198 protein-coding genes and 4 pseudogenes (1 of these 202 only partly in view) are annotated in these 228,312 nt (G+C 63.4%); 130 read left to right on the top strand and 72 right to left on the bottom strand.

The features are described from left to right. Together dnaN and dnaA are read right to left on the bottom strand one after the other, a co-directional pair. Positions 1-856, bottom strand: the 5' portion of a protein-coding gene (gene dnaN / locus CAG31_RS07050) for a DNA polymerase III subunit beta (protein WP_085579280.1). 248 nt of this gene lie to the left of the window's left edge; 856 of the gene's 1,104 nt are visible here — the first part of the coding sequence; it begins with the start codon at positions 854-856; its stop codon lies off the left edge, out of view. 39 nt (positions 857-895) lie between these two features. Further along, a complete protein-coding gene (gene dnaA, locus CAG31_RS07045; RefSeq protein WP_085579278.1) occupies positions 896-2,419 on the bottom strand; it encodes a chromosomal replication initiator protein DnaA in 1,524 nt (507 codons plus the stop codon). 565 nt (positions 2,420-2,984) lie between these two features. On the opposite strand from dnaA, the gene rpmH reads away from it, so the two are divergent. The 22 genes and pseudogenes from rpmH to CAG31_RS06930 all read left to right on the top strand — a co-directional run. Continuing rightward, positions 2,985-3,119, top strand: a complete 135-nt coding sequence (gene rpmH / locus CAG31_RS07040) for a 50S ribosomal protein L34 (RefSeq protein ID WP_013793569.1) — start codon at positions 2,985-2,987, stop codon at positions 3,117-3,119. 16 nt (positions 3,120-3,135) lie between these two features. Beyond that, the gene (rnpA, locus tag CAG31_RS07035) at positions 3,136-3,537 is read left to right on the top strand and encodes a ribonuclease P protein component (RefSeq protein WP_170929990.1); all 402 of its coding nucleotides are present in this window, start codon (positions 3,136-3,138) and stop codon (positions 3,535-3,537) included. Further along, complete coding sequence (gene yidD, locus CAG31_RS07030) at positions 3,530-3,775, top strand: membrane protein insertion efficiency factor YidD (protein ID WP_085579274.1); 246 nt, start codon at positions 3,530-3,532, stop codon at positions 3,773-3,775. Before rnpA ends, yidD begins: the two co-directional genes overlap by 8 nt. Positions 3,776-3,777: 2 nt before the next feature. Next, a complete protein-coding gene (gene yidC / locus CAG31_RS07025) occupies positions 3,778-5,460 on the top strand; it encodes a membrane protein insertase YidC (RefSeq protein ID WP_085579272.1) in 1,683 nt (560 codons plus the stop codon). 79 nt (positions 5,461-5,539) lie between these two features. Then, positions 5,540-6,910: a tRNA uridine-5-carboxymethylaminomethyl(34) synthesis GTPase MnmE gene (gene mnmE / locus CAG31_RS07020; protein ID WP_085579270.1), complete on the top strand. Its 1,371-nt coding sequence runs from the start codon at positions 5,540-5,542 to the stop codon at positions 6,908-6,910. Between the two features lie 552 nt (positions 6,911-7,462). Then, positions 7,463-9,361 carry a tRNA uridine-5-carboxymethylaminomethyl(34) synthesis enzyme MnmG gene (gene mnmG / locus CAG31_RS07010; RefSeq protein WP_085579267.1) on the top strand — a complete coding sequence of 633 codons (1,899 nt, stop codon included), beginning with the start codon at positions 7,463-7,465 and terminating at the stop codon, positions 9,359-9,361. Continuing rightward, the gene (gene rsmG, locus CAG31_RS07005; protein ID WP_085579265.1) at positions 9,358-10,002 is read left to right on the top strand and encodes a 16S rRNA (guanine(527)-N(7))-methyltransferase RsmG; all 645 of its coding nucleotides are present in this window, start codon (positions 9,358-9,360) and stop codon (positions 10,000-10,002) included. Before mnmG ends, rsmG begins: the two co-directional genes overlap by 4 nt. An 18-nt stretch (positions 10,003-10,020) precedes the next feature. Beyond that, positions 10,021-10,818 carry a ParA family protein gene (locus CAG31_RS07000; protein ID WP_085579263.1) on the top strand — a complete coding sequence of 266 codons (798 nt, stop codon included), beginning with the start codon at positions 10,021-10,023 and terminating at the stop codon, positions 10,816-10,818. Positions 10,819-10,827: 9 nt separating this feature from the next. Continuing rightward, positions 10,828-11,700, top strand: coding sequence for a ParB/RepB/Spo0J family partition protein (locus tag CAG31_RS06995; protein WP_085579261.1), 873 nt, complete (start codon positions 10,828-10,830; stop codon positions 11,698-11,700). Positions 11,701-11,848: 148 nt separating this feature from the next. Then, positions 11,849-12,256 (top strand): F0F1 ATP synthase subunit I, encoded by a 408-nt coding sequence (locus CAG31_RS06990; RefSeq protein WP_085579259.1) that lies wholly within the window; start codon positions 11,849-11,851, stop codon positions 12,254-12,256. Positions 12,257-12,272: 16 nt separating this feature from the next. Further along, positions 12,273-13,142 carry a F0F1 ATP synthase subunit A gene (atpB, locus tag CAG31_RS06985; RefSeq protein WP_085579257.1) on the top strand — a complete coding sequence of 290 codons (870 nt, stop codon included), beginning with the start codon at positions 12,273-12,275 and terminating at the stop codon, positions 13,140-13,142. Positions 13,143-13,275: 133 nt separating this feature from the next. Then, positions 13,276-13,533, top strand: coding sequence for a F0F1 ATP synthase subunit C (gene atpE / locus CAG31_RS06980; protein ID WP_003097235.1), 258 nt, complete (start codon positions 13,276-13,278; stop codon positions 13,531-13,533). A 58-nt stretch (positions 13,534-13,591) separates the two neighbouring features. Beyond that, the gene (locus CAG31_RS06975) at positions 13,592-14,062 is read left to right on the top strand and encodes a F0F1 ATP synthase subunit B (protein ID WP_085579255.1); all 471 of its coding nucleotides are present in this window, start codon (positions 13,592-13,594) and stop codon (positions 14,060-14,062) included. Between the two features lie 12 nt (positions 14,063-14,074). Then, positions 14,075-14,611 carry a F0F1 ATP synthase subunit delta gene (locus CAG31_RS06970; RefSeq protein ID WP_085579253.1) on the top strand — a complete coding sequence of 179 codons (537 nt, stop codon included), beginning with the start codon at positions 14,075-14,077 and terminating at the stop codon, positions 14,609-14,611. Between the two features lie 21 nt (positions 14,612-14,632). Next, positions 14,633-16,177, top strand: coding sequence for a F0F1 ATP synthase subunit alpha (gene atpA, locus CAG31_RS06965; protein WP_085579251.1), 1,545 nt, complete (start codon positions 14,633-14,635; stop codon positions 16,175-16,177). Positions 16,178-16,227: 50 nt separating this feature from the next. Further along, entirely contained in the window at positions 16,228-17,088 is an 861-nt protein-coding gene (gene atpG / locus CAG31_RS06960) for a F0F1 ATP synthase subunit gamma (RefSeq protein WP_085579249.1), read from the top strand. Positions 17,089-17,115: 27 nt separating this feature from the next. Further along, entirely contained in the window at positions 17,116-18,492 is a 1,377-nt protein-coding gene (gene atpD / locus CAG31_RS06955; RefSeq protein ID WP_065260117.1) for a F0F1 ATP synthase subunit beta, read from the top strand. A gap of 45 nt (positions 18,493-18,537) precedes the next feature. Next, positions 18,538-18,963, top strand: a complete 426-nt coding sequence (locus CAG31_RS06950; RefSeq protein WP_085579247.1) for a F0F1 ATP synthase subunit epsilon — start codon at positions 18,538-18,540, stop codon at positions 18,961-18,963. A 116-nt stretch (positions 18,964-19,079) separates the two neighbouring features. Further along, positions 19,080-20,447, top strand: coding sequence for a bifunctional UDP-N-acetylglucosamine diphosphorylase/glucosamine-1-phosphate N-acetyltransferase GlmU (glmU, locus tag CAG31_RS06945; RefSeq protein WP_085579245.1), 1,368 nt, complete (start codon positions 19,080-19,082; stop codon positions 20,445-20,447). Between the two features lie 215 nt (positions 20,448-20,662). Further along, positions 20,663-21,439: a DeoR/GlpR family DNA-binding transcription regulator gene (locus tag CAG31_RS06940; RefSeq protein WP_085579242.1), complete on the top strand. Its 777-nt coding sequence runs from the start codon at positions 20,663-20,665 to the stop codon at positions 21,437-21,439. Between the two features lie 2 nt (positions 21,440-21,441). After that, a complete protein-coding gene (glmS, locus tag CAG31_RS06935) occupies positions 21,442-23,274 on the top strand; it encodes a glutamine--fructose-6-phosphate transaminase (isomerizing) (protein ID WP_085579240.1) in 1,833 nt (610 codons plus the stop codon). Between the two features lie 176 nt (positions 23,275-23,450). Next, positions 23,451-23,873: pseudogene (locus CAG31_RS06930) on the top strand (carbonic anhydrase); the annotation flags it as partial. A gap of 97 nt (positions 23,874-23,970) precedes the next feature. Here the strand turns inward: CAG31_RS06930 and CAG31_RS06925 are convergent. Then, positions 23,971-24,951 (bottom strand): toll/interleukin-1 receptor domain-containing protein, encoded by a 981-nt coding sequence (locus CAG31_RS06925; protein ID WP_176243859.1) that lies wholly within the window; start codon positions 24,949-24,951, stop codon positions 23,971-23,973. A gap of 690 nt (positions 24,952-25,641) precedes the next feature. Between CAG31_RS06925 and CAG31_RS06920 the strand changes: the two genes are divergently transcribed. From CAG31_RS06920 to CAG31_RS06895, 6 genes are all read left to right on the top strand, one after another. After that, a complete protein-coding gene (locus CAG31_RS06920; protein ID WP_085579236.1) occupies positions 25,642-26,625 on the top strand; it encodes an AAA family ATPase in 984 nt (327 codons plus the stop codon). Positions 26,626-26,646: 21 nt separating this feature from the next. Further along, positions 26,647-29,061, top strand: a complete 2,415-nt coding sequence (locus CAG31_RS06915; RefSeq protein WP_085579233.1) for a S8 family peptidase — start codon at positions 26,647-26,649, stop codon at positions 29,059-29,061. 734 nt (positions 29,062-29,795) lie between these two features. Beyond that, positions 29,796-30,995, top strand: coding sequence for a Fic family protein (locus CAG31_RS06910; RefSeq protein ID WP_256575514.1), 1,200 nt, complete (start codon positions 29,796-29,798; stop codon positions 30,993-30,995). 10 nt (positions 30,996-31,005) lie between these two features. Further along, positions 31,006-31,932, top strand: a complete 927-nt coding sequence (locus CAG31_RS06905) for a LysR family transcriptional regulator (RefSeq protein WP_085579231.1) — start codon at positions 31,006-31,008, stop codon at positions 31,930-31,932. Positions 31,933-32,036: 104 nt separating this feature from the next. Then, positions 32,037-32,663: a glutathione S-transferase family protein gene (locus CAG31_RS06900; RefSeq protein ID WP_085579229.1), complete on the top strand. Its 627-nt coding sequence runs from the start codon at positions 32,037-32,039 to the stop codon at positions 32,661-32,663. A 63-nt stretch (positions 32,664-32,726) separates the two neighbouring features. Then, a complete protein-coding gene (locus CAG31_RS06895) occupies positions 32,727-34,757 on the top strand; it encodes a pyridoxamine 5'-phosphate oxidase family protein (RefSeq protein WP_085579227.1) in 2,031 nt (676 codons plus the stop codon). A 47-nt stretch (positions 34,758-34,804) separates the two neighbouring features. Here the strand turns inward: CAG31_RS06895 and CAG31_RS06890 are convergent, their stop codons facing one another. Beyond that, positions 34,805-36,172, bottom strand: coding sequence for a glycosyltransferase family 1 protein (locus CAG31_RS06890; RefSeq protein ID WP_085579225.1), 1,368 nt, complete (start codon positions 36,170-36,172; stop codon positions 34,805-34,807). A 524-nt stretch (positions 36,173-36,696) separates the two neighbouring features. Between CAG31_RS06890 and CAG31_RS06885 the strand changes: the two genes are divergently transcribed. The 6 genes from CAG31_RS06885 to CAG31_RS06860 all read left to right on the top strand — a co-directional run bounded on the left by CAG31_RS06885 (position 36,697) and on the right by CAG31_RS06860 (position 45,041). Beyond that, positions 36,697-38,256 (top strand): glycosyltransferase, encoded by a 1,560-nt coding sequence (locus tag CAG31_RS06885; RefSeq protein WP_085579223.1) that lies wholly within the window; start codon positions 36,697-36,699, stop codon positions 38,254-38,256. Continuing rightward, entirely contained in the window at positions 38,250-39,554 is a 1,305-nt protein-coding gene (locus CAG31_RS06880) for a glycosyltransferase (protein ID WP_085579221.1), read from the top strand. Before CAG31_RS06885 ends, CAG31_RS06880 begins: the two co-directional genes overlap by 7 nt. 4 nt (positions 39,555-39,558) lie before the next feature. Beyond that, on the top strand, positions 39,559-40,713 hold the full coding sequence (locus tag CAG31_RS06875) for an acyltransferase (protein WP_085579519.1): 1,155 nt from the start codon (positions 39,559-39,561) through the stop codon (positions 40,711-40,713). Then, positions 40,707-41,522 (top strand): class I SAM-dependent methyltransferase, encoded by an 816-nt coding sequence (locus CAG31_RS06870; RefSeq protein ID WP_085579219.1) that lies wholly within the window; start codon positions 40,707-40,709, stop codon positions 41,520-41,522. The genes CAG31_RS06875 and CAG31_RS06870 overlap by 7 nt, the downstream gene beginning before the upstream one ends. 203 nt (positions 41,523-41,725) lie before the next feature. Further along, positions 41,726-42,922 carry a DUF3142 domain-containing protein gene (locus tag CAG31_RS06865; RefSeq protein WP_085579217.1) on the top strand — a complete coding sequence of 399 codons (1,197 nt, stop codon included), beginning with the start codon at positions 41,726-41,728 and terminating at the stop codon, positions 42,920-42,922. Further along, the gene (locus CAG31_RS06860; protein WP_085579215.1) at positions 42,909-45,041 is read left to right on the top strand and encodes a hypothetical protein; all 2,133 of its coding nucleotides are present in this window, start codon (positions 42,909-42,911) and stop codon (positions 45,039-45,041) included. The genes CAG31_RS06865 and CAG31_RS06860 overlap by 14 nt, the downstream gene beginning before the upstream one ends. On the opposite strand, the gene CAG31_RS06855 is transcribed toward CAG31_RS06860, so the two are convergent. Beyond that, a complete protein-coding gene (locus tag CAG31_RS06855) occupies positions 45,038-45,667 on the bottom strand; it encodes a LysE family translocator (RefSeq protein WP_085579213.1) in 630 nt (209 codons plus the stop codon). The genes CAG31_RS06860 and CAG31_RS06855 overlap by 4 nt on opposite strands. Positions 45,668-45,811: 144 nt before the next feature. Between CAG31_RS06855 and CAG31_RS06850 the strand changes: the two genes are divergently transcribed. After that, positions 45,812-46,285: an Lrp/AsnC family transcriptional regulator gene (locus CAG31_RS06850; RefSeq protein ID WP_085579211.1), complete on the top strand. Its 474-nt coding sequence runs from the start codon at positions 45,812-45,814 to the stop codon at positions 46,283-46,285. Positions 46,286-46,386: 101 nt separating this feature from the next. Here the strand turns inward: CAG31_RS06850 and lpdA are convergent, their stop codons facing one another. After that, a complete protein-coding gene (lpdA, locus tag CAG31_RS06845) occupies positions 46,387-47,787 on the bottom strand; it encodes a dihydrolipoyl dehydrogenase (RefSeq protein WP_085579209.1) in 1,401 nt (466 codons plus the stop codon). Between the two features lie 210 nt (positions 47,788-47,997). Between lpdA and CAG31_RS06840 the strand changes: the two genes are divergently transcribed. The 5 genes from CAG31_RS06840 (at position 47,998) to cfaB (ending at position 55,322) form a co-directional block, all read left to right on the top strand. Beyond that, positions 47,998-49,956, top strand: a complete 1,959-nt coding sequence (locus CAG31_RS06840) for a protease modulator HflK (RefSeq protein ID WP_085579207.1) — start codon at positions 47,998-48,000, stop codon at positions 49,954-49,956. After that, on the top strand, positions 49,953-50,999 hold the full coding sequence (hflC, locus tag CAG31_RS06835) for a protease modulator HflC (RefSeq protein ID WP_085579205.1): 1,047 nt from the start codon (positions 49,953-49,955) through the stop codon (positions 50,997-50,999). The genes CAG31_RS06840 and hflC overlap by 4 nt, the downstream gene beginning before the upstream one ends. Further along, positions 50,996-52,054: a protease modulator HflK gene (hflK, locus tag CAG31_RS06830; RefSeq protein WP_085579203.1), complete on the top strand. Its 1,059-nt coding sequence runs from the start codon at positions 50,996-50,998 to the stop codon at positions 52,052-52,054. Before hflC ends, hflK begins: the two co-directional genes overlap by 4 nt. Beyond that, positions 52,051-53,958, top strand: a complete 1,908-nt coding sequence (locus CAG31_RS06825; RefSeq protein ID WP_085579201.1) for a heavy metal translocating P-type ATPase — start codon at positions 52,051-52,053, stop codon at positions 53,956-53,958. Before hflK ends, CAG31_RS06825 begins: the two co-directional genes overlap by 4 nt. 176 nt (positions 53,959-54,134) lie before the next feature. Further along, positions 54,135-55,322 carry a C17 cyclopropane fatty acid synthase CfaB gene (gene cfaB, locus CAG31_RS06820; protein ID WP_085579199.1) on the top strand — a complete coding sequence of 396 codons (1,188 nt, stop codon included), beginning with the start codon at positions 54,135-54,137 and terminating at the stop codon, positions 55,320-55,322. Between the two features lie 3 nt (positions 55,323-55,325). Here the strand turns inward: cfaB and cls are convergent, their stop codons facing one another. Next, positions 55,326-56,765, bottom strand: a complete 1,440-nt coding sequence (gene cls, locus CAG31_RS06815; RefSeq protein WP_085579197.1) for a cardiolipin synthase — start codon at positions 56,763-56,765, stop codon at positions 55,326-55,328. 131 nt (positions 56,766-56,896) lie between these two features. Here cls and CAG31_RS06810 point away from each other — a divergent pair, with 131 nt between their 5' ends. Further along, positions 56,897-57,415, top strand: coding sequence for a DUF3617 domain-containing protein (locus CAG31_RS06810; RefSeq protein WP_085579193.1), 519 nt, complete (start codon positions 56,897-56,899; stop codon positions 57,413-57,415). Positions 57,416-57,465: 50 nt separating this feature from the next. On the opposite strand, the gene CAG31_RS06805 is transcribed toward CAG31_RS06810, so the two are convergent. Genes CAG31_RS06805 through folE2 form a run of 6 tightly spaced genes read right to left on the bottom strand, consistent with a single transcriptional unit; the run spans position 57,466 to position 62,678 of the window. Continuing rightward, positions 57,466-58,803 (bottom strand): dihydroorotase, encoded by a 1,338-nt coding sequence (locus CAG31_RS06805; protein ID WP_085579191.1) that lies wholly within the window; start codon positions 58,801-58,803, stop codon positions 57,466-57,468. 3 nt (positions 58,804-58,806) lie between these two features. Then, positions 58,807-59,367, bottom strand: a complete 561-nt coding sequence (locus tag CAG31_RS06800) for a DapH/DapD/GlmU-related protein (protein ID WP_085579189.1) — start codon at positions 59,365-59,367, stop codon at positions 58,807-58,809. Then, positions 59,364-60,239 (bottom strand): metal ABC transporter substrate-binding protein, encoded by an 876-nt coding sequence (locus CAG31_RS06795; protein WP_085579187.1) that lies wholly within the window; start codon positions 60,237-60,239, stop codon positions 59,364-59,366. The genes CAG31_RS06800 and CAG31_RS06795 overlap by 4 nt, the downstream gene beginning before the upstream one ends. An 11-nt stretch (positions 60,240-60,250) precedes the next feature. Further along, on the bottom strand, positions 60,251-61,117 hold the full coding sequence (locus CAG31_RS06790; protein ID WP_085579185.1) for a metal ABC transporter permease: 867 nt from the start codon (positions 61,115-61,117) through the stop codon (positions 60,251-60,253). Next, the gene (locus CAG31_RS06785; RefSeq protein WP_085579183.1) at positions 61,117-61,785 is read right to left on the bottom strand and encodes a metal ABC transporter ATP-binding protein; all 669 of its coding nucleotides are present in this window, start codon (positions 61,783-61,785) and stop codon (positions 61,117-61,119) included. The genes CAG31_RS06790 and CAG31_RS06785 overlap by 1 nt, the downstream gene beginning before the upstream one ends. Next, on the bottom strand, positions 61,782-62,678 hold the full coding sequence (gene folE2 / locus CAG31_RS06780; protein WP_085579181.1) for a GTP cyclohydrolase FolE2: 897 nt from the start codon (positions 62,676-62,678) through the stop codon (positions 61,782-61,784). The genes CAG31_RS06785 and folE2 overlap by 4 nt, the downstream gene beginning before the upstream one ends. Before the next feature lie 83 nt (positions 62,679-62,761). Here folE2 and CAG31_RS06775 point away from each other — a divergent pair, with 83 nt between their 5' ends. Further along, positions 62,762-63,964, top strand: coding sequence for an N-acetylmuramoyl-L-alanine amidase (locus CAG31_RS06775; RefSeq protein ID WP_085579179.1), 1,203 nt, complete (start codon positions 62,762-62,764; stop codon positions 63,962-63,964). Here the strand turns inward: CAG31_RS06775 and CAG31_RS06770 are convergent. Next, positions 63,961-64,338 carry a glutamine synthetase gene (locus CAG31_RS06770; protein WP_085579177.1) on the bottom strand — a complete coding sequence of 126 codons (378 nt, stop codon included), beginning with the start codon at positions 64,336-64,338 and terminating at the stop codon, positions 63,961-63,963. The two genes, CAG31_RS06775 and CAG31_RS06770, sit on opposite strands and share 4 nt — an antisense overlap. Positions 64,339-64,548: 210 nt before the next feature. On the opposite strand from CAG31_RS06770, the gene zigA reads away from it, so the two are divergent. Beyond that, positions 64,549-65,754, top strand: a complete 1,206-nt coding sequence (zigA, locus tag CAG31_RS06765) for a zinc metallochaperone GTPase ZigA (RefSeq protein WP_085579175.1) — start codon at positions 64,549-64,551, stop codon at positions 65,752-65,754. Then, positions 65,754-66,404: a DUF1826 domain-containing protein gene (locus CAG31_RS06760; RefSeq protein WP_085579172.1), complete on the top strand. Its 651-nt coding sequence runs from the start codon at positions 65,754-65,756 to the stop codon at positions 66,402-66,404. The genes zigA and CAG31_RS06760 overlap by 1 nt, the downstream gene beginning before the upstream one ends. 4 nt (positions 66,405-66,408) lie before the next feature. Here CAG31_RS06760 and CAG31_RS06755 read toward each other — a convergent pair whose 3' ends face one another. After that, positions 66,409-66,765: an NADH:ubiquinone oxidoreductase gene (locus CAG31_RS06755; RefSeq protein ID WP_085579170.1), complete on the bottom strand. Its 357-nt coding sequence runs from the start codon at positions 66,763-66,765 to the stop codon at positions 66,409-66,411. Positions 66,766-66,790: 25 nt separating this feature from the next. On the opposite strand from CAG31_RS06755, the gene CAG31_RS06750 reads away from it, so the two are divergent. Next, entirely contained in the window at positions 66,791-67,762 is a 972-nt protein-coding gene (locus tag CAG31_RS06750) for a GTP-binding protein (RefSeq protein ID WP_085579168.1), read from the top strand. A 1-nt stretch (position 67,763) separates the two neighbouring features. Here CAG31_RS06750 and CAG31_RS06745 read toward each other — a convergent pair whose 3' ends face one another. Next, positions 67,764-68,177, bottom strand: a complete 414-nt coding sequence (locus CAG31_RS06745; RefSeq protein ID WP_085579517.1) for a DUF3301 domain-containing protein — start codon at positions 68,175-68,177, stop codon at positions 67,764-67,766. A gap of 117 nt (positions 68,178-68,294) precedes the next feature. On the opposite strand from CAG31_RS06745, the gene pdxY reads away from it, so the two are divergent. Further along, positions 68,295-69,167 carry a pyridoxal kinase PdxY gene (gene pdxY / locus CAG31_RS06740; protein WP_085579166.1) on the top strand — a complete coding sequence of 291 codons (873 nt, stop codon included), beginning with the start codon at positions 68,295-68,297 and terminating at the stop codon, positions 69,165-69,167. A gap of 118 nt (positions 69,168-69,285) precedes the next feature. Here pdxY and CAG31_RS06735 read toward each other — a convergent pair whose 3' ends face one another. Next, positions 69,286-69,768, bottom strand: a complete 483-nt coding sequence (locus CAG31_RS06735) for an acyl-CoA thioesterase (RefSeq protein WP_085579164.1) — start codon at positions 69,766-69,768, stop codon at positions 69,286-69,288. Positions 69,769-70,050: 282 nt separating this feature from the next. On the opposite strand from CAG31_RS06735, the gene CAG31_RS06730 reads away from it, so the two are divergent. Next, positions 70,051-71,814 (top strand): cation:proton antiporter, encoded by a 1,764-nt coding sequence (locus CAG31_RS06730; protein ID WP_085579162.1) that lies wholly within the window; start codon positions 70,051-70,053, stop codon positions 71,812-71,814. A gap of 25 nt (positions 71,815-71,839) precedes the next feature. Here CAG31_RS06730 and CAG31_RS06725 read toward each other — a convergent pair whose 3' ends face one another. From CAG31_RS06725 to uvrD, 4 genes are all read right to left on the bottom strand, one after another. Beyond that, positions 71,840-72,247 carry an SMI1/KNR4 family protein gene (locus CAG31_RS06725; protein ID WP_085579160.1) on the bottom strand — a complete coding sequence of 136 codons (408 nt, stop codon included), beginning with the start codon at positions 72,245-72,247 and terminating at the stop codon, positions 71,840-71,842. Between the two features lie 137 nt (positions 72,248-72,384). Next, positions 72,385-73,263 carry a Tim44 domain-containing protein gene (locus CAG31_RS06720; protein WP_085579158.1) on the bottom strand — a complete coding sequence of 293 codons (879 nt, stop codon included), beginning with the start codon at positions 73,261-73,263 and terminating at the stop codon, positions 72,385-72,387. Positions 73,264-73,439: 176 nt separating this feature from the next. Further along, the gene (locus tag CAG31_RS06715; protein ID WP_085579156.1) at positions 73,440-73,880 is read right to left on the bottom strand and encodes an EamA family transporter; all 441 of its coding nucleotides are present in this window, start codon (positions 73,878-73,880) and stop codon (positions 73,440-73,442) included. A gap of 143 nt (positions 73,881-74,023) precedes the next feature. Further along, positions 74,024-76,207 carry a DNA helicase II gene (uvrD, locus tag CAG31_RS06710; protein WP_085579154.1) on the bottom strand — a complete coding sequence of 728 codons (2,184 nt, stop codon included), beginning with the start codon at positions 76,205-76,207 and terminating at the stop codon, positions 74,024-74,026. A gap of 257 nt (positions 76,208-76,464) precedes the next feature. On the opposite strand from uvrD, the gene CAG31_RS06705 reads away from it, so the two are divergent. The 3 genes from CAG31_RS06705 (at position 76,465) to CAG31_RS06695 (ending at position 80,698) form a co-directional block, all read left to right on the top strand. Beyond that, on the top strand, positions 76,465-79,338 hold the full coding sequence (locus CAG31_RS06705) for a GGDEF domain-containing phosphodiesterase (protein ID WP_085579151.1): 2,874 nt from the start codon (positions 76,465-76,467) through the stop codon (positions 79,336-79,338). A gap of 151 nt (positions 79,339-79,489) precedes the next feature. Further along, positions 79,490-80,356: a transcriptional regulator HexR gene (hexR, locus tag CAG31_RS06700; RefSeq protein WP_085579149.1), complete on the top strand. Its 867-nt coding sequence runs from the start codon at positions 79,490-79,492 to the stop codon at positions 80,354-80,356. Positions 80,357-80,485: 129 nt separating this feature from the next. Further along, on the top strand, positions 80,486-80,698 hold the full coding sequence (locus CAG31_RS06695; protein ID WP_085579147.1) for a PA3496 family putative envelope integrity protein: 213 nt from the start codon (positions 80,486-80,488) through the stop codon (positions 80,696-80,698). Here the strand turns inward: CAG31_RS06695 and CAG31_RS06690 are convergent. Continuing rightward, a complete protein-coding gene (locus CAG31_RS06690) occupies positions 80,640-81,602 on the bottom strand; it encodes a LysR family transcriptional regulator (protein WP_085579145.1) in 963 nt (320 codons plus the stop codon). The genes CAG31_RS06695 and CAG31_RS06690 overlap by 59 nt on opposite strands. Before the next feature lie 191 nt (positions 81,603-81,793). Here CAG31_RS06690 and CAG31_RS06685 point away from each other — a divergent pair, with 191 nt between their 5' ends. Both CAG31_RS06685 and oadA read left to right on the top strand, forming a co-directional pair. Beyond that, complete coding sequence (locus CAG31_RS06685; RefSeq protein WP_085579143.1) at positions 81,794-83,209, top strand: acetyl-CoA carboxylase biotin carboxylase subunit; 1,416 nt, start codon at positions 81,794-81,796, stop codon at positions 83,207-83,209. A gap of 11 nt (positions 83,210-83,220) precedes the next feature. Next, positions 83,221-85,029 carry a sodium-extruding oxaloacetate decarboxylase subunit alpha gene (gene oadA / locus CAG31_RS06680; RefSeq protein ID WP_085579141.1) on the top strand — a complete coding sequence of 603 codons (1,809 nt, stop codon included), beginning with the start codon at positions 83,221-83,223 and terminating at the stop codon, positions 85,027-85,029. Between the two features lie 121 nt (positions 85,030-85,150). Here the strand turns inward: oadA and CAG31_RS06675 are convergent, their stop codons facing one another. Next, positions 85,151-87,262, bottom strand: coding sequence for an autotransporter domain-containing protein (locus CAG31_RS06675; protein WP_085579139.1), 2,112 nt, complete (start codon positions 87,260-87,262; stop codon positions 85,151-85,153). Between the two features lie 385 nt (positions 87,263-87,647). Between CAG31_RS06675 and CAG31_RS06670 the strand changes: the two are divergent. Beyond that, positions 87,648-87,952, top strand: a pseudogene (locus CAG31_RS06670) (helix-turn-helix domain-containing protein). A gap of 3 nt (positions 87,953-87,955) precedes the next feature. On the opposite strand, the gene CAG31_RS06665 reads toward CAG31_RS06670, so the two are convergent. Genes CAG31_RS06665 through CAG31_RS06655 form a run of 3 tightly spaced genes read right to left on the bottom strand, consistent with a single transcriptional unit; the run spans position 87,956 to position 89,721 of the window. Continuing rightward, the gene (locus CAG31_RS06665) at positions 87,956-88,627 is read right to left on the bottom strand and encodes a GNAT family N-acetyltransferase (protein WP_085579137.1); all 672 of its coding nucleotides are present in this window, start codon (positions 88,625-88,627) and stop codon (positions 87,956-87,958) included. Positions 88,628-88,639: 12 nt separating this feature from the next. Then, entirely contained in the window at positions 88,640-89,086 is a 447-nt protein-coding gene (locus tag CAG31_RS06660; RefSeq protein ID WP_085579135.1) for a GNAT family N-acetyltransferase, read from the bottom strand. Positions 89,087-89,097: 11 nt separating this feature from the next. Continuing rightward, a complete protein-coding gene (locus CAG31_RS06655) occupies positions 89,098-89,721 on the bottom strand; it encodes an FMN-binding negative transcriptional regulator (protein WP_085579515.1) in 624 nt (207 codons plus the stop codon). A gap of 92 nt (positions 89,722-89,813) precedes the next feature. Here CAG31_RS06655 and CAG31_RS06650 point away from each other — a divergent pair, with 92 nt between their 5' ends. Next, positions 89,814-91,364: a PLP-dependent aminotransferase family protein gene (locus CAG31_RS06650; protein WP_085579133.1), complete on the top strand. Its 1,551-nt coding sequence runs from the start codon at positions 89,814-89,816 to the stop codon at positions 91,362-91,364. An 18-nt stretch (positions 91,365-91,382) separates the two neighbouring features. Here the strand turns inward: CAG31_RS06650 and CAG31_RS06645 are convergent, their stop codons facing one another. The 7 genes from CAG31_RS06645 to aspA form a co-directional block, all read right to left on the bottom strand. Next, on the bottom strand, positions 91,383-95,990 hold the full coding sequence (locus tag CAG31_RS06645; RefSeq protein WP_085579131.1) for a DUF6543 domain-containing protein: 4,608 nt from the start codon (positions 95,988-95,990) through the stop codon (positions 91,383-91,385). A 139-nt stretch (positions 95,991-96,129) separates the two neighbouring features. Beyond that, the gene (locus CAG31_RS06640) at positions 96,130-97,230 is read right to left on the bottom strand and encodes a polyamine ABC transporter substrate-binding protein (RefSeq protein ID WP_085579129.1); all 1,101 of its coding nucleotides are present in this window, start codon (positions 97,228-97,230) and stop codon (positions 96,130-96,132) included. Further along, positions 97,227-98,252 carry a histone deacetylase family protein gene (locus tag CAG31_RS06635; RefSeq protein WP_085579127.1) on the bottom strand — a complete coding sequence of 342 codons (1,026 nt, stop codon included), beginning with the start codon at positions 98,250-98,252 and terminating at the stop codon, positions 97,227-97,229. The genes CAG31_RS06640 and CAG31_RS06635 overlap by 4 nt, the downstream gene beginning before the upstream one ends. A 144-nt stretch (positions 98,253-98,396) precedes the next feature. Beyond that, on the bottom strand, positions 98,397-99,395 hold the full coding sequence (locus CAG31_RS06630) for an AraC family transcriptional regulator (RefSeq protein ID WP_085579125.1): 999 nt from the start codon (positions 99,393-99,395) through the stop codon (positions 98,397-98,399). A gap of 117 nt (positions 99,396-99,512) precedes the next feature. After that, entirely contained in the window at positions 99,513-100,517 is a 1,005-nt protein-coding gene (locus CAG31_RS06625; RefSeq protein WP_085579123.1) for an asparaginase, read from the bottom strand. Positions 100,518-100,621: 104 nt separating this feature from the next. Then, positions 100,622-102,061 carry a sodium:alanine symporter family protein gene (locus tag CAG31_RS06620; RefSeq protein ID WP_085579121.1) on the bottom strand — a complete coding sequence of 480 codons (1,440 nt, stop codon included), beginning with the start codon at positions 102,059-102,061 and terminating at the stop codon, positions 100,622-100,624. A 451-nt stretch (positions 102,062-102,512) separates the two neighbouring features. Beyond that, positions 102,513-103,937: an aspartate ammonia-lyase gene (gene aspA, locus CAG31_RS06615; protein ID WP_085579118.1), complete on the bottom strand. Its 1,425-nt coding sequence runs from the start codon at positions 103,935-103,937 to the stop codon at positions 102,513-102,515. A gap of 178 nt (positions 103,938-104,115) precedes the next feature. Between aspA and CAG31_RS06610 the strand changes: the two genes are divergently transcribed. The 5 genes from CAG31_RS06610 (at position 104,116) to CAG31_RS06590 (ending at position 107,966) form a co-directional block, all read left to right on the top strand. Next, entirely contained in the window at positions 104,116-105,024 is a 909-nt protein-coding gene (locus CAG31_RS06610) for a LysR substrate-binding domain-containing protein (protein ID WP_085579116.1), read from the top strand. Between the two features lie 369 nt (positions 105,025-105,393). Next, positions 105,394-105,885 (top strand): 5-(carboxyamino)imidazole ribonucleotide mutase, encoded by a 492-nt coding sequence (gene purE / locus CAG31_RS06605; RefSeq protein ID WP_085579114.1) that lies wholly within the window; start codon positions 105,394-105,396, stop codon positions 105,883-105,885. Between the two features lie 10 nt (positions 105,886-105,895). Beyond that, positions 105,896-106,978 (top strand): 5-(carboxyamino)imidazole ribonucleotide synthase, encoded by a 1,083-nt coding sequence (locus tag CAG31_RS06600; RefSeq protein ID WP_085579111.1) that lies wholly within the window; start codon positions 105,896-105,898, stop codon positions 106,976-106,978. A 106-nt stretch (positions 106,979-107,084) separates the two neighbouring features. Next, positions 107,085-107,330, top strand: a complete 246-nt coding sequence (locus tag CAG31_RS06595) for a GlsB/YeaQ/YmgE family stress response membrane protein (protein WP_085579109.1) — start codon at positions 107,085-107,087, stop codon at positions 107,328-107,330. Between the two features lie 99 nt (positions 107,331-107,429). Beyond that, positions 107,430-107,966: a DUF3299 domain-containing protein gene (locus CAG31_RS06590; protein WP_085579107.1), complete on the top strand. Its 537-nt coding sequence runs from the start codon at positions 107,430-107,432 to the stop codon at positions 107,964-107,966. A 118-nt stretch (positions 107,967-108,084) separates the two neighbouring features. Here CAG31_RS06590 and CAG31_RS06585 read toward each other — a convergent pair whose 3' ends face one another. Beyond that, positions 108,085-108,984: a D-hexose-6-phosphate mutarotase gene (locus tag CAG31_RS06585; protein ID WP_085579105.1), complete on the bottom strand. Its 900-nt coding sequence runs from the start codon at positions 108,982-108,984 to the stop codon at positions 108,085-108,087. 58 nt (positions 108,985-109,042) lie between these two features. Continuing rightward, a complete protein-coding gene (locus CAG31_RS06580; protein WP_003229628.1) occupies positions 109,043-109,447 on the bottom strand; it encodes an acyl-CoA thioesterase in 405 nt (134 codons plus the stop codon). 375 nt (positions 109,448-109,822) lie between these two features. Here CAG31_RS06580 and CAG31_RS06575 point away from each other — a divergent pair, with 375 nt between their 5' ends. From CAG31_RS06575 to CAG31_RS06540, 8 genes are all read left to right on the top strand, one after another. Continuing rightward, entirely contained in the window at positions 109,823-111,121 is a 1,299-nt protein-coding gene (locus CAG31_RS06575) for an MFS transporter (protein ID WP_085579103.1), read from the top strand. Positions 111,122-111,295: 174 nt separating this feature from the next. After that, positions 111,296-112,297 carry a phosphate ABC transporter substrate-binding protein PstS gene (locus CAG31_RS06570; RefSeq protein ID WP_085579101.1) on the top strand — a complete coding sequence of 334 codons (1,002 nt, stop codon included), beginning with the start codon at positions 111,296-111,298 and terminating at the stop codon, positions 112,295-112,297. Between the two features lie 423 nt (positions 112,298-112,720). Beyond that, a complete protein-coding gene (locus CAG31_RS06565) occupies positions 112,721-114,754 on the top strand; it encodes an ABC transporter permease subunit (RefSeq protein ID WP_170929993.1) in 2,034 nt (677 codons plus the stop codon). A gap of 15 nt (positions 114,755-114,769) precedes the next feature. After that, the gene (gene pstA, locus CAG31_RS06560) at positions 114,770-116,440 is read left to right on the top strand and encodes a phosphate ABC transporter permease PstA (RefSeq protein WP_085579097.1); all 1,671 of its coding nucleotides are present in this window, start codon (positions 114,770-114,772) and stop codon (positions 116,438-116,440) included. A gap of 190 nt (positions 116,441-116,630) precedes the next feature. Next, positions 116,631-117,464, top strand: a complete 834-nt coding sequence (gene pstB / locus CAG31_RS06555) for a phosphate ABC transporter ATP-binding protein PstB (RefSeq protein ID WP_085579095.1) — start codon at positions 116,631-116,633, stop codon at positions 117,462-117,464. Positions 117,465-117,575: 111 nt separating this feature from the next. Then, a complete protein-coding gene (gene phoU / locus CAG31_RS06550) occupies positions 117,576-118,337 on the top strand; it encodes a phosphate signaling complex protein PhoU (RefSeq protein WP_085579093.1) in 762 nt (253 codons plus the stop codon). Between the two features lie 166 nt (positions 118,338-118,503). After that, positions 118,504-119,466, top strand: coding sequence for a response regulator (locus CAG31_RS06545; protein ID WP_085579091.1), 963 nt, complete (start codon positions 118,504-118,506; stop codon positions 119,464-119,466). A 214-nt stretch (positions 119,467-119,680) separates the two neighbouring features. Beyond that, positions 119,681-120,577, top strand: coding sequence for a M23 family metallopeptidase (locus CAG31_RS06540; RefSeq protein WP_085579089.1), 897 nt, complete (start codon positions 119,681-119,683; stop codon positions 120,575-120,577). 60 nt (positions 120,578-120,637) lie between these two features. Here CAG31_RS06540 and CAG31_RS06535 read toward each other — a convergent pair whose 3' ends face one another. From CAG31_RS06535 to phoB, 3 genes are all read right to left on the bottom strand, one after another. Then, positions 120,638-121,978, bottom strand: coding sequence for a hemolysin family protein (locus tag CAG31_RS06535; RefSeq protein WP_085579087.1), 1,341 nt, complete (start codon positions 121,976-121,978; stop codon positions 120,638-120,640). A 112-nt stretch (positions 121,979-122,090) separates the two neighbouring features. Further along, the gene (gene phoR / locus CAG31_RS06530; protein ID WP_256575516.1) at positions 122,091-123,377 is read right to left on the bottom strand and encodes a phosphate regulon sensor histidine kinase PhoR; all 1,287 of its coding nucleotides are present in this window, start codon (positions 123,375-123,377) and stop codon (positions 122,091-122,093) included. A 74-nt stretch (positions 123,378-123,451) separates the two neighbouring features. Further along, complete coding sequence (phoB, locus tag CAG31_RS06525) at positions 123,452-124,141, bottom strand: phosphate regulon transcriptional regulator PhoB (RefSeq protein WP_085579082.1); 690 nt, start codon at positions 124,139-124,141, stop codon at positions 123,452-123,454. 149 nt (positions 124,142-124,290) lie between these two features. Between phoB and CAG31_RS06520 the strand changes: the two genes are divergently transcribed. Continuing rightward, the gene (locus CAG31_RS06520; RefSeq protein ID WP_085579080.1) at positions 124,291-124,674 is read left to right on the top strand and encodes a hypothetical protein; all 384 of its coding nucleotides are present in this window, start codon (positions 124,291-124,293) and stop codon (positions 124,672-124,674) included. 139 nt (positions 124,675-124,813) lie between these two features. On the opposite strand, the gene ubiA is transcribed toward CAG31_RS06520, so the two are convergent. Beyond that, positions 124,814-125,704 carry a 4-hydroxybenzoate octaprenyltransferase gene (ubiA, locus tag CAG31_RS06515; protein ID WP_085579078.1) on the bottom strand — a complete coding sequence of 297 codons (891 nt, stop codon included), beginning with the start codon at positions 125,702-125,704 and terminating at the stop codon, positions 124,814-124,816. Continuing rightward, positions 125,704-126,264, bottom strand: coding sequence for a chorismate lyase (locus tag CAG31_RS06510; RefSeq protein WP_085579076.1), 561 nt, complete (start codon positions 126,262-126,264; stop codon positions 125,704-125,706). Before CAG31_RS06510 ends, ubiA begins: the two co-directional genes overlap by 1 nt. A 200-nt stretch (positions 126,265-126,464) precedes the next feature. Here CAG31_RS06510 and CAG31_RS06505 point away from each other — a divergent pair, with 200 nt between their 5' ends. From CAG31_RS06505 to CAG31_RS06495, 3 genes are all read left to right on the top strand, one after another. Continuing rightward, on the top strand, positions 126,465-126,632 hold the full coding sequence (locus CAG31_RS06505) for a rubredoxin (protein ID WP_085579074.1): 168 nt from the start codon (positions 126,465-126,467) through the stop codon (positions 126,630-126,632). 20 nt (positions 126,633-126,652) lie between these two features. Beyond that, positions 126,653-127,801 (top strand): NAD(P)/FAD-dependent oxidoreductase, encoded by a 1,149-nt coding sequence (locus CAG31_RS06500; RefSeq protein WP_085579072.1) that lies wholly within the window; start codon positions 126,653-126,655, stop codon positions 127,799-127,801. A 190-nt stretch (positions 127,802-127,991) separates the two neighbouring features. Beyond that, complete coding sequence (locus tag CAG31_RS06495; RefSeq protein WP_003213368.1) at positions 127,992-128,267, top strand: HU family DNA-binding protein; 276 nt, start codon at positions 127,992-127,994, stop codon at positions 128,265-128,267. 103 nt (positions 128,268-128,370) lie between these two features. Here the strand turns inward: CAG31_RS06495 and CAG31_RS06490 are convergent, their stop codons facing one another. The 5 genes from CAG31_RS06490 to tssI (CAG31_RS06470) all read right to left on the bottom strand — a co-directional run bounded on the left by CAG31_RS06490 (position 128,371) and on the right by tssI (CAG31_RS06470) (position 134,619). Next, on the bottom strand, positions 128,371-129,315 hold the full coding sequence (locus CAG31_RS06490; RefSeq protein ID WP_085579070.1) for a phosphatidate cytidylyltransferase: 945 nt from the start codon (positions 129,313-129,315) through the stop codon (positions 128,371-128,373). After that, the gene (locus CAG31_RS06485; RefSeq protein WP_085579068.1) at positions 129,312-129,911 is read right to left on the bottom strand and encodes a 1-acyl-sn-glycerol-3-phosphate acyltransferase; all 600 of its coding nucleotides are present in this window, start codon (positions 129,909-129,911) and stop codon (positions 129,312-129,314) included. Before CAG31_RS06485 ends, CAG31_RS06490 begins: the two co-directional genes overlap by 4 nt. Beyond that, positions 129,898-130,530, bottom strand: a complete 633-nt coding sequence (locus tag CAG31_RS06480; protein ID WP_085579066.1) for a CDP-alcohol phosphatidyltransferase family protein — start codon at positions 130,528-130,530, stop codon at positions 129,898-129,900. The genes CAG31_RS06485 and CAG31_RS06480 overlap by 14 nt, the downstream gene beginning before the upstream one ends. A gap of 74 nt (positions 130,531-130,604) precedes the next feature. Then, positions 130,605-131,294, bottom strand: coding sequence for a DUF2931 family protein (locus CAG31_RS06475; protein WP_085579064.1), 690 nt, complete (start codon positions 131,292-131,294; stop codon positions 130,605-130,607). Then, positions 131,287-134,619 (bottom strand): type VI secretion system tip protein TssI/VgrG, encoded by a 3,333-nt coding sequence (tssI, locus tag CAG31_RS06470; protein ID WP_085579062.1) that lies wholly within the window; start codon positions 134,617-134,619, stop codon positions 131,287-131,289. The genes CAG31_RS06475 and tssI (CAG31_RS06470) overlap by 8 nt, the downstream gene beginning before the upstream one ends. A gap of 718 nt (positions 134,620-135,337) precedes the next feature. Between tssI (CAG31_RS06470) and tssA the strand changes: the two genes are divergently transcribed. The 37 genes from tssA (at position 135,338) to CAG31_RS06290 (ending at position 176,773) form a co-directional block, all read left to right on the top strand. Then, on the top strand, positions 135,338-136,897 hold the full coding sequence (tssA, locus tag CAG31_RS06465) for a type VI secretion system protein TssA (RefSeq protein WP_085579060.1): 1,560 nt from the start codon (positions 135,338-135,340) through the stop codon (positions 136,895-136,897). 32 nt (positions 136,898-136,929) lie between these two features. Next, positions 136,930-137,433 carry a type VI secretion system contractile sheath small subunit gene (gene tssB, locus CAG31_RS06460; protein WP_008007671.1) on the top strand — a complete coding sequence of 168 codons (504 nt, stop codon included), beginning with the start codon at positions 136,930-136,932 and terminating at the stop codon, positions 137,431-137,433. Positions 137,434-137,461: 28 nt separating this feature from the next. Next, on the top strand, positions 137,462-138,937 hold the full coding sequence (gene tssC, locus CAG31_RS06455; RefSeq protein ID WP_085579058.1) for a type VI secretion system contractile sheath large subunit: 1,476 nt from the start codon (positions 137,462-137,464) through the stop codon (positions 138,935-138,937). 9 nt (positions 138,938-138,946) lie between these two features. Further along, positions 138,947-139,354 carry a type VI secretion system baseplate subunit TssE gene (gene tssE, locus CAG31_RS06450; RefSeq protein WP_085579056.1) on the top strand — a complete coding sequence of 136 codons (408 nt, stop codon included), beginning with the start codon at positions 138,947-138,949 and terminating at the stop codon, positions 139,352-139,354. Positions 139,355-139,365: 11 nt separating this feature from the next. Beyond that, positions 139,366-139,872: a PAAR domain-containing protein gene (locus tag CAG31_RS06445; protein ID WP_085579054.1), complete on the top strand. Its 507-nt coding sequence runs from the start codon at positions 139,366-139,368 to the stop codon at positions 139,870-139,872. A gap of 3 nt (positions 139,873-139,875) precedes the next feature. After that, positions 139,876-140,781, top strand: a complete 906-nt coding sequence (locus CAG31_RS06440; protein ID WP_085579052.1) for a hypothetical protein — start codon at positions 139,876-139,878, stop codon at positions 140,779-140,781. Then, on the top strand, positions 140,782-141,075 hold the full coding sequence (locus CAG31_RS06435; RefSeq protein ID WP_085579050.1) for a hypothetical protein: 294 nt from the start codon (positions 140,782-140,784) through the stop codon (positions 141,073-141,075). Then, positions 141,062-141,520, top strand: coding sequence for a hypothetical protein (locus CAG31_RS06430; protein ID WP_139832656.1), 459 nt, complete (start codon positions 141,062-141,064; stop codon positions 141,518-141,520). The genes CAG31_RS06435 and CAG31_RS06430 overlap by 14 nt, the downstream gene beginning before the upstream one ends. A gap of 5 nt (positions 141,521-141,525) precedes the next feature. Next, positions 141,526-141,744, top strand: coding sequence for a hypothetical protein (locus CAG31_RS06425; protein ID WP_085579045.1), 219 nt, complete (start codon positions 141,526-141,528; stop codon positions 141,742-141,744). Beyond that, the gene (locus CAG31_RS06420; protein ID WP_085579042.1) at positions 141,741-142,160 is read left to right on the top strand and encodes a hypothetical protein; all 420 of its coding nucleotides are present in this window, start codon (positions 141,741-141,743) and stop codon (positions 142,158-142,160) included. The genes CAG31_RS06425 and CAG31_RS06420 overlap by 4 nt, the downstream gene beginning before the upstream one ends. Before the next feature lie 72 nt (positions 142,161-142,232). Further along, positions 142,233-144,020: a type VI secretion system baseplate subunit TssF gene (gene tssF / locus CAG31_RS06415; protein ID WP_085579040.1), complete on the top strand. Its 1,788-nt coding sequence runs from the start codon at positions 142,233-142,235 to the stop codon at positions 144,018-144,020. After that, on the top strand, positions 143,984-144,991 hold the full coding sequence (gene tssG, locus CAG31_RS06410; RefSeq protein WP_085579038.1) for a type VI secretion system baseplate subunit TssG: 1,008 nt from the start codon (positions 143,984-143,986) through the stop codon (positions 144,989-144,991). The genes tssF and tssG overlap by 37 nt, the downstream gene beginning before the upstream one ends. An 11-nt stretch (positions 144,992-145,002) precedes the next feature. Next, entirely contained in the window at positions 145,003-147,660 is a 2,658-nt protein-coding gene (gene tssH / locus CAG31_RS06405) for a type VI secretion system ATPase TssH (protein WP_085579036.1), read from the top strand. A 10-nt stretch (positions 147,661-147,670) separates the two neighbouring features. Further along, positions 147,671-149,191 (top strand): sigma-54-dependent Fis family transcriptional regulator, encoded by a 1,521-nt coding sequence (locus CAG31_RS06400; protein WP_085579034.1) that lies wholly within the window; start codon positions 147,671-147,673, stop codon positions 149,189-149,191. Between the two features lie 138 nt (positions 149,192-149,329). Beyond that, a complete protein-coding gene (locus CAG31_RS06395; RefSeq protein ID WP_085579031.1) occupies positions 149,330-149,470 on the top strand; it encodes a type VI secretion protein in 141 nt (46 codons plus the stop codon). A gap of 18 nt (positions 149,471-149,488) precedes the next feature. Further along, entirely contained in the window at positions 149,489-150,685 is a 1,197-nt protein-coding gene (gene tagH / locus CAG31_RS06390; RefSeq protein WP_085579029.1) for a type VI secretion system-associated FHA domain protein TagH, read from the top strand. Positions 150,686-150,690: 5 nt separating this feature from the next. Further along, positions 150,691-151,191, top strand: coding sequence for a type VI secretion system lipoprotein TssJ (tssJ, locus tag CAG31_RS06385; RefSeq protein ID WP_085579027.1), 501 nt, complete (start codon positions 150,691-150,693; stop codon positions 151,189-151,191). 2 nt (positions 151,192-151,193) lie between these two features. Further along, positions 151,194-152,525: a type VI secretion system baseplate subunit TssK gene (tssK, locus tag CAG31_RS06380; protein WP_085579025.1), complete on the top strand. Its 1,332-nt coding sequence runs from the start codon at positions 151,194-151,196 to the stop codon at positions 152,523-152,525. 5 nt (positions 152,526-152,530) lie between these two features. After that, positions 152,531-153,406 (top strand): type IVB secretion system protein IcmH/DotU, encoded by an 876-nt coding sequence (gene icmH / locus CAG31_RS06375; protein WP_085579022.1) that lies wholly within the window; start codon positions 152,531-152,533, stop codon positions 153,404-153,406. Between the two features lie 13 nt (positions 153,407-153,419). Then, positions 153,420-156,959 carry a type VI secretion system membrane subunit TssM gene (tssM, locus tag CAG31_RS06370; RefSeq protein WP_085579020.1) on the top strand — a complete coding sequence of 1,180 codons (3,540 nt, stop codon included), beginning with the start codon at positions 153,420-153,422 and terminating at the stop codon, positions 156,957-156,959. Next, positions 156,959-157,687: a PP2C family serine/threonine-protein phosphatase gene (locus CAG31_RS06365; protein WP_085579018.1), complete on the top strand. Its 729-nt coding sequence runs from the start codon at positions 156,959-156,961 to the stop codon at positions 157,685-157,687. Before tssM ends, CAG31_RS06365 begins: the two co-directional genes overlap by 1 nt. After that, on the top strand, positions 157,684-158,691 hold the full coding sequence (locus CAG31_RS06360; protein ID WP_085579016.1) for a serine/threonine-protein kinase: 1,008 nt from the start codon (positions 157,684-157,686) through the stop codon (positions 158,689-158,691). The genes CAG31_RS06365 and CAG31_RS06360 overlap by 4 nt, the downstream gene beginning before the upstream one ends. Positions 158,692-158,712: 21 nt before the next feature. Next, positions 158,713-160,755, top strand: coding sequence for a type VI secretion system tip protein VgrG (tssI, locus tag CAG31_RS06355; RefSeq protein ID WP_085579014.1), 2,043 nt, complete (start codon positions 158,713-158,715; stop codon positions 160,753-160,755). A gap of 48 nt (positions 160,756-160,803) precedes the next feature. Next, positions 160,804-163,662, top strand: coding sequence for an SH3 domain-containing protein (locus tag CAG31_RS28660; protein WP_256578071.1), 2,859 nt, complete (start codon positions 160,804-160,806; stop codon positions 163,660-163,662). Then, complete coding sequence (locus CAG31_RS06345) at positions 163,655-164,512, top strand: hypothetical protein (RefSeq protein ID WP_085579011.1); 858 nt, start codon at positions 163,655-163,657, stop codon at positions 164,510-164,512. The genes CAG31_RS28660 and CAG31_RS06345 overlap by 8 nt, the downstream gene beginning before the upstream one ends. 176 nt (positions 164,513-164,688) lie before the next feature. Beyond that, positions 164,689-165,435: a lysozyme inhibitor LprI family protein gene (locus CAG31_RS06340; protein ID WP_085579009.1), complete on the top strand. Its 747-nt coding sequence runs from the start codon at positions 164,689-164,691 to the stop codon at positions 165,433-165,435. Positions 165,436-165,520: 85 nt separating this feature from the next. Beyond that, positions 165,521-165,946 carry a hypothetical protein gene (locus CAG31_RS06335; RefSeq protein ID WP_085579007.1) on the top strand — a complete coding sequence of 142 codons (426 nt, stop codon included), beginning with the start codon at positions 165,521-165,523 and terminating at the stop codon, positions 165,944-165,946. 44 nt (positions 165,947-165,990) lie between these two features. Further along, complete coding sequence (locus CAG31_RS28075; RefSeq protein ID WP_139831335.1) at positions 165,991-166,305, top strand: hypothetical protein; 315 nt, start codon at positions 165,991-165,993, stop codon at positions 166,303-166,305. Positions 166,306-166,646: 341 nt separating this feature from the next. Continuing rightward, positions 166,647-167,420 (top strand): hypothetical protein, encoded by a 774-nt coding sequence (locus tag CAG31_RS06330; RefSeq protein ID WP_085579005.1) that lies wholly within the window; start codon positions 166,647-166,649, stop codon positions 167,418-167,420. 29 nt (positions 167,421-167,449) lie between these two features. Beyond that, positions 167,450-167,911, top strand: coding sequence for a hypothetical protein (locus CAG31_RS06325; RefSeq protein ID WP_085579003.1), 462 nt, complete (start codon positions 167,450-167,452; stop codon positions 167,909-167,911). Between the two features lie 20 nt (positions 167,912-167,931). Further along, positions 167,932-169,281 carry a lysozyme inhibitor LprI family protein gene (locus tag CAG31_RS06320; RefSeq protein WP_085579001.1) on the top strand — a complete coding sequence of 450 codons (1,350 nt, stop codon included), beginning with the start codon at positions 167,932-167,934 and terminating at the stop codon, positions 169,279-169,281. Between the two features lie 67 nt (positions 169,282-169,348). After that, positions 169,349-169,837 carry a cell division protein gene (locus CAG31_RS06315; RefSeq protein ID WP_085578999.1) on the top strand — a complete coding sequence of 163 codons (489 nt, stop codon included), beginning with the start codon at positions 169,349-169,351 and terminating at the stop codon, positions 169,835-169,837. Next, positions 169,830-171,272 (top strand): TIGR01777 family oxidoreductase, encoded by a 1,443-nt coding sequence (locus CAG31_RS06310; RefSeq protein WP_085578997.1) that lies wholly within the window; start codon positions 169,830-169,832, stop codon positions 171,270-171,272. The genes CAG31_RS06315 and CAG31_RS06310 overlap by 8 nt, the downstream gene beginning before the upstream one ends. A gap of 9 nt (positions 171,273-171,281) precedes the next feature. Beyond that, a complete protein-coding gene (locus CAG31_RS06305) occupies positions 171,282-173,732 on the top strand; it encodes an alpha/beta hydrolase (RefSeq protein WP_085578995.1) in 2,451 nt (816 codons plus the stop codon). An 85-nt stretch (positions 173,733-173,817) separates the two neighbouring features. Further along, a complete protein-coding gene (locus CAG31_RS06300) occupies positions 173,818-174,666 on the top strand; it encodes a type IV pilus biogenesis/stability protein PilW (RefSeq protein ID WP_085578993.1) in 849 nt (282 codons plus the stop codon). After that, positions 174,663-175,742 carry a M48 family metallopeptidase gene (locus tag CAG31_RS06295; protein ID WP_085578991.1) on the top strand — a complete coding sequence of 360 codons (1,080 nt, stop codon included), beginning with the start codon at positions 174,663-174,665 and terminating at the stop codon, positions 175,740-175,742. Before CAG31_RS06300 ends, CAG31_RS06295 begins: the two co-directional genes overlap by 4 nt. A 77-nt stretch (positions 175,743-175,819) precedes the next feature. Next, complete coding sequence (locus tag CAG31_RS06290) at positions 175,820-176,773, top strand: hypothetical protein (protein ID WP_085579511.1); 954 nt, start codon at positions 175,820-175,822, stop codon at positions 176,771-176,773. A gap of 557 nt (positions 176,774-177,330) precedes the next feature. Here the strand turns inward: CAG31_RS06290 and CAG31_RS06280 are convergent. Then, a complete protein-coding gene (locus CAG31_RS06280; RefSeq protein WP_085578987.1) occupies positions 177,331-177,699 on the bottom strand; it encodes a DUF6124 family protein in 369 nt (122 codons plus the stop codon). A gap of 519 nt (positions 177,700-178,218) precedes the next feature. Between CAG31_RS06280 and CAG31_RS06275 the strand changes: the two genes are divergently transcribed. Then, positions 178,219-178,602, top strand: a complete 384-nt coding sequence (locus CAG31_RS06275; RefSeq protein ID WP_085578985.1) for a helicase — start codon at positions 178,219-178,221, stop codon at positions 178,600-178,602. Between the two features lie 90 nt (positions 178,603-178,692). On the opposite strand, the gene CAG31_RS06270 is transcribed toward CAG31_RS06275, so the two are convergent. The 6 genes from CAG31_RS06270 to exbB all read right to left on the bottom strand — a co-directional run bounded on the left by CAG31_RS06270 (position 178,693) and on the right by exbB (position 185,504). After that, positions 178,693-180,093: an aminoacyl-tRNA deacylase and HDOD domain-containing protein gene (locus CAG31_RS06270; RefSeq protein WP_085578983.1), complete on the bottom strand. Its 1,401-nt coding sequence runs from the start codon at positions 180,091-180,093 to the stop codon at positions 178,693-178,695. A 79-nt stretch (positions 180,094-180,172) separates the two neighbouring features. Beyond that, entirely contained in the window at positions 180,173-182,248 is a 2,076-nt protein-coding gene (recG, locus tag CAG31_RS06265; RefSeq protein ID WP_085578981.1) for an ATP-dependent DNA helicase RecG, read from the bottom strand. Positions 182,249-182,257: 9 nt separating this feature from the next. Then, a complete protein-coding gene (locus CAG31_RS06260; protein WP_085578979.1) occupies positions 182,258-183,187 on the bottom strand; it encodes a hydrogen peroxide-inducible genes activator in 930 nt (309 codons plus the stop codon). 185 nt (positions 183,188-183,372) lie between these two features. Continuing rightward, complete coding sequence (locus CAG31_RS06255; protein ID WP_085578977.1) at positions 183,373-184,119, bottom strand: energy transducer TonB; 747 nt, start codon at positions 184,117-184,119, stop codon at positions 183,373-183,375. After that, positions 184,116-184,544: a TonB system transport protein ExbD gene (gene exbD, locus CAG31_RS06250; protein WP_085578975.1), complete on the bottom strand. Its 429-nt coding sequence runs from the start codon at positions 184,542-184,544 to the stop codon at positions 184,116-184,118. The genes CAG31_RS06255 and exbD overlap by 4 nt, the downstream gene beginning before the upstream one ends. Positions 184,545-184,550: 6 nt before the next feature. Next, positions 184,551-185,504: a tonB-system energizer ExbB gene (exbB, locus tag CAG31_RS06245; RefSeq protein ID WP_085578973.1), complete on the bottom strand. Its 954-nt coding sequence runs from the start codon at positions 185,502-185,504 to the stop codon at positions 184,551-184,553. A 187-nt stretch (positions 185,505-185,691) separates the two neighbouring features. Here exbB and CAG31_RS06240 point away from each other — a divergent pair, with 187 nt between their 5' ends. Further along, positions 185,692-186,549, top strand: coding sequence for an NAD-dependent epimerase/dehydratase family protein (locus CAG31_RS06240; RefSeq protein WP_085578971.1), 858 nt, complete (start codon positions 185,692-185,694; stop codon positions 186,547-186,549). Between the two features lie 132 nt (positions 186,550-186,681). On the opposite strand, the gene CAG31_RS06235 is transcribed toward CAG31_RS06240, so the two are convergent. The 6 genes from CAG31_RS06235 to CAG31_RS06210 all read right to left on the bottom strand — a co-directional run bounded on the left by CAG31_RS06235 (position 186,682) and on the right by CAG31_RS06210 (position 191,992). Next, positions 186,682-187,422: a hypothetical protein gene (locus CAG31_RS06235; RefSeq protein ID WP_085578969.1), complete on the bottom strand. Its 741-nt coding sequence runs from the start codon at positions 187,420-187,422 to the stop codon at positions 186,682-186,684. Positions 187,423-187,495: 73 nt separating this feature from the next. Next, positions 187,496-187,876, bottom strand: coding sequence for a RidA family protein (locus CAG31_RS06230; RefSeq protein ID WP_065258184.1), 381 nt, complete (start codon positions 187,874-187,876; stop codon positions 187,496-187,498). 24 nt (positions 187,877-187,900) lie between these two features. After that, positions 187,901-190,006 carry a bifunctional GTP diphosphokinase/guanosine-3',5'-bis pyrophosphate 3'-pyrophosphohydrolase gene (spoT, locus tag CAG31_RS06225; RefSeq protein WP_085578967.1) on the bottom strand — a complete coding sequence of 702 codons (2,106 nt, stop codon included), beginning with the start codon at positions 190,004-190,006 and terminating at the stop codon, positions 187,901-187,903. A gap of 57 nt (positions 190,007-190,063) precedes the next feature. Beyond that, on the bottom strand, positions 190,064-190,330 hold the full coding sequence (gene rpoZ, locus CAG31_RS06220; RefSeq protein WP_085578965.1) for a DNA-directed RNA polymerase subunit omega: 267 nt from the start codon (positions 190,328-190,330) through the stop codon (positions 190,064-190,066). A gap of 167 nt (positions 190,331-190,497) precedes the next feature. After that, positions 190,498-191,118, bottom strand: coding sequence for a guanylate kinase (gene gmk / locus CAG31_RS06215; RefSeq protein ID WP_085578963.1), 621 nt, complete (start codon positions 191,116-191,118; stop codon positions 190,498-190,500). Between the two features lie 10 nt (positions 191,119-191,128). Next, a complete protein-coding gene (locus tag CAG31_RS06210; RefSeq protein ID WP_085578961.1) occupies positions 191,129-191,992 on the bottom strand; it encodes a YicC/YloC family endoribonuclease in 864 nt (287 codons plus the stop codon). Between the two features lie 269 nt (positions 191,993-192,261). On the opposite strand from CAG31_RS06210, the gene rph reads away from it, so the two are divergent. Continuing rightward, positions 192,262-192,984, top strand: a complete 723-nt coding sequence (rph, locus tag CAG31_RS06205; protein WP_085578959.1) for a ribonuclease PH — start codon at positions 192,262-192,264, stop codon at positions 192,982-192,984. 28 nt (positions 192,985-193,012) lie between these two features. After that, positions 193,013-193,381 (top strand): DUF4870 domain-containing protein, encoded by a 369-nt coding sequence (locus CAG31_RS06200; RefSeq protein ID WP_085578957.1) that lies wholly within the window; start codon positions 193,013-193,015, stop codon positions 193,379-193,381. Positions 193,382-193,466: 85 nt separating this feature from the next. On the opposite strand, the gene CAG31_RS06195 is transcribed toward CAG31_RS06200, so the two are convergent. Beyond that, positions 193,467-194,246, bottom strand: coding sequence for an exodeoxyribonuclease III (locus CAG31_RS06195; RefSeq protein ID WP_007920349.1), 780 nt, complete (start codon positions 194,244-194,246; stop codon positions 193,467-193,469). Between the two features lie 82 nt (positions 194,247-194,328). Here CAG31_RS06195 and pyrE point away from each other — a divergent pair, with 82 nt between their 5' ends. Further along, positions 194,329-194,973, top strand: coding sequence for an orotate phosphoribosyltransferase (pyrE, locus tag CAG31_RS06190; protein ID WP_085578955.1), 645 nt, complete (start codon positions 194,329-194,331; stop codon positions 194,971-194,973). 105 nt (positions 194,974-195,078) lie between these two features. Here the strand turns inward: pyrE and argB are convergent, their stop codons facing one another. From argB to coaBC, 4 genes and pseudogenes are all read right to left on the bottom strand, one after another. After that, on the bottom strand, positions 195,079-195,984 hold the full coding sequence (gene argB / locus CAG31_RS06185; protein ID WP_085578953.1) for an acetylglutamate kinase: 906 nt from the start codon (positions 195,982-195,984) through the stop codon (positions 195,079-195,081). Between the two features lie 17 nt (positions 195,985-196,001). Beyond that, positions 196,002-197,405, bottom strand: a pseudogene (locus CAG31_RS06180) (phosphomannomutase/phosphoglucomutase); the annotation flags it as partial. 175 nt (positions 197,406-197,580) lie between these two features. After that, the gene (dut, locus tag CAG31_RS06175; protein WP_085578949.1) at positions 197,581-198,036 is read right to left on the bottom strand and encodes a dUTP diphosphatase; all 456 of its coding nucleotides are present in this window, start codon (positions 198,034-198,036) and stop codon (positions 197,581-197,583) included. Positions 198,037-198,041: 5 nt separating this feature from the next. Then, positions 198,042-199,250 (bottom strand): bifunctional phosphopantothenoylcysteine decarboxylase/phosphopantothenate--cysteine ligase CoaBC, encoded by a 1,209-nt coding sequence (gene coaBC, locus CAG31_RS06170; RefSeq protein WP_085578947.1) that lies wholly within the window; start codon positions 199,248-199,250, stop codon positions 198,042-198,044. Positions 199,251-199,386: 136 nt separating this feature from the next. Here coaBC and radC point away from each other — a divergent pair, with 136 nt between their 5' ends. Further along, on the top strand, positions 199,387-200,061 hold the full coding sequence (radC, locus tag CAG31_RS06165; protein WP_085578945.1) for a DNA repair protein RadC: 675 nt from the start codon (positions 199,387-199,389) through the stop codon (positions 200,059-200,061). 131 nt (positions 200,062-200,192) lie between these two features. Here the strand turns inward: radC and CAG31_RS06160 are convergent, their stop codons facing one another. Next, on the bottom strand, positions 200,193-201,779 hold the full coding sequence (locus CAG31_RS06160; RefSeq protein WP_085578943.1) for an ABC transporter substrate-binding protein: 1,587 nt from the start codon (positions 201,777-201,779) through the stop codon (positions 200,193-200,195). Positions 201,780-202,225: 446 nt separating this feature from the next. Here CAG31_RS06160 and rpmB point away from each other — a divergent pair, with 446 nt between their 5' ends. Together rpmB and rpmG are read left to right on the top strand one after the other, a co-directional pair. Next, complete coding sequence (gene rpmB / locus CAG31_RS06155) at positions 202,226-202,459, top strand: 50S ribosomal protein L28 (RefSeq protein WP_085578941.1); 234 nt, start codon at positions 202,226-202,228, stop codon at positions 202,457-202,459. 11 nt (positions 202,460-202,470) lie between these two features. Further along, positions 202,471-202,626: a 50S ribosomal protein L33 gene (gene rpmG / locus CAG31_RS06150; RefSeq protein WP_003177274.1), complete on the top strand. Its 156-nt coding sequence runs from the start codon at positions 202,471-202,473 to the stop codon at positions 202,624-202,626. A 173-nt stretch (positions 202,627-202,799) separates the two neighbouring features. On the opposite strand, the gene CAG31_RS06145 is transcribed toward rpmG, so the two are convergent. Further along, complete coding sequence (locus CAG31_RS06145) at positions 202,800-203,162, bottom strand: cupin domain-containing protein (protein WP_085578939.1); 363 nt, start codon at positions 203,160-203,162, stop codon at positions 202,800-202,802. A 236-nt stretch (positions 203,163-203,398) separates the two neighbouring features. Between CAG31_RS06145 and CAG31_RS06140 the strand changes: the two genes are divergently transcribed. Together CAG31_RS06140 and CAG31_RS06135 are read left to right on the top strand one after the other, a co-directional pair. Next, positions 203,399-204,892, top strand: coding sequence for an aldehyde dehydrogenase (locus CAG31_RS06140; RefSeq protein ID WP_085578937.1), 1,494 nt, complete (start codon positions 203,399-203,401; stop codon positions 204,890-204,892). Positions 204,893-205,074: 182 nt separating this feature from the next. Beyond that, the gene (locus CAG31_RS06135) at positions 205,075-206,220 is read left to right on the top strand and encodes an MFS transporter (RefSeq protein ID WP_085578935.1); all 1,146 of its coding nucleotides are present in this window, start codon (positions 205,075-205,077) and stop codon (positions 206,218-206,220) included. A 39-nt stretch (positions 206,221-206,259) separates the two neighbouring features. Here CAG31_RS06135 and CAG31_RS06130 read toward each other — a convergent pair whose 3' ends face one another. Then, complete coding sequence (locus tag CAG31_RS06130) at positions 206,260-207,828, bottom strand: phospholipase D family protein (protein WP_085578933.1); 1,569 nt, start codon at positions 207,826-207,828, stop codon at positions 206,260-206,262. Between the two features lie 60 nt (positions 207,829-207,888). Then, positions 207,889-209,310, bottom strand: coding sequence for a PLP-dependent aminotransferase family protein (locus tag CAG31_RS06125; RefSeq protein ID WP_085578931.1), 1,422 nt, complete (start codon positions 209,308-209,310; stop codon positions 207,889-207,891). Between the two features lie 178 nt (positions 209,311-209,488). Here CAG31_RS06125 and CAG31_RS06120 point away from each other — a divergent pair, with 178 nt between their 5' ends. Then, positions 209,489-209,734 (top strand): DUF1127 domain-containing protein, encoded by a 246-nt coding sequence (locus CAG31_RS06120; RefSeq protein ID WP_085578929.1) that lies wholly within the window; start codon positions 209,489-209,491, stop codon positions 209,732-209,734. 82 nt (positions 209,735-209,816) lie between these two features. Here the strand turns inward: CAG31_RS06120 and CAG31_RS06115 are convergent, their stop codons facing one another. Continuing rightward, entirely contained in the window at positions 209,817-211,127 is a 1,311-nt protein-coding gene (locus CAG31_RS06115; RefSeq protein ID WP_085578927.1) for an FAD-binding oxidoreductase, read from the bottom strand. A gap of 145 nt (positions 211,128-211,272) precedes the next feature. Here CAG31_RS06115 and CAG31_RS06110 point away from each other — a divergent pair, with 145 nt between their 5' ends. Next, positions 211,273-211,626: a YkgJ family cysteine cluster protein gene (locus CAG31_RS06110; RefSeq protein ID WP_085578925.1), complete on the top strand. Its 354-nt coding sequence runs from the start codon at positions 211,273-211,275 to the stop codon at positions 211,624-211,626. Between the two features lie 240 nt (positions 211,627-211,866). Here the strand turns inward: CAG31_RS06110 and CAG31_RS06105 are convergent, their stop codons facing one another. Continuing rightward, on the bottom strand, positions 211,867-212,355 hold the full coding sequence (locus CAG31_RS06105; protein ID WP_003177284.1) for an Lrp/AsnC ligand binding domain-containing protein: 489 nt from the start codon (positions 212,353-212,355) through the stop codon (positions 211,867-211,869). Between the two features lie 155 nt (positions 212,356-212,510). Between CAG31_RS06105 and dadA the strand changes: the two genes are divergently transcribed. From dadA to CAG31_RS06075, 6 genes are all read left to right on the top strand, one after another. Further along, on the top strand, positions 212,511-213,815 hold the full coding sequence (dadA, locus tag CAG31_RS06100) for a D-amino acid dehydrogenase (protein ID WP_085578923.1): 1,305 nt from the start codon (positions 212,511-212,513) through the stop codon (positions 213,813-213,815). After that, the gene (locus CAG31_RS06095) at positions 213,787-214,140 is read left to right on the top strand and encodes a RidA family protein (RefSeq protein WP_085578920.1); all 354 of its coding nucleotides are present in this window, start codon (positions 213,787-213,789) and stop codon (positions 214,138-214,140) included. The genes dadA and CAG31_RS06095 overlap by 29 nt, the downstream gene beginning before the upstream one ends. 94 nt (positions 214,141-214,234) lie before the next feature. Further along, positions 214,235-215,308: an alanine racemase gene (gene alr / locus CAG31_RS06090; RefSeq protein ID WP_085579509.1), complete on the top strand. Its 1,074-nt coding sequence runs from the start codon at positions 214,235-214,237 to the stop codon at positions 215,306-215,308. 122 nt (positions 215,309-215,430) lie between these two features. Then, on the top strand, positions 215,431-215,979 hold the full coding sequence (locus CAG31_RS06085) for a cupin domain-containing protein (RefSeq protein ID WP_007920393.1): 549 nt from the start codon (positions 215,431-215,433) through the stop codon (positions 215,977-215,979). Between the two features lie 182 nt (positions 215,980-216,161). Next, positions 216,162-216,578 carry a cytochrome c5 family protein gene (locus CAG31_RS06080; RefSeq protein WP_085578918.1) on the top strand — a complete coding sequence of 139 codons (417 nt, stop codon included), beginning with the start codon at positions 216,162-216,164 and terminating at the stop codon, positions 216,576-216,578. A gap of 135 nt (positions 216,579-216,713) precedes the next feature. Beyond that, the gene (locus CAG31_RS06075; protein ID WP_085578916.1) at positions 216,714-218,636 is read left to right on the top strand and encodes an acetyl-CoA hydrolase/transferase C-terminal domain-containing protein; all 1,923 of its coding nucleotides are present in this window, start codon (positions 216,714-216,716) and stop codon (positions 218,634-218,636) included. A 65-nt stretch (positions 218,637-218,701) separates the two neighbouring features. Here the strand turns inward: CAG31_RS06075 and CAG31_RS06070 are convergent, their stop codons facing one another. Continuing rightward, the gene (locus CAG31_RS06070) at positions 218,702-219,274 is read right to left on the bottom strand and encodes a xanthine phosphoribosyltransferase (protein ID WP_085578914.1); all 573 of its coding nucleotides are present in this window, start codon (positions 219,272-219,274) and stop codon (positions 218,702-218,704) included. A gap of 58 nt (positions 219,275-219,332) precedes the next feature. Continuing rightward, positions 219,333-221,342 (bottom strand): DNA helicase Rep, encoded by a 2,010-nt coding sequence (gene rep, locus CAG31_RS06065; RefSeq protein ID WP_085578912.1) that lies wholly within the window; start codon positions 221,340-221,342, stop codon positions 219,333-219,335. Between the two features lie 265 nt (positions 221,343-221,607). Between rep and CAG31_RS06060 the strand changes: the two genes are divergently transcribed. Beyond that, entirely contained in the window at positions 221,608-223,281 is a 1,674-nt protein-coding gene (locus tag CAG31_RS06060; RefSeq protein ID WP_085578910.1) for a bifunctional diguanylate cyclase/phosphodiesterase, read from the top strand. A 142-nt stretch (positions 223,282-223,423) separates the two neighbouring features. On the opposite strand, the gene CAG31_RS06055 is transcribed toward CAG31_RS06060, so the two are convergent. After that, on the bottom strand, positions 223,424-224,815 hold the full coding sequence (locus CAG31_RS06055) for a NorM family multidrug efflux MATE transporter (RefSeq protein WP_085578907.1): 1,392 nt from the start codon (positions 224,813-224,815) through the stop codon (positions 223,424-223,426). Between the two features lie 158 nt (positions 224,816-224,973). Between CAG31_RS06055 and CAG31_RS06050 the strand changes: the two genes are divergently transcribed. From CAG31_RS06050 to CAG31_RS28925, 3 genes and pseudogenes are all read left to right on the top strand, one after another. Beyond that, positions 224,974-225,894 (top strand): LysR substrate-binding domain-containing protein, encoded by a 921-nt coding sequence (locus tag CAG31_RS06050; protein WP_085578905.1) that lies wholly within the window; start codon positions 224,974-224,976, stop codon positions 225,892-225,894. 182 nt (positions 225,895-226,076) lie between these two features. Then, positions 226,077-227,198, top strand: a pseudogene (locus CAG31_RS28930) (Cache 3/Cache 2 fusion domain-containing protein); the annotation flags it as partial. Then, positions 227,193-228,053 (top strand): methyl-accepting chemotaxis protein, encoded by an 861-nt coding sequence (locus CAG31_RS28925; RefSeq protein ID WP_371856094.1) that lies wholly within the window; start codon positions 227,193-227,195, stop codon positions 228,051-228,053. The pseudogene CAG31_RS28930 and the gene CAG31_RS28925, both read left to right, overlap by 6 nt. Positions 228,054-228,312 lie beyond the last annotated feature (259 nt).

Here is a 228,312-nt window from a genome sequence, read left to right as displayed (position 1 = left end):
GTTGCAGACGGATACCGCGGTACTTCTCGTTGGACAGGATCGCGGTACGGCTGAACGCCTCACGCAGGGCCTGGCGGTCGCCCAGCACCAGCTTGTCGCCACCCTTGGGCAGGACGCGCTCGTAGTCCGGGAACTTGCCGTCCACCAGTTTCGAGGTGAAGGTGAATTCGCCGGTGGTCGCGCGGATGTGGTGCTGGCCCAGCACGATGCTGACGTTGCCGTCCGGCTCGGTGAGCAGGCGCGCCAGTTCCAGGATGCCTTTGCGCGGCACGATCACCTGGTGGCGGTCCTGCTGGCCGATGTCGGCCTGCATCGAGCACATCGCCAGGCGGTGACCGTCGGTGGCCACGGCGCGGATCACGCCGGTGGACACTTCCAGCAGCATGCCGTTGAGGTAGTAGCGCACGTCCTGCTGGGCCATGGCGAAGCTGGTGCGCTCGATCAGGCGACGCAGCTTGCTTTGCTCAAGGCTGGTGGTCAGCGAGCCCGGGCCTTCTTCCACGGTCGGGAAATCGTTGGCCGGCAGGGTCGACAGGGTGAAGCGGCTGCGGCCGGCCTTCACCACCAGTTTCTGCTCGTCGACCTTGATGTCGATCAGCGCGTCGTTCGGCAGGCTCTTGCAGATGTCCATCAGCTTGCGCGCAGGCACGGTGATGGAGCCGGTTTCCGCAGGCTCTTCGAGCTGCACGCGGCCGACCAGCTCGACTTCAAGGTCCGTGCCGGTCAGCGACAGCTGCTGGCCGTCGACGACCAGCAGCACGTTGGACAGCACCGGCAAGGTCTGTCGGCGTTCGACGACACCTGCGACCAGTTGCAGGGGTTTCAACAGGGCTTCGCGTTGAATGGTGAAATGCATGGTCTAGTCCCTTGCCTCAATAAGCTGCGCTGGCGTTCATCAAGTGGTCAGTGTACGCAGCAGGTTCTTGTAGTCCTCGCGGATGTCCGCGTCGGATTCCTTAAGTTCGTTGATCTTGCGGCAGGCGTGCAGAACGGTGGTGTGGTCGCGGCCGCCGAACACATCGCCGATTTCCGGCAGGCTGTGGTTGGTCAGTTCCTTGGACAACGCCATGGCGACCTGACGCGGGCGCGCCACCGAGCGCGAACGGCGCTTGGACAGCAGATCGGAGATCTTGATCTTGTAGTACTCGGCGACGGTGCGCTGAATGTTATCCACAGAGACCAGCTTGTCCTGCAGCGCCAACAGATCCTTGAGGGATTCGCGGATCAGCTCGATGGTGATCTCGCGGCCCATGAAGTGCGAGTGGGCGATCACGCGCTTGAGCGCGCCTTCGAGCTCACGGACGTTGGAACGGATGCGCTGGGCGATGAAGAACGCCGCATCGTGGGGCAGCTCGACCTTGGCCTGGTCGGCCTTCTTCATCAGGATCGCGACGCGGGTCTCCAGTTCCGGAGGCTCGACCGCCACGGTCAGGCCCCAGCCGAAACGGGACTTCAGGCGCTCTTCGAGGCCTTCGATCTCCTTCGGATAGCGGTCGCTGGTGAGGATCACCTGCTGGCCACCTTCAAGCAAGGCGTTGAAGGTGTGGAAAAATTCCTCCTGGGAGCGTTCCTTGCGGGCGAAGAACTGGATGTCGTCGATGAGCAGGGCGTCCACCGAGCGGTAGAACCGCTTGAACTCGTTGATCGCGTTCAGTTGCAGCGCCTTGACCATGTCGGCCACGAAACGCTCGGAATGCAGGTACACGACCTTGGCGTTCGGGTTCTTCTTCAACAGGTGGTTGCCCACCGCGTGCATCAAGTGGGTCTTACCCAGGCCGACGCCGCCGTACAGGAACAGCGGGTTGTAACCGTGCTTGGGGTTGTCCGCCACCTGCCAGGCCGCCGCACGGGCGAGCTGGTTGGACTTGCCTTCGACGAAGTTCTCGAAGGTGAAGGTGCGGTTCAGGTAGCTGGTGTGCTTGAGGGCGCCCTCGACCTGCACGGTGCGCTGTTCGGTGCGCACCGGGGCCTGCTGGGAAGCGGCGCCGGCCATCGGATCGAAACTGTCGCGCGACGGCTCCTCGATGACTTCTTCGGCTTCGGCCTTCTGCGCAGCACGCTTGGCCGGCGCTGCCACCGGGGCCGGTGCGGGCGCGGCAGGCGCCGCATTCACCTGGGCCTGTGCCGCTGCGGCCGCCAACGGGGCGTTCGGCGCGGCGCGGGGGGCCGAGCTGCGTTTGCTGCCTATTAATAAGGAAAGCGCCGGCGCCATGCCGTTGCCGTGCTCATCCAGCAGCTCGAGGACGCGTCCCAGGTACTTTTCGTTGACCCAGTCCAGAACAAAACGGTTGGGCGCATAGACGCGCAACTCGTCGCCTTCGGCTTCGACCTGCAGTGGACGGATCCAAGTGTTGAATTGCTGGGCAGGCAGCTCTTCGCGCAAAAGCTCCACGCACTGCTGCCAAAGTTCCACTGACACGGAGATCCCCTAAGTTGAAAGCCGGTAAGGCAAAAACAAGCGGCCATTGTAGCGGCCAGCCGTCCACTTATCCACACGCAGGTGACCCGATGGAGGCGAATTATCAATGCGTTAACCGGGAAAAAGGCGACCGACGGTGCTCCAGGGAGCTCTGTGGATAACCGCCGATGAGGGCACTGGACAACTGGGGGCAAAAGCGCGTGGATAACCGGCCTGTGGATAACCATCCATTGCACACACAGGTTTTCCGGCCTCGCGGCACAGGCTGACCACGGTTTTCCAGCCTAGTTGTCATTCTCTGTACATCAGATGGAATAAGGCCTCAGAGTAGTTATCCACAAAGGAAGGCCACACTAGCTTTAACAAGCTTTACAGAAAAGCTTTAAATTCTTCGCTTCTTTATTTTTATGTTTGCCAGCGGGTTCTCAAGCCAGAAGGCCGAGGACGATCTGTCCATAAGGAAACGTTGGTTGGAAATTGACCTGAGGACTTGCTTTCTCTAGAATCCCCGGTCTCTTAAAACAGGGGCCATTCCGGCCGTTGTGGACGAACCAGGTAACACGACATGAAACGTACTTTCCAACCAAGCACTATCAAACGCGCTCGTACCCACGGTTTCCGTGCTCGCATGGCCACCAAGAACGGTCGTGCCGTCCTGTCGCGTCGCCGCGCCAAAGGCCGTGCGCGTCTGACCGTTTGATATCCCGGTACTGGAGGTGAGTCAGGACTTCAGTCGGGAAAAGCGTCTGCTTACACCCCGGCACTTCAAGGCAGTCTTTGACTCCCCTACCGGCAAGGTTCCGGGGAAAAATCTCCTGCTCCTTGCGCGCAACAACGATCTCGATCACCCCCGCCTCGGGCTGGTCATCGGGAAAAAGAGCGTAAAGCTCTCCGTCGAGCGCAATCGCCTCAAACGCCTGATGCGCGAGTCGTTCCGTCTGAACCAGGATTCACTGGTCGGCTGGGACATCGTCATCGTCGCGCGCAAAGGTTTGGGCGATGTTGAAAACCCCGAATTGATCCAACATTTCGGCAAGCTCTGGAAACGCCTGGCGCGCAACAAGCCGGCATCTCCAGCCAAAACCGAAACTGTGGGGGCTGACAGTCCAGATGCGTAAACTGGCGCTCGTTCCGATCCGGTTCTATCGCTATGCCATTAGTCCGCTGATGGCCAGTCACTGTCGTTTTTACCCCAGCTGTTCTTGCTACGCGTACGAAGCCATCGAAAATCATGGCCTTCTGCGCGGTGGCTGGCTGACCTTTCGTCGTTTAGGTCGCTGTCATCCGTGGAATCCCGGTGGTTATGACCCGGTTCCACCTGTCCCTACCTCCCGTTCTTCTTCGATGGCCGAGTAATCATGGATATCAAACGCACGGTCCTGATCGTCGCCCTGGCAATCGTGTCCTACGTCATGGTCCTTAAATGGAACCAGGACTACGGTCAAACTGCCCTGCCGACTCAGAATGTTGCCTCGAGCACGACCACATCTGGCTTGCCGGACACCGCAACCGGCAATAACGCCTCCGCCAACGACGACATTCCGCACGCCGCGAGCGACAGCAACGCGCCCGCCGAAGCGCCGGTCGCCGTCAGCAAGGACCTGATCCAGATCAAGACCGACGTGCTCGATCTGGCGATCGATCCACAGGGCGGTGACGTCGCTCAACTGACCCTGCCACTGTATCCGCGTCGCCAGGACCGTCCGGACGTGCCGTTCCAGCTGTTCGACAACGGCGGCGAGCGCATCTACCTGGCGCAAAGCGGCCTGATCGGCACCAACGGCCCGGACGCGAACCCGGCCGGCCGTCCGCTGTACGCGTCGGAGAAGAAGACTTATCAACTGGCCGACGGCCAGGACCAACTGGTCGTCGACCTGAAGTTCAGCAAGGACGGCGTCAACTACATCAAGCGTTTCACCCTGAAGCGCGGCCTGTACGACGTGACCGTTTCCTACCTGATCGACAACCAGAGCGCACAACCCTGGACTGGCGCGATGTTCGCCCAGCTCAAGCGTGACGCCAGCGCCGATCCGTCGTCCACAACCGCCACCGGCACCGCGACCTACCTGGGCGCCGCCCTGTGGACAAGTTCCGAGCCGTACAAGAAAGTGTCCATGAAGGACATGGACAAAGGTCAGCTCAAGGAAACCGTCAACGGTGGTTGGGTCGCCTGGCTGCAGCACTACTTCGTGACCGCGTGGGTGGCTCCGAAGGGCGAAAGCAACATCGTCCAGACCCGCAAGGACAGCAAAGGCAACTACATCATCGGCTACACCGGCTCCACATTGACCGCTGCGCCAGGCGCCAAGGTCGAAACCAGCGCCGTGCTGTACGCAGGTCCAAAGAGCCAGGCGGTCCTGAAAGAGTTGTCCCCAGGCCTGGAACTGACCGTCGACTACGGCATCCTGTGGTTCATCGCCCAGCCGATCTTCTGGCTGCTGCAACATATCCACAGCATCGTCGGCAACTGGGGCTGGTCGATCATCTTCCTGACCATGCTGATCAAGGGTCTGTTCTTCCCGCTGTCGGCCGCCAGCTACAAGTCCATGGCCCGCATGCGCGCCGTGGCGCCGAAACTGGCTGCACTGAAGGAACAGCATGGCGACGACCGGCAGAAAATGTCGCAAGCCATGATGGAGCTGTACAAGAAAGAGAAGATCAACCCGCTGGGCGGCTGCCTGCCGATCCTGGTGCAGATGCCGGTCTTCCTCTCGCTGTACTGGGTACTGCTCGAAAGCGTGGAAATGCGCCAGGCGCCGTTCATGCTGTGGATCACCGACCTGTCGATCAAGGATCCGTTCTTCATCCTGCCGATCATCATGGGCGCCACCATGTTCATCCAGCAGAAGCTGAACCCGACGCCGCCGGATCCGATGCAGGCCAAGGTGATGAAAATGATGCCGATCATCTTCACCTTCTTCTTCCTGTGGTTCCCGGCCGGTCTGGTGCTGTACTGGGTTGTGAACAACTGCCTGTCGATTGCCCAACAGTGGTACATCACGCGTAAGATCGAATCGGCGACGAAAAAAGCCGAGGCGTAACTTACTCTGTGGATAACCACTCAAAACGCCCCCTAGTGGGGCGTTTTGCTATCTGCCACTTTTGTCTGGATACCGGTTTATGAGCGCACCTCGTGAAACCATCGCCGCCGTCGCCACTGCCCAGGGGCGCGGCGGTGTGGGCATCGTCCGCATTTCCGGCCCGCTGGCCGGTGCCGCGGCGAAAGCCATCAGCGGCCGCGAACTGAAACCCCGGTTCGCCCACTACGGCCCGTTCTTCAGCGCCGACCGAGAGGTGCTGGACGAAGGACTGGCGCTGTATTTCCCGGGCCCCAATTCCTTCACCGGCGAGGACGTGCTGGAACTGCAGGGCCATGGCGGCCCGATCGTGCTGGACATGCTGCTCAAGCGCTGCCTGGAACTGGGCTGCCGACTGGCGCGCCCCGGCGAATTCAGCGAACGCGCGTTCCTCAACGACAAGCTCGACCTGGCTCAGGCAGAAGCCATCGCCGACCTGATCGAAGCCAGTTCCGCACAAGCCGCACGCAACGCGTTGCGCTCCCTGCAGGGTGCGTTCTCCCAGCGTGTGCATGAACTCACCGAGCAACTGATCGGCCTGCGCATCTATGTGGAGGCCGCCATCGACTTCCCCGAGGAAGAGATCGACTTTCTCGCCGATGGCCATGTGCTGAGCATGCTCGACAAGGTGCGTGACGACTTGTCCACCGTGCTCCGTGAAGCCGGGCAGGGCGCATTGTTGCGCGACGGCATGACCGTCGTGATCGCCGGTCGGCCGAATGCCGGCAAATCCAGCCTGCTCAATGCGCTGGCCGGCCGGGAAGCGGCGATCGTGACCGAGATCGCCGGCACGACCCGGGACATTCTGCGCGAACATATCCACATCGACGGCATGCCGTTGCATGTCGTGGACACCGCCGGCCTGCGCGACACCGACGACCATGTGGAAAAGATCGGCGTCGAACGCGCCCTCAAAGCCATCAATGAAGCGGACCGGGTGCTGCTGGTGGTCGACGCCACCGCGCCGGAGGCCGCCGATCCGTTCGCTCTGTGGCCGGAATTCCTGGAAACGAAGCCGGATCCGGCCCGCGTGACCCTGATCCGCAACAAGGCTGACCTGACCGGGGAGGCGATCGCCCTGGAGGTCAGCGACGATGGCCATGTCACGATCAGCCTCAGTGCGAAGTCGGCGGGCGAGGGGCTTGAGTTGCTGCGCGAACACCTCAAGGCCTGCATGGGCTACGAACAGACGGCGGAAAGCAGCTTCAGCGCCCGACGCCGGCACCTCGAAGCCCTGCGTCACGCGAGTGCGGCGCTGGAGCACGGCCGCGCGCAACTGACCCTCGCCGGCGCCGGTGAACTGCTGGCCGAAGACTTGCGCCAGGCCCAGCAATCCCTGGGGGAAATCACCGGCGCGTTCAGTTCGGACGACCTGCTGGGACGAATCTTCTCCAGCTTCTGCATCGGCAAGTAATCCAGCCGTCTCCCATAGACAGGCCCAATCGCGGCCTGTCTGCCCTTCCTTCCCATCATTCCTCTCTCAAACGTCGACCAGACACGTTCTGCCCGGTCGGATTTTCCATGCCCGGAGCCTTCTCGTTCGTCTGATTTCTGTGGATTAAGCCCTGTGAATAACTGCCGATGAGGTCAGTTGATAACAGGGCCTGAAAACTGGATATAACCGCATCTGTGGATAACGACCCCTTTCATCCACAGGCTTAAGGCGGTTATCCCAATGGCTCCGTGGCACATGGACACAGACTTATGAATCTCTGTACAGATTGAAAACAAAGGCGTTCAGCCTGTTATCCACAGATAGGGGCGGGCCTAAGAATAAACATAAAAACAAGGTTTTATACATTTCTTTCCTTTTTAATTTTTTTGTCCGCGATTTTTCCACAGCTGGTTAAATTTTGTGCAAAGGGTTCTTTAGGAAAGGCGAAGTCCCTATACTTGCCGACCAGGTCCAGAAACCTGAGATCGAATTTTTCCTTAAATACCTACTTAAGCAGGCACGAGGTGCGTGGTGGATTTCCCTTCCCGTTTTGAAGTGATCGTCATCGGCGGCGGTCATGCCGGTACCGAGGCAGCACTGGCGTCAGCGCGCATGGGGGCAAAGACCCTGTTGCTGACGCACAACGTGGAAACCCTCGGCGCCATGAGCTGCAACCCGGCCATCGGCGGCATCGGCAAGAGCCATCTGGTCAAGGAAATCGACGCCCTCGGCGGCGCGATGGCCATGGCCACCGATCTGGGCGGCATTCAGTTCCGCGTATTGAACAGCCGCAAAGGCCCGGCGGTGCGGGCGACCCGCGCACAAGCCGACCGGATCCTGTACAAGGCCGCTGTCCGCGAGATCCTGGAAAACCAGCCCAACCTGTGGATATTCCAACAGGCCGCCGACGACCTGATCGTCGAGCAGGAACAAGTGCGCGGTGTCGTCACCCAAATGGGTCTGCGTTTCTTCGCCGATTCCGTGGTGCTGACCACCGGCACGTTCCTCGGCGGACTTATCCACATCGGCCTGCAGAATTATTCCGGCGGCCGCGCCGGCGATCCGCCCTCGATCGCCCTGGCCCGTCGCCTGCGTGAGCTGCCGCTGCGCGTCGGCCGCCTGAAGACCGGTACGCCGCCGCGCATCGACGGCCGGTCTGTGGATTTCTCGGTGATGACCGAGCAGCCGGGCGACACGCCGATCCCGGTCATGTCGTTCCTGGGCAACAAGGAACAGCATCCGCGGCAGGTCAGCTGCTGGATCACCCACACCAACGCGCGCACCCACGAGATCATCGCGGCGAACCTCGACCGTTCGCCGATGTACTCCGACGCCGGCGAGATCGAGGGCATCGGCCCGCGCTACTGCCCGTCGATCGAAGACAAGATCCACCGTTTCGCCGACAAGGAAAGCCATCAGGTGTTCATCGAACCTGAAGGCCTGACCACCCATGAGCTGTACCCGAACGGGATATCCACAAGCCTGCCGTTCGACGTGCAGCTGCAGATCGTGCAATCGATCCGCGGCATGGAGAACGCGCACATCGTGCGGCCGGGCTATGCGATCGAGTACGACTACTTCGACCCCCGCGACCTGAAGTACAGCCTGGAGACCAAAGTCATCGGCGGCCTGTTCTTCGCCGGCCAGATCAACGGCACCACCGGCTACGAAGAGGCCGGCGCCCAAGGTCTGCTGGCCGGCGCCAACGCCGCGCTGCGGGCCAAGGGCAAAGAAGCCTGGTGCCCGCGCCGCGACGAGGCGTACATCGGCGTGCTGGTCGACGACCTGATCACCCTCGGCACCCAAGAGCCGTACCGCATGTTCACTTCCCGTGCCGAGTACCGCCTGATCCTTCGCGAGGACAACGCCGACCTGCGCCTGACCGAAAAAGGCCGCGAACTCGGCCTGGTCGACGACGCGCGTTGGGCGGCGTTCTGCAAGAAGCGCGAAGGCATCGAGCTGGAAGAGCAGCGGCTGAAAAGCACCTGGGTTCGCCCGGGCACACCCCAGGGCGATGCGATCGCCGAAAAGTTCGGCACGCCGCTGACCCACGAATACAACTTGCTCAACCTCTTGAGCCGTCCGGAAATCGACTACGCTGGTCTGGTCGAAGTGACCGGGCAGGGCGCCGAAGATCCACAGGTCGCCGAACAGGTCGAGATCAAGACCAAGTACGCCGGTTACATCGACCGGCAGCAGGACGAGATCGCCCGCCTGCGCGCCAGCGAAGACACGAAACTGCCTGTGGATATCGATTACGCGAGCATTTCCGGTCTCTCCAAGGAGATCCAGGGCAAGCTCGGCGCGACCCGCCCTGAGACCCTGGGCCAGGCGTCGCGGATTCCGGGCGTCACCCCGGCGGCGATTTCCCTGTTGATGATTCATTTGAAAAAACGCGGCGCGGGCCGTCAGTTGGAGCAAAGCGCTTGAGTTCTAAGGTCACTTCGCAACACGCCGAAGAGTTATCCACAGGAGCCCGTGCGCTCGGTGTCAACCTCAGCGAAACCCAGCACGAGAAACTGCTGGGTTACCTGGCCCTGTTGATCAAATGGAACCAGGCCTACAACCTGACCGCCGTGCGCGATCCGGACGAGATGGTTTCCCGTCACCTGCTCGACAGCCTGAGCGTGATGCCGTTCATCGAAAACGGCCGTTGGCTGGATGTGGGCAGCGGCGGCGGCATGCCGGGCATCCCGTTGTCGATCCTGTATCCGGACGCACAAGTGACGTGCCTGGACGCCAACGGCAAGAAGACCCGCTTCCTGACCCAGGTCAAACTCGAGCTCAAACTGGATAACCTGCAAGTTGTCCACAGCCGGGTCGAGGCCTTCCAGCCTGCGCAGCCGTTCAACGGGATCATTTCCCGGGCGTTCAGCAGCATGGAGAACTTCACCGGCTGGACCCGCCACCTCGGCGACGCCGACACCCGCTGGTTGGCAATGAAGGGCGTCCATCCGGCCGATGAGCTGGTAGCATTGCCGGCAGACTTCAAACTCGATAGCGAACACGCCCTGGCCGTACCCGGTTGCCAAGGCCAACGCCATCTGCTGATACTGCGCCGCACGGCATGATTGGGAACACAAGCAAGAATGGCTAAGGTATTCGCGATAGCGAACCAGAAGGGTGGTGTGGGCAAGACCACCACCTGCATCAACCTCGCAGCATCCCTGGTCGCGACCAAGCGCCGGGTGCTGCTGATCGATCTCGATCCACAGGGCAACGCCACCATGGGTAGCGGTGTGGATAAACATGGCCTGGAAAACTCGGTCTACGACTTGCTGATCGGCGAATGCGACCTGGCCCAGGCCATGCACTTTTCCGAGCACGGCGGTTATCAGCTGCTGCCGGCCAACCGCGACCTGACCGCGGCGGAAGTCGTCCTCCTGGAAATGCAGATGAAGGAAAGCCGTCTGCGCAGCGCCCTGGCGCCGATCCGCGAGAACTACGACTACATCCTGATCGACTGCCCGCCGTCGCTGTCGATGCTGACGCTCAACGCGCTGGTGGCCGCCGATGGCGTGATCATCCCCATGCAGTGCGAGTACTACGCGCTCGAAGGCTTGAGCGACCTTGTGGATAACATCAAGCGCATCGCTGAACTGCTGAACCCCAACCTCAAGATCGAGGGGCTGCTGCGCACCATGTTCGACCCGCGCCTGAGCCTGATGAACGACGTCTCCGCGCAGCTCAAGGAGCACTTCGGCGATCAGCTGTACGACACGGTGATCCCGCGCAACGTGCGCCTGGCCGAAGCGCCGAGCTACGGCATGCCGGCCCTGGCCTACGACAAGCAATCGCGCGGTGCGCTGGCCTACCTGGCCCTGGCCGGCGAGATGGTTCGCCGTCAGCGCAAGAATTCACGCATCGCCGCCGCCCAGCCAACTTAAGGAATCCCCATGGCCGTCAAGAAACGAGGTCTCGGACGTGGACTGGATGCACTGCTGAGCGGTCCGAGCGTCAGCGCACTGGAAGAGCAGGCGGCGCAGGCCGATCTGCGCGAACTGCAGCACCTGCCGCTGGACCTGCTCCAGCGCGGCAAGTACCAACCGCGCCGGGACATGGATCCGCAAGCGCTCGAAGAGCTGGCGCAATCGATCAAGGCCCAGGGCGTGATGCAGCCGATCGTGGTGCGCCCCATCGGCAGCGGCCGCTTCGAAATCATCGCCGGCGAGCGCCGCTGGCGCGCCAGCCAGCAGGCCGGGCAGGAAACCATCCCGGCGATGGTGCGCGACGTGCCGGACGAAACGGCCATCGCCATCGCGCTGATCGAGAACATCCAGCGCGAAGACCTGAACCCGATCGAAGAAGCGATCGCCCTGCAGCGCCTGCAGCAGGAATTCCAGCTGACCCAGCAACAGGTCGCCGAGGCGGTGGGCAAGTCCCGCGTCACGGTGGCCAACCTGCTGCGGCTGATCGCCTTGCCTGAAGTGATCAAGACCATGCTGTCCCATGGTGACCTGGAAATGGGGCACGCCCGTGCCTTGCTCGGTTTGCCGGACAATCAGCAGGTCGAAGGGGCGCGACATGTTGTCGCACGCAGCCTCACCGTGCGCCAAACCGAGGCACTGGTTCGGCAATGGCTCAGCGGCAAACCGCAGCCTGCGGAGCCGGCCAAACCGGACCCGGACATCGCCCGCCTCGAACAGCGTCTGGCCGAGCGCCTAGGCTCTGCGGTGCAGATCCGCCACGGCAAGAAGGGCAAGGGTCAGCTGGTGATCGGCTACAACTCCCTCGACGAGCTTCAGGGCGTGCTTGCACACATCCGCTGAAACAATTCCTCTTGTAGCGCGCAGTCGGAAATCACTACCTGACAGTTGAATAGGGGCAGAACCGCCCCTATACTCTGCGCGCATTTTGTCGGCACAAATTATGCCAAGTTATTGAATTTCGGCAGCCGACCATTGGAGAGCAACAGTGATGGAAACCCGCACGCCAAACCGCTTGCCTTTCCATCGCCTGGCGGTTTTTCCGGTGTTGATGGCTCAGTTGGTCATTCTGCTGATCGCCGCTTTGGCGCTTTGGCAATGGCGCGGAGTCGTTGCCGGATACTCGGGTCTTTGCGGAGGCCTGATAGCCTTGCTGCCCAATGTTTATTTCGCTCACAAGGCATTTCGGTTTTCCGGCGCCCGAGCAGCCCAGTCCATCGTCCGGTCCTTTTACGCCGGCGAGGCAGGCAAACTGATTTTGACGGCAGTGCTGTTTGCACTGGTGTTTGCAGGTGTGAAGCCATTGGCGCCGATCGCTGTGTTCGGCGCGTTCGTGCTGACCCAGTCGGTCAGCTGGTTCGCTCCCCTGCTGATGAGAACAAGACTTTCGAGACCTTAGGGCGTTTGAGGCAACCATGGCAGAAACAACGGCTTCGGGCTATATCCAGCACCACTTGCAGAACCTGACCTTCGGTCAGCTACCCAACGGCGGCTGGGGCTTTGCCCACACCGCGGCAGAAGCCAAGGAAATGGGTTTCTGGGCTTTCCACGTCGATACCCTCGGCTGGTCGGTTGCCCTGGGCCTGATCTTCGTATTCCTGTTCCGCATGGCGGCCAAGAAGGCGACCTCCGGTCAGCCGGGCGCGCTGCAGAACTTCGTTGAAGTCCTGGTCGAGTTCGTCGACGGCAGCGTGAAGGACAGCTTCCACGGCCGCAGCCCGGTGATCGCACCGCTGGCGCTGACCATCTTCGTCTGGGTGTTCCTGATGAACGCCGTCGACCTGGTGCCGGTGGACTGGATCCCTCAACTGGCCATCCTGATCTCCGGTGACCACCACATCCCGTTCCGCGCCGTGTCGACCACCGACCCGAACGCGACCCTGGGCATGGCGTTCTCGGTTTTCGCACTGATCATCTTCTACAGCATCAAGGTCAAGGGCATCGGCGGCTTCATCGGCGAGCTGACCCTGCACCCGTTCGGCAGCAAGAACATCCTGGTTCAGGCGCTCCTGATCCCGGTGAACTTCCTGCTGGAGTTCGTGACCCTGATCGCCAAACCGATCTCTCTGGCACTGCGTCTGTTCGGCAACATGTATGCCGGCGAGCTGGTGTTCATCCTGATCGCCGTGATGTTCGGCTCCGGCCTGCTGTGGCTGAGCGGCCTGGGCGTTGCGCTGCAGTGGGCGTGGGCTGTGTTCCACATCCTGATCATCACCCTGCAGGCGTTCATCTTCATGATGCTGACCATCGTCTACCTGTCGATGGCGCACGAAGAAAACCATTAAGGGCAGCTTCGGCTGGTCTGATGTCCCTCCCGGTCAAACGGGAGGGGGCTCCTGACGGGGCCTCTGAAACGATTTGTTTTACCGCTTTAATCTAAAAAACCTAAACCATACGACGTAAAAGTCGGGAGGAAAGATGGAAACTGTAGTTGGTCTAACCGCTATCGCTGTTGCACTGTTGATCGGCCTGGGCGCACTGGGTACCGCAATTGGTTTCGGCCTGCTGGGCGGCAAGTTCCTGGAAGGCGCTGCGCGTCAGCCGGAAATGGTTCCAATGCTGCAAGTCAAAATGTTCATCGTTGCCGGTCTGCTCGACGCCGTAACCATGATCGGTGTTGGTATCGCTCTGTTCTTCACCTTTGCGAACCCGTTCGTTGGTCAGATCGCTGGCTGATTACTCGGATCTTCCGGGTAATTTGGTGTGATGGACAACGTAACTGCGAGGTGTTGGCGTGAACATTAATGCGACCCTGATTGGCCAGTCCGTTGCGTTCCTGATTTTTGTACTGTTCTGCATGAAGTTCGTATGGCCTCCGGTCATCGCGGCTCTGCACGAACGTCAAAAGAAGATCGCTGATGGTCTGGACGCTGCCAGCCGTGCAGCTCGCGACCTGGAGTTGGCCCAAGAGAAAGCGGGTCAGCAACTGCGCGAAGCGAAAGCCCAGGCAGCTGAAATCATCGAGCAAGCCAAGAAGCGCGGTAACCAGATCGTTGACGAAGCCCGTGAACAGGCTCGCGTCGAAGCTGACCGTGTGAAGGCTCAGGCTCAGGCCGAGATCGAACAGGAACTGAACAGTGTCAAAGACGCGCTGCGTGCCCAAGTGGGCAGCCTGGCCGTTGGCGGCGCTTCGAAGATCCTGGGCAAGTCAATCGATCAAAACGCGCACGCAGAGCTGGTTAACCAACTGGCTGCTGAAATCTAAGCGAGGGCGATCATGGCAGAACTGACCACGTTGGCCCGACCTTACGCTAAGGCGGCCTTCGAGCACGCTCAGGCCCACCAGCAACTGGCCAATTGGTCAGCCATGCTCGGCCTGGCAGCAGCGGTGTCGCAAGACGGCACCATGCAGCGCGTGCTCAAGGCCCCGCGACTGACGAGCGCAGAAAAGGCCGCCACGTTCATTGACGTGTGCGGCGACAAGTTTGATGACAAGGCACAGAACTTCATCCACGTCGTTGCCGAAAACGACCGTCTCCCGCTGTTGCCGGAGATCGCCGCCCTGTTCGACCTGTACAAGGCCGAGCAGGAGAAGTCGGTAGATGTGGAAGTCACCAGTGCATTCGCATTGAACCAAGAACAGCAAGACAAACTCGCCAAGGTTCTCAGTGCACGACTCAACCGGGAAGTGCGCCTGCAGGTCGAGGAAGACAGCTCCCTTATCGGGGGCGTTGTCATCCGCGCCGGCGACCTGGTTATCGATGGCTCAGTTAGCGGCAAACTCGCGAAACTGGCCGAAGCATTGAAATCTTGAGTTTGAAGGGGCAGCAGAGCAATGCAGCAACTCAATCCTTCCGAAATTAGTGAAATTATCAAGGGCCGCATCGAAAAGCTCGATGTGACCTCTCAAGCCCGTAACGAAGGCACTGTCGTCAGCGTATCTGACGGCATCGTGCGGATTCACGGTCTGGCCGACGTCATGTACGGCGAGATGATCGAGTTTCCGGGCGGCGTCTACGGTATGGCCCTCAACCTGGAGCAAGACTCCGTAGGTGCCGTTGTACTGGGCGCGTACACCAGTCTGGCTGAAGGTATGAGCGCCAAGTGCACCGGCCGCATCCTGGAAGTTCCTGTCGGTAAGGAACTGCTGGGTCGCGTCGTCGACGCACTGGGCAACCCTGTCGACGGCAAGGGTCCGCTGAACAACACCGAGACCGACGCGGTCGAGAAAGTTGCTCCGGGCGTGATCTGGCGTAAGTCGGTAGACCAGCCTGTACAGACTGGCTACAAGGCCGTCGATGCCATGATCCCTGTCGGCCGTGGCCAGCGTGAGCTGATCATCGGCGACCGTCAGATCGGCAAGACCGCTCTGGCGATCGACGCGATCATCAACCAGAAAGACAGCGGCATTTTCTGCGTCTACGTAGCCGTTGGTCAGAAGCAATCGACCATCGCCAACGTGGTTCGCAAGCTGGAAGAGAACGGTGCACTGGCCAACACCATCATCGTTGCCGCCAGCGCCTCGGAATCCGCCGCACTGCAATTCCTGGCTCCTTACGCCGGTTGCACCATGGGCGAATTCTTCCGTGACCGCGGTGAAGACGCACTGATCGTCTACGATGACCTGTCCAAGCAGGCCGTTGCCTACCGTCAGATCTCCCTGCTGCTGCGCCGTCCGCCAGGACGCGAAGCGTACCCAGGCGACGTGTTCTATCTCCACTCCCGTCTGCTGGAGCGCGCATCCCGCGTTTCGGAAGAGTACGTCGAGAAGTTCACCAACGGCGCAGTGACCGGCAAAACCGGTTCCCTGACCGCTCTGCCGATCATCGAAACCCAGGCTGGCGACGTTTCCGCGTTCGTTCCGACCAACGTGATCTCCATCACCGACGGTCAGATCTTCCTGGAATCGGCCATGTTCAACTCGGGCATCCGCCCTGCAGTGAACGCCGGTGTTTCGGTATCCCGTGTGGGTGGTGCCGCTCAGACCAAGATCATCAAGAAGCTGTCGGGCGGTATCCGTACCGCGCTGGCCCAGTACCGTGAACTGGCGGCATTCGCCCAGTTCGCATCGGACCTGGACGAAGCGACCCGCAAGCAACTCGAGCATGGTCAGCGCGTTACCGAGCTGATGAAGCAGAAGCAATACGCGCCGATGTCGATCGCCGACATGTCGCTGTCGCTGTATGCCGCTGAGCGTGGGTTCCTGACCGACATCGAAATCGCCAAAGTCGGCAGCTTCGAGCAAGCGCTGATTGCTTACTTCAACCGCGATCACGCCGATTTGATGGCCAAGATCAACGTGAAGGGTGACTTCAATGACGAAATCGACGCTGGCCTCAAAGCCGGTATCGAGAAGTTCAAGGCCACCCAAACCTGGTAAGCCGCAGCGGGAGCCGCAAGGCTCCCGCTTGCTAACCTGATAGGTGTTACATGGCAGGCGCAAAAGAGATTCGCAGTAAGATTGCGAGCATCAAAAGCACGCAAAAAATTACCAGCGCCATGGAAAAAGTGGCGGTCAGCAAAATGCGCAAGGCACAACTGCGCATGGCTGCTAGCCGTCCTTATGCGGAGCGTATCCGCCAGGTAATTGGGCATCTGGCCAACGCCAACCCGGAATACCGCCATCCGTTCATGATCGACCGCGAAGTGAAGCGTGTCGGCTATGTCGTGGTGAGCAGTGACCGTGGTCTGTGCGGCGGCTTGAACACCAACCTGTTCAAGGCCCTGGTCAAGGACATGACGGTAAACCGCGAAAACGGCGTCGAGATTGATCTGTGCGTTGTAGGCAGCAAGGGTGCGGCGTTTTTCCGCAACTTCGGCGGTAACGTCGTCGCAGCCATCAGCCACTTGGGTGAAGAGCCGTCGATCAATGACCTGATCGGCAGCGTCAAGGTAATGCTGGATGCCTACCTGGAAGGCCGTATCGACCGCCTGTCCGTGGTGTCCAACAAGTTCGTCAACACCATGACGCAGACGCCGACCGTGGAGCAGTTGATTCCACTGGTGGCGACCCCGGATCAAGAACTCAAGCACCACTGGGACTATCTCTACGAACCGGACGCCAAAGAGCTGCTTGACGGCCTGATGGTGCGTTACGTGGAGTCGCAGGTGTACCAGGCGGTGGTCGAGAACAACGCGGCTGAACAAGCTGCGCGGATGATCGCGATGAAGAACGCCACCGACAACGCCGGTGATTTGATCAGCGATTTGCAGCTGATCTACAACAAGGCGCGTCAGGCTGCGATCACCCAAGAGATCTCGGAAATCGTCGGCGGCGCTGCCGCGGTTTAACGGTTCAAATATTCAGAGGATCCAGCTATGAGTAGCGGACGTATCGTTCAAATCATCGGCGCCGTCATCGACGTGGAATTCCCACGCGACAGCGTACCGAGCATCTACGACGCCTTGAAGGTTCAAGGCGCCGAAACCACCCTGGAAGTTCAGCAGCAGCTGGGCGACGGCGTGGTTCGTACCATTGCGATGGGCTCGACCGAAGGCCTGAAGCGTGGTCTGGACGTCAACAACACTGGCGCAGCCATCTCCGTACCGGTCGGTAAAGCGACCCTGGGCCGGATCATGGACGTGCTGGGCAACCCGATCGACGAAGCCGGCCCGATCGGCGAAGAAGAGCGCTGGGGCATCCACCGCGCCGCTCCTTCCTTCGCGGAACAAGCCGGCGGCAACGACCTGCTCGAAACCGGCATCAAGGTTATCGACCTGGTCTGCCCGTTCGCCAAGGGCGGTAAAGTCGGTCTGTTCGGTGGTGCCGGTGTAGGCAAGACCGTAAACATGATGGAACTGATCCGTAACATCGCCATCGAGCACAGCGGTTACTCCGTGTTCGCCGGTGTGGGCGAGCGTACCCGTGAGGGTAACGACTTCTACCACGAGATGAAGGACTCCAACGTTCTGGACAAAGTGGCACTGGTCTACGGCCAGATGAACGAGCCGCCGGGAAACCGTCTGCGCGTAGCCCTGACCGGCCTGACCATGGCCGAGAAGTTCCGTGACGAAGGTAACGACGTTCTGCTGTTCGTCGACAACATCTACCGTTACACCCTGGCCGGTACCGAAGTGTCCGCACTGCTGGGCCGTATGCCATCGGCGGTAGGTTACCAGCCGACCCTGGCTGAAGAGATGGGTGTGCTGCAAGAGCGCATCACTTCGACCAAGCAAGGTTCGATCACCTCGATCCAGGCCGTATACGTACCTGCGGACGACCTGACCGACCCGTCGCCGGCGACCACCTTCGCCCACTTGGACGCCACCGTCGTTCTGTCCCGTGACATCGCTTCCCTGGGTATCTACCCAGCGGTAGACCCACTGGACTCGACTTCGCGTCAGCTGGACCCGAACGTGATCGGCAACGAGCACTACGAAACCGCTCGCGGCGTTCAGTACGTGCTGCAGCGCTACAAAGAGCTGAAGGACATCATTGCGATCCTGGGCATGGACGAGCTGTCGGAAACCGACAAGCAGTTGGTGGCCCGCGCCCGTAAGATCCAGCGCTTCTTGTCGCAGCCGTTCTTCGTGGCTGAAGTCTTCACCGGTGCTTCGGGTAAATACGTTTCCCTGAAGGACACCATTGCTGGCTTCAAAGGCATCCTCAACGGTGACTACGACCACCTGCCGGAACAAGCGTTCTACATGGTTGGCGGCATCGAAGAAGCGATCGAGAAAGCCAAGAAACTGTAATCCCGGCGCCCGGCAACGGGCGCTAATTTAGGTTGAGGCAATCAGATGGCTATGACAGTCCATTGCGACATCGTCAGTGCGGAAGGGGAAATCTTTTCCGGCCTGGTCGAGATGGTGATTGCGCACGGTGCACTGGGTGATCTGGGTATCGCCCTGGGTCACGCGCCGCTGATCACCAATCTCAAGCCGGGTCCGATCCGCCTGATCAAGCAAGGCGGGGATGCCGAGGTGTTCTACATCTCCGGCGGTTTCCTCGAGGTTCAGCCGAACATGGTCAAGGTTCTCGCCGACACCGTGCAACGTGCTGCCGACCTGGATGAAGCCTCTGCTCAGGAAGCCGTCAAGGCCGCCGAGCGGGCTCTGCACGACAAAGGCGCTGATTTCGATTACGGCGCTGCGTCCGCACGTCTGGCCGAGGCCGCAGCTCAGCTGCGTACCGTCCAGCAGATCCGCAAGAAGTTCGGTGGTTAATCCACCGGTCGCTTGTTGTGCGATTGTTAAAAAAGGGTAGCCTCGGCTACCCTTTTTTATTTCCGATTTTCACAACCCGGTCGCAATCGCTGACCACCCAGGATTGGTAGCCAGTCATGTCTCTTGAAATCGTTATCCTCGCGGCCGGCCAAGGCACCCGCATGCGTTCGGCGCTGCCGAAGGTGCTGCACCCGATCGCCGGCAACTCCATGCTCGGCCATGTTATCCACAGCGCCCGCCAGCTGGAGCCGCAGCGCATCCATGTGGTGATCGGGCACGGGGCCGATGCGGTGCGCGAACGCCTGGCGGCCGATGACCTGAATTTCGTGCTGCAGGACAAGCAACTGGGCACCGGCCACGCCGTCGCCCAAGCCGTGCCGTTCATCCAGGCCGATACCGTGCTGATCCTCTACGGCGATGTGCCGTTGATCGAGGTCGACACCCTGCGCCGCCTGCTGAAGCAGGCAGGCCCTGAACAGCTCGGGCTGCTGACCGTCGAGCTCGACGACCCGACCGGCTACGGCCGCATCGTGCGCGACGCCGACGGCAAGGTCACGGCCATCGTCGAGCAGAAGGACGCCAACGAGGCCCAGCGGGCCATCACCGAAGGCAACACCGGCATTCTGGCCCTGCCGTTCCGGCGCATGGGCGACTGGATGGGCCGGCTCTCCAACAACAACGCCCAGGGCGAGTATTACCTGACCGATGTGATCGCCATGGCGGTCAGCGACGGCCTGGTGGTGGCCACCGAGCAGCCAGACGACGCGATGGAAGTGCAGGGCGCCAACGACCGCAAGCAGCTGTCCGAACTGGAGCGCCACTATCAGTTGCGCGCCGGCCGCCGGCTGATGGCCCAGGGCGTGACGCTGCGTGACCCGGCCCGTTTCGATGTGCGCGGGGAAGTGACCGTCGGTCGGGACGTGCTGATCGACATCAACGTCATTCTCGAAGGCAAGGTGGTCATCGAGGACGACGTGGTCATCGGCCCGAACTGCGTGATCAAGGACAGCACCCTGCGCAAGGGCGCGGTGGTCAAGGCCAACAGCCACCTCGAAGGGGCGGTGCTGGGCGAAGGCAGCGATGCCGGACCGTTCGCCCGCCTGCGCCCGGGCACCGTGCTGGAAGCCCGGGCCCATGTGGGTAACTTCGTCGAACTGAAGAACGCCCACATGGGCGAGGGCGCCAAGGCCGGGCACCTGACGTACTTGGGCGATGCGCAGATCGGCGCCCGCACCAACATCGGCGCCGGCACCATCACCTGCAACTACGATGGCGCCAACAAGTGGAAGACCGTGCTGGGCGAGGACGTGTTCATCGGCTCCAACAACTCGTTGGTGGCGCCTGTGGATATCTCTGCCGGTGCGACCACCGCGGCCGGATCGACCATCACCCAGAATGTGGATAAGGCCCAATTGGCGGTCGGCCGTGCGAAACAGCGCAACATCGACGGCTGGAAACGACCGGAGAAGATCAAGAAGGGCTGAGTTATCCACATCAGCAGGCGGGCCGACAGTTATGCACAGCTCGGCTCCTCCCTTTCGCGGGCAAGCCGCTCCAACAGGTTCCTTGAGAATCATGGTGGGAGCGGGCTTGCCCGCGAAGCTTTTCCACAGAATAAATTCCAGCGGCAGGCTTGACCATTTTCCCCTGATAGGTTTTGATTGCGCCCATTATCTTTCGAATCGAAACTTAATCGGCCATGTCGAAACGCAACACGCCCCAACGGCGCCATAACATCCTGGCCTTGCTCAACGAGCAGGGCGAAGTGAGCGTGGATGAACTGGCGAAACGCTTCGAAACCTCCGAAGTTACGATTCGCAAGGATCTGGCCGCACTGGAAAGCCATGGCCTGCTGCTGCGCCGTTACGGCGGCGCCATCACCATGCCGCAGGAACTGGTGGCGGACACCAGCCAGAACGTCTCGAAATACAAGCAGGCCATCGCCCGCGCGGCGGTCACGCGCATCCGCGAGCACGCCCGCATCATCATCGACAGCGGCAGCACCACCGCCGCCATGATCCCGGAACTCGGCCATCAGCCGGGCCTGGTGGTCATGACCAACTCCCTTCACGTCGCCAATGCCTTGAGCGAGCTCGAGCACGAACCCGTGCTGCTGATGACCGGCGGCACCTGGGATCCGCATTCGGAGTCCTTTCAGGGCCAGGTCGCCGAGCAGGTACTACGCTCATACGACTTCGACCAGTTGTTCATCGGCGCCGACGGCATTGACCTGGTGCGCGGCACCACGACGTTCAACGAGCTGCTCGGCCTGAGCCGGGTGATGGCCGAAGTGGCGCGGGAGGTGATCGTGATGGTCGAGGCCGACAAGATCGGCCGCAAGATTCCCAACCTGGAGCTGCCCTGGAGCAGCGTCCATACCCTCATCACCGATGATCGCCTGCCTCAGGAGGCACGGGATCAGATACAGGCCCGCGGCATCAATTTGATTTGCGCGACTGTCAGTCAGGAGAAATAAGCATGTGTGGAATTGTCGGCGCCGTCGCTGAACGCAGCATCACCGCCATCCTGCTCGAAGGCCTCAAGCGCCTCGAATACCGGGGCTATGACAGCGCCGGCGTGGCGGTGTACACCAACGCCAACACCCTTGAGCGCACCCGCCGCGTGGGCAAGGTCAGCGAGCTGGATGCGGCCCTGGCCGAGCATCCGCTGGTCGGCCGCCTCGGCATTGCCCACACCCGCTGGGCGACCCACGGCGCGCCGAGCGAACGTAACGCCCACCCGCATTTCTCCGGCGACATCGCCGTGGTGCACAACGGCATCATCGAGAACCACGAAGCCTTGCGCGAACAACTGAAGGCGCTCGGGTATGTCTTTTCCTCGGACACCGACACCGAAGTCATCGCCCACCTGCTCAACCACAAGCTCAAGGAGCTGAAGGACCTGACCGTCGCCCTCAAGGCCACCGTCAAGGAACTGCACGGCGCCTACGGCCTGGCGGTGATCAGCGCGCAGCAGCCCGATCGCGTGGTCGCCGCCCGCAGCGGCAGCCCGCTGGTGATCGGCCTGGGCCTGGGCGAGAACTTCCTCGCCTCCGACCAATTGGCCCTGCGTCAGGTCACCGACCGCTTCATGTACCTGGAAGAGGGCGACATCGCCGACATCCGCCGCGACAGCGTGCAGATCTGGGACGTCAACGGCCAGGCCGTCGAGCGCCAGACCGTGCAGTACAGCGACGGCGCAGAAGCCGCCGACAAGGGCGAGTTCCGCCACTACATGCTCAAGGAAATCCATGAGCAGCCAACGGTGGTGCAACGCACCCTGGAAGGTCGCCTGAGCCAGGACCAGGTTCTCGTTCAAGCCTTCGGCCCGCAGGCCGCCGAACTGTTCGCCAAGGTGCGCAACGTGCAGATCGTCGCGTGCGGCACCAGCTACCACGCCGGCATGGTCGCCCGTTACTGGCTCGAAGAGCTGGCCGGCATTCCGTGCCAGGTCGAAGTCGCCAGCGAGTTCCGCTACCGCAAGGTGGTGGTGCAGCCGGACACCCTGTTCGTCACCATTTCCCAGTCCGGCGAAACCGCCGACACCCTGGCCGCGCTGCGCAACGCCAAGGAACTGGGCTTCCTCGCCAGTCTGGCGATCTGCAACGTCGGCATCAGCTCGCTGGTGCGCGAGTCCGACCTGACCCTGCTGACCCAGGCCGGCCGCGAAATCGGCGTGGCCTCGACCAAGGCCTTCACCACCCAACTGGTGGGCCTGCTGCTGCTCACCCTGTCCCTGGGTCAGGTGCGCGGCACCCTGGGCGCCGGCGTCGAATCCACCCTGGTGGAAGAACTGCGCCGCCTGCCGACCCGCCTCGGCGAGGCCCTGGCCATGGACAGCACCGTGGAGAAGATCTCCGAGCTGTTCGCCGAGAAGAACCACACCCTGTTCCTGGGCCGTGGCGCGCAATTCCCGGTGGCTATGGAAGGGGCCCTGAAACTCAAGGAGATCTCCTACATCCACGCCGAGGCCTACCCGGCCGGCGAGCTGAAGCACGGCCCGCTGGCGCTGGTGGACAACGACATGCCGGTGGTCACCGTCGCGCCGAACAACGAACTGCTGGAGAAGCTCAAGTCCAACCTGCAGGAAGTCCGCGCCCGCGGCGGCGAACTCATTGTGTTCGCCGACGAAAAGGCCGGGATGTCCAACGGCGAAGGCACCCACGTGGTGCAGATGCCGCACATCAACGACATCCTGTCGCCGATTCTCTACACCATCCCGCTGCAACTGCTGTCGTACTACGTCGCCGTGCTCAAGGGCACCGACGTGGATCAGCCGCGCAACTTGGCGAAGTCGGTGACGGTGGAGTGATTTGGGTGCGTGGGATGCGGATGGTGGAAATTATGGCCCAAGGCGACTGATCTCTGTACGAAACATACAGGCGTGTCTACAGATTCACTGCGGCGATGTCATGGCTAGTTGAGCATTAGCCGCAGTGACGGGACTAGCTAGCGTTAGGCTATCGGCAGCGGCGCCGGTGTTGGTGCGAATATGCGGTCGCAGTGCTCGGTGTACAGGACAATGTGATTAGCGGTCATTCGGACCGCGGAGCAATGGGGGCGATTTCACGCTGTACCTGTCTCGATCATCTTCCGGCTGTCGCGAATTGGCTGCGTCATTCGGAGGCCGCAAAAGCGATCAATGCCGCACATGACTACGACACACCTCGCGCGAAACTTGATGGTCTCGTGTGCGAAAATACTATCGCGCAACTGACAAACTTGCGTACGCATCCATCCGTGACCCTCGCGCTGGAGCAAGGGCGTCTATATCTGCATGTATGGGTCTACGACATTGAAGCTGGTTGCATCGATGCGCTGGATGGAGTAACACGGCGCTTCGTTCCCCTCGCCGATTCGCCAACCACGGTTGCGATTGCCGGGCGTAATGGAAGGCAGCTATTGCGGTAATCAGTAGGTGAGTGGGGTACCTGCCAATCCCGACGAGGAATTTGGCTCTGCGGCGGGTTTCCACTGCACGCGACCTACCTGTTGTGTTGCAACAACGCTAGGCAGTTTCAATAGTCTGGTCTGCCGCATCTAGCAGCTTTTCCAGTGCTTCGTAGCCTTCATCGTGTTGCATCAGACAGCCAATGATGTCCGTCGCATCGCATGTGAACGGTTCGGAGTACTTGATCATCCTGAAAAAGGTGTGAGCGAGCACAATGCCACCTTGGTTTAGCCAGGGCTCTGCATCCTCACCATCCAACGGATCAAAATACGTCGATAGTACTGCCGTCGCTAGCGGGCGCATTTCGATAGACGATGAACAATACGCCCAATACCAACGGCCTTTGGTCGGACAGAAGGTTGGGCTGTCATCGTTTAGCATGTAGTTCCAGTTCTTGCTTTGCCACATCCAGGGTGCAGGCTGGAGCAGGTGTGGAGGCATTCCTTCTCTATACACCGTCACGTCATGCTTAATCCCATCCCCCCAAATCGTGACTGGACGCTTCATCAGGTATTTACGTGCGCGCTCGCGTAGATTGAAGTCAGCCAGACGAGCGCTGATGCCATGTTGTAGCTGCGCTGCTGTTCGGCCGTAGGCCATTTCCCTTAGGGTCGTTCCGATATCGAGGCCTCGCTGATGCAGAGGCTGTAAATTAAGGTAGAGACGTCCTTTTAACGGTGCCGGCAACTCGTCGACACAGCCGGTTTCCAAGATGATCGGCACGATACGTACGTCCGGCTCATCCGCTATCTCTGTCAACATTTTCAGCTCGCGGTCAAGTCCCCTGCCATCTTGTTTGGCTGCATTCACGTAAGCATTGTCACATAAGCAGAGGATCAAAATTGGCCGCTTGGACAGAGCCTTGGCAATGATCCCATCAATCGATTCTCCTAAAGCAATGCTATCCCGATCCCAAAACACGTCATGGTCCCAACTGAGTGGGGTGAGGACGTGTTTGCGTACCCATTCCTTGCTCTCAAACCCGTCGCCCCAAGCGTACGAGATGAAGATAAAGCCATGTGGGTTCACTTCAGTCACTGTTCCATCCTTTGTTTTCAGCGTGATCGGCTATCCAGGGCACGTACCTGGATTCTCGTTTTGCTATGCGCGCGCCAGTATTACGACATTATGTATGTCCAAGGAAGGCTAACGACCATCGTTTTGAGAAAAATACGGAGGAGATCAGAGTAGCGATAACGTGAGTGGTGCACTCATGTGCAACTGTCAGGCCAACAATTTAATTTAATAATTATTATTTCTGGCGTCGTGAAAGTAATCTTTATTTGAAGTGAGCTGAGCGCGAAATAGCCTAGCAAAACTGCTGCTTTACATATCAGAGTAATCGATTAACATGGATGGCGGTAGTGCTCTATTGGTACGGTCAATATTTACGATTTTCGTTATTAATGACAGCAATGCTTTATCACATTCCAATTTTCACTGGCATTGAGGAGCCAGATCTCACGATTGGATGTCGATTGCCGCTCGTCGAATGATGCAGTAAAAGCTAGGGATGGGGATAGAAATACTGGACAAAAACCCACCGTAAGCGATACTCTAACGCATGTCTTAGTGTAAAAGTTTTTGAAAATATTGACGTGTGAAAATGGAATGGAGTCCTCATATGTTAGCTCGCATTGATTCAGCCGATTAATTGTACTGCTTAGGGCAAGAATTGGTTTCATGAGTTGACGGCTCTGAGAAACAACCTGATAGCAGGATATGTATATGGCGAATGGAAAGGTACTTCGGCAACTCTTAAAAGCTGGTGCAATTGGTGATCAGGCGGCTTTCCGTCGGGCCTCGGAAGCTATTATTGAAGAAGAACGCCAAAAGCAGCACCACTTATTGGCAAATGATTTAGAGCAGATCCTCTATGGTGGGGATATGCATATTCAGTCTGCCCGCAAACCACAATTTACTGCGGACATTCCTGTCGATAAAGAACGCGGACTTCCTCTACTCGACATTCGTCCGCCCAAGCGATCACTGGAGGAAATCATTCTTCCCGAGAGCAGCGCGTCGATGATTGACGAAATGCTTGAGGAACATCGGCGTGCGGAAGTGCTTCGAAGCTATGGTATGAAGCCGTCTGGCAAGGTGATTTTCTTCGGCCCGCCGGGATGCGGTAAGACGCTGGCCGCTGAAGTCATTGCTTTCGAGTTGGATCGTCCACTTGCCATTGTCCGTCTCGATGCCTTGGTCTCCTCGTTCTTGGGTGAAACAGCGGCCAATTTGCGCAAGGTTTTCGAGTTCATTGCCAAACATCAGCTGGTCGTTCTTTTTGATGAGTTTGATGCAATCGGGAAAGAACGTGGTGATAGCGGTGAGCACGGCGAGCTTCGGCGTGTCGTCAATGCCGTCCTCCAAATGATGGACGCCTACGACGGTCAAAGTCTCATTCTGGCAGCGACTAACCACGAGAATATTCTCGATTCAGCAATTTGGCGCCGGTTTGATGACGCTATCGAATTTCCGCTGCCTGATCACAAGCAACTAACAGCTTTGTTGCAGCTTAAGTTGCGCGGTATTCGTCGTCAGTTTGAGTTGGACGACGCTGAGTTGCTGAAAGAATTTGATGGCAAAAGCGGAGCTGACGTAGAACGAGTTGTTCGGCGCGCCGTTAAGCGTATGATATTGCGCAATCAGGAGTTCCTCACGGTCAAAGAACTGCGAAACGCTTTGGTGCGTGAGGGACTTCGCAAGCACTAACCTGTTATCAAGGATGATGAATTGGCAACTTATAAGCACCTGAGCTTTGAGCGCGAAAACCTGGACAATCGTCGTCGCACGAAGAACCCACCAAGGTTCACTAAACGTGATGATTTACGTGGGCATGGCCAGAAGCTTAATGGCTACTTCGCGACGGCAGCCGGTATCGCCGCCAGGCAGTACAAGTCTGCAGAAAACTCTCCGTTTGTATTCAAACTGCAATACGACGGTGCAATGACGTTTGAAAATCTTCAAAAGCACGGCTTGGAGTTCATCAGTCAGGAAGGCAAACAGGTGTGCGTGGTCTTCGCGACCGAAGCCGGCTTGGCCATCTTTCAAGACCACCTGAGAAAGCTGGGTGTGATTGGGCAAAACGTCAGCTACAAACAGATCTTGGAGGCGATCGAGGGTATCGACGCCTGGTCTGAGGACGATCGTAAAAGCTGGGCCTTGCGGCACATTGGCCTTCCAGACACCGAAACATTCAAACTGGACGTTGAGCTCTGGCCGCATCAGGTGGCCAATCATCCCGCACGCATTCGCCTGTGTACCGCCTTTGAGAAATGGCTGGTTGAAAGTGATATCAAGACCATCCATAAGCTCAACTTCGACAGTCTGGTGATGTATCGCGTCGAGGTGAATAATGATCAGGCGCAAGGGCTGCTCAACCATAGCGACGTGCGTCTGGTCGATTTAATTCCTCAAACTGGCATTTCCTATCCGCAGCTGAACCGCGACATTGCGCAAATTCCAGCGAATCTCCCACGCCCCGCTGACGATGCCGCCCGTGTATGCATTCTGGACAGCGGCATCAACACCAACCACCCATTGCTCCGATCCGCCATTGCGGAAAGTGAGTCGTTCGTCGCTGATCAGGATGCCTTCGATGAGGCAGGGCATGGGACCGCTGTGGCCGGTATTGCGCTGTATGGCGATGTGGAAGCCTGTGATCAAAGTAACTACTGGCATCCGCAGTTCTGGCTCTACAACGGCAAGGTCATGCGCAAATGTCCCGATACCCAAAATGCCGTTTATGACGAGCACACGGTCGAAGCGACACTGACTGAGGCAGTGGAGCACTTTGTTAGACTGGGCTGTCGGATCTTCAATTTGTCTCTGGGCAACACCAACGCTCCTTACGACGGTACCCACATTCGCGGATTGGCTTACATCCTCGATGTGCTTGCACGCAAACATAACGTGCTATTCGTCGTTTCCACCGGCAATTTCATGGGCTCTGAGGAGCCGCCCGTGCCCTTGAACAGTTGGCGGGAAGAGTATCCCGAATATCTCCTGCATGAATGCAGTGTCATCATTGACCCTGCGCCTGCTTTGAATGTGCTCACAGTGGGTAGCATTTCCCGGCATGACGCCACTTTTGATAGTCAGCGTCATCCCGAAATCCACCAGCTGTCTCCCGCATCGGAAAACCAGCCCTCGCCCTTTACTAGGCATGGTCCTTCCGTCAAGGGAGCTCTGAAGCCCGAATTGGTCGCCCATGGTGGGAATCTGGCGTGCCCAGTGCATTACAACAATCAGCAGTGGAAGACCGACATGCGCGGGCTGGGCGTGCTGACCCTGAATCATCAGTTCCAAGGCAATACGTTGTTTAAAGAGCTTAGCGGTACCAGTTTTTCCGCCCCTTACATTACTCACCTGGCAGGCCGCCTGCTGAACGAATACCCCGAAGCGTCAGCCAATCTTTTGCGTGCAATGCTGGTGAACCATGCTTCGCTCTCGAATGAGGTGGAAAGCACTTTCTCTGATGAGATGCGCAAGGGCTACAAGGCCAATAAAGCCACCTACAACCGGGAGATTTCCCGTGACGTAGGCGGATACGGCCAGGTGAATGAGAGTGACTTGTTCCGATCTTCAGATCAGTGCGTCGTCCTCATGTGCGAAGAGAGCATTGAGAAAGATGCTTGCCAGTTTTATGAGCTTCCTCTTCCTTCAACCTATCTGCGAAAGACCAGAGGACTCAGGGAGTTATGCGTCACTCTGGCCTATTCTCCGGCGGTACGAACTACCCGACTGGACTACCTTGCAACGCAGATCAGTTTCCGTTTGGTCAAAGGGGCGTCACTTGACGAAGTGCAGGCCTACTTCAACAAGGACAAGCAGGACGAAAATGAGACTCGAAGGGATGACGCCGAGCCAAACCGAGACATCTCTGCTCAATTGCGTGGTCGCGGCACTGTGCAATCGTCAAAGTGGACTTTCAAGCAGCGTAATCCTGCCGAGAAATGGTTTGTCGTTGTGATCCGACAGGATCGAGAGTGGAACCATCCGGACGTTCTGGACAAAGAACCCTATTCGTTGGTGGTGACGGTAGCCGATCGTGATAACGAGCAGGCTCAGCTGTACACCGAGATTCAAGCCCAGCTTCAGTTGCAGCTTCAGACACGAGAAGAGGCCCGCCAAAGAGCGGCTTTGTAGTCGTTCCAGGATGCGTGAGCCTAAGGCTGAAACTGATCTGGCATTGAGGGAGCATGATTAGGTAGGCTTGATCCCACCCTTTAGCTGCATCCAGTCGCTTTAGTTTCCGCTCTTTCGCATTTATTTCCACTACCTACACCTTTCATGAACAGTTTGAAATGTGTGGCAGGACAATACGCTGAGCATGTCGGTATAAAGTGGCTTCGGCCACTTTCTCGTTTGCGAGATGGCTTCTGGCCTTTAGCGTCGTCCCCCCTCCACACTTGGTTCATGGCGCACCATGTGGATCGATGAGCTTGTCAGCAGATAGGTTTGGCCGCACTGGTGTTTCAGATTTCTGCGCAATGTCAGCTCCTTGCTCGCTTGATGAGATATGACTGAGTTTGCCCCTCGTTGTATCAAACTCTATTTCGGAGCGCGGAGGACCTTTTCGCTAACGCGTTAGGCTATGTCAGACTATGTTTTGGTTCTAGTGGCAGGCGTTAGCTCTAAAGCCCCCCGGATTTTGCGACGCTCTGTGTCAATCTTTAATTCAAGCAGCCAAATGGTTGCACTCCCACGCGGGAAGCTTCCCAAGCTGGGCCCGCAGCCTTCAAAAGCACCAGAAAATACCCGCAAAAATATCCGCAAACTACCTAGAAAAGAGACACTTCCTACATGACTCTCAGCTAGGTAAATATGGGCTTTGAGCGTAATCTGAAATCCGCAAAAATATCCGCGATTTTGGAGGTCTGATGGACGCTCGACCCCTCTCTGGAAACCATTGGCTCGAACCGCTTCTGCCGGTGTTTCCGAGCGAAATCCTGCAATTGGCTGAGCAAGTGCCCTTTCAGGCGGGGAAGCTCAGCGCGATGGTCGCCCCGCAGATGATCCGGCGTGTGGGGGCCTTGCTGCGGGTGACCAGCAGTTTCTACAGCAACCTCATCGAAGGCCAGTTCACTGAGCCGGTGACGCTGGCAGCCACGGCCCCCAAGCGTCATCGCAAGGAGCTGGCAGAGCTTGCGACGACGCATATCGACACGCAGCAGGCGTTCGAGCGGGCGTTGACGCTTCACAAGGATCTTCCTTGGGAGGCCTTGTTCAGTCCGGGATTCGTGGGGCGTATCCACCAGCGGCTCTTTCAGGGCGTCAACGATGATCAGTTGAGATTGAGTGACGGCAGTCTGTTGGTGCCCGGCGAGTTGCGCGACGTGGCGGGGCGTGAAGTATCGGTGGGCAACCACGCGGCGCCGCATAGCCAATCCGTGACGCCGATGCTCGCCCGGATGCAGCAGGTCTATGGCCGCTTGCCCGATGCCCGCAGCCGGCTGTTGGCCGTCATGGCCTATCACCACCGATTGGCGTGGGTGCATCCGTTTGTCGATGGAAACGGCCGTACCGTCAGACTGGTGACCCATTTGCAGCTGCACAAGCTGGGGCTGGTTTCGCCGCTGTGGTCGTTGTCCCGGGGACTCGCCCGGCAGCAGGAAACCTACTACGCAAGGCTGGCCAATGCCGACCAGCCCCGACGGGGCGACTTGGACGGTCGAGGACAGCTGACGCAGGCGGGACTGTTCGAGTTTGTCGGCTTCATGCTCGAAACCTGCCTGGATCAGATGCGCTACACCGAACAGGCGCTGGGCGTGTCGAACATGCGCGAAAGGCTGCATACGGTCTTTGCCTGGGATGAGCAGATCAAAAGGGCCGGCATCAAGCTGGAGTCCGCACGTGCGATGCATGTCCTGCTGACTCAGGGCGTCTTGAGCCGGGCGGATTTCAAGATATTCACAGGCCTGTCCGACCGGGCGGCGACGGATCAGTTGAAAGGCCTGGTGCAGCTTGGCCTGGTGGAAAGCGCGACGCCCAAGGCCCGTGATGTGTACCCGGGCTTGCCGGTCTGGTTTGCGCAGTTGCTGTTCCCGAATCTGCATCAACGGATGGTTTCCGCCAGCTAGGAGTCGAAGGATGGACCGCTTCCAGGAAATGCAGGTCTTCACCGCCGTCGCCCAGGAGCAAGGCTTCTCGGCGGCGGCGCGGCGGTTGGGGTTGTCGGCGGCCAGTGTCACCCGGGCGGTGGCGGCGCTGGAGCAGCGGATCGGCACGCAGTTGCTGGTGCGCACCACCCGCAGCGTGCATGTCAGCGAGGCGGGGCAGCGGTATCTGGAGGACTGCCGGCGGATCCTGGCCGAGGTGCAGGAGGCCGAGGATTCCGCCGCCGGCAGCCATGCCCGGCCCCGTGGGCAGTTGACGGTGACCGCGCCGGTGCTGTTCGGCGAGCTGTTCGTCACGCCGGTGATGGCCGGTTACCTGGCGCAGTATCCCGAGGTGTCGATCAATGCCTTGCTGGTGGACCGTGTGGTGAGCATGGTCGAGGAGGGCGTCGACGTGGCGGTGCGCATCGGGGAGTTGCCGGACAGCAACCAGCACGCGATCCGGGTCGGCGAGGTGCGGCGGGTGATCTGCGGTTCGCCGTCGTACTTTGCCGCGCACGGGCGGCCGGAGAGCCCGCAGGATCTGGCCGGGGCGCCGGTGGTGGCGACCTCTTCCATCGGTCAGGTGCGCAACTGGCCGTTCATCGAGCACGGCGAACCGGTCAGCGTGCGCCCGGAGCCTCGACTGGTGGTGACCGCCAACCAGGCCGCCATCGCCGCCGCGTGCCTGGGGCTTGGGCTGACGCGGGTGCTGTCTTATCAGGTGGCCGGCAAGATCGCGTCCGGCGAACTGGAGATCGTCCTCGCCGAGTTCGAGCTGCCGCCGCTGCCGATCCACGTGGTGTATCAGGGTGGGCGCAAGGCGCCGGCGCGGGTGCGCAGTTTTGTCGACTACGCCGTGAAGGCGCTGCGCGAGCATCCGGGGTTGAAAAATGCGGCGTTATTTCGCCCAGTGAAATAATCGATTGCGTTTGCTGGTAATTCTATAGGTCTGGTGAAAGGCGGAAGATGGCCGCCACGGTTGTCGCCCATTCCGGGCGGCGCTTTCCTCCTGCGGAGTCGACCATGCAAGCGATCAAACTGTACAACTTCCCGCGTTCCGGCCACGCACACCGCGTGGAGTTGATGCTCTCGCTGCTGCAACTGCCCGTCGAACTGATCCTGGTCGACCTGGCCAAGGGCGAGCACAAGCAAGCGCCGTTTCTCGCCCTCAACAGCTTTGGCCAAGTGCCGGTGATCGACGACGGCGGCGTGGTGCTGGCCGACTCCAACGCGATCCTGGTGTACCTGGCGCAGAAGTACGGCAACGGCCGCTGGCTGCCGGCCGACCCGGTGGGCGCGGCACGGGTGCAGCGCTGGCTGTCGGTGGCGGCCGGCCCCATCGCCTTCGGTCCGGCGGCGGCGCGGCTGGTCACGGTGTTCGGCGCGCAACTGAATGCCGAGGAACTCATCACCCGCGCCCACAACCTGCTCAAGGTCATGGACCTGGAGCTGGGCAAGACCCCGTACCTGGCCGGTGCGGAGCCGACCATCGCCGATGTGTCCGCCTACAGCTACATCGCCCACGCGCCGGAAGGCAACGTGTCGCTGGACGACTACGCCAATGTCCGCGCTTGGCTGCAGCGTGTCGAAGCCTTGCCCGGTTTCGTCGGCATGCCGCGCACGGTGGCCGGCCTGCAGAAAACCGCCTGATGTCCACGGCCCGGCCGAGCCGGGCCATCCACACTGCGCCGGCGGCGTAGGGGAGGCTCTGTGATGGAACGTTCACCCTGGCACGCCGGCGAACGGCAACTGCAAAACCATGTCGGCGTCGCCGAGCGGATGGAGGCGTTCGGGCGCAAGGTGATCCGCACCTGGATGCCGGACCAGCACCGCGAGTTCTACCGGCAACTGCCGTTCATGCTGTACGGCGCGGTGGATGGCGAAGGCCGGCCCTGGGCCAGCGTGCTGGAAGGCGAGCCAGGGTTCGCCCGCTCGCCGGATCCGGAGCATCTGCACTTCCTGGGCCTGCCCGCCGCCGATGACCCGGCGGCGTTGCAGGACGGCGCCGCCATCGGCCTGCTCGGCATCGAATTGCACACCCGCCGCCGCAACCGGCTCAACGGGCGCATCGGCGCCCTTGGGGCCGACGGTTTCGAGGTGACGGTTGAGCAGTCCTTCGGCAACTGTCCGCAGTACATTCAGTTGCGTCAGTTTCAGCGCGTGCCGCTGACGGATCCGGCGACGCGGCCGGCCACGCACCTGGACGCCCTCGACGATGACGCCCGCGCCCTGATCGAAGGGGCCGACACCTTCTTTGTCGCCAGTTACGTCGAGGTCGACGGCCAGCGTTCGGTGGACGTCTCGCACCGTGGCGGCCAGGCCGGTTTCGTCCGGGTGCAGGGCAATCGCCTGACCATTCCGGACTTCGCCGGCAACCTGCATTTCAACACCCTCGGCAACCTATTGCTCAACCCCCGGGCGGGGCTGCTGTTCATCGACTTTTCCACAGGCGACCTGCTGCAGCTCAGCGGGCGCACCGAAGTGATCCTCGATGATCCGCAGATCGCCGCGTTCCAAGGGGCCGAGCGGCTGTGGACGTTCGAGGTAGAAAAACTGGTGCGGCGGCCGGCGGCGTTGGCCTTGCGCTGGCGCTTCGAGGGCATGTCGCCCACCAGCCTGCTGACCGGCAACTGGCCCCAGGCCGAGGCGCGCCTGCAGGCCCAGGCGCTGGGCGACCGCTGGCGGCCGTTGCGGGTGGCGCGGATCGAGACGCAGAGCCGCAACATCCGCTCGTTCTATCTGGAGCCGGTGGACGGCGCCGGGCTGCCGGTGTTTCAGGCCGGCCAGCATTTGCCGCTGCGCTTCACCCTCGACGGTGAGACGCACATCCGCACCTACAGCCTGTCCGGGGCGCCGTCGGACGATTTCTTCCGGATCAGCGTGAAGCGTGAAGGTCGCATCTCCACCTATCTGCATGAACAGGTGCGTGTCGGCGATGTGCTGGAGGCGCGTGCGCCCCAAGGGCATTTCACCGTGGCGGCGCTGGAGCGGCGGCCTCTGGTGCTGCTGGCCGCCGGGGTCGGGGTCACGCCGCTGCTGTCGATGCTGCGTGAGGTCGTGTATCAGGGCCTGCGCACGCGGCGGATCCGGCCGACCTGGTTCATCCAGAGTTCCCGCAGCCTGGCCGACCAGCCGTTCCGCGCCGAGCTGGACCGGCTGCTGGAGGACACCGGGGACGCGGTGCGGGTGCTGCGCCTGCTCAGTCAACCCGAGGACGGCCTGCGCGAAGGCGAGGACTTCGACCTGCGCGGACGGATCGACGGCGACCTGCTGCGCAATCTGTTGACGGTCGATGACTTCGATCAGGTGGACTTCGTTCTGTGCGGCCCCGGCGCCTTTACCCAAGGCGTGTACGACAGCCTGCTGGCGCTGGATGTGCGGGATGCGCAGATCCATGCCGAAACCTTCGGTCCGTCGACGTTGCGCCGCCGGGCGGATCCGGACGCGGTGGTGATCGATCAGCCGCCGGCGGCCACTGCCCCGGTGCCGGTGGTGTTCGAGCGGTCGGCCAAGGAAGCCCGTTGGCATCCGGAAGGCGGCAGCCTGCTGGAACTGGCGGAAAGCCGCGGCCTGCGTCCGGAGTTCAGTTGCCGGGGCGGTTCGTGCGGCACGTGCCGGACACGGCTGGTCAGCGGCGCGGTGCATTATCCACAGCCCCCGGCCGAAAGCCCGGAGGACGGGCATGTGCTGATCTGCTGCGCGGTGCCGGCCGCCGGAACCCAGGCCCTGGTGCTGGACCTGTGACCGGACGGGCCTGTGGATAACCGGTTCGCCGGGGGCCGGCGACCGGTTCAGGTGTATTGAAGGGAATGCACGTGTTGCGGGACAGGGCCGGACGGCAGGTTGCGCAAGGTGTGTGCCGCCATTTGCGCACTGGCCTCGCGCCAGGTGAGCCATTTCCAGTCGGCGACGTCACGGGCTGCCGGGAAGCGGCCGCTGCGTTCGAAGTCGCCGATCAGGTCGGCCAGCGTCTGCGGGTCGTTCAAGTCGAAATAGGCCATGAACTCGCGGCCGATCTCGCGGAACACCGGAATGTCGCTGCCCATCGCGGGCAAGCCGCGCTGCATCGCTTCCACCAGCGGCAGGCCGAAGCCTTCGACGTAGGAAGGAAAGACCAGCGAGCTGGCGCGGGAGTAGGCGTATTCCAGGCTGGTGTCGTTCAGGTCGTTGAACATGAACAGCCGTTGGTTGAACTCGCGGTGGTTGCGGATCCGCGCAAGCAACGTTTCGCACTTCCAGCCGATGTGCCCGGCGATGCACAGGCGCGCCTTGGAGCCGGCGGCCCAGGCGCGTTCGAAGGCGTCGAGCAGGTAACTGTGATTCTTGCGTGGCTCGATGGTGCTGACCATCAGGTACACCGGCTCGGGGGTGGAGAACAGGCGTTCCAGGCCTGGCTCGACGGCCGCGTCGGCGGCGCTCAGGTCCAGCTCGCAGCCCAGGTGAAAATAGTCGAACCAGGTTTTGCGCGCCGCCGCGTGGCCGAGGCGCCGCTCCAGTTCGCTGCGCATCTGGTCGCGCACGGTCGCCGAAATGGCGACGTAACCGTCGGCGATGCGGGTGATCCAGTCGAACCAGGTGTTGAAGACCTGCACCAGGCGCGCGTCGTAGAAATGCGGGTGGGTCAGCGGAATGAGGTCGTAGATCACGGCCGTGATGCCGACGCCTTCACGCTTGAGCTGTTCGGCGTGGGGAAAGAAGTCCGGGTTCCACGAGGAGTCGAGCAGCACCAGTTGATCCCCCGGCCGATGCTGCAGCGGTTCGCAGCGGCTGGGCAGTTGATGGCGGTTGATCCGTTCGACAAGGCGCAGCGGCACGCTGAAGGCGGCCATGGCGCTGAGCCGGTAGGCTGCGTAAAACGCCCGGCGGGCGATCCGGCTGGTGAGGCGGCGGTCACGGGCCTGATACCACTGCAGGAAATGATGGGCCAGACGCTCCAGGCGTCCGCCGAACTCTACGATGCGGTTGGACAGGGGCGTGTCCAAGGGGGCCAGGCGCAGCACGCGGTACAGCTTGCCGTTGAGGAACACCACCGGCACGCACTCGACGCCGTCCACGCTGGGCGGCAATTGGTTGATGACGTTGCGCACCACCCGCTGGATGCCGGAGTTGATCTGCGGATGCTGGAAAACGTGGGTGCATTCCACCAGCAGGCGCGTCATGACATGCCCCCCGGCAGACGCCCGCCGGCCGTGTCCGGATGCAGCTTGGCAGGTGGCTCACCGGAGCCTTTGGTCACCGGAACGAACGGACAGTTTTTCAAACCGCGATCCCTTGGTCTTGAACTCTCACCGTTTTCCCACAGGCTTGGGGGGAATGTCTGTCAGACCGGAGCTAGAGCCCCTGTAAGAGGACAGGCGAGGTTGTTGTAGTTGTTTGGTTGCCAATCTGTGCCAATTAATCAGCAATTTCAACAAGTCTTACCGTGACCGGTCAGTTCTGCTTTGCGCTGCCCCATTTATTCGCGCCGGATGGTTCACGAAGTCGCGGCGGATGTGTTTAGAATGCCCCTCGTCACGATTGGCCGAGGTTCGGCAGGGCGACGCGAGAACCCTGTGAAGCTGACCACTAAAACAAGAACGTAGACGGATCGAACACCAGGGCCTGCGCCATCCGCGACTTGCCCGGTTGCAGTTCTCCGTCATGAAATGAAATGGCCGGGACGGCTGTTTCATCGTGGGATGCCATGAATTTCATTCTCTACTCCGACGTCAACGACCACTCCATCAGCCAGAGCCTGGGACGTCCCGAATACAGCTACTACTTTGTGCTCAAGGCCTACCGGCCGGTGCTCGAAAGCCTCGGGCAAGTGCATGTGGTGTCTTCCCCGGCCGAAGTCGATCCCCTTTACCGGCAGTTGCTCGCCCGTGGCGAAGACTGTCTGTTCCTGTCGTTCGCACCGCCCCAGAAAACCCCGACCGAGCTGGCCTGCCCGATGGTCTGCGTGGTCGCCTGGGAGTTCGATTCGATCCCCGACGAGCAGTGGGACGACGATCCGCGCCACGACTGGACGCGCATGCTGGCGCGCCATGGCCGGGTGATCACGCTGTCGAGCCACACCGCCCGGGCGATCCGCCGGGCCATGGGCGACGACTTTCCCGTGCTGGTCCTGCCCACCCCGCTGTGGGAGAACTTTGCCGCCATCCGCGAGCGGCAGGCCGATGCGCCGGTGAACCCGGGCATGACGCTGTCGATCAAGGGCTGCATTTTCGACACCCGCACCCTGGCCCTGTCGGCCGACGACCTGGTGCCCAAGCCGCTGACGCCGGAAGAGGAAGCGGCGCTCGAGGCGCTGCGTCCGCCGCCCTTGACCCTCAAGCGCCGTTTCGTCATCGCCCGGCACTTCCTGCGCCAGTGGGCGCTGGACCTCGGCCGCGAGCAAGGCGTGCCGCGGGTCAAGTTCCTGCACCACTGGTATTGGGAAGGGATCCGCGACCTGCTGTCGGACAAGGCCCACGGGTGGCTGGCCCGGCAACTGCCGGCGATCGCCGGCCCGCAGGCGGTGGCTGAGCCTGCGCCTGCGCCGCTGAACCTGCCGGACACCTCGCAGGTGGTCGAGACCCGGGTCGACGGGGTGGTGTACGTCACCGTGTTCAACCCCAAGGACGGCCGCAAGAACTGGCACCAGATGATCACCGCGTTCTGCTGGGCGTTTCGCGAAACGCCTGACGCGACGCTGGTGCTGAAGATCACCCAGAACGATCTGGCGTCCTATCACGGCGAGTTGATGACCCTGCTGGCGCAGCTGTCGCCTTTCGCGTGCCGCGTCGTGGTGATGCACGGCTACCTGGACGATGCCCAATATGCCCGGCTGTACGAGGCCGCCAGTTTCTACGTCAACGCGTCGCGCTGCGAAGGCCTGTGCCTGCCGCTGATGGAGTTCATGGCCAGCGGCAAGCCGGCCATCGCTCCGGACCATACGGCCATGGAGGACTACATCGACGACAGCGTGGCGTTCGTGGTCAAGTCCAGCGAAGAGCTGACCATCTGGCCCCAGGACTCGCGGATCATCTACCGCACGCTGCGCCACCGGCCCGACTGGGGATCGCTCAAGGACGCCTACGAAAACAGCTACCGGCTCGCCAAGAGCCAGCCGCAGGCTTACCGGCACTTGTCCGTCGCTGCGCTCGAACGCATGCGCGCCTACTGTGCGTTCGCGCCGGTGCAAAAAAGGCTGGCGGACTTCCTTGGGCTGGTGCCGTCGAGCGCCGTTGCCGCACCCGTTACGGAAGACGCCTCATGCTGATCATCATTCATTCCGAAACCAACCAGCACACCATCGAGCGCAACCTCGGCCGCTCCGAGTACAGCTATTACTTCGTGCTCAAGGAGTATCGGCCCGTGCTCGAGCGCCTGGGGCGGGTGGTCGAAGTCCGCGATCCGCAGCGCGAGGTCGATGCGCTGTACCTTGAGTGCGTCGCCCGCGGCGAGCCTTGCGTATTCCTGTCCTTTTCGCCGCCGCACCGCACGCCGGTGCACCTGGCCTGCCCGACCTTGCCGGTGTTCGCCTGGGAGTTCAGCACCATCCCCAACGAGCCGTTCGCCGGCGAGCCGCGCAACGACTGGCGCACCGTGCTGCAGGCCTGCGCCGCGGCCATCACGCATTCCGGTTACACGGTCGATGCCGTGCACCAGGCGATGGGAACCGATTACCCGATCATCTCCGTGCCGGCGCCGGTATGGGACCGCTTCAGCGCCCGTGGCACGTCGGCTCAGGCTCGGCCGCAGACGGGGCCGGTGCGTTTGACGATCAAAGGGCTGGTGGTCGACAGCCGTCAGCTCGACCTGGAGGCGTTCGGCCCGGTGCATCTTCGCCGCGGCAAGGCCATCGACTTCAAGGCGCCGGTCCAGGAGCAGGAACTGGTGCTCGACGGCGTGGTGTACACCTCGGTGTTCAACCCCGGCGACGGCCGCAAGAACTGGGAGGACATGCTCAGCGCCTTCTGCGTCGCCTTCCGCGACACCGAGGATGCGACGCTGGTGCTCAAGCTCACGCATCACGACGCCGAAGAGGCGCTCGGCGACATCCTCCATCACCTCTACAAGAACCAGTCCTATCGCTGCCGCATCGTGCTGATCCACGGCTACCTGGCGGATGCGGACTACGAACGGCTGGTGCAGGCGACCCGCTATGTGGTGAACACCTCCTACGGCGAAGGGCAATGCCTGCCGCTGATGGAGTTCATGTCCTGCGGCAAGCCGGCCGTGGCCCCGCGCACCACGGCGATGATCGATTACCTGGACGAGGACAACGCGTTCCTGGTGCGCACCACCGACGAACTCACCGCGTGGCCCCACGACCCGCGCAAGGCCTACCGGACCTTGCGCTACATCACCGACTGGGCGTCGGTGCGCGACGCCTACCGGGCCAGCTACGAGGTGGCCAAGCACGATCCGCAACGCTACGCGCAGATGTCGGCGCACGCGGTGCGCAGCCTTCAGGCCTTTTGCAGCCAGGCCGTGGCGGAGCAGCGCTTGCGCGATTTCCTGGGGCGGGCGCAGGAGTTGTGCGCGACGGTCCCTGCGCAAACCTGCGGTGCCTGAGCCGATGAGCGAACGGCGGATCCTGGACATCGAAGTGCTGCGGGCCATTGCGGTGCTGGGGGTGCTGTTCCATCACCTGCAAGGCAGCCTGTTCACCGATCCGGTGCCGTTGCTGGAGACGATCCATGCCTGGGCGCAGCCGTGGTGGGGCGTCGACCTGTTTTTCGCGATCTCCGGGTTCGTCATCGCCCGCAGCCTGATTCCGGTGCTGCGCGGTTGCGAAGGCCGCCAGGCGCAGTGGCTGCAGGTGCGCGACTTCTGGTTGCGCCGGGCGTTCCGGCTGCTGCCGTCGGCCTGGCTGTGGCTGGCGCTGATGCTGCTGGCCTGCGTGTTCCTCAACCGTTCGGGGGCCTTCGGCACCTGGCAGGCCAACGTGCAGGCCACCTTCGCCGGGGTGTTTCAATACGCCAACTTCCGCTTCGCCGACAGTTTTTTCCATTACGAGTACGGCAGCAGTTTCGTCTACTGGAGCCTGTCGCTGGAGGAACAGTTCTACCTGCTGTTTCCGCTGTTGATCCTGGTGTGCCGCAAGCGACTGGTCTGGGCCTTGCTCGCCTTGGTCGCGGTGCAGCTCTTCACCGTGCGCACGCCGCTGCTGATGGTGATCCGCACCGATGCGCTGGCGTTGGGCGTGCTGCTGGCGATGTGGAGCGCGCAAGCGTCGTGGCGGCGCTTCGAACCGAGGTTCCTGAGCCGGCCCTGGCTCGGCCTCCCGACGTTGATCGCGGTCGCGGCGTTGCTGAGCTTCATGGCCACCGACCGTTTCACCTTCGCCCCTTACCGCATCGGCTCGATCGCCGTGCTCGGCGCGGCGCTGGTGTGGATCGCATCGTACAACGGCAACTACCTGCTGCCGGCGGGTCGGACGCAACGGCTGATGGCGTGGATCGGCAGCCGCTCCTACGGCATTTACCTGATCCACATTCCGGCCTATCAACTGGTGCGCGAACTGAGTTGGCGCCTGCAGGCCGCCGGCCTTCCCGACTTCGGCGGCCACCCGGTCGCCACGCTCCTGGCCGCCGCCGGCCTGATCGCGCTGCTGAGCGAACTGAACTACCGCCTGATCGAAATGCCCATGCGCAACCGCGGCGCCGCCCTGGTGCGGCGCCTGCGCACATCTCCCACCGCCGTCCCATCCCCTGGAGCCACCTCATGCTGAGCCTTTTGAAGAAACTCACGGCGGCGCCGTCCGCCGAGCCTGTCGCCCCGGTCGCCGACAAGGTCGATCCGTACATGCTCGGGCTGCGCGACGCCATGCTCAGCGGCTGGTTCAACCAGGAGACCGGCGAGCTGTTCACAGGCTTTCCGGTGACGGCCGACGACACCCTGCTGGATGTAGGCTGCGGCGACGGCGGCAACGTGCATTTCTGCGGGATGCGCGGGGCGAAGATCATCATCGCCGACATCGACGGCGCCAAGGTCGAGGCCACTCGCCAGCGTCTGGGCGACACGCCGGCGCGCGACGTCGAGTGCCATGTCACCGACTGCAACCCGCTGCCGATCGCCGACGCCACCGCTACCCGCGTGGTGTCCACCGAAGTCATCGAGCACGTCGACGACCCGGCGCAGTTCCTCGCCGAACTGGTGCGGGTCGGCCGGCCGGGGGCGCTGTACCTGCTGAGCGTGCCGCACCCAAGCTCCGAAGACCTGCAGAAGGACATCGCCGCGCCGGAGTATTTCCAGAAGCCGAACCACATCCGGATCATCGGCGAGGAGCAGTTCAAGGGAATGGTCAGCGACGCGGGCCTGGAGATCATCAGCCACAGTTCGTACGGCTTCTACTGGTCGATGTGGATGCTGCTGTTCTGGGAGGCGAAGGTGGACTTCAGCAACGCCGACCATCCGCTGCTCAACCACTGGGCCGACACCTGGAAAACCGTGCTCGACTCGCCGCGTGGCGCGCAGATCAAGCAGGCGCTGGATGCGGTCGTGGCGAAAAGTCAGGTGATCATCGCCCGCAAGCCGTAGTGCCGGAGCGGGATAGTGCGGTGCGGTGACTGACGCCATCGCAGGCTGGCCCCACCGTGTGTGGGCCGCGCCGGCCACTGTGAGAGCGGGCTTGCCCCGGGCGGCGATCCGCCGATGGCGTCAGTTCAGTCAACCAAGATGTCGGTCGCTTGCAAAGGTTTTGTGTACCCTTGGCGCTTTGCGTGGTCAGGGAGTCGCAAGCAATGCGGTTTTTCATCGGGCTGTCGGCGGTGCTGGCCATCGCCACTTGGCTCACGGCCTGTGAGCGGACGTCGGCGCCGCCCCTCGACCAGCAGCTCTACATCTGGCAGCGCCAATGGACGCCCGCCCACGGGGCTGCGCTGCGTGACAGCCGCGCTGACTTTTCCACGGTGCGGGTGCTGGCGTTGCAGGCGTTTCCACAGGCGGGATGGAGCCGGGCGCGGATCGATCCGGCGTTGCTCCGCCAGGACGGTCGGCCGCTGATTGCGGTGGTTCGACTCGACGGCCAGCTCAAGTCCCTGGACCTTGCGCACGCCACGGCGCAGATCCTTCAGGTGCTCGACGACTGGCGCGGACAGGGGCTGACGTTGGCCGGCGTTGAGATCGACCACGATGCCGGCAGCGCACGGCTGCCGGCCTATGCCGAATTCCTCGCCCATCTGCGCCCGGCGCTGCCGCCCTCGTTGCCGCTGAGCATCACCGCGTTGCCGGCGTGGCTGGACAGCCCGCAATTGCCGGCGTTGCTGGCGACGGTCGACAGCAGTGTGCTGCAGGTGCATGCGGTGAGCGATCCGCGTCGGGGCCTGTTCGATGCGGATCAGGCGCGGCGCTGGGCGGACGCCTGGGGACGGGTCAGCGACAAGCCGTTCTACCTGGCGCTGCCGGCCTACGGTGTGGCGCTGTTGCCGGACAGCGGCGGGGCGCCGGAAGTGGAGAGCGAGGTCGCGATCCCGCGGCGCGGCGAACGCCGCGAACTGCTCGCCGATCCACAGGCCTTGAGCCGGCTGGCCAGCGGACTGCGGGATAACCCCCCGGCGCATCTGGCCGGCCTGATCTGGTTCCGCCTGCCGCTGGCCAACGACCGCCGGGCCTGGAGCCTGACCACGTTGCGTGCCGTCGCCCGCGGCGAACCCCTGTCGAGCAGCCTCGGCGTGAGCTTCACGGTGCAGGACGGACTCTACGACATCGGCCTCGCCAACCGGGGCAATCTCGACAGCGCTTGGCCCGCGCGCCTGACGGTCAAGGCCCGGGACTGCGTCGGCGCCGACGCCCTGGCCGGTTACTCGTTGCAACAAACGCCGGATCTGCTTACCTTCACCCGCCTGCGCGACGGCCGGTTGCCGGCGGGCGGTCAGCGCGCTGTCGGTTGGGCGCGTTGCGCACACATTGATCAAGGAGGTTCGCATGTTGACCCGTAACTGGCCCCGCCACCTGCTCTGCCTGAGCCTCAGCCTGCCGCTGGGCACGGCGCTGGCCTGCGGCCCGGACTTCCCGATGCGCCTGCTCGACAACCGCGGGCAATCGCTGGCGGAGCTGCCGGAGGGCAACTTCAACTTCGAGATCAGCCGCTTGGGCAAAGCCATCGACGGGCTCAAGCTCACGACGGTGGCCACCCACAACCCGGACGCCTACGGCGAGCCCGGCGAATACGTCGACGAGCGCGAGCAGGCCGAGCAGGCGGACCTGAGCGAAGCTGCGCAGGCGCAGGTCAAGCGCTTGCGCAGCCTCGGCGATGCCCGTCAGGCCTATGAGCAGGGAACCGGCCTTCCCGCCGAAGTTCGCCTGTACGTGGCCGGCGCCGTGGCGTTCGCCGCCGCCGATTACCCGCTGGCCGCCGACTACTTCAGACAGGTGCTGGCGCTGCCGGCGGATCAGCGTCCGTTGCGCAGCACGTGGGCGGCGTACTCCCTGGGCCGTTCCCTGTACGCCATGAGCGGGCAGGCGGACGACGCCCTCGACCCGCTGGAGCAGGCGCTCGCCGCGTTCCGCCAGACCCGCCAGCTGAACATCGACGGTTTCAGCGACCCGCTGGAACTGGGCGTGGCCAGCCTCGGCGAAGAGGCCCGGGTGCTGCGCACCACCGGCGACTGGAACGGCGCCATCGAACTGTACGCGGCGCAGAACCAGCATGGCTCTATGGTAGGGGCGTCTTCGCTGAAACTGCTGGTGAACGACCTGGTGGCGCTGCCCGAGGATCAACTGGCCAAGCTGCTGCGGGGCAAAGCGGTGCAGCAACTGGTCACGGCCTCGCTGATCAGCCGGATCGGCTGGTCGTTCGGCGAACAGCCGGAGCGCGAGAAAGCACTGATCAAACTGCTGCAAGACAGCACCCGCGGCAGCCTGGACAACGCCGACCGCCTGGCGGCGATGAACTATCAGCAGGGCGACTACGCCACCGCCAAGGCGCTTCTCGAACACGCCGGGGACGGCGGGCTGGCCTGGTGGCTGCGGGCGAAACTGGCGGTGCGCGACGGCGATTCCAACGCCGCCGCAGCGGCGTACGCCAAAGCCGCCCAGGCCTTCCCGAAGGACGAATCGTGGGGCGAGCGGCGCACGCCGGACTGGGCCTTCGAAACCCTGCGGCCCAAGTGCCGGGTGGACGGCGAAAGCGCGATCCTCGACCTGCAGCGCGGCGATTACCTGCAAGCCTTCGACCGGCTGTACCAGAGCCAGGACATTTACTGGTTCGACGCCGCGACCGTGGCCGAGCGGGTGCTGACCCTCGATGAGCTCAAGCGCTACGTCGATGAGAAAGTGCCGGCGCCGCCGGTGCTGAGCCAGCAGGATCGCGACAACTACGTGCCGCTGTCGGTGGCGGCGAACCTGCGCAACCTGTTGGGCCGGCGCTTGCTGCGCGAAGGTCGCTACGAAGAGGCGGTCGGCTACTTCGACAATCCCGACCTGCAGAACAAGGCCCGGCTGTACGGTCAGCAGCGCCTGAACGCCGACTCGGCCTGGTGGCCGACCAAACGCGCCGCCGCGCTGTTCAACGCGGCCTGGACGGCCCGGGAATGGGGCATGGACATCCTCGGCTACGAGATGGCGCCGGATTACGCGACGTTCGGCGGCAACTACAGCCTGGAGACTGCTGAACTGAAAGTCGGCCCGTTGGTGGCCGACGCCGAAGTGCAGCGCCAGAAGGCCAGCGAGGCGCAGCCCGACGTGCGTTACCACTACCGGTTCGTCGCCACCGCATTGGCCAACCGCGCGGCCGACAACCTGCCGCACACCAGCCAGGCGTTCGCCGCCGTGCTGTGTACGGCGGCCGGCTGGAACAGCAGCGAGGAGGATCAGCGCGGGCTGTACCAGCGCTATGTGAAGGAAGGCCCGTACGTGCCGTGGGCGGTGGACTTCGGCCACCAGTGCCCGTATCCGGACTTCGAGAATGCCGACAAGCGTTACGTGACCCAGGTCACCGACGCCGTGCGCTCGACGCTGCGCCCTTACAAGTGGCCGGTGCAGATCGGCGCGGCCGTGGTGCTGGCGGGCGCTGCGCTGTGGCTGTTCGGCCGCCGACGCAAGGCCCGCAAAGCCTAGGCCTGCTGGACGAACGTCAGGCGCACGGCGAAACCGATCAACAGGCTGCCGAACAGCCACTGTTGCAGGCGCTGAGCCGAAGGGCTGTTGTGCAGCCAGCGGCCCAGGGCGGCGCCGGCCAGGGCGTAGGCGCTGTCGAACAGCAGCCCTGCGCCCACCAGCAAGGCACCGAGCACGGCGAACTGGGTGAGCACCGGCGCACCGTCGGCGACGATGAACTGCGGCAGCAGCACCGAGCAGAACAGCAACGCCTTGGGGTTGAGCAGATTGGTCAGCAGGCCGCGGCGCACCGCTTCGCGCCACTGCGCCTTCGCGTCCGGCACTTGCGCCGCGCTCAGGTCCGGCAGCAACGTGCTGCGCAGGCACTGGACGCCGAGCCACAGCAGGTAGGCCGCCCCGGCCAGGCGCACCACGTCGAACGTCCACGGCGCGGCCTTGAACAGCGCCGCCAGCCCCAGCCCCGCCAGCGCCACATGGCAGCCCCGGGCCACCGCCAGCCCGACGGCAGTGGCCAGCGCCGCACCGCGGCCCTGACGGGCGCCGGTCTGCAACAGCAGGATCATGTCCGGGCCCGGAAGCAGGTAGACCACCGCCAATGCCAGGAAAAACAGCCAGAGACTCGCCATGCCGCACCCCTTTCGTTGTCGATTCGGTCGGCTCAGTCTAGGGCCGAAGGGCAGGGCAGGTGGTTGCGTAGTTCGCTTCAAATGCGCTTGGGATTGGCATAACCTGCTTTCTTTTTGCGCATAGACCATCAGGATCTGCCAACCATGAAACTGGACGCCTTCGACCGCAAGATTCTCGCCGCGCTGCAACGGGACGGACGCCTGAGCAACGTGCAGCTGGCCGACGAGATCGGCCTGTCGGCGTCGCCGTGCCTGCGGCGGGTGCGGATGCTGGAGGAGGCGGGGGTGATCCGCGGCTACCAGGCCAACCTCGACCGCGATGAAGTGGGCCTGGGGCTGACGGTGTTCGTCGGGGTCAAGGTGGAGCGGCACAACGATGAGCGGGCCGAAGCGTTCCGGGCGGCGGTGACGGCGCTGCCGGAGGTGATTTCGGCGTTTCTGGTGTCCGGCGAGTCGGACTTCCTGTTGCAGGTGGTGGTGCCTGACCTGCGGGCCTATGACCGCTTTCTCACCGGTTGCCTGCTGAAGTTGCCGGGGGTGAGTGACATCCGCAGCAACTTTGCGATCAACACGGTGAAAACGCCGGGGGCGTTGCCGTTGGGGCATCTTCCGGCTTGAGGCCGAGTTGAGCCCATCGCGAGCAGGCTCGCTCCTACAGGGACTGCATCAATCTCTGTGGGAGCGAGCCTGCTCGCGATAGCGGTCTGTCTGCAGGCGGCCTACATCTGCGTCGCCATCCCCTCCACATCCATCGCGGCCTGGCGCAGCGCCTCCGAGCGGGTCGGGTGCGGGTGGCAGGTCAGGGCGATGTCCTCGGCCGAGGCGCTGAACTCCATGGCCACGCAGTACTCGCCGATCATCTCGCTGACGCTCGGGCCGACCAGGTGCACGCCCAGCACTTCGTCCGTGCGCTCGTCGGCGATGACCTTGGCGAAACCTTCGGTCTCGTGGTTGATCTTGGCCCGGCTGTTGGCGGTGAACGGGAACTTGCCGACCTTGTAGGCCCGGCCTTCGGCCTTGAGCTGCTCTTCGGTCTTGCCGACGCTGGCCAGTTCCGGCCGGGTGTAGATCACGTTGGGGATCAGGTCGTAGTTGACCTCGGCCGCCTTGCCGGCGATCCGCTCGATGCAGGCCATGGCTTCGTCTTCGGCCTTGTGCGCGAGCATCGGCCCGGACGTGACGTCGCCGATCACCCACACCCCGGCGGCCTCGGTGCGGTGGCGGTCGTTGGCGAGCATGCCGCGCTTGTCGGTGCCCAGGCCGACGTTCTCCAGGCCCAGCCCGCGGGTGTACGGCCGGCGGCCGATGGCGACCAGCACATAATCGGCTTCCAGCAATTCGGCGTCGCCGCCGGCGGCGGGTTCGACGCTCAGTTGCACGCCGTTGGCCGTGGTCGTGGCGCTGGTGACTTTCGAGCTCAGCCTGAACGCGATCCCTTGCTTGCCCAGTGAGCGCTGCAAGGCTTTGCCGGCCTCGCCGTCGACGCCGGGACAGATGCGGTCCAGGTATTCGACCACCGTCACTTGCGCCCCGAGCCGGCGCCAGACCGAGCCCAGCTCCAGGCCGATCACCCCGGCGCCGATCACCACCAGGTGTCTGGGCACTTCGCCCAGCGACAGCGCGCCGGTGGAGTCGAGGATGCGCTTGTTGTCGATCTCCACGCCGGGCAGGGGCGTGGGCTCGGAGCCGGTGGCGATGACGATGTCCTTGGCGGTCAGCTCGATGCGGCTGCCCTGATCGCCGGTCACGCTGACCTTGCCGGGGCCGTCGATATGGCCCCAGCCCTTGATCCAGTCGACCTTGTTCTTGCGGAACAGGAACTCGATGCCTTTGGTCAGGCCGGCGACGCTTTCGTCCTTCTGCTTCATCATCTGCGCGAGGTTGAGCGAGGGTTTGACCTCGATGCCGAGGTTGGCGAATTCCGGCCCCAAGGCCGCTTCGTACAGTTCGGAGGCATGCAGCAACGCCTTGGAGGGCATGCAGCCGACATTCAGGCAGGTGCCGCCGAGGGTGGCGCGGCCCTCCACGCAGGCGGCCTTGAGGCCAAGCTGGCCGGCGCGGATCGCCGCGTTGTAGCCGCCGGGGCCGCCGCCCAGAATCACCACGTCATAGTTGCTCATGCGCTTGCTCCCGGTTGATGGATGCGGATCGGTAACGGTAGTCCGCACTAAAAATTACGAACGTAATATGTGCGTTTCCAGACATTTCGGTCAAGGCTTCAGGCAAGCGACAGGTGGGTCGTCTTTAGATAGTGGATTTGTGTACGAATATTTCACGGCATTTGTTATATCGTAACGATATGTGCCGTTAGCCAAGGGTTTTGGGGGGATATGCAAGTCGATCTGGAGGGGGATGGCACCCACGTGACCGGACTGCCGCGCTTTCAGCAGGCCGCGGCCCAGGGGCGCCGCTTGCGCCGGTTGGCCGTCGGGCTGGGCTCGCTGGCCGGGGCAGGGTGGGTGCTGGCGTTCTTTGTCGGGCTGTTTGCCCCGCAATCGTTGTGGCCGGCGCTGCTGGTCAACCTCAGCGCTGCGTTGCTGGTATTGGTGGCCGGGCTGCAATCGGCGTGGTGGGTGAGCCGCTGGCGGGCACGGATGATCGATCCGCCCGCATCGGTCGTCCCCGAAGATGATTCGCCTGCGCCGGACGGTTGGTACGAGCGGTTGCTCGACCGGTTGAGTCGTCGCGGCCTGCATCTGCTCGGGCAGGTCGGCGCGCCCACGTTATGGCTGGGCGGCTGGGCCTTGGCGGCCGCGTTGAGCGTCGATCAGACGTGGAACCTGGCGTTGCCGTCCGCCGCTGTGGGCATGTCGGCGACGGTCGGCGCCGCGCTGGCGTTGGTGCTGGCGTTCGGGTTGCTGGTGCTGGAACGGCAATGGGCCCAGGAGCCTCCAGCGCAATGGCCTGAAGCGGGTTCGCTGGCGCAATTGGCGCGCGTGGCGATCATCTGTCTGGTATTGGCGGCGTTGTGCCTGTTGTTCGCCAGCGAAAGCGCCGTGTGGCCGGTGCGCGTCGCGGTGCTGATTGGCCTCCTGCCGGGCGTGGTGGCGGTGGAGTTGCTGCTGCGTGCGGTGTTGTCGCTGTTCAGCCCGCGCCGGGAGACGCTCGAGCCGACCCTGCTGGCGCGCAGCGTTGTGGCGGATCTGCTGCGCTGGCCGCCGCAGCCGCTGCTGGCCTTGCAGCATGAACTGCACAACCGTTTCGGCATCGATCTGCGCCAGATCTGGGCCTTCAGCTACATGCGCCGGGCCCTGCTGCCGGTGCTGGCGCTGGTCGCAGCGGTGGGGTGGCTGCTGACCGGGCTTCATGAAATCCCGATGCAAGGCCGCGGCATCTACGAGCGTTTCGGCAAACCGGTGCAGGTGTTCGGCCCCGGCCTGCACGCCGGTCTGCCCTGGCCGTTGGGGCGGGTGCTGAGCGTCGAGAACGGCGTGGTGCATGAGCTGGCCACCAGCGTCGGCGAAAACCCGGCGCCCGTTCAGGCGGAGCCTGCCGAAGGACCACCGCCGCTGACGGCCAACCGCTTGTGGGACGCCAGCCACGTCAACGACAAGTCCCAGGTGATCGCCGACAGCCGGGGCGGGCAGCAGAGCTTCCAGATCGTCAACATGGACGTGCGCTTCGTCTACCGCATCGGTTTGAGCGATCAGGCTGCCTTGGCCGCCACCTACAACAGCGCCGATGTGCCGACGCTGATCCGCAGCACGGCCAGCCGGATTCTGGTGCACGATTTCGCCTCACGAACCCTCGACGGTTTGCTGGGGCAAGACAGGACAGGGCTCGCCGAGGAGATCGGCCGGGCGGTGCAGCACGACCTGAAGAAACTCGACAGCGGCGTGGAAATCCTCGCCACGGTGGTCGAGGCCATTCATCCGCCAGCCGGTGCGGCCAATGCCTATCACGGCGTGCAGGCCGCACAGATCGGCGCGCAGGCGTTGATCGCCCGCGAGCGCGGCGCAGCAGCCGAGGCCAGCAACCAAGCGCAACTGCAGGCCAGCCTTGCCGGGGATCAAGCCACCGCCAATGCCCGTGAAACGGAAGCGGCGGCACGGGCGGCGGACCTGAAGTTTTCGGCCGAACAAAAGGCCTACGCCAGCGCCGGTCAAGCGTTCGTGCTGGAGCAGTACCTCGGTCAGCTCAGCCAAGGGCTGAGCAAAGCCCGGCTGCTGGTGCTCGACCATCGCCTGGGCGGCAGCGGCAATGCGCCGACCATTGACCTGCGCACCTTCACACTGCCGGCCGATCCCGCGCCCGCACGCAATGTTGCTCAACCAGGAGTCACCCATTGAGCCAGTCGCACACTCACGATCATTCCGATCACAGCGGCCACGGTCATGCTCATGGCGGGCATCACCATCCCCACGGTCATCATCACCATCACCACGGCGAGCCGGAAGAAGCGGGGCCGTTCCCGTGGCGGCGCATGGGCTGGGCGGCGTTGCTGGTGGCCTTTGCCGTCGCGGCGGCGAGCCTGGTGCAGGTGCGCTCCGGGGAGGCGACGGTGATCACCCGCTTCGGCAACCCGACCCGGGTGCTGCTGGATCCCGGGCTGGGCTGGCGCTGGCCGGCGCCGTTCGAGGCGGCGATCCCGGTGGACTTGCGTCTGCGCACCACGTCCAGCGGCCTGCAGGATGTCGGCACCCGCGACGGCCTGCGCATCATCGTCCAGGCGTATGTGGCGTGGCAGGTGCAGGGTGATCCGGACAACGTGCAGCGTTTCATGCGCGCCGTACAGAACCAGCCGGACGAAGCCGCGCGGCAGATCCGCACGTTTGTCGGTTCGGCGCTGGAGACCACCGCCAGCCGTTTCGACCTGGCGAATCTGGTGAACACCGATGCCGCTCAGGTGCGCATCGGTGACTTCGAGGCGCAGTTGCGCCAACAGATCGACCAGCAATTGCTGGCGACCTACGGGGTGCGGGTGGTGCAGGTCGGCATTGAGCGGCTGACCTTGCCGTCGGTGACGCTCACGGCCACCGTCGATCGGATGCGCGCCGAGCGTGAAACCATCGCCACCGAACGCACGGCGGTCGGCAAGCGCGAAGCGGCGCAGATCCGCTCCGCGGCCGAACGAGATGCGCGCATGGTGCAGGCCGACGCCACAGTGAAGGCGGCAGAAATCGAGGCGCAATCCCGGGTCGAGGCGGCGCAGATCTACGGGCGCGCCTATGCCGGGTCGCCGCAGCTGTACAACCTGCTGCGTTCGCTGGACACCCTCGGCACCATCGTCACGCCTGACACCAAGCTGATTCTGCGCACCGACGCCGCGCCGTTCCGCGCCTTGGTGGACGGTCCGCCGACGCTCGACAGCAAAAGCGGATCGCAGCCATGAGTGAAGTTCCACGTGGAACACAGTCGCTGAACAGCCCGTGGATCCAGGCCGGACGCCTAGCGTTCTTTGCGCTGTACGCCGTGACCGTGCTGGCGGCGCTGGCCTGGGCATTCTCCAATGTGCGGCAGATCGATCCGCAAAACCGCGCGGTGGTTTTGCATTTCGGTGCCTTGGATCGGATACAGAATGCCGGTTTGCTGTTGGCCTGGCCCGAACCCTTCGAGCAAGTGGTGCTGCTGCCGGCGGCGGATCGGGTGATCGAGCGTCGGGTCGACAATCTGCTGCGTAGCGACGCGGCCTTGCAGGCGGATCGCGTGGCGACATTCGCCACACCGTTGAGCGACGCGCTGGCCGGTTCCGGCTATTTGCTCACCGGGGATGCTGGCGTCGTGCAACTGGATGTTCGGGTGTTCTACAAAGTGACCGACCCTTATGCGTATGTGCTTCAAGGTGACCATGTGCTGCCCGCGCTGGATCGCCTGGTGACCCGCAGTGCGGTGGCCCTGACGGCCGCCCGGGACCTGGACACGATTCTGGTGGCCCGACCTGAACTGATCGGCGCCGATAACCAGGCCGCCGAGCGTCGTGAACGGTTGCGCGGCGATCTGGTGCAAGGCATCAACCGACGCCTGGCCGAGCTGAAGGCAGACGGGCAGGGCATCGGCATCGAAGCGGTGCGGGTCGACGTGCAGTCGAGTCTGCCGGCGCCAGCGGTGAGTGCGTTCAATGCCGTCTTGACCGCCAGTCAACAGGCCGACAAAGCCGTGGCCAACGCCCGCACCGAAGCGGAGAAGCTCACCCAGACCGCCAACGAACAAGCCGACCGCACACTGCAGGTCGCCCATGCGCAGGCCGGTGAGCGGCTCGCCAAAGCCACCGCCGACACGGCGACGGTCCTGAGCCTGGCCAAGGCCCGGCAGCAAGGCAGCGACCCGCAGATGTTGCTGCGTCTGTACCGCGAGCGCATTCCGAAGATCCTCGGCCAGGCCGGTTCAGTCACCACGGTGGATCCGAAGGACGATGCCCGGCTGATCATTCAGGGAGCCAGTAAATGACCACGAACACCCTTCCTGCGCCGAGCCTGTTGTCCTCGGCGGAACAGCGCCGCGCCGCACGCCAGTTGACCCTGGCGATGCTCGCCCTGGGCCTGCTCGGGCTGGGGCTGATCTGGCGCTGGCTGATGCCGGAGCAGACCGGCGTCAGCCAGTTGCTACTGGGCGTCGCGTCGGTTCTGGTCGCGGTGCCGGTCATGCGTTCGGCCTGGTTCAGCCTGCGCTATCCGAGCCTGCACGGCATCACCGATCAGTTGATCGCGCTGGCCCTGCTCGGCGCCTGGGCCACCGGTGACCTGCTCACGGCGGCGTTGCTGCCGATCATCATGATCTTCGGCCACGTGCTGGAAGAACGCAGCGTGATCGGCTCCCAGGAGGCGATCCATGCGCTGGGCCAGTTGACCCGCAGCCATGCACGCAAGCTTCAGGCCGACGGCTCGGTCATCGAAGTCGACAACAGCACGCTCAAGGCCGGCGACACGGTTGAGGTCCGGGCGGGGGACCGGGTGCCGGCGGACGGGCGGGTGCTGTCCGGCCAGGCCAGCCTCGACACGGCGTCGATCACCGGCGAGTCGGTGCCGGTGGAGGCGGGCGTCGGCATGGAGGTGTTCGGCGGGGCGATCAACCGCGACGGCCTGCTGCGCATCGAGGTGACTCGCACCGGCGATGAATCGACCCTCGGCAAGGTCATCGGCCTGATGCAGAACGCCGAACGCTCCAAGCCACCGATCACTCGCCTGCTGGAGCGTTACGCCGGCAGCTACATGGTGCTGGTGTTGCTGCTGGCGGCGGTGACCTGGTTCATCACCCACGATGCGCAAGCGATGCTTGCGGTGCTGGTGGCGGCTTGCCCGTGCGCGTTGGTGCTGTCGGCGCCGGCCACCGCGATTGCCGGTGTGGCGGTGGCGGCGCGGCACGGGATCCTGATCCGCAGTTCGGCGTTCCTTGAGGAGCTGGCCGATCTCACCTCGTTGGTGGTGGACAAGACCGGCACCCTGACGTTCGGCACCTTGCGCTTGCAGTCGGTCGACAGCCCCCGCGTCGAGCACGGCACGGTGATTGCGCTGGCGGCGGCGCTCGGTGCAGCCAGCAGCCATCCGGTCAGCCGTGCGCTGGCCGGTCTGGCCGAGCCGGACAGTGACCTGGCGCTGACCGACATCCACGAGCGGCAAGGCTTGGGCGTGGTCGCGATGACGACCCGGGGCGAAGCGGCGCTGGGTCGCCCGGAGCTGTTCACGCAGTTGGGCATCGTCACCACCGCCGTACCGGAGCACGACGGCCCGATCGCCGGGCTGGCGCTGAACGGCGAATTCCTCGCCTGGCTGCTGCTCGCCGACAGCGTCAAGCCGGAAGCGCGGCTGGCGCTGGGTGAGTTGCGCGACCTGGGCCTGGGACGGCAATTGCTGCTGACCGGCGATCGCCACAGTGTGGCGAACGCGCTGGCCCGGGATGTCGGCCTGCACGAAGTCGAGGCCCAAGCGTTGCCGGAGGACAAGCTCAACCGAGTGCTGAAGGAGATCGACAGCGGCTTCCGGCCGATGGTGGTCGGCGACGGCATCAACGACTCATTGGCGCTCAAGGCCGGGGTGGTCGGTGTGGCGATGGGGGCGGGAGGCGCCGACATCGCGCTGGCCTCGGCCGACATCGTGCTGATCGGCAGCGACCTGCGACGCCTGGGCACCTGCGTGCGGCTGAGCCGCCACTGCCGGCGCACGTTGCAGGTGAACGTGATCATCGGCCTGGGCTGGACGCTGGCCATCGTCGTGTTCGCCGCATTCGGTTGGCTCGGTGCAGCCGGGGCCATGATCGCTGCGCTGCTGCACAACCTCAGCACCTTGCTGGTGCTGGGCAATGCCGGGCGCCTGCTGCGGTTTCAGGAACCGTTGCTGAAACTGAAGGAAGATTGATCATTTTTTGAACGGTGCGCCGGCCCCGAAGTCTTCCGAACAGGCGCACCGTACAAGGATGACCGTGCAGGCGCAGGCGTTCCGGTTCATAGCGGACGGCTATTAAATCGATAGCCTGCTATTTTTCAAGGATGGTCTACCCTCAGATCAGACGTCTGAAACCAGGGGGATATTCCATGCTCGCGCAACTTCCACCGGCCTTACAGAAACTGCAGCTACCGCTTCGCCTGCGGCTCTGGGACGGCCATGAGTTCAATCTCGGGCCGACGCCCAGCGTCACCATCGTGGTCAAGGACCCGCAGATGGTCACCCAGTTCACCCATCCAAGCCTGGACGCGCTGGGGGCGGCGTTCGTCGAGGGCAAGCTTGAACTGGAAGGTTCGATCAGCGAAGTCATCCGAGTCTGCGACGAGCTGAGCAATGCGCTGCTCGACGAAGACGAAGGCAGCCAACCGGTGCGCTCGCTCCACGACAAGGAAACCGACGCCAAGGCCATTTCCTATCACTACGACCTGTCCAACGCGTTCTACCAGCTGTGGCTGGACAGCGACATGGCGTATTCCTGCGCCTACTTCGAAACCGGCAGCGAAACCCTGGAACAGGCCCAGCAGGCCAAGTTCCGCCATCTGTGCCGCAAGCTGCGCCTGCAGCCCGGCGACTACCTGCTGGATGTCGGCTGCGGCTGGGGCGGGCTGGCGCGGTACGCCGCCCGTGAGTTCGGCGCGAAGGTGTTCGGCATCACGTTGAGCAAGGAACAACTGGCGCTGGCCCGCGAGCGGGTCAAGGCCGAAGGGCTGGAAGACCAGGTCGAGCTGCAGTTGCTCGACTACCGCGACCTGCCCCAGGACGGCCGTTTCGACAAAGTGGTCAGTGTCGGCATGTTCGAGCATGTGGGCCACGCCAACCTCGCCGAATACTGCAAGACCCTGTTCGGTGCGGTGAAGGAGGGCGGCCTGGTGATGAACCACGGCATCACCGCCAAGCACACCGACGGTCGTCCGGTGGGACGCGGCGCCGGGGATTTCATCGAGAAGTACGTGTTCCCCAACGGCGAGCTGCCGCACCTGGCGATGATCTCTGCCGAGATCAGCGAGGCGGGCCTGGAGATCGTCGACGTCGAAAGCCTGCGCCTGCATTACGCGCGCACCCTGGACCACTGGAGCGAGCGCCTGGAGGACAACCTGGAGACCGCCGCCAAACTGGTGCCGGAGCAAGCGCTGCGCATCTGGCGCCTGTATCTGGCCGGATGCGCCTACGCCTTCGCCCACGGCTGGATCAACCTGCACCAGATCCTCGCCGTGAAGGCCCACCCCGACGGCAGCCATGAACTGCCGTGGACCCGGGACGACATCTACAACCCGTAGGCCTCAGAGAATCGGCGAAATGAGCCGGGCGACCCGCATGCCGACCTGTTGCAGGTGGTGGATCTCCCGGCTTTCGTCTTTGGCGATCTCGTTGGCCTGGGCGAAGTCATCGTTGAGCATCTGCTCCACGCAGGTGGCGAATTCGCTGTCCACGGTCAGCAGCATCACTTCGAAATTGAGGCGGAAGGAGCGGTTGTCCAGGTTGGCGCTGCCGATGGCGCTGATTTCGCTGTCGATCAGCACCACCTTCTGGTGCAGGAACCCGGGCTTGTAGCGGAACACCCGCACCCCGGCGCGCACGGCTTCGAACGCATAGAGGCTGGAGGCGGCGTAGACGATGCGGTGGTCGGGGCGCGACGGCAGCAGCAGCCGCACATCGACGCCGCGCAGCACCGCCAGGCGCAATGCCGCGAACACCGCTTCGTCCGGAATGAAATAGGGGCTGGTGATCCACACCCGCTCGGTGGCGGCGTGGATCGCTTCGACGAAGAACAGCGAGCAGGTCTCGTAGGGGTCGGCCGGGCCGCTGGCGAGCAATTGGCAGAGCACGCCGTCCTCCGGATAGGCCTCCGGCAGGATCATCGGCGGCAGGGCGCGCGCGGCCCAGAACCAGTCCTCGGCGAACGATTCCTGCATGCAGGCCACCACCGGGCCGCGCACTTGAATGTGGGTATCGCGCCACGGTGCCAGCGGCGGTTTCTCGCCCATGTACTCGTCACCGACGTTGTGGCCGCCGACGAAACCGGTCATGCCGTCCACCACGACGATCTTGCGGTGGTTGCGAAAATTCACCTGAAAGCGGTTGAGCCAGCCGCTGCGGGTGGCGAACGCCCGCACCTCGACGCCGCCGTCGCGCAGGGCCTGCACGTAGCTGTGGGGCAGGGCATGGCTGCCGATGCGGTCGTAGAGCAGATGCACCGCCACGCCTTCGGCGGCCTTCTTCAGCAAAAGGTCGCGCAGGCGCTGGCCGAGCTGATCGTCGTGGATGATGAAGAACTGGATCAGCACCGCCTCCCTGGCCTGGCCGATGGCGTTGAACAAGGCCTTGAACGTGGCCGGGCCGTTCACCAGCAGTTGCACGTCGTTGTTGGCCAGGCACGGCATCCGTCCCAGCCGGGGCATCGCGCGCAACGAGGCGTAGGCATTCGAGGCGCGGGCGGTCAGGGCCTCTTCCACCCACGGCCTCCAGTTGAGTTCGGAGATCGCCTGACGCATCTGTTCGTTGGCCTGGCGTCGCGCCTTGATGTAGCCGTCGAAGGTGCTGCGGCCGAAGACCAGGTACGGGATGAGCGTCAGGTAGGGAATGAAGATCAGCGACAGCGCCCAGGCGATCGAGCCTTGCGCTGTGCGCACGGTCAGCACCGCGTGAAGGGCGGCGATCGAGCCCAGGGTGTGGATCAGGGCGATCAGGTAACCGAAGAGGTGCGGTCCGAAGTAATCCATGGGGCAGCCGTGCTCCTGAAGTTTCAATGCCTAACAGACCATGTTCCGTTGCGGTTGTCGCCATTTAATTGGAGCATGAACCGAAGCGACCGGCCGACGTCTAACGGCCACTACTGATCAGGAGTCTCGCAATGAACGTTCGTCTGCTGGGTTTGGCGCTGGGCCTGGGTTTGGCTTTGCCGGTGGTTGCTCAAGCGCAAATGCTGCAGCCGGGTTTGTGGGAAATGACGTCGAGCAACGTCAAGGTCGATGACCAGGCCATGGACGTGCAATCGATCCTCGGCCAGATTCAAGGGCAAATCACGCCGCAGCAACGGGCGGCGCTGGAGAAGCAAGGCATCAACATCGGCGGCAAGGGCATCCGCGCCTGCCTGACGCCGCAGCAAGTGGCGACCAACGACATTCCTCTGGCGGATCCGCAGTCGGGATGCAAGCAGCAGATCACCGAGCGCAACGGCAACCAGTGGAAATTCCGCTTCAGTTGCCCGCGGGCCCAAGGCACCGGCGTGGCGACGTTCCTCAGCGACCGGGAGTTCACCACGGTCGCCAACGGCACCTTCAATGCCATCGGCATCAACCAGAAGGGCAGCCTGGAAACCCGCGCGGTGTGGTTGGGGCAGGACTGCGGCACCGTCAAGCCAAGAGCCTGAAAGGCTTCGCGGGCAAGCCGGGAAGGCTTGCCCGCGAACGCGTCACCGATTCAACGCATGAACCTCAGGGGCAACCCCCGACACCCTTCGTTCACCCGCTGGCCATCCCAGGCGATCTGTCCCGACACGACGGTCAGGCTCACCCGATGCCTGAACCGCCGTTCGGCGAACGGCGTCCACCCGCATTGCGACAGCACCGGTTGGCGTAACACGGCGACCCCTTGCGGCTCCGGTCGTATCAGCACCAGATCCGCCCAATATCCCTCACGCAAATAACCCCGGTCCGGGATAGCGAACAGATCCGCCACCCGGTGGCTGGTCTTCGCCACCAGGGTGGTGATCGGCAACACGCCGTCGGCCACCAGCTCCAGCAGCGCCGGCAAGGCGTGCTGCACCAGCGGCAAGCCCGCCGGCGCCTGGTCGTACGGTCGCTGCTTTTCGGCCCACGTGTGCGGCGCATGATCGCTGCCGATCACATCCAGGCGGTTGCTCAGCAAGGCCTGGCGCAAGGCGTCGCGGTCGGTGCGGGACTTGATCGCCGGGTTGCATTTGATCCGGTTGCCCAGCGTCGGGTAGTCGCGGTCGTCGAACAGCAAATGGTGCAGACAGACTTCGGCGGTGATGCGTTTTTGGGTCAGCGGTTTGTCTTCGAACAGTTCCAGCTCGCGGGCGGTGGTGAGGTGCAGGACGTGCAGGCGTGTGCCGTGGCGTCTGGCCAGGTCCACGGCGAGCGAAGAGGAGCGGTAGCAGGTCTCGGCATCACGGATCAGCGCATGGGCGTCGGGCGGCAGGTGCTCGCCGTAGCGCTCGCGCAGCCTGGCGGCATTGGCCTCGATGCTGGGCGTGTGTTCGCAGTGGGCCAGCAAGATCGTCGGCACCTCGGCGAACAGCCGTTCCAGGATCCGTGGATCGTCCACCAGCAGGTTGCCGGTGGAGGCGCCCATGAACACTTTCACCCCGGCCACTTCGCACGGGTTGAGCGCGGCCACCGTGTCGAGGTTGTCCTGGCTGACGCCGAAGTGAAAGCCGTAGTTGGCCACGGAACCGATGGCGGCCCGGCGCTTCTTGTCGGCCAGCGCGTCGAGGGTGAGGGTGGCCGGGGAGGTGTTGGGCATGTCCATGAAACTGGTGATGCCCCCGGCGACGGCCGCGCGGGATTCAGAGTGAATGCTGCCCTTGGCCGGCGAGCCCGGTTCGCGGAAATGCACCTGGTCGTCGATCATGCCCGGCAGCAGCCACTGGCCGGCGGCGTCGATTTCCTGCGCTGCGTTCTCGCCGAAGATGCTTGAGGCGATTTTGACGATGCGGCCATGGCTGACCAGCACGTCCGCTTCGAATTCCCGTCCTTCGTTCACCAGCCGCGCATGGCGGATCAGCAGGTTGCCCATGGCTCAGAACTCGTTCTGCAGAGCTTTGTAGCCGCGCACCAGATCGACGTTGGTGCGCGCCACGTCCTCGGAAAACTCCGAAGCGCTGACGCTCACCGGCGGGAACTGCGAAAGGTCGGTGCCCGGGCCGATGCGGGTGGTGGAGGGGACATAGAACGCATCCGGCAGGTCGCGTCCGTCCACCACCGAGTTGTGCCGCACCACGCAACCGTTGCCGACGGCGCAGTTGAACAGCACGCTGTTGAAACCGATGAACACCCGATCGCCGACCTTGCACGGGCCATGCACGATTGAACGGTGGGCAATGGAACTGTACTCGCCGATGGTCACCGCCGCGCCGGACTTGGAGTGGATCACCACGCCGTCCTGAATGTTCGAATTGGCGCCGATGGTGATCGGCTCCATGGCGCCGGAGGCGTCCACTTCGTCGGCGCGGATCACCGCGTAGGGGCCGACGAACACGTTTTCGCCGATGACCACTTTGCCGCAGATGATCGCGGTTTTGTCGACGTAGGCGGATTCGGCAATCAGCGGCAGGTCGCCGGAAGGGTTCTTGCGGATCATGGCTGGCCCAGGGCTTGGTAGAGGGTGTTGAGGTTGTGTTCGAACAGGCCGGCGAACGTGCTGGCCGGTCCGGTGGCGGCGAGGGCGTCGGAGTACAGGGTGCCGCCGATGCGGGCGCCGGTCTCTTCGGCGATCTGCTTGAGCAGGCGTGCGTCTTTGATGTTTTCCATGAACACCGCTTTGACCTTCGCCTGGCGGATCTGGGTGATCAATGCAGCGACTTCGGCGGCGGACGGCTCACGCTCGGTGGACAGTCCTTGCGGCGCCATGAAGTCGATGCCGTAGGCCTGGCCCAGGTAGCCGAAGGCGTCGTGGCTGGTGACGATCTTGCGGTTGCCCGGCGGCAGCGAGCCGAGCTTGGCGCGGGCGTCGGCCAGCAGGGCGTGGATCTGTTTCAGGTAGGCCTGGCCGTTGCGCTCGTAGTCGGATTTATTGGCCGGGTCGGCGGCGCTCAGCGCTTTGGTGATGTTGGCGATGTACAGCTCGATGTTCGCCAGGTTGTGCCAGGCGTGCGGGTCGGGGACGGTTTCGCCGTCCTCGTCAAGCGAGCGCGGAATCACGCCGCGGCTGGCGGTGACCACCGTCGCGGTGGTGGCGGTGCTGCTCACCAGGCGATCCAGCCAGGGTTCGAACCCCAGGCCGTTCTTCACGATCAGCCGGGCCTTGAGCAGGGCCTTGGCGTCGTCCGGCGTGGGCTCGTAGGTATGGGCATCGGCATCCGGCCCGACCATGTCGGTGATCTGCACATGCTCGCCGCCGACCTGGTGCACCAGGTCGGCGAGAATGCTGAAGCTGGTGACCACCGGCATCTTTTCCGCCGCCGACAACGACATCGACAGCGTCAGGCTGAACAGCAGTAATAGAACGCGCATCGGAAAACACCTCATGGTGATGTGAGCAAAGGCGGGCGGCGCAACAGACCGTGGATCGGTCCGAACACCACGGACAGCAGATAGCCGACGCCCGCGATCAGGACGATGGCAGGGCCGCTGGGCAGCGAGCAGTGGAACGACAACAGCAAACCGAACCAGACCGACAGGCCGCCGATCAGCGCCGCGATGGCGATCAGAACCGGCAGGCGCCGGCTCCAAAAGCGCGCAGCAGCGGCAGGCAGCATCATCAGCCCGACCACCATGAGCGCGCCGATGGCCTGAAAACCGATCACTAGGTTCAGCACTACCAGGGTCAGAAACACACCATGGGCGATCGGGCCGAGCCGGCTGACGGTCTGCAGGAACAGCGGGTCGAGGGTGTCGAGCACCAGGGGCCGATAGATCAGCGCCATGGCAACCAGGCTCAGGGCGGATACCCCCAGCATGCCGTTGAGCGTCGGCCCGTCCACCGCGAGTGCCGAACCGAACAGCAGGTGCAGCAAATCCAGACGCTTGCCGGCGATGCCCAGAATCAGCACGCCGGCCGCCAGCGACATGGGATAGATCGCCGCGAGGCTGGCGTCTTCGCGAAGGCCGGTGCGGCGGGTGATCCAGGCAGCGAGCCCGGCCATGCCTAGACCTGCGCCGAGTCCGCCGACGGTGAGGGCGGGCAGGCTCAGCCCGGCGAACCAGAAGCCGAGCGCCGCGCCGGGGAGAATGCCGTGGGCGACGGCGTCGCCGATCAGGCTCATGCGGCGCAGGATCAGGAACACGCCCAAGGGTGCCGTGCTGCAGGCCAGCAGCAGCCCGCCGATCAGGGCCCGGCGCATGAACATGAATTCGTGGAACGGTTGCCAGAGGTGGACGAAGGTGTGCATCAGGCCACCTGCGGTGGGAGTGTCTGCTCGATCAGTTCGGCGGTGCTGCCGTATACGCAGCCGGTGTGCCTGATCAGCAGGGTATGGGGGATGTGTTGACGGACGGCGGCGAGGTCGTGGCAAACCACCACGAGGGTTCGCCCTTGCGCGTGCCAGGCATGCAGGTGCTGCCACAGCAGGGCCTGCCCCTGTTCATCGAGTGCGGCATGCGGCTCGTCGAGCAACAGCAAAGGCGTATCGGCAAGGCTCAGGCGGGCGAGCAGGGCGCGTTGCAGCTCGCCGCCGGAGAGGGCCATCAGCGGGCGCTGTTCCAGGCCGCTCAGTTGCCAGTCCTCCAGTGCGCTCGCGAGGCGCTGCTTTCGCAAGGGTGAAGACAACCGGCGTCCCCAGAAACCCGCCGCCACCAGTTCCCGCAGGGTAATAGGGAACTGGCGGTCGAATTGCTGTTGCTGGGGCAAGAAGGACAGGCCGCCTTGCCATGGAACACCCAAGTCGACTCTGCCCGACAACGGCTTCTGCAGTTTCGCGATGACCTTGAGCAGGCTGCTCTTGCCGCTGCCGTTCACCCCGACCACGGCGGTCAGACTGCCGGTCTCCAGAGAAAGTGAGAGAGCGGGGGTCAGCGGTTGGCCGAGTGCTCCCCACGTCAAGGACTGGCAACGGATCATTGAACCTCCCGCCGCCAGCGGCTTTCGGCGACGGCGTCATGTGCGTGGAGGCTTTCGGCGTGGATCACTCGCAGATGGAACTCACGGACTCCGGGCGAGCGGCGCAGGGCCAGATTCAAGCGACGGGCAGCGTCCTCACAGAACATCAGGTTTTGCCCGTTGGCGAGGGCGAAGGCTTGTTCGTCGGCGCGTTTGACGGCCGTCTGGACGGCAGTGCCGAGGGCGGCTTCGGCCTGGTTGATGAAGTCGGTCAGCGAGAGGTGTTCTGTCGCAGCATCGAGGTGCAGGTGCAATTGCGCGGTGCTGCGCTGGCTGTGGGGCGTGGCGACAATGCCTCGGGTCGAGCCCAGCCAAGCTAATACATCGGCATGTTGAAGAGGCTTGTTGGCAAAGTCGTCAACGAACTGTTGCTGGATCAACTGCCGCGCGAGCGCCGCCGAGCAAGGACAGGTCGACGAATACGGCACCTCGATTTTGAGTTCCACGTGGAACATTCCGTTTTTCAGGTGCGCGGCGAGGGTGACGGGATAGGCCTTCCAGCCGGCCAACGGACTGACCAATGCCGGTCGCTTAAGCATCAGATCGGTATGGATGTTCAGGTAAGCGCTGCTCGACAGACCTGTGTGGCTGTCGAGAAAAGCCTGCAGAACATCACGCATGAGGCTGGCGTTCAGGTTTTGTGCTTCAAGGCTTTCGAGCGCCAAGTAAAGCCGGGACATGTGAATCCCCCGGGCCTCGCCATCGTCCAGACTGACGCCAGCATCCGCTTTGGCGCACAGGCGTTGTCCCTCGATCAAAACGGGCAGTGCGATGCCGCGCATGCCCACCCATTCGAGCGCAAGGGGCTGGCGAGCGGCTTGCGCTGCGATATCCGGAAGCGTCAACGCATTCATGAGCGGGTCCATCGTGTGATTTGAATTGATGTTATATTATAACAATTACAATCGCGATGCCTTTTTCATGAGCGGGCTTTCCTATGCACAGACGTCACTTGCTTCACCTGATGCTGGCCAGCGTCGCCCTGGCCTTTCCCTTTGGTGCGAAAGCCGCGCAGATCCGTCAGGCGCGGCTGTGGCGATCCGACGACAAGCTGCGGTTGGTGTTCGATCTCAGCGGCCCGGTGAGCTACAAGACGTTCTCCTTGGGCTCGCCGGATCGCCTGATCATCGATGTGGCAGGAGCGGAGGCGAGCGGTGATTTCAGTCAACTGCCGTTGAAGGACACGGTCATCCACTCCATCCGTTCCGGACGCTATGGTCGTGGTGATACACGGATCGTGCTGGATCTGAAGAACCCAGCGCAGTTGAACAGCTTCTTGCTGGCACCCCAGGACGGCCAAGGTCATCGCTTGGTGCTGGATCTGGTAAGCAGCGCAGCGCCAGCATCGATGGTTCCACGTGAAACACTCGCGCAGACCTCCAGGGCGCACGCCAAACGCGACATCATTGTCGTGGTGGATCCGGGGCACGGCGGCAAGGATCCGGGGGCTGTGGGCGCCAAAGGTGCGCGGGAAAAGGATGTCGTGCTGTCCATTTCGCAGTTGCTCGCGCGGCGCTTGAAACGGGAGAAAGGGTTTGATGTGAAGCTCGTGCGCAACGACGACTTCTTTGTTCCACTGCGCAAGCGTGTGGACATCGCCCGTCAGCACAAGGCCGATATGTTCATCTCCGTGCACGCCGATGCGGCCCCTCGTCTGACGGCGGCCGGGGCGTCGGTGTACTGCTTGTCTGAAGGGGGTGCGACGTCGGCCACCGCACGCTTCATGGCCCAGCGTGAAAACGGTGCGGATCTGCTTGGCGCCACCAGTCTGCTCAACCTCAAAGACAAGGATCCAATGCTCGCTGGCGTGATCCTCGACATGTCGATGAACGCCACCATCGCCGCCAGCCTGCAGCTGGGCAGTACGGTGCTCGGCAGTCTCGCCGGCATCACCACGCTGCATCAGAAACGTGTGGAACAGGCCGGGTTCGCGGTGCTGAAGTCGCCCGATGTGCCGTCGATCCTGGTGGAGACCGGTTTCATCTCCAATGCCCGCGACAGCCAACGACTGGTGAACCCCCGTCACCAACAGGCAATTGCCGATGGTTTGTTCGAGGGATTGCAGCGCTACTTTCAGAAGAATCCGCCGCTCGACAGCTACCTCGCCTGGCAGCAGGCGCAGAAAAGTCCCGTGGTCTAGCAGCCCGTAAGGCGGTTGCAGGTGAATTTGGCGCTGCCGCCGCCGGAGCTGGAATAGCGGTTGATCGTGGTCCAGCCCACGCGGCGGTTATAGCCGACCCAGGCTTCGCCGTCGGTGGCGATGCCTGTGAAGAAGGTCAGTTGTCCGTAGCGGCTGTTGGTCTGCGCCCAATAGCGTTGGCCGGCCTTGTCGAAGCCGCGCAGGTAGATCGTGCTGCCCGCGGTGTTGACGCTGTAGGCGTTGCCCTCGGCATCGACGCAGGCCAGCAGATTGGCGCTGCGTGTGCACGTGGCCAGGCCGGGGAGTTGTCCCCAGGCGGTTGAGGCCAGCAGCAATCCAAGGCCCAGCAGCGTGCGTTTCAGCGCCTGTTTCATGGCAATTTCCGACGGGTTAGACGGTGTACAGCTTCCTGCGCGACGGCGCTTGGGGCAAGAGAAGAGTGGTCAACTCATATTGTTATACTATAACATTAATTTGAATCGCCTTTACCCCCCTGATTTTCAAGCGCCTGCTTCTGTGGTGGCCTCCTGGAGGCTTCAAGAGCGCCAGATCGCAAAAACCGACCGTTTGATGAGGATTACCCCATGTCATACATGTTGCCAGTGACCGTTTTGTCAGGCTTTCTCGGCGCCGGAAAAAGTACGCTTCTGAATTACGTACTACGTAATCGGGGCGGTCTGCGTGTGGCCGTCATCGTCAACGATATGAGCGAAATCAACATCGATGGCAGCGAAGTCCAACATGATGTCAGCCTGAATCGCTCCGAAGAGAAACTCGTGGAGATGAGCAACGGCTGCATCTGCTGTACGCTGCGCGAAGACCTGCTCGAAGAAGTCGGCCAGTTGGCCCGTGAAGGCCGATTCGATTACCTGCTGATAGAGTCCACCGGTATCTCCGAACCGTTGCCGGTCGCCGAAACCTTCACCTTCCGCGACGAGCAGGGCCAAAGCCTGGCTGACATCGCTCGCCTCGACACCATGGTCACTGTAGTCGACGGCCTGAATTTCCTGCCCGACTATCAAGCCGCCGAAAGCCTCGCCGCACGGGGTGAAGTCCTGGGGGAGGAGGACGAGCGCTCCATCACCGACCTGCTGATCGAACAGATCGAATTCGCCGACGTGCTGCTGATCAGCAAAATCGACCTGATCGGCAGCCGTGAACGGGAAGAGCTGATGGCCATCCTCAGGCGCCTGAACGCTCAGGCCGAGATCATCCCGATGGTGATGGGTGAAGTGCCGCTTGCGAAGATCCTCAACACCGGCCGTTTCGACTTCGAGAAGGCCGCCCAGGCCCCGGGCTGGCTGCAGGAGCTGCGCGGCGAGCATGTTCCCGAAACCCAAGAGTACGGCATCGCCTCCACAGCCTATCGGGCCCGGCGGCCGTTCCACCCCCAGCGTTTTTTCGACTTCCTCAACCGGCCCTGGCTGAACGGAAAACTGCTGCGCTCCAAGGGATTCTTCTGGCTGGCCAGCAAACCCGCCGACGCCGGCAGTTGGTCGCAGGCCGGCGGCCTGATGCGCCATGGGTTCGCCGGGCGCTGGTGGCGGTTCGTACCGAAGGAGCAATGGCCGCAGGATCGGGAAAGCACTGCCGCGATCATGGAAAACTGGACGGCCAGTGTGGGGGATTGCCGACAGGAGCTGGTGTTCATCGGTCAGGACATCGATTTCGCGCAGCTCACGGCGGACCTCGATGACTGCCTGCTGAGCGACGCGGAAATGGCCGTCGGCGCGCAGGGCTGGCGGCAGTGGCCGGATCCGTTCGGCCCTTGGCACGAAGAGGCTGCCTGATGCTCGCCTTGAACCCGTCGTATCGCGCCACCCGTGTGCAGCATCAGGGGCCCACGCCGCAGGATCTGGCGCGGATCCTTGAGGACGACATCAACCTCGCGGTCTGGCAACGGCAACTGCCGCTGCACATCGCGGATTTTGCGGATCTGCTCCTGTCGCTGGAGGTGCCGTACGCCGAAGCGCTGTGCCTGGAGCTGCCTGACGAAGAGGCGGAGCCGGACCTGGACGGCCTCGCCGGCGAGTTCCGCGACCTGGCCGGTCACGAAGCGTTTGTCGCCGACCTGAAATGGCTGACCGGCGCCTTCGCCTGCCTGCTCGGCGCCACGCGCATCGGCCTGCGCCTGCGGGTGCTGGACAAGGCCATGTGCCCGCGGTTTCACGTCGATCATGTGCCGGTGCGCCTGATCACCACCTATGCGGGCATCGGCAGCGAATGGCTCAGCGAAGGATCGATGGATCGCCGTCTGCTGGGCAACCCCGACGCCGAGCCCGCAGAGCCGTCGAGCATCCAGCGGCTGAAGGCTGGTGAAGTGGCCTTGCTCAAGGGCGAGAAATGGCATGGAAACGAAGGGTTCGGCCTGATCCACCGTTCGCCGCAACCGGCGCCGGGCCAGCGCCGGCTGATGCTCACCCTCGACTGGCTCGGCTAGCGCCTCAAGGCTTGAGCCAGCGGCCGTGGCTCTGGTTCTCGCAGTACGGTTGCAGGTACGCCGCGTCGGAGGCCACGCCGTAATAGTGGATATCCTGGCGATAGGGCATATTGGCGACTTGCGCGTCGCTGCAGACGCCGAAGGCGCCGGCGGGGCATTGGTCGACGTACCGGACCTCGACGGTCTGCCCGGCCAGGGTGGGTCGGCAGAAGCCGTCGCTGAACAGTTTCTGCGGGATGTTGCGGTTCTGCTGGCAGACCTTCACGTCCAGCCGTTCCGCCTGGCTGTGCACCACGCAGGCCTGGGCCAGCGCCTCGCTCGACACCAGCGCCAGCAGCAACGACCATCCCATCCACCGCATCTTCGACCTCCAGAACACTTCAGCCATGTTGCAGAACATTCCCACCCACGTCATCGCCGGGCCGCTGGGTGCAGGTAAGACCAGCCTGATCCGCCAGCTCATGGCCCAGCGCCCGGCGCACGAGCGCTGGGCGGTGCTGATCAACGAGTTCGGCCAGATCGGCCTCGACGCCGCGCTGCTGACTCGCGACGCCGATGGTATCGCACTGGGCGAAGTGGCCGGCGGCTGTTTGTGCTGCGTCAACGGCGCGCCGTTCCAGGTCGGGCTCGGTCGGCTGCTGCGCAAGGCCAGGCCGGATCGCCTGTTCATCGAACCGTCGGGGTTTGGGCATCCGGCGCAGTTGCTCAAGCAGTTGGGCGAGGCGCCCTGGCTGGGTGTCCTGGCTGTGCAGCCTTGCGTGCTGGTGCTGGATGCCCAGGCGCTGGCGGACGGCAAGCCGCTGCCGGACACGCAAAGGCAGGCCTTGGCCGGCGCCGGCCTGCTGTTGCTGAACAAATCGGAAAACCTCGCAGAGCCAGCGCGGCAAGCGATCGCCGCGCAATTGCCGGCGGTCAGGTTTATCTGGACGGAGCAAGCCCGGATGCCGCTGAGCGAGCTGCCGGGCCTGACGGCGCAGGCGGTGGCGGGGGCGGAGCCGTTGAATGTGCCGAAGGGGTTGGCGCAGATCCCGGCGGTCTGGAGCGATCCGGCGCTGCCGATTTGCCTGCACCAGGCCCAGGACGATGGCTGGAGCATCGGCTGGCGCTGGCACCCGGGGCAGGTTTTCGACAGCGCGCGTGTCCGGCAGTGGCTGGAAAGCCTGGCCTGGCGTCGGGCGAAACTGGTGATCCACAGCGCGGACGGCTGGCGATCGATGAATGCCCTGGATAACGCGCCGGCGCCATGGCAGCCCAGCGAATGGCGCAAGGACTCGCGGATCGAGCTGATCTTCGCCGAGCGGCAGGATGCCGCGACATTGCAGGCAGGGCTGGCGGGTTGCCGGATCGGGGTCGCCTAGCTCAGGGCTTCCACTTGGTGTGTTCCTGCCGCCACTGGCTCAGCTCGATCACTTCGGCCCGGGGCTTGGCGACGTCCGCCACCGGCGGCGCCTCGTCGAACGGCGCCGGGTAGGGTGCCAGTTCGATCTGTGCGCTGTGCGCGCCGAACTGAGTGATGGTGCCGTTGTGGCGGGTCTCGCCCGTCACAGTGAATTCGAAGCCGTAGACCCGGGCCAGCCGCAGGCGGCCGCTGGCGTCCTTGATGAAGCCGATCCGCTTCAGCGCGACATTGCCGTCGAGCAGCTCGACGCCGACGTTCACGCAATGCTGCTTGACCCGTTCCAGCGCGCGCTCCCGCAAGCCGTGGTTGTGCCAGAGCCATGCGCCGGCGGCGGCGAACAGCATCAGCACGAATATGTTTTCCAGGGTCAGCATCAACGGGGAACTCCAAAAGAGGGCATCAGCTTAACTGCGTCGCCGGTCTGTCGTACAGGCTGCGTTTCGTCGCATACTGCGCGGCTTGAATTTCAATCGTTTTACGGAAAATCCCGAATGAAACGTACGCCTCATCTGCTCGCCATCCAGTCCCATGTGGTGTTCGGCCACGCCGGCAACAGCGCTGCGGTTTTTCCGATGCAGCGGGTCGGGGTGAATGTCTGGCCGCTCAACACCGTGCAGTTTTCCAACCACACCCAGTATGGCCAGTGGGCCGGCGAAGTGCTGCAGCCGCAGCGGATTCCGGAGCTGGTCGAAGGCATCGCCGCCATCGGCGAGCTGGGCAACTGCGATGCGGTGCTGTCGGGCTACCTGGGCAGCGCCGCCCAGGGCCGGGCGATTCTCGAAGGGGTGGCGCGGATCAAGTCGGTCAATCCCAAGGCCCTTTACCTGTGTGATCCGGTGATGGGGCATCCGGAGAAGGGCTGCAGCGTGCCGGCGGAGGTCAGCGACTTTCTGCTGGAAGAGGCGGCGGCGGTGGCCGACATCATGTGCCCGAACCAGCTGGAGCTGGACAGCTTCGCCGGACGCAAGCCGCAGTCGTTGTTCGACTGCCTGGCGATGGCCCGCGCGTTGCTCGCCCGCGGTCCCAAGGCTGTGCTGGTCAAGCACCTGGACTATCCGGGCAAGCCGGCCGAAGGGTTCGAGATGTTGCTGGTGACGGCCGAGGGCAGCTGGCATCTGCGCCGTCCTCTGCTGGCGTTCCCGCGGCAGCCGGTGGGCGTGGGCGACCTGACGTCCGGGCTGTTCCTGGCACGGGTGCTGCTGGGCGACAGCCTGCTGGCGGCGTTCGAGTTCACGGCGGCGGCGGTGCATGAGGTGCTGCTGGAGACCCAGGCCTGCGCCAGCTACGAATTGCAGCTGGTGCGGGCCCAGGACCGGATCGCCCATCCGCGGGTGAAATTCGAGGCGACCCCGATCAGCCTGTGACCCACGCAAACTGTGGGAGCCAGCCTGCTGGCGATGGCGTCAGCAGGGACACCGCCTGACAGCGGCGGTGCGACGTGCCCGCGAAGGCTGTCGATGAAGCGGCTCCAGGCCGAAGGGCTCACGCGTCGCCCTTGATCTCCTGATAGCGCTTCTCCAGCTCCTGACGAATCTGCCGGCGCTGCTGGGCCTGCATGAAACGGCGCTTCTCCTCGCTGTTCTGCGGCTGCAGCGGCGGCACCGGCGCAGGCTTGCGCTGGTCATCCACCGCGACCATGGTGAAGAAGCAACTGTTGGTGTGGCGCACCGAGCGCTCGCGGATGTTCTCGGTCACGACTTTGATGCCGACTTCCATCGAGGTGTTGCCGGTGTAGTTGACCGACGCCAGGAAGGTCACCAGTTCGCCGACGTGGATCGGCTCGCGGAAAATCACCTGGTCCACCGACAAGGTCACCACGTACCGGCCGGCGTAACGGCTGGCGCAGGCGTAGGCCACTTCGTCGAGGTATTTGAGCAGGGTGCCGCCATGGACATTGCCAGAGAAGTTGGCCATGTCGGGTGTCATCAGTACCGTCATCGACAGCTGGGCGTTTCCGGGTTCCATAACGTTCTCACGGGTCAAGGCAGGATTGCTGGAAGAAGCGCCTCTGCGGGCGCCTGGTCGTTTTTCAAACCACCGTTATCGGGACGCCGGGCAACTGGCCGCCGTCACGCCCGATCGATCTGTTTCCATATATTGCACCGCCTTCCGGCCGGAAGTCGCGGTGTTACCCTGCCAAAGCCACTTCCCAAGGGCGATTCCCACACCAAAAGCGGATTTTCATTCAGCTTGCCCAGCCTGTTTCCCAGGCCAGCGGCGAGCCTTGCCATTCAAGGAGCCCACGCCATGCATGCCATCAGTTTCATTCAGGACCTGGCAGTGATCATGTTGGTCGCGGGCGTGGTGACCGTGCTGTTCCACCGCTTCAAGCAGCCGGTGGTGCTCGGCTACATCGTCGCCGGGTTCATCATCGGCCCGCACACGCCGCCGTTCGGCCTGATCCACGACGAAGACACCATCAAGACCCTCGCCGAACTGGGGGTGATCTTCCTGATGTTCTGCCTGGGCCTGGAGTTCAGCCTGCGCAAGCTGTTCAAGGTCGGCGCCACGGCGTTCATCGCGGCCTTCCTCGAAATCGTGCTGATGATCTGGATCGGCTACGAAATCGGCCGCTGGTTCGACTGGAACACCATGGATTCGCTGTTCCTCGGCGCGATCCTGGCCATTTCCTCGACCACCATCATCGTCAAGGCACTCAATGACCTGAAGATGAAGAACGAGCGTTTCGCCCAACTGATCTTCGGTGTGCTGATCGTGGAGGACATCCTGGGCATCGGCATCATCGCCTTGCTGTCGAGCATCGCCGTCAGCGGCACGGTGAGTTCCGGCGAAGTGTTCTCCACGGTCGGCAAGCTGTCGCTGTTCATGATCGTCGCCTTGGTCATCGGCATCCTGCTGGTGCCGCGCCTCCTGGCCTACGTGGCGAAATTCGAAAGCAACGAGATGCTGCTGATCACCGTGCTGGGCCTGTGCTTCGGCTTCTGCCTGCTGGTGGTCAAGCTGGAATACAGCATGGTGCTGGGGGCCTTCCTGATCGGCGCGATCATGGCCGAGTCGCGGCAGCTGCTGAAGATCGAGCGTCTGATCGAGCCGGTCCGCGACCTGTTCAGCGCCATTTTCTTTGTCGCCATCGGCCTGATGCTCGACCCGATGATCCTGCTGCAGTACGCCTGGCCGATCGCGGTCATCACCGTGGCGGTGGTGTTGGGCAAGATGCTGTCCTGCGGCCTCGGTGCCTTTATCGCCGGCAACGACGGACGCACCTCGCTGCGGGTCGGGATGGGGCTTTCGCAGATCGGCGAGTTTTCCTTCATCATCGCGGCGCTGGGCATGACGCTGCAGGTCACCAGCCATTTCCTCTATCCGGTGGCCGTGGCGGTCTCGGTCATCACCACGTTGCTGACGCCGTACCTGATCCGCGCCGCCGATCCGCTGTCGATCAAGCTGTCCGCCGCCATGCCGCAGCGCCTGGGGCGGGTGTTCGGCCTCTACGGCGAATGGCTGCGCAGCATCCAGCCCCGTGGCGAAGGGGCTTTGCTGGCGTCGATGATCCGGCGGATCCTGCTGCAGGTCGGGGTGAATCTGGCGCTGGTGATCGCGATTTTCCTGGCCGGCGCCTTTTTCGCCGGGCGCATTTCGGTCTGGCTGCAGGACTGGATCGCCGATCCGGGCTGGCAGAAGGCATTGATCTGGGGGGCGGCGCTGCTGCTGTCGTTGCCGTTCCTGATCGCGGCTTACCGCAAGCTCAAGGCGCTGTCGATGCTGTTGGCGGAGATGGGCGTCAAGCCGGAAATGGCCGGACGCCATACGCAGCGGGTGCGGCGGGTGATCGCCGAAGTGATTCCGCTTCTTTCGCTGCTGGTGATTTTCCTGCTGTTGGCAGCCTTGTCGGCCAGTATCTTGCCGACCAACAAGTTGCTGGTGCTGGTCGCCGTGGTGGCGGCCGCCGTGGCGGCGCTGCTGTGGCGCTGGTTCATCCGGGTGCACACGCGGATGCAGGTGGCCTTGCTGGAGACCCTCGACAACCACAAGGAGCCGTCGGGGCACTGAAGGCCGCCCTGGGCGACGGGGCGGATCAGCTTTCCAGCCAGACGTCCCGTGCCCAGTGCCAGACCGACTCCCAGGACTCTTCGGTGACCAGTTCCTCTTCGCCCGACCACAGCACCACGGTGCCGTCCTCTTCGACGCAGTAGTAATCATCGCCGTCCTGACAGATCGGGATCAGGTCGCGCGGCACGCCGGCATCCCAGGCGTTCGCGGCCACTTCGGGCAGGTAGGTGTGGGACTGCGGGTCGGTGACGGTCACCGGCTCCAGGCTGCCGTACACCACGTCGCTGACGGTCAGCAGGAACTCCTTGAAGACGAACGGGATGTTGATGAAGAGCTGTTCTTCGATCTCAACCAGTTGGTCTTCGTCAGGCAGTTCCAGGGGAACCGGCACGGGCTCGTTGGCTTCGCGCAGTTGTTCGATGATTTCTTCCACGTCCGGGATCCTCTTGCTTGTATGGCGCGGTTTGCATGGGGCGGTTTATACAGTAGCTCGCTATGGATGCAACCGCGAAATAGAAAACCCCGGCCATGGCCGGGGTTTTCGGTACTGCAGGCCTGACGCGCCTGGGATCAGCCGTTCTGGCGGATGCCGGCCACCAGCCATGGCTGGTTTTCGCCCTGCGGACGTTCCATGTTCCAGCTTTCGCTGAACACTTCGCCCTGGTCGAAACGCGAGGTCTTCGACACGCCGCTGAAGGTCAGGGTGGCGATGGTCTTGTCTGCACGGTCATCCACGCCGTCCAGTTGCACCTGGAGGTTGTCGATGTAGGTGGACTGGAAGCCGTCGCCCAGGTCCGCGCGCTCGCGCTTGAGGAACTCGAGCATCTGCGGGGTCACGAACTCGGCGATCTTGTCCATTTCGTTGGCGTCCCAATGCTGCTGCAGGGCCTGGAAGTGGCTGCGGGCGGCTTCGAGGAAACGCTGTTCGTTGAACCAGGCCGGTGCGTTGATCACCGGACGGGCGGCAGGGGCTGCCGAACCGCCGAAGATCGAGCCCATGGCGGCCGGCTTCTGCTCGAACGCTTCACGCTGCATCGGCGCATGGCCGGCCGGCGCGAACTGGTCCTGCTGCTTGCGGCGACGGGCGGCGATGAAGCGGAAGATCACGAACGCGATGAGGGCCATGATCAGGATGTCGAAGAACTGCATGCCTTGGAAGCCGTCGCCCATGAACATGGAGGCGAGCAGGCCGCCGGCGGCGATGCCGGCCAGCGGGCCGAGCCAGCGCGAGGCACCGCCGGCCTTGGCGGCCGCGCCTGCGGCACCGGCAGCACCGGCGGTCGCCGCAGCGCCGCCCATGCCCGGGGAAGAAGGAGCCATCTGGCTGGTCTGGTGCGTCGGCGCGGCGCCGGAGCTTTTGCCACCACCGAAGCGCTTGGCTGCGTTGACATCGAGGCTCATCGTCAGGCCGATGCACAACGCCATGGCGATGCTGAGGAAACGTTTCATAAAGGGTATTCCCGTTTGTGGAGAGCACGCGCGCCATGTTGCACAGCTGAAGTGTCACTGGCTAGCGGCAGAGTGTTTCGGGCTTTTGCCTGACAGGCTAGGTTCAGCTCGGTCGAGGCAATAGGCCCATGTACATTTGTCTGTAGGAAAAATAGGAAGGTTCAGCGGGTTTCTATTCAGCGGCGCAAGGCCAACAAGACGACGCCCGCGGTGATCAGGCCGATCCCGCCCCATTGGCGCAGGTCGAGCTTCTCGCCGAGCAGGAGCGCGCCGAGCACCGCCACCAGCACCACGCTGAGCTTGTCCACCGGGGCGACCAGCGAGGCCGGGCCGACCTTCAGGGCGCGGAAGTAGCACAGCCACGACGCGCCGGTGCCCAACCCGGACAGCAGCAGGAACAGGTAGCTCTTGGCGGAGATCGATCCCAACGACTGATATTGGCCCGTCGCGTACAAAATCAAGGCCAGGCTGACCAGCACCACGAAGGTGCGCAGCAGGGTGGCGAAGTCGGAATTGACGTTCTCGATGCCGACCTTGGCGAAAATCGCGGTCAGCGCGGCGAACAAGGCCGAGAGCAGGGCCCAGAAGGTCCACGAGGAGAAGAAGCCTGAGCCCATGAATCGCTCCCTGTCGGGATCAAGGTTCACACACGCCGGTGCGGGAGCGAGCCGGCTCGCGATTGAAACGCCGCGGTTCGACTGACGAACCGCATTGAAGCCATCGCGAGCAGGCTCGCTCCCACACAAAGGCGGATTCAGTTTCAGATCGCTTCCAGTTTCGCGTAGCCCAGCATCAGCCACTTGCTGCCTTCGCTGAAGTTGACCTGCACCCGCGCCTGGGCGCCGGCGCCTTCGAAGTTGAGGATCACGCCGTCGCCGAAGATCGAATGGCGCACGGCCTGGCCGAGGCTCAGGCCGGTCTCCGGGATCGCGCTGCCGCTGAACAGATTGCTGCCGCTCATCGACTGGTTGCCGCCGAACGGACGGCTGACGCTGTTCGACAGGCGCACTTCCTGGATCAGGCCCTTGGGCACTTCCCGCACGAAACGCGACACCTTGTTGTAGGTCTCGCTGCCGTACAGGCGTCGGGTCTCGGCATAGGTCATCACCAGGTTCTGCATGGCGCGGGTGATGCCGACATAGGCCAGACGCCGTTCCTCTTCGAGACGTCCCGGTTCCTCCAGGCTCATTTTGTGCGGGAACAGGCCTTCTTCCATGCCCACCAGGAACACGTAAGGGAATTCCAGGCCCTTGGCGCTGTGCAGGGTCATCAGCTGAATGCTGTCTTCGTGCTCGTCGGCCTGGGTGTCGCCGGCCTCCAGCGACGCGTGGCCGAGGAACGCCGCCAGCGGCGTCAGGTCCTCGTCCTCGTCGGTGTTCTCGAAGTTGCGCGCGGCGCTGACCAGTTCCTCAAGGTTTTCCACCCGGGCCTGGCCTTTCTCGCCTTTTTCCGCCTCGTGGTAGGCGATCAGGCCGGACTGCTCGATGACGGTCTGGGTCATCAGGTGTAGCGGCATGTCGATGCACTTGGCGGCGAGGTTGTCGATCAGTTCGATGAACGCGCCCAGGGCGCTTGCCGCGCGGCCGGTCAGGCCTTTGTTGGCGACCAGCTGGCGCATCGCTTCCCACATCGACACATCGCTGTGGCGCGCGTGCTCGCGGATCGCCTCGACGGTCTTCTCGCCGATGCCCCGGGCCGGGACGTTGATCACCCGTTCCAGCGCGGCGTCGTTGCCGCGGCCTTCCAGCAGGCGCAGGTAGGCCATGGCGTTCTTGATTTCGGCCCGTTCGAAGAAGCGCTGGCCGCCATAGATGCGGTACGGGATGCGTTCGCGCAGCAGGGCTTCTTCCAGCACGCGGGATTGGGCGTTGGAGCGGTAGAGAATCGCGATGTCGCTGCGGGACAGGCCGGTCTTCAGGGCGCTTTCGATGGTTTCGACTACGTAGCGCGCTTCGTCGTGTTCGTTGAACGCGGCGTACAGGCTGATCGCTTCGCCGTCGCCGCCGTCGGTCCACAGCTCTTTGCCCAGGCGCCCGGTGTTGTTGGCGATCAGGGCGTTGGCGGCCTTGAGGATGCCGGCGGTGGAGCGGTAGTTCTGCTCCAGGCGGATGGTTTCGGCGTCCGGGAAGTCGGCGGAATACTGATGGATGTTCTCGATCTTCGCCCCGCGCCAGCCGTAGATCGACTGGTCGTCGTCGCCCACCACCATCAGGCTGTCGCCGCCCTTGGCCAGCAGGCGCAACCAGGCGTACTGCACGGCGTTGGTGTCCTGGAACTCGTCCACCAGGATGTGCCGGAAACGTTTCTGGTAATGGGCCAGCAGGCCCGGATGGTCGCGCCACAGATCCAGGGCGCGCAGCAGCAGTTCCGAGAAGTCGATGACCCCGGCGCGCTGGCAGGCGGCCTCGTAGGCTTCATAGATGCCGCGCATGGTGGCCAGGAACAGGTCGCCGCCGGCCTGGATGTGCTGCGGGCGCAGGCCTTCGTCCTTCTGCCCGTTGATGAACCATTGGGCCTGGCGGGCCGGCCAGCGTTGCTCGTCCAGCCCCAGCTCGCGGATCACCCGCTTGACCAGCCGCTGCTGGTCGTCGCTGTCGAGGATCTGGAAGGTCTGGCTCAGCCCGGCCTCCTGCCAGTGCGCCCGCAGCAGGCGGTGCGCCAGGCCGTGGAAGGTGCCGACCCACATGCCGGCCGGGTTGATGCCCAGCAGCTGTTCGATGCGGTGGCGCATCTCGGCGGCGGCCTTGTTGGTGAAGGTCACCGACAGGATGGAGTGGGGCGAGGCGTTTTCGACCTGGATCAACCAGGCGATACGGTGCACCAGCACTCGGGTTTTGCCGGAGCCGGCACCGGCCAGGACCAATTGACGGCCAACGGGGGCCGCTACGGCCTGGCGTTGGGCATCGTTGAGGGAGTTCAGCAGAAGGGAGAGATCATCGCGCATCGGGGCATTCTAGGGTGCGCCGCAGGCCCGGGCAAACCAAGCGTTGCATGAACCGATGAAAGCGCTGCCGATGACGACCGGCCAGTCACCGGCCGCATGCGTTGGCCCGCTTGGTTCCGGGGCTTTCGCGGGGCAGCCGGCGGGGCGAAGTTTCGGCGAAATTATGATCTGGAGCAGTTTGGCAAGTGAATCGGCTTGTGTATGCTCCGTCCACGTTTCGGGCCCATGCTCACCTTATAAGAACAAGAACGTTGCCTATGACCCTCAGCCCCGACCTGTCGGGCCCCCTCGTGGAGCCCCGGGCTATCCGCAAGCACTACGCCATGCAGATGGCGGTCGAGCGCACGCGCCTGCTGTATCAGGGCTCACTGTTGCCCACGCTGTTCATGCTGATCAACGGTCTGGTCTGCGCCGGCCTGCTCTGGAGCCCGCAGCGCTACTTCGTGGTCAGCGTCTGGCTGGTGTGGCTGCTGTCGCTGGTCGCCTTGCGGGTGATTCAGGTCGCCGCCTTCGATTCGGCGATCCCCGACCGACAAGCCCAGCCCGTCTGGCGCCGGATGTTCCTGCTCGGCTCGACCATGACCGGACTGACCCTGGCCGGTGCGGGCATCGCTCTGGTGCCGGCGGACAACTTCATGCAGCAGGCCTGGGTGTTCGGCCTGATCGGCGCCGCGACCCTGTCGGCCAGCGTCGCCTACGCCGTGAGCATTCCGGCGTTCCTGTCCTTTACCTTGCCTTGCCTGCTGCCGGCCATCGGTTACCTGTTCTGGGGCGGCGACGAGCAGGCCCGCGGCTGGGGCTGGCTGGGGCTGATCCTGCTCGGTTCGCTGAGCGTGGTGGCCTGGCAGGTCAACCGCCTGATCGACCGCGGCCTGCTGCGGCGTTTCCAGAACCAGCACCTGATCGAACACCTGCAGCAGGCGCAGGCGCGCAGCGAGCAGCTCAACCAGGAGCTGGCGAAGGAAATCGAGCAGCGCCGCTGCGCCGAGGGCCGTTTGCGCGAGGCCCAGGTCGAGCTGGAAGACCGGGTCGCCCAACGCAGCCGTGAGCTGGACGCCGCCAACCAGGCCCTGAGCAAAAGCGAGGCGCGCCTGGCGCTGGCGCTCAAGGCCAGCGAGCTGGGCCTGTGGGACTGGAACCTGCAGACCGACGAAGTCCATCACACGCAGATCCAGGAACTGTTCGGCATCGACCCTGAGTACGTCACCGGGCTGCTCAGGCATCTGCGCCCGCGCCTGCACCCCGAAGACGTGCCGCCGCTCAAGCGGGCGCTGATCGAGCACCTCAAAGGCCGCACGGAGGACTATCAGATCGAATACCGCGTGCGCCACGGCGACGGTCACTGGGTCTGGATCGAAGACCGCGGCCGAGCCGTGGAGCGCAGCGACAGCGGGCAGGTCACCCGCATGGTCGGCACCCGGCGCGACATCAGCGTCAGCAAAAGCCAGGAAGCGCAGCGGCAACTGGCGGCGACGGTGTTCGAGGCGGCCAGCGAGGGCATCGTGATCCTCGACCCGAACTACTCGCTGATCGCCATCAACCAGGCGTTCAGCCGCGTCACCGGTTACGACATCGAAGACATGCTCGGGCGCAATGTCGTCGAACTGCCGTGCAGCCGCGATGCCCGCCGGCACTACGTCGCCATCCGCCATGCGCTGGAGCAGCACGGCACCTGGCAGGGCGAACTGGTGGAAACCCGCAAGAACGGCGAGCTGTACCCGCAGTGGCTGCAACTGAACGCCGTACGCGATGATCGGGGAAACGTCAGTCATATCGTCGGCTTCTTCGCTGATCTGTCGGCCCGGCGCGAATCCGAGGAGCGCATGCGCTTCCTGACCCACTACGACGAACTCACCGGCCTGGCCAACCGCTCGCTGTTCCGCGAGCGCCTGCACGAGGCCCATCAGCGTGTGCGTCAGGGCGGGCGCCGCAGCCTGGCGCTGCTGCACATCAACCTGGACCGGTTCAAGCTGCTCAACGACAGCCTGGGCCATGAGGTCGCCGACCAGTTGCTGCAACGGATGGCCCGGCGGCTGGTCAGCGCGCTGCCGGAGGCGGACACCATCGCGCGGTTGTCCGGCGACGAGTTCGCGGTGCTGTTCGATGCCTACGGCAACCTGTCGAGCCTGGCGCGGGTCGCCACGCGCCTGCTGGCCAAGCTGCGCTTGCCGCTGACCGTGGAAGGGCACGAACTGGTGGTCAGCGCCTCCATGGGCATCAGCCTGCTGCCGGACAGCGCCCGGGAGATCGCCGCGCTGGTCAGCCAATCGAACATGGCCATGCAGCACGCCAAGCACCTGGGCGGCAACAACTTCCAGTTCTACACCGACAGCCTGCAAGCCAGCACCCTTGAGCGCCTGCAGCTGGAAAACCAGTTGCGCAAGGCGATCGAAGACAAGCAACTGCACGTGTTCTACCAACCGAAGCTGTGCCTGGCCACCGGCCGCCTGAACGCCGCCGAAGCACTGGTGCGCTGGGATCATCCGACCCTGGGCCGGGTGCCGCCGGGGGACTTCATCGGGCTCGCCGAGGAGACCGGGCTGATCGGCCCCATCGGCGAATTCGTCCTGCGCCACGCCTGCCAGCAAGCCTGCGAGTGGCAGCGCCAGGGGCTGGAGCCGATCCGGGTGTCGGTGAACCTGTCGGTGCATCAGCTGCGCCAGGGCAAGCTGGCCAGCCTGGTGCGCCAGGTGCTGGAGGAAACCGGCCTGGCCCCGCACTACCTGGAGCTGGAACTGACCGAAAGCCAGTTGCTCGACAGCGTCGAGCACATCATCGCCACGTTCCAGCAGCTGCGCGATCTGGGGGTGAAGCTGGCCATCGATGACTTCGGCACCGGCTATTCCTCCCTCAGCTACCTCAAGCGGATCCCGGTGGATTACGTGAAGATCGACCAAGCGTTCATTCGTGGCCTGGGCGAGGGCAGCGAGGACGCGGCGATCACCCGGGCGATCATCGCCATGGCCCACGGACTGACGCTGAAGGTGGTGGCCGAAGGCGTCGAGCGGCCCGAGCAACTGGCGTTCCTGAAGGCCGAGGGGTGCGACGAAGTGCAGGGCTATCTGATCAGTCGTCCGGTGGAGGCCGACGCCCTGGCCGACCTGCTGCGCGGGCAGGAAAACCTGCGCTGAAGGGCTACATGCGGCGGATGCCGCCTGATACGGGGATATCGAGTGATGCATTGAGCAGGCAAAAAGCCAATTCATGTAGTATAACTACAAGCTTGCTACATGCCTTGCGACTGCCCATGGCAAGCGCCTGACCACAACAAGAGTCCAGCCCTTGAATCTGCTGCAACATATCGCCCAGTCACGTCACCTGTTACGCAAGTCGGAGCTCAAGGTCGCCGACCACGTGCTGCTTGACCCGGCGGCGGTGATGCACAGTTCCATGGCCGACCTGGCCCACAGCGTCGGCATCAGCGAACCGACCATCGTGCGCTTCTGCCGGGCCATCGGCTGTTCCGGTTTCCAGGACCTCAAGCTCAAGCTGGCGCAGAGCCTGGCGGCGGGCGCCAGCTTCGGTCAATTCGCCATCCATGAAGACGATTCGGTCGCCGACTACAGCCTGAAGATCTTCGACACCACCCTGCACACGCTGATGGAGGTGCGCGAGAAGCTCGACCCTCAGGAGCTGCAGCGGGCGGTGACCCTGATGTCCCAGGCCCAACGCGTCGAGTTCTACGGCTTCGGCGCGTCCGGCGCGGTGGCGGCGGATGCGCAGCACAAGTTCTTCCGGCTGCTGCTGACGGCGGCGGCGTACTCCGACCCTCACATGCAGGCGATGTCCGCCGTGACGCTGAAGCCGACCGACGTGGCGATCTGCATTTCCCAGTCCGGCCGCTCCAAGGATCTGCTGATCACCGCCAACCTCGTGCGTGAAAGCGGCGCTTCGCTGATCACCCTGTGCCCGAGCCAGACGCCGTTGGCCGAGCTGTCCACCGTCAACCTGGCGATCGACGTGCATGAAGACACCGAGATCTACACGCCGCTGACTTCGCGCATCGCCCACCTGGTGGTGATCGACGTGCTGGCGATGGGTGTGGCAATGGCCCGCGGCCCGAGCCTGGTCAACCACCTCAAGAGCGTCAAGCGCAGCCTGCGCAGCCTGCGGCTGTCGCCCAAGGCCGTGAAACCCCTGGACGACTGACGCTGCAGGATCCTGGGGCGAGGGAGCCGGCGCCCTCGCCACATTCATCCGCCTGTAACCTCCGCGCCGCCAAACCGTCATCCCCCGGGCCTATCGTGAAACTCCCGTACTCGCCTTGGGAGACTCGAAATGGCTCAGCCCTACGAAGAACGCAACAGCGCTGCGAAAACCCGCCGTCAACAGGAAGACCAGCGCCGCATGGAGTTTCGCCGCGCCATCGAAGACCGCTTCGAATTGCGCCAGCTTCAGGCCGAAATCAGCGACGTTCCCTCGGATTTCGAGTTCAACTACTGGCAGGCGGCACCGTCGGCTTCCCGGCGAAGCGCTCAACCAGCGCGCTGATCTGCGCACGTTCGCTGCGGATGAACGCCAGGAAGGCGTGAGCCACCGGTGACAGGCGCTTGGCCTTGGCCTGCACCAGGCACCAACTGCGCAGCAGCGGCAGCTCTTCGACCGGCAGCTCCACCAGGCCCCCGGTCGCCAGCTCCAGGTTCAGGGCGTGGCGCGTCAGCAGCGCCAGGCCCAGGCCGGCCAACACGCATTCGCGCTGGGCTTCGGCCGAGGCCACTTCCTGGGTCTGGGTGAAGTGCACGCGCTTCTCCTTGAAGTATTCCTCGCAGGCCAGCCGCGTGCCGGAGCCGGGCTCGCGGATCAGCAGGGTGTAAGGCTCAAGATCCTGCAGGCGCAGCGGCCCCATGTGCGACAGAGGATGGTCCGGCGGCGCCACCGCCACGATCGGGTTGTTGAGGAACGGCAGGAATTCCAGGCCCATGTCCTGGGGCACCATGGACATGATCACCAGGTCGTCGCGGTTGTCGGAAAGGCGGCGGATGACCTGGCCCCGGTTGACCACCGTCAGTTGCAGGTTCACTTCCGGGTGCTGGCGCTTGAAGGCGGCGAACAGGTGCGGCACGAAGTACTTGGCGCTGGACTCTACCGCCAGTTTCAGCTGGCCCTGCAACGATCCCTGCATGTCCGAGAGCTGCATGTCGAGGTTTTCCAGGCGGCCGAAGATGTCCCGGCTGGCCCGTTGCAGCGCTTCGGCGGCCTCGGTCATGTAGAGTTTCTTGCCCACATAGTCGAACAGCGGCTGGCCGATCAGCTCTTCGAGCTGACGGATCTGTAGGCTGACGGCCGGTTGCGTGAGGGACATTTCGTCGGCGGCGCGGCTGTAGGAGCGCAAGTCACACACTTCGTTGAAGATCTGCAATTGACGCAATGTCATACGCATCAAGGACTTACGCATTTTCTACCGGCTCTGGCAGCGACTGGGTGCAATGACTATAAGTCTTTACTTATGCCTGTCCCAATTTTTATTCATTTTTGTTAATCCCTTGCCGGCGCTAGTGTGAAGCGGCGACCAGATTGAAACATTTGGTCACGCGTCGACCTGGGTCTAGCAGGTCGTGGTTACCACCGGCTTAAGGGAACCTCCAAGTGATAACAAAGATCCTGATCGCCAACCGTGGTGAGATCGCCGTACGAATCGTGCGTGCCTGCGCCGAGATGGGCATCCGCTCGGTAGCGATTTTTTCCGACGCCGACCGGCATGCCTTGCATGTGAAGCGTGCGGACGAGGCCCACAGCATCGGTGCCGAGCCGCTGGCCGGTTACCTCAACCCGCGCAAGCTGGTGAACCTGGCGGTGGAGACCGGCTGCGATGCGCTGCACCCCGGTTACGGTTTCCTGTCGGAAAACGCCGAACTGGCGGAGATCTGCGCCGAACGCGGGATCAAATTCATCGGCCCGTCGGCGGAAGTGATCCGCCGCATGGGCGACAAGACCGAAGCGCGCCGCAGCATGATCAAGGCCGGCGTGCCGGTCACGCCGGGCACCGAAGGCAACGTGTCGGGGCTCGAAGAGGCCCTGAGCGAAGGCGACCGCATCGGTTACCCGGTGATGCTCAAGGCCACCTCCGGCGGTGGCGGCCGGGGCATCCGCCGCTGCAACAGCCGCGAAGAGCTTGAACAGAACTTCCCCCGCGTGATCTCCGAGGCCACCAAGGCGTTCGGCTCGGCGGAAGTGTTCCTGGAAAAGTGCATCGTCAACCCGAAGCACATCGAGGCGCAGATCCTCGGTGACAGTTTCGGCAACGTGGTGCACCTGTTCGAGCGTGACTGCTCGATCCAGCGCCGCAACCAGAAGCTGATCGAGATCGCCCCAAGCCCCCAGCTGACCCCGGAGCAGCGCGCCTACATCGGCGACCTGTCGGTGCGCGCCGCCAAGGCTGTGGGCTACGAGAACGCCGGCACCGTGGAGTTCCTGCTCGCCGACGGCGAGGTGTACTTCATGGAGATGAACACCCGGGTGCAGGTGGAACACACCATCACCGAGGAAATCACCGGGATCGATATCGTCCGCGAACAGATCCGCATCGCCTCCGGCCTGCCGCTGTCGGTGAAACAGGAAGACATCCAGCACCGCGGTTTCGCGCTGCAGTTCCGGATCAACGCCGAAGACCCGAAAAACAACTTCCTGCCGAGCTTCGGCAAGATCACCCGCTACTACGCCCCCGGCGGCCCGGGTGTGCGCACCGACACGGCGATCTACACCGGCTACACCATTCCGCCGTTCTACGACTCGATGTGCCTGAAGCTGGTGGTCTGGGCGCTGACCTGGGAAGAGGCCATGGACCGCGGCCTGCGCGCCCTCGACGACATGCGCCTGCAAGGGGTCAAGACCACTGCGGCGTACTATCAGGAAATCCTGCGCAACCCGGAATTCCGCAGCGGCCAGTTCAACACCAGCTTCGTCGAAAGCCATCCGGAACTGACCAACTACTCGATCAAGCGCAAACCCGAAGAGCTGGCCCTGGCCATCGCCGCCGCCATCGCCGCCCACGCAGGCCTGTGAGGAAAAGAACAATGAGCAAGAAGATTCATGTAACCGACACCATCCTGCGCGACGCCCACCAATCGCTGCTCGCGACCCGCATGCGCACCGAAGACATGCTGCCGATCTGCGACAAGCTCGACAAGGTCGGCTACTGGTCGCTGGAAGTCTGGGGCGGCGCGACGTTCGACGCCTGCGTGCGCTTTCTCAAGGAAGACCCGTGGGAGCGCCTGCGCCAACTGCGCGCCGCGCTGCCGAACACCCGCCTGCAGATGCTCCTGCGCGGCCAGAACCTGCTGGGCTACCGCCATTACAGCGACGACGTGGTCAAGGCGTTCGTCGCCAAGGCTGCGGTCAACGGCATCGACGTGTTCCGCATCTTCGACGCGATGAACGACGTGCGTAACCTGCGGGTGGCCATCGAAGCGGTGAAGGCCGCCGGCAAGCACGCCCAGGGCACCATTGCCTACACCACCAGCCCGGTGCACACCATCGAGGCTTTCGTGAACCAGGCCAAGCAGATGGAAGCCATGGGTTGCGACTCGGTGGCGATCAAGGACATGGCCGGCCTGCTGACCCCGTTCGCCACCGGCGAACTGGTCAAGGCCTTGAAGGCCGAGCAGTCGCTGCCGGTGTTCATCCATTCCCACGACACCGCCGGCCTGGCCGCGATGTGCCAGCTCAAGGCCGTCGAAAACGGTGCCGACCACATCGACACCGCCATCTCCAGCTTCGCCTGGGGCACCAGCCACCCGGGCACCGAATCGATGGTCGCCGCCCTCAAGGGCAGCGAGTTCGACACCGGCCTGAACCTGGAGCTGCTGCAAGAGATCGGCCTGTACTTCTACGCCGTGCGCAAGAAGTACCACCAGTTCGAAAGCGAGTTCACGGCGGTCGACACCCGTGTGCAGGTCAACCAGGTGCCGGGCGGCATGATTTCCAACCTGGCCAACCAGCTGAAAGAGCAGGGCGCCCTGAACCGCATGAACGAAGTGCTGGCGGAAATCCCGCGGGTGCGCGAAGACCTGGGTTACCCGCCGCTGGTGACCCCGACCTCGCAGATCGTCGGCACCCAGGCGTTCTTCAACGTGCTGGCCGGCGAGCGCTACAAGACCATCACCAACGAAGTGAAGCTCTATCTGCAAGGCGGTTACGGCAAGGCCCCGGGCACGGTGAACGAGCAGCTGCGCCGCCAGGCCATCGGCAGCGAGGAGGTGATCGACGTGCGTCCGGCGGACCTGCTCAAGCCGGAAATGACCAAGCTGCGGGCCGACATCGGCGCCCTGGCCCAGTCCGAAGAGGACGTGCTGACCTTCGCCATGTTCCCGGACATCGGCCGCAAGTTCCTCGAAGAGCGTGCCGCCGGCACCCTGACGCCGGAAGTGCTGCTGCCGATCCCGGAAGCGGGCAAGGTGACTTCGGCGGGCGGTGAAGGCGTACCGACCGAGTTCGTCATTGACGTCCACGGCGAAACCTACCGGGTGGACATCACCGGCGTCGGCGTGAAGGCCGAAGGCAAGCGCCACTTCTACCTGTCCATCGACGGCATGCCGGAAGAGGTGGTGTTCGAACCGCTCAACGAGTTCGTCGGCGGCGGCAGCAGCAAGCGCAAGCAGGCTTCGGCGCCGGGCCACGTCAGCACCACCATGCCGGGCAACATCGTCGATGTGCTGGTGAAGGAGGGCGATACCGTCAAGGCCGGCCAGGCTGTGCTGATCACCGAAGCCATGAAGATGGAGACCGAAGTCCAGGCGGCCATCGCCGGCAAGGTCACCGCCATTCATGTCGCCAAGGGTGACCGGGTGAATCCGGGCGAGATCCTGATCGAGATCGAGGGCTGACCGACAGCGCCGATGCAACGCTTTATACCTCGGGGGGGCATGTGCCCCCCTTTTTTGTCCGCTGTTTCCGGCGGGAACGGCACACTCCGCCGTTCCCGCAGAACAGATCGGGCCGGCGCCGTCAGAAGGCCATGCGCCATTGGCCTGACACGCCGTGCCGACGGCTGCGGTGACCGATATCGCCGCTGTAGCCCACGCCCAACGAATGTCTTGGCGAAACGGCCAGGTCCAGCCCCGCGTCCAGCGTCAGGTTGTTGCGGTTCAACGCTGTGCCTTTCACGGTGAAGTCCCTGCTGCCGGCCGCTAGTTTCTGGCGGGTGTGGCTTTGGACGTCGCCGTAGGTGTGTTTCCACCCGGCGCTGAACCGCGGCGTCAGTTGCAGGCCGTCCTCCAGTGCCTTGACGTAGGCAAGGCGCAGCCCAAGGGTGCTGCTGACGTTCTGTTGCGTCTGGCCATGGACCTGCAGCGAGGCATCGCCACCCTTTTCGGTATGGCTGTCGCGCCGATAGCTTTGAATGCCGAGGCTGGCAAAGGGTTCGGCGCTCAACCGGCCTTGGCCGAGGTTGTAGCCGAGCTCGGCAAAGGCCTGACCGGTGTGCGCCTCATATTTGCCCTTGGGTCGGTCGCTGAATCCGTTGTAGGTGACGCTGCGGTTACTGGCGCCGGCATGATTGCCGTAGGCAGCGCCTAACCGAATGGCCATCGGCCCGCTCTGGCGCAAGGCGTAGGCCCCCAGGTGCCAACTGTCGAGCCGGCCCTCGTACTGCCGCCCGTCCAGTCGGGTTCGCGACTGCCCTCCGAGCACTCCCAGACGCCAATGCTCATCCGCTGCCCAGTCCGCCCCCAGCAGCAAACCTTGGGTCGCATGCCGCAACGTACTGGCGCTTTCGCTGCGATCCAGCGTGCCGCCGTCGCCGAGAGCCTGCAGCCAGACACGGCTGCCGGTTTCGCCGCCGTTGGCCAGGAGCGGCGGGTTGCGCTCCACCGAGGGGCCATCGCCCGTCTGGCGCATGGCGGACAGCAGACTGGCGCCGACCGGTGCGACACTGCCCAGCGTCGCTCCCGCCAGGTTGGCGTTGCCGCCGGCGGACAGTTGTTCGAGGGCATGGGATGCGGTGATCCGGTTCGTGGTCAGCAAGGCTTTGACGGCGGTGTTGCCTGGGGCCGTCGCTCCTGCGGTGACAATGCCCGGGCTGGCCGGCGCCGATGGACCAGGCGCCTCGGGGGACGTCGGTGGCCCGTCGGTCCCGGCAGGCTGTTCGGCGACCGGGTCTTGAGGGACAGTGTTTTGCGGCATGCCCGGATCGAGTGCTGGCTCCTCGATGCTTTTGGCGAGTTCGCGCCCGTTTTCACTGGCGGCTGCGTCATCGAGCGGAACATCGTTGCGGGCATAGGTCAGGCCGACCGTCTGACCGGTGTAGTTCACGGTTGGGGTCATGAAGGCCAGATCGCTGGTGACCTGACCGAATTGGCCCTCGACCAGGCTGGCCTGGATGATCGTATGTTGGCTCGTCTGCGCATAGTCGCCCGGCGCCGCGATGATGTTCAGGGTCGCGTCGCCGAGGCGGGCGGTGCCGCCGACATTGATTGTTTCGCCGACGTTGGCGGCGTCGATTCCATAGGCCAATACGGCCGTCTTTTGCAACTCGAGATCGCCCCGCACCCGAGGCGCCCCGTGAAGCGCGTTGACCTCCAGCTTGCCGGCAACCAGCAGATGGCCGGCTTCGCCGTTGCCGCGCAAGGTCGCTCGCCGATCCACCGAGACCTGGCCAAAAATGCTTCCCCGGTTGTTCAGCGTGGCGTTGTCCGCGACGAAGGCGCCGCCGGGGAAGTCGCCCGTTCCGGTCAATGTCCATTGGCCGCGCTTGATTCGCACATGATCGAAGTTGCGGCTTTCCCCGAGTTCGCCGACGTTGGCCGTGTCGAGCGTCATGGCGTTGACGCCTTCGCCGCCGTCGACGATGCCGTCGAACCGGCCTTTGCGGCTGACATTGACCAGATCGTTGGCCTCGCCCAGTTTTCGCGCGATGCCGTCGGAGCCGGATTCCGGCCGGATGACCGAAGTCGCTTGCGTGTCCGGATCCTTGAGATAGCTGTCGATCCGCGCCTTGTGCTCATCGAGCGGCATGAGTGCGGCGGGAAGGTCCTGAGCCGCCGCGTAACCGGCATGGCCGAGGGCGACGGCGACTGCCAAGGCCACGCAGTGTGGGCGAAACGTAGGTCGGTTGAGCATCGGGTTCTGCCTCGCTGGAAAGGAGGCCAAACTCTAAAAGTCGATGCCGGTGCGCCGATGCCGGGCGATTCTGCGTGTCGTGCAGGGGATGGAATCCGGTTTCGTAGCCGGGAGGAGGATGATCGGCCGACGTTCGTCATTTCACCCAGCGACATGACGCTATTGCCTACGGTCGGTGCTGAAACTTCGATTGGCGAAATGTCAGAAGCCCATCTACCGAGTGCGATGGTGATGCCCTGAATGCATCTGCATTGTTTTGCGTTTTTTACGACGAGAAACAGCCACATCTGCATTTTGTTGCAGATCTGGGGGCGCTTGGCGCCCAACGAACGCATTACAGTTCACCTACAAAACTGGGGCAGTATTTGAATATGTGGGATCTGAAATGAGCATGACTGTCGTCGAGCGCACAGTGCTCATCGAAAGCATTCAGCAGCGCTGGCCCAAGGAACCTTGGAGATCGGCGAAGCCGTTCGCCGTTTGCGCGTGGAAGTGACCGGATTGCACCAGACCCAGTTCGCGAAGATGTGCAGGATTTCGGTGCGCACGCTGGTGCATATCGAGCACGGGGAAGGCAATCAGACGCTCAAGTCGCTGAATGCTGTGTTCCGCCCGTTCGGGCTGAAGATGGGCGTGCCGAGGATCCGCAGCGATGACCGCTGGCCCCGCAGCACACCCGATGCAGGGTAAGCCTTATGCGCGGCACTCGGCCAGGCCCTTCACCTGCCCCGACGCCGTCTGGTTTTCGTCGCTCAGCCAACGCTCGAACCCTGCCGCCACCGCCGGCCATTCCGAGTCCAGGATCGAATACCACGCCGTGTCGCGGTTCTGGCCCTTGACCACCATGTGCTGGCGGAACACGCCTTCGAAGGTGAAGCCCAGGCGTTCGGCGGCGTATTTGGAGCGGGCGTTGGCGTTGTTGCACTTCCACTCCAGGCGGCGGTAGCCCAGGGCGAAGGATTCCTTGGCCAACAGGTACACCGCTTCGGTGCTTTTCGGCGAGCGCTGCATCGGGGCGCCGAAGGTGACGTGGCCGATTTCGATGCGGCCCTGGGCCGGCACGATGGACATCAGGCTGAGGATGCCCTGGACCTGGCCGCTGGCGCGGTCGATCACGCTGAAGAAATACGGGTCGCTGGCGGCGGCGTGATGGTTCAGCCAGTCGTTGAACGCGCTGCGTTGCGGGAAAGGGCCGTAAGGCAGGTAGTCCCACAGTTTCGGATCGGCGCCGGGGCCTTGCAGGGCGTTGAACAGGTCATCGCCATGGCGGGCCGGGTCGAGTTTTTCCAGGCGGATGAAGCGCCCTTCGATCAGTGTGGTCGAGGGGGGCGGAACGCCTTTCCAGTCAGCGAGCGGGGTGGTCATGAAGGTTGATCCTCAAATGGCTTTGCGAAACTGGATGAAGCCCGGACGCTCGGCGATGCGCTCGTAGAGGCGGATCGCCGTGGCGTTGGTTTCGTGGGTCAGCCAGTGCACCTTGCAGCACCCGTCGGCCTTGGCCGTGGCGTAGACGTGTTCGATCAGCAGACGCCCGACGCCGGTGCCGCGGGTTTCGGGCGCCACCAGCAGATCCTGCAGGTAGCAGGAGTTCTCGATGCTCCAGTTCGAACGGTGGTAGATGAAATGCACCATGCCGACGGCTTTGCCGTCTGCCCAGGCGAGGGCCGCATGGGTCGGTTCGGCGGGGTCGAGGAAACGCTGCCAGGTGCTCTGTGTCACGGCGTCCGGCAACTCCGTTTGGTAGAAGCGCAGGTAGGCCTGCCACAGCGGCAGCCAGGCTGAGTGGTCGTCGGCGGTGACCGGGCGGATGTCGATTTGACTCATGGTGAGGGTCCTTAGCGCATCAAGTGGGCGAGGGTGCGGTCGGTGAAGTCGGGACTGGCGGCCAGCCCTTCGCGCACGCCGGCGATGTCTTCGGCGCTGCGGTTCTGGCTGAGCTTGCGTTTGCCTTCGAGGCGGTCGATGGGGATCGCGAAGCCGACGATGGCCTTGAGCATGCCGTCGATGTAGTCGGCGGGGGCGTCCTCGACTTTCCACGGTGTGGGGCGGTTCGCTTCATGGCGGTCGGTGAGGGTGCTGACGATGTCGAGCAGACGTCCGCCGTCGCTGAAGGTCTCGGCGTGGCCGTAAGCGTGCACGGCGATGTAGTTCCAGGTCGGCACGACTTTGCCGTGCTCGGCCTTGCTCGGGTAGAACCCGGGGCTGACGTAGGCGTCGGGGCCGGCGAAGATCACCATCGCTTCGGCGCCGTCGCGCAAGTCTTTCCATTGCGGATTGGCCTTGGCCAGATGACCGTACAGCGTGCCGTGTTCGCCTTGTTCACGATGCAGCAGCACCGGTACGTGGCTGGCCTGCAGACCTTGCGCCCCGTGGGTGACGAGGATGGCGAGGCGGGTGGCGAGGATCAGTTCGTGCAGCTGGGAGAGGTCGTCGACGGCGAAGGCGCGTGGCGTGTACATGAAGAAAATTTCCTTGGCGGTTGCCTGCATCCTAGGCAGGCTATTGGTCTGTTGTAAGAGCCACTCACGACCAATTTCATGGAGCCATTGCCATGGCCACCGAGCCGTTGTCCTTGTCCTTCAACCCGGCGGGCATCGAACTGGACCGACGCCAGGGCCTGAGCCGTCAGCTGTACCAGGCGTTGCGCCTGCGGGTGCTGGACGGGCGCCTGGCCAGCGGCATGCGCCTGCCTGCGAGCCGGGACCTGGCCGCCGCGCTGGGAATCTCCCGCAACAGCGTGGTGCGGGCCTACGATCAGTTGTATGCCGAAGGGTTCATCGAAGGGCGGGTCGGCGATGGAACGTACGTGGCGCAGTTGCCGCAGGCGTCGCTCTCGGCGGAAAAGTTTTCCACAAAAGTATCCACAGGGTTTTCAACAAGCTTACCCACAGCCTTATCCACAAAATGCGAAGATTTTCCTGGGTATTTATCCAGCAAAGTTATCCACAGTGCTGCCTTGGCACGGGTCACGGAGAACCATTTGCCGATGCCGCCCAGCGGGCCGCCCAAGGCGTTCCGCGTCGGCATTCCGGCGTTCGACCTGTTCCCGTTCGAGGTCTGGGCCAAGCTGAACGCGGGGTTCTGGCGCAAGCCCGACCTGCATCAGCTGTGCTACGGCGACCCGGCCGGCGATGCGCGGCTGCGCGGGATGATCGCGGCTTACCTGCGCAGTTCGCGTGGCATGCAGTGCACCGCTGAACAAATTGTGATCACCAGTGGCGCGCAACAGGGAATCAGCCTTTGTGCACAGTTGCTGGTGGAGCCGGGCGACGGTGTGGCCATCGAGAATCCGGGCTACCGGGCGGCGGGCCACGCTTTTGCGCTGGCCGGCGCGAACCTGCACGGGGTGGCGGTGGACAGCGAAGGCATTGACTGCGGCGGGCTGGAGCGGCTCGGCGATTGCCGGCTGGCCTACGTCACGCCTTCGCACCAGTACCCCAGCGGCGTGGTCATGAGCCTGGCCCGGCGCCTGGAGCTGCTGGCCTGGGCCGAACGCACCCGAGGCTGGATCGTCGAGGACGACTACGACGGCGAATACCGCTACCGCGGCGCGCCGCTGGCACCGTTGGCGGCGCTCGACCGTCACGGCCGCGTGCTGTACGTCGGCACTTTCGGCAAGGTGGCGTTCCCGGCGCTGCGCCTGGGCTATCTGGTGCTGCCTGCGGGGCTGGTGCAGGCGTTCGCGCAGCGGCGCGCCGTGGACGTGCGGCACTCCGAGGTGAGCACCCAGGCGGTCATGGCCGAGTTCATGGCCGCCGGCCACTTCCAGCGGCATATCCGGCGCATGCGCCGCGCCGCCCTGAGCCGGCTCAACTGTCTGCAGGCCCATTGGCCCGCCGGCATCCGTGGCGTCGGCCCGTTGCCCGACGTGATGGCCGGCCTGCACCTGACGGTGCCGGTCGACAGCATGGCGCGCGAGCTCGAACTGGTCGAAAAGGCCCGAAACGCCGGCGTCGAGGTCAACGGGCTGAGCGGTTACTGGCTGCCCGATCCGTCACCGCCGGCGGATCGGTGCGCCGGCCTGGTGCTGGGGTTCGCGGCGGTGCCCGAGCCGGCCATAGAGGTTGCGCTGGCACGCCTGGCCACGGCGTGGCGCGATTGACGCCGTGTGCCCTGGGGCTCAAGGCCCGGGCGGGGCGGGCGAGCGGACCTTCAGAAACAGGTCGATCGCCTCGGGCTTGATCAACCGGCGCAGGGCGTTGTCCACCTCGTCGAACGTGCCCAGTTCCTGGCGCGCCGCTTCCGGCAGGGATTTGAGGTACTCGTCGGCGGGCTTGAGGTGGGCGACGGTGAACCCGCCTTCGGCGTCGGTCACGTTGGCGTAGTGGAAGTGAGCGACCCACAGCGGCTTGTTCTGCTGTGTCTTGTCGAGCACGCGGTACTCCTGGAACCAGTCCTTGCGTTGCCGGGTCCTGATGCGGCCGCGCGGGTCTTTGACGATGTTGACCTGGCCGTGTTCATGCAGCCATTGAAGGTAGGTTTCCCGGGGTTTGCGTCGTTTGATCATGTCGCCGTAGATCCGGATGCCTTCCCGATTGCATTTGGCGGCCGCCGAACGTAGATCCTGGCTCAGCCTGCTGAAGGCGTAAGGCGTGTTGCCCGACGCGCTCATGCGCCCGTAGGCCGCATCGACGTCCTTGGCCGCCTGCTGAAGGCGGACGGCCTGTTGGTCGAACAGATCCTTCATGTCCGCGGGAATGCGCCGGGGCCGCCGGGAATCCGCGCTTGTGTGCTTGATGAAGAGATCGTTGTCGTCGTACAGCGAACGGCCCCGTTCGAGGATCTGACCGTCCTCCGCCGGAAGGGGCTGCACGGTGCGGCGAACGGGAGCCTTGAAGACGGGCACCTTCTCGACCGGGGTCGGTTTGGGCGCAGGGCCTGCCCGCACCGCCTCAAGTACCCGTGGCTGCAGCCTGTTCACTTTGCCGAGGGGCCGCGAGGTCGACGGCCCGGGATCCAGCCTGGCCATGGCGGCCAACGGAATCTCCTCCGGTTCGGGCAGCCGTTCGAGCAGGCGTTTGCGCGACAGTTCGAGGAACTCGGTGACCAGCCCCTGAATCCGGCGGAAGCGGATCGGCTCCAACTGCCCGGGCGAGTCGGCGAGCAGTTCCCGCAGACGCCGGTCACAGGCTTCCAGGCGATCGACCAGCGCGGTGGCCTCCTCCATCTCTTGCAGGGGCGTGACCGCCGTTTCGGGATCGGCGCTGCGCCCGGCCAGCGCGTGGCCCGCGATTCCCGCTTCGTCGAACACGGTCATGACACTCTGGCGCAACGCCTCGGCGTCCTTGCCCGGCCCGTCGATCAGGCACAGTTCGGGGGACATGCCGATCTCATTGCCGAGAAAGTCATAGCGCGACAGTGTCGGGCGCAGGTCGCGCAGGCCCAATGCGGTCTTGCGGGTCTGTCCGGACTCTTTCATCAGCCGATCCAGCGAGCTGTCCAGCTGATCGAGCTGTGCGACGATTTCGTCGCTGATGGCGATGGACCGCCGTATGTTTTCGATCTGCTCGGCACGGGGCAAGGGCGGCGATTCCGCCGTCTGGCGGATCAGCGGTACGACCTGTTGGGCGTACTCGCGCAATTTCATCCTCATCCAGCCGTTGATGAATCGGTGCTGTTCGGCGGTGAGGCGCATCAATTGCGCTTCATAGAACTTGCCGGTGCCTCCGGCGGTGCGCCAGGCAAGCAGGTCGGTCAAAGCCTGGGTGTAGCCGTTGGCGAGACTTTCGGATTGCGTCAGGTAGGCGGCAATGGCCTGCGGCGACATCTCCGATGTCAGGTCATGGTTCTCGGAAGGCACCAGGATCTTTTGCAAGGCCGCCTGCTGGGTGGGTTCCTGTGCCCAGAACGCCTGCAGCGCGGCCCAGGCCTTGTCCCGCTCAGCGGCTTTCTTTTGCCGCAGCGCCGCGATCTTGCTCGTCGGCTGGCCGCCGCGCAACCTCAGCCTGAGGTCCCAGACCCAGCGGTTTTCCGCCGCGTCGAAGCGGATGGCCAACCCTGGTCGGCCGGCATCTTCGGGGTCGGTCACCCAGGTGGCCCCATCGCCGTCGGTGCGCACCTGGAACCAGCGTTTGCCCACCTGGGCGTAGCGTTTTCCTCCCGCCCCGTACAAACGGTCTGCGTCCGGGGTCGATGCTGCGGACAGCTCCGGTGCCGCCTGCAGCCGGTCGATGAATTGCTCGAACCGCGTTCCGGAGGCGGTGCGCACTCCGTTGATCGGTGCCAGGTCGCCAAGGTGGGCCTCAGGCAGGGCGGCTTGCGGCAGGGGCGGATTCTGGAAGACCCTCGCCTGCACCGGTGAGCCTGGTGCTTCGATCAGGGCCGGCTCCGGCAAGGGTTCGGCCTCGGTGCCCTTAACCGTGGGGCCTGCAAGCCGGAGCCGGCTCCACGCCATGCGGTGGGTCAGCAGGATGCTCAGCGTCAGCAGCACATCGCCGGTGGACGACCATTGCACCACCGTATCGCCGCGTTCGTGGGCTTCGAGGGCCTGCTGGATCTGGCTGATGCCTTGCCAGACCCAGACGGCGGTGCTGGCCGGGCCGCTGAGGAAGCTGGCGGCCACACCGAACATCGCCCAGCCGCTCTCCACCAGCAGTGTCCGGCGCCGTTCGGCGTTCGAGGTCGACTGGCGGTCGGCGAGGCTGACCAGTGCCCGGCTGTGGTCGTTGTACAGCGCGGTGGGGATATCGCCCGCAAACGGCGCGCCGGCCAGCTCGATCGAGGGGGACAGGCCGAGGTGGATGAACGGCTCGAACGCCAGGTCGACGATGGTGCGCGGCGAGGGGATGCCGTTGGGAAACACGTACTGGGCGTACTCGAAGCTGCGCTCCTCGTCGGCCAGCCAGGCGAGCACCGAGTCACGCAGTTCGCCGGGCTGGTGGAAGGCGTACAGCATGTTCTGCGCGGACTCGAACTGGAGCAGCGAGCGCTTCATCAGGGGCCGGTACAGCAGGCACGGCTCGCTGCGGCCCTGGTCCGGGCCGATGACGTACATGCCGGTGACGGTGTCGGTTCCGCTGCCCAGCCGGAACCGCGGCAAGAACGCCAAGGGCCGGATCTGCACCGGCCAGTCGGCGGGCGGGGTGCTGCCGGCCATGGACGCCGCCAGCCGGCAGATCTGCCGGTATCCCCGTTCATCCACGCTGCCTTCGTGCTTGAGCTTGCACTCCAAAGCCCGCAGTTGCAGCAGGGTCGGCAACTGAAGGCAGTAGAGCCGCCTGTGGCGCCGGGCCCGCTCCGGGTCGTCGATCAGGGTGCGCTTGACCAACTGCGGGTAGATTTCGCCGACATCGACCTTTTCGGCGATGCGTGTCAGAAACGCTGGCGTCATCCAGTCCGGCGTCGCCGACCCGTCGGCGTAGGCGACGGCCGCCATGTAGGGGGGCGTGTTGCTCAGGGCGAACTGGCCGAGGGTCTGGACGCTGCGCTCGAACGGCGAAGGCAGGAAGAGGCCGCCGACCTCGAAGCTTTGGGTCACGGTGATCCGCACGTCATCCAGGTGCAGCGCCGCAGCCGTGTCGCCCTTTCGTTCGGCAACGATGGCTTCGCGCATTCGCCGTTGGGCGTAGGTCTGTATCGACGGGAGGCCTGCGGGGTCGAAGGCGTCCTCGGCCTCCTCGTGCAGCAGGCCCAAGGTGTTCAGGCATGCGCTGTAGGTCTGGATGTCCTCCAGCGAGGCGCTCGACAACCATGGCGGCATCGCGTCGGCCAGTTGGGCGATGCGTTGGTTGTCGCGGGGGCTGAGGGTGCGGATCTCGGTCTGGCGCGGCGCGAACCGGGCCTCGGCCGAGCGGCTGGCCGGGTCGAGCGCATCGATGGAGTCGAGCTGGCAGTTCACCAGCGCCCAGGCCATGGCGTCGAAGACGTTTCCTTCCGGCTCGTAGAGGCGCCACTTCAGGCTGAAGCCGCCGAGATTGACGTCGATCCGTTCGGGCAGCACGGCACCCAGCTGCTCCATCGAATCGAAGGCTTCGTAACCGTCGGAGACGGTGTACATCACGATCAGTTCGCGGTCGCCGCAGTTGGCGGTCAGCACCAGCGCACCGGGTGACATCAGGTGCCGGGTGTCGAAGGAGTCGGCGAAATCGAAGGCATAGTCCAGGTCCGGCAGGCGGGCGCGGACATTCGACAGACCGCTGTCCTCCAGCGGACGCGAGGCCTTGTCGGGGAACCTTGAGACCAGGCGGCTCAAGGCGCATTGATCCGTATCCCAATCGTTGACCGCGCCCACGTCAAGCGCGGCCCTGAGCATGTCGGACAGCCGTTGCCAGCGCGGCAGCGCACCGACGGCCTCGTTCCAGTAGTCCAGCTGGGATTGCTGGAAGTTCGTGAAGATCTGCGGCGCCTGCTCGTTGAGCAGCGCCGTCAGTGCATCCATGCCGACGGGCAAGTGGACCGGCTCCTGGGCATAGGGCGTCAGGGTCAGGAAATGTTCGCCTTCGATGTAGTTGGCGCTGTTCCGGTCAAGGGCCAGGCGCACCAGTGCATGGCTCAGCGATTCGAAGTGGCTGCTGCCGCTGACCAGCGCGCCGTTGCGCTCGTGCCAGACCGGGGCCATCACCACCGCCACGTCCGGATCGATGTCGAGGTCGGGAAAGCGCTGCTTCAGTGCGTCGCGCAATTGTCGTGTCGTGGCGGCATGCAGGGTCGGGCCGCGGCTGATCTGTTCGATCACGTGGCTTTTGTTCTGCAGCAGCGGGACGGGCGTTTCTGTCGGGGTTTCGCTCATGGGTCGCAACCGTTGGGAGGCCTGTGGGGAATCTTGTTCGCTGCCACGGTATCCGTGCCTCGGACGGTGCCTGCGGTAGCCGGTTACCGCAGGCAAAAAAAAGACCCGCACGGGGCGGGTCTTGTCGGTTGGAGCCGGATCAGGTGCCGGACTTGATCCGGGTCCAGGCCCGGGTGCGGGCGCGCTCGGCGTCGCGGGGCAGCGGCTGCAGGGTGTAGAGCGTGTTCATGGCCGCGTCGGTCGGGTACAGGTTGGGGTTGTTGCGGATCGCCGGGTCGACCTGTTGCGTGGCGTCCTTGTTGGGGTTCGGGTAGCCGACGAAGTCGCTGACCGGCGCGATCACCTGCGGCTGCAGCAAGTAGTTGATGAAGGTATAGGCGTCCTGCGGGTTCTGCGCGCCCTTGGGGATGGCGAGCATGTCGAACCAGATCGGCGCGCCTTCCTTGGGCAGGCGCATGTCCACCACCACCCCGTTCTTCGCTTCCTTGGCGCGGTTGGCGGCCTGGGAGAAGCTGCCCGAGTAGCCCACCGCCACGCAGATGTCGCCGTTGGCGATGTCGGCCATGTACTTGGAGGAATGGAAGTAGGTGACGTACGGACGGATCTTCAGCAGCAGCGCTTCGGCCTTGGCGTAGTCCTGCGGGTTCTTGCTGTTGGGGTCCAGCCCCAGGTGCTGCAGGGCCAGCGGCAGGATCTCCGACGGCGAGTCGAGCAGGGCGACGCCGCACTGCTTGAGTTTGCTGATGTTCTCTTCCTTGAAGATCAGGTCCCAGCTGTCCACCGGGGCGTCGTCGCCCAGCACCGCCTTGACCTTGGCCGGGTTGAAGCCGATCAGGATGGTGCCGTACATGTACGGCACGGCGAACTTGTTGCCCGGATCGTTGGCCTCGATCAGCTTCATCAGTTTGGGGTCGAGGTGGTTCCAGTTCGGCAGCCGGCTGCGGTCCAGCGGCTGGAACACCCCGGCCTCGATCTGCTTGGCCAGGAACACGTTGGACGGCACCACCACGTCATAGCCGGAGTTGCCGGTCAGCAGCTTGGCCTCCAGCGCTTCGTTGGTGTCGAAGATGTCGTAGACCAGTTTGGTCTGGGCGTTCTGTGCCTTGAAATCCTCCAGGGCCTTGGGGGTGATGTAGTCGAACCAGTTGTAGACGCGCAGGGTGCGTTCTTCGGCGTGGGCCGCGCCGCCGAGCAGCGCGGCGCACAGCGCGCAAGCGATGAGGGTCTTGAGGCTGTTCATTGTTCGAAGCCTTCGAGCACGTTCACCGCGTTGATGCCGATTTCCTCCACGGCGTAGCCGCCTTCCATGACGAACAGCGTCGGCTTGCCCAGGGCGGCGATGCGCTTGCCCATGGCCAGGTAGTCCGGGCTGTCGAGCTTGAACTGCGAGATCGGGTCGTCCTTGAAGGTGTCCACGCCCAGGGACACGACGACGATGTCTGCGCCGTAGCGCTCGATCTCTTGGCAGGCCTGCTCCAGCGCGGCGCTCCAGACGTCCCAGCCTGCGCCGGCCGGCAGCGGGTAGTTGAAGTTGAAGCCTTCGCCGGCGCCTTCGCCGCGCTCGTCTTCATAGCCGAGGAAGAACGGGAACTCCGCCTCCGGGTGGCCATGGATCGAGGTGAACAGCACGTCGCTGCGTTCGTAGAAGATCGACTGGGTGCCGTTGCCGTGGTGGTAGTCCACGTCGAGGATCGCGACTTTCTTGTGGCCCTGATCGAGGAACGCCTGGGCGGCGATGGCGGCGTTGTTGAGGTAGCAGTAGCCGCCCATCAGGTCGCTGGCGGCGTGGTGTCCCGGCGGACGGCACAGGGCGAAGGCGCTGTGGGCGCCGCGCTGGATTTGCGCCTGGGCGGTCAGCGCCACCTGCGCGGCGCTGTAGGCCGCCTGCCAGGTGCCGGCGGTGATCGGTGCGCCGCCGTCGAAGCTGTAGTAGCCGAGCTGGCCGTGCAGGCTGGTCGGCTTCACCTGGCGCAAGGTGCGCGCCGGCCAGGTGTAGGGCAGCAGGTCGCCGTCGGTGTTGAATTCGGTCCAGCGCGTCCAGGCGCCCTTGAAGAAATCGAGGTAGTCGCGGCTGTGGATGCGGGCGATCGGCTCGAGGCCGAAATCCTTCGGCGCCTGCACCGGGCCCAGGTTCTGGTGCCTGACCCGTTGCAGCACGTGGTCGGCGCGGGACGGCATCTCGAAGCACGGCTTGAGCTGGCCGTCGATGAGTTCGCAGCGGCCGTGGTGCAGGTGGTGGTCGTCCGAGTAGATCGTCAGCATTTGTTGTTCTCCGCAGGGCTGATTCGGTTGAACACAGTGTTGCGGCCCGAGGCGGATCGGAGAACGGCGGGAGCGGCCAAAAGGGGATCGATGCGGCCAAAAGTGCTGACCTCAATTCGCCCCTCGCGCCTGCCGAGGCGGGGCTCAGCCGTGGGGGCGGAACTGGCTCGGGGCCACGCCGCTCCAGCGCACGAACGCATGGCGGAAGCTCGCGGTCTCGCTGAAGCCCAAGGTCTCGGCGATGCGGTAGATCGGCATCTGGTCTTCGCACAGCAGCTGCTTGGCCCGCTCGAAGCGCAGCTCATCAAGCAGTTCCTGATAGCTGCAACCCATGTCCTTGAGGTGCCGGCGCAGGGTGCGCGGCGAGCAGTTCATCTGCTGCGCGAGCCCCTCCAGCCCCGGTGCGCAATTGAGCTGCGCGCCGAGCAACTGGCGGATCCGTCCCAGCCAGGCCTGGCGCCCGGTGAACTCGGTGTTCTGCTTGCGGCAGCGCTCGGCCATGGCCTGGTGGGTGATGGTGTCGGCCAGCGGCAGCGGTTGGTCGAGCCAACGCCGCTCGAACGCGAAGGCATTGTCCTTGGCGCGAAAGTGCAGCGGACAGTCGAACGGTTGGGCGTAGCTGTCGCGGTAGTCCGGGGCGGCGTGTTCGAAACGGGCGGCGCGCAACGGCAGCGGGTGGCCGAGCAGGTCGTCGCAGATGACTTTCAGCGAGACCAGGCAGAACTCGGCGTTGAACACCGCCATCGCCGGGCTTTCGCGGTAGTCGGCGGCGACGAACCAGACCTGTTCGCCGTCGTCTTCCAGGCTCAGTTCGAACAGGGTGCCCAGCAGCGCCGGATAACGGACCGCCAGGCGCAGAGCGTCACCGAAGGTGGCACAGGTGAGCAGGGCGTAACCGAGTATCCCGTAGCAGGAAACATGCATGCGCCGGCCCAGCTCCAGTCCGATGTCGTGCTTGAGCGCCACGGCGTTGGCGCACACCTGCATCTCCTGGTTGGTGGTGATGCGGGTGTCGGCGCGGTTCAGGTCTGCGGTGCTGATGCCGCTGCCGGCCAGCAGCGCATCGTCGGACAACCCTTGGTCCTTGAAGGTGTTGAGGATCAGCGAGACCGCGTTGAGGGTGGTGAGGTGGGAGTGGAGCATGGGATCTTCCAGCCTGGGGATGGCTGGAACGCAGCAAGTTGCATGCCGGACGGGAACGGCAAGGGTGAACCGTTGCGGCGAGCGAGCGGGCTCACTCGCCGCAAGGTTCGGTCGGTGTCAGGCGAGTTCGCCGCACAGGTCCAGTTCGACCAGGCGCCGCACATCGGCGTCGTCCAGCCCCGCGCCCAGCAGCGCGTTCAGCTTGCCGAACGCCGCCTCGCGGGTCATGCCGCCGCCGGACAGGACGCCCACGCCGCGCAAACGGCTGCCGGCCTCGTAGATGTCCAGCTCGACCCCGCCCTCATGGCATTGCGTCACGGCGACGACCACCACGCCCTTGTCCCGCGCCCGGCCGAGGCTGGCGAGGAATTCGGGGTTGTCGCTCGGGCCGGTGCCGCTGCCGTAGCACTCCAGCACCAGGCCCTGGATGCCGCTGGCGGTCAGGCCGTCGATGACCTGTGCCGAAATGCCGGGGAACAGCGGCAGCACCGCGACGTTCGCCAACTGCTTCGGCGCGCCGTAGGTCAGTTGGGCAGGCAGCGAAGCGGCGTGCGTGCCGCCGCCCTGACGCTCCAGCCGCTTGAACGGATGACGCCCGAAGCTGCGCACCTTCGCGCAGCGGGTCGGCGCCAGCAGCTCGCCGTGGAAGTACAGGTGCACGCCCGGCGCCAGGCCCTGGCCGAGGGCGGTCAGCGCACCGCTGAGGTTTTCCCACGCGTCGCTGTCGGTGACGCCGGCCGGCAGCATCGAGCCGGTGAAGCACACGCGGGCGTGCAGGCCCAGCAGCTGGAAGCTCATGGCGGCGGCGCTGTAGGCCAGGGTGTCGGTGCCGTGCAGGATCAGCACGCTGTCGCAGCCCTGCACATCGACGGCGTCGACCACCGCTTCGCGCAGTTGCTGCCAGTAGGCCGGGGTCATGTTGGCGCTGTCGATCAGCGGCGCCATCTCACGGAAGCGCCACTGCGGCACCACCAGCTCAGGCTGGCCGTGCAGGTACTCGCGCATCCGCGCCTCGAAACCGGAGGCCGGGGCCAGGCCGTTGGCGCTGGCCTGCATGCCGATGGTGCCGCCGGTGTACAGCACCATGACGTGCTGGGCGGCAGGGTAGGTCGAAGGGTTCATGGGATTCTCCGAAACGGTGAGGTGCTGTGGGAGCGGGCACGCCCGTTCCGACATTTAACGCACTGTAACCGACGGGCGCAGAGGATGCGCCCGCCGTTCACCCGTCAGCGTTGCGCTGCGGGCACGCCTTGCGGCTCGGCCTTGGCGGCCGGCGAAGTTTCGGCGGGCCAGGCCTGCAGGTCCAGGTCCAGGTCGGCGAACTTGCGCGAGTCGAACACAGGCTGGTCGACGCCGGCGCGGCGCTGCTCGTCGTAGTCGCGCATCACGCGCAGGCCGACCTTGAACAGCATGGCCAGGGCCATCAGGTTGACGAAGGCCAGGCAGGTCATGGTGATGTCGGCGAAGGCGAACACGGTCGACAGATCCTGCATCGAACCCCAGACCACCAGCGCCAGCACCAGGCCGCGGAACACCATCAGCACCACGCGGTTGCGGCTGAGGAATTGCAGGCTGTTCTCGCCCAGGTAGTAGTTGTAGAGGATGCAGGTGAACACGAACAGCGACAGCGCGACGCTCACGAACAGGCGGCCCCAGTCACCGACCACGGCGGCCAGCGAGTTCTGGGTCAGGACGATGCCGTCGCCTTCGAAGCCCGGGGTGTAGAAGCCCGACAGCAGGATCAGCAGCGCGGTGCAGGTGCAGATCACGAAGGTGTCGAGGAACACGCTGAAGGCCTGGACCACGCCTTGGGCGCCCGGGTGCTTCACGGCGGCCACGGCAGCCACGTTCGGCGCACTGCCCAGGCCCGCTTCGTTGGCGAACACGCCACGCTTCACGCCCATGACGATGGCGCTGCCGAGCAGGCCGCCGAAGGCCGGGTCGAGGCCGAAGGCGCTCTTGAAGATGGTTTCCAGCATGGCCGGCACGTGTTCGATCTGGGTGCCGATCACGTACAGGGTCACAGCGATGTAGGCCAGGGTCTTGACCGGCACCAGCAGGTCGGACACCGCGGCGATGCGCTTGATGCCGCCGATGAAGGTGATGGCCAGCAGCACCGCCAGGACGATGCCGGTGTGGCGCGGATCGAAGTCGAAGGCGTTCTGCAGCGAGTGGGTCACGGTGTACGACTGCAGGCCGATGAAGGCGAAGCCGTAGGTGACCAGCAGCAGGATGGAGAACACCACCGCCATGCCTTTGAGCTTCAGGCCGTGCTGGATGTAGTAGGCCGGGCCGCCGCGGTACAGGCCGTCGCCGTCGGCGCGCTTGTAGACCTGGGCCAGGGTGCATTCGAAGAAGCTGCTGGACATTCCGACCAGTGCGGTCACCCACATCCAGAACACCGCGCCCGGGCCGCCCAGGGTCACGGCGATGCCGACGCCGGCGATGTTGCCCGCGCCGACACGGCCGGCGAGGCTGAGCATCAGGGCCTGGAACGAGCTGAGCTGCCCCGCGTTGCCTTTGAGGCTGTCGCGGAACACCGCGAACATGTGGGTGAAGTGGCGCAGTTGAACGAAACGCGAGCGAATCGTGAAGTAGCTGCCGAGCCCGACAATGAGCAGGATCAGTACTTTGCCTGAGAGGAAGTCGTTGATGACTTCTAGCATGGATTTTTCCTCGCTGTTTTTTGTGTAAGCAAATGCTGGAAGGTCGGAAACATCGCGTTACACCGGTGTGCGGGCGGCACAACGGGCGAGGCGATGGTTTCGTCCCGGTTCCATATCGCGGGTTTGTTATTAGTTCGGGTTTCGCATGGGTTTGGGCCTCGTTACCGACGACCGCTCACGCGAAGAGGGGCGGCACTATACCTATCAGTGCGGCGCCCGTCTGCACGGTTGTGGTGCAAGCGACGGAACGTAGGCTTTGAAACACCCGGCGTTACCGGCGCCGGGCTTGTGTGGAGACTGCTCTTTTTTTTGTGCGAGCAATCCCCAGACATACGGGTCTCAGGATCGGAAAGTTAAAAAAAGGGCTTGGGGAGCAATCCCCAAGCCCTCAAAAGGTGAGAGGTGTCTAGTCCCTCGACCTGGTGAGCGGTACAGCGAATTTCGCGTCGGTTCAGGCTTTGAGCGGAACCAGACGTGGGGCGATCATGTTTTCCGGGCGCAGGATGTCGGCGAGCATGGCGTCGTCGAGCAGGCCTTCTTCGCGCACCAGTTCCAGCACGCCGCGGCCGGTCTCGAGGGCGACGCGGGCGATGCGGGTGGCGTTCTTGTAGCCGATGTACGGGTTCAGCGCGGTGACCAGGCCGATCGAGTGCTCGACCAGTTCACGGCAGCGGGCTTCGTTGGCGGTGATGCCGACGATGCAGTGCTCGCGCAGCATGTCCATGGCGCGTTGCAGCAGGCGGATCGAGTCAAGGATCTTGAAGGCGATCAGCGGCTCCATCACGTTCAGCTGCAGCTGGCCGCCTTCGGCCGCCATGGTCAGCGCCAGGTCGTTGCCGATGACCTGGAAGGCCACCTGGTTCACGGCTTCCGGGATCACCGGGTTGACCTTGCCTGGCATGATCGAGCTGCCTGGCTGGCGCGCCGGCAGGTTGATCTCGTTGATGCCGGTGCGCGGGCCGCTGGACAGCAGGCGCAGGTCGTTGCAGATCTTCGACAGCTTGACCGCGGTGCGCTTGAGCATGCCGGAGAACAGCACGAAGGCGCCCATGTCGGAGGTGGCTTCGATCAGGTCGGCGGCCGGCACCAGCGGCTGACCGCTGATCAGGGCCAGACGCTGCACGGCCAGGGCCTGGTAGCGCGGGTCGGCGTTGATGCCGGTGCCGATGGCGGTGCCGCCCAGGTTCACTTCGGTCAGCACTTCCGGGGCCAGCGTCTTCAGGCGGGCCAGGTCTTCGCCCATGGTGGTGGCGAAGGCGCGGAACTCTTGGCCCAGGGTCATCGGCACGGCGTCCTGCAGCTGGGTGCGGCCCATCTTCAGGACGTGGTTGAATTCTTCACCCTTGGCCGCGAACGCCTGGATCAGGCTGTCGAGGCTGGCCAGCAGCGCATCGTGACCCAGCAGCAGACCCAGGCGGATCGCGGTCGGGTAGGCGTCGTTGGTCGACTGTGCCATGTTCACGTCGTCGTTCGGGTGCAGGTACTGGTATTCGCCTTTCTGGTGACCCATCGCTTCCAGCGCGATGTTGGCGATCACTTCGTTGGCGTTCATGTTGGTGGACGTACCGGCGCCACCTTGAATCATGTCGACCACGAACTCTTCGTGGAAATCACCGCGGATCAGTCGGGCACAGGCTTCGCTGATGGCAGCGTGCTTGGCTTCGCTCAGATGGCCCAGCTCACGGTTGGCGTCAGCGGCGGCCTGTTTGACCATGGCCAGACCGACCACCAGCTTCGGGTAATGCGAGATCGGAACGCCGGAGAGACGGAAGTTGTTCACCGCTCGCAGGGTCTGGATGCCGTAGTACGCTTGAGCCGGTACTTCGAGGGAGCCAAGCAGGTCGTTTTCTGTGCGGAAAGATGCAGCGGAGGACATGATAGAAATCATCTCGATAGGAACCCGGTCTGTGCCGGAACGCTGCGAATGCTAGGCTTGTGGGAATTTTTGGGCCAATGCTGTTAAACACTGCCCTATGCACATTCGGCATAATGCCCGTGTGACGCCGCTCGCGCGGCAGACGTGTGACCTATTTTGGTGCGCCCCGGAGGGTGTGATGAATCTGGAAAGCAAATGGCTTGAGGACTTCAGTGCCCTGGCCGCCACCCGCAGCTTCTCGCAGGCGGCCGAACGGCGCTTCGTGACCCAGCCGGCGTTCAGCCGGCGGATCCGCAGCCTGGAGGCCGCACTGGGGCTGACCCTCGTCAACCGTTCGCGCACGCCCATCGAACTGACGGCGGCGGGGCAACTGTTTCTGGTGACCGCGCGCACAGTGGTCGAGCAACTCGGCGAAGTGCTGCGCCACCTGCACCATCTGGAGGGCGGGCAGGGCGAGGTGATCCAGGTGGCGGCGGCGCACTCTCTGGCGCTGGGCTTCTTTCCGCGCTGGATCGCGCAACTGCGCAACGAAGGCCTGAACATCGCCACGCGGCTGGTGGCGACCAACGTCGGCGATGCCGTGCACGCCCTGCGCGAAGGCGGCTGCGACCTGATGCTGGCCTTCTATGACCCGGATGCGGCGATGCAGATGGACGCGGACATCTTCCCGTCGCTGCACTTGGGCCACACCGAAATGCTCCCGGTGTGCGCGGCGGACGCCAACGGCAAGCCGCTGTTCGACCTGGAAGGCGAGGCGAGCGTGCCGCTGCTGGCCTACAGCGCCGGGGCGTTCCTGGGGCGTTCGGTGAACGGCCTGCTGCGCCAGCGCCAATTGCGCTTCACCACCGTTTACGAGACCGCCATGGCCGACAGCCTCAAGAGCATGGCGCTCGAAGGCCTGGGCATCGCCTGGGTGCCGCAGTTGAGCGTGCGCGCCGAACTGGCCCGCGGCGAGCTGGTGATCTGCGGCGGCCCGCAGTGGCATGTGCCGCTGGAGATCCGCCTGTACCGCTGCGCGCTGGTGCGCAAGGCCAACGTGCGGCTGCTGTGGCGCAAGCTCGAAGGCGGGGCTGCGCAGAGCGCCTGACAAGATTCAATGGGGATGCAACTGATCTGACGCTTGCGCTGCCTGGACTGACGCCATCGCCAGCAGGCTGGCTCCCACAAGGGGGCGGCGCAATGCAGAGCGGCGACCGCCACAATCCAATCCGGGAGCAAGCCTGCTCCCGCAGGGCAATTTGCGGTGCGCAGGCACTGACCTTCGGGTCAATAAAACCGGGGCTTTGCGGCAGATGACAGATGGTCGAGACGGGGGCTGTTTATTGGCTTCTTTGCGGTATACTGCGCGGCCTTCGGCCGGTTTGTCCGGCCATTTTCCGTACAATCAAGCCACGCAACTTGCGTGGCTTGTTGTTTTTGACGCGCCTGCGGGCGCCCAGAGAGAAGAGGCGCGACGATGAGTGCACTGGTTGGCGTGATCATGGGCTCCAAGTCCGATTGGTCCACCCTTAGCCACACCGCCGATATGCTGGAAAAGCTCGGCATCCCCTACGAGGTGAAAGTGGTTTCCGCCCACCGCACCCCGGACCTGCTGTTCCAGTACGCCGAGGAGGCCGAAGGCCGCGGCATCGAGGTGATCATCGCCGGTGCCGGCGGCGCGGCCCACCTGCCGGGCATGTGCGCGGCCAAGACCCACTTGCCGGTGCTGGGCGTGCCGGTGCAGTCGGCCATGCTCTCGGGCGTCGATTCGCTGCTGTCGATCGTGCAGATGCCGGCCGGCGTTCCGGTCGCCACCCTGGCCATCGGCAAGGCCGGCGCGATCAACGCCGCGCTGCTGTCGGCCAGTATCCTGGGCGCCAAGCACCCGCAGTTCCACGCGGTGCTGAAGACCTTCCGCGCCGAGCAGACTGACAGCGTCCTGGACAATCCAGACCCACGCATTGCCTGAGGTTGTTGAGATGAAGATCGGTGTGATCGGTGGCGGCCAGTTGGGCCGCATGCTGGCCCTGGCGGGCACCCCGCTGGGCATGAACTTCGCTTTCCTGGATCCTGCGCCGGACGCCTGTGCCGCCGCGCTGGGCGAACACCTGCGGGCCGACTACGGCGATCAGGACCACCTGCGCCAACTGGCCGATGAAGTGGACCTGGTGACCTTCGAGTTCGAAAGCGTCCCGGCCGAGACCGTGGCCTTCCTTTCTCAGTTCGTGCCGGTGTACCCGAGCGCCGAAGCCCTGCGCATCGCCCGCGACCGCTGGTTCGAGAAAAGCATGTTCAAGGAGCTGGGGATTCCGACCCCGGCGTTCGCCGACATCCAGTCGCAGGCCGACCTGGACGCCGCCGTGGCGGCCATCGGCCTGCCGGCCGTGCTCAAGACCCGCACCCTGGGCTACGACGGCAAGGGCCAGAAGGTCCTGCGCAAGCCTGAGGATGTGGTCGGCACGTTCGCCGAGCTGGGCAGCGTGGCTTGCCTGCTGGAAGGCTTCGTGCCGTTCACCGGCGAAGTCTCGCTGATCGCCGTGCGCGCCCGCGACGGGGAAACCCGGTTCTACCCGCTGGTGCACAACACCCACGACAGCGGCATCCTCAAGCTGTCGGTGGCCAGCACCGATCACCCGTTGCAGGCCCTGGCCGAAGACTACTCCAGCCGTGTGCTGACGAAGCTGAACTACGTCGGCGTGATGGCGTTCGAGTTCTTCGAGGTCGACGGCGGCCTGAAGGCCAACGAAATCGCTCCGCGGGTGCACAACTCCGGGCACTGGACCACCGAAGGCGCCGAGTGCAGTCAGTTCGAGAACCACCTGCGGGCGGTGGCCGGCCTGCCGCTGGGTTCGACCGCCAAGGTCGGCGAGAGCGCGATGCTGAACTTCATCGGCAAGGTACCGGAGACCGAGAAGGTGCTGGCCATCGCCGATTGCCACCTGCACCACTACGGCAAGGCGTTCAAGGCCGGGCGCAAGGTCGGCCACGCCAACCTGCGCTGCGCCGACAAGGCGACCCTGGCGCAGCAGATCCTCAAGGTCGAGGCGCTGATCGCCGAGTGACGAGAGTTTCATCTGGCGGCGGCGGAACCTTCGGGGGCCGCCGTTCTCTGATGGCAGGATGCCAAAGTCTGGCTAGGCTATAGCCAATCAATCAGAGGGAAATGCCATGGGAATTATCGGTACCATCTTCATCGGCCTGATCGTCGGCCTGCTGGCGCGGTTCCTCAAACCGGGTGACGACAGCATGGGCTGGATCATGACCATCCTGCTCGGTATCGGCGGTTCGCTGGCGGCCACCTACGGCGGCCAGGCCCTGGGCATTTACCACGCAGGCCAGGCCGCCGGCTTCTTCGGCGCGCTGGTCGGCGCGATCATCCTGCTGGTGATCTACGGCCTGATCAAAAAGAGCTGATCCAAAGCGACAAGGCCCTTCCCGCAGATCTTGGGGGAAGGGCCGCAATGCTCGGCGATCCGCGACTTCCTTTCACGAGCATTCTCAACGAGCCCCTTCATGCGTCGTCTCCTGTTGACTCTCATTTTGCTGGGCAGCGGTCTGGCCCACGCCGGCGAACTGCCGGAAACCGACTGGCTGGAACTGATGCCCAAGTCGGATCAGAAAGCCCTCGAAGCCATGCCCGAAATCGACCACAACTCCCCGGAGGCCAACGGCACCTTCACCCAGAAGGGCGGGATGAAGCAGGCCAAGGGCCTGCCGGCGGTGATGTACTCGACCAAGACCGTGGCGTCGATGAACGACAAGCGCATCCGCATCGGCGGTTATCCGGTGCCGCTGGAGTCGGACGCCAAGGGCCGCAGCACCCTGTTCTTCCTCGTGCCGTACCCGGGCGCCTGCATCCACGTGCCGCCACCGCCGCCCAATCAACTGGTGCTGGTGCGCTATCCCAAGGGGCTCAAGCTGGATGACATCTACACGCCGCTGTGGGTGACCGGCACGCTGAAGGTCGAGAAGGTCAGCAACGACCTGGCCGACGCGGCGTATGCGCTGGACGCGGACAAGGTGAAGGTAGTGCAGGAATCGGATCTCTGATCAGCCCGCCAAACCCTTGCAGGAGCCGACCTGCTGGCGATTGCGTCGTGTCAGTCGATTCATCAGTCAACTGACAGACCGCTTTCGCCGGCAGGCTGGCTCCCGCAAGCGGGGTGAATCAGAGAGGTTCGCTGCCGATGCTCACGGCCATGGTGTGGCTGGCGCCGGGCGCCAGGTTCACGATGTCGTCCATCACGTTCGCGGTCTCGATGCACAGCATGCGCTGCCAGCCGTCGTCGGCCATGTCGGCGAATGCGGCGGCGCGGTCGATCCACGGGTTCCAGATCACGGCGGTGCGCGAACCGGTGGCGTTCAGCACGGTGCGCCGTTCCCAGGCCGGGTCGTTGATGCTCAGTCGCGGCGGAACATTGAGGTAGATGCGGTCGGTTTCCCCGGCGAACTGCAGGTTGCCTTTCTGGGTGACGGTCTTCCAGTCGTCCAGGGTCTCGATGTAGCTGAGGCCGTCCACGCCTTCGACCTGCACGTCGCGCACGTCGCTGACCGCGAAGTACGTGTGCAGCGCCTGGCTCAGGCTGACGGTGTCGGCGCCGCGGTTGCGGCTGGTCAGGCCGATGTGCAGGCGGTCGTCCAGGCGCAGGGTCAGGGTCAGGTCCACCGGGTGTGGCCACTCGGCGAAACCGCCTTCGGGGCAGGGCAGGGTGAATTCGACCTTCAGGCTTTCGCCTTCGGCCTCGATGCCGCCCAGTTCCCAGTCCGTCGCCCGGACAAGCCCGTGGGCGGCGGCCGGTTCGGCGCCGGTGCGCATGGCCTGCACGCTCTGCGGGTTGCGCGCAAATACGCCGAACCACGGCCAGCACACCGGCACGCCGGCGCGGATGCTCTTGCCGGCCTTGAACGCGGCCTTGTCGTTGAGCCAGATCAGCGGCGGCTGGCCGTCGACCTGGTAACTGAGGATGTGCGCGCCTTGCTGGGCCACCAGCACTTCGGCACGGCCGTGGCGGATGCGCCAGCAGTTCAGTTCATCCAGTTTTACGGCTTCGACGTTGGGCGTGTTCATGAGACTGCTCTCGATCAGCGATTCGGGACGGTTATTGACCCGCCGGCGGCCGCAAGGTTTAGCGGGCGCGGGGCGGAACCGAACGGGTACGGCCGCTGCCGTCGATGGCGACGAACACGAACACCGCTTCGGTCACTTTACGCCACTCGCTGGACAACGGATCGTCGCTCCACACCTCGACCATCATCTGGATCGAGCTGCGGCCGATCTCCAGGGTCTGGGTATAGAAGGACAGTTGCGCGCCCACGGCCACCGGCACCAGGAACGCCATGCGGTCGATGGCCACGGTGGCCACCCGGCCGCCGGCGACACGGCTGGCCATCGCCGTGCCGGCCAGGTCCATCTGCGCCACCAGCCAGCCGCCGAAAATATCGCCGAAGCCGTTGGTTTCGCGGGGAAGCGCGGTGATTTGCAGGGCCAGGTCGCCTTGCGGGATCGGATCTTCTTGTTCGAGCTCTATCATGCCGAGGGTGCCTCTGACCCGTGACTCTTCGTTGGTGATGCGGGTGACGGCCGTCTTCAGGAAAAACGATTCAGCACCGAACATACTACGTTCGTCACGTTTTCCATAAGGCGCCTTTAGGGAAACTCTGCGAAACCGGCTGGCCCGGCACGGTCATGCGGCCAACGGCGTTTTCGCACAGCAACCCCCTACAAGCCGGGGCGAGGTTGCGAGTATATCGGTCGGTAGACTCCGCGACGACCGTCAGGTTCTCATTTCGCCCGCCAAATGCGCCCCTATGTGCTTTTTCGAACAATTTGCTATGGTGCCGAACCTGCCCGAGCCGCAGCCAGCGTTGCTGCGGCGGCAGATCCGACTATAAGAGAAGACCTTGCCATGACCACAGCGCCCTCGAGCCTCGCGCAGTCCGACCAGCCCGCACGACCCCTGACCCGCAACGACTACAAGACGCTGTCGCTGTCCGCCCTGGGCGGTGCGCTGGAGTTCTACGACTTCATCATCTTCGTCTTCTTCGCCACCGTGGTCGGCAAGCTGTTCTTCCCGGCGGACATGCCCGAGTGGCTGCGCCTGATGCAGACCTTCGGCATCTTCGCCGCCGGCTACCTGGCGCGGCCGCTGGGCGGGATCGTCATGGCGCACTTCGGCGACCTGCTTGGGCGCAAGAAGATGTTCACCCTGAGCATCTTCATGATGGCCGTGCCGACCCTGATCATGGGCCTGCTGCCGACCTACGCGCAGATCGGCCTGTGGGCGCCGATCCTCCTGCTGCTGATGCGGGTGATCCAGGGCGCAGCCATCGGCGGCGAGGTGCCGGGGGCATGGGTCTTCGTTTCCGAACACGTGCCCGACCGGCACATCGGCTACGCCTGCGGCACGCTGACCAGCGGCCTGACCGCCGGCATCCTGCTGGGCTCGCTGGTCGCCACGGCGATCAACAGCCTCTATACGCCGGAGCAAGTGGCGGATTACGCCTGGCGGATCCCGTTCCTGCTCGGCGGCGTGTTCGGCCTGTTCTCGGTCTACCTGCGCCGCTGGCTGCACGAGACGCCGGTGTTCGCCGAACTGCAGCTGCGCAAGGCCCTGGCCGAGGAAGTGCCGCTGCGGGCGGTGCTGCGCGACCACCGCGGGGCGATCCTGGTGTCGATGCTGCTGACCTGGCTGCTGTCCGCCGCCATCGTCGTGCTGATCCTGATGACCCCGACCGTGCTGCAGACCGTCTACCACTTCACGCCGACCGTTTCGCTGCAGGCCAACAGCCTGGCGATCGTGTTCCTGAGCGTGGGCTGCATCCTGGCCGGCGCGCTGGCCGACCGCTTCGGTGCCGGGCGCGTGTTCGTGTTCGGTTGCCTGGGCCTCCTGGCCAGTTCGTGGACCTTCTACCACAGCCTGGCGGACCATCCGGACTGGCTGTTCCCGTTCTATGCGCTGACCGGCCTTCTGGTCGGCACCATCGGCGCGGTGCCTTATGTGATGGTCAAGGCGTTTCCGCCGGTGGTGCGGTTCAGCGGCCTGTCCTTCTCCTATAACGTCGCCTACGCAATCTTCGGCGGCCTGACGCCGATGGTGGTCAGCCTGCTGCTCAAGGAGAGCGCAATGGGCCCGGCCTATTACGTGGCGGTGCTGTGCGGCATGGGGATCGTGGTGGGGGCGTGGCTCTGGAGCAAGGGCCGCTGATGTTTTGTCCGCTCCCCATCGAAAGGCGTTTCGGTGTGGGAGCCGGCCTGAAGCATTAAGTAAGACCTGGATGCTGGCCTTTCATCCAATTGTCATATTTCAGCCATAGAGTGTTCATACGGCCTGCCGATACTTGGCCCCGACTTAACACACCCTATCTGCTAGGAGTAAGGCATGAAACTGAAGCGTTTGATGGCGGCCATGACCTTTGTCGCCGCTGGCGTTGCGACCGCCAACGCGGTTGCCGCTGTTGACCCTGCTATCCCGAGCTACACCAAGACCACCGGTGTGTCGGGCAACCTGTCCAGCGTCGGTTCCGATACCCTGGCCAACCTCATGACCCTCTGGGCCGAGAACTACAAGAAAGAATACCCGAACGTAAACATCCAGATTCAGGCCGCCGGTTCCGCCACCGCGCCGCCCGCGCTGACCGAAGGCACCTCCAACCTGGGCCCGATGAGCCGCAAGATGAAGGACACCGAACTGGCTGCCTTCGAGCAGAAGTACGGCTACAAGCCGACCGCCATCCCGGTCGCCGTGGATGCCCTGGCCGTGTTCGTGCACAAGGACAACCCGATCCAGCACCTGACCATGGAACAGGTCGATGCGATCTTCTCGTCCACCCGCCTGTGCGGCGCCAAGACCGACGTGAAGACCTGGGGCGACCTGGGCGTGACCGGCGACCTGGCCAACAAGCCGGTGCAGCTGTTCGGCCGCAACTCGGTGTCCGGCACCTACGGCTACTTCAAGGAAGAGGCCCTGTGCAAAGGCGACTACAAGCCTAACGTCAACGAACAGCCTGGCTCGGCTTCGGTCGTGCAGTCGATCAGCTCCTCGCTGAACGGCATCGGCTACTCGGGGATCGGCTACAAGACCGCCAGCGTGAAGACCGTCGCCCTGTCGAAGAAAGGCAGCACCGACTACATCGAAGACAGCGAAGAAAACGCCCTGAACGGCAAGTACCCGCTGTCCCGCTTCCTGTACGTCTACGTCAACAAGGCCCCGAACAAGCCTCTGGCCCCGCTGGAAGCCGAGTTCGTGAAGCTGGTCCTGTCCAAGCAGGGTCAGGAAGTCGTGGTGAAGGACGGCTACATCCCGCTGCCGGCCAAAGTCGCCGCCAAAGCGCTGGCTGACCTGGGCCTGCAGGAAGGCGGCGCCGAAGTCGCAAAAAAGTAACAAACTGAGTCAGGGGGTGAACCCCGCCTGACTCCCGTGTGGGGCCCGGCCCGCAAGCGGCCCGGCCCCACACTCCCCGAATTCTTCTATCCACCGCCAGTGCCTGCTGGCGGCGGATTTGGTGCGTCACTGCATTGTCATCTTTCTGTCATACAGGATCGCTAGGGTGTGCGCATGAATGATCTGGCCAATTCCAAAATGACTACGAACCCTCCCAAGCGCATTGACTTCAATACGCCTGAGTTGCAACGCAAGCGCCGCATTCGTGCGCTCAAGGATCGCTTCACCCGTTGGTACGTCCTCGTCGGCGGCCTGGCGGTGCTGGCGGCGATCACCCTGATCTTCTTCTTCCTCGCCTATGTGGTCGCGCCCCTGTTCCAGGGCGCCAGCCTGACCGCGAAAGACACCTTGGCCCCGGCCTGGATGCAGGACGCCGGCAAGCCGCTGATGATCTCGCTGGAAGAGCAGAACCAGGTGGCCATGCGCGTTTCCGACAAGGGCCAGGCCCTGTTCTTCGACATCGACAGCGGCGCCGAGCTCAAGCGCGTCGATCTGCCGTTGCCCGCCGGCACTTCCGTGACCTCCATCGGCGAAGACCAGCCGGGCCATCCGCTGGTGGCCGTGGGCCTGTCCAACGGCCAGGCGCTGGTGTTCCGTCACACCTATAAGGTCAGCTACCCGGAAGGCAAGAAAACCATCACCCCGGCGATCGAGTACCCGTACGGCGAAGCGCCGATCGCGCTGAACGAGAGCGGCGGCGCGCTGGAGCACGTCAGCCTCAACGCCAACGATTCGACCCTGCTGCTGGCCGGTTCCACCGGTGCGCAGCTGCACGTGCTGGCGCTGACCAGCGAAGAAAACATGATGACCGGCGAAGTCACCAACGAGCAGAAGCGCATCGATCTGCCGCAGATGACTGAGCCTGTGAAGAACATCTTCGTCGACCCGCGCCAGCAGTGGCTGTACGTGGTCAACGGCCGGGCTCAGGCCGACGTGTTCAGCCTGCGCGACAAGAGCCTCAACGGCCGCTACAAACTGCTGGAGGACGGCGAAGCGCAGGTCACCGCCGCCACCCAGCTGGTGGGCGGCATCTCGCTGATCGTCGGTGACTCCAAGGGCGGCCTGGCCCAGTGGTTCATGGCCCGCGACACCGACGGCGAGCAGCGCCTGAAGCAGATCCGCACCTTCCAGATGGGCAAGGCGCCGATCGTGGAAATCGGTGCCGAAGAGCGCCGCAAGGGCTTCGCCGCCCTCGACGCCAGCGGCAAGCTCGGCGTGTTCCACAGCACCGCGCACCGCACCCTGCTGGTCGATCAGGTGGTCGAGGGCCAAGGCCTGTTCGGCCTGTCGCCGCGGGCCAACCGCGTGATCGTCGAGGCCGGCGGCAAGCTGCAGCCGCTGCTGCTCGACAACCCGCACCCGGAAGTGTCGTGGAGCGCGCTGTGGAGCAAGGTCTGGTACGAGAACTACGACGAGCCCAAGTACGTCTGGCAGTCGACCGCCGCCAACACCGACTTCGAACCGAAGCTGAGCCTGTCGCCGCTGACCTTCGGCACCCTGAAGGCCGCCTTCTACGCCATGCTGCTGGCCGCGCCGCTGGCCATCGCCGCCGCGATCTACACCGCCTACTTCATGGCCCCGGGCATGCGCCGCAAGGTTAAGCCGGTGATCGAGCTGATGGAAGCGATGCCGACGGTGATCCTCGGCTTCTTCGCCGGCCTGTTCCTGGCGCCGTATGTGGAAGGGCACCTGCCGGGCATCTTCAGCCTGCTGATGCTGCTGCCGATCGGCATCCTGATCGCCGGCTTCACCTTCAGCCGCCTGCCCGAATCGGTCCGCCTGAAGATCCCGGACGGCTGGGAAAGCGCGCTGCTGATCCCGGTGATCCTGTTCGTGGGCTGGCTGTCGTTGTACATGAGCCCGTACATGGAGAACTGGTTCTTCGGCGGCGACATGCGCCTGTGGATCTCCCACGACCTGGGCATCACCTACGACCAGCGCAACGCCTTGGTGGTCGGCCTGGCCATGGGCTTCGCGGTGATCCCGAACATCTACTCCATCGCCGAAGACGCCGTGTTCAGCGTGCCGCGCGGCCTGACCCTGGGCTCGCTGGCCCTGGGCGCCACGCCGTGGCAGACCATGACCCGCGTGGTGATCCTCACCGCCAGCCCGGGCATCTTCTCGGCGCTGATGATCGGCATGGGCCGTGCGGTGGGCGAGACCATGATCGTGCTGATGGCCACCGGCAACACCCCGGTCATGGAAATGAACCTGTTCGAAGGCCTGCGCACCCTGGCGGCCAACGTCGCGGTGGAAATGCCCGAGTCGGAAGTCGGCGGCAGCCACTACCGCGTGCTGTTCCTCTCGGCGCTGGTGCTGCTGCTGTTCACCTTCGTCATGAACACCCTCGCGGAACTGATTCGTCAGCGTCTGCGCAAGAAATACTCGTCGCTTTAAGAAAGGTAGAAGTCTGTGAAACAGAACTCCCTGAAAGGATGGTTCAAGAGCGGCGCCCCGGGCGTCTGGATCAGCGGTGGCGCGGTGTCCATCGCGGTCATCATGACCATTGGCCTGCTGGCGGTGATCGCCGTGCGCGGCCTGGGTCACTTCTGGCCGGCGGACCTGCTCCACGCCAGCTACGACGTGCCGGGCCAGGGCAAGCACCTGGTCATCGGCGAAGTGGTGCAGAAGGAAGAAGTACCCCGCGCCCGCCTCAAGAGCGCCGGCCTGCCGGTGCCGGACGAAGGCCCGGAGTTCATGACCCGTGAGCTGATCAAGGTCGGCAACCGTGACCTGAACGGCAACGACTTCACCTGGACCGTCGGCGAGTGGCTGAACGACCAGACCAAGCCGGTCGAGCTGATGGCCGTCGAGCGCCGCGAGTGGGGCAACTTCTACGGCTACCTGGTCAACGTCAAGCAGGACGGCAAGGTCATCGCCGAAGGCGAAGCCGCCTGGCCCGAACTGCAGGCGCGGATCGACCGGGTGAACAAGCTCGCCGCCCAGCTCAAGACCCTGGAGAAGGTCGACATCGGCGCGATCAACGCCGGCCTCGAACGCATCCGCCTGCACGGCCGCAAGCTGGAGCTCGAAGGCAAGCTCGACCCGGCCGCGCAAGCGGACATGGACGCCGAGCGCGCCGAGCTGAACGCCCGTTACCAGGAGGTCGAGGCGCGGCTGTCCGACCTGCACGCGCAGTTCAACCGCGACGCCCTGACCGCCCGCGACGCCAACGGCAAGGAAGTCGAGATCGGCCTGGGCAAGGTGGTTCATGCCTACCAGCCGAACGCCATGGGCACCTTCACCAAGGTCGGCTTCTACTTCAGCAAGGTCTGGGAATTCCTGTCGGACGACCCCCGTGAAGCGAACACCGAAGGCGGGATTTTCCCGGCCATCTTCGGCACCGTGATGATGACCCTGATCATGGCGATGATCGTGACCCCGTTCGGCGTGCTGGCGGCGGTGTACCTGCGCGAATACGCCAAGCAGAACACCCTGACCCGGGTCATCCGCATCGCGGTGAACAACCTGGCGGGCGTTCCGGCGATCGTCTACGGCGTGTTCGGCCTGGGCTTCTTCGTCTACGTGCTGGGCGGCTCCCTCGACCGGTTGTTCTTCCCCGAGGCGCTGCCGGCGCCGACCTTCGGCACGCCGGGCCTGCTCTGGGCCTCCCTGACCCTGGCGCTGCTGGCGGTGCCGGTGGTGATCGTGGCCACCGAAGAAGGCCTGGCGCGGATCCCGCGCACCGTGCGCGAGGGCTCGCTGGCCCTGGGCGCGACCAAGGCCGAGACCCTGTGGAAGATTGTCCTGCCGATGGCCAGCCCGGCGATGATGACCGGCATGATCCTCGCTGTGGCCCGGGCCGCCGGCGAAGTGGCGCCGCTGATGCTGGTGGGCGTGGTGAAACTGGCGCCGTCGCTGCCGGTGGACGGCAACTACCCGTACCTGCACCTGGATCAGAAAATCATGCACCTGGGCTTCCACATCTACGACGTCGGCTTCCAGAGCCCGAACGTCGAGGCCGCGCGGCCGCTGGTGTACGCCACGGCGCTGCTGCTGGTGCTGGTGATCGCGGTGCTCAACCTGTCGGCGGTGTGGATCCGTAACCACCTGCGCGAAAAATACAAAGCACTGGACAGCTAAGGCCGGCACAAATCCTGTGGGAGCTGGCTCGCCAGCGATGGCATCGCGGCGGTGCCAGCGTCAGACCGAGTCGTCTGCATCGCTGGCAAGCCAGCTCCCACAAGGATCGGCGCCCGCCACAGATTTTGCGAAACCCATTGGCCAGGCCAGTGGCATACAGAACCGAATTTGTTAGCACAGGGGACCTCCCATGCAGCACGAAACACATACCCACGGCATCAACATGTCCGCCCTGGGCCGCGACAAGCAGAGCCTGAACCTGGAACAGGAAACCGTCGCCATCGAAGTGCCGGGCCTGAGCCTGTTCTACGGCGAGAAACAAGCGCTGTACGACGTCAGCATGAACATCCCGAAACAGCGCGTGACCGCCTTCATCGGCCCGTCCGGCTGCGGCAAGTCCACGCTGCTGCGCACTTTCAACCGCATGAACGACCTGGTGGACGGCTGCCGCGTCGAAGGCGCGATCAACCTGTACGGCAACAACATCTACCGCAAGGGCGAAGACGTGGCCGAGCTGCGCCGCCGGGTCGGCATGGTGTTCCAGAAGCCCAACCCGTTCCCCAAGACCATCTACGAGAACGTGGTCTACGGCCTGCGCATCCAGGGCATCAACAAGAAGCGTGTGCTCGACGAAGCCGTCGAGTGGGCGTTGAAGGGTGCGGCCCTGTGGGACGAAGTGAAGGACCGTCTGCATGACTCGGCGCTCGGCCTGTCCGGCGGCCAGCAGCAGCGTCTGGTGATCGCCCGCACCATCGCCGTGGAGCCTGAAGTGCTGCTGCTCGACGAACCGTGCTCGGCCCTCGACCCGATCTCGACCCTGAAGGTCGAAGAGCTGATCTATGAACTGAAGTCCAAGTTCACCATCGTCATCGTGACCCACAACATGCAGCAGGCCGCGCGGGTGTCCGACTACACGGCGTTCATGTACATGGGCAAACTGGTGGAGTTCGGCGACACCGACACCCTGTTCACCAATCCGGCGAAGAAGCAGACCGAAGACTACATCACCGGCCGGTACGGCTAGTTCGCAGCTGCGAGCCGCACGTTTCAAGCGGCAAGTAAGGGCGGACCGAGTAAAAAACGAAACAGCTTGCGGCTTGTAGCTTGCGGCTCACAGCTTTTGCGGAGCAAAACCATGATTTCGAAGGAAGGTTTAACCCATCACATTTCCGCGCAGTTCAACGCCGAACTGGAAGAAGTGCGCAGCCACCTGCTGGCCATGGGCGGGCTGGTCGAGAAGCAGGTCAACGACGCGGTCACCGCGCTGATCGAGGCCGACTCGGGCCTGGCCCAGCAGGTGCGCGAGATCGACGACCAGATCAACCAGATGGAACGCAACATCGACGAGGAATGCCTGCGCATCCTGGCCCGCCGCCAGCCGGCGGCTTCTGACCTGCGCTTGATCATCAGCATCTCCAAGTCGGTGATCGACCTTGAGCGCATCGGCGACGAAGCGACCAAGATCGCCCGCCGCGCGATCCAGCTGTGCGAAGAAGGCGAGGCGCCGCGCGGTTACGTCGAAGTGCGCCACATCGGCGATCAGGTGCGCAACATGGTGCGCGACGCGCTGGACGCGTTCGCCCGGTTCGACGCCGACCTGGCGCTGTCCGTGGCGCAGTACGACAAGATCATCGACCGCGAGTACAAGACCGCCCTGCGCGAGCTGGCGACCTACATGATGGAAGACCCGCGCTCTATCTCGCGGGTTCTGAGCATCATCTGGGTGCTGCGTTCGTTGGAGCGGATCGGCGACCACGCGCGCAACATCTCGGAGCTGGTGATCTACCTGGTGCGCGGCACCGATGTGCGCCACATGGGCCTCAAGCGCATGAAGGAAGAAGTTGAAGGCACAAGCGGCGAAACCGCTAATGTTCCGGACGAAGCTGACGATAAGTAAGATTGCCCAAGAAGCACGCCCGGTCCTTTGGCCGGGCGTTTTCGTTTGGGGCGCGAATCGAAAAAGCAGCACCCGCGAACGAAAAGTCCCGGCGTGACTGAAAAGTTTTGGCAAAGTGCCATCATTCAAGCGTTATGCTTGCCGGGATTTTTTTTAGGGGTGTTGGATGAGCAAGATCAGTGTGTTGGTCGTGGACGATGCATCGTTCATTCGTGACCTGGTGAAAAAGTGCCTGCGCAATTACTTCCCGGGGATTCGCACCGAGGACGCCATCAACGGGCGCAAGGCCCAGGCCATGCTGGCCAAGGAAGCTTTCGACCTGGTGCTGTGCGACTGGGAAATGCCGGAGATGTCGGGCCTTGAGCTGCTGAGTTGGTGCCGTGAGCAGGACAACCTCAAGACCATGCCGTTCATCATGGTCACCAGCCGCGGCGACAAAGAGAACGTGGTGCAGGCGATCCAGGCCGGCGTCACCGGCTACGTCAGCAAGCCGTTCACCAACGAGCAGCTGCTGACCAAGGTCAAGCAGGCGCTGAACAAGGTCGGCAAGCTCGACACCCTGATGAACAGCGCGCCGACCAAGATGAACTCGGCGTTCGGCAACGACTCCCTGAGTGCCCTGACCGGCGGCAAGCCGGCCGTGGTCGGCGGCGCCCCGGCCGCGGCGCCTGCGGTCAACCCGTTCGCCAAGCCTGCCGCTGCGCCGGCACCGGCCGCCGCTGCGCCGTCCCGTGGCCTGCTCAACAACGCTCCTGCGCCCAAGGCACCGGCCGCTGCGCCGGCACCGGCCAGCGGCCGCGGCCAGGGCCAACTGCGCCTGCCGAGCGGCACCCAGCAGTGCGTGATCAAGGCCCTGAGCATCAAGGAAGCGCTGTTGGTGGTCAAACGCACCGACAACCTGCCGCAGATCCTCGACAGCGCCGTGCTCGACCTGGAGCAGGGCGAGAACGCCGAAACCGCGCGCCTCAACGGTTACCTGCACGCCGTCGTCGCCCACGAGCCGAAGCCTGACAGCGACTGGCTGCAACTGACCTTCCGCTTCGTCGACCAGGACGCGCAGAAGCTCGACTACCTTTCGCGCCTGATCGCCCGCGGCACGGCGCAGAAACACTTCGTTCCAGGCGCCTGACCGCCAGGCAGTGGCTGGCGCCATCGCCAGCAGGCTGGCTCCCGCAGGGGAGCTGCACCACAGAACCCCTGTGGGAGCCAGCCTGCTCGCGATGGCGTCATCGAAAGCGCCGCCCATCTCCCCCCTGTGCCACATTTGAAACATCTGTCGGCTAGCCTGGTCTGTCTCAGCTGCTAGGCTCACTTCCAGGCCTTCCTCGACAGAACGTTCGCCCATGCCCCTGCGCCTGCTGTTTTTCTGTGGTCTGTTCATGGCCTCCACCTCGACCGTGGCCATGACGATCTACAAGTCCACCGATGCCAACGGAGTGGTTTCGTACAGCGACCGTCCGAGCAAAGGCTCCCAGGTGTTCGTCTTCCAGGACCGGATGGTCGAGCGCCTGGAGCGCCAGGTGTACCTGGACATCAAGAAGCAGAAGGGCGTGGACGTGGTGTTCGTGCGCAACGACCTGTATGCGCCGGTGGAAGTGGCACTGGCGTTCACCGGGATGAGCAACGTGCGTGGCGCCCCGGCGCAAACGATCCGCCGGGTGCTGCCGGCGCGCAGCAATACCCGGTTGGCGTTGCTGACGGCGGTGTCCGGCGGCAAGCCGCTGGTGTACACGCCGATGTTCCACTATTCCCTGGGCGACCCCGCTGGCGCAGCGCAGAGCTATCGGTATCCGTTTCCCTGGCGCGGCGGGCCGTTCCGCTTAAGCCAAGGTGCCAATGGCGACTACAGCCACTTCGGGCCGAAGAACAGATACGCCATGGACATCGCCATGCCGGTGGGGACGCCGATCATCGCGGCGCGGGCGGGTGTGGTGGTGAAGACCGAGAATTCCCAGAACGGGCGCGGCACCGACCCGTCCGGCAACTTTGTGCGGATCCTGCACGATGACGGCACCATGGGCGTGTACCTGCACCTCAAGCAAAATTCCGTGAGCGTGAAGGAAGGGCAGCGCGTGACGGTGGGCAGCCCTCTGGGACTCTCGGGCAATACCGGCAACAGCAGCGGCCCGCACCTGCACTTCGTGGTGCAGCGCAATACGGGCGAGGGGTTGGTGTCGATTCCCTATCAATTCAAGCAGCCACTGGGGGCGCTGCCCAACTTTGCGCTGGGCAAGCAGTGAAAGCAGCACTCCTGCACTGAACCTGCAGGAGTGGGATCGGCTCGCCCCCCGGCCAGCCCGTCAATCGAGCATCAGCACCTTGGCCAGGATGATCTTCGGCCCCTTCATCTTCTTGATGATGATCCGCAGGCCTTCCACCTCCAGCACCTCTTCCTCTTCCGGCACCCGCTTGAGGGTTTCGTAGATCAGGCCGGCCAGGGTTTCCGCCTCGATGTGGTCAAGGTCGATGCCCAGCAGGCGCTCGACCTTGAACAGCGGCGTGTCGCCGCGCACCAGCAGCTTGCCCGGCTGGTAGGCGAGGATGCCGCGCTCGGCCTTGCGGTGTTCGTCCTGGATGTCGCCCACCAGCACTTCCAGCACGTCCTCCATGGTCAGGTAGCCGATGATGTTGCCGTCGGCCTCCTCGACCACGGCGAAGTGCGAGCCGCCCTTGCGGAACTGCTCCAGCAGCTGGGACAGCGGCATGTGCCGCGACACCCGCTCCAGCGGACGGGTCAGCTCGGCGAGGTTGAACGACTCCGGAATGTGGTCCAGGGCCGCCAGCTCCAGCAGCAGGTCCTTGATGTGCAGCAGGCCGACGAACTCCTGGCGCTCGCTGTCGTATACCGGGTAGCGGCTGAACTTGTGGCGGCGGAACAGCGCGAGGATTTCCTTGAGCGGGGCGTTGAACTCCAGGGTGATCAGGTCTTCGCGGGAGTTGGCCCAGTCGACCACTTCCAGCTCGCCCATCTCCACCGCCGACGCCAGCACGCGCATGCCCTGGTCGCTCGGATCCTGGCCACGGCTGGAGTGCAGGATCAGCTTCAGTTCTTCGCGGCTGTAGTGATGCTCATGGTGCGGGCCGGGCTCGCCCTGGCCGGCGATGCGCAGGATGGCGTTGGCGCTGGCGTTGAGCAGGTAGATCGCCGGGTACATGGCCCAGTAGAACAGGTACAGCGGCACCGCCGTCCACAGCGACAGCAACTCGGGCTTGCGGATCGCCCAGGACTTGGGCGCCAGTTCGCCGACCACGATGTGCAGGTAGGAAATGATGAAGAACGCGGTGAAGAACGAGATCGCCTTGACGACCTCGGCCGACTGCACGCCGACGGCGCTGAGCACCGGCTCCAGCAGGTGCGCGAACGCCGGCTCGCCGACCCAGCCCAGGCCCAGGGAGGCGAGGGTGATGCCCAGCTGGCAGGCCGAGAGGTAGGCGTCGAGCTGACTGTGCACGGTGCGCAGGATGTGGCCGCGCCAGCCGTGCTGCTCGGCGATGGCCTCGACCCGGGTCGAGCGCAGCTTGACCATGGCGAACTCCGCCGCAACGAAGAAGCCGTTGAGCAGGACCAGGATCAGAGCGAAGAGAATCATGCCGAAGTCGGCGAAAATGGTTGCGAGGGACAAGCCAGGGGAAGGGTCCATGATGGAGTTTTGCGGGTTCCGTGTGATTCGAAAAATGAGAAGGAGCGCACCTGAAAGGGCAGGCGCAAGTCAGCCAATGTAGCGGCTGACCGGGCGATTGCCTAGTGCGGGCTTACTCGGCGGCGCTGACGGCGCGCGAACGCACCATCTGGGCCGGGGCGAAATGGCAGGTGAACGTGCTGCCGTGGCCGGGCACGCTGCTGATCTCCATGCGGGCGCGGTGGCGCAGCAGCACGTGCTTGACGATGGCCAGGCCCAGGCCGGTGCCGCCGGTGTTGGAGTTGCGGCTGGAGTCGACGCGGTAGAAGCGTTCGGTCAGGCGCGGCAGGTGCTTGTTGTCGATGCCGATCCCGGAATCCTGCACGCTCAGGTGGGCGCCTTGCTCGTCGCCCCACCAGCGGATGCGGATGCTGCCTTCGGCCGGGGTGTACTTCACGGCGTTGAACACCAGGTTGGAGAAGGCGCTGCGCAGTTCCGCCTCGCTGCCCTTGAGCAGGATCCCGCCGTCGGCCTCCAGGCTGATGCGCTGGTTCTTGCTGCCGGACAACTGGTGCGCATCGCTCTTGATCGATTGAAGCAATGCATCGATCAGCACCGGGTGATTGTCGGACGGGTAGTCCGTGGCTTCCAGCTTGGCCAGCAGCAACAGATCGTTGAGCAGGGTCTGCATGCGTCCGCCCTGTTGCTGCATCTGCTGCAGGGCACGGCCCCAGCGCGGGTTCACTTCCTCGACGTTGTCGAGCAGGGTCTCCAGGTAGCCGCAGATCACCGTCAGCGGCGTGCGCAGTTCGTGGGAAACGTTGGCGATGAAGTCCTTGCGCATCTGTTCCAGCTGGTGGATGCGGGTGACGTCGCGCACCAGCATCAGGTGCTCGTTGTTGCCGTAGCGGGTGATGTACAGCTGGATGCGCAGGCGGTCGTTGGTCGGCGAGGGGATTTCCAGCGGTTCGGCATAGCTGTCCTGCTCGAAGTATTCCTTGAAGCGCGGATGGCGCACCAGGTTGGTCACCGGTTGGCCGCTGTCCTGCGGGGTCTTGAGGCCGAGCAGGGTCTCGGCGGCGCGGTTCCACCACTCAAGGTTGCCTTCGCTGTCGAGCATGACCACCGCATCCTTAAGGGCGGCGGTGGATTCCTGGACGCGGTCGATCACCGCTTGCAGGCGTCCGCGCACTCGTTGGTCGCGGCGTTGCAGGTGGTAGATGCTGTCGAACACCTCGCCCCACAGGCCGTAACCGTCGGGCGGCGCTTCGTCGGGTTGGTGCAGGCGCAGCCATTCGTGCAGGCGCAGCAACTGCTTGAGCGTCCAGGCCAGGTACAGCCCCAGGCCCGCGGCGAGGCTCCAGCCGTAGTGACCGGTGATCAGGCCGATCACCAGGCAGGCGGTGACCAGCAACAGCATGTGGCGAATCAGGGTGCCATGCCAGTTTTGGTTCACGGGAAATGCGGTCCTTGTCTGCTTGGCTGGCGCCGGGCTCAGGCTTTGGTGGAAAACCGGTAGCCGGTGCCGCGCACGGTTTGCACCAGATTTTCATAGGCGTCGCCGAGGGCCTTGCGCAGGCGCCGGATGTGCACGTCGACGGTGCGCTCCTCGACATAGACGTTGCCGCCCCAGACCTGGTCCAGCAATTGCCCGCGGGTGTAGGCGCGTTCCTGGTGGGTCATGAAGAACTGCAGCAGGCGGTATTCGGTGGGGCCCATTTCGGCCGGGCGGCCGTCGATGGTCACGCGGTGGCTGATCGGGTCGAGCAACAGGCCGCCGACCTCGATCGGCGCTTCGCCGTCGGTGGGGCCTGCGCGGCGCAGCACGGCCTTCAGTCGCGCCACCAGCTCGCGGGGGGAGAACGGCTTGGTGATGTAGTCGTCGGCGCCGACTTCCAGGCCCTGGATCTTGTTGTCCTCTTCGCCCTTGGCGGTGAGCATGATGATCGGGATGTCGCCGGTCAGCTCGTCGCGCTTGAGGCGCCGCGCCAGTTCGATGCCGGAGGTGCCGGGCAGCATCCAGTCGAGCAGGATCAGATCCGGCTTGCGGTCGACGATGATGGCGTGGGCCTGCTGCGAGTTCTCGGCTTCAAGGCAGTCGTAGCCGGCCATTTCCAACGCCACGGCGATCATCTCGCGGATGGGCGCTTCGTCGTCGACGATCAGAATGTTCCTGCCAACCATGCCTTAATCCTCTTGTCATTTAACTGTCGTGCGCCGCATTAGATAACGGAATTATTGCAGTCGTGTGACAGTATTCGGCGCCCGGCGATTGTGCAAATCCTGGACTAAGCTCTGAGTTCGAATCCTGACAACCACAAAAGAAGGTTTCCATGACTCAGACGACTGTTTCTTTCAAGGCCCTGCTGATGGCCGCCGCACTCGCACTGCCTGGCCTTGCCCTGGCGGCCGAGCCGGCCATGATGAAGGACGGCATGATGGTCGACCACAAAGGCATGACCGTCTACACGTTCGACAAGGACGCCGGCGGCAAGTCGATGTGCAATGACAAATGCGCTGAGAACTGGCCGCCGATGATGGCGCCGGCAGGCGCGAAGGCAGAAGGCAAATGGACGGTGATCAAGCGCGACGACGGCAAGATGCAGTACGCCTACGACGGCAAGCCGCTGTATACGTTCAAGATGGATCAGAAGGCGGGTGACATGATGGGCGACGGCAAGATGGACGCATGGCACGTCGTGCGCGAGCACAAGTGATCGCTTGATCCCTTTCGCGTTTTGACCCTGTGGGAGCGGGCTTGCCCGCGAAGGCGCCAGGTCAGTCGACAGATCCGCTGACTGACCTGGCACTGCCATCGCGAGCAGGCTCGCTCTCACAACGGTTCTGCGCGGCGGCTCAGCGCAGCGCGTAATCCAGCACGATCCCGATGAAGATCGTCATCCCCGCCCAATGGTTGTGCAGGAACGCCTTGAAGCACTTCATCCGGTCGCGGTCACGGGTAAACCAGAATTCCCACGCGAAGCAGCCGGCGGCCGCCAGCAGGCCGAGGTGGAACCACACGCCCAGCCCGAACTTCGACCCGGCCAGCAGCAGGCAGCCCAGCGCCAGCCCCTGCAAGGTCAGGATGATCACCCGGTCGGCATCGCCGAACAGGATCGCCGTGGACTTCACGCCGATCTTCAGGTCATCGTCGCGATCCGTCATCGCGTAATAGGTGTCGTAGCCCACGGTCCACAGCAGGTTGGCGATCCACAGCAGCCACGCGGTCGCGGGCAGCTCGCCGGTCTCGGCGGTGAACGCCATCGGCATCCCCCAGGAAAACGCCGCGCCCAGCACCACCTGCGGGTAATAGGTGTAGCGCTTCATGAACGGATAGGTGAACGCCAGCGCCAGGCCGCCCAGCGACAGCCAAACCGTTGCGGCGTTGGTGCACAGCACCAGCAGAAAACTCACGCCCATCAGCAGGGCGAAGAACGCCAGCGCCTCCTTGGAGCTGATCCGGCCGGCGGCCAGCGGGCGCTCCGCGGTGCGTTTGACGTGGCCGTCGACCTTGCGGTCGGCCCAGTCGTTGATCACGCAGCCACCGGCGCGGGTCAGCACCACGCCGAGGACGAAAATAACGATGTTGGCCAGCGACGGCGACCCCTTGCCGGCGATCCACAGCGCCCACAGCGTCGGCCACAGCAGCAGGTAGATGCCGATCGGCTTGTCCATGCGGGTCAGCTGGATGAAGTCCCAGGCCCGCGGGTTCAGGCGGTTCAGGGACTTGAGCAGGCTCTGGTACATCAGCGGTTCTCCGGTTCGGCGGCGGTGGCGGCCCACAGGCTCGGCAGGAAGACCTCCGCCACCAGCACGCTCAGCGCGCCGCGGTCGAAGCGTGAGCGGCGGCCCCACAGCCCAGGCGCGCGGCACTCGGCGGGCAGCCATTGCTCAGGATAGCGGCAGACTTCGATGGCGCGCCGGCTGAAGGCGTGGTCGCAGAACAGCAGCTCGCCCAGGGAGCGGCTGCCCAGTTCGTCCATGTGCAGGCCGTCGCCCTGCAAGGCGCTGCGCGAGGCCACGCTGCGGGCGAACACCCAAGCCTCGCCGTGGCCGCGCAAGTAAACCTCGCGCACCCAGCCTTCGCTGCCCTCGGCCAGATCCAGCGCCGCGCATTCGTCGGCGCGCAGGGGCTGCCAGCCTTCGAACAGCGGGGTGATGCTGAAGCCGCCGTCGGACAGGCCGGTCAGGCGGCGGGTCAGGGAGCCTTCGTCGAACAGCCAGTCCGTAACCTTCGGGGCGGGGAGGGGCATCAACTGCGTTTGCGCCAGCCAGAGCGGGGCCGGGCGGGATTCTGTGGGTTGCACAATGAGTCGTTTTTGGCCGCAAATGAGGCGGCGAGCTTACCATGGCAGGCGGCGATATTGATTGATCCGGGTCGCCATTGCGCCGAACAGGCTTGCATCTGCCCGGCACCCCCAGTACAAAACGCCCTGAGCCGGAGGGCAGCGCGACACCATCGACCCTCTGCGCCGACACCCGCCTGAACCTCTGAGGAAACACCGGAATGAAGAAGTGGCAATGTATCGTCTGCGGCCTGATCTACAACGAAGCCGAAGGCTGGCCGGATGACGGTATCGCGGCAGGCACCCGCTGGGAAGACGTGCCTGAGGACTGGCTCTGCCCGGACTGCGGCGTCGGTAAGACGGACTTTGAAATGATCGAAATCAACTGAGAAAACACAAGGAGTAGGGCATGAACGCACCTGTAGTGATCATCGGCACCGGGCTGGCCGGCTACAACCTGGCCCGAGAGTTTCGCAAGCTCGACGGCGACACCCCGCTGCTGCTGATCACCGCCGATGACGGCCGTTCCTACTCCAAGCCGATGCTCTCCACCGGCTTCGGCAAGAACAAGGACGCCGACGGCCTGAGCATGGCCGAGCCGGGCGACATGGCCGATCTGCTCAAGGCCGAAGTGCGCACCCACACCCGCATCAGCGGCATCGACCCGGGCCACAAGCGCCTGTGGATCGGCGAGGAGGCGGTCGAGTACCGCGACCTGATCCTCGCCTGGGGCGCCGAGACCGTGCGCGTGCCGATCGCCGGCGATGCGGCGGACCGGGTGTTCCCGATCAACGACCTCGAAGACTACGCGCGTTTCCGCGCCGCCGTGGACGGCAAGCGCCGGGTGCTGCTGCTCGGGGCCGGGCTGATCGGCTGCGAGTTCGCCAACGACCTGATCCTGGGCGGCTACGAGGTGCAAGTGGTTGCGCCGTGCGAACAAGTCATGCCGACCCTCCTGCACCCGGCCGCCGCTGCGGCCGTGCAGGCGGGGCTCGAAGGCCTCGGTGCGCGTTTTCACTTAGGTCCGGTGCTGGCCCGCCTGCAGAAGGTCGCGGACGGCCTGGAGGCGCACCTGTCCGACGGCCAGGTGATCGCCTGCGACGCGGTGGTGTCGGCCATTGGCCTGCGTCCGCGGATCGACCTGGCGGCCGCCGCCGGGCTGCAGGTCAACCGCGGTGTGACGGTCGACCGTCAGCTCAGGACGTCCCACGCCAACATTTACGCCTTGGGCGACTGCGCCGAGGTCGACGGGCTGAATCTTCTGTACGTAATGCCCCTCATGAGCTGTGCGAGAGCGCTGGCGCAGACCCTCAGCGGCAACCCGACGGCGGTCAGCTACGGGCCGATGCCGATTACCGTGAAGACCCCCGTCTGCCCGCTGGTGGTGTCCCCGCCGCCACGGGGCCGCGAGGGCGTGTGGACGGTCGAGGGGCAGGGCGCCGACGTCAAAGCGCTGTGCCATGACGGCGAAGGCCAGCTGCTGGGCTACGCCCTGACCGGCGCGGCCGTGACCGAAAAACTCGCCCTGAACAAACAACTTCCGGCCCTGCTGGCGTAAATACCGGTCGTTCTGTCGGAATCACCCCGCTTTTGCCCCCACAAAGGTCGCGCGGAGACTGGCGCCGCCCCGAACCGCGTGCCATCCTCACTCCCGTCTGCCGCAGCGTAGAGCCTGCGGCGCCTTGGGCGCTGTTCCAACGAGGACAGCACGGACATAACAACAAAAAACCGTCAAAGGGGCTTCACTAATGCGTAAACCAGAACTCGCCGCCGCCATCGCAGAAAAAGCGGATCTGACCAAAGAGCAGGCCAACCGCGTCCTCAATGCCGTTCTCGAAGAAATCACCGGCGCCCTGCACCGCAAGGACAGCGTCACCCTCGTGGGCTTCGGCACCTTCCTGCAACGCCACCGCGGTGCCCGCACCGGCAAGAACCCGCAAACCGGCGAGCCGGTGAAGATCAAGGCCAGCAACACCGTGGCGTTCAAGCCAGGCAAGTCGTTGAAGGACAGCGTCAATCCGTAATTGAAGTGCGCCCTCGGGAAGAGCGGGGGGGCCGCAGTGAAGAAAGGGCATCACGACCAGGTCGGATGCCCTTTTTTGTGCCTGGCGCAAGGGAAGGTGCGGATCAGGCCGAATAGAAATAGCGGGTCAGGTGGAAGAAGATCGGCGCCGCGAAGCAGATCGAGTCCATCCGGTCGAGCATGCCGCCGTGGCCCTTGATCATCGTGCCCCAGTCCTTGGCGCTCAGGCTGCGCTTGATCGCGGACATGACCAGGCCACCGAGAAAGCCCATGGTCACGATGACCAGCGACATCAGCAGCGCCGCCCAGAAGCTGAACGGCGTCATCCAGAACATGCAGCCGCCGATCAGCGTGGCCGACAGGCCTCCCCCGATCAGACCCTCCACGGTCTTCGACGGGCTCACCAGCGGCGCGACCTTGCGTTTGCCGAACAGTTTGCCGAACACGTACTGCAGGACATCGCTCATCTGCACCACGAAGACCAGGTAGAACAGCAGCAGGGCGTTCTGACCCTGAAAGCCTTGCAGATCCAGCAGCAACAGCGCCGGCGCGTGGCTGATGCAGTAGATGCAGATCATCACCCCCCATTGGATCTTCGCCGTGCGCTCCAGAAAACCTTCGGTGTCCTGGCTCAGGACGGCGATCGCCGGCAGCAGCAGGAACGCATACACCGGCACCAGCAACGTGAACATCGAGTACCAGTGCGTGCCGATCAGCAGGTATTGCAGGGGGATCAGAATGAAAAACGCCGAGAACAGCGCGTTGTGGTCGCCACGCGCAGTGGGCGTCAGCGTGATGAACTCGCGCAGCGCGAACAGGGAAATGAAGCCGAACAGCACGACCGTGGCGTTGGGGCCGAGCAACCAGGACACGAAGAAAACGATGACCATCCCCCACCAGGCGTTCACCCGCTGGTTGAGGTTTTCGATGGTCGCCACCGAGCTTTCGGAGGTGGCCCGCCGGGCCAGGACGCTACCGGTGAGCGAAGCCACGGCCAGCAGGCAGGCAATGGCTGCGAAGAACCAGAGGAATTTGGTTTCCAGACTCATTTCGACAACCTCACGATGGCATCGCGTGCGCGTTCGAGGAACGCCTGCTTTTCTTCGCCGGCAAGGCGTGGCAACGGATCGCCTATGCGGATGGTGCAGATGATCGGCAGCGGCACGTGTTTGCCCTTCGGCATCGAGCGGTGCAGGTTTTCCAGATAGATCGGCACCAGGTCGACCTCGGGGAAGGTCTCGGCCAACCGGAAGATGCCGGACTTGAAGGGGCCTGGCAGCGGCTGGGTGGAACGGGTGCCCTCGGGGAAAATGATGATCGAGTGCCCGGCCCGCACCACGTCGAAAATCGGCTCCAGCACATTGGTGCCCGGCGCAGGGTTGCGCTCGATCAGCACGGCGTTCAGGACGGTTTGGGAAATGTAGGACAGAAAGCGGTTCTTGCCCCAGTAGTCGGCGGCCGCCACAGGCTTCACATCGCGCCGGGCCTGCGCCGGCAGCGCAGCGATGATCGCCAGGGTGTCCATGTGACTGGTGTGATTGGCGAAGTAGATCCGCTGGCGGGTGAGATCCGGCGGGCTTTCCCAGCGGGCCGTCACGCCGATCAGGAATCGCAGCAGCGAAATCAGCGCATTACTGATCCACATGGGCATTCCCCTTCAGTTGCTCGGAGATGGCCAGCGTCCGCGTGACGCAGGTGGCGACCGAACCGACGGCGATGATCAGCAATGCGATCAACAGAACATGATGGGTGCCGTAAACGCTGGTTTCGAACACGTTCAACAGCAGCGCCACGGTCATCACCGCCATGCGGTGCTGCTTGGCCATCGGCCCCATGAAGCTCTGCTTGAGCCCGATGGCGCCGCCGAATACCCGCACATAAGCGGTCAGCGCCGCCGCCAGTGCCGCGAACCAGCCAAGGTCCGCTTGGCCGATGGCGTAACCCAACCCGACGATCAACAGGCTGTCCGCCACCCGGTCGGGAAACTCGTTGTACAGGCTGCCGATCGCCGACTGCTTGCCGCCCTCGATGGCCACCATTCCGTCGAACAGGTTGCACAACAAGCGCAGTTGAATGCCGATGATGCAGAAGACCGACCCGGCCACGCCGTTGTCGATCCACAACGTCAGCGCGCCGAAGAGCGCGAAGACCATGCTGACGACGGAAATCTGATTGGGCGAAATGTCCCGCTTCACCAGACCGTCAGTGACCCGCCTCGCCCAACCGGCAGACCGTGTCTTGATGGGCCTTCTGTTTTCATCCATTTGCCAATGTCCTTGTCGGTGCTGCGTTGCAAAAAAACGGTTACGGGGCGTTGACGGTGTTCGACTGATTTTAGTTACCAGGAACCGTAGGGGATGCCGAATTTTTCTACGTAGGCTTTGGACTCTTCCTGGAAAAAGTAATACTCGCCCAGTGCCTTACCCAAGTGCGGGCCGAGGGGGACAACGCTGGCCTGTTCGCGGGTGACCTCAATTGCCTGAAGGCAGGGGCCGGTGATCCAGACTTTGACGATGCCGCCGGGGGCGAGTCCGACCACTAGCCATTTGCGATGTCTTGTGGCCACTTTTTGATAGGCTCGACAAAACACGTCCTCGCTATTGCGCATCAGCTCGCGGGTGGATTCCGGGATTCTGATGAGGGCGTTGTAGGTCTGAGGCTCGGCGATTGATTGCCAGCGAACATAGAGCAACTCAGGCAGGTTTGCGCCAACGACACGTCGACCTTTGCCTCCCGGGATTTCGGGCCAGCCTGCGGGCTTTCCTCTGAACTCTGCAGGAACACCCTTGCTTAAGGGGCGTGGATATCCTTGAGCGGGTATGCCACTGCCTGCGTTCCCGAAGACCTTCCCGTCAATATCCAGAACTGCGGCTGTCTCTATCCAGACATCCATGTAGTCCGGAGAGTAAAAGTTAAGGCTCCAGGCGTCATAGGGCAGTTTCCGGGCCTTCACGGACGAACAACCTGTCAGCAGGATAGAGAGGAGCAAGACGCAGATCTTCAGGGGGGAGCTGCTTCGTTCAAGCATTGGGATGCACCACGCGAGTGAATTTTTCTGCCGGTCGATTGATGAACACAATGTCCAGATCACTGCTGCCGAAGTTTCTGGCGGCGTTCCAGTTCGCGGACAAATGAATGTAGCGGGTGACGAGTAGCGTCTCTTCTTCGGGAGTGAGGTCGATGCGGCGAGTTTCCCCCAGCGCAAAACGCATCAATTTTGTCGCGATAGGCACCAGTTCTTCCGGTAATGCGAAGCGGCCATCCGGTTCGACGGAAAGAAACGGCACATCATGCTTCACCGCCAACGCACGCATGATCCGCAGATAGATCAATGACAGTTCATTGCGCATTTCCCGCTGACAGCTGACGACAGCGAAGACCCGCTTCCAACGGGTTCTGTCGCCTTTGACGTTCTGTACGACGCGCTTCTCCCATGTGCGTATTTCCAGCGGCAAATCATGAAGATTCAACTGATCCTGCAGACGTCTGAGTTCATATTGCGCAGCCACAAACGCTTTGGATTCATGCAAGGGCAAGCGAACGTCTTCATCGCTTGAGTGCAGTTTGCTGAGCAACACCCGCTCGATGGATCGCGGCAGGTAGCCACCGCCCAGATCGGAATGCACCCCCGGCAACACGATATCCGCAGCATCGGCCTTGTTGAGCGAGAAGTTGTGACGACGCTCATCTCTGGCCACGAGGTGTACGACTTTTTTGGCAATGTCCGGCGCGAGGTACAGATTGAGCCCCGGGTTGACTGCATCGTGGACGCTGAAGTCGCCCGATGAGAGTTTTGCGATGGCGGCAGCGGTATCGAATATGCCAATGAAGTTGATGGTGACATCTGAACGGGTGCTCCAGCTGAAACCCTCAACGAACATGGAGTTTTCGCTGAGTGCTGTTGCTACAAGACTTTTTTGGTCGTTGAAGACGTCATTGGCGAAATGTCTTGCGGCTGCAGCTCCGCGACTGAAGCCGAAAATATCGAATTCTACTTGAGCAACTTTTCGATCCGGATTGGCCTGCTGAAAAAGCTCAATCTGTTCCAGAATCGCGGAAGGGCTCTGTTCGACTCTCGCCAATACTCCCTGGACACCCATCCCTGTCGCCTGCGAGTACAACGAGTCTTCGGCACCGCTGGCAGTGCCGATTCCTTCCAGGTAAACGGGGATGTACGCCATGCGTTCGTCCTCTGCCAAACGGCTCTTGGTATCGTCTCGGTAGAGACCATGAAGCCTCGCCACATTGCTCAAATCATTCCCGTAGCTGTTGTCCGGCGCCCCTCCCTGCCCGTCGTATCCCTGAGTTTCGCAAAACTTCTGAAGGTCTTCTGCTTTCGCCTCCAGCCCCACGTCCCGCGCATGGCACCCGGCAACGCTTTCGCTGTTCAGCCGGTTATTCCCCGTCCCGTCAAAAAACACCCCGATCCGCAGCGTAATCCCGGCAGGTGCCTCATCCTCCAGCTCAACCTCTTCCTCCTCCTCCTCTTCAAGTTCATCTTCAACCGCTGCCTTCGCCCCGGACGCGGGCGCAGCAGCCAGCGCACCGTCCATGCCGGGTAGCCGCCAATCAGCGCCTTCTCCTTCACGCGTCTTGCCCCCGGTCTCGATCTGCGTGCTGCTGAAGATCCCGCCCCCGTCGATCACGATGTGATGCCCGCCAGCCTTCAAGGTGATACTGGCCCCCGCATCCAGCACCACGCTGGCGCCCGCCCGCAGATGCACTTGTTGGCCGGCCTCCACGCTGAGGACGCTGCCCACGTCGGTCTGGCTGCGGCCCTTGATCGATTCGTGCCGGTCGCGTCCGACCTCCAGGCGGCAGTCGTTGACGACCTGCCGCTCCATGTCGCGCTGGGCGCGCAGGTAGATCAGTTCCTGCCCGGCCCGGTCTTCAAGGGTCAGTTCGTGGTAGCCGCCCGTAGGGGGCGAGCTGCGGCTGCGCAAGGTTGTCCGGGTCTGGTGGGCGGGCAGCCGGTAGGGCGTGGGGGTGACCTTGTTGACCACGCAGCCGGTGATCAGTGGCTTGTCCGGATCGCCCTCCAGGAAGGTCACCACCACTTCCATGCCGACGCGCGGAACGGTCACCGCCCCGAAACCGTCTCCGGCCCACGCCGACGACACGCGCACCCAGCAACTGCTGCGCTCGCTGTTGGAGTGCGCCCGATCCCAAGGGAACTCGACCTTCACCCGCCCGTGTTCGTCGCAGTAGATGTCTTCGCCTTTGGGGCCTGTGACCCTTGCGGTCTGGCTGACGAGCGGCGGCCGGCGCGCCGGCAGGGGCGGGCGGTACACCACGTCGGCAGGGGCCGCGGTGAAGGTGTTGCGGTAGCCTCGGGCAAAGTCTTCGCCGGGTTGAATGCCGTGGGGCGCCGTTTCCTCCAGCACCTGGGGTTGCCGGCCCTCGTGCGTCACGCTGAGCAGCAGCCACAGGGCGTTGCATCTTTTCCGGGGGTGTCCGCTCAGCTCGAACAGATGGCCGCTGCGCAGGGTCGGCTGGTCGCTTGCGGCCTCGGCCAGTTCGTAGTCGGCCCGATACCGCTCCAGCGCCTGGCGGGCGAGCCGTTTGCCGCGCTTCTCGCCCTCCAGGAGCAACGGATAGCGGTAGTCCTCAAGGGTTGGCTCGAACTCGGCGCGGAAGCGGCTTTCGAGCGTCAGGCTTGGACGATTCAAGTCGTAGTCGCGGCGCGTGACGGCGCTGGTGCGGGTTCTGGCGCTCAAGGAAAACCGTCTGACCACCGGGTGCCCGGCGACCATGCCGCTGTCCTGTCGGTAGGGCGTGGCGGGCAGTGTGGCCAGGTACACCGGGTCATCGGTGAACACCAACAGATGGCCATCCGCAGAATGGCGGTGATGCCAGGCGATGCCTTCTTCGGCGCACAGGCGCTGAATGAACGCGAAATCGCTCTCGCCGTATTGGGTGCAATAGTCGCGCGGCGGCAACGGTTGGACATGAAAGGCAAAGGCGTCGGGCTGGATGCCGTGACGTTTGAGGACTTGCGCGATGATCTGCGCGACCGTCAGGCCCTGGAAAATCCGCTGGTCGTGGCTGAACTGCAAGTAGTGCAGGAAGGGCACCAGCGACAGGCCGTAGTGCGTCAGACGCTTTCCCGAGTCACCGGTCGACGCCTCTTCGATATGGCCGTGGATCCCCTCGCCGTGGTGGCCGAACCGGAGGAAGGCCGGCTGGCCGAGCAGGCTTTCCATGTCGAAATCAGGGTGTTCGCTGACCAGTTCGATGCGCAGGGCATAAAGGCCGCTGACCCTTTCGGTGCCGTTGAACGCCAGCACCTGGAAGTCATGGCGGACGCCGGGAATGTGCAGCGTGACGGAGGCGGAATTGACAGTTTCAGACATGCGCGTGTCCCTGGATCGCGGGGAAAACCGGCGTGGTGTCGAAACCGTCCCTGGCCAGCGCACGCCGATGTTTGGCTGCACGCTAACAAGGCGTGAAACATGTTTATGTAAGAAGTGTCCGGCGCTTGAGTCAGACCGATCCGTGTTTCAAAGTGCGGGTTCTGTTTGAGGAAAGGGCTGTAGGAAGAGTGATGTCGGGATAAAGCATTCGATGCATGAACCCCCTTTTGCGCAAGGCCTTTGGAACTAGTGGATATATAGGATGCCATCATTGTGATGGCACTTTTATTGTTCCCGGTGGTTTTTCACCCTTTGTTCATAGATACCGTCCCATTTTCAGAACCGTCCTACTTCATTTTTTTTCCGGATTTGTCATGCTTGTCGCCCTTACTTGTGGGACGAGCGTGCAGCTGTCCGGTGGCGGTTTCGCGGGCCGCTCTAGGTCGAAGGTTTCGGCCTTGAGGGAGGTAAACGTGGAATATAAACAGGCATCAGGGAAACCCTTGCGGCATATAGGGCAATCTCTTACAGAGCCCAATGAACACTTCGTCTTGTTGTTTAATCGGATGCTTGCTAGTGGCCATCATAGTGATTACGATGCGCGCACTTGAAAGAGCAGAAACTCAATTGGATGAGTCGCTTCACCGCTCTTCGCTACTGTCCCGCGCCGCTGCCATTCCAATGGGCGCACGACCGTAATCCAAACTAAAGGCCATGGATGTCCTACTCGAGCAAACTTTCCGCCCATTACCTCGAACTCGCTAAAGTCTCTGTTTCCAAAGAGAATTTTGCGGGCGAAGACGTTCGCTTCTCGAGCGAATTCGAGGCGCTGGAAAGCGAGCTGGCCAAGGCTTCGTCGATGCACGAAAGCGGCCAGATCGACTGGCTCAAAATCCGCGAAAACAGCGAAACCCTCCTGCGCACGCAGTCCAAGGATCTGCGGGTCGGCGCCTGGTTGACGTGGTCGCTGTACCAGCGCGAATCCTTCCCCGGCCTGCTCGCCGGCCTCGGCCTGCTGCACCATCTGTCGGAAAACAACTGGGCCGACATCCACCCGCTCAAGCCCCGCACCCGGGCCGCCGCCATCGGCTGGCTGGTGCCGCGGCTGGAGCAGGTCATCACCGAAAACGTCGCGATCAAGGAACAGCTGCCGATGTTCCGGCGCCTGTCCGAGCATCTGGACGGCCTCGACGCCGCCTGCAGCCAGCACCTGGGCGACGACGCGCCGCTGCTGCTGCCGGTCAGCCGCCGGCTGAAGACCATGATCCAGCGCGCCGCCGACAACCAGCCGGAGCCCGGCGTGGTCGGCGCGGCGGTGGCCCAGGTCAAGCAGGCCGCCACCCAGCTGTTCACCCCCGGCGCACCGATCGACAACGAGAAAGAGGCCTACAAGGCCCTGCGCGCCCAGCAGGAGAGCGCCCGTCCGCTGTGCGCCTGGTGGCTCAAGCAGAAGGCCACCGACCTGCGCGCCCTGCGCCTGAACCGCACGCTGCTGTGGCTGCCGATCGACGCGGTGCCCGAGCGCAACGCCGAGCAGATCACCGTGCTGCGCAACCTGCCGACGGACAAGCTCAAGGCCTATCAGGATCGTTTCGACCAGGGCAAGTACGCCGACCTGCTGGTGGAGCTGGAGGCGAGCCTGGCGAAGGCGCCGTTCTGGTTCGACGGCCAGCGGATGGTCTGGGAATGCCTGCAGAACCTCAACGCCGAAATGGCCATGCGCGAAGTGGAGATCCACTTCGCGCTTTTGGTTCAGCGCCTGCCCGGCATCGTCGAGCTGCGTTTTCACGACGGCGTGCCGTTCGCCGATCCGGCCACCCGCGCCTGGATCGCCGCCAACGTCATGCCGCACCTGCAGAGCGCCAGCGCGCCGCGCAAGGTCGAGGCCGAGGTCGAGACCCAGCCGGCCTGGGAAAAGGCCCTCGAAGAGGTGATGCCGATCCTGCGCAAGGAAGGCCTGAAGGCCGCCGTGCAGATCCTCAAGCAAGGCCTGCAGGCCGCCCACGGCGGACGGGTGCGCTTCTTCTGGCAGTTCGCCCTGGCGCGCCTGTGCTTCATGGCCAAGAAGTACGAACTGGCCAAGAACCAGCTCGAAACCCTCGATCAGACACTACAGGACTCAGGCCTGCACGCCTGGGAGCCCGATCTTGCGCTGGAAGTGCTGCACCTGCTGCACAGTTGCTGCGAGCTGATGCCGCAGAACCATGCCGTACGTGAACGCAAGGATGAGATTTATCGCAGGCTGTGCCACCTCGACCTCGAAGTGGTACTCGAATAGGCCCCAGGGCCACAACCGCAAGGAGAAAAGCCATGGCCAAAGAAGGCTCGGTAGCCCCCAAGGAACGCATCAACGTCACCTTCAAACCCGCCACCGGCGGTGCTCAGGAAGAGATTGAACTGCCGCTGAAACTGCTGGCGATCGGTGACTACACCCACCGCAAGGACGAGCGCAAGATCGAGGATCGCAAGCCGATCAGCATCGACAAGATGACCTTCGACGAGGTGCTGGCCAAGCAGGAGCTGAGCCTGACCCTGAGCGTGCCGAACCGTCTGCAGGAAGACGGCGAAGCCGACGAGCTGGCCGTGCAGCTGCGCGTCAACTCCATGAAGGACTTCAACCCGGCCAGCCTGGTCGAGCAAGTGCCTGAACTGAAAAAGCTGATGGAACTGCGCGATGCGCTGGTGGCCCTCAAAGGCCCGCTGGGCAACGCCCCTGCGTTCCGTAAAGCCATCGAAGGCGTGCTCGCCGACGACGAATCCCGCGGTCGCGTACTCGGTGAGCTGGGCCTGAACGCCGCAGCCCCGGACGCCTGAGACTCCAGCAGCCAAGGAAGCCAACACAATGAGCACTAGCGCAGCACAACAGAACGCCGCCGAGAACGGCGAATACAGCATCCTCGACAGCATCATCGCCGAGACCCGCCTGACGCCGGACGACGAAGCCTACGACATCGCCAAACGCGGTGTGTCGGCGTTCATCGAAGAGCTGCTCAAGCCGCAGAACAACGGCGAGCCGGTCAAAAAGGCCATGGTCGACCGCATGATCGCCGAGATCGATGCCAAGCTCAGCCGTCAGATGGACGAAATCCTGCACCACCCGGACTTCCAGGCCCTGGAATCGTCGTGGCGCGGCCTGCAGCTGCTGGTGGACCGCACCAACTTCCGCGAAAACATCAAGATCGAAATCCTCAACGTCTCCAAGGACGACCTGCTGGACGACTTCGAAGACTCGCCGGAAGTGATGCAGTCGGGCCTGTACAAGCACATCTACACCGCTGAATACGGCCAGTTCGGTGGACAGCCGGTAGGCGCGATCATCGCCAACTACTACCTGTCCCCAAGCTCGCCGGACGTGAAGCTGATGCAGTACGTGTCCAGCGTCGCCTGCATGTCCCACGCGCCGTTCATCGCCGCCGCCGGCCCGAAATTCTTCGGCCTGGAAAGCTTCACCGGCCTGCCGGACCTGAAGGACCTGAAAGACCACTTCGAAGGCCCGCAATTCACCAAGTGGCAGAGCTTCCGTACCTCCGAAGACGCCCGCTACGTCGGCCTTACCGTGCCGCGTTTCCTGCTGCGCAACCCGTACGACCCGGAAGAGAACCCGGTCAAGTCGTTCGTGTACAAGGAAAACGTCGCCAACAGCCACGAACACTACCTGTGGGGCAACACCGCCTACGCGTTCGGCACCAAGCTGACCGACAGCTTCGCCAAGTTCCGCTGGTGCCCGAACATCATCGGCCCGCAGAGCGGCGGCGCCGTTGAAGACCTGCCTCTGCACCACTTCGAGAGCATGGGCGAGATCGAGACCAAGATCCCGACCGAGGTCCTGGTGTCCGACCGCCGCGAGTACGAACTGGCCGAGGAAGGCTTCATCTCCCTGACCATGCGCAAAGGCTCCGACAACGCGGCGTTCTTCTCCGCAAGCTCGGTGCAGAAGCCGAAGTTCTTCGGCATCAGCGCAGAAGGCAAGGCGGCTGAGCTGAACTACAAGCTCGGCACCCAACTGCCGTACATGATGATCGTCAACCGTCTGGCCCACTACCTGAAGGTCCTGCAGCGCGAGCAACTCGGTTCGTGGAAAGAGCGCACCGACCTCGAGCTGGAACTGAACAAGTGGATCCGCCAGTACGTGGCCGACCAGGAAAACCCGAGCGCCGAAGTCCGTGGCCGCCGTCCTCTGCGCGCTGCGCAGGTGATCGTCAGCGACGTCGAAGGCGAGCCGGGCTGGTACCGCGTCAGCCTGAACGTGCGTCCGCACTTCAAGTACATGGGTGCCGATTTCACCCTGTCGCTGGTCGGCAAGCTGGACAAAGAGTAAGAGCGACTCATGGACGGATACGGCAGCCTTTTCGAACGCCTGAACGGCGACGCGGACCTGCGCGCCGGCTGGAGCCGCGAGGCTTCGGCCATGGCGTCGGTGGCTGCCCATCTGGCCAAAATGCTCAGCACCCGGGCGGGCAGCGTGCAGACGCTGTCCGACTACGGGTTGCCCGATCTCAATGACATGCGCCTGAGCCTGCACGACTCCCTGAGCCAGGCCCGCCTGGCCATCGAAAGCTTCATCGAAGCCTACGAGCCGCGCCTGAGCAACGTGCGTGTCATTTCCCTGCCGCGTGACCACGACCAGCTCCGCCTGTCCTTCAGCATCGAAGGCCTGCTGGAGGTGGACGGTTTCAAGCGTCAGGTCAGTTTCTCCGCGCGCCTGGACGGCAGCGGCCAAGTGAAGGTCAACTAAGGAAATCCCCGATGTCCGGCAAACCCGCAGCCCGCGTCTCCGACCCCACCGCTTGCCCGCTCCCAGGCCACGGCACCAACCCGATCGCCGCCGGTTCCGGCGACGTCTTCTTCGACGGCCTCCCGGCCGCCCGCCAGGGCGATGCCTCGGCCTGCGGCGGCGCCCTGGTCGGCGACCTCGCCACCACGGTGCTGATCAACGGCAAACCGGCTGCGACCGTGGGTTCGGTCGGGGCTCATGGCAACAAGGTCACGGCGGGTTCCGGGACGGTGATCATCGGCAATTCGCATTCGCCGGCGCCGTTTGTGCCGCCGTTGCCGCTCATTCTTCCTGGGTTTGATGAGCAGTTTGCGCTCACCGATGTGTCCGGTGCGCCGATGGCAGACCGGCGATACCTGATTGTTCGCCAGGATGGCTCGCACGAGGAAGGAGTGACCAACGCAAAAGGCTTCACTCATCGGCTTGCTCGCCACGACAGTGCGGAGAAGATCGAAATCTACGTTGCACAGGAGGACTGATAAGTGGGCGCCGACACTATCAAAACTTCGAGTGGTGCCTTTGCAAAAGTCGCGACCATGCAAAGCACGCCGACTAAAGATCTCACTCCCAAGCCAATTGCTGTCGAACATGGCCTGACGGTCTTCCTTGGGGGAGCAGGGATGATTGGAGCCTATAACGCGGACATGGTAGCGGCTCTCAAGGAAGCCGGTATCCCTAACGCGGTATATGGGAACTACTCATCATTGACGGCTGGATTGGATAAGCATGTCCCGGATATGGTCGACATGCTTAGCGATGCCGCCTCTGTGGTTTTATATAATCAGGATGAAAGTGATCCTGTTATTTTCGAATATGGCGAACTTCAGAAGTGTACTTATGGTGGAGAATACATAGAGAAAAAGTATCTCTATGGATTGATCACTATCAAGAGTAACAGTGTAGTGGAGTGCACGCCAACCAGCGACATCCTAGCGATCAAAATCGGTCGAGACGTTTCCAAAATCAAAGCGACGGAGTTTCCTCTTAGCTCGATGGAAATCACCAAGCCGCTGCCGAAGGTCGGGCAGTTTAATATTGTTGGGTACTCCTGGGGATCTGTCATCGCGGCTCGTACGGCCATGTACTATGCGCGTTCCGGGGTCAAGGTCAGCAATGTTGTGCTCATCGGATCTCCGATAAATAAAAGCCTGAAAGATGCTGTTAGTAATCATCCCAATATTGGTAAAGCAATAGTCATCAATTTGCAGGATAAGGGCGACCCCATCTACGCAGGCATGACCGACAAGGAGTTGGTGGACTCTGCGCTCAAGCTAGGAAAGCAGATGCCGACCGCAGAGGGGCACTTCTACTATTCCGGTGATACGCCTGAAGGCAGGGTCAGACGTCGTGAGCTTGCAAAGCTGCTTTTCTCCAAGGGGCTTCGTTAAATGTTCCGTCTGCTCTATCTGTTGATATCAACGGTGATGCTGTTGATGCCGTTCACCGACCCAAAGAGCAAATGGCTAGTGGGCGGAGTGGAACTGTATGGTTACTTCTTTATTTTTTGCATCATTGTTTACATTCCTTTGATGGTTGCTGCTTTTGTTTTTTTTGTGAAGTCGTTGCTGATGTTTGTGCGGAAAAAAGAACTTCGAAAGGGTTCTTTGTCGTTGGCGGCGGCCGTCATTGGCGCTGTCGCTCTGTATGGCTTTAATTATTGGGTGTTCAATGACATTTACTAATGCTGGAAAAGTTGGGGTCTCCCAGTATTTTCAATTTATGAAGAGTAAATATCTTTTGCTTGCTGGCGCAGTCCTGGTGGTTTTGTCCTTCTGGACCTGGTATTGCGTCAATGCAATGATCGGCTTTCCCGCAGGCATTACCCAGATCAGTCCCTCCGGTCGATACATTCTGGAAAACGTACGAGTGGGAAAAATTTTTCCATTCGGCGGCATGGCTTACCTCAGGGTCATCGACAGAGAAAACCCTCAAGTCGTCTATCGCACGCCCTTGTATGACACTCAGTCCCTGGACATGAACACAAACGAGACCGAATCCACTGTCGGGATCGTCTGGATATATTTTGATCGCAACAAGAAGTCCTTTGAAATTGCCATGCCGGAATGGGAAGAAAGTTGGATGAACATGTTCATCAGCAATACCCCATACACGCATCTGGAAAATTGAACGATATGGATCGGACGAACGAATTTCAGGGTTACCTGGCCGGTGTCGCCGACAGCGATCTGTTCGGCTGTCTGGCCTTGCTGAGCTTTGTCCTGCTGGTGACTGCCTTGCATCGTGCTGCCCGAGCTTCGCGTGTGCACCGGGTTCTGACGCTGTTCGTCCTGATGATGGTCGTAGCGATCCATGGCACCGGTACCTGGTACCTGAACCTGAGGCCAGCATGAGCCATTCCAGTCGACTTGCCATGTGCCTGTTTGTCCATGCCCTCGGATGCGTGGCCTATGCATTTCTGAATGACGCCGTTGTGCTTGCCTACAAAGGGTTGAACGGCGGCTTCACCTCCAGGGGCGTTGCCGTCGGCATGGCCAGCTACGCGCTTTTCTACATCTTTTTGACCATCAATCTGATTGTCGCGTTGGTGCCGAACCTGTTCGCCAAGCTACTGCTGCTGTGTCTGATGGTGGGTTTCATCTTGCTTTGGATGCTGCCGGATCAGCCCTTGAGGGCGTTGTTTTATGGCGTGGCTCAGGGCTGCGCCACGTTGCTGTCAATTCTCGCTACTCAGGTCATCGAGTTGCGTTGGGCGGCCCGAAGCATTGCCGGTCGTGTGCAGAACCGGCCAGAAGGCGGTCTCGCATGAACAGTGCAGTCGCAGGACGCAAAACACAGGGCACCACTTACGTGAGCTCCATTACCAGGCAGGTACTTTCCCGTGTCCTTTAACCACTACTACCAAAGCGAACTCACCGCACTGCGCCAACTGGGCCGTCGTTTCGCCGAGCGTAGTCCGGCGTTGGCGCCGTTCTTGGGGCAGGCCGGGCGGGATCCGGATGTGGAGCGGTTGCTGGAAGGCTTTGCGTTCCTGACCGGGCGTCTGCGCCAGAAGCTCGATGACGAGTTGCCGGAGCTCAGCCACTCGCTGATGCAACTGCTGTGGCCGAACTACATGCGGCCGCTGCCGGCGTTCAGCATTCTGCAGTTCGACCCGCTCAAGCGTTCGGGGCCGGCGCTGAAGGTCGAGCGGGACACACCGATCGAGAGCGTGCCGATCGAAGACGTGCGCTGCCGCTTCCGCACCTGCTACCCGACCGAAGTGCTGCCGCTGGACCTGGCCGCGCTGAACTACTCGGTGAAGGGCGACGGCTCGTTGCTCAGCCTGCGCCTGGAGATGAGCGCCGACGGCCACCTCGGCGAGCTGGAACTGAGCAAGCTGCGCCTGCACTTCGCCGGCGAGCGCTACATCAGCCAGATGCTTTACCTGAGCCTCTTGCGCAACCTCGAAGGTATCGAGCTGATCCCGCTGGACGGCGCCGGCAAGCCCATCGACGGGGTCAGCGGCAAGCCGATGGCGTTCAAGATCCCGGGCGACCGCGTCAAGCCGGTGGGCTTCGCCGAAGAAGAGGCGCTGATCCCGTACCCGCTCAACACCTTCCGCGGCTACCGCTACCTGCAGGAATACTTCGCCTTCCAGGACAAGTTCCTGTTCGTCGACGTCAACGGCCTCGACATCCTCAAGGCGCTGCCGGAAGACACGCTTAAGCAGATGCGCGGCCTGGAGCTGCGCTTCGACATCCGCAAGAGCGGGATCATGCGCATGCGCCCGACCCTGGACAACGTGAAGCTGTTCTGCACGCCGATCGTCAACCTGTTCAAGCACGACGCGCTGCCGATCCGCCTCGACGGCAAGCAGGACGAATACCTGCTGCTGCCGGCGGAATTCGACCTGGAGAACTGCGGCGTGTTCTCGGTGGAGACCGTCACCGGCTGGAAGCCCGGCGGCCTCGGCTATCAGGAGTACGTGCCGTTCGAATCGTTTGAGCACGACCCGAGCTTCGACGTGCCCAACAGCCGTCCGCACTACAGCATCCGCCAGCGCTCGTCCTTGCTGCACGACGGCCTCGACACCTACCTGAGCTTCGGCATCCGCCACACCGAGGCCCACGAGACCCTGTCGATCGAGCTGACGTGCACAAACCAGAACCTGCCGCGCAAGCTCAAGCTCGGCGATATCTGCATGGCCTGCGAAGAGACGCCGGAGTTCCTGAGTTTCCGCAACATCACCCCGGCCACGTCGAGCTTCGCGCCGCCGCTGAACCGTGACTTCCTGTGGAAGCTGATCAGCAACATGTCGCTCAACTACCTGTCGCTGGCCGACGTCAACGCGCTGAAGGTGATCCTGGAGACCTACGACCTGCCGCGCTACTACGACCAGCACGCGGAGAAGGTCAGCAAACGCCTGCTCGGCGGCCTCAAGCACATCAAGCACCATCACGTGGACCGCCTGCACCGTGGGCTGCCGGTGCGCGGCCTGCGCACCGAACTGACCATCGACCCGGAAGGCTACATCGGTGAAGGCGACCTGTTCGTCTTCGCCTCGGTCCTCAACGAGTTTTTCGCGCTTTACGCCAGTCTCAATTCGTTCCACGAACTGCGGGTCAAGAGCACACAGGGAGAGGTGTACCAATGGACACCACGTATGGGTCTGCAGCCCCTGCTCTAAGCGGGCTGACCCGGGCAATACGCGAGTACTCGCTGTTCCAGGCCGTGCTGCTGGTGATCGACCGGCTGCGCGATGCGCACCCGTACCTGAGCGAAGACGACCTGTACGACCAGCTGGAATTCCAGGCCAACCCGAGCCTCGGGTTCCCCGGCTGCGACGTCGACCGCGTGGAGTTCTTCGAAGAGCACGGGCAGATGCGCGCGCGCATGCGCTTCAACCTGATCGGCTTGGTCGGCTCCGGTTCGCCGCTGCCGGCGTTCTACGGCGAACAGGCCCTGGGCGACAGCGAAGAAGGCAACCCGACGCGCAACTTCCTCGACCTGTTCCACCATCGCCTGCAGCGGCTGCTGCTGCCGATCTGGCGCAAGTACCGCTACCGCGCCAGTTTCCAGAGCGGCGCCATCGACCCGTTCTCGTCGCAGCTGTTCGCCCTGATCGGCCTGGGCGGCGACGAGATCCGCAAGGCCAAGGAACTGAACTGGAAGCGCCTGCTGCCGTACCTCGGCCTCTTGAGTCTGCGGGCCCACTCGGCGGCCCTGATCGAGGCGGTGCTGCGGTACTACTTCAAGCACGAGGACCTGGTCATTGAGCAGTGCCTGGAGCGCCGGGTGGAGATCCTCGAAGAGCAGCGCAACCGTCTCGGCTTCGCCAACAGCGTGCTGGGCGAAGACCTGGTGCTGGGCGAGCACGTGCGCGACCGCAGCGGCAAGTTCCGCATCCACATCACCGAACTCGACTGGGAGCGGTTCCACGAATTCCTGCCCATCGGCTTCGGTTACCAGCCGCTGTGCGCGCTGGTGCGGTTCACCCTGCGTGACCCGCTCGATTACGACATCCGCCTGGTGCTGCGTCCGGAAGAGATCCGCGAACTGCGCATCGGCGAGAAGAACGACTGTCGCCTGGGTTGGACCAGTTGGCTGGGCTGCGAAAAAGCGGACGGTGTGGTGACCCTGGGCAGCAAAATTCATTAAGGACGTGAGCCATGATCAACGTAGACCTGCAACAACTCATCCAGGCGCTGGACGCCGAAACCCGCCGTGACCTGGAGCGTTCGGCTGAGCGTTGCGTCGCCCGCGGCGGCAGCAAGATCCTGGTCGAAGACCTGCTGCTGGGCCTGCTGGAGCGCCCGAACGGCTTGCTCGGCCGCGCCCTGCAAGACGCCGATGTGGACGCCGGCGAACTGAGCGCCGCGTTGCAGACCCGTGTGGAGCACAGCGCTTCGCGCAACCCGGTGTTCGCCCCGGAGCTGGTGCAGTGGCTGCAGGACGCGTTGCTGGTGGCCAACCTTGAGCTGGGCCAGACCCAGGTCGAGCAGGCCGCGCTGATCCTCGCGCTGCTGCGCAACCCGATGCGCTACGCCGGCAGCCGCTACCAGCCGCTGCTCGCCAAGCTCAACATCGACCGCCTGAAGGAATTCGCCCTGTCGCAGCAGGAGCAACCGGCGGCCGGCGGCAAACCCGCCGTCCAGGGCGAATCGTTGCTGCAGCGCTTCACCCACAACCTGACCCAGCAGGCCCGCGACGGCAAGCTCGACCCGGTGCTGTGCCGCGACGGCGCGATTCGCCAGATGGTCGACATCCTCGCCCGGCGCCGCAAGAACAACCCGATCGTGGTGGGCGAGGCCGGCGTCGGCAAGACCGCCATCGTCGAAGGCCTGGCCTCGCGCATCGCCGCCGGCGAAGTGCCGCAGGTGCTCAAGGGCGTCGAGCTGCTGGCCCTGGACATGGGCCTGCTGCAGGCCGGCGCCAGCGTGAAGGGTGAGTTCGAGCGCCGCCTCAAGGGCGTGATCGACGAGGTCAAAGCCTCGCCGAAGCCGATCATCCTGTTCATCGACGAAGCCCACACCCTGATCGGCGCCGGCGGCAATGCCGGCGGTTCCGACGCGGCCAACCTGCTCAAACCGGCGCTGGCCCGCGGCGAACTGCGCACCATCGCCGCCACCACTTGGGCCGAGTACAAGAAATACTTCGAGAAGGATCCGGCGCTGGCCCGCCGCTTCCAGCCGGTCCAGCTGCACGAGCCGACCGTCAACGAAGCCGTGACCATCCTGCGTGGCCTGGCCCAGGTCTACGAGAAGAGCCACGGCATCTACCTGCGCGATGACGCCGTGGTGTCGGCGGCGGAACTGTCCGCCCGTTACCTGGCCGGCCGCCAACTGCCGGACAAGGCCGTCGATGTGCTCGACACCGCCTGCGCCCGCGTGCGCATCAGCCTGGCCGCCGCCCCGGAAAGCCTGGAGCGCCTGCGCGGCGAGCTGGCCGAAGGTGGCCGTCAGCGTCAGGCCCTGCGCCGCGACGCCGAGGCCGGCCTGCCGGTCGACCACGAAGCGCTGGAGGCGCTGGAAGCGCGTCTGGACGAGGCCGAAGACGAAATGGCCGCGCTGGAAACCCTGTGGACCGAACAGAAGCAACTGGCCGAGCGCCTGCTGGATCTGCGCCAGCAACTGGCCAAGGCCCGCGAAGCGGCGGCGGTCGAGCCGGTGGTGAGCATCGAGGAAGACGCCGAAGGCACCGTGATCGAGACCCTCGTGGCCGAGAGCGATGAGGCCCAAAGCGTCGAGGCGCTGGAGGCCGAGCTGCATGAGACCCACAGCGCCCTGACCGCCGCCCAGGCCAAGGAGCGTCTGGTCAGCTTCGAAGTCTGCCCGCGCCTGGTGGCCGAGGTGATCAGCGCCTGGACCGGCGTGCCGCTGGCGCAGCTGGCCCGCGAACACAACGCCAAGGTCGCGAGCTTCGCCACCGATCTGCGCACCCGCATCCGTGGCCAGGAACAGGCCGTGCACGCCCTCGACCGTTCGATGCGCGCCACCGCCGCCGGCCTGAACAAGCCGGACGCGCCGGTGGGCGTGTTCCTGCTGGTGGGCCCGAGCGGCGTCGGCAAGACCGAAACCGCGCTGGCGCTGGCCGACCTGCTGTACGGCGGCGACCGCTTCATCACCACCATCAACATGTCCGAGTTCCAGGAGAAACACACCGTTTCCCGCCTGATCGGCGCACCGCCGGGCTACGTCGGCTACGGCGAGGGCGGCATGCTCACCGAAGCCGTGCGCCAGAAGCCGTACTCGGTGGTGCTGCTCGACGAAGTCGAGAAGGCGGATCCGGACGTGCTCAACCTGTTCTACCAGATCTTCGACAAAGGCGTGGCCAACGACGGCGAAGGGCGTGAGATCGACTTCCGCAACACGCTGATCCTGATGACCTCGAACCTGGGCAGCGACCGCATCAGCGACCTGTGCGAGAACGGCCAGCGGCCGACCGCCGAAGTGCTGGAAGAGACCATCCGTCCGGTGCTGAGCAAGCACTTCAAGCCGGCGCTGCTGGCGCGCATGAAAGTGGTGCCGTACTACCCGGTGGGCGGCCCGGTGCTGCGCGAGCTGATCGAGATCAAGCTGGGCCGTCTGGGCGAGCGCCTGAACCGCCGTCAGCTGGACTTCACCTGGTGCCAGAACCTCGTCGATCACCTGTCCGAGCGCTGCACCCAGAGCGAAAGCGGCGCGCGCCTGATCGACCATCTGCTCGACCAGCACGTGCTGCCGCTGGTGGCTGACCGCCTGCTCGACGCCATGGCCACCGGCGAAAGCCTGCAGCGCGTGCACGCCACCCTCGACGGCGATGCCGGCGTGACCTGCGAGTTCGCCTGAGGTGGGTGTGATGTTCACTCAAGTGCCGCAGCCGCTGCTCTATGCCGAAGCCTTGCTGGCGCAGTTCGCCAGCCTGTCGCGGGCGGCGGACGGCGCTGCGCTGCTGGGTGAGTTCGTGCGCGGCCTGGCGGAACTGAGCGGCTGCGAGCTGACGCAGCTGTACCTGCTCGACGCCACGCACACGTGCCTTGGGATGAACGCCGAATGCCTCGACGGCGTGCTGCAGCCGCGCGAGGCGGCGAGCCTGCCGGCGGACTACAACGGCGAACAGCTGCTGCAGTTCGCCCTGTGCCAGAACCGCGTGGTGTGCCTGAGCGAACTGAGCGGCAGCCTGCACGAGACCAGCTTCCTGCCGGCGACCTCTGCGCCGTGGCAGTCGTTGCTGTGCGTGCCGCTGGTCAACCCGCAGAAGGCGGTCGAAGGGCTGCTGCTGTGCGCCAGCCGCCGCCATGCCGACCTGCAAGGCTTCGCCGACTCCCTGGGCCAGCTCGGCTCGTTCGTGCTCGGCCAACTGCATCTGCTGCAACGCCTGCGGCAACCGGCGTGCGCCGCCGAACCGGCCCTGCGCAGTGTGCCGAGCATCAGCGGCTACGGCCTGATCGGCAAGAGCCCGGCGATGCGCCAGACCTACTCGCTGATCGGCAAGGTGCTGCACAGCCCCTACACCGTGCTGCTGCGCGGCGAGACCGGCACCGGCAAGGAAGTGGTGGCGCGGGCGATCCACGACTGCGGCCCGCGCCGCTCCCAGGCGTTCATCGTGCAGAACTGCGCGGCGTTCCCGGAAAACCTGCTGGAAAGCGAGCTGTTCGGCTACCGCAAGGGCGCCTTCACCGGCGCCGACCGCGACCGCGCCGGGCTGTTCGACGCGGCCAACGGCGGCACCCTGCTGCTGGACGAGATCGGCGACATGCCGCTGTCGCTGCAGGCCAAGCTGCTGCGCGTGTTGCAGGAAAGCGAGATCCGGCCGCTGGGCTCCAACGACACCCACAAGATCGACGTGCGCATCATCGCCGCGACCCACCGCGACCTGTCGGTGCTGGTCAGCGAAGGCAAGTTCCGCGAAGACCTGTACTACCGCCTCGCGCAGTTCCCGATCGAACTGCCGGCCCTGCGTCACCGCGAAGGCGACATCCTCGACCTGGCCCGGCACTTCGCCGACAAGGCCTGCGCGTTCCTGCAGCGCGACCCGGTGCGCTGGTCCGAGGCGGCGCTGGAGCACCTGTGCGGCTACAGCTTCCCCGGCAACGTGCGCGAGCTCAAAGGGCTGGTCGAGCGGGCGGTGCTGCTGTGCGAAGGCGGCGAGCTTTTGGCCGAGCATTTTTCCCTGCGCCTGGAACCGCCGCCGGAAGACAACAGCGGCCTGAACCTGCGCGAACGACTGGAGCGGGTCGAGCGCACGCTGCTGCTCGACTGCCTGCGCAAGAACGACGGCAACCAGACCCTGGCCGCCCGCGAACTGGGCCTGCCCCGGCGCACGCTGCTGTACCGGCTCGGCCGCCTGAACATCAATCTGGGGGACTTCGATGGCTGACCTGCAATGGCTTGCATCCTCACCGAGGATGGCGCGAAGGCCCCGATGCAGAGCCTTCGCCAACACCCCGAACACCTCTTTCAGCGCCGCCCGCAAGGGTCGGCGCTTTGTGCTTTGTCTACACCTGGAGACCCTCTGATGCCTGTACGTCACTGGCAAGCCGTCCTGCTGACCCTCGTCGTTCTATGCGGCCTCGGCGGCTGCAGCGGCAACTACAAATACAACGACAAGGACTATCGCCCGTTGGGTGATCCGCAGGCGGCCAATCGCGGCAAGTGACCGCAAGGAGCATCAAACATGGAACTGGTTTTCGAAATGCTGAACACCAAGCAGTTCGTGCCCACCGAACTGTGCCAGAAGACCTTCAAGCAGGCCGGCGGCGTGATCGGACGGGGCGAGGACTGCGACTGGATCATCCCGGACCGCAAGCGGCACCTGTCCAACCACCACGCGATCGTCAGCTACCGCGAGGGCACGTTTTTCCTCACCGACACCAGCAGCAACGGCGTGCAGGACGGTGAGAGCGGCGCCCGCCTGCACAAGGGCGAGCCGGTGCGCATCGAACACGGCAGCACCTACGTGCTGGGCGATTTCGAGATCCGCGCGCGCCTGGTGCGCGACCCGGCGACCTTCGACGGCGAAGCCGGGCGCCCCCGTGCCGCCGGCAGCATCATCCCGGACGACGCCTTCCTCGACCTCGACCCGCTCAACGCGCTGGAGCAGCAGGAGCGCGTGTACTCGGAGATCGAAGAGCTGCTGGCGCCCAACACCAAGCCTGAGGACTCCCGTCAGCGCGCCGACTACGCCCGCATCGACATGGAAAGCCTGATGGTGCCGGAGCTGATCAGCGAGCCGGCCAAGCCTGAGCCGGCCCCGGCGCCGAAAGCCGTCGAGCGCCAGAGCGAAGGGTTCTGGGAACACTTCGGCACGGCGCTGGGCGTGGACCTCAAAGGCCTGAGCCACGACGAGCGCGAAGAATTGGCGCTGAACGCGGCGCGCCTGCTCAAGCAGAGCATCGGCGGCCTGCAGCAGAGCCTGCGCACCCGTTCGGAGCTCAAGAACGAACTGCGCCTGGCCCAGACCACCGCCCAGGGCACCAACAAGAACCCGCTGAAGTTCGCGGTGGATGCCGGCGAAGCGCTGGGCATGCTGCTGCAGCCGCACAAGCCGGGGCACCTGCCGGCGGCGCAGGCGGTGTCCCGTGCGTTCCGCGACTTGCAGGCGCATCAGGTGGCCCTGCTGACCGCCAGCCGTGCGGCGGTGCGCGGCACCCTGGAGCACTTCTCGCCGGAGCAGCTGACCCTGCGTTTCGAGCGCGACAACAAGCCGCTGATCGCCACCTCCGGCGGCCGCTGGAGAGCCTTCGGCCGCTACCACCAGGCGCTGCGCCAGGACGACGACTGGAGCGAGCGCCTGCTGGCCCGCGACTTCGCCCAGGCCTACGAAGAACAGATCCGCCTGATCTCCACCCTACACACCGATCTTCAAGGATGATGCGCATGCCTCGCCGCTCGACCGCTTTTCTCAAGACGCTGACGGCCTTCGCCGCGCTGGTGCTGCTGGCCGGCTGCTCGTCGCTGACGCCGTATTCGACGATGACCAAGGTCAACCTGAAGCTGACCGGCAGCGACCAGCTGAACCTGGACCTCAACGGCCGGCCTTCGCCGATCGTGGTGCGCCTGTTCGAGCTCAAGCACCCGGTGACCTTCGAGAACGCCGACTTCTTCAGCCTCTACGAACGCGCCAAGGAATCCCTCAACCCGGACCTGGTGGCCAGCGAAGAACTGGAGCTGCGCCCGGGCGAAACCGTGGAGCTCAAGCTCAGCGTGGAGGAGGGCAGCCGCTACGTCGGCATCCTCGCCGCCTACCGCGACCTGTCGGACGCCCAATGGCGCCACACGGTGCAGATCACCCCGGTGGAAATCAACGAGGTCGACCTGACCCTCGATCAGGCCGGCATCCGCAATACCCATGCCGTGCTGGCCAAGGCGGGTGACTGACCATGAATACCCATAAAGTCATCTGGCAGGAAGGCATGCTGCTGCGTCCGCAGCACTTCCAGCACAACGACCGCTACTACGACCACCAGATGAAGACCCGCACCCAGTTGCTGGGCGGCTACACCTGGGGGTTCCTGAACCTTGAGATCGACCTGCAGTTCCTCAACATGGGCAAGCTTGTGATCAGCGAAGCCTCGGGGATCCTGCCGGACGGCAGCCTGTTCGAGCTCGGCGGCAACACCGAGCCGCTGGCCCTGGACGTGCCGCCGAACACCGGCAACACGCCGATCTACCTGGCGCTGCCGCTGGTCACCGGCAACCACATCGAGGCCCGCCGTCCGGAGCAGTCCGACGTGCTGGCGCGCTACACCGCCTACGAGACCGAAGTGGCCGACTCCAACGCCGGCGACGATTCGGCCAGTCAGGTCAGCTGCGGCCGCCCGGACTTCAAGCTGCTGCTCGGCGAGCAACAGAGCGACCAGGCCTACGTGAAGCTGAAGATCTGCGACGTGCTCGACACCACGCCGGACGGGGTGATCAGCCTCGACCCGGATTTCGTGCCGACCTACATCCAGGCCCACGCCTCCAGCTACCTGCTGTCGTGCCTGAAAGAAGTCATCAGCATGCTCAACCACCGGGGCGACACCATCGCCGAGCGCATCCGCTCCAACGGCAAGGTGGGCGGCGCGGAAGTCGGCGACTTCATGATGCTGCAACTGATCAACCGCACCGAACTGCTGCTGCGCCACTACCTGGGCCTGGAGCAGGTGCACCCGGAAGAGCTGTACCGCACGCTGCTGACCATGCTCGGCGACTTGGCGACGTTCTCCAGCGAAAACAAGCGCCCGCGCCTGGACAGCCGCTATTCCCATGCCGACCAGGGCGCAAGCTTCCGCAAGCTGATGGAATCGATCCGCCAGGTGCTGTCGATGGTGCTGGAACAGCACGCCATCGAGCTGATCCTCCAGGCGCGCCAGTACGGGATCATCGTGTCGCCGTTGCACGACCACAAACTGCTCGGCTCGGCCTCGTTCGTGCTGGCGGCCAGCGCCAACTGCGACTCCGAAGAACTGCGCCACCGCCTGCCGGCGCACCTCAAGGTCGGCCCGGTGGAGCGCATTCGCCAACTGGTCAACCTGCACCTGCCGGGGATCAAGGTCAAACCGTTGCCGGTGGCCCCGCGGCAGATCGCGTTCCACTCGAACAAAACCTATTTCATCCTCGAACTCAGTTCCGAAGACCTGGCGCAGCTCGAGCGCTCCGGCGGCTTCGCGTTCCACGTGTCCGGCGAATTCGCCGAGCTTGAACTGAAATTCTGGGCCATCAGGAACTGACCGACATGATCAAGGACATGGAACACAACCAGGACGACAAGACCGTCCTGCTCGACCGTCAGGGCCATGGCCCGGCGTCGGGTCCGCTGACCGACTTCGCTGCGCCGCCGCGCTTCGAGCAACTGGAAGAACGGATGATCTACGCCGCGCGCCTGCGCCCGGCGGAAGCCTTCAACATCAGCCTCAATTCGCTGGTGGCGGCGTCCTCCGAACTGCTGTCGGAAGTGGTGCGGCTCAAGCACAGCGAAACCCGCGAAGACCTGTACGCGCTCAACGAGCGCCTGACCGCCGGGCTCAAGCTGTTCGAGGTGCGCGCCCTGCACAACGGTGCCGAGAGCAGCCAGGTGATGGCCGCCCGTTACGTGCTCTGCACCGTGGTCGACGAAGCCGTCGTCACCACGCCGTGGGGCAACGAAAGCGAGTGGTCGCAGATGAGCCTGCTCAGCAGCTTCCACAACGAGACCTTCGGCGGCGAGAAGTTCTTCCAGCTGCTCGACCGGCTGTCGAAGAACCCGGTCAAGCACCTGCCGATGCTGGAGCTGATGTACCTGTGCCTGTCCCTCGGCTTCGAAGGCAAGTACCGGGTGCAGGCCCGCGGCATGCTGGAGCTCGAAGGCATCCGCGACGCCCTCTACCGGCAGATCCGCCAGCTGCGCGGCGACGTGCCGCGCGAGCTGTCGCCGCAGTGGGAAGGCCTGAACGACCAGCGCCGCAACCTGGTGCGCATCGTGCCGGCGTGGATGGTGGTGCTGTTCACCTTCGTCTGCCTGGTGATGATGTTCTCGGGGTTCGCCTGGGTGCTGGGCGAGCAGCGCGACACCGTTCTGCAACCTTATCAGCCGTTTGATCCGGCCGCGGCGGCGCCGCAGTCGCAGCCGTAAACAGGGACGTGTGATGAAAAAGTTTTTCAAGAAAGTCGGCGCCTTCCTGCGCCAGACCTGGGTCTGGACCCTGCTGCTGGTGCTGTTCGTGGCGCTGCTGGTGTGGTTCGTCGGGCCGTTGCTGGCGGTGGCCGACTACAAGTTCTGGGAAGGCTCGACCTCCCGCCTGCTGACCATCAGCGTGCTGTTCCTGATCTGGGGCCTGACCATGGTCTTCGTCAGCTGGCGCGCCGGGATCCGCAAGAAGGCCGTGGAAGAGACCGAAGACGGCCAGGACCGCATCCGCCGCGAAGAGCTGATCGACGAAGAGCAGAAGGAACTGAAGGCGCGCTTTCGTGATGCGCTGAAGACCCTCAAGACCTCGAGCCTGTACCGTGGCCGCAGCGAGCGCTGGCGCAACGACTTGCCGTGGTACCTGCTGATCGGCCCCCAGGGCAGCGGCAAGACCAGCCTGCTGGACTTCTCCGGGCTGGAATTCCCGATCAACAAGATCGACCGCAAGCTGACCCGCGACACCCTCGGCACCCGTCACTGCGACTGGTACTTCGCCGACCACGGCGTGCTGATCGACACCGCCGGGCGCTACATGAGCCAGCCGGACGCGGAAGTCGACGGCAGCGCCTGGACGACCCTGCTGGAGCTGCTGCGCAAGCGCCGCCGCGGCCGTCCGCTGAACGGCGTGCTGGTGACCATCCCGGTGGAGACCCTCACCGGCGGCAGCGAGCAGGACATCGAGACCCTGGCCCGCCAGGTGCGCGGCCGTCTGCAGGACGTGTACCAGAAGCTGCACGTCGATGTGCCGGTGTATCTGGTGCTGAGCAAGGCCGACAAGCTGCTGGGCTTCGACGAATTCTTCGACCAGCTGACCCGCGAGGAAAGCGACCAGGTGCTCGGCACCAGCTTCCGCAAGGATCAGGTCGGCACCGACGTGACCGTGCTGCGCGGTGAATTCGAAGAGCTGCTGCGTCGCCTCAACAGCCAGGTGATCATGCGCATGCACTCCGAGCGCGACACCCAGCGCCGCGGCCGCATCCTCGACTTCCCGCACCAGCTCGGCCAGATCGGCGAGCGCATGTGCCTGTTCGTCGACATGGCGTTCACCGGCAACCGCTACCAGCGGGCCAGCCAACTGCGCGGCTTCTACCTGATCAGCGCTCCGCACCTGACCCAGGAAATGGACTCCGCCACCGCCGGCATCGGCGCCAGCCTGGGCATGAGCGCCGGCGTACTGCCGACCCTGCGCAGCGGCCGTTCGCGGTTCATCCATCACCTGCTCAGCCGGGTGATCTTCCCCGAGGCCGACCTGGCGGGCCTGGACAAGCGCGAGCGCAGCCGCATCCACTGGGGCCAGCGTGCCCTGTACGTGGGCGCGCTGGGTGCATTGGCGCTGTTCGGCATGCTCTGGGCCGGCGGTTTCTCGGCCAACTACGAGCGCCTGGAGAACCTCCGTGCGCTGGCGCAGAACTGGACGCAGCAGCGCACCGCGCTGAGCCCGCGCGACGACGCGATGGGCGTGCTCAAGACCCTCGACACCAGCTACGCCGCCACCCAGGTGTTCCCGAAGAAGGGCGACGTGTCGTACCACGAGCGTTTCGGCCTGTACCAGGGCACCGACGTCAACCCGGTGGTCAAGGAAGCCTACGAGCGCGAGCTTGAGAAGCAACTGCTGCCACGGGTCGCTACCCAGCTCGAAGGGCAGATCCGCGCCAACATGAAGGACCGCGAAAAGCTGATCAACAGCCTGCGCGCGTACCTGATGCTGAACATGAAGGATCGCCGCGACGCCGCGTGGCTCAAGGACTGGGTCGCCAACGACTGGTCGATGCGCTACTCCGGCAACACCGCGGTGCAGAACGGCCTGACCACGCACCTGGAACGCCTGCTGCAACAGCCGTTCATCTACCCGCTCAACGAGCAACTGGTGACCCAGGCCCGTCAGGTGCTGCGCAGCGAATCCCTGGCCGCCGTGGTGTACCGCATGCTCCGCGAGCAGGCGCGCAACCTGCCGGACTACCGCTTCAGCCAGCACCTGGGCCCGCAGGGCTCGCTGTTCATCGGCACCGAGTACGTGATCCCGGGGTTCTACACCCTGCAGGGCTATCAGCAGTACTTCTCGGTGCAGGGCTCGGCGCTGGTCACCGACATCCTGCGTGACAACTGGGTGCTGGGCGAAGGCGCGGGCATCAGCGACATGGACCTGCGTCGCCTGATGGTCGAGCTGGAGCAGCTGTACTTTCGCGACTACGCCAACTACTGGAGCGAGGCCGTCGGCCAGGTGGCCCTGCCGCCGATCAACGACGCCGGCGAAGGCGCCGAGCAACTGGCGGGTCTGACTTCGGCCAACTCGCCGGTGCTGGCGCTGCTGTCGGAAGTGCGCGAGAACACTCGCTTCCCGGTGGTCGCCGAGCCGGTGGACGAAGCCGGCGACGCCGCCGATGCGCTGGCCGGGCAGAAGGGCAAGCTGGGCAAGGTCGGCAAGATCGCTTCCGCCGTGGCCGACAAGGCGTCGGCCATGAACGTGGCGAAGAACCTGCCGGACACCGCCAAGAAGTCTCTGCAACGCCGCTTCGAGCCGCTGCACCGTCTGCTGGACGACAACAACGGCCCGGCCGCCGACCTGACCCCGGCCCTCAACGCGCTCAACGACCTGCAACTGCAACTGGCCAGCCTGGCCCGTTCCAGCTCGCCGGAACAAGCTTCGTTCGAAATGGCCAAGACCCGCATGAGCGGCCAGCGCGATGCGCTGACCAACCTGCGCAACGCCTCCGGCCGCCTGCCGCGTCCGCTCAGCGTGTGGTTCAACGTGCTGGCCGAGGACTCCTGGCGCCTGGTGCTCAACGACGCCTACCAGTACCTCAACGGCCGTTACCAGAACGAGCTGTACAGCGTGTACGGCAAGACCATCAGCAAGCGCTATCCGTTCAGCGCCACCAGCACCAGCGACGTGGCGATCAGCGATTTCCGCGACTTCTTCAAGGCCCAGGGCATCGTCGACCGCTTCTTCGACACCTACATGCGTCCGTTCGTCAGCGGCGATCCGGGCAACTACCGGATGCGCAGCGTCGATGGCCACAGCCTGCCGGTGTCCAAGGTCTACCTCGACCAGATGGCCGCGGCGCTGGTGATCCGCCAGAGCTTCTTCTCGATCAACCCGGCCGAGCCGCAGGTGCAGTTCAAGCTGGAGCCGTACACCCTGGATCCGGCGGTCAGCCGCTCCGAGTTCAAGTTTGGCGACAAGGTCATGGAATACCGCCACGGCCCGATCCTGCCGATGTCCTTCAAGTGGCCGACCGATGCTGAAGACGGCCGCACCAGCCTGGTGATGGACAAGATGGCGGGCCGCCCGATCGGCATCGAGAAGAACACCGGCCCCTGGTCGCTGTTCCGCCTGTTCGACCTGATGCAGACGGAATACCTGACCGGCCGCGACGTGCTGGTGCTGAAGGCGGACGTGGGTGGCTTGCGCGCCAACTACCTGCTGACCAGCCAGCGCACGCCGAACCCGTTCGACCTCAGCGTGCTGCGCACCTTCCGCATGCCGGTGCAGCTCTGATGCTGGTGGCCAGCCCTTGGCGCAGCGCGGCCCGCACCGACGCGGGCAAGGTGCGTTCGCGCAACGAGGACGCCTTCCTCGACTGTCCGCAGCAGGGGCTGTGGGCGGTCGCCGACGGCATGGGCGGTCACCAGGGCGGCGACGTCGCCAGCCAGCTGATCGTCGCCAGCCTCGCGGAGCTGCCTCAGCAGGACGACTTCGACGAACGCCTCAAGGCCATCCGCCAGTGCCTGCACTGGCTCAACCGGCGTTTGGGGCAGGAGCTGACCGTCACCGCCGGCCGCCACGACAGCATCATGGGCAGCACCGTCGTGGCGCTGCTGGTGGAAGGCAACCGCGCGGCGTGCATCTGGGCCGGCGACAGCCGTTGCTACCTGTGGCGCGGGCAGCGTCTGTATCAACTGTCGAAGGATCATTCGCTGCAGCAGCAACTGATCGACGAGCAGCAGATGAGCGCCGAACAGGCCGCCGCGCACCCGGCGGCCCAGGCGCTGACCCGGGCGGTCGGCGCCGCCGAACAACTGACCCTGGATGTGCTGGAGCTTGAGGTGTATCCGGGCGACGTGTTCCTGCTGTGCAGCGACGGCCTCTACCAGGGCCTGAGCAGCGACGCGATGGGCAACGCCCTGAGCCTGAGCGCGCCGCATGTGGCGCTGGAGCGCCTGTTCGACGGCGCCCTGCGCGGCGCCGCGCGGGACAACCTGACCGCCGTGGTGGTGCGCCAATGAACGGGCTCGAATCCTCGGTCGACGACCTGCTCATGAGCGAAGAGCAGGCCAACAACCTGACCTACTTCGCCTTCGCCAAGTCCCACAAGGCAGAGCCCGCGCTGGCGCCGACCAAGGCCAGCATCGGCGAGCTGCCCCAGATCCTGGCGGGCCGCTACCACCTCGAGCGCCTGCTCGGGGCCGGCGGCATGGGCGCCGTCTACCGGGCGCGGGACCTTTTGCATGAGCAGTTCGGCGATCCCGACCCTTACATCGCGCTGAAGATCCTCGGCGAAGAGTTCGCCGAATCGCCGGACGCCAGCGCCTTGCTCTACAGCGAGTTCGCCCTGACCCGGCGCCTGCGCCACGACAACGTGGTGCGCGTGCACACGTTCGAAGTGGACACCGACTGCCAGCGGGCCTTCATCACCATGGAACTCATGCGTGGCCTGACCCTGGACAAATTGCTCTGCGAGCGGCCCCTGGGCCTGCCGTGGAAAGAACTGCGCGACATTGCGCTGCCGCTGCTCGACACGCTGGCCTGCGCCCACCGCCGCGGCGTGCTGCACGGCGATATGAAACCGAGCAACGTGATGCTCAGCGAAGACGGCCTGCGCCTGTTCGACTTCGGCTTAGGTCAAGCCGAAGAGGGCGTGCTGCCCGGCCTGCCGCACCTGAGCCGCGAACGCTTCAATGCCTGGACACCGGGCTACGCCGCCCCCGAACTGCTGGAGGGCCGGCCGCTGTCGGCCAGCGCGGACGTGTACGGCGCCGCCTGCGTGATCTACGAGCTGGCGGGCGGCAAACACCCGTTCCGTCGCCTGCCTTCGACCCAGGCCCGGGACGAAGGCCTGGACCGCGGCCTGGAGGCCCCGGACAACCTACCGAAACACTGCTGGCCCGCGCTGCGCACCGCGCTGGCCTTCGACGCGGCGCAGCGCACCGTCACTGCCCGCCAACTGCATGAAGCACTGAGCGCCGATCCGTCCTGGCTGCAGCGTCTGGCGCTGCGGCGCCACGGATGACATTCGAACAGGGAGCCCTTTATGTTCAACCCCGCTAACGAAACCCACTTCAGCCTCACCGTCGAAGACTACGTGGGCGACCTGCAAGTGCTGTCGTTCACCGGCACCGAAGGCATCAGCCAGCCGTTCCGCTTCGACCTGGAACTGGTCAGCGAAAACCCCGACCTGGACCTGGAGCAGCTCCTGCACAAGCAGGCCTTCCTCGCCTTCGACCCGCAGGGCTCGGGCATCCACGGCCAGATCTACCGCGTCGCCCAGGGCGACGCCGGCAAGCGCCTGACCCGCTACAAGGTGTCGCTGGTGCCGCAGATGCAGTACCTGCATCACCGCACCAACCAGCGCATCTACCAGCAGATGTCGGTGCCGAAGATCATCGCGCTGATCCTCGACGAGCACGGCATCAAGGCCAACGCCTACAGCTTCCAGCTCAGCCAGAAGTGCCCGGACCGCGACTACTGCGTCCAGTACGACGAGACCGACCTGCACTTCATCCAGCGCCTGTGCGAGGAGGAGGGCATCCACTACCACTTCCAGCACAGCAAGAAGGGCCACCTGTTGGTGTTCGGCGACGACCAGACCGTGTTCCCCGACCTCGGCCAGCCGACCGCGTATGTGCAGGGCAGCGGCATGGTCGCCGAAGAGCCGGTGATCAAGGGCTTCAAGCTGCGCCTGGAAACCCGCACCGGCCGCGTCACCCGCCGCGACTACGACTTCGAGAAGCCGCGCCTGCAACTGGAGGCGGCCTACAAGCCGGACGGAGAAAGCACAGAGCCGGATCTGGAAGACTACGACTACCCGGGCCGCTTCCTCGACCGTGCGCGCGGCAAGTTCCTCAGCCAGCGCGCCCTCGAACGCCACCGCGCCGACTACCGCCAGGCCGAGGGCCGGGGCGACCAGACCAAACTGGTCAGCGGCCATTTCATGGCCCTGTCCGACCACCCGCGCAGCGAGTGGAACGACCTGTGGCTGCTCACCGAGATCGTCCACGAAGGCAAGCAGCCGCAAGTGCTCGAAGAGTCGGTGACCAGCGACACCACCGACAACAAGGACGACTTCCACCAGGGCTACCGCAACCGCTTCCTCGCCACCCCGTGGGACGTCTTCTACCGCCCGGCCCTGGAACACACCAAACCCCGCGTGCTCGGCAGCCAGACCGCCACCGTCACCGGCCCCAAGGGCGAAGAGATCCACTGCGACCAGTACGGCCGCGTCAAAGTCCAGTTCCACTGGGACCGCGAAGGCCTGGCCGACGACAAGACCAGCTGCTGGCTGCGCGTCTCCAGCGCCTGGGCCGGCGACCGCTACGGCGCCATCTCCATCCCGCGCATCGGCATGGAAGTCCTCGTCACCTTCCTTGAAGGCGACCCCGACCAACCCCTCGTCACCGGCTGCCTGTACCACAAGGAAAACCCGGTGCCCTACGCCCTGCCGGCGAACAAGACCCGCAGCGTCTTCAAGTCCCTCAGCTCCCCGGGCGGCGGCGGGTACAACGAACTGCGCATCGAAGACAAGAAAGGCGCAGAACAGATCTACATCCACGCCCAGCGCGACTGGGACGAAAACATCGAACACGACCAGAAGATCCGCGTCGGCAATGAACGCCACGACACCGTGGTGAAGAACAGCTACACCGAACTCAAGGCCGAAGAACACCGCACGACCATCGCGGACCGCAAGATCGAAGCGCGAATGGACGACCACCTGACCGTCGGCCAGAACCAGCACGTGAAACTGGGCACCGCGCAACTGACCAGCGCAGGCAAAGAGATCCACCTCAAGGCCGGCGACAAGATCGTCATCGAAGCCGGCACCGAACTGACCATCCAGGGCGGCGGCAGCTTCATCAAGCTCGACGGTGGCGGCGTGACCGTGGTGGGGCCGGTGGTGAAGATCAATGCCGGCGGGTCGGCTGGCTCGGGCACCGGGATCGGGATCAAGCCGCCGGTGCTGCCGGGGGCGGCGGATAAGGATAAGGCGGGGAGTTTGATGGATCAGGCGTTGTTGAATGCGGTGCCTCAGAAAGCTGACCCTCGACCAATGCGAATGATCAGGTTCTCTGGTTGACCGCCAACGGAAAAAAAGGATTAGGTAAAAGTACAAATGACAGAGCCAGTGAAAGTTAAAAAGTGGTCTTACCCGATAAAGATTGGTGGTGCGGGTGGCACAGATCCACAGCGGTATTACGCGGCCTTAGCGAAGGCGCAGGATGGTTATTACCCACTTGGTAGCAATGGCTTGTGGCATGGCGGCGTGCATTTTGATGAGGCTTCCGGATTAGTCTCTGCACAGAGCGAGGTACGCTGTATCGCTGATGGGCAAGTAGTTGCCTATCGTATCGATGACACCTATCCAGCCACGGTATATACGGATCGCACCGCTTTTGCTTCGACAGGCTTCGTGCTGGTAAAGCATCTCTTGGAGATGCCCGCCCCCCCTACACCTTCTGCCGACTCGGGCGCCGCTCAGGCTGCGGGCCCAATATTGACGTTTTATAGTCTCTATATGCATCTGTTGGACATGGAAGGCTACAGGACGAAAACACCCATGTTGGAACGGCCCTCATACTGGGTTAATGGTGGCTATCAGGTAAAAGCGAGTGTAAGTGATCCCGTCGAGGGTTTGAACGTACGCGCCGACCTCCCAGGGACAGCGGGCTACACCGATATTCTGACTACATTGCCCCGTGGCACTACTGTTACAACGGGAGTCGCAAGTACAGATGGAAAATGGCTAAAAGTTGTCAGTGTGGCGCCAGAAGCTGACCAATCCGCAGCTATAGGCGGGTGGGTATTCAAAAACCAAATGAACAGTAAAGGCGTAAATGAATACCTGATTGGCGAACTAGCGAAAAATATCCCTTCTAATCAAGCTAAGGGTTTGAGAGTGCGTAGGACTGGTTCGACTACCGGTGAGGTTATGTCGATACTGCCTGCTGGCACTCAAGTTGAGATTAGCCAAGAGGGAGCGGTTGGAAACTATCGGAAACTCGTAAAGGTCGTAAGTGGAGCACCGATCCCCGCACTTGCCACTGATGAGAACGGAAATGTTGGCGGTTATGTATGGTTACCTTCACTTGAGACCAAGACCGAACCCAAAGATCTGGGAAAGGTTGTTCTGCTCGATAATCCAGTAGCTATTAAGGCTGGAGCGTTAGTGGGATTTGCCGGTCATTATCAGGAACACGATGAGGGAACGGCTCGTAACTTGGTTCATGTAGAGGTTTTTACATGCGAAGAGATTGAGAGCTTTGTTTCTCTTAGTCGAAACAAATCCGCTACCTTGCCTACGGATCAAAAAAGACTTATAAAAATTTATAAAGGTACAAAGTTAATTACCCATCGACCAGATATCAACGCGACTAACCCACCACAAGTGAGCGATGCCGGTTTAGTAATTGGATATGATTTGATCATGCCACTTGGCGTGCTGGAGGCATTGCCGGCTTCAAAAAAAATTAGGCAGTCGGTAACAACTCCTGGGGTGGGTTCAAGCCCAGCTACGTCAAGCACTATTCGTTGGTGGCATCTTGAGGGGGTTCTGGGTGACGCACATGGTAACTCGATTAATGGATGGCTAGGCGAGAAAGATCTGATTACCACCCGCCATAATCCATGGGAGTGGGAAGGATTCCAATTCATCGAAGAGAACAGTAGTAACGCTGAGCATCTATCCTCATTTCTACATGATCGTGATCTTCTTACCGAAGAAGAAAAGGCTACTTTTGTCCCGATGGCCAGTAAGTCGACTAAAGGGCCGGTAAAGGAAGGCTTGTATGACATTATTGATGCTGACAAGAACGATAAGCTGACAGCTACGGAAATACAGGCGGCACTTGCAAAGCCTTGGTTTGCGCAATCTATATCGCAGCTTATTACTAAGTGTGAAAGTGAGTGGTTCTATGAAGCGGCCAAATGGGATGCGTTGGATGGATTAATGGGGCATTCAGAAAACGTACCCAATTTAAACTGGGTTGCGCAAAAAAAACGAATCAAGGAAATGTCGTGGTGGGAAGAGGTGGCTACGAAGGAGACATTGAGCCCAGATGGTAAGGTTTGGCATATGCATCCTGTTGGGGTGATAGGGAATTTTAACACCAAAAAACAATGTGATTGTAACGTTGTTGTTAAAGTTACCCGCTGGGGCTCTCATTACGGACCTGTAGTGTGGGGAGAGGTAAAACTTGGGGATGTACCTCAGTGGGCTGATTTTGAAGCAGCTGGTAAAGTGACGGCTTTTGAAAAGAAAGTTATTGCCGTTATGTGTGAAAATGAGGGGAAGATCAATACAGTTCAGTCCTATGATAGTGAGCTAATTTCTGCGGGCGCGATGCAGAAAACCGTGAACCCTCAGGGTGAAGGTGAATTTCCAATTCAAGTGAAATCATTTAAGGAGCAGTACCCTGATGAGTTTGCTGAGCTTTTTGAGAACCAAGGATGGTATTTGGATTTAAGCGCTGATAAACCTAAGATGTATTACAAAGATCCTGAATTCGCCAATGGCGAAAAGCTTGAGCGAGCTGAATTAAAAAGCAAATTGAGAGTCGGGTGCGGAGAGTCAACATTTGGAAATGTTATTCAATGTAAGCCAGTCTCTGTTTTGGCTTGTGCAGTGGGGTCTCCTTCTTTTGTGGAGCTTCAAATTTCAGATTTTATAAAGCGCTTGAAAGAGCTGCAGTCAAAAAAACCAAGCTCTTACGACTTTACAGTTGGGCAATTATTTTTATCGACCCTCGGACAGGCTACAGTTCTGGATGAGCACGTTAACCGTCCTGGTAACGTAGCGGAAAATCTTAAGAACGCTTTAGATAGATTTTTCTCAGAAAATCCCACTATCAGTAAGAATGTAAGTACATGGGGAAGTAATCATGCTAGTTATGAGCGGAAAATTACTGATATTTACGGCCCGGGTCGTACTGGAATGACAACTCCTAATGTTAGATATGCGAAGCTAAAGGCGGCAGTAAATGTTTAATAGATATTCTCTCGTGATTTTATTTTCGGCTTCGCTTGCTGGAGTAAGCTATGCCGATACACAGTCGTTAAAAATTGTCGGCTATAATGAAAGTGCTTTAGTCTTTGATAAATATAATGAGGATTTTGGAGGGTGGGGTGACGTTCAATATCGGAGCGAGAAATATGGATTTAGTATGTATTCGCTACCGAAAAAGCTAGAAGGTTTCGAGGAGGGGGTTGTAGCAAATTCAGATATAAACCGTTTATCAGCTGATAAAAAGTACGTGGTGGTTCAGCGAACTAATGCAGCGGAAATGGTTGATGGGGACGGAAATAAAATCGTCTCTTCGCAGGCATATTGCGATATGATTTCGCTAGAAACCGGATGTATAGAAAATATTGGCTCGGTACAACAGTGCGATGGTCAGTGGATAGATAATAAATGGAAGAGTACTCGGGGAGAGTTTTTTGAGTTTTCAAAAGGGGGTGTCCCTCCGAGAAAGCTACTTTCTGAAGCGGTTGGCTTGACTGAAAAAGACTCGCGGGCGAATTCGCTTAAGGACTCTTTATTTATGGGGGTATCTTCTTATTTTACGTGCTATCCTCCTGGAAAAAACATATCTGAGTATAATGATATTGCATTCTATCTTGCTCAAGGTGGTGAGCATCTTTTAGCGATGCAGATTTATAATTATTTGTTGCCGATTGCTGAAGATAGAATTCCATTGAAGTTAAATGCTGCCGACTCCCTTTGGGCTCTAGGTAGGCATGAAGATGCAAAGAGTTATTATGCCAAGTATCGTGACGCAATGATAAAAAAAGGTTTGGGAGATAAGGTTCCTGAGAGAGTTGTTGGGCGTTTGAATTAGTGGTTATGCCATTGCTTGTTTAGAAAAGGTGACTGTTGGAAAAGGTGACAAATTTATTTGTGGTGCTGCGCTCAGCGGCTTTGATTTTGGTGCGGCGTTTAAATAGATCTGTTCCGTGTATTTAGAATCAAGCAGGTTCTAGTTTGCTGTTGGATTTTTGCGGATGTCAAGGGATTATGAATTTTAGATTTAGTCTTGTTTTGGCTTTTTCTTTGCTGTCTTCGGTTGTGAAAGCAGAAGGAACTATGGTTGCAACCGTGCTTCAGGCCGATTTTTCCAAGGATCCGGAAGTACGGCTGCTCGTGAGGGTTGTAGACATGGGATGGGGGCCGGATGCTCCGTCCATGGCCCTTCGTAAAGAGTGTCTGGCGAGGGTGAAATCGTCTGACCGTCCCGGCCCGGACCCATGCTTTTCGATTGAAATCACCGAGAGCAAAAAGCAACGGGCCATTGTTCGGCAAACGCTGCTGAATGATCCTCAGCGCTCAACCGACCCGATCTATCTGGAAATCGTCTACCAATCTGAAGTCAGTGCAAGCGATCCGACCAATCATTACGGGCGCTCTGCCTGGCTGAAAGTTGAAGAGAACGGTTTCTACAATTGGAACAACGAAACCAAACAGGCGTTGGCGGATGTCGTGTGGCCAATTGCGCCGAGTGGGACGCTTGATCTGGTTGTGACGGATACGGATGCACTGCTCAACCTCGTTTACCGGGAGCGCATGGAACGGTTGGACGAAAATGCACAGAAAGGCCTGAGGGAAACCCAAAGGGCCTGGATGAAATTTCGAGACGCGGAGTGTTTGCCTGAGTCGAAATCGTATAAATCGGTTTTCGGGGAATGGTCGAGCTCCTGCTTGATCCGCGCGACGATAGAGCGAGCCCGTCAATTGGCTATGGCTCCGGACAAGAGCAAACAGTGAACTAAAGCGTTTGACCAGTAGGTTTATGGAGTGAGGAAGTTGTGAGGAAATTGGGACAGGTTCATTTGTTGCTTCATGGATGAGTATGAACAAACTTTTCTTTCTCTCTTTTGCGCTATTCCCTTTAGGTGCTCAAAGCGCAGTCACCACCGAATCACTTTGCTTCGAACTTACCCAATCGAGCCCGGTAAAATTCGAACTCCGAACCTACTATGACGACGCCAGCAAATGGTCTGGTGGTTTTGTGAAGTACGCCAAATCCAGCGAACCCATTTCCATTGTGTTGGCTGATTCCAAGAGCGAAATCCTCGACCCGGACGCGCCTTGGCAGTACACCAGAACTTGGTTTGAAGTCGCCAACGGCAAGGTCACGGGGACTTATGAGTTGATGACGCAAGGCTCACAGATCGTGTCGATGTCTTACACAAAGCAGTCCAACGGCAAGGTATACAGCTTCGGAATCAATACCAGCATCGACTCCTCTCCGGAGTCCGGATGCAAGTGGGAATAGAGATTGAAAGGGGGGCAGATTTATTTGGCTAAAAGGGTGTTGTGATGAAGGTTTTGTTTATGCTGGTCAGTGGTTTTTATTTTATTGCGTTCTTTTTGCCAAATGCTCAATCAGAATCTTTGGATAGATGTGGTGTTTTAATCCCCGAGATTCCCGGTTTTAAGTTGAGCGTGAGAGTCGAGGGTGGTGTGTGCTATGGCGAACTTATTTCGAGTGTCAATTTAAATCCAGATGTTTTGACAGAAGAAAATATTTTCCTGATTGAGCCTGTCGAGTTTGAAAGGAGCTTGGCAGCATCCGGCCGGTTCGATGGAAATGGTAAATATATTTACAACTACGCCGCGGATGATTCGTTTTAGCAGAGACTGGAAACAGGAACAGTAGATTTTGCTAATTTTTCAGCATCGGGTTCTGCCGAAGTCAAGGTACTAATATCTCCTTTCATGCTCTGGAATTCTGATGATGAAGTTGCCGCTGCTGAGAGAAAATTCTCTTTGGCACAGAATGGTCTGTTGTTCGACTGCTTTTATGGGTTGAAAGGTATAAAAGGTGTGACAGTAAATTTTTCTGCATGCGTACCTAGGTCAAATCTAAAAAGTGATCCCAACTTGGTTGGTATTAAAGAGTCATTTGAGGCTATGAAGCCTAGCAAAAATTAGTCAAACAAAGTGCAAGGATGGCAAAAGGGAGGTGTTTATTGATGAGAGCTTTGTTTAAATCTGGATTGCTAATTTCATTTTTTCTATATTCGATAGCTTCGTTTGCTTGTGATGTCCCCGAGAGTAAAGCTTACCACTCGATCTCAACAAAAGGCGGTACGATTGTATTTGATCTAGTCCCAATAGAGAGTGAGGCGAGTGGTGACGGATCAAGTAGTCAAAAGGGGATTGATGTTAGCTACATTGATTGTGTGAGTAAGGCTAAGAGGCTGGTCGGACAATTGCCGTATTTGGCAGATACAGGGCAAGTGCGCGCGGCTTTTTTTGTTGATATAGAAGGTGGCTCTGAAAGTGAATTTTTTGTAATTCATAGTGTGGGGATACATTCTGATATCGGAGTTAAATACTCTGGCGAGTACTATAGTGTGCATGTGTACAAAAAAAGCGAAGATGGTTACTCAAGAGATGAGCGTATTTCCAAGTATTTTGGTGAGGGTGGAGATATATTGAATGATGATTACCAGGGGTTGTTGTACGCGTTTCCCTACAAGGATCAATTGTCTGTTATTAATAAACTTGCTACTCCGGCATTTTCTAAATGGAATGAAGGCGTCCCCGTTCAACTGACGATAAACAAAAATGCCAAAATTTATAGTTCTCCTGTTTTTGACGATGTCACGCGTATGTATTTGATTGCCGGGGACAAGGTTCAGCAGGAGGCTGTTGAGGCTGGCTGGCTCTCGGTTATGTTCAAAACACCGAAAGGTAAAGAAATTCGCGGATGGATCTTGTGTGGTGATGCTGATGGATGTTGATGTCGCGGAGTTATGAATAGAGCGAACACATGCGATCAAAAACTCTAGCAGCATCACTGCTCGGCTTGCTGTGGGCGATGCCGGTGCTAGCCGAAACCACTACGTTCAGCCCAGCCAAAGACGTCGAGGCGACGCTGGTTCTCGAAGGCTCCACGCTGAACGTCGCGGTTAAAAGCGAAGCGCATAACGAGTCGTGGACAATCAATTTTGAGGCCGAAAACGAACTCCATGTGCAGGTCGATGATTTCAATTTCGACGGCGCCCAGGATTTCGCGGTCTGGCAGCTTGATGACGGCATGGGCACTTACGGCTACTCCCGGGTGTTCATTTACCACGCCAAAAGCGGCACCTTCGAAGAGTTGCAGCCGGATTGCGGCGATGGCTTTATTAATTTGCGCGTCGACAAAAAGCGTAAGGCGTTGCTCAGCACCTATTGGGACATGAACATACCCAAGCAATGCATCACCCGGTTCGCCAAACGCAAAGCCTGAATGCCCCAAGGAAGAACACAGTGAAACGTTTTGTTTTTGCCCTGCTGGCCGTGCTGCTGCCTGTTTCAGCGGTGTACGCGCAGGATGACTGCAGCCATGTCACCTCTAGCCTGGAAATGGTGCCCTGCTCGGAGGCGGCAAAAAAGGCTGCCGATACGCAGTTGAATGTCAGCTACAAACTATTGATGGCGCGTCTTGAGTCTGATTATCGAGCAGACCCTGCGTTGGGCGCGGAGTACGCGGCGAAGGTTAAAGAGTCACAACGTGCGTGGCTGAAATTGCGCGATGCGAACTGCCCTTTGGAGGCATTCGAGATCGAGGCGGGGGTGCCGGCGCATGTGTTTGCGGTTAACTCGTGCATCGCCAGAATGAGTCGCGAACGCTCGGCGTATCTGGACAAGATCGCGCCTGGACAACCTGAGCAGTCAACCGATAAAAGCGCTGCGTGCCCAGCTGACGACTTCATGCCGTTCCTCGCGGCATTTTCTGCCGATAGCCAATCTCAGCGCAGGTTCACGGCGATGACGGTCAAATCGCTCGCGTTGAAACCGACGGCCGAATCCGGCCGTTTCGAACCGATCGTTACAGGTGTGAAGGGGGCCGAGTTGGGCTATCCGTTAATGGCACCCATCCCCTCCCGCGAGATTCCGGGAGTCAAGATACAAGAGCTCGACGATAGCCACTCCATCGTTGTGGATAAGCGCGCAGGTTGGAGCCACGTTAAAGTCTTCAATTTTTCGCGGCAGGCCTGTTGGGTGCTTGAGGGCGTTGAAGACTGGTCGATCAGTGATAAAGATCTGGTCGTTGCGAGCAAGCCCAAGCTGAGCAAGGAAGAGAATTTCTGTTACCAACGTGCCGAGGCGTTCGAAGCGTTGGGGGCTCCGGAAGATCAACCGCTCACGGTCGAGTTGTTTGAAGCCACCTTGGAAAATCTGTTGTGCGCAGCACGCTCTGGAGACCCACTCGCCAGTTACAAAGCGGCCATTCTGAGTCTCTCGGGTATGGCGCCGCAGGTGCCGACAGACACGCTGGAGTCTTTATTCAAAGCAGCAGCCACTACGTTGCCCAGCGGTGCGATGGGGCTTTCTGAGTTTTACTGTGACGGCAACGAGCTCACCTCCGACGGGCCCTGCAAAAATCCCGCGCTCGCAGAGCAAGCACTGATGGGCGCCGTGAAAATGGGCAGTGCCATCGCGATCAGCAAGTTGGGATCAACCTTTGCGAGCGGCGAGTGGGGCACCCAAGACGCCTCCCGAGCCATGGCCTGCTATCAACTGGCTCTCGCCCAAGGCTACGAAGGGGCGAACTTCGGTCTGGAGCATCTGCAGAAGAACTCCACCACTGAGATCAAACCCAGTTATTGCTTCTGACAGCCACCGAAGCCGTACGGTTTTCCTTTAAACTCCCCGCCCTCAAGGAACACGCTCAGGACACGGAATGCCAGTCCCCTCTTTCTCCCTTCGCCGCGCATGGGTGCTGTGGCTGTACGCCGCTGCGCTGGTGCATTTGCTCGCCGGTCTCACCCTGAGTTGGGCCGGTCATTCCGGTTTGCTTGAGGTTTATTTGCAAACCCTTGAACAGGTTTTCTGGGGCGCCGATGCAGTGCCTGTTGCCGCTCGTGAGCAACAGGTCTGGTGGCTCGCGTTGTTCGGGGCGACGCTGCAAAGCTACTCGCTGTTCATGCTTACCTTGGTGCACATTGGCAATCGCCTGAAAACCCCGCTGGCCTGGGGCGGGTTGATGGCCGGTATTGTTTTGTGGGCGCCGCAGGACATGTTGTTCTCCGCGCAAAAACAGGTGTGGTCGCACCTTTGGTTCGACTGCGCTGCGCTGCTCGTGCTGCTGCCGCCGTTGCTCTGGCTCTATCGCCACGACCGCCGAATTTCCTCTTCCCAAACTTCCTTGAGTGAGCAAAACCATGCCTGATTTTTCGTTACTGGATTGGGCGCTCGCCTTGCTGATTGCCCAGGCATGCCTGGGAGCGCTCGACACTCTATATCACCACGAACTGACGGTAGCGTTACCGTACCGCCACAGCGCGCGGCTGGAGTTGTCGATCCATGCGCTGCGTTCGTGTTTCTACGGGATCCTGTTTCTCGGCATGGCGCATCTTGAGTTCCATGGCGCGTGGGCGGTGGTCGTTGCGCTGCTGTTCGCGCTGGAGATCGGTCTTACGCTGTGGGATTTCGTGGTCGAGGATCGAAGCCGCAAGCTACCGGCCATCGAGCGCATCATGCACACGGTGCTGGCGGTCAACGGCGGGGCGTTCTTTGCGCTGTACGGCGTGCAACTGGTGCAATGGGCGAGTCTGCCAAGCGGCTTGAGCGCCGCCGATTTCGGCTGGAAAGGCTGGGTGCTGACGCTGTTTGCGCTGGGCGTGACTGCGTCGGGTATTCGCGATGGCCTGGCGGCGTTACGCATGCAGCGCGAGGGAAAACCCTCCAACCCGTTTGCCGGCGGTGCCTACAAACGTGTGCTGGTCACCGGTGGCACCGGGTTCATTGGTGAAATCCTGGTCAATCAGTTACTCGACGCCGGCCACACCGTCAGCGTGCTGGCCCGTGATCCGTTGAAAGCCGCTTACCTGTTCGACGGCCGAGCACGCTGTGTGCGCTCGCTGAGCAAACTCGGCTATGACGAAACCTTCGACGTGGTGATCAATCTTGCTGGCGCACCGGTCGCCGGCCCGCGCTGGAGTTCCAAGCGGCAGGCCCAACTGCTGGCCAGTCGGGTCAACACAACCGAAGCGCTGATGAACTGGCTGAAGAACGTCCGCCATAAACCCGCGCTATGGATTCAAGCCTCGGCCATCGGTTTCTACGGTGTACGCGATGCCAGTGAAAGCCTCGATGAACACGCCAGCAAGGGCGACGGATTCATGGCCGAGCTCTGTGCGCGCTGGGAGGCTTCGGCACAGCCCGCCACGCAGTTTGGCGTGCGTCAGGTGGTGCTGCGCCTCGGCGTGGTGTTCGGGCCGGGCGGTGCGTTGCTTCCGTTGCTGATTCCGTTCCGCTTGGGCTTCGGCGGTCGCATGGGCGATGGCCGGCAGATCATGAGCTGGGTGCACCGCGATGATGTGATCCAGGTGATCGCCCGATCCTTCCACGATGAAAATCTGCGTGGCACCTACAACATGGTCGCGCCCGAAGCCGTCAGCCAGGCAGCGTTCGCCGAGAACGTCGGCAAGGTTCTCAAGCGTCCGGTGTGGTTTCACATTCCCGCAGCGCCAGTGCGTGCGTTGGCCGGGGAAATGGCTCAGTTGTTCTTCGACGGTCAGCGTGTGGTGCCGCAACGTTTGAGCGAGGCGGGCTACACGTTCCGCTATCCGACCCTCGACGCCGCGCTGCGCGATCTGGCCTGAGGATCGCCCATGAGCAAGCCTGTGATGTACCTGCTGGCCGGCAACGGCAGTGCCGCCGATTGGTGGGATGACGCGCTGCCGCATTTTCAGCGGTACGACGTGGTGCCGCTGGAGTTGCCGGGCTTCGGCGCCAACCCGCAGCCCCCCTGCGAGGACCTGGCGGATTACGCCAAGACCTTGTTGGCGATGACGCAAAAGGGCAGCGCGATCATGGCCGTCGGGGTCAACGCGTTGCTGGTGCTGCATGCGCTGCAACGTCGGCCCGGGCACTTTTCCCGCAGTGTGTTGCTGGCGCCGGTGGGCGCCTTTTTGTGGCAGCGCCGATTGCCGGCGCTGATGTCACCGCTGCCGATCCGCAAGAGCATTCACTGGTTGCTGTCGAACAAACCCACGCTGTTCGCGCGCAAGTTCTCCAACCAGACCTGGACGCCTGCGCAATATCAGCGCATGGGCGCCGGTTATGCGCGCTGCCGTGCGTTTGTGCCGCACTGGGATCTGATCCGTGCCGACACCGCGCTGCCCTTGCTGGAGTGGATCACCGACCCGGTGGAACTGGTCTGGGGCGATCAGGATCAGGTGCTCGGCATCGAACAAGCGGCGGCATGGTCGGCGATTCTTGCGCGCGCGGACCTGACCATCAGCCTCAAACCCGGTTGGGGCCATTACCCGTGGATCGACGCGCCCGCGCCGTTTGCGCAGTGGCTGGAGTCGGGCGAGCGCGGGTTCGTCGCGCACACCAAGGGCGGGCGCTTGCGCCTGGCGGAACTGGCCCGGCAACCGGTGCCGGCGGCGCTGAGCCTTAACGATTGCAACGATTCGCGTCTGCCGGCCTTCCTCGCCAGGGAACCGCAGGCGACCTGGGCGGTGCGTTCCTCCAGTTATGGCGAAGATCAGGCCGACTCGGCGAATGCCGGTTTGAGCACGACTTACCTGCGCGAGCCGGCCGCCAACGTGCCGGCGCGCATTGCCGAGCTGACTGCCGAAGGTGTCGAGGAAGTGGTGGTGCAGCGCTTCATCACGCCGCAGGTGTCGGGCATCGCGTTTGTGCGTCATCTGTCGGTGGAGCTCGAATGGGTTGAAGGTCATCTGGAATCGTTGGCCGATGGCCAGGTCAGCCCGGAGCGGGCGACGCTTTCGCGGCTCGGCGACGCCTGGCGCAGCGGCACATTCACGTCCACTCATGGGTTGACCGAAGACGCGCTGTGGCGCTTTCTCCAGGATGTCTTGCGGGTGTTCCACTACATGCCCGGCGATGTCGAATGGGCCTGGGACGGCGCGCAACTGTGGCTGCTGCAATACCGGCCGATCAGCGACTACGGCTGGCGCCGGCACCTGACGGCCGCCAACATCGCCGAGATCCTGCCGCCGCAACCCAGCGTGCTGGTGGAGTACGCCCAGCGCCGGGCCGCTGCGAGCATTCCGGCGATCATGGCTCGTTGGGATGCGCGGGTGCTGCAGGACAACGAGCCGTTCACGGCTGTGTTTGGCGGCGCGTCCTACATCAACAATGACCTGTTTCTCGCACGGTTGGCCGACTGGGGCATCAGCGCAAGCAGTTACGCCGGTGAAGTCGGCGGCGCGACCCCGCATCTGCCGTGGCGACCGCTGCGGATGTTGCGTTCGCTACCGTTGTTCCTGCGCATGCAGCGTATCGCCCGCGGGCATTTGCTGAGCCTTGAGCACGGCTTGCAGCGCTTCGACCGGGAGCTGACCGACCTCGTCACCCAAGGGGCTGACGGTCAGCGACTGGCCGACTGGTTCACCCGGTTTTATGTGTTCGTGGTGCAGGGCAATCTGTGCATCGCCACGGCGCTGGCCAGCAGCGGCGGGGACTGGCTGGGCCGACCGCCCACCGCTTACGACAACTTGGACAACAGCCCTCACCGACTGCCGTGGGAGACCGACCCGGCCACACCTCGGCCTGCGTCGAACGAACTGCCGCTGCAGGCGTTCCCGCAATGGTCAGGGCTGATCCGCCTCGCCCATTCGACCGGCCTGCCGGGCCTGCGTGGTTACTACCTGCAAGTGCGCGAGTGGTATCGCGACAACCTGATGCGCATCTTCTTCCGCCTGCATCACGCTATGCCTCTGGCGGATCGCGAACACTGGTTTGCGCCGCACCCGGACATCCGCACGCGCGACGGCAGCTTCTGGCAGGACGGCCGCGAAGGTGCCGAACAGGCTACCGGATTCATGATTTACCCGGGGCAGGTGCGGGGCATTCTTGGCGAAGACATTTTGCTGGAAGACACCCTCGATCCGGGGCGTCACGCGCACTATCAGGCCGCGCGGGCGGTGATTGCGCGGATGGGTGGGCGGTTGTCGCATGGTTCGACGTTGTTGCGGGAACTGCGCAAGCCGTCGGCGGTGATGCCGCAGGTGGATTTGGCTTGGGTGGGGTGTGAGGTGGTGTATCGGGATGGTGAGCTGGAACTGATGAATTCGAAGGATGAGAAGTGAAACGACTGCTGGTGTTATGTGTGAGCGTTTTCAGCAGCCCTGACCATTGAGCAGTCGGAAAGTCCCTCGGTGAAAAGGATCGTCTATGGCCAGCCTTAAGTGGGTGATGATTGTCGTGAGCCTGTTTGCCTCAGCCAATGCTTTGGCCGAGGACACCCAGATTGTCGGGGTGGGCGGGCATGTATTGACGCTGAAGGACAAGAAATGGGGCAGGCCGGCAGCGGAGACAGCAGTCGCCTCGTTTACCGCGAATGGCAAGACTTTCCCCCTCTATGTTGCCGACGTTGGTACCGAAGCACACGACAGTGGGCTAAGTCCTGACAAGAAAACAATGCTGATCCTTCAGACGCTGTATGGCGTTGTCGTTGGTCAAGAGGGTGAAGAAATCCCGACTGAGGAGACTGGCTGCGGTGTCGTTTCGATGGAGACCGGTTGCGTACTGAGTCAGCATGCAGCCAGGTTTTGCTACGGCAAGTGGGAGGGCAATCGATGGGCCTCCGGTGAGGGGGAAGTTCTTGACCTTGCCTTGACGACACCTTCTCCAAAGGAGTTGCTGAAGCAAGTCTCAAGTATTGAGGTGCCGCAATCCCGCGTGGAAGAACTCACATTCAGTCTTCGCACAATAAGCCCAGACGCCTATATGGCTTGCCACCCACCGGCGCGCAATGTTCAAGCTTTCAACGACCTGGCCTACTACTTGGCCGAGGGCGGTAAAGATGAGCTGGTGCTGAAGTTTTATCGCGGCGTTGAGGCGGTCGGAAAACGCACGGTGCTGATGTTGAATATCGCCGATTCCCTCTGGCGCCTTGATCGCAAAGACGAAGCGCAGCGCTATTACAGCCAGTACCGTGACGCGATGAGTGCGGATCGCAAAGCGCAGAAAATTCCAAAACGTGTCGTTGAGCGAATTGCAGATCAGGAAATGAGAAATTGAACAGGATTGTTCGTTTTATCGCATTGAGCCTTGGGTTTATTCCCACTTCATACGCGCTCGCTGCGCCGCACGTCCTCAAGGAAATCCCGGCAAGCCTGCTTGGCGATGCATCACGGCAGAACGTTTTCGTTCTTGCGGGTGATGCAGATGGGGCTTCCAACCGGTTATTGATCGCACCTGTGCAAGCGCGCAATGAGGACATTTTGCTCGATACGTCCAAGGCGTTGCCTCTGACCAAGAGTCAGTATTCGTCTGAGCTTCTGGACAGTTTCAGCGTACGGGTTCTCAAAGGGCGGTCTGCAGCCATGACGGTTGTGGATCCGCAAGAGGAGGAGGTTCTGGTCAAGCAGCGATTCGTTGAGGCTGGGGACTACATTGCGCTGGTGACCAACGAAGAAGGCAACACGGTTTTCAACTTCAATCTGTTGTTCGCCTACAACAAGGGCTCAAGGCAATTTGAACTTAAAGAAGTGCTGCAGTTGGTCAGCAACGATTCCTGTGATCGCTCGCTGGTGAGCGTATCGGAGTTGCCGTTAGGGACATTGGGCCCAATCACCTTGGCTTCCTTCAACGGTCTCGAGGCTCTTCAAAAGTTACGGGCTGCTAACGTCAGTCAACCTGCGGGCGGCTACAAAAAACTGATGACGGTCGATTCCGCTGACCTGCTGGACAGAGCGCTGGCAGCGTATCGAAAGGGTGATAGCGACTCCTTCAAGGAAATGATGAGTTATACGGTGATGGGAGATGACGCTCATGGTGCGTGTTCTCCGGAAAGCTACATCGTCAAAAAGTACTACTACCCGCAGCATCCAGGTTGGTCCAATGACCTCGGGTTTCTGCTGGGCGAGGCGGGTTACTACGCGGAGTCTATTCAACTGCTGAATGCGGTGATTGCGCACAACCCGGAGCGGACAGTGGCTTACCTGAATCTCGCCGATGGCTATTGGGGTGTGGACGATAAGCAGCGTGCGTCAGCCGCGTACAAGCAATACGCATCGCGAATGTCGGAAGCGGGAAAGGCTCCGAGGATTCCTCCCAGGGTGTTGGAGCGCAGCGTGGGAGCCCCCGAATCGTGATTGCATTCGTAGATTGATCAATAGGGAAGTGACTGGACTTGAACTGGATATTGAGTCGTATCTGTTTGCTCGGCGTCATGGCCGGCTTGTTGGTCCAGCCGGTATCGGCAAGTGACCCGCAAACCATTGGCCAATTGCATCCGCCGGTGGTGGCTTCGTTGGGTGATCAAAAGATCACAGTGTTTTTTTTGAAGAACAATTTGAAGGGCCATGTGACCGGGGTTCACGTGCCGGGCGCCGAAATTTTCTACTCACCCGTGAATGCAAAGACACCCACGCTGAATTACGTATGGAAGCTTGAGGGCGAGGAAGTCGTATCAGTATTTTTCTACGTCCGAAAGCAGCCGGAGTTGGCAGGGAAGTCCATGTACGTGCTGACGAAAAGCAAAAGGTCGTACGGCGGTTTCGAGGGATATGACTATTCAGTGATAGAGCTGCCGCTCAGGAAAAGCGGCGACGAATTGTCTTTGCATTTTTTCCGTGGTGACCCGCCTGATCCTGAACTGCAAAACTGCCACGACGGCACCGATCCGGAGACGGGCCAGAAGGTGGTGTGTGCTTACAAGGATGCCGCGAGCGTGAAAAAGCGTCTTGCGGAACTTGATGGGGGCGCAAGTCAGGATCAAAAACAGCAGGATGGGCTGAGTCGTGAAACTCCTGATGCTGCAGGGGGCACGGCTAATACTGCTTGTCCCTCCAGCGAGTTTTCAGCGTTTCTTACAGCCTTTTCCGAACGCGCAGAAGTGCAAAAAGCATTTGCCCAACAGCCGTTGCAACTGGTCACCACCGTACCGGGCGATCCCGAGCCGGGATTGGAAAAACGCAGTGTGAGCGGTGATCAGATCAAGTTTCCGCTCATCCCCGGTCGCGAAAAGCGCGATGCCGAGGGCCTGACGCTGACCGTCAAGGAAGTGCAGGGCAACAGTGCCACGGCAATTCTGCAGAAGCCGGATACGGACTATGTGTTCGAGTACCGGTTTGTTCGAGGGGCGTGCTGGGTGCTTGAAGAGGTTTCGGACTTTTCGCTTTAGCGCTTTGGCATTCATCTGAACCGCCACGTAGATTTGTGGCTATCCGTACCGCTTAAGGAATGATCGGTTTGAAGTATTTGTCTGTGCTGCCTTTGGTTGCGCTATTGCTCTGTCCTTTGGCTGCCTATGGGGAACTCACATCCGAGGTTCGCTGTTTTCGTTCGTCGGAAGGCAAGAACATCAATTTTGAGTTCAGGACGTATCACGACTCCGTGTCCATATGGGGCGGGGTGGGTGTCCGGTATAGGCAGTCCAAGCGATTTATTACGCTTGTGCATCGGAACACCGAGCAAATAATCCTGGCAGAGGATCGACCGTATGAGTTCACGACGACTTGGGTGGAGGTCTCCGAAGGTGCTCTGACAGGTGAATATGAGATGGTCAGTCAGGGTGCCCGTGTCTACAGCATGGTCTACACGAACTACAAGTCTGGGAAGAAGTACTCATTCGAGGAAGATTTCGGTATAGATTTTTCACCTGAGACGGGTTGCCAGTGGTGATCCCGGAACCATCAGAAAAGGGGACTCAACGTCCCCTTTTTTCCGCCCACGATCCAGCTACGGCCTGACCTGATACTCCCTGAACTCAATGTGATCGATTGTGCCTTCCACCATCAAGCGCACGCCGTCCGCCATTCTGCTCAGGCCCAGTGCCATCGAGCGGCGGGGGCCGTCGAGTTCGTCGGCCAGGTTGGCGGCGATGGCGCTGATGCATAGGAGGTCTTCGGAGGCGTTGGCCATGAGGGCTTCGGCGTCGGCGTTGGGGCAGAGGATGAACAGGCCGCCGAGGCGTTTGGGGCGCGCGGTGGCGGGTTTCAAGTGGTGGTCGAGGGCGCGTTCGGCGGCTTCGTGGAGTTTCCTTGAATCAAGGGATTCGTAGGGGGAGGTTTCTGGTGTTGCGGGGGGATTGGGTGTTGGTTTGATCATTAGCGCTTACTCCAGATTCAAGGAGCTGACACCGTTTCGCTCGCACTTCGAAAGTGGTGGCAGCTGTGCATAGGTGTGCAAGACCGGTGGAGTAACCCGGCAGACCCGAAGGCCTCCCATACACAGCAGCCATAACGATCCGCGAGCATAGGAAAACGCCCGGCCGATTGCCATAACCAATGTGTACTCCCACCGGACTTGCACGTCCGAGTCACCGATTTTGCGGCGACACACAGAGGCTATCGACGAACCGCTAGCCCGCCTAGTTCATGGGCATCCCGGCGTTTTGAGGGAAATTTCCTATAGGTTTGCGAGGCACAAGATCAAAAGATCGCGGCTTCGGCAGCTCCTACAGGGATGTGTTTCAACGCGTGTAGGACGCTGGGTTGGAAATCGTGACTTGGCAGTCATCATGCGAGAAAAGCTCGCCATCGTCTTGCAACGTCACTCGATAGTGGCGTTATCCCCTGAATCCCTTACACTCCCCCAGCCGTTCATTTTCCTTTTGAGGCTGTGCGCATGAAATTTCGTTTTCTTCTGTGGATGCTGGGGCTGTTGATGGGCAAGGCCAGTCGAACCAATCCGGCGTTCCAGCAGCAGTTGGGTGACAAGGATCTGGTGTTTCAGCTGCAGACCCTGGACGGCAAGGTGGCGCGGCATTTCGTGGTGAAGGGGCAGCGCATCACCAGCAAGGCCGGGGCGGTGGCGGAGCCGGCGTTTGCGATTGCGTTCAAGGACGCGGCATACGGGTTTGCCACGATGCAGGCCAAGAACAAGCAGCTGGCGTTCATGCAGGGGATTCAGGACAAGTCGATTCAGCTCAAGGGCAACCCGGCGCTGGTGATGTGGTTCCAGGGGCTGACCAAGTATTTGAAGCCTAAGAAGGCCAAGCCTAAGGCTTGATGCGGTCAGGTAGAACGGGTTGGATTCATCGCGAGCAGGCTCGCTCCCACAAGGGTTGTGTAAACCCTGAGGGAGCGGGCCTGTTGGCGTTTAGGCCTGGCTGAACTGCGAAGCCAGTTCGCGCAGCAGGACTTCGGCTTCGAGGACTTTGCTGACGACGTCGTTGGCCTTGTCGCGGGTCAGGCCGACGCGTTCCAGCAGCGCGTCCGGGATGTCTTCGTCGGGGCCGGAGCCGATGCCGCGGGCGCGCAGCAGGCGCACGGCCAGGCACACGAGGTTGGGGTACTCGGCGTAGGCGCCGTCGTAGTTCGGGTCGTGCTGGAAGCGCAGGGCGGTGGCCAGTTCGTCGGGCATGTCCCAGTAGCGCATCAGCCAGGAGCCGATCTGTTCGCGGCTGATGCCCAGCAAGTGCTGTTCCACGAAGCTGTGGCACAGGTGCGGGTTGACCTCCAGGTGCCGGCAGATCAGCGAGAAGTGCGGCGGGAACACGTGGGCCAGCAGCAGGTAGCCGAAGTTGTGCAGCAGGCCGGCGAGGTAGGTCAGGCCGGCTTCAGGGCGCTGGGCGCGCGGCATGGCGCGGGTCAGGCCTTCGATGACGGCGGCGGTGTAGATCGACTGCTGCCAGTACGGCGTGGTGTGTTGCGGGTGGTCCTTGGGCAAGCTCAGGGTCTTGCCGAGGGCCAGGCCCAGGGCCAGGTTGATCACCAGGTCGAAGCCCAGCACGCGGACGATGGCGTCTTCCACCGAGCGGATCTTGCCCGGCGAGGCGTAGTACGGCGACGCCGCCCAGCTCACCACTTGCGCGGCCAGCGCCGGGTCGGTCTCGACCACGCCGGTGATGTCGTCGATGGTGGCGTTGGGGTCGACCCGCAGTTTGATGATCTTTTGCGCGGTCTCGGCCAGCGGCGGGATCTCGATGGTCGCTTCCAGGCGCTGCTGGATGCGCCGTGCGGTGAACGCCTGCACGGCCTGGGTGATTTCCTCGCGGTCGTCGTCCGGGCGGTCGAGGTTGGGCCGGATGCTGCTCAGGGCTTCGCCGAAGTTGGCGGCGCTGGCCTTGGTCAGCATGGTCTTGAAGGCTTCGCTGGTGATCTCCAGCAGAACGCCCGGCTCGCCGGAGTGGATCAGCAGCTTGGGCTCGCGCAGCAGGCTTTCTTCGTAGAGGCACGGCGAGCTGGTCAGCGCCGGCAGGCCCGGCAGCAGGCTCAGGCTGTGCTTGCCGAGCATCTTGTCCAGGCGCTCGGTGGACACGGCGGTCAGGCGACGGCCGGTCAATTCGGCGAGGCGGTTGAGATCCAGCAACTGGCTCTGTGGGAACAGCACCATCAGCGCGCCGACGGCGTCGTCCAGCAACACGGCCTGCACTTTGCGCGAGGCGTTGAGGCCGTGGTGGTCGATCACTTCTTCGTAGGCGATGCCGAGTTTGTTGAGCAGCAGCCGAATGACAGACGGAGCGTGCGGGGTGTCGGGGGCGAGAGCAGCTTCGGTCATGGTCTGTATCCGTTTTTGAAACAATGGCAGGAGTATAACCAGCTTGGTCGTCGCGGGCTTTGAGAAACTGCGACGGTGCTCACACTTGGCCGTATTGCTGCCCGTGCCGCAGCCAGCGGTCGAGCAGCGGGCTGACGTGGGTGGGCCAGCGCTCCAGCAGCGCTTGCGCGGCGTCGCGCACGGCGGGCAGCAGGTCGGCGTCGCGCATAAGGTCAGCGACCTTGAATTGCAGCAGGCCGGTCTGGCGGGTGCCGAGCATTTCGCCGGGGCCGCGCAGTTCGAGGTCCTTTTCGGCGATGACGAAGCCGTCGTTGGTCTCGCGCATGATGCCCAGGCGCTGACGACCGATCTGTGACAGTGGCGGGTGGTAGAGCAGCACGCAATGGCTGACCGCGCTGCCCCGGCCCACGCGGCCGCGCAGCTGGTGCAGCTGGGCCAGGCCCAGGCGCTCGGGGTTCTCGATGATCATCAGGCTGGCGTTGGGCACGTCCACGCCGACCTCGATCACGGTGGTGGCCACCAGCAATTGCAGGTGGCCGGCCTTGAATTCGGCCATCACGGCGGCTTTTTCGGCGGGCTTCATGCGCCCGTGGATCAGCCCGACCTTCAGCTCGCCGAGGGCGGCGGTGAGGTCTTCGAAGGTGGTTTCGGCGGCCTGGCAGGTCAGCTCTTCGGACTCTTCGATCAGCGTGCACACCCAATAGGCCTGGCGGCCCTCGGCGCAGGCGCTGCGCACCCGCTCGATGACTTCGACGCGGCGGGTGTCGGTGACCAGCACGGTGTTGACCGGCGTGCGGCCCGGCGGCAGTTCGTCGAGGATCGAGGTGTCGAGGTCGGCGTAGGCGCTCATGGCCAGGGTGCGCGGGATCGGTGTGGCGGTCATGATCAGTTGGTGCGGGCACATCCGCCCGCCGACGCCTTTCTGCCGTAGCGCCAGGCGCTGCTGGACGCCGAAGCGGTGCTGTTCGTCGATGATCACCAGGGCGAGGTTCCGGAACTGCACTTCGTCCTGGAACAGCGCGTGGGTGCCCACCACCATTGGCGTGCCGCCGGCGATCTGCTCCAGCGCGGCGGCGCGGTTCTTGCCTTTGAGCTTGCCGGCCAACCAAGCCACTTCGATGCCCAGCGGTTCGAGCCAGCGCTTGAAGGTGAGGTAGTGCTGTTCGGCGAGGATCTCGGTGGGCGCCATCAGGGCGACCTGATAGCCGGCCTCCAGCGCTTGCAGGGCGGCGAGGGCGGCGACCACGGTCTTGCCCGCGCCGACGTCGCCCTGGATCAGGCGCAGCATCGGTTCTTGCTGGCTGAGGTCGTAGGCGATCTCGTTGCCGACCCGCTGTTGGGCGCCGGTGGGGCTGAAGCCGAGGTTGGCCAGGTACTGCGCCGGCAGCCGCGTGGCCTTGGGCATGGCCGGGGCGCGCAGGGAGCGCAGGCTCTCGCGCAGGCGCTGCTGGGATAGCTGGTGGGTCAGCAGCTCCTCGAACGCCAGCCGGTGCTGGGCCCAGTGATGGCCGAGGGCGAGCTCTTCGACGTCGGCGTCGGCGGGCGGGTTGTGCAGGTAGCGGATCGCGTCGGCCAGCGGCGCCAGTTGGTAGTCGCGGGCCAGTTCGGTCGGCAGCCAGTCGGGCAGGCTGGACGGCTTGAGCAGGGTCAGGGTCTGCAGGCAGAGCTGGCGCAGGCGCTGTTGGGTCAGGCCTTCGGTGAGCGGGTAGACCGGGGTCAGGGTCTCATCCACCGGCGGCGGTTCGTCGCCGGTGATGGCGCGGTATTCCGGGTGGTAGATCTCCAGCCCCGACGCGCCGGGCCGGACTTCGCCGTAGCAGCGGATCCGCGTGCCGCGCTTGAGGCCTTCCTTCTGCGCATTGCTGAAGTGGTAGAAGCGCAGGCTCAGGCCGCCGGTGCCGTCCTGCAGGCGCACCACCAGGCTGCGGCGCCGGCCCATGACCACGTCGGCGCCGCTGACGGTGCCTTCGACCACCGCGTCCTGCCCCGGGCGCAACGCCCCGATGGGCACCACGCGGGTGCGGTCCTGGTAGCGCAGCGGCAGGTGGAACAGCACGTCCTGGAGGTTCTCCAGGCCGACCTTGGCCAGTTTCTCGGCCATGGCTTCGCCGACACCCTTGAGTGCCGTCACCGACACTTGCGACAGCTCGCCCATGACGCTGGCTTAACCGGCCGTGACCGCGGCGGCGGGTTTGGCCACGGAGCACAGGCGGATGGAGTCGGCGAGGATCTCGATGGCCTTCGGGCGCGGGAAGCTGGCGCGCCAGGCGATGGCCACGGTGCGGAACGGCACAGGCGCCGACAGCGGCCGCACTTCGATCACGCCGGGGGCGTAGTGGTGGCTGTCGACCGCCGACAACGGCAGGATCGACACGCCCAGGCCCGAGGCGACCATGTGGCGGATGGTTTCCAGGGAGCTGGATTCCACTGTGGTGTGCTTGGCGCCGTCGTTGCCCTTGGTCAGGGTCGGGCAGGCTTCCAGCACCTGGTCGCGGAAGCAGTGGCCTTCGCCGAGCAGCAGCAGGCTCTTGTCGTTGAGCAGGGCGGTGTCGATGGACTCTTTTTGCGTCCACGGGTGCTGGGCCGGCATCAGCACGTAGAACGGCTCGTCGTAGAGCGGCAAGGTCAGCACGTCGGCTTCGTTGAACGGCAGGGCGATGATGATCGCGTCCAGCTCGCCGTTGCGCAGCTTGTCGCGCAGCACGTGGGTGAAGTTCTCTTCGATGTACAGCGGCATCTGCGGGGCGACCCGGTGCAGCTGCGGAATCAGGTGCGGGAACAGGTACGGCCCGACGGTGTAGATCGCGCCGACCTTCAGCGGGGCGGTGAGCTGGTTCTTGCCGGCCTGGGCCAGTTCGCGGATGCCCTGGGCCTGCTCCAGCACTTTCTGCGCCTGGGCGACGATGCCTTCGCCGACCGGGGTCAGGCGCACGGCGCTTTTGCTGCGCTCGAAAATCAGTACACCGAGTTCGTCTTCAAGTTTTTTCACGCCCACCGAAAGGGTCGGCTGGCTGACGTGGCAACGCTCGGCCGCATGGCCGAAATGCTGCTCTTGGGCGAGGGTGACGATGTAGCGTAATTCTGTGAGAGTCATGGCAAGCGTCCGTGGGTTTGCGGGCCAAGCATACCGGCTGCAATCGATAGACGCACGTTATCAGACTGAGTGCGGCATGCGACACCGGGCAATGCCGGTTTGGCAGGAATGGATACACAAAAGGCACCTCGCGGTGCCTTTTGTGGCGCAGAACCCATTGGAAGCGGAGCTGCTGTCAGACGAGATCAGCGTCGTTTGTCGATCGTGTACACAAACGGCGCAGTGATTTCGATCGAGCCGTTGCTCAGCATGTCCGTCGGCGGTTTGGGCAGCGGTTGGGCCTTGCGGATCATTTCCAGAGTGGCCCGATCCAGATCGGCATTGCCGGAGCGATCCACCAACTCGAACGACAGCACGTTGCCTTCGCCATCGACCACGAAACGCAGACGGTTGGTGCCAGTCTTGTTCCGCATCCTGGCGCTGTCCGGATACCTTTTGTACTTCTGCAAATGCGCGAGCAGCGTACCTTGCCAGCTGGCCTTGGCCGCCAGCTGCGCCGGCGACGGGCCCGGTGCCGGCTGCGCGGATTTCTCCGTGGGCGCCTGGGTCGGTTGCGTGTCGGCCGGTTTTTCCTCGGAAGGCTTTTCCTTCGGCGGCTCCGGCTTCTCGACCGGTTTGGGCGGCTGAGGCTTGGGCTTCGGCTTGGGTTTAGGCTTGGACACGGCGATCTCGGCCTTCGGCGCTTCCGCCAGTTTCGGGATCGGCAGTTCCTCGACCGGGGCCGGCGGCTGCGGCGGCGTGACCACTTTCGGCGGTGCGGGCGGCGGCGGTGCGGGCACCGGGGCCAGCTCGACCATCATGGCCTGCGGCGGCAGTTCGATGGGCGGCCGGGCGGTCCAGTTCACCGCCAGCGCGATGGCCAGCGCGTGGACGCCCAGCACCACGGCCAGGCTACCGCCGTAACGCGTCAGCTTATGGCGCGGCTCGATCATTTCTTGGCTGCCGTCTCAAGGCCCACCAGGCCGACCTTCAGGTAGCCGGCGCCGCGCAGCTTGTCCATCACGCTCATCAGGTCGCCGTAGTCCACGCCTTTGTCGGCCTGGAAGAAGATCGTCGTGTCCTTCTTGCCCTGGGTCTTGGCGTCGAGGGCGGCGCCGAGGGTTTCAGCCTTCACTTCGTCGTCGCCCAGGTACAGGCGCTGGTCGGCCTTGACGCTGAGGAACACCGGTTTTTCCGGGCGCGGCGCGGGCTTGGCGGTGGAGGCGGGCAGGTCGACCTTGATGTCCACGGTGGCCAGCGGCGCGGCCACCATGAAGATGATCAACAGCACCAGCATCACGTCGATGAACGGCGTGACGTTGATTTCGTGGTTCTCGGCCAGATCGTCGTCTGCGCCTTCTTTCAAATGCAGGCCCATGGCCGGTTACCCCACTTTCACCATGTGCGGTTGCGAGCTGCGCTCAGGCTGGTGGTCGAGGTCGCGGCTGACCAGCAGCAGCACCTGGGCCGACGCGTCGGACACCTGGGCCTTGTAGCCGGCGATGGAGCGGGCGAACACGTTGTAGATGACGACCGCCGGGATCGCTGCCACCAGGCCCATTGCGGTGGCCAGCAGCGCTTCGGCGATGCCCGGCGCGACGACGGCAAGGTTGGTGGTCTGGGTCTTGGCGATGCCGATGAAGCTGTTCATGATGCCCCACACGGTGCCGAACAGGCCGACGAACGGCGCGGTGGAACCGATGGTGGCGAGCACGCCGGTGCCGTTGCTCATGTTGCGGCCGCAGGCGGCCACCAGACGCTCAAGGCGGAAGCTGACGCGTTCCTTGATGCCTTCCTTCTCGCGGGCGTTGGTCGAGAGGCGCATCTCTTCAAGGGCATCGTGCACCAGCAGGTTGGCCAGGGTGCCTTCCTTCGCGGCGGATACGCTGGCTTCCTTGAGGGAGGCGGCTTTCTTCAGGCTGGCGATCTCGCCGCGCAGGCGGCGCTTGGCGCCCATCAGCTCGAAGCCCTTGGCGATCCAGATGGTCCAGGTGAGGATCGAGGCGAGGGCCAGGCCGATCATCACGGACTTAACGACCGCGTCGGCGTTCTGGTACATGCCCCAGGGCGACAGGTCGTGGGCCATGCCCAGGGTGTTGTCCGCTTCGAGGACTTCCGGTTGGTCGGCGGCGCCGGCATCAACGGCCTGGATCGCGTCGGTGGCGGCTGGCGCTGCGGCAGGGGCGGCTGGCGCGGCCTGCTCGGTGGCGGCAGGGGTGGCCTGGGTGTCGGCGAACGCGGCGACCGGCGCCAGCATCAGGCTGAGCAGCAGGGCTGCCGCGGCGCGCCAGGCGCGAGGTCGGTTGGTTGGCGAAGCGGAGGTTTGAATGCGTGTCATGCTGGCCGGACCTGAAGTAGAAAAACGGTGATGCTCTTCCAGGCCTCGAAAGGCCGAGAACAAAGTGGCGTGCATTATTGCAAGTAATTCTTGTTAACAGAAGTAATAGAGTTGCTTTTTTTCCTGCATTGCTAGCCACTCGTCAGTCGCCGAGGCTAGTCTGGTTCTTTCCGATAGGAGTTTTTCGATGTCTGCGCCTTCTGTTTTGATCGCCGGTTGCGGTGATGTCGGCGGTCGTCTGGCCACGCAATTGCTCGGCGGCGGATGGCAGGTCTACGGCCTGCGCCGCACGGTTTCCCGTTTGCCGGCGGGGGTGCTCGGGGTGGCGGGCGACCTGTTCGGCGAGGCCTGTCCGGCCGGTTGGCCGACTGGTTCGCTGGACTATCTGGTGTTCAGCGCGGCCGCCACCGAGCATGATGAGGCCGGCTACCGCGCCGCCTACGTCGAGGGCCTGCGGCATGTGCTGGGTTGGCTGAAGCAGCACGGCCAGCGGCCCAAGCGGATTCTGTTCGTCTCCAGCAGCAGCGTGTACGGGCAGCAGGACGGGGAGTGGGTCGATGAAGGCGCCGAGACGGTCGCAGCCGGCTATTCGGGGCGGGTGATGCTGGAGGCCGAGCAGGTGGCGCTCGGCAGCGGCATCCCGGCCAGCACCGTGCGCCTGACCGGGATCTACGGCCCCGGCCGGGAATGGCTGCTGACCCAGGTGCGTCGCGGCTATCGGGTGGCGGTCGAGCCGCCCCTGTACGGCAACCGCATCCATGCGGACGACGCGGCCGGACTGCTGGCGTTCCTGCTGGAGGCGGATCGTGGCGGGGCGGCGCTGGATGAGGTGTACATCGGCGTCGATGACGCGCCGGCGCCGTTGGCCGAGGTCGTGGCCTGGCTGCGCGAGTACCTGGGTGTCACCGAATGGGCTGAGGATGCGAGCGTGCGGCGTACCGGCAGCAAGCGGTGCAGCAACGCCCGGGCCAGGGCCTTGGGTTGGGCACCGAGCTATCCGAGCTATCGCGAAGGCTACGCGGCGATTCTGGAAGGACGCTGTTGACCCCAACGCCGGCAGGCTGGCGCCCACTGGGCTCAGCGGCGGCCGCAGATGCTGCGATCGACCGAAATTCCTGTAGGAGCCAGCCTGCTGGCGATGGCGGCAGTGAGGGCGGCGCCGGGGTTCAGAAGCGGGTCACTGCTTCTCGAGCAGCCACTTGCGCTCACCCGGGGTGAACTGCGGCTGTTCGTCCGCCAGCGCGGTGTTCACCGCCTGGAAGATCTCCAGTTCCTTGCCCTTGCGCGCAAAGATCCAGTTGTTGCCTTGGCCGTTGAGCTGCAGCCACATGCTGTCGTGGTCGCTGTTCATCGACGCGCAGTCGCCTGCCAGGCACAGGGCGTAGCGGTCGGCGCCGGGCAGGCCGGAGACCTGGCCGTCGGCCTGGAACTGCACGGTGCTGCCTTCGCCCTGGCCGCTGGCGATGGTCCAGTTGCCGCCCAGGTAGGCCGAGTACAGGGCGCGTTCGAAGCTGGCGCCGATGGGCGCGCCGTCCGGCACCGGGATCTGGGCGCGGTCGAACAGCTGTTCCGGTTCGTTTTCGGTGGCGGCCTGTTTCATCTGGCTGCCGTCGCGCTTCAGCTCGCTGCCGGAACCGCCGTAGAAGTCGATTTTCCACGCGCCGGACTGCTCGCCCTGCAAGCGTCCTTCGACATTCTCGAAACCGTTGGTGTAGCGGGCCTGGCCGGCGCGGGTGTTGACGTCCCATTCCAGGTTCGGGCCGTAGGCCTGCAGCGCTTCGCGCAGGGGGCCGCCTTTTGCGGCTGCGTCGATGGCGGTCTGGTTGATCCAGGTGCCGCTGATGTCGCGGTCGGCAGGGTCGCTGGCGCAGCCGCCGAGGAAAACGGCGAGCAGCGAGAGAGCAAGCGCTTTGCGCATGGATAAATCCTTTCGAAACCTTTTCTTGACGGCAAAGCAGTCGGCGCAGCGTTCGCACGCTGCGCCGTGCGCATTACTCGATGACCAGGATGGCATCCATTTCGACCTGCGAACCCTTAGGCAGGGCGGCGACGCCGATGGCGGCGCGGGCCGGGTACGGCTGTTCGAAGTACTTGCCCATGATCTCGTTGACCTTGGCGAAGTGGCTCAGGTCGGTGAGGAAGATGTTCAGCTTGACGATGTCCTTGAACGAACCGCCGGCCGCTTCGGCCACGGCTTTCAGGTTCTCGAACACCTGGACGGTCTGGGCTTCGAAGCCTTCGACCAGTTCCATGGTTTTCGGGTCCAGCGGGATCTGGCCCGACATGTACACGGTATTGCCGGCCTTGATCGCCTGGGAGTAGGTGCCGATGGCGGCCGGGGCCTTGTCGCTGCTGATAACGGTCTTGGTCATGTATGACTCCTTGTGATGGCGGGCTTAGGCGCGCATGCGGGTGATGCGTATCACCCCGGCCAGGGCGCGCAGTTTCTTGATCACGCGGGCCAGGTGCACGCGGTCGTGGACGCTGACCACCAGCTGGACGACGCTGATGCGGCCGTCGCGTTCGTCCATGCTGATTTTCTCGATGTTGCCGTCGGCGGCGTTGACGCTGCTGGCCAGCAGCGCGATCAGGCCGCGCTGGTGCTCCAGCTCGACCCGCAGCTCGACGTTGAATTCGCCGCTGACATCCTTGGCCCACGAGAGCTGGATGCATTTTTCCGGGTTGTGGCGGATTTCGCTGATGTTGCGGCAGTTGTCCAGGTGCACGACCATGCCTTTGCCCGCCGACAGGTGACCGACGATCGGGTCGCCGGGGATCGGCGTGCAGCATTTGGCGTAGCTGAGCACCAGGCCCTCGGTGCCGCGGATCGCCAGCGGGCCTTCCGGCGCCGGCAGCTGTTCGTCCTCGCCGAGCAGGCGGCGGGCCACCACATAGGCCATGCGGTTGCCCAGGCCGATGTCTTCGAGCAGGTCTTCGATCAGCTCCAGGCGGTACTCGGCGAGCATGGCCTGGATCCGCTCGGCGGAGATGTTCTCCAGCGAGCTGTCGAAACCGTTCAGCACCTTGTTCAGCAAGCGCTCGCCCAGGCTGATGGATTCGGAGCGGCGCTGCAGCTTGAGCGCATGACGGATGTGGGTGCGGGCCTTGCCGGTGACCACGAAGTTGAGCCACGCCGGGTTCGGCCGAGCGCCGGGGGCGCTGACGATCTCGACCGTGGAGCCGCTCTGCAGCGGTTCGGACAGCGGGGCGAGGCGGCGGTTGATCCGGCAGGCGATGCAGCTGTTGCCGACGTCGGTGTGCACCGCGTAGGCGAAGTCGACGGCGGTGGAGCCTTTGGGCAGCTCCATGATCCGGCCTTTGGGCGTGAACACGTAGACCTCGTCCGGGAACAGGTCGATCTTCACGCTTTCGATGAATTCCAGCGAGTTGCCGGCGCGTTGCTGCATTTCCAGCACGCCTTTGACCCATTGGCGGGCGCGGGCGTGGGTGCCTTTGGGCTGTTCGTCGCTGCTGGACTTGTACAGCCAGTGCGCGGCGATGCCGTTGTTGGCCATCTCTTCCATCTCGCGGGTGCGGATCTGGATCTCGATGGGCACGCCGTGCATGCCGAACAGCGTGGTGTGCAGCGACTGGTAGCCGTTGGCCTTGGGGATCGCGATGTAGTCCTTGAAGCGCCCCGGCAGCGGCTTGTACAGGTTGTGCACGGCACCCAGCACGCGGTAGCAGGTGTCGACCTTGTCGACGATGATCCGGAACGCGTACACGTCCATGATCTCGTTGAAGGCCCGGCGCTTGCCGCGCATTTTCTTGTAGATGCCGTAGAGGTGCTTCTGGCGGCCGCTGACCTCGCCCTGGATGCCGTCGATGGCCAGGCAGTGGCTCAGGGACTCTTCGATCTTGTTGACGATTTCCTTGCGGTTGCCCCGGGCGCGCTTGACCGCCTGGTAGATCCGCGCGGAACGCATCGGGTGCATGGCCTTGAAGCCGAGGTCTTCGAACTCCACGCGGACCGAGTGCATGCCCAGCCGGTTGGCGATGGGGGCGTAGATCTCCAGGGTTTCCTTGGCGATCCGCCGGCGCTTCTCGCCGGAGAGCACTTCCAGGGTGCGCATGTTGTGCAGGCGGTCGGCCAGCTTGACCAGGATCACGCGGATGTCGCGCGCCATGGCCATGGCCATCTTCTGGAAGTTCTCGGCCTGGGCTTCGGCCTTGGTCTCGAAGTTCATCTGGGTCAGTTTGCTGACCCCGTCGACCAGTTCGGCCACGGTTTCGCCGAACTGCGCCTGCAGCGCCTCTTTGGCGATGCCGGTGTCTTCGATCACGTCATGCAGCATCGCGGCCATCAGGCTCTGATGGTCCATGTGCATGTCGGCAAGGATGCTCGCGACCGCGAGCGGGTGCGTGACGTACGCCTCGCCGCTGCGGCGGCGCTGGCCGTCGTGGGCCTGTTCGGCGTAGAAGTAGGCCCGGCGGACCAGGTTGACCTGGTCCTGGCCGAGGTAGGCCGATAAGCGATCGGCGAGGGCGTCTATGCTCGGCATGATGACTCCTGCCGCAAGCTGTGTTCCCGCGCCGTGCTACGTCGACCAGGCATAGGCTTAGACGGCCTCGTTGGACTCGTCCTCGGTAAATGCAGCGAAGACCGGGTCTTCGGTGACGATTTCTTCGGCGGCGATGAATTCAGGGGTCACGATGCCTTCGGCGATTTCACGCAGGGCGACGACGGTAGGCTTGTCGTTTTCCCATGCGACCTTCGGCTCTTTGCCGCCGGTTGCCAGTTGACGGGCACGCTTGGTCGAGAGCATGACCAGCTCAAAGCGGTTATCCACGTGTTCTAGGCAGTCTTCAACGGTTACGCGGGCCATGGTCTTCCTCGTAGCAAATGCGATATGCGCGGTGCCCGGATGGGCGAGCGGACTCGGCAGTTTAAAAAAACACCAGCGATTAGGGAAGCGCTGATTTTTTGACCAGACCCTTCAACGCGCTGCAAGTGCCAATGTAAAGCCCTTGCAGCGCGTTTGGGAAGAGCCGGTCAACCGAGCAGTTCGGCCAACAGTTTGCCGAAACGCACTTGCTGGCGTTTCTGCAGCAGCTGGTTGGAGCGGAAAATCGCTTTCAGGTCGTCCAGCGCATGGGCGAAATCGTCGTTGATGATCACGTAGTCGTATTCGACGTAGTGGCTCATCTCGCTGACCGCCTCGCGCATGCGTCCGTCGATGATCTCGTCGCTGTCCTGGCCGCGGTTGGTCAGGCGCTGGTGCAGGGCTTGCAGCGAAGGCGGCAGGATGAAGATCGAGCGGGCCTGGGGCATCAGCTTGCGCACTTGTTCGGCGCCTTGCCAGTCGATTTCCAGGATCAGGTCATGACCTTCGTCCAGGGTCTGCTGCAGGCGGCTTTGCGAGGTGCCGTAGAAGTTGCCGAACACTTCGGCACGTTCGAGGAAATCGCCGTGTTCGCCCATCTTCACGAACGCTTCGCGGGTCACGAAGTGGTAGTTCACGCCGTCCACCTCGCCCGGACGCATGGCGCGGGTGGTGTGGGAGATCGATACGCGGATTTCCGGGTTGGCGTCGGTCAGCGCCTTGACCAGGCTGCTCTTGCCCGCGCCCGAGGGGGCGGAAATGATGTAAAGGGTGCCGGTGCTGTGGGTCATGGGAATAGCCTTACTCAATGTTCTGCACTTGTTCGCGCATCTGCTCGATCAACACCTTGAGGTTGACCGCCGCCTGGGTGCTGCGCGGGTCGAAGGCCTTGGAGCCCAGTGTGTTGGCTTCGCGGTTGAGCTCCTGCATCAGGAAGTCCAGGCGCCGCCCGGCCGCGCCGCCGGACTTGAGCACGCGGCGGACTTCGATGATGTGGGTGCTCAGGCGATCCAGTTCTTCGGCCACGTCGCTCTTTTGCGCGAGCATGACCATTTCCTGCTCCAGGCGCTGCGGATCCAGCTCGGCCTTCATGTCGGCGAAGCGGTCCAGGACCTTCTGGCGCTGGGTGGCGAGCATCTGCGGAACCAGTTCGCGCAGGGTCGATACGTCTTCTTCGATGGAGGTCAGGCGGTCGTCGATCAACCGGGCCAGCTCCGCGCCTTCGCGCTCGCGGCCGGCCTTGAGCTCCTTCAGGCCCTGGTTGAACAGGGCCAGCGCCTCGGCGTTGAGCGCCTGCGGATCGCTGGCGTCGGCGACCAGCACGCCCGGCCAGGCCAGCACTTCCAGCGGGTTCAGGGCGGCGGGGTTCTTGATCAGGCCGGCGACGGTCTCGGCGGCGGCGACCAGTTGCGCAGCGCGCTCGCGGTCCACCTGCAACGGTTTGCCGGTGCTTTCTTCGGTGAAGCGCAGGGTGCATTCCAGCTTGCCCCGCGACAGGCCCTGGCGCAGCGCTTCGCGCACGGCGCCTTCGAGGTCGCGGAAGGACTCCGGCAGGCGCAGGTGCGGTTCCAGGTAGCGGCTGTTGACCGAGCGCAGTTCCCAGCTCAGGGTGCCCTGGACGCCGGCTTTCTCGACGCGGGCGAAGGCGGTCATGCTGTGCACCATGGTGGTACCTCGCAATGCAGAACGGTGCGGAACCTGCGTTCCGCCTCATCGCTCTCAATGAATGTAAGCCGACTGGCAGCAAAGGCGCAGGATTGTAGCGCAGTGCGGCGGATGCGCCCAAACACACGCTGTGACAAAGGGCTGCAGGCCGTCGGGGACAGGCGTTGCAGGGCCCTCGGTCGTCGGCGGGCATTTTTGACGACTGCCCAGGCGCGGTGCACGGCCCTATAATGCTCCGCAGTTTTCCGTCCCCAGTACAGGTATCTCCTATGAAACGTCCAAGTGGTCGCGCTGCCGATCAGCTCCGCTCGATCCGCATTACCCGCAACTACACCAAGCATGCCGAGGGATCGGTACTGGTCGAATTCGGTGATACCAAGGTCATCTGCACCGTCAGCGTCGAAAACGGCGTGCCGCGATTCCTCAAGGGCCAGGGCCAGGGCTGGCTGACCGCCGAGTACGGCATGCTGCCGCGCTCCACCGGCGAGCGTAACCAGCGCGAGGCCAGCCGCGGCAAGCAGGGCGGGCGCACCCTGGAGATCCAGCGCCTGATCGGCCGTTCCCTGCGCGCGGCCCTGGACATGTCCAAGCTGGGCGATGTCACCCTGTACGTCGACTGCGACGTGATCCAGGCCGACGGCGGCACCCGCACCGCGTCGATCACCGGCGCCATGGTCGCGCTGGTCGATGCGCTGAAGGTGATCAAGAAGCGCGGCGGCCTGAAGGGCGGCGACCCGCTCAAGCAGATGGTCGGCGCCGTTTCTGTGGGCATGTACCAGGGCGAGCCGGTGCTGGATCTGGACTATCTTGAGGACTCCGCCGCCGAGACCGACCTGAACGTGGTGATGACCGGCACCGGCGGCTTCATCGAAGTGCAGGGCACCGCCGAAGGCGCGCCGTTCCAGCCTGAGGAACTGACCGCCATGCTGGAGCTGGCCAAGAAGGGCATGACCGAGATCTTCGAACTGCAGAAGGCGGCGCTGGCTGACTGAGCCGCCGGGCGACCCCAAGGAGGATGCGATGAGTGACGAACAAGAGCTGCAGCCCAGGCCGAGCCACGAGGTGCGCCAGTGGGCCATGTTTTGTCACTTGTCCGCCCTGCTGGGGATCTGGGTGCCCTTCGGCACGCTGATCGGGCCGCTGATCCTCTGGCAGATGAAGCGCGAGACCGATCCGTTCATCGATGCCCAGGGCAAGGAAGCGCTGAACTTCCAGATCACCGTGGCGATCGCCTCGATGGTCTGCTTCCTGCTGATGGTGCTGATCATCGGCTTCGTGCTGTTCGGCCTGCTGGCCATCGGCGCGCTGGTGCTGACGATCATCGGCGGGGTGAAGGCCAACGAAGGGATCGCCTACCGGTATCCGTTCACCTGGCGCCTGATCAAGTAACGACCGACGGTTCCTACCGGGCAAAGCCTTCAGGCACAAAAAAACCGACAGCGATGTCGGTTTTTTTGAGGCTGCGAAAAGGCGCTCAGATGGTCAGCGTCCAGTCGTAGTCCACGATCAGCGGTGCGTGCTGCGAGAACCGTGGCTGACGCGGCAGGCGTGCGCTGCGCACGAAGCGACGCAAGCCCGGGGTCAGGATCTGGTAGTCGAAGCGCCAGCCGAGGTTGAGCATCTCGGCCTGTTCGTTGTCCGGCCACCAGCTGTACTGGTCGCCTTCGCGGCTGACTTCGCGCAAGGCGTCGACATAACCCATGTTGCCGACGATCTCGTCCATCCAGGCGCGTTCCGGCGCCAGGAAGCCCGGGGATTGCTGGCTGTCGCGCCAGTTCTTGATGTCGAGCTTCTGCTGCGCCACGTACAGCGAGCCACAATAGATGTACTCGCGACGTTTGCGCCGCTGTTTGTCCAGATACTTGCCGAAGTCGTCCATGAGCTTGAACTTCTGGTTCAAGTCCTCATCGCCGTTCATCCCCGAAGGAAGCAGCAAGGTGGCAATACTGACTTTGTCGAAATCTGCTTGCAGGTAGCGCCCGTAGCGGTCGGCCGTCTCGAAACCGAGACCGCTGATGACAGCCTTCGGTTGCAACCGCGAGTACAAAGCCACACCGCCTTGGGCGGGAACTTCGGCGTCGCAGGCATAAAGGAAGTAGCCGTCCAGTTGGAAGGCTGGGTCGTCCAGTTCAAAGGCGGAGGCACGGGTGTCCTGCAGGCAGATGACGTCGGCATTCTGAGCCTGCAGCCAACTGAGCAAACCTCGCTCGACTGCAGCCTGAATACCATTGACGTTCACACTGATGATCCGCATAAATGGCCCCAAAAATCGCGTGCGTGTATGATACACGGCGTCAAGCTAATTAGCTAAATCCGTGGTATTTGGGGTTTTTTTCATGCAAGCGTATCAGCGCGATTTCATTCGTTTTGCCATCGATCGCGGCGTTTTGCGCTTCGGTGAGTTCACCCTGAAGTCCGGGCGCACCAGTCCTTACTTCTTCAACGCCGGCCTGTTCAACTCAGGTTCCGCGCTGGCCCAGCTGGGCCGTTTCTACGCGGCGGCCATCGTCGACAGCGGCATTTCCTTCGACGTCCTCTTCGGCCCGGCCTACAAAGGCATCCCGCTGGCGGCCACCACCGCCGTCGCGCTGGCCGAACACCACGGCCGCGACCTGCCATGGTGCTTCAACCGCAAGGAAGCCAAGGCCCACGGCGAGGGCGGCAGCCTGGTCGGCGCGCCGCTGACCGGCGACGTGCTGATCATCGACGACGTGATCACCGCCGGCACCGCGATCCGCGAAGTGATGCAGATCATCGCGTCCCAGGAAGGCGCCAAGGCGGCCGGCGTGCTGATCGCCCTGAACCGCCAGGAGCGCGGCAACGGCGAGCTGTCGGCGATTCAGGAAGTCGAGCGTGACTTCGGCATCCCGGTGATCAGCATCGTGTCGCTGAACCAGGTGCTGGAATTCCTGGCCGACGACCCGCAGCTCAAGCAGCACCTGCCGGCCGTCGAGGCCTACCGCGCCCAGTTCGGCGTTTGAACGGGTTCCTTGCAGGCGCGGGCAGGCTCGTTCCTGCAGGGATCTGAGGCAAAAAAAGACCCCGCTCAGCCAGGCTGAGCGGGGTCTTTTCGTTTGCGTGAGCGCTTAAGAACGCTTGCGGTTGCTGATCAGGGTGCCCACACCGGTGTCGGTGAAGATTTCCAGCAGGATCGCATTCGGCACGCGGCCGTCGATGATCAGCGAGCTGCCCACGCCGCCCTGCACCGCTTCCAGCGCGCAGCGGATCTTCGGCAGCATGCCGCCGTAGATGGTGCCGTCGGCGATCAACGCGTCGACTTGCTGGGTGCTCAGGCCGGTCAGTACCTTGCCTTCCTTGTCCATCAGGCCGGCGATGTTGGTCAGCAGCATCAGTTTCTCGGCCTTCAGCGCTTCGGCGACCTTGCCGGCCACCAGGTCGGCGTTGATGTTGTACGACTCGCCGTTATCACCGACGCCGATCGGCGCGATCACCGGGATGAAATCGCCCTTGACCAGCAGGTTCAGCAGGTCGGTGTTGATCCCGACCACTTCGCCCACATGGCCGATGTCGATGATTTCCGGGGTGGTCATCTCCGGGGTCTGGCGGGTGACGTTGAGCTTTTTCGCGCGGATCAGCTCGGCGTCCTTGCCGGTCAGGCCGATGGCGCTGCCGCCATGCCGGTTGATCAGGTTGACGATGCTCTTGTTGACCTGGCCGCCGAGCACCATTTCCACCACGTCCATGGTGGCGGCGTCAGTGACGCGCATGCCGTCGACGAAGTGGCTTTCGATGGACAGGCGCTTGAGCAGATCGCCGATCTGCGGGCCGCCGCCGTGCACGACCACCGGGTTGATGCCCACGGCCTTCATCAGCACGATGTCGCGGGCGAAGCCGGTCTTCAGCTCCTCGCTTTCCATCGCGTTGCCGCCGTATTTGATCACCAGGGTCTTGCCGACATAACGTCGGATGTAAGGCAGCGCTTCGGACAGGACCTTGGCGGTTTGGGCGGCGGCATCGCGTTCGAGGGTCATTCAGGGCTCCGGGTGAATCAGAACGGTAGTTGGAGATCAGGTGCAACGCGTTTCAGCTGGGCATGGAACACAGCCTTGATGCGTGCAAGTTCTGCCTCGTCATCGGCCTCGAAACGCAGCACCAGCACCGGTGTGGTGTTGGATGCGCGTACCAGGCCCCAGCCTTTGGCGTAGTCGACCCGCACGCCGTCGATGGTGGTCAGGTCCGCGCCTGGGCCCCACTGTGCGTCGTGCAGTGCATCAATGATGCTGAATTTGCTCTCTTCGGTCACATGGATATTGATTTCCGGCGTCGAAACATCGTTCGGGAAGGTCGCGAACAGCGCTTCGGCGGTGGATTTCTCCTGGCTGAGGATCTCCAGCAGCCGCGCGGCGCTATAGATGCCGTCGTCGAAGCCGAACCAGCGCTCCTTGAAGAAGATATGCCCGCTCATTTCGCCGGCCAACAGGGCGCCGGATTGTTTCATCTTCTTTTTGATCAACGAGTGACCGGTCTTCCACATTAGCGACCGGCCGCCGTATTCCTTGATCAGCGGGATGAGGCGGCGGGTGCATTTGACGTCGAAAATGATCTCTGCGTCCGGGTTGCGCGCCAGCACGTCGCGGGCGAACAGCATCAGCAGGCGATCCGGGAACACGATGCTGCCGGCGTCGGTCACCACGCCGACGCGGTCTCCGTCGCCGTCGAAGGCCAGGCCCAGGTCGGCGCCGGTTTCCTTGACCTTGGCGATCAGGTCGACGAGGTTCTCAGGCTTGCCCGGATCCGGGTGGTGGTTGGGGAAGTGGCCGTCCACTTCGCAGAACAGCGGGATCACTTCGCAGTTCAGCGCTTCGATCAGTTGCGGGGCGATCACGCCGGCCGCGCCGTTGCCGCAGTCGACCACGACTTTCATGCGTCGGGCCAGCTTGATGTCCCGGACGATTTCGGTGGTGTAGCGGTCGAGGATCTCGACCTGGGTCACGCTGCCCTGGCCGCTGCTCAGGTCGCCGGTCTTGAGGCGCTCGTGCAGGGCCTGGATTTGCTCGTTGGCGAGGGTGTCGCCGGCGATCATGATCTTGAAGCCGTTGTAGTTCGACGGATTGTGGCTGCCGGTGAGCATCACCGCGGACTTGCCGGCCAGCACGTTGGCGGCGTAGTACAGCGCCGGGGTCGGCACCAGGCCGACGTCGCTGACGTGGCAGCCGCTGTCGGCGATGCCTTTGATCAGTTGGGCGACCAGTTCCGGGCCGGACAGGCGCCCGTCGCGGCCGACGGACACGTTCGGCTCGCCTTGGGCCAGGCTCTGCGAGCCGACGGCGCGGCCGATCCAGTAGGCCGTTTCGGCGTTGAGGAATTCCGGCACGGTGCCGCGGATGTCATACGCGCGGAAAATGCTGTCGGGAAGCTTCGGTGCTACTTGGGCGGGGGTGCTCATCGGCGGAAATGCTCCATCTCGAAAGTGGCTGGACGCGCCGGCGACTCACTCGGCGGCAGGCTCAAACTGAAGGGTATGACGGCGTTTTCCGCAGAGAGTTCGTGGTATGAAAGGGCCATGACGCCCCGCCCGGCGTGGCCGCTTGCTGTGGCGAGGGGGCCGACTCCCTCGCCACGAACGGTCACTTGGTGCCGGTATGGCCGAAACCGCCGGTGCCGCGTTCGGTCTCGACGAACTCCTCGACCATCTCGAAATGCGCCTGCACCACCGGCACCAGCACCAGTTGCGCCAGGCGTTCGCCGACGGTCATGGTGAAGTCGGTCTGGCCGCGGTTCCAGCAGGAGACCATCAGCGGGCCCTGGTAGTCGGAGTCGATCAGGCCGACCAGGTTGCCCAGCACGATGCCGTGCTTATGGCCCATGCCGGAGCGCGGCAGGATCAGCGCGGCGAGGTTCGGGTCGCCGATGTACACCGACAGGCCGGTGGGGATCAGCACGGTCTCGCCCGGCTTGATCACGGTGTCCTGTTCCAGCATGGCGCGCAGGTCGAGGCCGGCGGAGCCGGGCGTGGCGTATTGCGGCAGCGGGAATTCGGTGCCGATGCGTGGGTCGAGGATCTTGGCTTGCAAAGCGTGCATGTAAATTAAACCTGGTTCAGCCGTTCGGCGATGAATGTGACCAGTTGGCGGGCGATCTTGCCCTTGCTGGTCTGGGCGAAGACCGTGGCGTGCAGCCCACGGTCGATGACGCTGCAGGCGTTCTCTTCGCTGTTGAAGCCGATGCTCGGGTTGGCGACGTCGTTGGCGACGATCAGGTCGAGATTCTTGTCCTTGAGTTTGCGTGCAGCGTAGTCGAGCAGGTGTTCGGTCTCGGCGGCGAAGCCGACACTGAACGGACGGTCGGAACGGGTGGCGATGGTGGCCAGGATGTCCGGGTTACGTACCATTTGCAGGACGAAACCGTCGCCGCTCGTAGGGTCTTTCTTGAGTTTTTGCGGGGCCACGACTTCCGGGCGGTAGTCCGCGACCGCTGCCGAGGCGATGAAGATGTCGCAAGGCATCGCGGCTTCGCACGCCGCGAGCATGTCCCGGGCGCTGACCACGTCGATGCGGGTGACGCGGTCCGGGGTCGGCAGGTGCACCGGGCCGCTGATCAGGGTCACGCGGGCGCCGGCCTCCACCGCCGCTTCGGCCAGGGCGAAGCCCATTTTCCCGGAGCTGTGGTTGGTGATGTAGCGCACCGGGTCGATGTTTTCCTGGGTCGGGCCGGCGGTGATGACCACGTGCTTGCCGGTCAGCGCCTGACGCTGGAAACAGTCCGCCGCGCATTGGGCCAGGTCGGTGGCTTCCATCATCCGGCCCATGCCGACGTCGCCGCAGGCCTGGCTGCCGGACGCCGGGCCGAAGGTCTTCAGGCCGCGGCTTTCCAGGAGCTGCAGGTTGGCCTGGGTGGCCGGGTCGCGCCACATGGCCTGGTTCATGGCCGGGGCCACGGCGACGATGGCGTCGGTGGCCAGCACCAGGGTGGTCAGCAGGTCATTGGCGATGCCTTGGGCCAGGCGGGCCAGCAGGTCGGCGGTGGCCGGGGCGATCAGCACCAGGTCGGCCCATTTGGCCAGTTCGATGTGGCCCATCGCGGCTTCGGCGGCAGGGTCGAGCAGGTCGAGGTGCACCGGGTGCCCGGACAGGGCCTGCATGGTCAGCGGGGTGATGAATTCGCTGCCGCCGCGGGTCATGACCACGCGCACTTCGGCGCCCTGGTCGATCAGGCGGCGAACCAGATCGGCGCTTTTATAGGCCGCGATGCCGCCGCCGACGCCCAGAACGATGCGTTTCCGATACAGCCGCTGCATAGGTCTGCCTTTCATTTCATGGATGGTAGCGGTGCGGCACCCCCCTCCCCAGGGGCGGGCCGACCGCCAAAAAAGATGGGCTACGATATCACAGCGTCCGCTATGGAACAGCGGCGCCCACAGACAAGGAATGTGTATGAGTATTCGCGATTGGCCGGCGGCGGAAAGGCCGCGGGAAAAGCTACTTGAGCAGGGCTCCGCGAGCCTTTCGGACGCCGAACTGCTGGCGATCTTTCTGCGCACCGGCGTGTCCGGAAAAAGCGCGGTGGATCTGGCGCGACACCTGTTGAATCAATTCGGCAGCCTGCGTTTCTTGCTGGAGGCTGACCTGAACGCCTTCAGCGGACAATTGGGGCTGGGGCCGGCGAAGTTCGCCCAGTTGCAGGCCGTGCTGGAGATGGGGCGTCGGCACTTGGCGGAACGCATGCGGCGCAAGCCGGCGCTGGAGAGCCCGCAGGTCGTGCGCGATTACCTCAAGGCCATGTTGCGCCACGAGCCGCACGAGGTGTTCGGCTGCCTGTTCCTGGACTCCAAGCACCAGGTGCTGACCTTCGAGACGCTGTTTCGCGGCTCCATCGACAACACGGCCGTGCATCCTCGGGAGATAGTGAAGCGCTCCCTGGCCAATAACGCGGCGGCGGTGATCCTGTGCCACAACCACCCGTCGGGAAACACCGACCCCAGCGAGGCGGATCGCGTGCTGACCAAGCGGCTGCAGAAGGCACTGGAGCTGATCGATGTGCGGGTGCTCGATCACTTCATCGTCGGCGAGGGCGAGCCGCTGTCGATGGCGGAGTGCGGCTGGATGTAGCTGCGCACGGAATCAGCGCAGTCCACTGTGGGAGCGAGCCTGCTCGCGATGGCAGATCGATCAACATCGATGTTGACTGACACGGCGCCATCGCGAGCAGGCTTGCTCCTACAGGGGCGGGGTTGTGTCTGCTATTTCAGGGTGACCTTGGCGTAGTCCTGCCGCCCGAACGGGCTCACCGAGTAACCCTGCACATCCTTGCGTGTGAGCGCGAAGGCGGTCGGGTGCGCCAGCGGCAGCCACAGGGCCTGTTGCTGGATCAGGGCCTGCGCCTGTTCGTAGAGCTTGCTGCGCACACCTTGCTCGCTGGTGGTCTTGCCGGCGCTGATCAAGCGGTCCAGGTCGGCGTTGCAGTACCGGGCGAAGTTGGTGCCGGACTTGACCGCCGCGCAGGAAAACTGCGGCGTGAGGAAGTTGTCCGGGTCGCCGTTGTCGCCCGCCCAGCCCATGAACAGCAGGTCGTGTTCGCCGGCCTTGGCCCGACGGATCAGCTCGCCCCATTCGATCACGCGGATTTCCGCCTGGATGCCGATCTCCGCCAGGTCCGACTGCAGCAACTGCGCGCCGAGGCTCGGGTTGGGGTTGAGCAGGCTGCCGGACGGGCGCGTCCAGATGGTGGTCTGGAAACCGTCCTTCAGGCCGGCCTTGGCCATCAGCGCCTTGGCCTTGTCCACGTCGTGGGCGTAGCCGGGCAGGTTCTTCGCGTAGCTCCAGGTGTTGGGCGGGTAGGGGCCGTTGGCGGCCTCGGCGGTGTCTTCGAACACGGCCTTGAGGTAGTTGGCCTTGTCGAAGGCGAGGTTGATCGCCTGGCGCACTTCCGGCTTGTCCAGCGGCGGATGCTGGCTGTTGATGCCGACGAAAGCGGTCATGAACGCGTCGGTCTTTTCAACTTTGAGTGTCGGCTCCTGTTTCGCCGCCTGTACGTCCAGCGGTTTGGGCGACAGGGCGATCTGGCATTCGTTGCGCCGCAGCTTCTGCAGGCGCACGTTGGCGTCCGGGGTAATGGCGAAGATCAGCGGATCCACCGCCGGCTTGCCGCCGAAGTAGTCCGGGTTGGCCTTGTAGCGAACCGAGGCGTCCTTCTGGAAGCGGGTGAACACGAACGGGCCGGTGCCCACCGGCTGGCTGTTGAGCTTGTCCGTCGCGCCGGCCTTGAGCAGCCGGTTGGCGTACTCGGCGGAGTAGATCGAGGCGAAGCCCATGCTCAGGGTCGCCAGGAAGGTCGAGTCCGGATGGTCGAGTGTGAAGCGCACGGTCAAAGGATCCAGGGCGTCGATCTTCTTGATCAGCGCCGGCAGCTGCATCGACTGGGCATGGGGGAAGCCGCTCTGGGCCACCTGGTGCCACGGGTTGGCCGGGTCGAGCATGCGGTCGAAGCTGAACTTGACGTCTTCGGCGCTCAGGTCGCGGGTCGGCTTGAAGTAGTCGGTGCTGTGGAACTTCACCTGCGCACGCAGCTTGAACACATAGGTCAGCCCGTCGGTGCTGACGTCCCAGCTTTCGGCGAGGCTCGGGACGACCTTGCCGCTGGCGGTGTCGAAGTCCACCAGACGGTTCATCAGCACGTCGGCGGAGGCGTTGGTGGTGGTCAGCGAGTTGTACTGCACCACGTCGAACCCTTCGGGGCTGGCCTCGGTGCAGACGCTCAGGGCGGCGGCCTGGGCGAGGGGGCTCAGCAGCAGCGGAGCGAGCAAAAGGGGGAGGGCAGCGAGGCGCATGGTCAGATTCCTTTACAGATCGGAGGCCCATCTGCAAGTGCAGTCTGGAAAAGGCCTACCCTAGTGGGCACGGTTGCAAATGACTATCCCTTTTTGCAATTTCAGGGCCGGGTTTGCGGGGTTTTGGCGGTGAAGGGCGGTGCCGGGGGAGCGGATCGCCGGCATCGCCGCTTTTGTGCGACGAGCGGTCGAAATCCTCGACAGCCTTAATCCAAAGCGTCCGCAGGGGCAAATTCCGGCTTTTTGCCAATTGATTGCACACCGATTGTTGTTGCTCTCGGGTCTTTCTGGTATAAAGCAGCGCTCTTTTCTAGGGGCCCGGTTCCTTCGCTTGTAGGTGTAGCCGGTAAGACCTCTAAAGAATCGCGGCGCCTGGCGCCACAATGACTAGAGATTAAGCGGCCAACCCATGCCGGGTTGGGCATGTGGTTTTAGAGGGCTGAGGCATGTCTAGAGTATGTCAAGTTACCGGTAAGGGTCCGGTAACCGGGAATAACATTTCCCACGCAAACAACAAAACCCGTCGTCGTTTCCTGCCAAACCTGCAGCATCACCGCTTCTGGGTTGAGTCCGAGAAACGTTTCGTGCGTCTGCGCGTATCTGCCAAAGGCATGCGTATCATCGACAAGCGCGGCATTGATGTCGTGCTGGCCGAACTTCGCCGCGACGGCAAGATTTAAGGGAGCTAATCATGCGTGAATTGATTCGTTTGATCTCGAGCGCCGGTACTGGTCACTTCTACACTACCGACAAGAACAAGCGTACTACCCCGGACAAAATCGAGATCAAGAAATATGATCCGGTTGTTCGCAAGCACGTGATCTACAAGGAAGGCAAAATCAAGTAATTGATTTTTCCGACCGACGAAAAAGGCCCGTATCTCACGATACGGGCCTTTTTTGTTGCCCCGGTTTTGGGTTGCCGGTCCGGGCCCCTTCGCGGGCAAGCCCACACCGTGGATCTGTGTGGTGTTCCCTGTGGAAGCCAGCCTGCTGGCGTCAGCTAAAGGGGCGCAGATCCTCAGGCCTTCTGCTCGAAGATCACATAGATCTTGCGGCACGCCTCCAGCACTTCCCAGGTGCCCCGGAAACCGGCCGGAATCACAAAGCGGTCGCCGACGCGCAGGGTCTTGGCGTTGCCGTCGCTGTCGCGCAGCACCGACACCCCTTGCAGGATCTCGCAGTACTCGTGCTCGGTGTAGTTCACCGTCCATTGCCCGACCGCGCCTTCCCACACGCCGACGTTCATTTGCCCGCAAGGGCTGTCGTACTGGTTGAACACCGCCTGCTCGGGGTCGCCCTTGAGCACCTTGGCCGGATCCGGCCGGTAGCGTTCGGCTTCGCTGGCGGTCTGGCTGATGTCGACGACGTTCTGGATGTTCATTGTTGTTGTCTCCCGTGGTGGCGACGCGATGGATTGGAAAGGGCCAAAGTCTATGTTTATTAAATTGAACACCGCAAGGTCGTATCGCGGCCTTATGTCAAATATATTGAAACAAACCCGGCCACTGGTTTAGGGTGGCGGGTGCCCTTGGCCGAAATGCAGGCTGGCCGGGCAGAATTCCTGAGGACGGCCGCGAAGAGCGCGGCGCCCGCATCCAACAAGAGGAGGACACTCGAATGACCACCCTGACTCGTGCCGACTGGGAACAACGCGCCCGCGACCTGAAGATCGAAGGCCGCGCCTACCTCAATGGCGAGTACACCGACGCCGCCTCGGGCGAGACCTTCGAGTGCATCAGTCCGGTCGATGGCCGTCTGCTGGGCAAGATCGCCAGCTGTGACGCCGCCGACGCCCAGCGCGCCGTGGAGAACGCCCGCGCCACCTTCGATTCCGGTGTCTGGTCGCGCCTGGCGCCGACCAAGCGCAAGGCCGCCATGATCCGTTTCGCCGGCCTGCTCAAGCAGCACGCCGAAGAGCTGGCCCTGCTCGAGACCCTCGACATGGGCAAGCCGATCAGCGACTCGCTGTACATCGACGTTCCCGGCGCGGCGCAGGCGCTGAGCTGGAGCGGCGAGGCCATCGACAAGCTCTACGACGAAGTCGCCGCCACCCCGCACGATCAGTTGGGCCTGGTGACCCGTGAGCCGGTGGGCGTGGTCGGCGCCATCGTGCCGTGGAACTTCCCGCTGCTGATGGCTTGCTGGAAACTGGGCCCGGCCCTGTCGACCGGCAACTCGGTGATCCTCAAGCCGTCGGAGAAATCCCCGCTGACCGCCCTCCGCATCGCCGCCCTGGCGGTCGAGGCCGGCATCCCGAAAGGCGTGCTCAACGTGCTGCCGGGCTATGGCCATACCGTCGGCAAGGCCCTGGCCCTGCACAACGACGTCGACACCCTGGTGTTCACCGGTTCGACCAAGATCGCCAAGCAACTGATGATCTACGCCGGCGAATCGAACATGAAGCGCGTGTGGCTGGAGGCCGGCGGCAAGAGCCCGAACATCGTGTTCGCCGACGCGCCGGATCTGCAGGCCGCCGCCGAGTCCGCCGCCAGCGCCATCGCCTTCAACCAGGGCGAAGTGTGCACCGCCGGTTCGCGGCTGCTGGTCGAGCGTTCGATCAAGGACAAATTCCTGCCGATGGTGATCGAGGCCCTGAAGGCCTGGAAGCCGGGCAACCCGCTGGATCCGGCCACCAACGTCGGTGCGCTGGTGGACACCCAGCAGATGAACACGGTGCTGTCCTACATCGAAGCCGGCCACGCCGACGGCGCCAAGCTGGTGGTCGGCGGCAAGCGCACCCTGCAGGAGACCGGCGGCACCTACGTCGAGCCGACGATCTTCGACGGCGTGAGCAACGCGATGAAGATCGCCCAGGAAGAGATCTTCGGACCGGTGCTGTCGGTCATCACCTTCGACACCGCCGAGGAGGCGGTGCGCATCGCCAACGACACGCCGTACGGCCTGGCGGCGGCGGTGTGGACCCAGGACATTTCCAAGGCGCACCTGACCGCCAAGGCCCTGCGGGCCGGCAGCGTGTGGGTCAACCAATACGATGGCGGCGACATGACCGCGCCGTTCGGCGGCTTCAAGCAGTCGGGCAACGGCCGCGACAAGTCGCTGCATGCGTTCGACAAATACACCGAGCTCAAGGCGACCTGGATCAAGCTGTGAACCGTTGAGGGGGCCTGCCCGTCAGACCCCCGAAACAGCAGAGATCCCTTGTGGGAGCGGGCTTGCCCGCGATGGCGGTGTGTCAGTCGGCATTTTTGTGTCTGACCCACCGCCATCGCGGGCAAGCCCGCTCCCACATTGGTTTTGCGGTGCACATAACAATATCCACAGGAGCGTGGAACATGCGTTGGGCGACGTATTTCGCCGTGTTGGCGTCTGTCTTGAGTGTCGGCCTGGCCCTGGGGGTCAGCATGCCGCTGGTGTCGTTGCGCCTGGAGGGCTGGGGCTACGGCTCCTTCGCCATCGGTGTGATGGCGGCGATGCCGGCCATCGGCGTGCTGCTGGGGGCGAAGGTGTCCAGTCATCTGGCGGCGCGCCTGGGCACGGCGAACCTGATGCGCCTGTGCCTGTGGGGCGGGGCGCTGTCCATCGGCCTGCTGGCGCTGCTGCCCAGCTACCCGGTGTGGCTGGCGCTGCGGCTGATGATCGGCGTGATCCTGACCATCGTGTTCATCCTCGGCGAGAGCTGGATCAACCAATTGGTGGTCGAGCATTGGCGCGGGCGACTGGTGGCGCTGTACGGCAGCAGCTACGCGCTGAGCCAACTGTCCGGGCCGCTGCTGTTGGGGGCGCTGGGCACCGAGCACGATTATGGCTTTTGGGTCGGCGTGGGCCTGCTGACCGCTGCGCCCCTGCTGTTGCTCGGCCGCAGCGGGGCGCCGAGCAGCGAGGCCAGCAGCGTGACCTTCGGCGATCTGCTGGGATTTGGCCGGGAACTGCCGGCGATCGCCTGGGCCGTGTCGCTGTTCGCCGCGTTCGAGGCGATGATCCTGACGCTGCTGCCGGTGTATTGCCTGCGCCAGGGCTTCACGGCGGAAATCGCGCTGGCGATGGTCAGCACCGTGGTGGTCGGCGACGCGTTGCTGCAACTGCCGATCGGCGCGCTGGCGGACCGGCTGTCCCGGCGCACGCTGTTCACCGGCTGCGCCATGGTGCTGCTGCTGTCGAGCCTGGCGATTCCGCTGCTGATCGACACCTTGCTGATCTGGCCGCTGTGGGTGCTGTTCGGGGCCAGCGCGGGCGGTCTGTTCACGCTGTCGCTGATCCTGGTCGGCGAGCGCTACCGTGACGATGCGCTGGTGCGGGCCAACGCGCACATCGCGCAGCTGTGGGGCATCGGCTGCCTGGTGGGGCCGCTGGCGGCAGGCGCGGGCAGCCAGTGGATCAGCGGGCACGCGCTGCCGCTGCTGATGGCGGTCGGGGCGTTCGGCCTGGTGATCCTGCTGATGCGCCAGGGGGCGTTCGGCAAAGTGGCCGAGCCGGCCTGACTGATCGACCCCTGTGGCGAGGCCGCCACGGGGGCGGGCCTAAAGCATCCGCTCAAGGCCCACGGTGGTGCTGAACCAGGCATTGAACCGTCGCCACCAGCTCCCCGGTTCCTGGGTCAGGGTGTGCAGCTTGCCGTCGTCCTCGGTCACCCACACCACCTTGCCGTCCTCCAGCTTCGCTTCGTAGCTGAGCGCCGGCGCCATGCCCTGCAAGGCCAGTTCCCGCACATGGGCGGCCAGGGCCGGGCTGTCCACCAGCACGCCGACCTCGGTGTTCCACAGCACCGAGCGCGGGTCGAAGTTGAACGATCCGATGAACGCTTTCTTGCCGTCGAAGATCATCGCCTTGCTGTGCAGGCTCGAGTCCGAACCCCGGGAGGACGGCCCGTAGAACAGGCGCGGCCCGCTGCCGCCGGTGGCGCCGGGCTGGCGGCGCAGTTCGAAGAGCCTGACGCCGTGCTCCAGCAGCGCCTTGCGGTACGGCGCATAGCCGCCGTGCACCGCCGGCACGTCGGTGGCCTCCAGCGCGTTGGTCAGCAGGCTCACCGAGACGCCGGCATCGGCGCGTCCGGTCAGGTACACCAGCCCCGGCTGGCCCGGCACGAAGTAGGCGGAAATCATCATCAGTTCCTGGCTGACGCCCTTCAGTTCCGGCGCCAGTTGGGTGGTCAGCAGCAACTGCGGATCGGGCTTGTCCTTGGCCAGCACCTTGCTCGGCGCATCCCACAGCGCCTGGTTCCAGGCCCAGATCAGCTCGCGGCGCCAGATGTCCATGCGCGGATCGGTGCTGTAGGTCTTCAGTTGCCGGTACAGCGCGTGGTTCTGCTGGCGGGTGTCTTCCAGGGATTCTTCCAGGCGGGTGCGGGTGTTCTGCAGGTCCTTGGCCGTCGGCCGGCTGGAGAGGAACTCGTCGACCGGTCGGCTCAGGGCGCTGTTCCAGTACTGGTCGAAGCTGTGCCCCAACTGCTGCGCCACCGGGCCCACGCTGAGCATGTCGATGTCGGTGAAGTTCAGGTTGGGCTCGGCATCGAAATACTCGTCCCCCAGGTTGCGCCCGCCGACGATGGCGGCGGCGTTGTCCGCCAGCCACAGCTTGTTGTGCATGCGCCGGTGCTGCAGCGACAGGTTGAACAGCCGGCCCGCCGCCCGGGTGACGCCGGTGCTGCGGCCCAGGTGCAGCGGGTTGAAGAGGCGGATCTGGATCTGCGGATGGGCTGCGAGCGTGGCGATGACCAGGTCGAGGCCGTCGCTGGTGGTGTCGTCCAGCAGGATCCGCACCCGCACGCCCCGGTCGGCGGCCTTGAGCAGTTCGTCCACCAGCATCCGCGTGCTGACGCCGTCGTGGACGATGTAGTACTGCAGGTCGAGGCTGCTCTGCGCGTTGCGGATCAGTTCGGCGCGGGCGGTGAAGGCTTCGGTGCTGTTGGACAGCAGGCGGAAGCCCGACTGGCCGTTGTGCGGCGCGGCCTGGGCCTGGATCGAGCGGCCGAAGGCGGAGGCCGACGCCGGCAGCGCCTGGCTCGGCTCGCGCGGGACGTCGAGGGTTGCGCAGCCGCCCAGCAGCGCGGTCAGCAACAGCAGAACGGACAGGGGCTGTCTGAAGCTCACGTGGGATCGTTCCGGATGGCGGAGGTGATGGGCATATGGACGCTGAAGGGCCGCGAAAAGTCAGTCGGTCTCGGCCAGCAGGCGGATGGCCGCTGCGCCGACCTTGCGCACCGCGTCTTCGATCTGCGGCGTCGGTTTGGCAGCGTAGTTCATCCGCAGGCAATTGCGGTACTTGCCGGAGGCGGAAAAGATGCTGCCCACGGCGATCTGCACGCCTTGGTCGTGCAGGGCGCGGTTGAGCTTCAGGGTGTCGAAGCCTTCCGGCAACTCGACCCACAGCATGAAGCTGCCTTGCGGGCGGCTGGCGCGGGTGCCGGCGGGAAAGTAGCGGGTCACCCAGTCGATCATCGCGTCGCGGTTGCGCTGGTACTGGGTGCGCATCCGCCGCAAGTGCGGCTCGAAGTGGCCGGCCTTGAGGAATTCGGCGATGGCGATCTGCGGCTGCGGCGCGGTGGAGCCGGTGCTGATGTACTTCATGTGCAGCACCCGCTCCAGGTAACGGCCCGGCGCCACCCAACCGATGCGCAGGCCCGGCGCCAGGGTCTTGGAGAACGAACTGCACAGCAGCACGCGGCCGTCTTCGTCGAAGGACTTGATGGTGCGCGGGCGAGGGTAGGTGTAGGCCAGTTCCCCGTACACGTCGTCCTCGATGATCGCCACGTCGAAGCGCTGCGCCAGGTGCAGCAGGGCGCGCTTGCGTGACTCCGGCATGATGTAGCCCAGCGGGTTGTTGCAGTTGGGGGTGAGCTGGATGACCTTGATCGGCCACTGCTCCAGCGCCAGTTCCAGGGCTTCGAGGCTGATGCCGGTGAGGGGGTCGGTGGGAATCTCCAGCGCCTTCATGCCCAGGCCCTTGAGGGTTTGCATGGCGCCGTGGAAGCTCGGCGAGTCCACGGCGACGATGTCGCCCGGCTCGCAGATCGCATGGATGCTGGTGGACAGCGCTTCATGGCAGCCGGTGGTCACCACCAGGTCGCCGGCGCTCAATTGGCAGCCGGAATCGAGCATCAGCCGGGCGATCTGTTCGCGCAGTTCGAGGGTGCCGTGGATGTTGTCGTAATACAGGCCGGGCATGTCCTGGCGCCGGCTGATCCGGGCGAGGCCGCGCAGCAGCGGTTTCATGGTCGGCGAGGATACGTCGGGCATGCCGCGCCCCAGCTGCACCACGTCCTTGCGCGGCACGGCGCGGATCAGCTCCAGCACCTGGTCCCACTGCGAGATCTCCACCGGGCGCTGCACCGGCCGGCCCACCACCGGCAGATCCGGCAGCTCGCGGCTGACCGGCACGAAATAGCCGGACTTGGGCTTGGGCGTGGCCAGGCCGTTGTCCTCCAGCATCCGGTAGGCCTGCTGCACGGTGCTCAGGCTGACCCCGTGCTCGACGCTCAGGGCGCGCACCGACGGCAAACGGTCGCCCGGCCGGTAGAAGCCTTGTTCGATGCGCGTGCCGAGCAGCTCGGCGAGGTTCACATACAGGGTCATGGCACTGCCTCGTACAGGTGATCCGGTAGACCGGTACAGATGGGGCGAAAATCGACAATTCAGAGCTCAGGAGGGCGAATCTGTATGGAGTTAATACAGATGCGTTGAATCTGTAATGCTTTTGCTCGCCCGCGCATCATGGAATCTCTCGCTACCCAAGTAAACAGGAGCAAAGAAAATGAACGGCTTGAGCGATGTGCGGCTGACGTTACACAGTCAGGAACTGGCGGCAGGGCAACAGGACAGCGCGCGCAATGAGGCCCTGCGCAACGCCCCGTCCGGCCTGGGCCGCTGGGGCCTGTTCTGGCACCGTCTGCACACGCGCAGGGCGTTGCTGGGGCTGACGCCGCAGCAGCTCAAGGACATCGGGCTGACCCGGGAGCAGGCGCTGGAGGAGGGGCTCAAGCCGTTCTGGCGGATCTGAGCCTTTTGCGGCCCCATCGCAAACAGGCTCGCTCCCGCGGCGAAAGGTGGGAGCGAGCCTGCTTCCGATCAGGGCAAGGCCTTCAGACCAGCTCCTTGAGCCGGTGCCACAGCATCCCCAGCGCCAGCAGCGGCGAGCGCAAATGCTTGCCGCCGGGGAAGGTGATGTGCGGCACCTGGGCGAACAGGTCGAACCCGCCGCCGTGCTGTCCGCTGATGGCTTCGGCCAGCAGCTTGCCCGCCAGGTGCGTGGCGTTCACCCCGTGGCCGGAGTAGGCCTGGGCGTAATACACGTTCGGCCGCCCCGCCAGCCGGCCTATCTGCGGCAAGCGGTTGGCGCCGATGCCGATCATCCCGCCCCACTGGAAATCGATCTTCGCGCCCGCCAGCTGCGGGAACACCTCCAGCATCTTCGGCCGCATGTAGGCGGCGATGTCCTTGGGGTCGCGCCCTGAATAATGGCAGGCACCGCCGAACAGCAGGCGCCGGTCCGCCGAGAGCCGGTAATAGTCGAGCGCCACGCGCTGGTCGCAGACCGCCATGTTCTGCGGCAGCAGCTCATGGGCCTGGGCTTCGCTCAGCGGTTCGGTGGCGATGATGTAGCTGCCGGCGGGCAGCACCTTGCCGCCCAGTTGCGGGTCGAGGCCGTTGAGGTAGGCGTTGCAGCCCAGCACCAGGGTCTTGGCGCGCACCGTGCCCTGGGTCGTGTGCACCCGCACTTCGGGGCCGTGGTCGATGCGGGTGACCGCCGAGCGCTCGAACAGCTTGACCCCCGACTGCTGCGCCGCCGCGGCTTCGCCCAGGGCCAGGTTCAGCGGGTGCAGATGCCCGGAGCCCATGTCGATCAGGCCGCCGACGTAGCGTTTGGAACCGACCACGGTGTGCATCTGGTCGGCCGGCAGCAGGCGGGTCTCGTGGCGGTAGCCGAGGCTGCGCAGTTCTTCGGCGTCTTCGGCGAAACCGTCGAGGTCGCGGGGCTTGTTGGCCAGGTCGCAATAGCCCCAGGTCAGGTCGCAGGGAATCTGGAAGCGTTCCACGCGCCGGCGGACGATCTCCACCGCCTCCAGGCCCATGAGTTTCATCTGGCGCACGCCTTCGGCGCCGATGACGTTGGCGAACTGATCCAGGCCATGGCCGACCCCGCGGATCAGTTGCCCGCCGTTGCGGCCGCTGGCGCCCCAGCCGATCCGGTTCGCCTCCAGCAACACCACGCTGAGGCCGCGTTCGGCCAGCTCCAGCGCGGTGTTGAGGCCCGTGAAGCCGCCGCCGACCACGCACACGTCCGCGGCCACCTCACCCTGCAGCACCGGATGGTCGGGCTGCGGCAGGCTGCTGGCGGCGTAGTAGGAGGCAACGTGGGGCTGGCTCACGGTGGCGTGGGCGCGGGCATTCATGGGCGTCATCCTGAGCGGGTGTCGAGAAAATTTGACGGAGGATAAGCCGGACGCCGGAAGCCGGGCAACACCGGTCGGCCATCGCTGTCTGGATCACGGCTTTTGCGGCACAATCGCCGCCTGTTCCACGTCGGTCATCGCGTCCATGAGCTGCAACAGCCAGAAAATCCGCTCCCTGCGCCAGCAGATCCCCACGTTCGACTGCGTGCCGGGCTGCCACGACTGCTGCGGCCCGGTGACCACCTCCCCGGAGGAGATGGCGCGCCTGCCGCGCAAGACCCGCGCCGAACAGGACGCGGCCATGGACGCCTACAACTGTGTGCACCTGGGGCCCGAAGGCTGCACGGTGTATGACGAGCGGCCGCTGATCTGCCGGCTGTTCGGTACGACACAGACCTTGCCTTGCCCGAACGGGCGCAGGCCTGTGGAATTGATCCATCCGCGGGTGGAGCGGCAGGTGTTCGAGTACATGGCCGAGAACCGGCAGGTGCTGGTTTGAAGCGTTCGCGCTAAATCCGCGGCGACCCCATCGCTGGCAAGCCAGCTCCCACAAGTCTAGCGGTGAGCGTAGATTCTGCGAACACCTATTGACCCTGTGGGAGTGACTTGCCAGTGATAAGGCCGGCCGGCTCAGGCTCTCTTCCCACAAGTCCAGAGGTGAGCGTAGATTCTGCGAACACCTTTTGACCCTGTGGGAGCTGGCTTGCCAGCGATGGGGCCGGATCAGGCACCGCAAATGTCAGTCGGGAATCGGCAGGCTCAGGCTCTCCTTCACCTCTTCCATCACGATGTAGCTCTTGGACTCGCGCACATGGGGCAGCTTGAGCAGGATGTCGCCCAGCAGTTTGCGGTACGAGGCCATCTCGGAAATCCGCGCCTTCACCAGATAGTCGAAATCCCCTGACACCAGGTGGCACTCCAGCACATGGGGCAGTTTCAGCACCGCGCGTCGGAACTCTTCGAAGGTGTCGCCGGATTTGTAGTCGAGGCTGATCTCGACGAACACCAGCAGGCTACCCTTCAAATGCTGAGGGTTGAGCCGGGCGTTGTAGCCCATGATGATCCCCTCGCGCTCCAGCCGCCGCACCCGCTCCGTGCACGGCGTGGTCGACAGGCCGACCTTTTCCCCAAGCTCCGTGAAGGAGATCCGCCCATCCGCCTGAAGGATCCGCAGGATGTTGCGGTCGATCTTGTCCAGCTCGCGTTTGGTCTGAGTGTTGGTACGCATAGGGGATGCGCCTCCGTGAAAAGGGTTTTTGCCGAGAATTGTCGCCAAATATAGGCGCTTATACAGTGAAAAGCACTGGCGATTCTTTCTTACACTGCGCGCATCATTGCTCTGACAACAGGTTCGCGGTCTGGCCGCGGCGAGGGATACAAAAAATGCGCGTCATGGTCTTGGGTAGCGGCGTCATCGGCACCACCAGTGCCTATTATCTGGCCCGCGCCGGGTTTGAAGTCGTGGTGGTCGACCGCCAGCCGGCGGCCGCCATGGAGACCAGCTTCGCCAACGCCGGCCAAGTGTCGCCGGGCTATGCCTCGCCGTGGGCTGCGCCGGGCGTGCCGCTCAAGGCCATCAAGTGGCTGCTGCAGCGTCACGCGCCGCTGGCCATCAAGGCCACTGCCGACATCGACCAGTACCTGTGGATGGCGCAGATGCTGCGCAACTGCACCGCCAGCCGCTACGCGGTGAACAAGGAGCGCATGGTGCGGCTGTCCGAGTACAGCCGCGACTGCCTCGACGAACTGCGCGCCGAGACCGGCATCGCCTATGAAGGCCGCAGCCTGGGCACCACTCAGCTGTTCCGCACCCAGGCCCAGTTGGACGGCGCCGCCAAGGACATCGCCGTGCTGAAGGAGTCCGGCGTGCCGTTCGAAGTCCTCGACCGCGCCGGCATCGCCCGGGTCGAGCCGGCCCTGGCCAACGTCACCGACATCCTGGCCGGCGCCCTGCGCCTGCCGAACGACCAGACCGGCGACTGCCAGATGTTCACCACCCGCCTGGCGGAAATGGCCGCCAAGCTCGGCGTCGAGTTCCGCTTCGGCCAGGACATCCAGCGCCTGGACTTCGCCGGCGACCGCATCAACGGCGTGTGGATCGACGGCAAGCTGGAGACCGCCGACCGCTACGTGCTGGCCCTGGGCAGCTACTCGCCGCAACTGCTCAAGCCGCTGGGCATCAAGGCCCCGGTGTACCCGCTCAAGGGCTACTCGCTGACCGTGCCGATCACCAACCCGGCGATGGCTCCGACGTCGACCATCCTCGACGAGACCTACAAGGTCGCGATCACCCGTTTCGACAACCGCATCCGCGTCGGCGGCATGGCCGAGATCGCCGGTTTCGACCTGTCGCTCAATCCGCGCCGGCGCGAAACCCTGGAGATGATCGTCAACGACCTTTATCCTCAGGGCGGCAACCTGGCCGAGGCGAGCTTCTGGACCGGCCTGCGTCCGACCACCCCGGACGGCACCCCGATCGTCGGCGCCACCCCGTTCAAGAACCTCTTCCTGAACACCGGCCACGGCACCCTCGGCTGGACCATGGCGTGCGGCTCCGGCCGTCTGCTGGCTGACCTTATGGCCAAGAAAAAGCCGCAGATCAGCGCCGAAGGCCTCGACATTTCCCGTTACGGCAACACCACCCAGGAGTCCGCCAAGCATGGCAATCCAGCGCCAGCTCACCAATGAGCGCATGAGTCAGATCGTCACCCACAACGGCACCGTGTACCTGGCCGGACAGGTCGGCGACGACTTCAGCGCCGGGGTCGAACAGCAGACCCGTGACGTGCTGGCCAACATCGAGCGGCTGTTGGACCTGGCCGGCACCGACAAGCACCACCTGCTGTCGGCGACGATCTACCTGAACGACATCGGTGCGCACTTCGCCGCCATGAACGCGGTCTGGGACCAGTGGCTGCCCAAGGGCGTCGCGCCGGCCCGCGCCACCGTCGAAGCGAAGATGGCCCGGCCCGATGTGCTGGTCGAGATCTCGGTGATCGCCGCACAGCCTTGATCCGACGCTGAAAAATCCCTCTCCCGGCGCTGTTGGCGGTCAACGCCAGCCGGCGCCGGTTTTTCTTCCCATGACCGCCCAGAAGTCTGCCGCCATGCGTCCTGCCCGTGCCCTGATCGACCTTCAAGCCCTGCGTCACAACTACCGTATCGCCCGCGAGACCACCGGAGCCAAGGCGCTGGCGGTGATCAAGGCCGACGCCTACGGCCATGGCGCGGTGCGCTGCGCCCAAGCCCTGGAGGCCGAAGCGGACGGCTTCGCCGTGGCCTGCATCGAAGAGGCCCTGGAACTGCGCGCCGCCGGGATCCGCGCGCCGGTGCTGCTGCTCGAAGGCTTTTTCGAGGCCGACGAGCTGGCGCTGATCGTCGAGCACGACTTCTGGTGCGTGGTGCATTCGCTGTGGCAGCTCGAAGCGATCGAGCAGGCGGCGTTGAGCAAACCGGTCACCGTGTGGCTCAAGCTCGACTCGGGCATGCACCGCGTGGGCCTGCATCCCAAGGATTATCAGTCGGCCTACCAGCGGCTGCTGGCCAGCGGCAAGGTGGCCAAGATCGTGCTCATGAGCCACTTCGCCCGCGCCGATGAGCTGCACGAGCAGAGCAGCGCCGATCAGGTCGCGGTGTTCGAGGCCGCCCGCAAGGGCCTGGCGGCGGAAATCAGCCTGCGCAACTCGCCGGCGGTGCTGGGCTGGCCGCAGATCCCCAGCGATTGGGTGCGCCCGGGCATCATGCTGTACGGCGCCACGCCGTTCGAAGAAGCCAACGCCGTGGCCGAGCGCCTGCAACCGGTGATGACCCTCGAATCGAAGGTCATCAGCGTGCGCGAATTGCCGGCCGGCGAGCCGGTCGGCTACGGCGCCCGGTTCATCACCGACAAGCCGATGCGCATCGGCGTGGTCGCCATGGGCTACGCCGACGGCTATCCGCGCCAGGCGCCGACCGGCACCCCGGTGCTGGTGGCCGGCCAGCGCAGCCGCATCCTGGGCCGCGTGTCGATGGACATGCTGTGCATCGACCTGACCGACGTGCCGCAGGCCGGCCTCGGTTCCACCGTGGAGCTGTGGGGCAAAAACATCCTCGCCAGCGACGTGGCCAAGTGGGCCGACACCATCCCCTACCAGATCTTCTGCAACCTGCGCCGGGTGCCGAGGCTCTATTCCGGGGATTGACGCCCCGAAGCCGTCGCCGCCGACCGCATGCCCCTCCGGGGCCCGGGCCCAAGTGTTGTAAATACTGAACGCTGTCGCCATGATAACGCTCACTATCTCTACAACCTCAGGAGGCGCGTGCCTTGGACGTCGGCGAACGGCTGCAATCGATCCGCAAGCTCAAAGGGCTTTCCCAGCGTGAACTCGCCAAGCGTGCGGGCGTCACCAACAGCACCATTTCGATGATCGAAAAGAACAGCGTCAGCCCTTCGATCAGTTCGCTGCGCAAAGTGCTGGGCGGGATTCCCATGTCCATGGTCGAGTTCTTCTCCGAAGAGATCCTGCAGGAAGTCCCGACCCAGATCGTCTACAAGGCCAACGAACTGATCGACATTTCGGACGGCGCCGTGACCATGAAGCTGGTCGGCCGCGCCCACCCGAGCCGTGCCATCGCCTTCCTCAACGAGATCTACCCGCCGGGCGCCGACACCGGCGAAGAGATGCTCACCCATGAAGGCGAGGAAACCGGGATCCTGGTGGAAGGGCGCCTGGAACTGGTGGTGGGCCTGGAAACTTTTATCCTCGAAGCGGGCGACAGCTACTACTTTGAAAGTACCAAGCCGCATCGCTTCCGCAATCCGTTCGATGCCCCGGCGCGACTAATCAGCGCAGCCACGCCGGCGAACTTCTGAACCGAGAGGCGCCAGGCCGTTGCGGCGAAGGCGTGCGAACCGTTTGACCGATGCGCGACAAAACCCCTTCAACTTTGGGGTTGTTTCAGTGTGGCGGGCTTACCGCTATACTTGCGCCCGCCTGCGAACCGTGGCCGCAGGCGTGAATAGCCACCATTGAGGGTGAACGCGTGAACCTAATTATGAAAATGCTGGCCGCACCAGCAACCGTACTGGCCCTCTGGGCTGCCAGCGCTCAAGCTGCGACCAACGACGATATCGCCAAACGCCTCGAGCCGGTCGGCCAGGTCTGCGTTCAGGGTCAGGAGTGCAAGGGGATGGAAGTCGCCGCAGCCGCAGGCGGCGGTGGCGGCGCGAAGACGCCGGACGAAGTGATCGCCAAGCACTGCAACGCTTGCCATGGCTCCGGCCTGCTGGGTGCGCCGAAGATCGGCGACACGGCGGCGTGGAAAGACCGCGCCGACCACCAGGGCGGCCTCGACGGCATCCTGGCCAAGGCCATCACCGGCATCAACTCGATGCCGCCGAAGGGCACCTGCGCCGATTGCTCCGACGCCGAGCTCAAGGGCGCGATCCAGAAGATGTCCGGCCTGAAGTAAGGCCCCGCGTCCTCGAAAAAACCGTCTTCGGACGGTTTTTTTGTGCCCGCGATCCGGCTCTGAGGCTGGTCATTGCAGCAATCTGGCGGCAAGCTCGGTCGTACCTCTATTCATGGAACGGGCGGGAGGCTTCAGATGGTGCAGCTGTGTTCGATCGAACAGGCCGTGGACGATGTGCTGGCGCGGTTGCCGGCGCATATCCACATGGGCCTGCCGCTGGGGCTGGGCAAGCCTAACCGCTTCGTCAATGCGCTGTACCGGCGCATCAAGGGCCTGCCGCAGCGCCGGCTGACGGTCTACACGGCCCTGTGCCTAGGCCGTCCAGCCCTGGGCGACGGTTTGCAGAAGCGCTTCCTGGAGCCCTTCGTGGAGCGGGTCTTCGGCGATTACCCGGAACTGGAGTTCCTCGCCGACCTGCGCCGCGACAGCCTGCCGGCCAACATCCGCATCGAGCAGTTCTTCATGCAGCCCGGCAGCCTGCTGCACAGCACGCAGGCACAGCAGGACTACGTCAGCAGCAACTACAGCCACGCGGCCCGCGACATCAACGCCGCCGGGCTGAACCTGGTGGCGCAGTTGCTGGCCAGCAGCAGTGAGCATCCCGACCGCCTGAGCCTGAGCTGCAACCCGGACATCACCCTCGACCTGCTGCCGATGATCGCCAAGCGCCGGGCCGCCGGGGAAACCATCCTGCTGGTGGGCCAGGTGCACACCGAGCTGCCGTACATGCCCGGCGACGCCGAGGTGGACATCGACACCTTCGACCTGCTGGTCGACGAGAAGGACAGCAGCACGCTGTTTTCCACGCCGAACATGCCGGTGGGGTTTCAGGATCATTTCATCGGCCTGCACGCCAGCGCGCTGGTGCGCGACGGCGGCACGCTGCAGATCGGCATTGGCTCGATGGGCGATGCGCTGACCGCCGCCCTGCTGGCGCGCCAGGCCGACAACGCCGGATACCGCAGCCTGTTGGCCGAGGTGAACCTCAGCCCGTGGGCGCGGCTGATCGAGGGCGAGGGCGGTCTCGAACCGTTCGCCAAGGGCCTGTACGGTTGCAGCGAAATGTTCGTCAACGGCCTGCTGGTGTTGGCGGAGGCGGGGATCATCCGGCGCAAGGTCTACCCGGATGTGCCGACCCAGGAACAGGCCAACGCCGGCACCCTCGATGAGGCCGCGCAATCCGACGGCGTTTCGGTGCACGGCGGCTTCTTTCTCGGGCCGCGCAGTTTCTACGAGCGCTTGCACGAGCTGTCGCACGGTAAGCGCCTCGAATTCGACATGACCCGCATCAGTTACATCAACGAGTTGTACGGTCAGGAAGCGCTCAAGCGCCTGCAGCGCCTTGATGCGCGGTTCATCAACACGGTGTTCACCATGACCCTGCTCGGTGCCGGTGTGGCCGACCAGTTGGAGGACGGGCGGGTGCTCAGCGGCGTCGGCGGGCAGTACAACTTCGTTGCCCAAGGCCACGCGCTGGAGGGGGCGCGGTCGATCCTGCTGCTGCGCAGCTGGCGCGAGGCCGGCGGCGAGGTCAGTTCGAACATCGTCTGGGAGTACGGCCACTGCACGATTCCGCGGCACCTGCGCGATATCGTGGTGACCGAGTACGGCATCGCCGACCTGCGCGGCAAGTCCGACGCGGCGGTGATCGAGGCCTTGCTGAACATCAGCGACTCGCGCTTTCAGCCGGAGCTGACCGAGCGGGCGCAGAAGGCCGGCAAACTGCCGAAGGATTTTCGCCTCGATCCGCGTTTCGCCGACAACACCCCGCAGCGTTTGCAGGGGATGGCCGCGCGGCATCCGAACCTGTTTCCGGAGTATCCGCTGGGGTGCGATTTCACCGAGACCGAACGGGATCTGCTGCGGGCGCTGAACTGGCTCAAGAGCAAGTTCAAGCTGAGCGAAGTCCTTGAGTTGGGGAAAGCGGCGCTGGATGCGCCGCAGGCGTCGGCGTTCCCCGCGCACCTTGAGCGGATGCGACTGACAGCCCCGGAGGGCCTCAAGGAAGACCTGTTCCAGCGCCTGCTGCTCACCGGCCTGAAGGCCACCGCGCAATGAGATCAGCAGCCAAAACAACTGCGGGAGCCAGCAGGCTGGCTCCCGCAAGGGCACTGCTGTGCGGGTTACTCGATGAAGGTGACGACGCCGTCCTTCAGCGATTTGACCCGGGCCAGCGATTCGACGCGGTAGCCCTGGGAGTCCAGCTCGGCGCGGCCGCCCTGGAACGACTTTTCGATGACGATGCCCAGGCCCGCCACGGTGGCGCCGGCCTGTTTGATGATCGAGATCAGCGCCTGGGACGCTTTGCCGTTGGCCAGGAAGTCGTCGATGATCAGCACGCGGTCGCTGCTGGTCAGGTGACGGGGGGAGATGGCCACGGTGCTTTCGGTCTGCTTGGTGAACGAGTACACGGTCGCCGACAGCAGGTTCTCGGTCAGGGTCAGGGACTGGTGCTTGCGGGCGAAGATCACCGGCACGCCCAGGTTCAGGCCGGTCATGATCGCCGGGGCGATGCCCGAGGCTTCGATGGTGACGATCTTGGTGATGCCCGAATCCTTGAACAGCGCGGCGAATTCGTCGCCGATCAGCTTCATCAGGGCCGGGTCGATCTGATGGTTCAGAAAGGCGTCGACTTTCAGGACCTGGTCGGAAAGCACGATGCCTTCTTCGCGGATTTTCTTGTGCAGTGCTTCCATGAAGCGTTCCTCTACTGGCGCCGTGTGCGCCGAAGGTCTAGTAAAAAAGTGGTCGATTCTAACGCTTTAGCATCGCGCGTATATCGGCCAATGCGTTGTTGCCCCGCACGGCCTTGACTTCGGTCGGGGTGTCGTCGTTGCCTTCCCAGGCCAGGTCGTCCGGCGGCAGCTCGTCGAGGAAGCGGCTCGGGGCGCAGTCGACGATCTCGCCGTACTGCTTGCGCTTGGCGGCGAAGGTGAAGGCCAGGGTCTGGCGGGCGCGGGTGATGCCCACGTAGGCCAAGCGGCGTTCCTCTTCGATGGTGTCGGCCTCGATGCTGGAACGGTGCGGCAGGATTTCCTCTTCCATGCCCATGATGAACACGTAAGGGAACTCCAGGCCCTTGGACGCGTGCAGGGTCATCATCTGCACGCCCTCGGCGCCGTCTTCCTCTTCCTGCTGGCGTTCGAGCATGTCGCGCAGCACGAGTTTGCCGATGGCGTCCTCGACGGTCATCTCGCCGTCTTCGTCCTTCTCCAGGGTGTTCTTCAAGGCTTCGATCAGGAACCAGACGTTGCTCATCCGGTAGTCCGCGGCCTTGTCGCTGGAACTGTTGGTGCGCAGCCAGTTCTCGTAGTCGATGTCCATGACCATGCTGCGCAGGGCCGAGATCGGATCCTCGCCGGCGCACTGCTCGCGCACCTTGTCCATGAAGCGCTTGAAGCGCGACAGGCGGTCGGTGAAGCGGCTGTCCAGGTGTTCGCCCAGGCCGATCTCGTCGGTGGCGGCGTACATCGAGATCTTGCGCTCGGTGGCGTAGTTGCCGAGCTTCTCCAGGGTGGTGGAGCCGATTTCCCGGCGCGGCACGTTGATCACCCGCAGGAAGGCGTTGTCGTCATCCGGGTTCACGATCAGGCGGAAGTAGGCCATCAGATCCTTCACTTCCTGGCGGCCGAAGAAGCTGTTGCCGCCGCTCAAGCGGTACGGCACCTGGTGGTGCTGCAGCTTCAGCTCGATCAGCTTGGCCTGGTAGTTGCCGCGGTAGAGGATCGCGAAGTCGCTGTAGGGCCGGTCGGTGCGCAGGTGCAGGCTGAGGATCTCCATGGCCACCCGCTCGGCCTCGGCGTCCTCGTTGCGGCAGCGGATCACGCGGATCTCGTCGCCGTGGCCCATCTCGCTCCACAGCTGCTTCTCGAACTCGTGGGGGTTGTTGGAGATCAGCACGTTGGCGCAGCGCAGGATGCGGCTGGTGGAGCGGTAGTTCTGCTCCAGCATCACCACTTTGAGCGACGGGTAGTCTTCCTTGAGCAGCATCAGGTTTTCCGGCCGCGCGCCGCGCCAGGCGTAGATCGACTGGTCGTCGTCGCCCACCACGGTGAACTGGTTGCGCTTGCCGATCAGCATCTTCACCAGCAGGTACTGGCTGGCGTTGGTGTCCTGGTATTCGTCCACCAGCAGGTAGCGCACCTTGTTCTGCCACTTTTCGAGGATGTCGGCGTGGCCCTCGAAGAGCTTCACCGGCAGCAGGATCAGGTCGTCGAAGTCCACCGCGTTGAACGCCTTGAGCGTGCGCTGGTAGTGGGTGTAGACGATGGCGGCGGTCTGCTCCTTGGGGTTGCGCGCGTTCTCCAGGGCCTGGGCCGGCAGGATCAGGTCGTTCTTCCAGGCGCCGATCATGTTCTTGATCTCGTCGACGCCGTCGTCGCCCGAGTATTCCTTCTGCATGATGTCGGTCATCAGCGACTTGACGTCGGTCTCGTCGAAGATCGAGAAGCCGGGCTTGTAGCCCAGGCGCTCGTGCTCCTTGCGGATGATGTTCAGGCCCAGGTTGTGGAAGGTGCTGACCGTCAGGCCGCGGCCTTCGCCGGCGCGCAGCAGGGTGCCGACCCGCTCCTTCATTTCGCGGGCGGCCTTGTTGGTGAAGGTCATCGCGACGATGTACTGGGCGCGGATGCCGCAGTTCTGGATCAGGTGCGCGATCTTGCGCGTGATCACGCTGGTCTTGCCGGAGCCAGCGCCGGCGAGCACCAAAAGAGGGCCGCCGACGTAGTTCACGGCCTCTTGCTGCCGGGGATTGAGTCGGGACATACGGAAATTCGGGAGTCGTTGACGAAATGGGGCGGCATTTTAACAGGCTCAGCGAATTGTGCCGCACCTGTCCGACTTGTGACGCAGCACGCGGTTACAGTTTGCCGGTTTTGATACTTTCACGCAGGATGTGCGGAGATTTTGCGTCTAATGTTCTCATTCGTGACACAAAACGACGATTTGATAACCGATGTCATTTGGTCATTGGCCGGCGCAACGGCATAATGCCCGCCGCCCACATCATTGCAGAGTCTAGGGAGTCAGCTTGTCTACGCCTGTCGAACCCTTGCGTTTGCTGCTGCTGGCCGAAGAGCCGGCCTGGACAGCGTTGTTGCGCGAGTGCCTGGCGCCGATGGGCAGCTCGGCGGTGCTGATCGGCGCGCCGGACTGGGATTCGGTCAGCCGCCTGTTCGAAGACAACCGCCACGCGGTGCTGCTGACCGTGCCGGCCCTGCAGCCGGCGCCCGGACGCTGCAGCCTGCCGACGGTGCTGCTTCTGGAGCACGAGCCGGCGAACCCGCCCGACGGCGTCAGCGACTGGCTGGTGCGCGACGCGCTCGACACCGGCATGCTGCGCCGCTGCCTGCGCCATGTGCGCGAGCGGGGCGTGCTGGAGAACACCCTGCAGCGTTTGGCCGAACAGGATCCGCTGACCGGGATCGCCAACCGCCAGGGTTTCCAGACGTTGCTCACGGCCCGCTTGGCCGAAAACGACGGCCGCGGCCTGGCCCTCGGGCACCTGGACCTGGACAACTTCCGCCACGCCAACGACGCCCTCGGCCACCAGGCCGGCGACCGCCTGATCCTGCAGGTGGTGGCGCGGCTCAAGAGCCAGCTGGAGGCCGGCGATCAGCTGGCCCGGCTGGGCAGCGACGAATTCGCCCTGCTGATCGACACGCGCCGCGCCCCGCAGCGCGCCGAGTGGATGGCCGAGCGCATCACCGAAGCGCTGGCCGAACCCTACTGGATCGACGGCGAGAGCCTGCTGATCGGCTCCAGCCTGGGCATCGCCCATGCCCGCGCCCATGCCGGCGCCGACCCGCTGATGTGGCATGCGCACATCGCCATGCAGCAGGCCAAGAGCACCCAGGGCTGCACCTTCCATATCTTCAACGAACGGATCAACCGCAACGCGCGGAGCATGGCCGACCTGGAAAGCGAGCTGCGCCGGGCCTTGCGCCGCGACGAACTGGAACTGCACTACCAGCCGCGCCTGAACCTGGCGGACGGGCAGATCGTCGGCCTTGAGGCCCTGGTGCGCTGGCGCCACAGCGAGCGCGGGCTGCTGCCGCCCAGCGAGTTCGTGCCGCTGGCCGAGCAGAGCGGGCTGATCGTGCCTTTGGGCTACTGGGTGATCTCCCGGGCCCTGCGCGACATGCAGGCCTTGCGCGAACACGGCCTGCCGGCGCTGCACATGGCGATCAACCTGTCGTTCCGCCAGTTTCAGGACAGCCAGCTGCTGCCCACCCTCAGTCGCCTGATCGCCGAACGCGGCGTCGAGGCCCAGTGGCTGGAGTTCGAACTCACCGAAACCGCCGTGATGCGCCGCAGCGACCTGGTCAAGCAGACCATGGACGCCCTCGGCCGCCTCGGCGTGCGCTTCTCGCTGGACGACTTCGGCACCGGGTTCTCCTCGTTCGTGCACCTCAACAGCCTGCCGATCACCTTGCTCAAGATCGACAAGAGCTTCGTCGGCGGCATGGAACAGCGCGAAGAGAACCGCAAGCTGGTGCACGCGATGATCAACCTGGCGCACAACCTGCACCTGGAAGTGGTGGCCGAAGGGGTGGAGACCCCTGAACAGATGGCGTTGCTGCGCGGGTACGGTTGCGACCAGGTGCAGGGCTACCTGATCAGCAAGCCGCTGCCGCTGGCGGAGCTGGTGGCTTACCTCACGGTCGGTTCCGGCGAAGAGCCGGCGCTGGACGTCGTGATCTGAGCGGACCACCCCGGCAAGTGCAGTGCCTCGGCTGAAGCCATCGCCAGCAGGCTGGCGCCCGCAGAGAACTGCGGGGCACCGCTAAACCCTGTGGGAGCCAGCCTGCTGGCGATGGCGCCAGTCCAGACGCCGCGTGAATAGATCATTCAGCCTGGGCGACCGCGAACGAATCCGAAGGCTCGTGCCGGATCATCCGCTTCATCTTCCACTCGAACCCCAGCGTCAGGCACACCGCCGCGCACGCCAGCCCCAGCGCCAGGCCCCACCAGACGCCGGTCGGCCCCCAGTGCAGATGGAACGCCATCAGCCACGCCGCCGGCGCGCCGATCAGCCAGTAGCAGCCGAGCCCGACCAGAAACGTGGTCTTGGCGTCCTTGAGCCCGCGGATGCAGCCCATGGCGATGGTCTGCACGCCGTCGAACAGTTCGAACCACGCCGCCACCATCAGCAGGCTGACGGCCAGGCGGATCACCTCGGCGAAGACCGGGTCGTCATGATCCAGGAACAGGCCCACCAGCGGATCCGGCAACAGCCAGAACACCATGGCGAAGCACAGCATCACCGCCGCGCCGAAGGCGATCCCGACCCGCCCGGACATCCGCGCGTCGAGCAATTGTCCGGCGCCGTAATGCTGACCGATGCGCATGGTGATCGCGTAGGACAGCCCCGCCGGCACCATGAACGCCACCGAGACGATCTGCAGGGCGATCTGGTGCGCCGCCAGTTGCGTGCTGCCCATGGTGCCCATGCACAGCGCGGCGAAGGCGAACAGCCCGACCTCTACGGCGTAGGTGCCGCCGATCGGCAGGCCCAGGCGCCACAGTTCCTTGAGGTATTGCCGGTTGAGGCGCGACAGGCCCTGGCGCAGCGGGTAGGCGTCGTAGGCCGGATGCCGGCGGATGTGCCAGGCCAGCGCCAGCGCCATGCAGTTGGCGACGATCGCCGTGACCAGGCCGATGCCGGTCAGCCCCAGCTTCGGCAGGCCGAACAGTCCGGTGATCAGCGCGTAGTTGAGCAGGAAGTTGGCCACGGTGCCGGCCAGGCTGATGACCATCACCGGCGTCGCCCGACCGATGGCGCTGGTGAAGCCACGCAGGGCCATGAAGCTCAGGTAGCCGGGCAGGGCGAACGGCAGGGCCAGCAGGAACTGCCCGGCGGCGTTGACGTTGGTTTGGGTCTGGCCGAACAGCAGCAGCACCGGCTTGAGGTTCCACAGCAGCAGACCGGCGCCGAGGGCCATCAGCCAGGCCAGCCACAGCCCGGCCTGGGTCAGCCGCGCAGCGCCGAGGATGTCGCCGGCGCCCTGACGGATCGCCACCAGGGTGCCGACCGCCGCGATCACGCCGATGCAGAAGATCGACACGAACGAATAGCTCGCCGCGCCGAGGCCGCCGCCGGCCAGGGCCTCCGGGCTCAGGCGCGCCATCATCAGGGTGTCGGTCAGCACCATCAGCATGTGCGCCAACTGCGAGGCGATCAGCGGCCCCGCCAGCCGGAGGATGGCCCAGAGTTCGGTACGCACGGGACGCTGCATGGTCGTCACATCCTTTTAATCGAGGGAGCAAGAGACCGTCGATTCTCGCGGTTCGGCGGGGTTGGCACAAAGGGATAAAAAGGATGGGTGGCATGATTAAAACTCATCCAGGGGCATTTCTGCTAAGTTGACGCCATCCCGCAACCGGAGCCTTGTCTATGTCCCGTCGTCTGCCGCCCTTGTATGCCCTGCGCGCATTCGAAGCAGCGGCGCGGCACAGCTCGTTCACCCGCGCCGCCGAAGAGTTGTCGATCACTCAGAGTGCGGTCAGCCGGCATGTCCGCACGCTCGAGGAGCACTTCGCCTGCCGGCTGTTCCACCGCAGCGGCCGCAACCTGCAGCTGACCGAATCGGCGCGCCTGCTGTTGCCCGGCATCCGTGAAGGTTTTGCGGCCCTGGAGCGGGCCTGCAATACCTTGCGCGCCGAAGACGACATCCTGCGCATGAAAGCCCCGTCGACCCTGACCATGCGCTGGCTGCTGGCGCGGCTCAGCCGGTTCCGCCATCTGCAGCCGGGCAACGAGGTGCAGTTGACCAGTGCCTGGATGGACGTGGATTCGGTGGACTTCAACAACGAGCCGTTCGATTGCGCGGTGCTGCTCAGCGACGGGCATTTTCCACCGGACTGGGAAGCCAGCCTGCTGTTCCCGGAAGAACTGATCCCGGTGGGCGCGCCCAACCTTCCCGATGACCGGCCCTGGGACGCGGCGCGGCTGGCCGCCACCGAACTGCTGCACCCGACCCCCGACCGGCGCGACTGGCGCAGTTGGCTGGAGCGCATGGGCCTGTCCGAGCAGGTGTCGCTCAAGGGCGGGCAGGTGTTCGATACCCTGGAGCTGGGAATGATCGCAGCGGCACGGGGCTACGGCGTATCGATGGGCGACCTGCTGATGGTGGCCGAGGACGTGGCCCAGGGACGGCTGAGCCTGCCGTGGCCCACCGCCGTCGCCAGCGGCCTGAACTACTACCTGGTGTGGCCCAAGACCCGTCCGGGCGGTGAACGTTTGCGCCGCCTCAGCGATTTCCTTCAGGGCGAAGTCCGGGCGATGGAACTGCCGCAGGTCGCGCGCTTGAGCTGAATCGTTCGAGCCACCACAATGCCGGCCCTGGGGCATAACCCTGTTGTGCGCTCAAGTATTCGTTTTCACAGCCGAATACGTCCAAGTGGAACCGTCGTGCCGGTCCACGATACACCCCCATTATTAGAATATTTTCCGAGCCGTGATCAGGGAGGATCCGCAGGCCCGGCCAGGAGCTGTCCATGTCTCAACCCCGCGCCCGGATCGCCTCGCAGCTGGGCCTCGCGCTCGCCGTGATACTGGCGGTCGTCATCAGCGGCAGTACGGTGTTCGCCTTGCGTTCGCTGGATTCGGCCAACCTCGCCACCCGTGAAGAGCACCTGGCCAGCGAGGCGCGCCTGCTGGCCGACCAACTGAGCACCTTCCACGGCACGCTGCGCGAAAGCACCCAGCGCCTGAGCGGGCTGTTCGAGAAGCGCTTCAGCGCGGGCCTGAGCATCCACCCGGACGAACCGGTGACCGTCGCCGGCACCCGCACGCCGGGCCTGCACCTGGGCGGTGAGGTGTTGAACAACAACTTCAAGGAAGTCGACGAGTTCAAGCAGATGACCGCCGGCGTCGCCACGCTGTTCGTGCGCAGCGGCGAAGACTTCATCCGCGTCAGCACCTCCCTGAGCAAGCAGGACGGCACCCGGGCCATCGGCACCGTGCTCGACCACGCCCACCCGGCCTACGCGCGGTTGATGGCGGGGCAGGGCTATGTCGGCCGCGCCTTGCTGTTCGAGCGCCTGTACATGACCCAGTACACCCCAGTGCGCGACGCTGGCGGCAAGGTGATCGCCGTATTGTTCGTCGGCTTCGACTATACCGATGCGCAGAACGCCCAGTTCGACAACCTCAAGCGCTTCCGCATCGGCCAGACCGGCTCGTTGGCGCTGCTGGACGAGCAGGGCAAATGGCTGGTGGCCCCGGCCGGCGTGCAGGCGCCGGAGCAAGCGGTGTCGGTGGTCGCCGGTCTGGCGAAAACCCCGGGCAAGGGCCGCTTCTGGAGCGACAGCGTCGAAGACTTCTACAGCATCGCCGTACCGTTCGACGGCGGGCCGTGGTCGGTGGTGGCGAGCATGCCGAAAAGCGAGATCCGCGCCGTGACCTGGAGCGTCGGCACGCAACTGGCCATCGGCAGCCTGCTGGCGATGCTGCTGGCGGTGGGTTCCGTGGTCTGGCTGCTGCGCAGCAAGCTGCAGCCGCTGGGGGATCTGGTGCGGCAGGCCGAGGCGCTGGGCGCCGGCGACCTGAGCGTGCGCCTGGACGTTTCGAGCAACGACGAGATCGGTCAGCTGGCCCGCGCCTTCAACCAGATGAGCCAGGCCCTGTCGACCATGGTCGAGCACATCCGCCGTTCCTCCGAAGAGGTCAACCGCCGGGCCCAGGCGCTGTCGGGCTTGTCCGGCGGCGCGTACGAAGGCATGGAGCAACAGTCCGGCGAAATCACCAGCATGGCGGGCGCGGTCGAGGAGTTCAGCGCCACCTCGCTGAACATCGCCGACAACATGGGCAACACCCAGCGCTTGGCCCAGGAAAACGCACAACAGACCCAGATCGGCCGCACCTCGATGGAAGAAGCGTCTTCGTCGCTGGAGCAGATCGCCGGCGCGCTGAACACCACCGCGACCGTCATCAACACCCTCGGTCAGCGTTCCCAGGAAATCGGCGGCATCGTCAGCGTGATCACCGCGATCGCCGAACAGACCAACCTGCTGGCGCTCAACGCCGCCATCGAAGCGGCCCGCGCCGGCGAACAGGGTCGCGGCTTTGCGGTGGTGGCCGACGAGGTGCGCAACCTGGCTTCGCGCACCCGTCAGGCGACCGACGAGATCTCCGGCATGATCCAGAGCATCCAGCAGGAGACCGGCAACGCCATCAGCACCATGGAGCAGGGCAATGCGCTGATGCAGGAAGGCCTGTCGCGCAACGCCAACGTCGCCTCGGCCCTGGCGCGCATCGACGAGCAGAGCCGCTCGGCGGGCCAGCAGTTCGCGGCGATCACCACCGCGACCCAGGAGCAGAGCAGCACCGCGACCCTGCTCAGCAGCAACCTGCAGAGCATCGCGCTGGCCAACAGCGAACAGCGGGAAGTGGTGTCCAACCTTGCGGTCACCGCCAAGGAGTTGGAGAAGCTGGCGGCGGATCTGCGCTCCGAGGTCGACCGCTTCCGCTGAGTCGCCCCCGCCATCGATGCGCCGGACAGACCGCCATCGCCAGCAGGGCTGGCTCCCACAGTTCTAGCCGCCTCACCGCGCGCCCTGTGGGAGCGGGCTTGCCCGCGATGGCGGCGGAACATCCGACATCGATGTGCCGGACAGACCGCCATCGCCAGCAGGCTGGCTTGTATGCTGGTACTTGAAGGGAGGAGGAGGGACTAGGCTGGATTCTGACTGTTGACGCAGTACAGACCGTGGGAGATTTCGCCCCTTCCTC

The organism is Pseudomonas sp. R25(2017), from assembly GCF_002112565.1.
GTDB lineage: Bacteria > Pseudomonadota > Gammaproteobacteria > Pseudomonadales > Pseudomonadaceae > Aquipseudomonas > Aquipseudomonas ekonensis.
This window is presented reverse-complemented; position numbering and strand designations above follow the sequence as displayed.

Excerpts from the sequence above, each read along its gene's own strand:
- rpmH (WP_013793569.1), top strand. The coding sequence starts at position 2,985 with ATGAAACGTACTTTCCAACCAAGCACTATCAAACGCGCTCGTACCCAC.
- yidD (WP_085579274.1), top strand. The coding sequence starts at position 3,530 with ATGCGTAAACTGGCGCTCGTTCCGATCCGGTTCTATCGCTATGCCATT.
- yidC (WP_085579272.1), top strand. The coding sequence starts at position 3,778 with ATGGATATCAAACGCACGGTCCTGATCGTCGCCCTGGCAATCGTGTCC.
- mnmE (WP_085579270.1), top strand. The coding sequence starts at position 5,540 with ATGAGCGCACCTCGTGAAACCATCGCCGCCGTCGCCACTGCCCAGGGG.
- CAG31_RS07000 (WP_085579263.1), top strand. The coding sequence starts at position 10,021 with ATGGCTAAGGTATTCGCGATAGCGAACCAGAAGGGTGGTGTGGGCAAG.
- CAG31_RS06995 (WP_085579261.1), top strand. The coding sequence starts at position 10,828 with ATGGCCGTCAAGAAACGAGGTCTCGGACGTGGACTGGATGCACTGCTG.
- CAG31_RS06990 (WP_085579259.1), top strand. The coding sequence starts at position 11,849 with ATGGAAACCCGCACGCCAAACCGCTTGCCTTTCCATCGCCTGGCGGTT.
- atpB (WP_085579257.1), top strand. The coding sequence starts at position 12,273 with ATGGCAGAAACAACGGCTTCGGGCTATATCCAGCACCACTTGCAGAAC.
- atpE (WP_003097235.1), top strand. The coding sequence starts at position 13,276 with ATGGAAACTGTAGTTGGTCTAACCGCTATCGCTGTTGCACTGTTGATC.
- CAG31_RS06970 (WP_085579253.1), top strand. The coding sequence starts at position 14,075 with ATGGCAGAACTGACCACGTTGGCCCGACCTTACGCTAAGGCGGCCTTC.
- atpA (WP_085579251.1), top strand. The coding sequence starts at position 14,633 with ATGCAGCAACTCAATCCTTCCGAAATTAGTGAAATTATCAAGGGCCGC.
- atpG (WP_085579249.1), top strand. The coding sequence starts at position 16,228 with ATGGCAGGCGCAAAAGAGATTCGCAGTAAGATTGCGAGCATCAAAAGC.
- atpD (WP_065260117.1), top strand. The coding sequence starts at position 17,116 with ATGAGTAGCGGACGTATCGTTCAAATCATCGGCGCCGTCATCGACGTG.
- CAG31_RS06950 (WP_085579247.1), top strand. The coding sequence starts at position 18,538 with ATGGCTATGACAGTCCATTGCGACATCGTCAGTGCGGAAGGGGAAATC.
- glmU (WP_085579245.1), top strand. The coding sequence starts at position 19,080 with ATGTCTCTTGAAATCGTTATCCTCGCGGCCGGCCAAGGCACCCGCATG.
- CAG31_RS06940 (WP_085579242.1), top strand. The coding sequence starts at position 20,663 with ATGTCGAAACGCAACACGCCCCAACGGCGCCATAACATCCTGGCCTTG.
- glmS (WP_085579240.1), top strand. The coding sequence starts at position 21,442 with ATGTGTGGAATTGTCGGCGCCGTCGCTGAACGCAGCATCACCGCCATC.
- CAG31_RS06920 (WP_085579236.1), top strand. The coding sequence starts at position 25,642 with ATGGCGAATGGAAAGGTACTTCGGCAACTCTTAAAAGCTGGTGCAATT.
- CAG31_RS06910 (WP_256575514.1), top strand. The coding sequence starts at position 29,796 with ATGGACGCTCGACCCCTCTCTGGAAACCATTGGCTCGAACCGCTTCTG.
- CAG31_RS06905 (WP_085579231.1), top strand. The coding sequence starts at position 31,006 with ATGGACCGCTTCCAGGAAATGCAGGTCTTCACCGCCGTCGCCCAGGAG.
- CAG31_RS06900 (WP_085579229.1), top strand. The coding sequence starts at position 32,037 with ATGCAAGCGATCAAACTGTACAACTTCCCGCGTTCCGGCCACGCACAC.
- CAG31_RS06895 (WP_085579227.1), top strand. The coding sequence starts at position 32,727 with ATGGAACGTTCACCCTGGCACGCCGGCGAACGGCAACTGCAAAACCAT.
- CAG31_RS06890 (WP_085579225.1), bottom strand. The coding sequence starts at position 36,172 with ATGACGCGCCTGCTGGTGGAATGCACCCACGTTTTCCAGCATCCGCAG.
- CAG31_RS06885 (WP_085579223.1), top strand. The coding sequence starts at position 36,697 with ATGAATTTCATTCTCTACTCCGACGTCAACGACCACTCCATCAGCCAG.
- CAG31_RS06880 (WP_085579221.1), top strand. The coding sequence starts at position 38,250 with ATGCTGATCATCATTCATTCCGAAACCAACCAGCACACCATCGAGCGC.
- CAG31_RS06875 (WP_085579519.1), top strand. The coding sequence starts at position 39,559 with ATGAGCGAACGGCGGATCCTGGACATCGAAGTGCTGCGGGCCATTGCG.
- CAG31_RS06870 (WP_085579219.1), top strand. The coding sequence starts at position 40,707 with ATGCTGAGCCTTTTGAAGAAACTCACGGCGGCGCCGTCCGCCGAGCCT.
- CAG31_RS06865 (WP_085579217.1), top strand. The coding sequence starts at position 41,726 with ATGCGGTTTTTCATCGGGCTGTCGGCGGTGCTGGCCATCGCCACTTGG.
- CAG31_RS06860 (WP_085579215.1), top strand. The coding sequence starts at position 42,909 with ATGTTGACCCGTAACTGGCCCCGCCACCTGCTCTGCCTGAGCCTCAGC.
- CAG31_RS06855 (WP_085579213.1), bottom strand. The coding sequence starts at position 45,667 with ATGGCGAGTCTCTGGCTGTTTTTCCTGGCATTGGCGGTGGTCTACCTG.
- CAG31_RS06850 (WP_085579211.1), top strand. The coding sequence starts at position 45,812 with ATGAAACTGGACGCCTTCGACCGCAAGATTCTCGCCGCGCTGCAACGG.
- lpdA (WP_085579209.1), bottom strand. The coding sequence starts at position 47,787 with ATGAGCAACTATGACGTGGTGATTCTGGGCGGCGGCCCCGGCGGCTAC.
- CAG31_RS06840 (WP_085579207.1), top strand. The coding sequence starts at position 47,998 with ATGCAAGTCGATCTGGAGGGGGATGGCACCCACGTGACCGGACTGCCG.
- hflK (WP_085579203.1), top strand. The coding sequence starts at position 50,996 with ATGAGTGAAGTTCCACGTGGAACACAGTCGCTGAACAGCCCGTGGATC.
- CAG31_RS06825 (WP_085579201.1), top strand. The coding sequence starts at position 52,051 with ATGACCACGAACACCCTTCCTGCGCCGAGCCTGTTGTCCTCGGCGGAA.
- cfaB (WP_085579199.1), top strand. The coding sequence starts at position 54,135 with ATGCTCGCGCAACTTCCACCGGCCTTACAGAAACTGCAGCTACCGCTT.
- cls (WP_085579197.1), bottom strand. The coding sequence starts at position 56,765 with ATGGATTACTTCGGACCGCACCTCTTCGGTTACCTGATCGCCCTGATC.
- CAG31_RS06810 (WP_085579193.1), top strand. The coding sequence starts at position 56,897 with ATGAACGTTCGTCTGCTGGGTTTGGCGCTGGGCCTGGGTTTGGCTTTG.
- CAG31_RS06805 (WP_085579191.1), bottom strand. The coding sequence starts at position 58,803 with ATGGGCAACCTGCTGATCCGCCATGCGCGGCTGGTGAACGAAGGACGG.
- CAG31_RS06800 (WP_085579189.1), bottom strand. The coding sequence starts at position 59,367 with ATGATCCGCAAGAACCCTTCCGGCGACCTGCCGCTGATTGCCGAATCC.
- CAG31_RS06795 (WP_085579187.1), bottom strand. The coding sequence starts at position 60,239 with ATGCGCGTTCTATTACTGCTGTTCAGCCTGACGCTGTCGATGTCGTTG.
- CAG31_RS06790 (WP_085579185.1), bottom strand. The coding sequence starts at position 61,117 with ATGCACACCTTCGTCCACCTCTGGCAACCGTTCCACGAATTCATGTTC.
- CAG31_RS06785 (WP_085579183.1), bottom strand. The coding sequence starts at position 61,785 with ATGATCCGTTGCCAGTCCTTGACGTGGGGAGCACTCGGCCAACCGCTG.
- folE2 (WP_085579181.1), bottom strand. The coding sequence starts at position 62,678 with ATGAATGCGTTGACGCTTCCGGATATCGCAGCGCAAGCCGCTCGCCAG.
- CAG31_RS06775 (WP_085579179.1), top strand. The coding sequence starts at position 62,762 with ATGCACAGACGTCACTTGCTTCACCTGATGCTGGCCAGCGTCGCCCTG.
- CAG31_RS06770 (WP_085579177.1), bottom strand. The coding sequence starts at position 64,338 with ATGAAACAGGCGCTGAAACGCACGCTGCTGGGCCTTGGATTGCTGCTG.
- zigA (WP_085579175.1), top strand. The coding sequence starts at position 64,549 with ATGTCATACATGTTGCCAGTGACCGTTTTGTCAGGCTTTCTCGGCGCC.
- CAG31_RS06760 (WP_085579172.1), top strand. The coding sequence starts at position 65,754 with ATGCTCGCCTTGAACCCGTCGTATCGCGCCACCCGTGTGCAGCATCAG.
- CAG31_RS06755 (WP_085579170.1), bottom strand. The coding sequence starts at position 66,765 with ATGCGGTGGATGGGATGGTCGTTGCTGCTGGCGCTGGTGTCGAGCGAG.
- CAG31_RS06750 (WP_085579168.1), top strand. The coding sequence starts at position 66,791 with ATGTTGCAGAACATTCCCACCCACGTCATCGCCGGGCCGCTGGGTGCA.
- CAG31_RS06745 (WP_085579517.1), bottom strand. The coding sequence starts at position 68,177 with ATGCTGACCCTGGAAAACATATTCGTGCTGATGCTGTTCGCCGCCGCC.
- pdxY (WP_085579166.1), top strand. The coding sequence starts at position 68,295 with ATGAAACGTACGCCTCATCTGCTCGCCATCCAGTCCCATGTGGTGTTC.
- CAG31_RS06735 (WP_085579164.1), bottom strand. The coding sequence starts at position 69,768 with ATGGAACCCGGAAACGCCCAGCTGTCGATGACGGTACTGATGACACCC.
- CAG31_RS06730 (WP_085579162.1), top strand. The coding sequence starts at position 70,051 with ATGCATGCCATCAGTTTCATTCAGGACCTGGCAGTGATCATGTTGGTC.
- CAG31_RS06720 (WP_085579158.1), bottom strand. The coding sequence starts at position 73,263 with ATGAAACGTTTCCTCAGCATCGCCATGGCGTTGTGCATCGGCCTGACG.
- CAG31_RS06715 (WP_085579156.1), bottom strand. The coding sequence starts at position 73,880 with ATGGGCTCAGGCTTCTTCTCCTCGTGGACCTTCTGGGCCCTGCTCTCG.
- uvrD (WP_085579154.1), bottom strand. The coding sequence starts at position 76,207 with ATGCGCGATGATCTCTCCCTTCTGCTGAACTCCCTCAACGATGCCCAA.
- CAG31_RS06705 (WP_085579151.1), top strand. The coding sequence starts at position 76,465 with ATGACCCTCAGCCCCGACCTGTCGGGCCCCCTCGTGGAGCCCCGGGCT.
- CAG31_RS06695 (WP_085579147.1), top strand. The coding sequence starts at position 80,486 with ATGGCTCAGCCCTACGAAGAACGCAACAGCGCTGCGAAAACCCGCCGT.
- CAG31_RS06690 (WP_085579145.1), bottom strand. The coding sequence starts at position 81,602 with ATGCGTAAGTCCTTGATGCGTATGACATTGCGTCAATTGCAGATCTTC.
- oadA (WP_085579141.1), top strand. The coding sequence starts at position 83,221 with ATGAGCAAGAAGATTCATGTAACCGACACCATCCTGCGCGACGCCCAC.
- CAG31_RS06675 (WP_085579139.1), bottom strand. The coding sequence starts at position 87,262 with ATGCTCAACCGACCTACGTTTCGCCCACACTGCGTGGCCTTGGCAGTC.
- CAG31_RS06665 (WP_085579137.1), bottom strand. The coding sequence starts at position 88,627 with ATGACCACCCCGCTCGCTGACTGGAAAGGCGTTCCGCCCCCCTCGACC.
- CAG31_RS06660 (WP_085579135.1), bottom strand. The coding sequence starts at position 89,086 with ATGAGTCAAATCGACATCCGCCCGGTCACCGCCGACGACCACTCAGCC.
- CAG31_RS06655 (WP_085579515.1), bottom strand. The coding sequence starts at position 89,721 with ATGTACACGCCACGCGCCTTCGCCGTCGACGACCTCTCCCAGCTGCAC.
- CAG31_RS06650 (WP_085579133.1), top strand. The coding sequence starts at position 89,814 with ATGGCCACCGAGCCGTTGTCCTTGTCCTTCAACCCGGCGGGCATCGAA.
- CAG31_RS06645 (WP_085579131.1), bottom strand. The coding sequence starts at position 95,990 with ATGAGCGAAACCCCGACAGAAACGCCCGTCCCGCTGCTGCAGAACAAA.
- CAG31_RS06640 (WP_085579129.1), bottom strand. The coding sequence starts at position 97,230 with ATGAACAGCCTCAAGACCCTCATCGCTTGCGCGCTGTGCGCCGCGCTG.
- CAG31_RS06635 (WP_085579127.1), bottom strand. The coding sequence starts at position 98,252 with ATGCTGACGATCTACTCGGACGACCACCACCTGCACCACGGCCGCTGC.
- CAG31_RS06630 (WP_085579125.1), bottom strand. The coding sequence starts at position 99,395 with ATGCTCCACTCCCACCTCACCACCCTCAACGCGGTCTCGCTGATCCTC.
- CAG31_RS06625 (WP_085579123.1), bottom strand. The coding sequence starts at position 100,517 with ATGAACCCTTCGACCTACCCTGCCGCCCAGCACGTCATGGTGCTGTAC.
- CAG31_RS06620 (WP_085579121.1), bottom strand. The coding sequence starts at position 102,061 with ATGCTAGAAGTCATCAACGACTTCCTCTCAGGCAAAGTACTGATCCTG.
- aspA (WP_085579118.1), bottom strand. The coding sequence starts at position 103,937 with ATGTCCTCCGCTGCATCTTTCCGCACAGAAAACGACCTGCTTGGCTCC.
- CAG31_RS06610 (WP_085579116.1), top strand. The coding sequence starts at position 104,116 with ATGAATCTGGAAAGCAAATGGCTTGAGGACTTCAGTGCCCTGGCCGCC.
- purE (WP_085579114.1), top strand. The coding sequence starts at position 105,394 with ATGAGTGCACTGGTTGGCGTGATCATGGGCTCCAAGTCCGATTGGTCC.
- CAG31_RS06600 (WP_085579111.1), top strand. The coding sequence starts at position 105,896 with ATGAAGATCGGTGTGATCGGTGGCGGCCAGTTGGGCCGCATGCTGGCC.
- CAG31_RS06595 (WP_085579109.1), top strand. The coding sequence starts at position 107,085 with ATGGGAATTATCGGTACCATCTTCATCGGCCTGATCGTCGGCCTGCTG.
- CAG31_RS06590 (WP_085579107.1), top strand. The coding sequence starts at position 107,430 with ATGCGTCGTCTCCTGTTGACTCTCATTTTGCTGGGCAGCGGTCTGGCC.
- CAG31_RS06585 (WP_085579105.1), bottom strand. The coding sequence starts at position 108,984 with ATGAACACGCCCAACGTCGAAGCCGTAAAACTGGATGAACTGAACTGC.
- CAG31_RS06580 (WP_003229628.1), bottom strand. The coding sequence starts at position 109,447 with ATGATAGAGCTCGAACAAGAAGATCCGATCCCGCAAGGCGACCTGGCC.
- CAG31_RS06575 (WP_085579103.1), top strand. The coding sequence starts at position 109,823 with ATGACCACAGCGCCCTCGAGCCTCGCGCAGTCCGACCAGCCCGCACGA.
- CAG31_RS06570 (WP_085579101.1), top strand. The coding sequence starts at position 111,296 with ATGAAACTGAAGCGTTTGATGGCGGCCATGACCTTTGTCGCCGCTGGC.
- CAG31_RS06565 (WP_170929993.1), top strand. The coding sequence starts at position 112,721 with ATGCAGGACGCCGGCAAGCCGCTGATGATCTCGCTGGAAGAGCAGAAC.
- pstB (WP_085579095.1), top strand. The coding sequence starts at position 116,631 with ATGCAGCACGAAACACATACCCACGGCATCAACATGTCCGCCCTGGGC.
- phoU (WP_085579093.1), top strand. The coding sequence starts at position 117,576 with ATGATTTCGAAGGAAGGTTTAACCCATCACATTTCCGCGCAGTTCAAC.
- CAG31_RS06545 (WP_085579091.1), top strand. The coding sequence starts at position 118,504 with ATGAGCAAGATCAGTGTGTTGGTCGTGGACGATGCATCGTTCATTCGT.
- CAG31_RS06540 (WP_085579089.1), top strand. The coding sequence starts at position 119,681 with ATGCCCCTGCGCCTGCTGTTTTTCTGTGGTCTGTTCATGGCCTCCACC.
- CAG31_RS06535 (WP_085579087.1), bottom strand. The coding sequence starts at position 121,978 with ATGGACCCTTCCCCTGGCTTGTCCCTCGCAACCATTTTCGCCGACTTC.
- phoR (WP_256575516.1), bottom strand. The coding sequence starts at position 123,377 with ATGCTGTTGCTGGTCACCGCCTGCCTGGTGATCGGCCTGATCACCGGT.
- phoB (WP_085579082.1), bottom strand. The coding sequence starts at position 124,141 with ATGGTTGGCAGGAACATTCTGATCGTCGACGACGAAGCGCCCATCCGC.
- CAG31_RS06520 (WP_085579080.1), top strand. The coding sequence starts at position 124,291 with ATGACTCAGACGACTGTTTCTTTCAAGGCCCTGCTGATGGCCGCCGCA.
- ubiA (WP_085579078.1), bottom strand. The coding sequence starts at position 125,704 with ATGTACCAGAGCCTGCTCAAGTCCCTGAACCGCCTGAACCCGCGGGCC.
- CAG31_RS06505 (WP_085579074.1), top strand. The coding sequence starts at position 126,465 with ATGAAGAAGTGGCAATGTATCGTCTGCGGCCTGATCTACAACGAAGCC.
- CAG31_RS06500 (WP_085579072.1), top strand. The coding sequence starts at position 126,653 with ATGAACGCACCTGTAGTGATCATCGGCACCGGGCTGGCCGGCTACAAC.
- CAG31_RS06495 (WP_003213368.1), top strand. The coding sequence starts at position 127,992 with ATGCGTAAACCAGAACTCGCCGCCGCCATCGCAGAAAAAGCGGATCTG.
- CAG31_RS06490 (WP_085579070.1), bottom strand. The coding sequence starts at position 129,315 with ATGAGTCTGGAAACCAAATTCCTCTGGTTCTTCGCAGCCATTGCCTGC.
- CAG31_RS06485 (WP_085579068.1), bottom strand. The coding sequence starts at position 129,911 with ATGTGGATCAGTAATGCGCTGATTTCGCTGCTGCGATTCCTGATCGGC.
- CAG31_RS06480 (WP_085579066.1), bottom strand. The coding sequence starts at position 130,530 with ATGGATGAAAACAGAAGGCCCATCAAGACACGGTCTGCCGGTTGGGCG.
- CAG31_RS06475 (WP_085579064.1), bottom strand. The coding sequence starts at position 131,294 with ATGCTTGAACGAAGCAGCTCCCCCCTGAAGATCTGCGTCTTGCTCCTC.
- tssI (WP_085579062.1), bottom strand. The coding sequence starts at position 134,619 with ATGTCTGAAACTGTCAATTCCGCCTCCGTCACGCTGCACATTCCCGGC.
- tssA (WP_085579060.1), top strand. The coding sequence starts at position 135,338 with ATGTCCTACTCGAGCAAACTTTCCGCCCATTACCTCGAACTCGCTAAA.
- tssB (WP_008007671.1), top strand. The coding sequence starts at position 136,930 with ATGGCCAAAGAAGGCTCGGTAGCCCCCAAGGAACGCATCAACGTCACC.
- tssC (WP_085579058.1), top strand. The coding sequence starts at position 137,462 with ATGAGCACTAGCGCAGCACAACAGAACGCCGCCGAGAACGGCGAATAC.
- tssE (WP_085579056.1), top strand. The coding sequence starts at position 138,947 with ATGGACGGATACGGCAGCCTTTTCGAACGCCTGAACGGCGACGCGGAC.
- CAG31_RS06445 (WP_085579054.1), top strand. The coding sequence starts at position 139,366 with ATGTCCGGCAAACCCGCAGCCCGCGTCTCCGACCCCACCGCTTGCCCG.
- CAG31_RS06435 (WP_085579050.1), top strand. The coding sequence starts at position 140,782 with ATGTTCCGTCTGCTCTATCTGTTGATATCAACGGTGATGCTGTTGATG.
- CAG31_RS06430 (WP_139832656.1), top strand. The coding sequence starts at position 141,062 with ATGACATTTACTAATGCTGGAAAAGTTGGGGTCTCCCAGTATTTTCAA.
- CAG31_RS06425 (WP_085579045.1), top strand. The coding sequence starts at position 141,526 with ATGGATCGGACGAACGAATTTCAGGGTTACCTGGCCGGTGTCGCCGAC.
- CAG31_RS06420 (WP_085579042.1), top strand. The coding sequence starts at position 141,741 with ATGAGCCATTCCAGTCGACTTGCCATGTGCCTGTTTGTCCATGCCCTC.
- tssG (WP_085579038.1), top strand. The coding sequence starts at position 143,984 with ATGGACACCACGTATGGGTCTGCAGCCCCTGCTCTAAGCGGGCTGACC.
- tssH (WP_085579036.1), top strand. The coding sequence starts at position 145,003 with ATGATCAACGTAGACCTGCAACAACTCATCCAGGCGCTGGACGCCGAA.
- CAG31_RS06400 (WP_085579034.1), top strand. The coding sequence starts at position 147,671 with ATGTTCACTCAAGTGCCGCAGCCGCTGCTCTATGCCGAAGCCTTGCTG.
- CAG31_RS06395 (WP_085579031.1), top strand. The coding sequence starts at position 149,330 with ATGCCTGTACGTCACTGGCAAGCCGTCCTGCTGACCCTCGTCGTTCTA.
- tagH (WP_085579029.1), top strand. The coding sequence starts at position 149,489 with ATGGAACTGGTTTTCGAAATGCTGAACACCAAGCAGTTCGTGCCCACC.
- tssJ (WP_085579027.1), top strand. The coding sequence starts at position 150,691 with ATGCCTCGCCGCTCGACCGCTTTTCTCAAGACGCTGACGGCCTTCGCC.
- tssK (WP_085579025.1), top strand. The coding sequence starts at position 151,194 with ATGAATACCCATAAAGTCATCTGGCAGGAAGGCATGCTGCTGCGTCCG.
- icmH (WP_085579022.1), top strand. The coding sequence starts at position 152,531 with ATGATCAAGGACATGGAACACAACCAGGACGACAAGACCGTCCTGCTC.
- tssM (WP_085579020.1), top strand. The coding sequence starts at position 153,420 with ATGAAAAAGTTTTTCAAGAAAGTCGGCGCCTTCCTGCGCCAGACCTGG.
- CAG31_RS06365 (WP_085579018.1), top strand. The coding sequence starts at position 156,959 with ATGCTGGTGGCCAGCCCTTGGCGCAGCGCGGCCCGCACCGACGCGGGC.
- CAG31_RS06360 (WP_085579016.1), top strand. The coding sequence starts at position 157,684 with ATGAACGGGCTCGAATCCTCGGTCGACGACCTGCTCATGAGCGAAGAG.
- tssI (WP_085579014.1), top strand. The coding sequence starts at position 158,713 with ATGTTCAACCCCGCTAACGAAACCCACTTCAGCCTCACCGTCGAAGAC.
- CAG31_RS06345 (WP_085579011.1), top strand. The coding sequence starts at position 163,655 with ATGTTTAATAGATATTCTCTCGTGATTTTATTTTCGGCTTCGCTTGCT.
- CAG31_RS06340 (WP_085579009.1), top strand. The coding sequence starts at position 164,689 with ATGAATTTTAGATTTAGTCTTGTTTTGGCTTTTTCTTTGCTGTCTTCG.
- CAG31_RS06335 (WP_085579007.1), top strand. The coding sequence starts at position 165,521 with ATGAACAAACTTTTCTTTCTCTCTTTTGCGCTATTCCCTTTAGGTGCT.
- CAG31_RS28075 (WP_139831335.1), top strand. The coding sequence starts at position 165,991 with ATGAAGGTTTTGTTTATGCTGGTCAGTGGTTTTTATTTTATTGCGTTC.
- CAG31_RS06330 (WP_085579005.1), top strand. The coding sequence starts at position 166,647 with ATGAGAGCTTTGTTTAAATCTGGATTGCTAATTTCATTTTTTCTATAT.
- CAG31_RS06325 (WP_085579003.1), top strand. The coding sequence starts at position 167,450 with ATGCGATCAAAAACTCTAGCAGCATCACTGCTCGGCTTGCTGTGGGCG.
- CAG31_RS06315 (WP_085578999.1), top strand. The coding sequence starts at position 169,349 with ATGCCAGTCCCCTCTTTCTCCCTTCGCCGCGCATGGGTGCTGTGGCTG.
- CAG31_RS06310 (WP_085578997.1), top strand. The coding sequence starts at position 169,830 with ATGCCTGATTTTTCGTTACTGGATTGGGCGCTCGCCTTGCTGATTGCC.
- CAG31_RS06305 (WP_085578995.1), top strand. The coding sequence starts at position 171,282 with ATGAGCAAGCCTGTGATGTACCTGCTGGCCGGCAACGGCAGTGCCGCC.
- CAG31_RS06300 (WP_085578993.1), top strand. The coding sequence starts at position 173,818 with ATGGCCAGCCTTAAGTGGGTGATGATTGTCGTGAGCCTGTTTGCCTCA.
- CAG31_RS06290 (WP_085579511.1), top strand. The coding sequence starts at position 175,820 with ATGGCCGGCTTGTTGGTCCAGCCGGTATCGGCAAGTGACCCGCAAACC.
- CAG31_RS06280 (WP_085578987.1), bottom strand. The coding sequence starts at position 177,699 with ATGATCAAACCAACACCCAATCCCCCCGCAACACCAGAAACCTCCCCC.
- CAG31_RS06275 (WP_085578985.1), top strand. The coding sequence starts at position 178,219 with ATGAAATTTCGTTTTCTTCTGTGGATGCTGGGGCTGTTGATGGGCAAG.
- CAG31_RS06270 (WP_085578983.1), bottom strand. The coding sequence starts at position 180,093 with ATGACCGAAGCTGCTCTCGCCCCCGACACCCCGCACGCTCCGTCTGTC.
- recG (WP_085578981.1), bottom strand. The coding sequence starts at position 182,248 with ATGGGCGAGCTGTCGCAAGTGTCGGTGACGGCACTCAAGGGTGTCGGC.
- CAG31_RS06260 (WP_085578979.1), bottom strand. The coding sequence starts at position 183,187 with ATGACTCTCACAGAATTACGCTACATCGTCACCCTCGCCCAAGAGCAG.
- CAG31_RS06255 (WP_085578977.1), bottom strand. The coding sequence starts at position 184,119 with ATGATCGAGCCGCGCCATAAGCTGACGCGTTACGGCGGTAGCCTGGCC.
- exbD (WP_085578975.1), bottom strand. The coding sequence starts at position 184,544 with ATGGGCCTGCATTTGAAAGAAGGCGCAGACGACGATCTGGCCGAGAAC.
- exbB (WP_085578973.1), bottom strand. The coding sequence starts at position 185,504 with ATGACACGCATTCAAACCTCCGCTTCGCCAACCAACCGACCTCGCGCC.
- CAG31_RS06240 (WP_085578971.1), top strand. The coding sequence starts at position 185,692 with ATGTCTGCGCCTTCTGTTTTGATCGCCGGTTGCGGTGATGTCGGCGGT.
- CAG31_RS06235 (WP_085578969.1), bottom strand. The coding sequence starts at position 187,422 with ATGCGCAAAGCGCTTGCTCTCTCGCTGCTCGCCGTTTTCCTCGGCGGC.
- CAG31_RS06230 (WP_065258184.1), bottom strand. The coding sequence starts at position 187,876 with ATGACCAAGACCGTTATCAGCAGCGACAAGGCCCCGGCCGCCATCGGC.
- spoT (WP_085578967.1), bottom strand. The coding sequence starts at position 190,006 with ATGCCGAGCATAGACGCCCTCGCCGATCGCTTATCGGCCTACCTCGGC.
- rpoZ (WP_085578965.1), bottom strand. The coding sequence starts at position 190,330 with ATGGCCCGCGTAACCGTTGAAGACTGCCTAGAACACGTGGATAACCGC.
- gmk (WP_085578963.1), bottom strand. The coding sequence starts at position 191,118 with ATGACCCACAGCACCGGCACCCTTTACATCATTTCCGCCCCCTCGGGC.
- CAG31_RS06210 (WP_085578961.1), bottom strand. The coding sequence starts at position 191,992 with ATGGTGCACAGCATGACCGCCTTCGCCCGCGTCGAGAAAGCCGGCGTC.
- rph (WP_085578959.1), top strand. The coding sequence starts at position 192,262 with ATGAAACGTCCAAGTGGTCGCGCTGCCGATCAGCTCCGCTCGATCCGC.
- CAG31_RS06200 (WP_085578957.1), top strand. The coding sequence starts at position 193,013 with ATGAGTGACGAACAAGAGCTGCAGCCCAGGCCGAGCCACGAGGTGCGC.
- CAG31_RS06195 (WP_007920349.1), bottom strand. The coding sequence starts at position 194,246 with ATGCGGATCATCAGTGTGAACGTCAATGGTATTCAGGCTGCAGTCGAG.
- pyrE (WP_085578955.1), top strand. The coding sequence starts at position 194,329 with ATGCAAGCGTATCAGCGCGATTTCATTCGTTTTGCCATCGATCGCGGC.
- argB (WP_085578953.1), bottom strand. The coding sequence starts at position 195,984 with ATGACCCTCGAACGCGATGCCGCCGCCCAAACCGCCAAGGTCCTGTCC.
- dut (WP_085578949.1), bottom strand. The coding sequence starts at position 198,036 with ATGCACGCTTTGCAAGCCAAGATCCTCGACCCACGCATCGGCACCGAA.
- coaBC (WP_085578947.1), bottom strand. The coding sequence starts at position 199,250 with ATGCAGCGGCTGTATCGGAAACGCATCGTTCTGGGCGTCGGCGGCGGC.
- radC (WP_085578945.1), top strand. The coding sequence starts at position 199,387 with ATGAGTATTCGCGATTGGCCGGCGGCGGAAAGGCCGCGGGAAAAGCTA.
- CAG31_RS06160 (WP_085578943.1), bottom strand. The coding sequence starts at position 201,779 with ATGCGCCTCGCTGCCCTCCCCCTTTTGCTCGCTCCGCTGCTGCTGAGC.
- rpmB (WP_085578941.1), top strand. The coding sequence starts at position 202,226 with ATGTCTAGAGTATGTCAAGTTACCGGTAAGGGTCCGGTAACCGGGAAT.
- rpmG (WP_003177274.1), top strand. The coding sequence starts at position 202,471 with ATGCGTGAATTGATTCGTTTGATCTCGAGCGCCGGTACTGGTCACTTC.
- CAG31_RS06145 (WP_085578939.1), bottom strand. The coding sequence starts at position 203,162 with ATGAACATCCAGAACGTCGTCGACATCAGCCAGACCGCCAGCGAAGCC.
- CAG31_RS06140 (WP_085578937.1), top strand. The coding sequence starts at position 203,399 with ATGACCACCCTGACTCGTGCCGACTGGGAACAACGCGCCCGCGACCTG.
- CAG31_RS06135 (WP_085578935.1), top strand. The coding sequence starts at position 205,075 with ATGCGTTGGGCGACGTATTTCGCCGTGTTGGCGTCTGTCTTGAGTGTC.
- CAG31_RS06125 (WP_085578931.1), bottom strand. The coding sequence starts at position 209,310 with ATGACCCTGTATGTGAACCTCGCCGAGCTGCTCGGCACGCGCATCGAA.
- CAG31_RS06120 (WP_085578929.1), top strand. The coding sequence starts at position 209,489 with ATGAACGGCTTGAGCGATGTGCGGCTGACGTTACACAGTCAGGAACTG.
- CAG31_RS06115 (WP_085578927.1), bottom strand. The coding sequence starts at position 211,127 with ATGAATGCCCGCGCCCACGCCACCGTGAGCCAGCCCCACGTTGCCTCC.
- CAG31_RS06110 (WP_085578925.1), top strand. The coding sequence starts at position 211,273 with ATGAGCTGCAACAGCCAGAAAATCCGCTCCCTGCGCCAGCAGATCCCC.
- CAG31_RS06105 (WP_003177284.1), bottom strand. The coding sequence starts at position 212,355 with ATGCGTACCAACACTCAGACCAAACGCGAGCTGGACAAGATCGACCGC.
- dadA (WP_085578923.1), top strand. The coding sequence starts at position 212,511 with ATGCGCGTCATGGTCTTGGGTAGCGGCGTCATCGGCACCACCAGTGCC.
- CAG31_RS06095 (WP_085578920.1), top strand. The coding sequence starts at position 213,787 with ATGGCAATCCAGCGCCAGCTCACCAATGAGCGCATGAGTCAGATCGTC.
- alr (WP_085579509.1), top strand. The coding sequence starts at position 214,235 with ATGCGTCCTGCCCGTGCCCTGATCGACCTTCAAGCCCTGCGTCACAAC.
- CAG31_RS06080 (WP_085578918.1), top strand. The coding sequence starts at position 216,162 with ATGAAAATGCTGGCCGCACCAGCAACCGTACTGGCCCTCTGGGCTGCC.
- CAG31_RS06075 (WP_085578916.1), top strand. The coding sequence starts at position 216,714 with ATGGTGCAGCTGTGTTCGATCGAACAGGCCGTGGACGATGTGCTGGCG.
- CAG31_RS06070 (WP_085578914.1), bottom strand. The coding sequence starts at position 219,274 with ATGGAAGCACTGCACAAGAAAATCCGCGAAGAAGGCATCGTGCTTTCC.
- rep (WP_085578912.1), bottom strand. The coding sequence starts at position 221,342 with ATGTCCCGACTCAATCCCCGGCAGCAAGAGGCCGTGAACTACGTCGGC.
- CAG31_RS06055 (WP_085578907.1), bottom strand. The coding sequence starts at position 224,815 with ATGCAGCGTCCCGTGCGTACCGAACTCTGGGCCATCCTCCGGCTGGCG.
- CAG31_RS06050 (WP_085578905.1), top strand. The coding sequence starts at position 224,974 with ATGTCCCGTCGTCTGCCGCCCTTGTATGCCCTGCGCGCATTCGAAGCA.
- CAG31_RS28925 (WP_371856094.1), top strand. The coding sequence starts at position 227,193 with ATGAGCCAGGCCCTGTCGACCATGGTCGAGCACATCCGCCGTTCCTCC.